Consider the following 225,525-nt stretch of genomic DNA (forward strand, 5'->3'; position numbering starts at 1 on the left):
TTCAAATCCCTCCACCACCGCCCAGCACGAAGGCCCCGCCTTCCCCGGAATCCCGGGGATCGCGGGGCCTTCGTCATCCCGCACGGCGGCCGCGCGGGACGCCCGCAGGCAGCTCGCCTTCCGCACCTGCCCGTTCCCTGCGCTCCGGCGTAGTATGCCGCCCACAGCGTCGATACGAGAGGGACCCCCATGGCCGTGGAATGGCTCGACGAGGCCAACGCCGAGCTCCGTCCCGGCCTCGCCGCCGTCAAGACCGCGGATTCCCCGGCCCGGAGCGAGTGAGGGCCAGAGGCGGTGTCCTTCGTCGAGCTGTCCCTCATCTGCATCGTCGCGCTGCTCGGTCCCGCGCTTGCAGCCAGGAGGTCCTGGCATCTGCCGCTCGTGCTGGGCGAGCTCATCGCGGGCGTCGTCGTCGGCAAGTCGCTGCTCGGCTGGGTCGACTCGGACAACGAGACCCTGACCTTCCTCGCTGACCTCGGCTTCGCCCTCATGATGTTCGTGGCGGGGACCCATGTGCCGATGCGGGACCGGTCCATCCGCGACGCCGTGGGCAAGGGGGCGTTCCGGATGGCCGTGACCTCGGCCGTCGCCGCCGCCCTCGGGATCGGCACCGCCCTCCTGATCGGCTCGGCCCATGCGCCCCTGTATGTGGTCCTCATGGCCTCGTCCTCCGCGGCGCTCGTGCTCCCGATCGTCGACTCGCTCAAGCTCACGGGCCGCAGCGTCCTCGAGCTGACGGCGCAGGTCGCGCTTGCCGACGTGGCCGCGATCGTGGCGCTGCCGCTCGCCATCGACCCGGCCAACGCCGGGCCCAAGGCCATCGGGGCGTTCGCGGTGGCTGTCTGCGCGCTCGTGCTCTGGTGGGTGCTCAGGCACTTCGAGAAGGACGGCTCGCGGCGCCGCCTCCACAGCTTCTCCGAGGAGCGCAAGTTCGCCTTGGAGCTGCGCATCCAGCTCTCCATCCTGTTCGCTCTGGCAGGGCTGGCCGTGTTCACGCACGTCTCGGTCATGCTCTCGGGCTTCGCGTTCGGCCTGGCCGTCTCCGCCGTGGGCGAGCCGCGGAGGCTGGCGCGCCAGCTCTTCGCCCTCAACGACGGCTTCCTGGGACCTGTGTTCTTCGTGTGGCTGGGCGCCTCGATCGACCTGCGCCAGCTCGGCGGGCACCCGCAGATGGTCGTGCTCGGGCTCCTGATCGGGGGCGGAGCGGTGGTCGCGCACGCCGTGAGCCGGATGACGGGGCTCCCCCTGCCGTTCGCGATCGGCTCGGCGGCGCAGCTCGGGGTTCCCGTGGCCGCCGCGACGATCGGGCGCAGCCTCGGAGTCCTCGCCCCCGGCGAGGACTCCGCGCTGCTCCTCGGCGCGCTCCTCACCATTGGGAGCACGACGGCGGCGGCCTCCTGGGCTGCCAAGCGCGCCGCCGGCGCGGGACCGGCGCCGGGACCCGCCGCCCCCGCGGACGGGGGCGCCCAACCGGCGCAGTAGGGCGACGTCCACGGCCCGGTCCGCGGCTCTGGACACAGACCCCGGCCGCGCCCACACTGGCCGCATGCGAGCCAAGATCAGCACCCCCCACCGGCCGCACCGGCACGAGGCAGGTAGCCGGGCAGCGAGCCCTGACGCCGCCGGATCCCCCGCCCGCGCGGCAGGAGAAGGCGGCTCCGCTCCGGCTCTGGCTCCGCCCCGGCCGCCCATCGCGGGCCCGGTCACGGGCGAAGAGCTCGAGCTCGCCCGCCGCAACCACTCCGCCCCGCTCGAGTCACTCCGCTGGCCGCTGACACCGCCCGGCCTGCACTACACGGTGGTCCACTTCGACATCCCGGACGTGCGCCCGGAGGACTGGCGCCTGCGGGTCCACGGAGCGGTCGAGCACCCGCTCGAGCTCACCCTGAGCGAGCTCCGGAGCCGTCCTCGGCGCACGGCTGCCGTGACCCTCGAGTGCGCCGGCAACGGGCGGGGACGCCTGGAGCCGCGCCCCCCGAGCATCCCGTGGGACACGGGAGCCGTCGGCACCGCCGAGTGGACCGGGACACCGCTCGCCCCGCTCCTGGCGGAAGCCGGGATTGCTGCCGACGCCGTCGATCTGGTGTTCACGGGCGCCGACCGCGGCGTCCAGGCCGGGCTCGAACAGGACTACGCCCGCTCGCTGCGTGCTGCGGACGCCCTCGCAGAGGAGGTGCTCCTCGCCTACGAGATGGGCGGCGCACCGCTCCCGCCCCAGCACGGGTATCCGCTGCGGCTCCTCGTCCCGGGCTGGTACGGGATGGCGAGCGTGAAGTGGCTCACCTCCATCCAGGTGCTCGATCGGCCGGCGCGGGTGTTCCAGAACGAGAGCACCTACCGCTACTCCCTGGCCGCGGACGATCCCGGCGAGCCGGTCAGCCGGATGAGGGTCCGATCGCTCATGGTCCCGCCCGGCCTGCCCGACTTCTTCACCCGCCGCCGATCCCTCGGTGCCGGGCCCACCACGATTCGAGGCCGGGCCTGGTCCGGCGAGGGGCCGGTGGTCCGGGTCGAGGTCGCGATCGACGGTGTCTGGACGGAGGCCCAGGTGGAGCCGCCGACCGCAGCGCATGCGTGGCAGGAGTTCAGCCTGGTCTGGGTCGCCGCCCCGGGAGCCCACACGCTCGCCAGCCGGGCGACCGACGCCAGCGGGCGGGTCCAGCCCCTCGAGCAGGCCTGGACGTTCCAGGGCATGGGCAACAATGCGGTCCAGGAGCTCACGGTCGACGTCCGCGCGTGAGCCGGCCCCCGCGGACGTCCACCCGCACGGAGGGATCTGGCGGCGGAACGCCGTAGCCGTACTGTGGCCGTGTCGTGCCTTGACGCCGGTGTGACAGGAGTGAATTGTGGGATTATGAACCGCGTCCAGCGCAGCCTCGCCTTCCTCTCCCCGCTCGCCCTCGCAGCGGTGCTGGCGGCCTGCGGCACGGGAGGCGCCCAACCGGCTGCGTCGCCCTCCTCCGCCTCGCCCAGCCCCACGTCCTCCAGTGCCAGCCCCTCATCGAGCGAGTCCCCGACGGGACCCGGCAGCGCGGGGCCGAGCACCGGGGGCCCGCAGACCTCCACCCCCGCCGCCGGCGGAGTCGCCCGGTGCGTCTCGAACCAGCTCCAGGGCAGCCTCCAGCCCGGCGCGGGCGGCGCAGCGGGGACGGTGTACCAGAAGATCGCCCTCAAGAACGTCTCCCAGTCGCCCTGCCTGCTCGAGGGCTTCGCGGGGGTGTCCCTGACCAACGGCCCCGACGGCGCCCCGATCGGCGCACCGGCAGACCGCGACGCCACGGTGCCCGTCGTGCCGATCGTGCTCCAGCCGGGCCAGAGCGGCGCGGCGGACTTCGGGCTGCACCAGGCACGGAACTACACCGGCTGCACCGTGGTCAACGCCGCCGGCTACCGGGTCTACCCGCCCGAGGACTATGGGTCGCTGTTCATCCCCGCCCAGGTCACCGCCTGCTCGAATAGTGATATCCACCTGCTGACGCTGCGCGCGTTCCAGCCGTCCTGATTCTGCCCGCGAAGATATTCCGCGCACCCAGGCCGGGGAATTCCTGCGAGAAATTACTCAGGGAATTCCCCGGCTTCTTGATTTCCGGGTGCAGCCGGCGGGCTGCAGCAGAGGGACGGCCGGAGGCTCAAGGCGCTCCGGCCGTCCGGGCCGGCACCCGTGGACTGCTCAACGCGGCGCGGCCGCGGAGCCGGGCTGCCGGCTGACCCTCCGGGACGCCCGGCCACTGGCCGGGCGCTCGCTCAGAGGGCGTCCTTGCGCCGCCGCGGCAGGAACTGCTCCGCGGTGGCCTTCGCCTTCTTGTCGGCCCGCTTCTCCTTGATGGACCGCCCCTGCTTGAGGTTCTTCGAATTTCGCGGCGACTTTCCCGACATTTCAGCTCCCTGCGTTGTGGATTCGAAAACTGGAATACCCGTGGACATGACCATACCGGAGAAACAAATAAAAGCCAGCCGTGCGCTCCCCGACGGCAACCAGGACGGCCGGCCAGGGATGTCGGAGGCATGGAGGATGATGGTCAGGTGAGACAGGGCGTTCAGGAGGGCCCGGCCGTGGCGGCCGGGGACGCGGCGGTGCTGGACCGCTTCGGCGCTGCCACGCGCGAGTGGTTTCTCGGTGCCTTCCGCCACCCCACGCCCGCACAGGCCGGCGCGTGGGAGGCCGTCTCCTCTGGGCGGCACGCTCTCGTCGTGGCGCCCACAGGTTCGGGCAAGACCCTCGCGGCCTTCCTCTTCTCGCTCGACCGCCTCCTGGCGCACGACAGCGCCGCCGCGCCCGGCGCGCCCGGCTCGCCTTCCGCGCCGTCCCGGCACGAGGAGGCAGCGCTTCCCGGCCTCGACGCCTCGGATCTGCAGGACGCCCCCGCGGGCGGCGCGGCGACAGCGCGGGCCGGGGCCCGGCGTCGTGCGCCGAAGAACCACACCAAGGTCCTGTACATCTCCCCGCTCAAGGCCCTCGGCGTCGACGTCGAGCGGAATCTCCGGGCGCCCCTCATCGGCATCTCCCAGACCGCCCGGCGCCTGGGGATCGAGGTGCCCGAGGTGAGCGTGGGCGTGCGCAGCGGGGACACCTCGGCGTCGGACCGGCGGGCCCTGCTCTCGCACCCTCCGGACATCCTCATCACCACCCCCGAGTCGCTGTACCTCATGCTGACCTCGCAGGCCCGCGAGACGCTCTCCCAGGTCGAGACCGTGATCGTGGACGAGGTGCACGCGGTCGCGGGGACCAAGCGGGGCGCGCACCTGGCCGTGACGCTCGAGCGCCTCGACGCGATCCTGCCGAGGCCCGCGCAGCGGATCGGGCTCTCGGCGACGGTGGAGCCCAAGGAGCTCGTGGCCCAGTTCCTCGCCGGGCAGGCTCCGTGCGAGGTCGTGGCGCCTCCCGCGGCCAAGACCTGGGAGCTCACGGTCACCGTCCCGGTTGAGGACATGAGCGACCTGCAGGGCGCCGCCGCCGCACATGATGCCGGGCCCGCCTCGGGGCTGCAGCCGCAGGCGTCGATCTGGCCGCACGTCGAGGAGAAGATCGTCGACCTGATCCTCGCGAACCGGTCCACGATCGTCTTCTCCAACTCGCGCCGGCTGGCCGAGCGGCTCACGGGGCGGCTCAACGAGATCTACGCCGAGCGGATGCAGCCCAGCGTGTGGGACGAGCCCCTCCCCGACGGCTCCGCTGAGCGCGGCCCCGTCACCGCGGGGCAGGCCGCCGAGGCGGTCGCCGCGACGCTTGCCCGCCGCACCCCGGCGGAGATGATGGCCCAGGCTGGCCAGAGCGCCGGCGCGGACCCGGTGCTCGCGCGGGCCCACCACGGGTCCGTCTCGAAGGAGCAGCGGGCCCAGATCGAGGACGACCTCAAGACGGGGCGGCTGCGCTGCGTCGTCGCCACGAGCAGCCTCGAGCTCGGCATCGACATGGGGCTCGTGGACCTCGTCATCCAGGTCGAGTCCCCGCCGTCGGTTGCCTCCGGGCTCCAGCGCGTGGGCCGCGCCGGCCACCAGGTCGGCGAGGTCTCCCAGGGCGTCCTGTTCCCCAAGCACCGCGCGGACCTCGTGCACACCGCCATCACGGTAGAGCGCATGCTCGCGGGCCAGATCGAGGCCCTGCGGGTCCCGGCCAACCCGCTCGACATCCTCGCCCAGCAGACGGTGGCGGCCACGGCCCTCGGTCCCGTCGACGTCGAGGAGTGGTTCGACGTGGTGCGCCGCTCGGCCCCCTTCGCGACCCTGCCGCGCTCCGCGTTCGACGCGACCCTCGACCTCCTTTCCGGCAAGTACCCGTCGGACGAGTTCGCCGAGCTCCGCCCCCGCATCGTGTGGGACCGCACCGAGGGGACCATCGAGGGCCGCCCCGGCGCCCAGCGGCTCGCCGTCACCTCCGGCGGGACCATCCCAGACCGGGGCCTCTTCGGCGTGTTCATCGTCGGCAGCGAGGACGAGGGCACCACGGCGTCGCAGGCCGCGCGCGGCGGCCGCCGGGTGGGCGAGCTCGACGAGGAGATGGTCTACGAGTCCCGGGTGGGGGACGTCTTCGCGCTCGGGGCCACGAGCTGGAAGATCGAGGACATCACCCACGACAGGGTCCTCGTCTCCCCGGCCTTCGGCCAGCCGGGCAAGCTCCCCTTCTGGAAGGGCGACGGCGCGGGCCGGCCGGTCGAGCTCGGCCGCGCCCTCGGCGCGTTCCAGCGCGAGGTCTCCGGCGCCGACCGGGAGCACGCGCTCACCCGCATCGAGGCCGCGGGACTCGACGCGTTCGCCGCGGGGAACCTCCTGCAGTACCTGGACGAGCAGAAGCAGGCCACGAGTCTGGTCCCGAATGACCGCACCCTCGTGGTCGAGCGGTTCCAGGACGAGCTCGGCGACTGGCGCGTGGTGCTGCACTCGCCCTTCGGGATGCCCGTGCACGCGCCATGGGCGCTCGCCGTGGGGCGCCGGCTCAGCGAGCGCTACGGCCTCGACGGCTCCGCGATGGCGGCCGACGACGGCATCGTGCTGCGGGTGCCCATGATGGAGGACGAGCCCCCCGGCGCCGAGCTCTTCGTGTTCGACCCTGACGAGCTCGAGGGGATCGTCACCGAGGAGGTCGGCGGCTCAGCCCTGTTCGCCGCGCGCTTCCGCGAGTGTGCCGCCCGCGCGCTCCTGCTCCCCCGCCCCAACCCCGGCAAGCGCCAGCCCCTGTGGCAGCAGCGCCAGCGCGCGTCCCAGCTGCTCGACGTGGCCAAGAAGTACCCCCAGTTCCCGATCATCCTCGAGGCGGTGCGCGAATGCCTCCAGGACGTCTACGACCTCCCCGCCCTCCGCGAGGTGGCCTCCGCCGTGGAGCGGCGCGAGCTCCAGCTCGTCGAGACCACGACCCAGCAGCCCTCCCCATTCGCGCGCTCCCTCCTGTTCGGCTACGTGGCGCAGTTCCTCTACGAGGGCGACTCGCCGCTGGCCGAGCGGCGCGCGGCCGCCCTCTCCCTCGACTCGACGCTCCTGAACGAGCTCCTCGGGCGCGCCGAGCTCAGCGAGCTGCTCGATCCCAAGGTCATCGAGCAGACCGAGCGCGAACTGCAGCGGCTCGCCGAAGACCGGAAGCTCAAGGGCCTCGAGGGCGCCGCCGACCTGCTGCGGCTCCTCGGGCCGCTGTCCGTGGACGAGGCGGCCGCCCGAACGGTGGCTGAGCGCAGCGAGGCGGAGTCGAAACCGCACTTGGAGGTCGTCGAGGCGGACCTCCGGGAACTTGTTGCAGCTCGACGCGCCCTCGTGGTGAATATGGGGGGCGCGGAGCGGTACGCGGCCGTGGAAGACGCGTCCCGGCTCCGGGACGCGCTTGGGGTTCCGCTGCCGGTGGGCGTCCCACTCGCCTTCATCGAACCGGTCGCCGATCCGCTCGCCGACCTCGTGGGCCGGTACGCGCGCACGCACGGGCCGTTCACCGCGCCCGACGCGGCGGCCAGGCTCGGGCTCGGCGTCGCCGTCGTGCACACCACGCTCAAGCGGCTCGCCGCGGACGGACGCGTCGTCGAGGGCTCCTTCCGGCCCCGCGCCGGGGACGCCACGGCGTCCACGGCCGAGGAGTGGTGCGACACCGAGGTCCTGCGGAGGATCCGCAGGCGCTCGCTCGCCGCGCTGCGGGCCGACGTCGAGCCGGTGGACCAGGCGGCGTTCAGCCGGTTCCTCGCCGCGTGGCAGCACATCGGCGATGCGAAGGACAGCCGGGGCAGGCCGCGTCCGCGGGGCAGCCTCAAGGGGGTCGACGGGGTGCTCACCGTCGTGGACCAGCTCGCAGGGGTGCCGGTGCCCGCGAGCGCGTGGGAGTCGCTCGTGCTGCGCTCGCGCGTCTCGGACTACACGCCGGCGCTGCTGGACGAGCTCATGGCCAGCGGCGAGGTCCTGTGGACCGGGGCCGGCCCCATCCCGGGCAATGACGGCTGGATCAGCCTTCACCTCGCGGAGTCCGCCGCGCTCACCCTGGCCCCGGACCCCGAGTTCGCCCCCGACGCCGCGCAGCAGCGCATCCTCGACCTCCTCGCCGGCGGCGGTGGCTACTTCTTCCGCCAGGTGGCCGACGCCGCCCGCGAGCCGGCGGGCGAGGGAGACCAGGCAGGGCCGGTCCCCTCCGACGAGGCCGTGCTCCAGTCGATCTGGGGCCTCGTGTGGGCAGGACGCCTCACGGGCGACACGTTCGCCCCGGTGCGGGCCATGCTCGACGGCGGCCACACCGCCCACCGCCAGCCCTCCCGGACGCCGCGCGTGCGCTCGCTCGGCCACGGCGCCCTCCGCGGGGGCAGGATCGGCACCTCCCTCCGTGGCGTCGGCCGTCTCGGTGCCGCGGGGGCCCGGGGCTTCGACGCCCCCTCGGCCACCGCTCCTCCGATGGCCGCCGGGCGCTGGTCCGCGGTGCAGGCCGTCCAGCTTGAGACGACGATCAAGGCCCATGCGCTCGCCCAGCTGCTCATGGACCGCTATGGCGTCCTCACTCGCGGGTCGGTCACCGCCGAGAACGTCCAGGGCGGCTTCGGCCTGCTCTACAAGGTCCTCTCGCGCCTCGAGGAATCGGGCGTGTGCCGCCGCGGCTACTTCGTGGACCGGCTCGGCGCCGCCCAGTTCGCCGTCCCCGCCACCGTGGACCGGCTGCGGCAGTTCACGCGCGACGACGTGGCCGAGGACCCGGACGCCGCCCGCCGGCTCGACGCGCTCGCCCTCGCCGCGACCGATCCCGCGAACCCCTACGGCGCCGCCCTCGCCTGGCCGGAGGTGCCCGGGGCCGCCACAGGGCACCGGCCCGGTCGCAAGGCCGGGGCGCTCGTCGTGACGGTGGACGGCGCGCTCGCCCTGTACGTCGAGCGCGGCGGCAAGACGCTGCTGGCCTTCACCGAGGACGACGCCGTGCTGGGGCCGGCCGCGGAGGCCCTCGTCGGCGTCGTGCGCAGCGGGGCGGTGGACAAGCTCGCGATGGAGAAGGTCAACGGCCACGACCTCCTCGACATGCCCCTCGCGCGCGCCCTGACCGCCGCGGGGGCGTATTCGACTCCTCGCGGAGTGAGAATCAGAGCGTGAGAATCAGAGCGTGAGGACCGGAACCTGATGCCCGAAGGGGACAACGTCTACCAGGCCGCCCGCAGGATGGATGCGGCCCTCGCGGGCAAGCGCCTCGCCGCGAGCGACTTCCGCGTGCCCGCGTTCGCCACGCTGGACCTGTCGGGCTGGACCGTCCTCGGGGTCGTCTCCCGCGGCAAGCACCTCCTCCACCGGCTCGCCCCGCCCGGGCTCGACGGCGCCGCCGCGCCCGATCCCGCCGGCCGCCTGAGCATCCACTCCCACCTCTCGATGGAGGGCAGCTGGCAGGTCTACGCACCCGGGGAGCGGTGGCGGAAGCCCGCGCACACGGCTCGTGCGGCCCTCACCGCGGAGGACGGCACGAGCGCCGTCGGCTTCTCCCTCGGGATGCTCGAGGTGATCGCGACCGCCGAGGAGGGTGACGCCGTCGGCCACCTCGGGCCGGACCTGCTCGGCCCGGACTGGGACCCCGGCCGGGCCGAGGCCAACCTTCGCGCCCAGCCCGAACGCGCCGTCGGCATCGCGCTGCTCGACCAGCGCAACCTCGCCGGGGTCGGCAACATCTACCGGTGCGAGCTGTGCTTCCTCTCCCGCGTGCATCCCGCCACGCCGGTCGGCGAGGTCCCCGACCTGGCGGGAATGGTCGCGACCGCCAAGCGGCTCCTCGAGGCGAACAAGGCGCGGTCCCGGAACACCGTGGGCGGTTTCGGCCCGCGCAACGGCACCTGGGTGTACGGGCGCGCCGGGCAGCCGTGCCTGCGCTGCAGGACCCGGGTCCGGCACGGCACGCTCGCCGAGCCGCTCCCCGGCACGGGGACGCGCCTCGGGGAGACCCGCGAGCGCGACATCTACTACTGCCCCTCCTGCCAGCCGCTGCGCTGAGGCCCGGCTGCGCCGCCGAGCGGCGGCCGGGCCGGGTCCAGCTAGCGACGGCCCGGGGCGACCCCGTGACCGGGCGGGCGCCGGAACTTGGGCCTGCCCGTGTGCACGACGAACGGCGCCGCGCGCCGGTGCACGCGGGCCCCGCCGTGGTGCAGCCCGAGGGCGACGCGGGCTGCGGCGCGGGCCTTGGCGCGGGCGGGCGCCTCGCGGGCCAGGCGCGCGTCGGCGGCGCGGTAGTAGAAGTGCTTCGCGGCCTCGACGAGGACGAGGTACAGGAGCACCATCCCCACGAGCGCCAGGAAGAAGTCGGCCGGGAGCGGGTGGAACCCCACGAGCGCGCCGGCGGGCGTGTACGGCAGCACCGCGCCGATCACGACGACGGCGAGCACGCTCACCGTCAGCGCGACGGACGCCCGGGAGCGCAGGAACGGGATGCGGCGCGTGCGGATCGCGAAGACGATGAGGGTCTGGGTCGCGAGGGACTCCACGAACCAGCCGGCGCGGAACTCCTCCGGCGCCGCGTGGAAGACCCAGAGCATGAGCCCGAACGTCGCGAAGTCGAACAGCGAGGAGATGGGCCCGAACACCACCATGAACCGGCGGATGGCCCCGATGTCCCAGTGGGCCGGCTTGCGCAGCTGCTCACGGTCCACCTTGTCCGTCGGGATGGCGAGCTGGCTCGAGTCGTAGAGCAGGTTGTTGAGCAGGATCTGCCCCGGGAGCATGGGCAGGAACGTCAGGAAGGCGCTCGCGGCCGCGGCGGAGAACATGTTGCCGAAGTTGCTGCTCGTGCCCATGAGCAGGTACTTGATCGTGTTGGCGAAGATCCGCCGGCCGCCGGTGACGCCGTCGGCCAGGACGCCGAGGTCCTTCTCGAGGAGGACGACGTCGGCCGCGTCCTTCGCGACGTCCGTCGCCGAGTCCACGGAGATCCCCACGTCGGCCCGGTTGAGCGCGAGCGCGTCGTTCACCCCGTCGCCGAGGAACCCGACCGAGTGCGTGCGCCGCAGGACCGTGACGATCCGGGCCTTCTGCTCGGGCGAGACCCGGGCGAACACGCGTGCCCCGGGCGCGGCGGCCGCGAGCGCGTCGTCGTCCATGGCCTCGACCTCGGCGCCGGTCAGGACGGACCCGGGACTCATCTTGAGCACCGAGGTGACGTGCTCGGCGACGAGCGCGTTGTCTCCGGTGGCGATCTTGACGTCGACCCCGAGGCCCTCGAGCCGCGCGAGCGATTCCCGCGCGTCCGCCTTGGGCCGGTCGATGAAGCTGAGGTACCCGTCGAGCGCGAGCTGCCCCGCGGCGTCGTGCGCCGTCGGTGGGGCGCCCGGGGCGGGGCCGCTCGCCACGGCGACCACCCGCGCCCCGCGGCGGAACAGCGCCTCGAGCGCGGCCCGGTCCGCGTCGCTGACCCCCGCGCAGGCCTCGAGGACGGCCTCCGGGGCACCCTTGAGGATGTGCACGGGCCCTTCGCCGCCCGGGCCCTCGGCGACCACGGTCTCCATGGTCCGGCTCTCGTGGTCGAAGGGCCGCAGCGAGAGCCGGCGGCAGTCCGCGAGGGCGGGGGGAAGGTCCTCGAACGCCTCCCACAGCGCGGCGTCCACGGGGTTCTGCCCTGCCCCAGACGCGCCGGGCACGGAGGGATCGACCTCGCAGCACAGCAGCGCGAGCTCGGCGAGCCGCCGCGCGGCGCCGTCGCCCGCGGCCGGGGCTCCCCCGCCCCGCGCACCCGCGGGCACGGCCTCCTCGAAGCCGATCCGCCCCTCGGTGAGCGTCCCGGTCTTGTCGGTGATGAGCACGTCGAGGTTCCCCAGGTCCTCGATCGCGAGGAGCCGCTTGACCAGCACGCCGCGCTTGGCCAGCAGCCGCGAGCCGGCGGCGAGGGAGGTGCTCACGACGGCGGGCAGCAGCTGCGGCGTGATGCCCACCGCGATCGCGAGGGAGAACAGGACCGAGTCCAGGAACGGCCGCTGCAGGAGCAGGTTGATCACGAGGATGCCCGCGGTCAGCGCGACGCCGACCCACAGGAGCATGAGGGAGAACTCCTTCAGGCCCCGCTGGAAGGTCGTCTCCGGCAGGCCCTGGGCGAGGCCGGCGGCGATCCGGCCGAACTCGGTGCCGCGCCCGGTCGCGGTCACCACCGCGCGCGCCGAGCCGGCATGGACCACCGTCCCCATGAGGACGCAGTCCGTGAGGTCAGCGAGGTCGGAGCCGGGCGGGACGGCGTCCGGGGACTTCTCGACGGCGGCCGACTCGCCGGTGAGCACGCCCTCGTCGGCCTCGAGCCCGACCGCCTCCAGGACGCGGGCATCCGCCGGGACGATGCCGCCGAGGCTGACCCTGATGACGTCCCCGGGGACGAGCTCGCGCACCGGCACGGTGCGCTCGGCCCCGCCGCGCACGGCGACGACCGTGTGGGAGATGCGGCTGTGGAGGTCGGCGGCCGTCTTCTCCGCGCGGAACTCGTTGACGAACCCGAGCAGGGCGCTGCCCAGCAGGATGGCGACGATGATGCTCGCGTTCAGGCGGTCCCCGGTGGCGAAGGACATCGCGGCTGCCGCCACGAGCAGCCCCTGCAGCGGGCTCGCGAACTGGCGCACGAGCACGTGGAACCAGCTCACGCGGCGCGCCTCGAGCACGTTGGCCCCCTGGGCGAGCCGGCGGGCGGCCTCGGCCTCGTCGAGCCCGCGGACCGAGGTGCCGAGGGCCGCGAGGACGCCCTCGACGGGCATGGCCGCGGCCTCGGCGACGGACAGCTGGACCCGCTCGGAGACGGTCTCGACGCTCACGGGGCCATGCTACGCCGGGCGCCGGGGACCGCGGCGCCGCGACGGACCGGGCTCACCGGGTCACGCGTACAGCGACGCAAGGCACTCGCCCCACGCCTCGGCGTGCGCCTGGGCGCGGGCCGCCCGCGCGGCGTCGTCCGCCGTGTCGAGCGAGAAGTCGTGGACGGTCAGGCCCAGCCGGTGGCCGAAGGCCTCCCGGCCGAACACGCGCACCATCGCGTCCTCCGTCCGCAGGCCCAGGAACTGGCCGGTGGCGTAGTCCACGGTCGCCTCGACCGGTCCGAGGCCGGGCAGGTCGAGATCCTTCTTCTCCCCCGTCATCACCCCGGTCAGGGCGAAGGAGGCGACGAACCGCTCGAGGGCATCGGGGGCCGTCGCGCCGTCCGGACCCTGGACGTCCACGAAGGAGACCGCGCGGCCGTCGAAGTGCTCCAGGTACTCGCCGAGGGTATGGAGGTAGAACAGGGTGTGCTGGGCGGCGCCGTCGTACTGCTGCTCCCAGTTGTCGGTGAGGATCCCGGAGTGCACGTAGTGCAGGTTCGTCCCCTCGGGCCCGGGCGTGAGGAGGTGCTCGAGCTGGTTGTACCAGCCGTCGGGGCCCTCCATGCGGGAGACGAGGTGGCGCGGGTACTCCTCGACGGTGCGGACCGCCTGCCACTGGTCGGTGGGGAACATCCACGCGGCGGTGCCGTCGGTGACGGCCTCCCAGATCCGCTCGGGAGCGGTGTGGAGGACAACGTCGTGGACGATCTCGAAGGGGTGCTGCTCGGTCATGGCTGGATCTCCTGATCAGGTGCGGAGCCGGCGGCCTCCGGCTTGAGGACGGGGTGGAGCACGACGACGAGCCGGTGCCGCCGCCCGCCGGTCGCCGAGGGATCGTGGTACTTCGCGGCGAGCCTGGCCACCTCGGCGCCCAGCTCGGTCGCGAACGCCGCCCGCGAGGCCGCGGACGCGAAGGTGATCTCGCCGTCGGCCGCGTAGGTGGCCAGCTGCTTGCCCGCCGCGACGGCGCCCGCGAGCAGGCGCCCGACCTCGCGCACGGTCCGCGCGGCGAGGGCGAGGAGCCAGTACGCGCTGAAGCGGTCCCTGAGGTGCTCGGGATCGGGCTCGACGACCGCGAGCGCGGCCGGGGAGATGATGTAGGACGCCGCGGTGGCCTGCAGGACGCGCTCCATGACGTTGCCCTTGCGGCGCTCCTCGAGGAGCGCGACGAGCCCGTGGTCCTCGAGCGAGCGGAGGTGGTAGTTGACCTTCTGGCGGGGCAGCCCCACCTTCGCGGCCAGGGCCGCCGCGGACGACGGCGCCGCCAGCTCGCGCAGGAGCCGGGCCCGGAGCGGGTCCAGGCTCGCGGCGGCCGCGGCGGGGTCCTCGATCACCATGACGTCCTGCATGTCTCCATAGTCCTGCCGACAAAATTTTTTGTCAAGGACAAGAAGGATGTCCAGCACTTCTGCCCTAAGTCCCTAGCGACACCGCCTGCCCGCGGACAGAATGGATGGGTTAGCCGCCTGCGAATTTCAGGGAAGGAAAGCCGCCGTGCCGCACGAAACGCCCACCCCGGCCCCGGGGGCCGAGCGCCTGCGCGTCTTCATCCTCGACGACCACGAGCTCGTGCGCCGGGGGCTCCAGGAGCTCCTCGAGGGAGAAGGTTTCGAGGTGGTTGGGACGTCCGGGACCGCCGCCGAGGCCACGCGCCGCATCCCCGCGCTCAAGCCGGACGTCTCGGTGCTCGACGTGCGGCTGCCGGACGGGACCGGGATCGAGGTGTGCCGGGACGTCCATTCCGTGGACCCGTCCCTGGCCTGCGTCATGCTCACGAGCTACGACGACGACCAGTCCCTGCGCGGAGCGGTCCTCGCCGGGGCGAGCGGCTACGTCCTCAAGGAGATCCGCGGGACCGAGCTCGTCACCGCGCTGCGCCGAGCGGCCCGCGGGGCCTCGCTCTTCGATCCCGCGGTGAAGGCGAAGGCGCTCGAGGGGCTCAAGCCCCAGGAGGAGGAGCTCGATCCGCGCCTCGAGCTGCTCAGCCCGCAGGAGCGCCGCGTCCTGGCCCTCATCGGCGAGGGCATGACCAACCGGGAGATCGGCGAGAAGCTGTTCCTCGCGGAGAAGACCGTCAAGAACTACGTCTCCTCGCTGCTGGCCAAGCTCGGCTTCGAGCGGCGGACCCAGGCCGCGCTGTTCGTGGCCCGCAACGCGCCGCACTTCTACTGAGGGCATTCCCCGGCTCTCTCAGCTGATGACGGTGAGGGGGACGGCCCAGCGCAGGCGCGTGCCGCCGTCCTCCGCCGGACCGAGCTCGAAGCGGCCGCCGAGGGCCTCGGCGCGCTCGGCCACGTTCTTCAGCCCGCTGCGCCGCGTCGTGTCCCCGAGCCCGTTGCCGTCGTCGGCGACGACCAGCTCGAACTCGCCGTCGGCCACCGTCGCCGTGACCCACAGGGAGTCCGCCTGGGCGTGCCGGACCACGTTGGAGACCCCCTCCGTGAGGACGGCGAGCGCTTGGTCGGCCACCGCCGGCGGGACCGCCGTGTCGATCGGGCCGAGCAGCTCGACCCGGGGCGTGGTGGGCAGCTCCCCGGTCACCTCCTGGACCACCCGGACGAGGCGCGCGCTCAGGCTGTCCCCTGACTTGGCCTCGTTGAGCGAGTAGATCGTGTTGCGCAGCGCGGCGATCGTCTCGTCCAGCTCGCCCGTGATCGAGTCGATCTTCTCCGTTGCCCGGGCCCCGTCCGGGCCCGGCGTGCAGAACCGCCGCAAGCCCTGCAGGCTCAGGCCCGCGGCGAAGAGCCGCTGGATCACCACGTCGTGGAGGTCTCGCGCGATCCGGTCGCGGTCGGTGAAGACGAGCAGCTCCTCGCGCTGGCGGTGCTGCCGCGCCACCTGGAGGGCGAGGGAGGCGTAGGAGCAGAAGACCGGCGCCATCTCGACGTCCACCGGGGCGAAGGCCGGTTCCCCGTCCACGCGCCCGATCAGCACTGCGCCGGCGTCCTGCCCCGGCTGTCCGCAGGGCACCACGAGGACGTACCGCACCGGGGAATCGGGGCCGAACACCTCGGCGCCGGTGAGCTCGAGCGCCTCGCCCGTCATCGAGACCTTGGCCGCGAGCGAGATCGCCCTGGCCCGTGCCGTCTCGTCGAAGCACTCCTTCCGCGGGCCTGCGACGGCCCGCCACTCATGCCCCATCCCGGTGGCCCGTGCGCGCGCGATGGCCGTGACCTGCGCCCCGGCGATGGCCACGGCCTGCTCGGCGATGAAGGCGCTGCCCGACGTGAGATCGTCGAGGCCGAACAGTTTCCCCGCCACCTCCATGCTCGCCTCGCGCCAGCGCTGCCGGCGGCCGATGTCCGCGAAGAGCCTCGCGTTCTCGATCGCGACGCCGGCCGCGGCGGCGAGGGCCACGACGAGGTCCTCGTCCTCGGCGTTGAAGTCCTCGCCGTCGGCCTTCTCGGTCAGGTACAGGTTCCCGAACACCTCCTCGCGGACCCGGATGGGGACGCCGAGGAAGCTCCTCATCGGCGGGTGGTTGGGCGGGAACCCATGGGAGTCTGCATGAGTCCCGAGGTCGTGGAGCCTCAGGGGGTGTGGGTCGTGGATGAGGAGCCCGAGGACGCCGTGGCCGGTGGGCAGCCGCCCGATCCTCTGCACCGTCTCCTCGTCCATGCCCGCGGTGAGGAAGTGGCTCACGGCGGTGCCTTCGGGACCGAGGACGCCGAGGGCCGCATACTTGGCCCCGACAAGCTCCCGCGCGGACGTCAGCACGCGGTCCAGGACCGCCTCGAGGGTGAGGTCTTCGGCCAGCGAGACGACGGCCGCCAGCAGGCCGCGCATCCGCTCCTGGGTCTCGAGCAGCTCGTGGGCCCGCGAGACGAACTGTTGGAGCAGGTCCTCGATCCGGCTCGCCGCGCTCCCGGGCAAGATCGATGCATCATCCATGGAATGCTTCCACCGCCCCTCCCCCCGCCATTCAGTATGCCCACGGTTGGACCCGTCCACCACCCTTGTGGCCCAGCGTTCTGGGCGCCCTCGGGACCAAAGACTCTCGCGCTCGCTCGAGCCGTGCCAGCACAATCTGTGAGGAGCGGCATCGCCCCTCCCGCCCGCGACCGATGACCAGGAGCGCCCATGTCACACGCCCGTCAGGCCCTCGTCGTCCACCCGGCCGCACCGGACATGACCGAGGCGCAGCGAACGGCCCTCAGCGAGTGCATCGACGCCGCGCTCGCGTGCACCCAGGCGTGCACGACCGGTGCCGACAGCTGCCTCGAGGAGCCCGGGGTCGGCCACCTGACGCAGGTGATCCGGGCGCAGCTGAACTGCGCGGCGATCTGCTCCGCGTCCGCGCAGATCCTCTCCCGCTTCGGCTCCGACTTCGGGCCCACGCCGGCCTCGGTGCTGCGCGCGCTCGACGACGTGAGCGCGCTGTGCGAGGACGTCTGCCGCGTCTACGCGGGCGCCTACCCGCACTGCCGCGTCACGGCCGACTCCTGCGTCCGCGTCCGCGCGGCCGCCGCGGCGATGCTCGCGCTGGACTGAGCCGTATGAGCGCACCCGCCCGCCCGGGCACCGAGCTCGTGGTGGCGTTCGAGGACGTCGGCATCGCGGACGTGCCGCGGGTGGGCGGGAAGAACGCCTCGCTCGGCGAGCTCACGCGGCACCTCGCCTCGGTGGGCGTGGCCGTCCCCGAGGGCTTCGCCACGACCGCGGACGCCTACCGCCTCTACCTCGACGCTGCCGGGATCCGTCCCCCGATGGCCTCGCTGCTGACCGCATTCCGCGCGGGGCAGTCGGGCCTCAGGGCGACCGGCGCAGCCATCCGGGAGCTCTTCCTCGCGGCACCGCTCCCCGAGGCGCTCACGACGGCGGTCGCGGCCGCCTACCGCGACCTCGCCGCGCGCGCGGGCCGGGAGCGGCCGGCCGTGGCGGTGCGCAGCAGCGCGACCGCGGAGGACCTTCCGGAGGCCAGCTTCGCGGGCCAGCAGGAGACCTTCCTCAACGTCTCCGGCGAGGCGGACCTGCTCGATGCCTGCCGGCGGTGCTACGCCTCCCTGTTCACCGACCGCGCGATCACCTACCGCGAGCTGCACGGGATCGACCATCTGGAGGTGGCGCTCTCGATCGGGGTCCAGCGCATGGTCCGCTCCGACCTCGCCGGCTCCGGGGTGATGTTCTCCCTCGACACGGAGTCCGGGTTCCCGCGCATGGTCGAGATCAGCGCCGCGTGGGGACTGGGCGAGACCGTGGTCCAGGGCACCGTGAACCCGGACTCGTACGAGGTGTTCTCCCCGCTCCTGGCCGACCCGGGCGTCCGGCCGATCATCGGACGGACCTCCGGCGCCAAGGAGCACAAGCTGGTGCTCGCACCGGGCGGCTCGGGCACTGCCCTGCTCGAGACCTCGGAGACGGAGCGCGCCGCCTTCGTGCTCGACGACGCCGAGGTCCTCACGCTGGCCCGCTGGGCGACCGCCGTGGCCGAGCACTACGGCCGGCCGATGGACATGGAGTGGGCCAAGGACGGCGAGACGGGCCAGCTCTTCATGGTCCAGGCGAGGCCCGAGACCGTGCAGGCCAAGCGCGGCGCGGGGGCGCTGCGGGTCCACCGCCTCGACGGGACGGGGCCCGTCCTGGCCCGGGGCGCCGCGATCGGGGACGCCATCGCCGCGGGCGAGGCGTGCGTCATCGCCGACCCCTCCCAGATCGCGGGCTTCCGCGACGGCGCCGTGCTCGTGACGACCATGACCGACCCCGACTGGGTGCCCGTCATGAAGCGGGCCTCCGGCATCGTCACCGACCACGGCGGGCCCACGAGCCACGCGGCGATCGTGAGCCGGGAGCTGGGCGTCCCGGCCGTGGTGGGCACGGTGGACGGCACCTCGGCCATCGCCGACGGCGCGCCGGTCACCGTCTCCTGCGCCCAGGGCGCGGAGGGGCTCGTGCTGGGCGGCAGGATCCCGTTCACGGTGGAGGAGGCCGACGTCGGGAACCTCCCCGCGACGCGCACGCGCGTCATGGTGAACCTCGCCGACCCATCCGCCGCGTTCCGCTGGTGGCGGCTCCCCGCGGCGGGCGTGGGGCTCGCCCGGATGGAGTTCATCATCTCGAGCCTCATCCGCGTGCACCCGATGGCGCTCGTGCACCCCGAGAGGGTCGCCGATGCCGGCGAGCGGGAGGAGATCGCGGCGCTCACCCGGGGGTACCGGGACCCTGCAGAGTACTTCGTGGACCGCCTCGCGACCGGCATCGCGAAGATCGCGGCGCCATTCCATCCCGGCCCGGCGATCGTGCGGCTGAGCGACTTCAAGACCAACGAGTACGCGAACCTCCTCGGCGGGGCCGCGTTCGAGGAGGCCGAGGAGAACCCGATGCTCGGCTTCCGGGGGGCCTCGCGCTACCACGACGAGCGCTACCGGGAGGGGTTCGCGCTCGAGTGCCGCGCCCTGAAGAAGGCGCGCGAGGAGCTCGGGTTCGCCAACGTCGTCGTCATGGTTCCCTTCTGCCGGACCCCCGGGGAGGCCGACGCCGTCCTGGCCGCCATGGCCGAGCACGGGCTGGCGCGGGGAGAGCACGGGCTCAAGGTCTACATGATGTGCGAGATCCCCTCCAACGTGGTCCTCGCCGAGAAGTTCGCGGCCCGCTTCGACGGGTTCTCGATCGGCTCGAATGACCTCACGCAGCTGGTCCTCGGCGTGGACCGGGACTCCGCGCGTCTGGCCGCGCAGTTCGACGAGCGGGACGAGGCCGTGACGACGATGATCGCCGAGGCCATCCGCAAGGCGCACGCCGCCGGCATCCCCATCGGGATCTGCGGCCAGGGCCCCAGCAACCATCCCGACTTCGCGGAGTTCCTCGTGGGCGAGGGGATCGATTCGATCTCCCTCAACCCGGACAGCGTGCTGCGGACGGTGCCGATTATCGCCGCGGCAGAGGCCCGGATCGGCCGCCCGGGGGCCCGGCCCGAGCATCAGGGCGCGCGGCCAGACCTCCAAGAAACGGGTCCGGACTAGCGGCGCGTCCACCTACCCTCTCCCCGTTTCGGGTACGCATCTCGTCGCCTTCTCCGGCTTTCGGGTACGCGCTGCTCCCGAACGGGGCCTCCGGGTGTCCCCTCAACACTGGGACATGACCCCTCAACGCAGGGAAGTGGCCCCGCGCCACACAGGACACCCTGTGTGGTGCGGGGCCACTTCTTCCGGGCGGCAGTCCCAGCTGCTTGAGGCCGCTGCCCGGACGCCAGGCCTCAGCCGCGCGTGACCTGGATCTTGGACGACGGCGGCGTGGGCGGCGTCGTGGGGACGGGCACCCGGACCTCGAGCACGCCGTCCTTGTAGGAGGCCCTGACCGACTCGGGGGTCGCGCCTTCGGGCAGGGGCAGTGTCCGGGAGAACGAGCCGTAGCGGAACTCGCTGCGGTAGGAGCCCTTTGACTTCTCCTCCGACTTCTCCTCGCGGTGTGCGCTGATGTGGAGGGCGCCGTCCGAGATGCTCACGTCGACGTCCTTCTCGGGGTCGATGCCCGGGAGCTCGGCCCGGACCACGAGCGAATCGCCGTCGCGCACCTCCTCGACCTTGATGGCCGTGCTCTGGCCTGCGTCGCCCTCGAAGAGCCTCTCGATGAGCTCGAACGGCGTGCGGCGCGAGTCGAACCATCGGGTCAGTTCAGTCATCTCTGCTCACCTTCCTCCCTCGGCGGGGCTCCTGGTGGTCCCGCCGCAACCAGCGTGCCGCGCCCCCGCCCGGGCCGGAAGGGCCTATGGTCCCCCTGCGGCTAGCCGGTGTTGCGCAGGCCCGCGGCGACGCCGTTGATGGTGATGAGCAGCGCCCGCTGCAGCTTCTCCGCGGTCCCCGGCCCCCCGGCGTCGTGCTCCCCCTCCGCGCCGGAGCGGAGCCGCCGCAGCAGCTCGACCTGCAGGTAGCTGATCGGGTCGAGGTACTGGTCCCGGATCTCGAGCGTCCGCTTGAGGGTAGGGGAGGCGTCGAGCAGCTCCGACTCCCCGGTGAGCCGGCGCACCTCGGCCACGGTGAGCTCGAACTCGGCCCGGATGGCGTCGAAGAACCGGTGCAGCCCGGGCGGGACGAGCATCGAGACGTAGTGCGAGGCGATGTCGAGGTCGGTCTTGGCCAGGGTCATCTCGACGTTGGAGATGACCGAGGCGAAGATGGGCCAGCGCGCGTACATCTCGCGCAGCTCGCGGTCCTTCCCCGCCTCCCGGGCGGCCCTCAGACCCGACCCGACGCCGAACCATCCCGGGACGATCTGCCGGGACTGCGTCCACCCGAACACCCAGGTGATCGCCCGCATGCCCTCGAGCCCGGGGAGCCCGTCCGACGCCGGCTCGGCCTCGGGCCGGCGCGCCGGGCGGGAGCCGATGTTGAGCCGGCCGATCAGCTCCACGGGCGTCGACGCGAGGAAGTAGGCGGGCAGGTCCGGGTCGTCGATGAGCGTCCGGTACCGGGCGAACGCCGCGTCCGAGACGAGGTCCATGAGGGCGCTGAAGCGCTCGCGGTCGCGCAGGGCGGTGTGGGGGTCGCGGTGCAGCGCGGTGGCCCGCATGACCGCGGCGAGCGAGAGCTCGAGGTTCTCCCGCGCCAGGCCGGGCAGCGAGTACTTGTCGGAGATGACCTCGCCCTGCTCGGTGAACTTGATCTCGCCCTCGAGGACCCCGTTCGGCTGGGCCATGATGGCCTCGTACGTGGGCCCTCCGCCGCGGCCCACCGAGCCGCCCCGGCCGTGGAACAGGCGCAGCCGCACCCCGTGGCGCGCGGCGACGTCGCGCAGGTTCCGCTGGGCCTTGTGGATCTCCCACTGGCTCGTGAACACGCCGGACTCCATGTTCGAGTCCGAGTACCCGAGCATGACCTCCTGCACGTCCCCCCGCAGCCGCACGAGCTCGCGGTATGCCGGCTCGGACAGCAGCCCGTCGACGATCTCGGCGGCGTGCCGCAGCTCCTCGAGCGACTCGAGCAGCGGCGCGAACCCGATGTGCGAGTACGGCTCCTCCCCGAACAGCCGGACGAGCCCGGCCTCGCGGGCCAGGAGCGCTGCAGCCAGGACGTCGTCCGGGCCGCGCGTCACGGAGACGATGTACGTCTCGATGACGTCCGGGCCGAGGAGCCGGCGGGCCTGCCGGATCACGCGCATCGTCTCGTAGATCCTGCCGGCGTGCCCCGGGAGGACCACCGGGTGGCCGGAGAGGGGCCGCCGCGAGCCCAGCTCCCGGCCCAGGACGCGCTGGCGCTCGGTGCGGGGCAGCTCGAGGAACGGCCGGGGCAGCTCGCCGAGCGGGTCGAGCAGGAGCCCCACGGCCTCGTGGTGGTAGTCGGCGTGCTCGCGGATGTCGAGCGTCGCGAGGTGCAGTCCGAACGAGGCGAGGACGCGGCGTGCGGTGCCCAGCACGCCGTCGGCCGCGAGCGGCGAGTGCGAGCGCAGGGAGCGCTCCATGACGTCGAGGTCCGCGGCGAGCTGGGCGGCGTTGCTGTAGTCGCGGCCTGGTTCGTGGGCTGCGCCGGAGGCCACCCGCCGGCCGGTGTTGAGCAGCTTGGCCTTGATGCACGTGAGCTTGAGCCGGTACGGCTCGTGGGCGTTGAGCTCCAGGACGCGCGGATCGAGGGCCGGGAGACGGTCCAGATCGTGGCGGATGGACTCCTCGAGCTCGGGCCCCACGTGCGTGAGGTCGGTCGAGTTCGAGAGGGAACTGATGAGCTCGTCGACGACCCCGACGGCGATCCGCACCGCGGTCTGGTTCTGCAGCCCCAGGATCTCGCGGGTCACCTCCGGCGTGACGTTCGGGTTGCCGTCCCGGTCCCCGCCGATCCAGGAGCCGAACCGCAGCGGCACGCGCCCCGGCGGGAGGGTGACCCCGTGCTCGGCGAGGAGGTCGGCGAGCTCGTCGAGGACCTCGGGAAGCGCCCCGGTGAGGATCTCGCCCAGGTAGTAGACCGCGTTGCGGGCCTCGTCGAGGGGGGCAGGGCTCACGAGGCGGACCTCGTCGGTCTGCCACATCTGGTCGATGATCTCGGCCAGGCGCCGGTCCTGCCGGCGGCGCAGCGCCGAGCCCTCGGCGGCCGGCACCTCGAGGATGCGGTCGATCGCCCGGAGCTTGTCCAGCACCGAACGGCGCGTGGCCTCGGTGGGGTGGGCGGTGAAGACGGGGCGGACGTCGAGGGAGTCCACCGCCTGCTGGAGGGCCTCCGGCCCGGCCTGCTCGGCGATGTCCCGGACCGCGGCGGCCAGCCACCCGGCGTCGTCCGGCCTCTCCCCCAGCTCCCGCACCCGGTGCAGCTGCTCGGCCGCATTGGCCAGGTGGAAGTAGAACGCGAAGGCGCGCACGAGCTCGGTCGCCTGCTCGAGCGGCAGGGAGGCGAGGAGCTCGCGGACCTGCGCGGCGACGTCGGCCGCGTTCCACGGCCCGAGCGCCCCCGCGCCGCCGCGCGCGGCCTCCTTCGACTCCTTGGTCAGCAGCCGGACCTCCTCGACGAGGCGCAGGAGCCCCGGGCCGTGCTGGCGCACGAGGGACTCCCCGAGCAGCGTCGAGACGCGCCGAACGTCGGCGCGCAGCTCCGCGGCGGGGGCGGCATCCTCGTGCGGCGTGGCGGCGGGATCTCGGGCGTCGGCAGACGCGGGCATGGCACTCCAGAGGCTAGGGTTCCAGCGCGAGGATACCCTTGAAAGGTGATGAAATCCCCCCTGCCCGTGCGCGACGGCGTGAACGCGACGCGCCTGCGCCTGCCCGCCGAGGGGCCGTGGGAGACCGCGCTGGACTACATGCTCCACCGCTGGGGCCACATCGACCCCGAGGGGATCCTGGCGAGGTTCGACGGCGGCGAGATCGTCGGGATGGACGGCTCGCCCCTGCACCGGGGCACCCCGCTCGAGGAGCACACCTTCATCTGGTACTACCGCACGCTGCCCCCGGAGGAGCGTCTGCCGGTGGAGATCGCCGTGCTGCACCGCGACGAGCACGTGCTCGTGGCGGACAAGCCGCACTTCCTCCCCACCACCCCCGGCGGGACCTACATCCAGGAGTCCGCGCTCGTGCGGCTGCGCAACGCCCTGGACCTCCCGGACCTCATCCCCATGCACCGGCTCGACCGGATGACCGCCGGGGTGCTGCTGTTCTCGGTCAACCCGGCCACCCGGGGGAGGTACCAGGTCCTCTTCGAGCGGCGGGCCGTGCAGAAGGAGTACGAGTGCGTCTCCGCGCTGGCCCCCGCCGGGTCCGGCGCCGCTGCGCACGACGCCGGGTGGGCGGCCGAGCGGTTCGCGGCACCCGTCGTGGTGCGCAACAGGATGGAGAAGCGGCGCGACTACCTCCTGGCCTCGGTGGTGGACGGCGAGCCCAACGCCGAGACCCGAGTGAGCCTTGAACGCGTGGGCGGCCCGGCGGACGCCCCACGGGCCCTGTTCCGGCTCGAGCCGCACACCGGCAAGACCCACCAGCTGCGGGTGCACCTGGCCGGGCTCGGGGCCGGGATCATGCACGATCCGTTCTACCCGGTGCTCCTTGACCAGGCTCCGGACGACTACGCGCGCCCGCTCCAGCTCCTCGCCCGGGGGATCCGCTTCCGCGACCCGCTGACCGGGCGGGAGACGGAGTTCCGCAGCAGGCTTTCCCTCCAGGAGGCCCCTGCCTGACCCCGCCGCCCGGCCCTCGAAGGCGCACACTGGTGGCATGCAGATCGATATCGTCGAAGGCGACATCACCACCCGCCCGGTCGACGCGATCGTCAACGCCGCGAACTCCTCGCTGCTCGGCGGAGGCGGCGTGGACGGGGCGATCCACCGGGCCGCCGGCCCCGAGCTCCTCGAGGCGTGCCGCGACCTCCGCCAGACGCGGCTGCCCGGGGGCCTGCCGGTGGGCGAGGCCGTGGCGACCCCGGGGTTCCGGCTGCCGGCGTCCTGGGTGATCCACACCGTGGGGCCGAACTGGAACGCGGGCCAGCGGGACCGGGCCCTGCTCGCCTCGTGCTTCTCCGAGAGCCTCGCGGTGGCCCGCAGGCTCGGCGCGGCGTCCGTCGCGTTCCCCGCGATCTCCGCGGGCATCTACGGCTGGGACCGGGACGTGGTGGCGGCGACTGCCATCGAGGCCGTCCGGGCCGCGGACCCCGGGACGGTGGAGCGGGTCGAGTTCGTGCTGTTCGGCGCGACGACCGCCGCGGCGTTCGCGGCGGCGCTGCACCGGGCCGGCTGACGGGCACAACGACACAACTCGGGGCCGGATCGGGCCCTCAGCGGCCGTATTGGGCCGCGAGTTGTGTCGATCTGCCCGGCTACACCGGGATCCAGGCTCCGCGCCGGCGCCGAAGCACCTGCAGCCGGCCGGTCGTGGCGACGTCCTCGACCGCGTCCTGCAGGACCAGGGCGGCCCGGCGCGCGGCCGCGACCTCGGCCTCGTCGTTCTCAGCCTCGACCAGGAACCGGAGCGTGATCTGCGGGACGCCGCGGACCACGTCGATCTGGTGGGCCTCGACGTGGTGGAGCGAGCCCAGGGCCTCACGGGCGGCGTCCATGACCCGCTCCGGCGGGTGGCCGGGGCGCAGGCCCGTGATCTGGAGGACGGCGCGGTAGCTGGGCATAGGGCCACCGTACCGAAGCCCGAGGGTGCGCGGGCGCGAGCTCCTGCCCTCCGCGCTGGCGGCCGTCTTTGCCCCGCACCGCGCCGTCGCGCGTCGATATCCTTGGATCCGTGACCCTGACCGACTCCCTCCTCGGCTTCGCCGCGATCGCCGCGCTCATCACCGTCATCCCCGGGACGGACACGGCGCTCGTGCTGCGCTACACGCTCAGCCAGGGTCGGCGGCACGCGTACACGGCGGCGCTCGGCATGATCACGGGCGCCTTCGTGTGGGGCGCGGCGGCTGCCACGGGCGTCTCGGCCCTGCTCGCGGTCTCGGAGGTCGCCTACGACGTGCTGCGGATCGCCGGCGCGGCGTACATGGTGTGGCTCGGCATCGGCCTGTGGCGGGCCTCGCTCACCCGGCGCGACGGCGACCTGCCGCCCGGTGCCCTGCCGCACCACAGCCTCGAGCCGCTGCGGAAGGCGTGGGCGAAGGGGCTCGTGTCGAACCTGCTCAACCCCAAGTACGGGATGTTCTGCGTCGCCGTGATCCCCCAGTTCCTCGTCCCGGGGGTCCCCCCGGTGGCGATGGGGCTGCTGCTCTCGGTCGTGGCGAACGCCGAGGCGCTCGTGTGGTTCCTCGCGATCGTCGCGGCGGCGCAGTTCTTCGGGCGATGGCTCAATGGGGCGACGTTCCGGAAGTGGATCGACCGCGTGACCGGGACCGTGCTGGGTGCGTTCGGCGTCGTCGCCGTCCTCGAGCTGCGCCGCGCCTGAGCGGGAATACGGGGCCGCCCCATGGCATTGTCGAGGGCATGACTGACTCCCCCGCCGCAGACCCCCGGCTCGCCCGCTGGCAGCGCTTCCGCGACAGCCGGAACAAGGCCCTGGCCGCGGAGCACGGCTGGCTCACGCTGACCTCGTTCCAGTGGCTCGAGGCGACGCCGTCCCCCGTCGAGGTGGTCCCGGGGCTGTGGTCCGTCGCCACGGAGGGTGGGCGCACGACGGCGGTGCTCACCGCCCGCGCCTCCGACGGCCTGGTCTTCGCGGACTCGGGCGACCCTGTGGACGGCACGTTCACCGCGGAGCTCGCGGACGAGGAGTCGCTGGACTGGGTGGTGTACGGGACGGTCCTGGTCGAGCTGGCCGTGCGCGGGAACAGGTACGCGATCCGCACCCGGGACTCCGCCTCGCCGACCCTGACCGGGTTCACCGGGGTGCCCGTGTTCGAGTACGCGCCCGAGTGGGTTGTCGACGCGCGCTGGGAGCCGTACCCCGAGCCTCGCGAGGTGCCCATCTCCACGGCGAACCCGCTGGTCGACGGGGTGCACCGCTCCGCCGGCGAGGTGGTCTTCCGTCGGCACGGCCACGAGTACCGGCTCCAGGCCGAGCAGGGCAGGCTCGGGGAGCTGACCATCACGTTCCACGACGAGACCAACGGCAGGACCACCGACGACTGGCGCAAGGTCGAGACGCCCCGGCCCCGCCCGGACGGGTCGGTGGTGCTCGACTTCAACCGGGCCATCAACTATCCGAGCGCGTTCACCGCGTACGGGACGTGCCCCATGCCGGTGCGCGGGAACTCGCTCGACCTCGCGGTCGAGGCCGGGGAGAAGACGCCCAACCCCGCCTGACCCCGCGGACGTGAATCCTCAACGGGATTCGGAGGATGAAGGGTCAGGCGATCGCGGAGACCCCCGTGATGTCGCGGCCTGCGATGAGGGCGTTGACCTCGTAGGTGCCCTCGTACGTGAAGATGGCCTCGGCATCGGCGAAGACCTTGGCCATCGCGTAGTCGGCCAGGATGCCGTTGCCGCCGAGGATGCCGCGGCCGAGTGCCACGGTCTCGCGCATCCGGGCGGTGGCCCACGCCTTGGCGAGCGCCACCCGGGCCATGGTGGCCCGGCCCTCGGACTGGAGCGCGGAGAGCTCGGCGAGCATCGCCATCGACGCGGTCGCGTTGCCGAGCATCGTCACGAGCTGGCCCTGGACCATCTGGAACCTGGCGAGCGGGCGGCCGAACTGCTCCCGCTCGAGCGCGTAGGCGCGGGCCACGTCGAACGCCGCGAGCTGCTGCCCCACGGCCTGCCAGGCGACGAGGAGGCGCGAGCCCAGGAGCATGGTGCGGGCGTCGTCGAACGAGGAGACGCGGGCGAAGCGGTCGGCCTCCGGAACCCGCACGCCCTCGAACACGAGGTTCGCGTTCTGCACCGTCCGCAGCGCGGTCTTGTGCTCGATCCGGGTGCGCGTGAGCCCCGGGGCCGTCCCGGGCACGATGAACGCCCGCACGGCGCCGTCCGGGGCGCCGCCCGCTTCGCGGGCCCACACGAGGAGGTGGTCGGCGAAGGTCCCGTTGCCGATCCAGCGCTTCGCGCCGTCGAGCACCCAGTCGTCCCCGTCGCGGCGGGCCGAGAGCGAGAGGCCGCCGGCGACGTCGGAGCCGTGCCCCGGCTCGGTCAGCGCGAAGGCGCCGGTGGTGCGCAGCGAGACGGCGTCGTCGAGGTAGCGGGCACGCTGCTCCGGGGTCCCGAACTCGTACAGCCCCTCGACGAAGAGGTCGTGGTGGACCATGAAGAAGGTCGCCATCGAGGTATCGGCCCGGGTGAGCTCCGCGATGACCAGCCCGGTGAACAGCCGCGAGTAGCCGTGCCGGTGCGGGGTGGAGAGCCCCAGTGCCGCGAGCCGTGGCAGCACGTGGTGCGGGAACTCCTCGCGCTCCCACCAGCCGACGGCGTGCGGGGCGATCTCTGCGGCGAGGAACTCCCGCAGCTCGGCGAGCTTGGCCCGTTCGCGGGGCTCGAGGCGCCGCTCGAGGTCGTAGTAGTCCGCGGCGGGCAGCTCGCCCGCGCGCGGGGCGCCGGCGGCGAGCGCGGTCACTTCGGGGCCATCCGGATGGCTCCGTCGAGCCGGATCGTCTCCCCGTTGAGCATCGCGTTGTCCACGATGTGCGCCACGAGGTTGGCGTACTCCGCCGGCCGGCCGAGGCGGGCCGGGTGCGGGACCTGCGCACCGAGCGAGGCCTGGGCCTCTTGGGAGAGCCCGGCCATCATGGGGGTCTCGAAGATGCCCGGCGCGATGGTCACCACCCGGATGAGCGAGCGGGCGAGCTCCCGGGCAATCGGGAGGGTCATCGCGTGCACGGCCCCCTTGGACGCGGAGTAGGCGGGCTGGCCGATCTGCCCGTCGAATGCGGCAACCGAGGCCGTGTTGACGATCACCCCCCGCTCGGGGCCGCCCAGCTCGGTCGAGACGGGCTCCGTCGCGGCCATCGCCTCGGCCGCGAGCCGGATCACGTTGAACGTTCCGATGAGGTTCACGCGCACCACCCGCTCGAACTGCTCGAGCGGCAGCACGCCCTCGCGGCCGAGGACCTTCCCTGGGGTGGCCACGCCCGCGCAGTTCACCACGACGCGCAGCGGGGCGAGCTCGCCCGCACGCACGACGGCGGCCCGCACCTGGGCCTCCTCCGTCACGTCCGCGGGGGCGAAGGCAGCCCGGTCCCCGAGTTCGGCAGCAAGGGCCTCGCCCGCACTCCCGGGCAGGTCGACGAGCACCACCGCGGCGCCGCCGGCATGGAGCCGCCGTGCCGTCGCGGCGCCCAGACCGGATGCCCCTCCCGTGATGAGCGCCGCCGTTCCCTGAAGCTCCATGGACCCTCCCAGTTAATCGCCGCTAACCGGATGAATCCTAGCCCATGGCTGTGAGCGCGGTCACTGCTGCCGCCCCGCTAGGGTGGGCCCATGGATCCGACCACCTGGGCGGAGCGCGCCCAAGCCGCTGCGGACAGCGTCAACTCCGGCTTCGGCCACCGCACCCTCGGCCCGGTCCCCGGCACCTGGATCGCCTCGGTGGCCCGGCCGAGCCAGCGGGTCAGGGCCCCGTGGGCCCCGTGGCACTACTGGTGGCAGGCCCACTACCTGGACTGCCTCGTGGACGCGGCGGAGCGCCGGCGCGCCGAGAGCGGAGGGGAGCCGCGCGAGCTCGTCCTCGCACGGCACCTCCTGGCCGGCATCCGCATCCGGAACGGCTTCCGGTACCGGAACTGGTTCTACGACGACATGGCGTGGCTCGCGCTCGCCGCGGACCGCCTCGGCCGCCTGCTGGGCCGGACGGGGGCAGGCGGCGAGGGCACGGCCGCGACCCTGGCCGCAGCGCGGGAGCTCGGCCGCGAGCTCGTCTCGGCCGACACCGACGACCTCGGCGGCGGGCTGTTCTGGAACACGCGCCGGCGGTACAAGAACACCGCCTCGACCGGCCCCGGCGCCCTGTTCTTCGCGCGCACGGGCGACCGCGCCCGCGCGCAGCGGCTCGTCGACTGGCTCGGCGCGACGCTCCTCGACCCGGAGCAGGGGCTCTACCTCGACGGCCTCAACCTCACGCCGGACGGCTCCGGCGAGCTCGTCCGGGACATCTGGACCTACAACCAGGGCCCCGTCCTCGGCGCGCTGCTCGAGCTCGGCGGCTCGGACAACCTCGCCCGAGCGGCGGCCCTCGTGCAGGCCGTGGCGGAGCGGCTCACGGTCGAGGTCGCGCACGACGGCGTCCCCCTCCGCGCGCTGCGGGGCGACGGCGGCGGGGACGGCGGCCTCTTCATGGGCATCCTCGCGCGCTACCTCGCGGAGGCCGCCCTCGACGACCGCCTGCCGGACGCGGCGCGGAGTACCGCCCGCGCCCTCGTCGCGGCCACCGCCGAGTCCCTGTGGGCGGGCGCCGAGCTGCGCGCGGAACCCGGCCGGGGCCGGCGGGGCGGCACCTGGTGGACGTTCCCGCAGAAGCCGGGCGAGACGGCGTCGGACGCGTATCCCCCGGGGAGCCGGGTCGAGCTGTCGACCCAGCTGCAGGCCTGGATGGCCTTCGAGGGCGCCCACCGGCTCGCACAGGGGGATTAGAGAAGCCCAAGGTTGCGTAATTGACGTGAGATGCGTCACATTATGGAGGGAAACGGGGGCGTCTTAGGTGTGGCTAACCTACAGTCGATCGTGACGTCACCCGACGACGCCAGCCGGCGGCGCCGTCGCCCACCATCCCTGTGACCCCACGAAAGGGAAGCTTTCGATGAAGCTCCGACCCCGCGCCCTCGCTGGCCTCGCCCTGGTCGCCGCGACCTCGCTCGGCCTCGCCGCCTGCGGCTCCTCGGCCCCCGGCACCTCCTCCGCCTCCGGCGACAAGGGCACCATCACGGTCTACAACGCCCAGCACGAGTCCCTCACGAAGGAGTGGATCGACGCGTTCACGGCGGAGACCGGCATCAAGGTCAACTACCGCCAGGGCGACGACACCGAGATGTCGAACCAGATCATCCAGGAGGGCGCCGCCTCCCCCGCGGACGTCTTCCTCACCGAGAACTCTCCCGCGATGACCCAGGTGGAGAACGCGGGCCTCTTCGCGGACATCGACCCGGCCACCGCAGCGCAGGTGCCGGCCGAGTACCGGCCGTCCACCAACAAGTGGATCGGCATCGCCGCCCGCTCCACGGTGTTCGCCTACAACAAGTCCAAGGTCTCCCAGGACAAGCTGCCCAAGTCCCTCATGGACCTTCAGAGCCCCGAGTGGAAGGGCCGCTGGGCCGCCTCCCCGTCCGGCGCGGACTTCCAGGCGATCGTCTCCGCGATGCTCCAGCTCAAGGGCGAAGACGCCACCAAGGCGTGGCTCCAGGCGCTCAAGGACGGCGCCAAGTCCTACAAGGGCAACTCCACCGCCATGAAGGCCGTCAACAGCGGCGAAGTGGACGGCGCCGTCATCTACCACTACTACTGGTTCGGCGACCAGGCCAAGACGGGCGAGAACTCCAAGAACGTCGGCCTCGAGTACTTCAAGAACCAGGACCCGGGCGCCTTCGTCTCCGTCTCCGGCGGCGGCGTGCTCAAGTCCTCGAAGAACCAGGCCGCCGCGCAGGAGTTCCTCAAGTTCGTCACGGGCAAGAAGGGCCAGGAGGTCCTGCAGAAGGGCTCCTCCTACGAGTACGCGGTCGGCTCCGGGGTTCCGTCCAACAGCAAGCTCGTACCGCTCGAGCAGCTCCAGGCGCCCAAGATCGACCCGGCCAAGCTCAACTCGCAGAAGGTCAACGAGCTCATGACCGCAACAGGACTCCTCTAGACCTTGGAATCCGCTCCAGCCGCCGCTCTCGCCGTCACCGGGCTCCCGGTGCCGAGCGAGGCGACCCCGACGGCGGGCGAGGGCAAGCGCCCCCGCCCGCCCTTCGGCGTCGTCCTCGCCGCCTGCCTCGTCGCCGCCGCGTCCCTGATCCCGCTCGGGTTCGTGGCGTTCATGACCGTCACCACCGGCTGGGACACCGCCGCGGCGCTCATCTTCCGCGAGCGCACGCTCGAGCTGCTCGGCAACACGCTCCTGCTCACGCTCATCACGGTGCCGCTGTGCATCGTGCTCGGGGTGGGCGGGGCGTGGCTCGTGGAGCGGACCGCGCTGCGGGCCCACCGGATCTGGGCGGTGGTCCTCGCGGCGCCGCTGGCCATCCCCGCGTTCGTGAACTCGTACGCGTGGGTGTCCGCGGTGCCGAGGCTCGAGGGCGTGTTCTCCGGCGTCCTCATCGCCACGCTCTCGTACTACCCGCTCGTGTACATCCCCGCGGCCGCCACGCTCTCGCGTCTGGACCCGGCGATCGAGCAGTCCGCGGCGTCGCTCGGCCTGGGCGCGTGGCGGACGTTCTTCCGGGTGGTGCTGCCGCAGCTGCGGATCGCCGTCTCCGGCGGCGCGCTGCTCGTGGCGCTGCACCTGCTCGCCGAGTACGGTGCGTTCGCGATGATCCGCTTCGACACGTTCACCACGGCGATCATGGAGCAGTACCGGTCCACCTTCAACGGCGCCGCGGGCAACATGCTCGCCTCCGTGCTCGTCACGGTCTGCCTCGTGCTCCTCGTGTCCGAGGCGCGGCTGCGCGGCAACGCCCGCTACGCGCGCATCGGCTCCGGCGTGCAGGCCACCCCGACGCGGCTCGCCCTCGGGACGTGGCAGCTGCCCGCACAGCTGGTGCTCCTCGCGCTCGCGGTCCTCGCCGTGGGCGTCCCGCTGTGGATGACCGTCACGTGGGCCGCGCAGGGCGGGGCAGATGTCTGGCAGACGGCGGACCTCGCGGGCGCGCTCGGCTCGAGCCTGTGGCTCGGGCTCCTCGGCGCCATCGTCACCACCGTGGTGGCCTTCCCCCTGGCGTTCCTCGCCGTGCGCTTCCCCGGATGGCTGTCCCGCGGGCTCGAGCTGTCCAACTACGTCACGAGCTCGATGCCCGGCATCGTCCTCGCGCTCGCGTTCGTGACGGTCGCGCTGCGCGTCCTCCCGGGCATGTACCAGACCACGGGCCTGCTCGTCACGGCCTACGTGCTGCTCTTCCTCCCGCGCGCGCTCGTGAACCTGCGGGCCGGCCTCGCCCAGGCCCCCAAGGAGCTCGAGGAGGCCGCCCAGGCCCTCGGCAAGCGCCCGCTGCTCGCGTTCGTGCGGGTCACGCTGCGCCTCGTGGCCCCGGCGGCGGCCGGCGGCGCGGCGCTCGTGTTCCTCGCCGTCGTCAACGAGCTCACGGCCACCCTGCTCCTCTCCCCGCTCGGCACGAAGACGCTCGCCACCGAGTTCTGGGCCCTGACGAGCGAGATCGACTACGTCAGCGCAGCCCCGTACGCGCTCGTGATGATCGCGCTCTCCGCCCCGATGACCTACCTGTTGTTCCAGCAGTCCAAGAAAGCAGCCGGACAGTGACCGAACAGACCCCCACGCCCGCAGCGGCGGCCCGCTTCCCCAGCCCCCGGGTGGCCCCGCAGATCGCCCAGACCGCGGACCACCACCTCGACATCGAGGAGGTCACGAAGGACTTCGGGCGCCAGCAGGTGCTCAAGGGCATCAACCTCTCGGTGGCCCGGGGCGGGACCACCGCGATCGTCGGCCCGAGCGGTTCCGGCAAGACCACGCTCCTGCGGCTCATCGCCGGGTTCGAGGCGCCGGACACCGGCCGGATCCTCATGGACGGCAAGGAGGTCGCCGGCAGCACCTGGGTGCCCGCGCACCGGCGCAACATCGGCTACGTCGCGCAGGACGGCGCACTGTTCCCGCACCTGTCCGTGGGGCAGAACGTCGCGTTCGGCCTGGACCGCGAGAAGTTCCGGGGGCGCAGGGCGGTCCAGGAGCGGGTCGAGGAGCTGCTGGACATGGTGGCCCTCGACCCCGCGTACGCGAAGCGCCGCCCCCACCAGCTCTCCGGCGGCCAGCAGCAGCGGATCGCCCTCGCCCGCGCGATGGCGTGCGAGCCCGAGGTCATGCTCCTGGACGAGCCGTTCTCCGCGCTCGACGCCGGCCTCCGGGTCGCCACGCGCCGCGCGATCGGCAAGGTCCTGCACCACGCAGGGGTGACCACCATCCTCGTCACCCACGACCAGGCCGAGGCCCTCTCCTTCGCCGACCAGGTCGCCGTGATGCGCGGCGGCCGGCTCGCCCAGATCGGCAACCCGTTCGTGGTCTACACCCGGCCCGCGGACCGTGCCACGGCCGAGTTCCTCGGCGACGCCGTGATCCTCGACGCCTGGCTCGAGGGCTCCCTCGCCATGTGCTCCCTCGGCGCGATTCCCGTCCGCCGGCCGCCGGCCCAGGGCCGCGTGCAGATCATGCTGCGCCCCGAGCAGATCCGCATCGCCGCCGACTCGCGCATCCACGGCACGGTCCTCGACTGGGACTACTTCGGCCCCGAGTCCTCGGTGCGGATCAAGCTGCCCGAGCGCCCCGCGGACCCGCGCATCCCCGGCGGCGGCGAGGTCATCACCATCCGCCACTGGAACGCCGCGATGGCCCGGGCCGGGATGGACCTTGCCCTCAAGGTCATCGGCGAGGGCGTGGCCTTCCCCGTCGACTGACCCGCCCCTCCCTCCCCCGCCCAGCCCATCCCCCGCCCCGCCTGCCCACCTACCGCGCCCACCCCCGTCACCCCCGTTTCGGGTACGCATCTCGTCGCCTTCCCGGCCTTCCGGGTACGCATCCCGTCGCCTTCCCGGCCTTACGGGTACGACGGCGACCGCCCGCCTCCCGCGGGCGGCCCACCCGAGGCGGGCGGCCGGCGTCGTGCGCGGGGCTACGCTGAAGGCATGGCCGACGACGTCACCGCCCCCGCGACCCGCTGGGTCCGCAGCTCAGCCCTCACGCGCTACCGCCTCGCCCCCAACCCGGGGCCGATGAGCCTGGACGGGACGAACTCGTACGTGATCGCGGCGCCGGGCTCGGAGTCGGTGGTGGTCGTGGACCCGGGCCCCCTCGATGCCGAGCACCTGGCCGAGCTGGCCGGCGTCGGGCATGTCGAGCTCGTAGTCCTCACGCACCACCACCCGGACCACACCGAGGCGGCCGAGGAGTTCCACCGCATGACCGGCGCCCCCGTGCGCGCCAGGGACGCCGCGCTGTGCCTCGGCGCGGGGCCGCTCGAGGACGGCGAGCGCCTCGAGGCCGCCGGGGTGCGGATCGAGGTCCTCGCCACCCCGGGGCACACGGCGGACTCGATCTGCCTGGCGCTCCCTGACGACGGCGAGCACGGCGCCGTGCTCACGGGCGACACGATCCTGGGCCGCGGCACGACCGTCATCGTGTTCCCGGACGGGCGGCTCGGCGACTACCTCGCGACCCTGCGCCGGCTCGAGGCCTTGGGCCCCGCCACGGTGCTGCCCGCCCACGGGCCGGTGCTCCCGGACCTCGCGGGAATCGCGCGCGCCTACCTCGCCCACCGCGAGGAGCGGCTCGACCAGGTGCGCGCTGCCCTCGCGGAGCTGGGCCCTGGGGCAACGGTCGCTCAGGTGACGGACGCCGTGTACGCGGACGTCGATGCGAGCGTGCGCCGCGCCGCCGAGAACTCGGTCGCCGCCCAGCTGGACTACCTGCGCGGGTAGCGCCACGGCAGCGGGACTCAGAAGAGGCTGAACTCCGAGAACTCCCCGGTGGCCGGGCCGATGCTCGCCCGGACCTCGTCCACCCGGCCGGGCGCCTCGTCGGAGCGCAGCCAGGCCAGCAGCTCCTCCACGCCGTCCCGCCCGCCCTCGGCGACCACCTCGACGGTCCCGTCGGGGAGGTTGCCGGCCGAGCCCACGAGCCCGAGCCGCTCGGCCTGCCCGAGGGTCCGGAAGCGGAATCCCACCCCCTGAACCATTCCCGAGACGGTGGCGCTGAGCCGGGCCTCGGGAGCCTCAGGGGTGCCGGGCTGGCTGCGCGGGCTGCGGCGCCGGAAGATCGACATGCCTCAAGTGTCCGCCGCGGCCCGGGTGGTCGCCACCGCGGCGCGCCCCCGGTCGCCGTCCGGCGTGCGGAGCGCGTCGACCCACAGGACCGCCGCAAGCACGATCGCCCCGATCGAGAGGGACGCCGCCACGTCGGTGAGCCAGTGGCGGCCCAGGTAGAGGTCGCTCGCGGCCACGGCCACGACGACGAGGCCGGCGGCCACGGCGGCGAGGGGCAGGCCGCGGGTGGTCGCGCGGCGCGAGTAGACCAGGTACAGGCCCACGAACAGCAAGGTGACGGCGCCGGCGGTGTGCGCGGAGGGGAACGCCGGTCCCTCACTGCCACCGGTCGCCGCGAACCACGCCGGCGGCCGCGACCGGTCCACCCAGTAGCGGGCGCCGGCAACGAGGAAGAAGTCGGCGAGCGAGGCACCCGCGAGGAGGGCGGGCCGCCACAGTTCGCGCCGCCACACCGCCCAGACGACGGCGACCGCGGCCGACGCCGCGAGCACCTCCGCCGGCCCGGTCGCCGCGCTGAGGGCATCCGCGGCCGCGGTCGCGGGACCGCTGCGGTGGGCCGCGAGCCCGTCGAGGACCGGCCAGTCGAGGTCCGCGAGGCTCCAGTTCCCCGCCACGGACTCGAGCAGCCACCCGAAGACGACGAGGCCCGCCGCGGCCAGCGCGGCGGCTACGGCGCGCCGAGCGGACGCGGTGACCTTGAGCATCCCCCCAGTCTCGCGCCCACGCGTGGGAGATGACCGGGAGGAAGCTCGGCGGGGGCTGGGAGTCGGCGCGCGGGCGCGCCCGCGTCCACGTGCTGCCCCGTGGGCCGCGCCCGGCCCATCCCGCCCCCCGCCCGGCCCATCCCCCGCCCGGCCTGTCCCGCCCGGCGGCCCGGCGGTAGCGTGGCGGCATGAGCGCTCCCCTCCAGCCCGCCCTGCACCGCCAGCACGTCGCCGTCGCCGCGCCCACCCAGCTGTGGCTCAGCGCCGAGGGCCGCCTCGTCCCGGATCCGGCGGGCCTCACCGGGATCTTCCACGCGGACACCCGGTTCCTCGACCACGCGGCCGTCACCGTGGACGGGACCGAGCCGCAGCCCGTCGGCGTCTCCGCCGCCGGCGCCGGCATCGCCGTGGAGGGCCTCGCCCGGAATATCGCCGGGCCCACCCTCGACCCGGCCGTCCGGGTGGTCCAGCACTGGACCGTCGAGGCCGGCACCGTGCGGCACTCGGTCGAGCTGAGCACGTCCCTGCCCGCGCTCGACTGCACGCTCGCGGTGCACCTCGGCGCGGACTTCGCTCCGATGGACGCCGTGCGCGTCGGGCGCCCCGGGAACCCGGTGGAACCCGCGCACGACGCCGCGCGGCTGGCCTGGGAGCGCGGCGGCAGGCGCGCCGTGGCCACCCCCGGCACGCCGGGCGCGCGCATCGCCACGTCGATCGACCGCGACTCCGACGACACGGATGGGTTCCCCTCCGGCCACCCCGCCCTCGTCTGGTCCGCCTCGCTGGGCCGCGGGAAGCCGTTCCGCGCGTCGTGGAGCGTGACGCTCGAGGACGCGGACGCCGTCGTGCGGGCTGCGCCGGGCGGCGCAGCGGAGGACGAGGCGGAGAGCCGGCCCGGCGCCGTCGGCCGCCTGCTGGCCACCTCCCTGCAGCAGCTCGCGGGCCTGCGGCTCGCCACGACCCGGCTGCCCGACGCGCCGTTCCTCGCCGCGGGCGCGCCGTGGTACTTCACCCTGTTCGGGCGGGACTCGCTGTGGTCGGCCCGCCTCCTCCTCCCCCGCGACACCGCCCTCGCGGCCGGGACCCTGCGCGCGCTCGCTGCGTACCAGGGCGCCGAGCGGGTCCAGGAGTCGGCGGAGGAGCCGGGCAAGATCCCGCACGAGATCCGGGCCCATGAGCTCGTGGTGGACCACGGTCCCGGCGGCGACCAGCTCCGGCTTCCGCCGGTCTACTACGGGACCGTCGACGCGACCGCCCTGTGGCTGTGCCTAGCTGGCGAGCTCTCCCGGACGGGGCGCGCCCCGGACGCCGTGCGCGCGCTGCTGCCGGCCGCGCGGCGGGCGGCGGACTGGCTCCTCGCTTCCGCGACCGGCCCGGGCGGGTTCCTCGCGTACCGGGACGAGACCGGCCACGGGCTGAGCAATCAGGGCTGGAAGGACTCGGCGGACGCGATGCAGTTCCGCGACGGCCGCCGCGCGGAGGGGCCGATCGCCCTCGCCGAGGTGCAGGGGTACGCACACCAGGCCGCGCTCGAGGCCGCAGCCCTCTTCGAGGAGCTGCGCGGACCGGGCGGCGGCGAGGGGCTGCGCGCCCAGGCGGCGGCTCTGCGGGAGTTCGCGGCAGGGCTCCGCTCGCGGTTCCGGGAGTCGTTCTGGGTGGAGGACGCCGCCGGGCGGTTCCCGGCGATGGCGCTCGACGGCGGCGGCACTCCTCTCGACGCCCCCGGGTCCAACATGGGCCATCTGCTCGGCACGGGTCTGCTGGATGCGGACGAGGCGCGCCTCGTGGTGGACCGGCTGCTCGGGGACGAGCTGTTCAGCGGCTACGGGATCCGGACCCTGTCCACGGCCGCGGCCGGGTACTGGCCCCTGAGCTACCACTGCGGGTCGGTCTGGAGCCACGACACCGCGATCGCGGTGCGCGGGATGCTCGCCGAGGGCTTCCGTGCCGAGGCGGCGACCGTGGCACGGGGGCTCGTCCGGGCCGCGGAGTCGCTGGGCGGGTCGCTGCCCGAGCTCTTCTCCGGGGTCGGGACCGCCGAGTCCGCCCGGGCCCTGGCCTACCCGGCCGCGTGCCGGCCCCAGGCGTGGAGCGCGGCGTCGGCCGCGGTGGTGGCCCGGGCGCTGGGAGCCTGAGCCGGGCCCGGGCACCCGGGGGCCCGCGGGCCCCGCGGGCCCCGCGGGCCCCGCGGGCCCCGCGCGCCCCGCCGTGTCAGGGCCGCTTCTTCTGCGGGTAGACGGTCTCCTGCCGGGCGAGCATGTCCACGAACTGGGCGATCTTCCGGGCCCGCGTCTCGGGCCTCTTCACCGAGGTGGTGCGGTAGATGAGCGCGAACCGGTTCGTGGAGGTCAGGACCTCGAACATCGCCTGGGCCTCCGGGACGGCGGCGATGGCCGCCGCGAGGTCGGCGGGCACCTCGGCCGAGGCCGCGCCGCTGTACGCGGCCTCCCACCGCCCGTCCGCCTTCGCGGCGTCCACGGCTGCACGGCCGGCCGGCGTCATCCGCCCCTCGGCCTCGAGCCGCACCGCGCGCTCCACATTGCTCTGCGACCACCGGCTCCTCGGCGAGCGCGGCGTGAACCGGATCGCCGAACTCTCCGCATCGCGTGCCCGCAGCTGGCCGTCGATCCAGCCGAAGCACAGCGCCTCGAGCACCGCGGGCTCGTAGGCCAACGCGGTCACCGTGCCGCCCTTCTTGTGCAGGACGAGCCACACCCCGGGGCTCGCGCGGTGGTTCTCGGCGAGCCACGCCCGCCACGCGGGCGCATCCGGGACAACGAGTTCGGGGAGCTCGGGGGCCATGCGGACTACCCTCTCCGAGCCTGGGCGGCGGCGCAAGGCGCTCGTACCCGGAATGCCGGAATCGCGACGAGATCCGTACCCGAAACGGGGAAAGCGCGACGAGATGCGTACCCGAAACGGGAGGGGGAGGTGGGGCACCGGTGGTGGGAGGATGGGGGCACCTGTCGCGAAGGGAGCCCCCATGCTGCGTGTCCTCGCCACCCGCTACACCTCGGCGCTGCCCGAACTGCGCCGCCTCCTGCTCGACCTCGGCCTCGTGCCCGGGGAGGAGGGCGAGGGCTGGGCGGTGCTCGACTCGCACAGCGGCCGGGTGCGCCTGCGCTCGGCCGAGCGGGGCTCGCCCCAGGACGGCGCCACCGTGTTCGGGGTCGAGGTCCGGGACCCGCAGGAGTTCGCGCGCCGCACCGCGGACGACGGCGGCCGGGCGGCCCTCGAGGACTCCGCCGGCGGGCCGCGGGTCCGGATCACGGGGCCGGACGGCTTCGCGTTCACGGCCGAGCCCGCCTCCCACGCCGGGCGCCCGGTCGATGCCGACCCGGACATGACCGTGCGGCTCGAGTGGAACACCCCCGACCTCGACGGCACGGCCGCAACCCTCGCCGCGATCGGGGCCAGGCCACGGCCCGAACCGCTGCTCGGCCCCGACCTGGCCCGCGAGTTCACCGCCAAGAACGGCGGGGTCATCGCGGCGGTCAGGGCCGCGGCCGTCTCGGCCGGAGGCCTCGTCCTCGAATACTCCGGGCGGCGCAGCGAGCTGATGCCCCGGCTCGCGCTGGCCGGCTGGGCCGCCGAGGAGGTCACCGCCGAGGAGGCCGAGGGCGGGAGCCGGCCCGGCGGCGTCGTACGCGTGCAGATCCCGACGCCGGACGGACGCGACGTCACGATCCTGGCGGCGGGCCCCGCCGGCGGGGCCGAGATGCGGTAGAACAGTAGGCATGGCAGTTCGCACCCCCGACCCGTATCCCGGCTGGCTCTCCCCGGAGGACCTCTACGAGGCGCGGAACCGTCTGCCGATGCTGTACGTCGAGGCGGTGCCGGTGCGCCTGGATCCGCTCGGGTACGTCAACGAGGTCGGGCTGCTGCTGCAGGCCGACGACGAGGGCAACATGATGCGCAGCCTCGTCTCGGGCCGCGTGCTCTACAAGGAGACGATCCGGGCGGCGCTGCTGCGCCACCTCGAGAAGGACCTCGGCACCCTCGCCTTCCCCCAGCTGCCGGTCAGCCCGGTCCCGTTCACCGTGGTGGAGTACTTCCCCTCGCCGTCGCAGACGGGCTTCACCGACGAGCGCCAGCACGCCGTCGCGCTGGCGTACGTGATCCCCGTGACCGGCGAGTGCCAGCCGCGGCAGGACGCCCTCGAGCTGACGTGGATGTCCCCCGCGGAGGTCCTCAGCGGCCCGGTCCAGATGGAGTTCGTGGGCGGGCGCGGCGAGCTTGTGCGGCAGGCCCTCGCGTTCGCCGGCATCGCCCCGTAGACGTCCGGTTCGGGCCCGCCCCCGCGCGCCTGTGGGCGGTCGTTACCAATCCTTTATAGGGTGGGAGCGGACCGAAAGCCACCACGGAGGACCCAGATGCACGACAGCTCGGGACCGCACGAGCGGCCCGGAACCCCCGAGTTCCACGAGATCGACGCCCACGAGCTCAAGCAGGGGCAGCGGCTGCTCCTGCCCGACGGGGAGGACAGCGCCGAGGTCCTCGAAGTGGACACCGTGCTGGACGACTACGGCAGCCCGGCGCTCTACTTCGCGGTGCTGGACAACCATCTGAACCTGCGGGTCGCCCACGGCACGCGCGTCCGCGTGGCCCGCGGGAAGGGCGGCCGGCCCGCGGACCTGCTGTTCTCGGGCGCTGCCGGGTCCGCCTCCGCGTCCGCGGCCGCGCGGGGATCCGCCGCACCCGCGGCCGCCGAAGCCGCGGGGACCGGGCCCTACGCAGCCGACCCGGCCCCCGCCCGCACCGAGACCGAGGTCCTGGTGTCCACGGAGCCGCACGCCACCGAGCCGCCGGCCGCCGGAGCCTCCCCCGCCGCGGTGCCCCAGGCGCCCCTGCGGGGGCCGTCCCAGATCACGCTCGAGACGGGCGACGTGGTGGTCGTGCCCGGCGCCGCCCCGGCAGCCGCCAGCACCCTCCGCCCTGAGCTCCTGGCCCGCATCCCGGCCCTGGAAGAGAAGCCGGAGGAGCTCATGCGCGCCATCGACGCCGCCCACCCCGGCCGGCATGCCGTCAACGAGCTCGCCGGGCGCCTCGCGAAGGGCATCAACGTCAAGTCCGGCGCATGCCTGGCGGACCTGCGCGAGCTCGCCTTCGAGCTCTACGTGGGCCAGGACGATACCGAGAACGCCCTCAAGGTCGCCGACCTCCTCGCCGTGCTCCCCTACGACGGCAACCCTGCGCGCTGGTCCTCGATCGAGTCCGCCTTGGGCCTCGCGGCCCATCTGGCGCGGAAGGATGGCGACGAGGAGCGGGCCGAGGCCTACGGCGAACTGCTGCGCACCCCGGACACGGCGGAGAAGGACCCCTTCCGGGCGCGCATGGCCGAGCGGGTGCGCCAGCGCGCCCTCAACGCGCCGAACCTCTACGACAAGGAGGTCTCCCGCGCGGCGGCCGCCAAGGACCACGCCGAGGAGCGCGCATGGCGGATGCTGCGCCTCGGCAGCCTCCTGCACCTGCGGGCCCACGGCGGCTCGACCGTGTTCGCGCAGGAGGAGCTGGACCGGCGGATCGACGTGGAGCTCGGCGCCGTCCGCCCCTGAGGCGCACCCCCCTTGAGGCGCTCACCCCCTGAGACCCTCCTTCAGGCGCCTTCGGGCGCGAGCCTACGCGAACGGCCCGGTGGGGCCCGCGGTGGCCTCGATCTGCTTGACCTTCGGATCGCTCTCGTCCGCCCCGAAGTCGGACGGCCGCGTCTCGTCGGCGCCCTGGGGCACCTTGAAGAGCCGCAGGAGGACCGTCAGCACCGCCGAGACGACGAGGTTGAGCACGAACGCGGAGACGGCGATGTACACCACGAAGTTGGTCCCCGGCACCGCCGCCGTCGAGCCGCCGAAGTGCGCGTGCGTGACGGGGTTGACCACGTTGTAGGCCGAGACGGTGCCGAAGACGATACCCACGGCCCAGCCGACCAGCAGCGCCCACCGGTCGAACCAGCGGGTGTAGAGGCCGCCGACCACCGCGGGGAACGTCTGGAGGATCCAGATGCCGCCGAGGAGCTGCATGTTGATGGCCGCCGACTGGTCCATGCCGATGACGAAGACGAGCGCACCCACCTTGACCACGAGCGAGACGATCTTGGAGACGTTGGCCTCCGTCTTCGGGTCGGCTCCCGGCCGGAAGAAGTCCCGGTAGATGTTGCGCGTGAACAGGTTCGCCGCGGCGATCGACATGATGGCCGCCGGCACGAGCGCGCCGATCGCGATGGCGGCCAGCGCGATCCCGGCGAACCACGCGGGGAAGTGGTCCAGGAACAGCTGCGGGACCACGAGCTGCGGGTTGACCGACCCGTCGAGGTCAATGGGCTTCGTCCCGGCGGTGATGGCCACGAAGCCCAGCAGCGCGAGGAACCCGAGCATGAGGGAGTAGAGCGGCAGGATCGCCGCGTTGCGCCGGATCGTGTTGCGCGCCTTCGAGGCGAGCACGCCGGTGACCGAGTGCGGGTACATGAACAGCGCCATGGCCGAGCCGAGCGCGAGCGTCCAGTACGCCGAGTAGCTCGAGCCGGTGGGGATGAAGACGCCCGCGGGCTTGCCCGTCGCCTGGCTCACGGTGCCGAGCTTGGTCTGCGCGGCACCGAAGATCGTGTCCCAGCCGCCGAACTTGATCGGCAGGTAGATCACGGCCACGATCACGGCAAGGTAGATCAGCAGGTCCTTCACCACGGCGATCATCGCCGGCGCGCGCAGCCCGGAGGTGTACGTGTACGCGGCCAGCACCACGAAGGCGAGGATGAGCGGCAGGTCCGTCAGGAACGCGTTCTGCGCGCTGCCCAGGCCCAGGACGGTCAGGACGGCCTTGATGCCCACGAGCTGCAGCGCGATGTACGGCATGGTCGCGACGATGCCGGTCACGGCCACGGCGAGGGACAGCCAGCGGCTCCCGTACCGGCCGCCCACGAAGTCGGCACTCGTGACGTACCCGTGCCGGTGGGAGACGGACCAGAGCCGGCTCATGATGATGAAGATGATCGGGTACAGCACGATCGTGTAGGGGACGGCGAAGAAGCCGCTCACCGCGCCCGTGGCCCACATGGCGGCGGGGACGGCCACGAACGTGTAGGCCGTGTAGAGGTCGCCGCCGAGCAGGAACCAGGTGATCCATGTGCCGAATCCGCGCCCGCCGAGGCCCCACTCGTCGAGGCTGTGCAGGCCCGTCTCCTCCTTCGAGCGGCGCCAGCGCGCGGCCATGAACCCCATGACCGCCACGAGGGCGAACAGCAGGATCACGATGATCAGAGCGGTCCAGTTGATGGGACGGGTGCTCATCGCGGCTCACCTCCTTCGTGGCCTGCCTCGTCGGACGACGCCGCGTGGCGGCCGCCGCCGCCCCGGGCGTCGGCGCCGGGACTGCCGGTGCCGGGACTGCCGGTGCCGGGGCCGGCCGGGGCAGGGGCGCCGGCCCGGGCCGCCTCGCGGCGCCGGCGGTCCTCGGTGCTCACGAGCCAGTAGGCGATCCCGCTGAGCGCCGCCGAGATCGGCACCCACAGCAGCTGGTACCAGTAGAAGAACGGCATGCCGCCCAGCCGCGGCTGGTCGAAGGAGTACATCTGCGGCACGAGCGGCAGCACGATCGCGGCAGCCAGGAGGACTCCCGCCACGGCGTAGGGCACCGGCCGGGCCGGCGCCCGCGTGGGCGTGTCGCGGGTGGGGGCATTGGGCTCGGACAACGTGGCCTCCTTTGGTCTCCTCCGGTGGCCGTCCCTGATACGGGGTCGCCGGACGTCTTCGCAGGTCCCGGCGTATTTGTACCGCAGGATGGGGCGCTGAAGGAAGGTTTCGCTGCGGAACAGTCCGCCCGTGGGAGTCCTGGCGCTATCCGAGCGCGGCGAGGCCCGGCTCGAGCTGCTCGAACAGCTCGGCCGCCCCGTTGGGGCTGCCCAGCTGGGTGTTGATCAGGATGGCCACGGTCGTGCCCGTGCTGGGCTGGTACATGGTGAGCGACTCGTAGCCGAGCCCGGTCCCGGTATGCCCCCACCAGCCCCCGAGGCTGCCGGCCGCGAGGCCGTAGCCGTCATACTCGGGGCTGCCCGGATCGTCGGCGGGATTCGAGACGGAGGTGAGGCGCTCCTTCTGCAGGGCTGCCGGCAGGAGGGCGCCGGAGCCGAGGGCGCGGCCCCATGTGAGCAGGTCCGCAATCGAGCCGAAGTAGCCCCCGGAGGCGCCGTACATGGACGGGCTCACCTGGGCGAGGCTCTCGAGGCCCGCGTCCGTGGCCTGGTAGGGGGTCGCGACGGGCGCCGCCGGGTCCTGGTCCCCGGAGTAGGCCACGGACGTCAGCCCGAGGGGCCCGAGGATGCTGGACTGGAGCTCACGGTCCCACGGGCTGCCGGTGACGGCCTCGATGACCTTGCCGAGGAGCACGAAGTTGGTGTTGCTGTACTCGTACTGGGCGCCGGGGGCGAAGTTGAGGGGCTGGGCGAAGGCGTAGCCGAGCAGCTGGGCGTCGGTGAACGCCCCCGTGTAGTCCGAGTTGAGCTGGTCGGAGAAGCCCTGGGTGCTGGAGAACTCGGGCAGTCCCGTGCGCATCTGGAGGGCCTGCCGGACGGTGATCTGGCCGCCGACCGGGACACCGCCGTACTGCACGCCGGCGACCGCAGGCACGTACTTCGCCACCGGGTCGTCGATGCCCACCCTGCCCTGCGCCACCAGCTGGAGGACGGCCGTGCCCACGAAACTCTTGGTGATGCTGCGGAACGCCGAGCGCATGTCCGCGGTCCACGGGGTGCCCGACGCGGCCTGCCCGACCGTGGCCAGATACCGGGCCCGGGGCGTCGCCCCGGGACCCGTCGAGACGGCCACGGCTGCGCCGGCGGCGCCCTGGCTGCTGACGAACTGGGCGACGGTCCCCGCGAGGGACGCCGGCAGATCCTGCCAGGCGGGCTGCGCGCCACTGGAGGCCGGCGCGGAGGCCGCGGCGGGCGCGGGGCTGGGCGCCGGCACGGCGGCGGGAGCGGCCGCCAGGACCGGCGGGGCCGAATCGGAGGGGCGGGCTCCGGCGGCACCCGAGGGTGCCGGCGCGTGCGCCTGCTCGGCGGAGGCCCCGGCGGCGCGCAGCACCCCTGGGCCGATCGCGGCCGCGGCCGTCAGCCCCGCCACCAGCAGCGCGGCGAGCACCCCCAGGAAGGCGAGCCGACGGCGTCGTGCGCGCACCGTGCGCCCCAGAAGGCGCAGACGCCAGCGGCGAGGCCCGCGTCGTGCCATGGTCGCCCCTTTCAATGCCCCCTGAGGCGTCTCGCTCCGTCGGTCTCCAAAGGTACGCGGGGAGCCTGTGCCGGCGCTATGCGCGGGCTCACCCGTGACGCGGCGGCGCGCCGGGCGGTGGCAGACTGTACAGGTGCCAGATTCCGTCCCCGTCCCCGAGGCCCCCGCCGCACAGGCGGCCCACCCCCGCCAGTCCGAGTTCGGATTCGAGGTCGGCACCCGGCTCCCCGGCCCCGACGGCTCCCCCGGGCTTGGCCGGACTGGCACCATCACTACCCCGCACGGGACGATCCAGACGCCAGCGTTCATCGCCGTCGGCACGAAGGCCACGGTCAAGGCGGTGCTGCCCGAGTCCATGGCCGAGCTCGGCGCGCAGGCCCTCCTCGCGAACGCCTACCACCTGTACCTGCAGCCCGGAGCGGACATCCTCGACGAGGCCGGCGGCCTCGGCCGGTTCATGAACTGGCCCGGCCCCACCTTCACGGACTCGGGCGGGTTCCAGGTCATGAGCCTGGGCTCGGGCTTCAAGAAGGTCATCGACATGAAGGGGCCCGACGCGCCGCACCAGGCCGGGGCCGACGACGCGGTGGCGCCGGGCAAGGAGCGGCTCGCGCACATCGACGATGACGGCGTGTGGTTCAAGAGCCACCTCAACGGGGACCGGCACCGGTTCACCCCCGAGATCTCGATGCAGGTCCAGCACCAGATCGGCGCGGACATCATGTTCGCCTTCGACGAGCTCACCACCCTGCACAACTCCCGCGGCTACCAGGAGGAGGCGCTCGAGCGGACGCGGCTGTGGGCGCAGCGCTGCGTGGACGAGCACTTCCGGCTCACCGACGAGCGCGCGGGCAAGCCGTACCAGGCCCTGTTCGGCGTCATCCAGGGCGCCCAGTACGAGGACCTGCGCCGCAAGGCCTGCGCCGACCTCGGGGCCATGCCGTTCGACGGGTACGGGATCGGCGGGGCGCTGGAGAAGGAGAACCTGGGCACGATCGTAGGCTGGTGCTCCGAGGTGCTGCCCGAGGACCGGCCGCGGCACCTGCTGGGCATCTCGGAGCCGGACGACATCTTCGTGGCCATCGAAGCGGGCGCCGACACGTTCGACTGCGTCTCCCCCACGCGCGTGGCCCGCAACTCCGCGTTCTACACCGCCGAGGGCCGGCTCAACCTCTCGGGCGCGAAGTACCGGCGTGACTGGGGCCCGCTGCAGGACGGCTGCGACTGCTACACGTGCGCCAACTACTCGCGCGCCTACATCCGGCACCTCTACAAGGCCTCCGAGATGCTCTCCCACACGCTCATCTCGATCCACAACGAGCGCTTCGTGGTGCGGATGGTCGACGACGCGCGGCGCGCGATCGAGGACGGCACCTTCTACGAGTTCAAGGCCGAGACCCTGGGCCGCTACTACGGCTCCCCCGCCGTCTGAGGGGGCGGCGCGCCTCAGCGGCGGCGGGCGGCCAGGAGCACGGCCGCGGCGGTGCCGGCGAAGAACGCGATGACTGCCACGAGCACCACCACGAGCGGCGGGGTCCAGGACGCTGCGGCCGTGTGGATGCCGCCCAGCAGGCTCGGGGCGACGGCCGCGACGCCGTACCCGGTGCCCTGCACGATCGCGGACATCCTCCCGGCCGCGGCCTGGTCGCGGGCCACCGTGAGGATGGCGGTGAAGATGAAGGTGATGCCCCCGCCCTGCGCGGCGCCGCCGAGCGAGCTCCACACGGCCCACAGGCCGGGGGCGAGCAGCAGCCCGAGCGGGACCGTGAGCCAGAGGATGCCGAGGGTGGCCACGGTGGCCCGGGAGCCGGCGTACCGGGCGAGCAGCGGGGTGCCGAGCGCCCCGAGGATGGCCATGATCTGGAACAGCGAGGCCCCGGCGCCGGCGCCCGCCGCACTGAGCCCCAGCTCGTCGCTGAGCAGGCTCGGCAGCCACGCGGTGACCCCGTAGTAGGAGAACGCCTGGCCGCCGAACCCGAACGCGAGCGCCACGGTCACCGCGCGGGTGCTGCGGGCGCGGGGCGCGGGGTGCTCCGACGGCGCGGACGCGGCCTCCTCCGGCCGCAGGGCCCGGCGCACCCCCACCGCGGCGACCCAGAACGCGATCGCGACGAGCGCGAAGAGGGCGCTCGCGGCGAGGGCCGCGCGCCACCCGGTCGCCGCGGCCAGCGGCGCGGTGGCCACGGACGTCACGAACGAGCCGACGTTGAGCGCCGCGGTGTACACACCCATGGCCATCCCCTGGCGCGCCTGGGTGAAGTCCCGGCGGATGATGAGCGGCACGGCGATGTTGCCGACCGTGATGGCCACGCCGAGCACCACGGTGCCCAGCATCACCACGGCCGTGCCGTCGAGGGACCGGACCAGGACGCCGGCGAGGACCCCGGCCAATGTCAGCGTCACCGCCATCTCGGCCCCGAGCCGCCGGGCGCACAGCGACGCCAGCGGCGAGGCGAGGGCGAAGCACAGCACCGGGATGCCGGTGAGGAGGCCGAGCTCCCCCGCGGAGAGCCCGAGGTCCCCCTCGAGCGCCCTGGCCACCGGGGCGACCGCCACGAACGGCCCACGCATGGTCAGCGCGATGAGGCCGATCGAGACCAGGAGGAGCCACGCGGCGGCCGCCCTGGGGCGGCCGGTCTGGTGGCGGGCGGAGTCCGCGGGAGGCTGGGGATGGGTGCTCATTACTCTCGTTCGTATCACGGCGGCGGGGCGGCGGCCTCCTGCATCTCAGCCTCCGGGCCCCTCGGCCGCCTGCAGATGGGAAAGTCCTGTGCCTGCGGCCCCCAGCGGCCGCAGGCACAGGACAGCTTGAGGTGGCGGAGGCTAGCCGAGGCGCGAGGGCGAGTGCCCGGCGTCGTCCGCGGTGGCCGATGCGGAACCCGCCGCCGGCGCGCTCCCCACGCCCGCATCAACCGGGTCCACGGGGGTGAGGTCCCGGTCGAGGTGCGTCTCCTGCTGGCGGGAGGGCAGGAAGAAGATGTACACGACGAGGGAGATCACGATCGTGATCGTCACGTAGGTGAACAGCCACTCCTTGTGCCCGGCGCTCGAGAGCCACTCGCCGATGAACGGCACGGTGCCGCCGAAGAGCGAGTTGGCCACGGCGTAGCCGAGGCCGACGCCGAGCGCGCGCACCGAGGCGGGGAACAGCTCGGCCTTCACGATCGCGCTGATCGAGGTGTAGTTGATGACGATCAGGAGCCCTGCCAGCATGAGCCAGAACGCGATGACCGGGTCCTTGACGCCGGCGAGCGTGGACATGATCGGCCAGGTGAAGATCGCGCCGAGGACGCCGAAGACGATCAGCTGGAGCTTGCGGCCGATCTTGTCCGAGAGCAGGCCGAACAGCGGGTGCAGGATCATGTACACGAACAGGGCCCAGAAGTTGATGACCGAGGTCTGCGTTTTCGGGATGTGCGAGACGTTGTTCATGAAGCTGAGGATGTACGTGGTGTACAGGTAGAACGCGCACGTCCCGCCCATGGTCAGGAACACGACCACGACGAACGGCTTCCAGTGCTTCGTGAAGAGCAGCTTGAGGGTTCCCGGCTCGACGGCCTCGAACTCGCCGCCCTCTCCGCGCGCCTGGGACGCCGCAGCGGCGGCCTTCGCGGCGGCGACCTGCTCCTTGGAGATCGTCTCGTCCATGGTGCGGCGCAGCCACAGGACGATCAGGGCCGCGACCGCGCCGATCGCGAAGGGCACGCGCCAGCCCCAGGCCTTCAGGTCGGCCTCGCCGAGGGTGTTCTGGAGCACCACGAGGGTCGCCAGGGCCAGGACCTGGCCGCCCACAAGGGTCACGTACTGGAAGCTCGAGAAGAAGCCGCGCCGCTTGGAGGTGGCGACCTCGGACATGTACGTCGCGGCCGTGCCGTACTCGCCGCCCACCGAGAAGCCCTGGAGCAGGCGGGAGAAGTACATGAGGACCGTGGACCACACGCCGATCTGCGCGACGCCCGGCATCACGGCGACAAGGAGCGAGCCCACGCCCATGAGGGACACGCTCAGCGTGAGCGCGGCGCGGCGGCCGTTCCGGTCGGCGTAGCGGCCGAAGAACCACGAGCCCACCGGGCGCATGAGGAACGTCAGAGCGAAGGTCAGGTAGGCGTCGATCTGCGCCTGGACCGGGTCCTTGCTGTTGAAGAAGTAGGTCGCGAAGTACGCCGAGAACGCCGCGTAGACGTAGAGGTCGTACCACTCGATGAGGTTTCCTGCTGACCCTTTCAGGGTGTTGGCGACGGCTCGCCGGGTCCGGGCAGCGCTGCCCGCGGACCCCTGGTGTGCAATGCTCATGGATCAGGACGCTAGGCGTGACCGCGTTCACAGCCCAAGCTGGAGGGCCCATTCCTAACACTTCCTTAAGTCTTCGCCCGAGCGGGTAGTCTCGGGGGCGGACAGTGGAGGGACCTGATGCGAGTGCTCATCGTCGAGGACGACGACGCGATGGCCTCCGCGCTGCTGGCCTCCGTGCGGTCGGCCGGCCACGAGGCAGCCCGGGTCGGCCGCGGCGAGGACGCGCTCCTCGTGCACCGGGAGCACGACGCGATCCTGCTGGACCTCGGCCTGCCGGACATGGACGGCCTCGACGTGCTGCGCAAGCTGCGCCAGGTCACCGATGTGCCGCTGCTGATCCTCACCGCCCGGGACGACGAGCGCAGCGTGGTCCTCGGGCTGCGCTCCGGGGCGGACGACTACCTCGTCAAGCCGGTCAAGCTCGTCGAGCTCCTTGCGCGCATCGAGGCCGTGGCCCGGCGCGTGGCGCGCGGCGGGGGCGCCGAGCCGCACCGGATCGACCTCGGCGAGGTCAGCATCGACCTCGACCGGCGGGCGGCCGCCGTCGGGTCCCGGCCCCTGAACCTCACGGCCACGGAGTACGAGCTGCTCGTCCTCCTCGGGCGGCACGCAGGCTCGGTGGTCACCCGGGAGCAGATCCTCGACGCCCTCTGGGGGGACGCGTTCGTGGCCTCCTCCCGGTCGCTGGACGTGCACCTGACCGGGCTGCGGTCCAAGCTCATGCTCCCGGGCTTCATCATCAACGTCCGCGGTGTCGGGTACCGGGTGGAGGGCCCGGCGGCCGGGGCGGGCGGGCGCCAGGCGGGCGGCCCCTCCGGCGGCGGCCCACGGTGAGGCTGCGGGTCCTGGGCATCCTGAGCCTGTTCTCGGTGCTCATCGTCGTCGCGGTCTCCGCCTCGATCCTCGCCTCCGTCAGCCGCGAGCTCACCCAGGAGCTGCAGATCAACCGGGTCGCAGCGCTGAACCGCTTCGCGCAGGTCGCCGACGATGCCACCTCCAGCGGCGACACGGCCCAGCTCCAGCGCGAGATGGACCGCTACTCGGCGCTGTACGGCGAGGGGATCGTGGTGCGCACCCCGCAGGCCACGCTCAGCTCCGGCGGGCTCAGCGCCGACCGCCCCGACGTGCGGGACGCGGCCGCCCGCGCCCAGCTCAACCTCAGCGACACCACGCTCGAGCCCGTCCAGCCGTTCGGCCCCAGATCCGAGGTGATCGCCCGCTCCTACGGCACGGCGAGCCAGGTGCTCGGCGAGGCCGTGCTCGACGTCGACCTGGGCGCCGCCGAACAGAAGCTGCGGGAGCGCTGGCTCCTCGTCGTGTTCGGGTCGGTCGCGGTGTGGGCGCTGCTGCTCGCGGGTGCGGAGCGGCTCACGGGCTGGGTCCTGCGCCCGGTCCACCGGCTCACCGCTGCCGTCATCGCGTTCGAGGAATCGGAGCGGGCCACGCGGCTGCGCGAGGAGGGGCCGCCGGAGCTGCAGCGGCTGAGCCGGGCCTTCTCTGCCATGGCGGAGCATGTGGGCGCGTCCATGCAGGCGCAGCGCCAGCTCATCGCGGACGCCTCCCACCAGCTCCGCAACCCGATCGGGGCGCTGCGGCTGAGGACGGACCTCCTGGCGCTCGAGCTGGACACCCCGGCCCAGCGCGAGGCCGCGGCCGGTGTGGCGCGGGAGCTCGAGCACGTCGAGGACATCCTGGACGGCATGCTGCGGCTGGCCTCCGCGGAGCACCGGGTCCACGAGGGCACGGTCTCGGGCGGGGCGGGAACGTCGATGGGCGAGCGGGCCGAGGTCCTCGACCCATGGTCCGTGCTGCAGGACGCCGTGGAGCGCGCCGCCCCCGCGGCCCTCCGGAGCGGTGTACGCCTCGAGCTCGCCGAACCGCCGGCGGCGCCGCTGAGGATCGTCTGCAACCGCTCGGACCTGGCGGACATCGTCGGGGAACTGCTCGAGAACGCGGTGAAGTACGCGGGCGCGCCCGGCGCCCGGATTACCGTCGGCGCGGTCCTGCGGGACGGCTCGGTAGCGGTGGAAGTCGCCGACGACGGCCCCGGCCTCACCGCCGAGGAGCGCGCGGCCTCGACCACGCGCTTCTGGCGCTCGCCCGAGCACAGCGGCTCCCGCGGCACGGGGCTGGGCCTGGCGATCGTCGAGCAGCTGGCCGAGGCGAACGGCGGCCGGCTGATCCTCGCCGCGGGCAGTCCCCGCGGCCTCGTGGCGCGGGTCGAATTCCCCACCGGGGTGGGCAGCGATGGCTGACCGCCATGCCCCCACCGGCCAGCGCACCGGCCTGCCCGCGACCCGGCGCACCATCCTGCGCGCGGGCCTTGCCGCGGGGCTCACGGGACTGGCGCTGCCCTCAGCGGCCGCCTGCACTCCGGCACCGCCGGCCGACGCTCTCAAGGTGGCCGGCGGCGAGTCGGGCGGCTTCTACCTCGAGTTCGCCACGCTCCTGGCGGCCTCGCTCGAACGGCACGGCGTGGCCCGCACGGCCTCCGCGCTCGAGACCGGCGGCAGCCTGGACAACATGGACCGCTTGGCGAGCGGCGAGGCGACGCTTGCGATCTCCCTCTCGGACGCCGCCGCCGACCGCCTCCGCTCCCAGCGGATGCTCGCGCTCGGCAAGGTGTACGAGAACTACCTGCACTGCGTGGTCCGCGCGGACAGCGGCATCACCGGCCCCTCCGACCTCGCGGGCCGAACCGTGGCGGTCGGCGACCCCCGCTCGGGCACGTCGTTGACGGCCGCCAGGCTCCTGGCGGCCGCGGGGCTCGCCACCGTGCCCTCCTCCGCCGCGCTCCGGCCGAATCCGCTCCCACCGAAGACCGTCGCCGCCGTGGCCCTCGGCCTCAACCAGGGGCTCGCCGCGCTGCGCGACGGCACCGTCGAGGCACTCTTCTGGTCCGGCGGCGTGCCCACGGCGGCCATCACGGCCTTTGCCGGGGCCACGAGGGTGCGGCTGCTCGACCTCTCGGCGCTCATTCCGGCGCTGCGGTCCAGGTTCGGGGCGTTCTACGACCGGGTGCTCATCCGGGAGGACAGCTACGCGGGCGTTCCGGCCACGTGGACCGTGGGGGTCGCGAACCTGCTCCTGTGCCGCGAGGACCTCGCCGCGGAGGTCGCCCGCTCCGCCGTCGGCCTCCTGCTCGAGCACTCGGGCGAGCTCGTCCCGGCGGCGAGCCGAGGAGTCCAGTACCTGAGCCCCGAGACGCTCATCAGCACCGCGGGAGTGCCGCTGCACCCGGGCGCCGAGGAGGCCTACCGGACCTTCCACGGCTGAATCACGCAGGCGTCCTGCGCCGTACGGGCCACCAGGTGCGCTCGCCGAGGTCGTAGCAGAGGGCGGGAACGAGGAGCGAGCGGACCAGGACGGTGTCCAGCAGGACGCCGAAGGCCACGATGAAGCTGATCTGAGCCAGGAACAGCACCGGGAGCACGCCGAGCGCCGCGAACGTCGCAGCGAGCACGACCCCGGCGGACGTGATCACCCCGCCGGTCGACCGCAGTCCCCGCAGGATCCCCTCGCGGGTGCCGTGCCGCAGCGACTCCTCGCGCACTCGACTCATGAGGAAGATGTTGTAGTCGATCCCGAGGGCCACGAGGAACACGAATCCGAAAAGCGGCACCGAGGGGTCCGCCCCCGGGAAGTGGAACAGGCCATTGAAGACGAGCGCGGAGACGCCCAGCGCTGCGGCGAACGAGGCGACCACGGTGCCCACGAGCAGCACGGGCGCCACGAGGGAGCGCAGCAGGAGGATGAGGATCACCAGGATCACGGCGAGGACCACGGGAATGATGAGGTTGCGGTCGCGGACCGTGGTCTCGTTGGTGTCCAGGGCCACGGCCGTCGGGCCGCCCACGAGGACCTCGCCCTGCCATCCCGCGTCACCGATGCCCGCGCGCAGCCGCTTCACGGTCTCCTCGGCGGCGGCGGACTCCGGCGCGTCGGCGAGCGTCGCCTCGAGCATCACAGCGCCGGCGACGGCGGTGCCCTGCTGCCGCACCGAGCTCACCCCGTGCTCGTGCCCGAGGAGGCGCACGACGTCGTCCTTCCGCGCCTCGGGGGCGATGACGACGGCGGGCTGCCCTGCCCCGGCCGGGAAGTGCGCGGCGAGGGCGGCCTGCCCCTCCCGGGCGTCGGAGTGGCCCACCACGAACTCGCTGCTCGGCACACCGTCCGCCTTGAGTGCGGCGACTCCGGAGCCCAGGGCGAGGAGGACCACGAGCGAACCCGCCCACACGGCCCGCGGCCGGCTCGAGACCAGCCGGGACACCCAGTGCCAGAGGCCCCGGGGGCCCGATTCCGCTGCACTCCGCTCAACCACCGGTCTGCGGGGCCAGTAGGCCACGCGGCCGGCCCAGCACAGGAGGGCCGGCAGGAGGGTGAGCGAGGCGACGTAGGCGAACGCGATCCCGATCGCCGCGACCGGCCCGAGCGCCCGGTTCGAGTTGAGATCGGAGAGGGTCAGGCACATCACCGCCGCGACGACGGTCCCGGCCGAGGCGCTGATGGGCTCGAACGAGCCGCGCAGCGCCGACCAGGTGGCCGCCCAGCCGCCCTCGGACAGGGCGAGCTCCTCGCGGTAGCGCGAGACGTACAGGAGCGAATAGTCGGTGGCCGCGCCGATCACGAGGATCATGAGGATCCCCTGCGTCTGGCCGGAGAGGAGAAGGACGCCCGCCCTGGCGAGGGCGACCACGAGCGCCATCGCCCCGGTGAGGGCCATGAGGGAGGTGCCGAGCACCATGAGCGGCAGCAGCGGCGAGCGGTACACGACCACCAGGATGAGGAGCACGACCGCGAGCGCCACCACGAGCAGCAGACCGTCGAGGCCGCTGAATGCGCCGGAGATGTCGGCGGAGAGCCCGGCGGGTCCCGTCACTTTGGCGGTCACACCGGCGGGGACCTGCGCGGCGAGCTGGGCCCGCAGGTGCTTGACCGTGTCGGCGGCCTTGACGCCGCGGCCGGGGTCGTTGGGGAGCACGGGGAGGAAGGCTGTCGCGGCCCGCCCATCGTGGGAGGGGGCAAGGCGCGGGGTGCCACCCGGAATCTGGTCCGCCGCAACGCCTGCCTCTCCCCCGAGGCCGGCGACGATCCCGGTCAGCGTGCGCTGGTCGTCCGGCGTCAGGGCCGTGGCCTTGGTGAAGACGATGGTCGCCGGCACCGCGCTGCCGTCCCGGAACTTCTTCTGGAGGGCTTGGACCTGGGTTGCCTCGGCGCTGGCCGGCAGGTGCTCCGACGCGTCGTTGACGGCGACCTTGTTCACCTCCCCGAAGGCGCGGCCACCGAGTCCGAAGACGGCGAGCCACGCCAGGATCAGGACTGCGGGCAGGAGGATGCGAAGCCATCGCGGCGTGCGCGGCTGCGGGGCGGGACGGTGCGAACGGGCCGTTCGAGGTGCTGTTGTGGTCACCCTTCGACGCTACGGAGCGCCCGTACCCGTTCCATCAACCGATGGGTTGATCCCGCTCCCGCCGCCGTCGAGCCTTGGCCCGGCTCGAGCAGGTGCTGGAACAGCAGCGTCCCCGCCCATCGCGACTCCGGTCGAAGAACGGCAGCCCGCACAGTGGGTCCGCGCAGCGCCCCAGACGCGGACGGAGCCCCTTGGCAGCAATGCCCATCGCTGCAGCCGTCATGGGGCCGCAAGCTGCGGAAGAAACCCAGCGGCCTGACCGGTCAAGGGCCCGTTGACGGGTTGCTTTTCAGGAGCGCGCGTGCCGCCGCCTCCGCTCGGTGCCTGCCCACAGTTGGCTCCCTGAGTTCCCCAAGCTTTGGGCGTATCGTGAAGGAGCGAGTTGATTCACACCACCGTCGCCGGGGAGGACATCATGGGCCTTTTCAAGAAGCACGGACCTGCTGAGCAGGAACCCACGGTCGGGCCGGAGAGCGCCGCCGTCGAGAGCACGGTCACTGAGAATGCGGTCCCGCAGCCCACTGCTGCCGCCAAGCGGCGCCCGAAGCGGGAGGTCCACGCGTTCCGGCAGGTGCCGCCCTACGAGATGAACGAGGAGCTCGCCGAACGCATCGCGATGCGGGCCTACGGGGACCAGGACCATGACGGCAGGCCGGACATCCCGGCCGCGCCCTTCCCGGGCTAGCACCCGCACCGCCCCCGGAGGGGGCCTACGTCCCGGAGTGCGCCTCGAGGAACGAATACACCTCGGTCTCGTCGACGCCGGGGAAGGCGCCGGGCGGCATGGCGGCGAGGAGGTGCGAGTGGGCCCTGGCCGAGGGCCACGCGTTTCCGGCCCAGTGCTCGCTGAGCTCGGCGGGCGGCCGGCGGCAGCAGTCAGGATCGGGACAGCGTGAGACGGCGCGTGCCGTCGTCTCCCGCCCGCGGAACCACTTCACGTGGTGGTACGGCACGCCGATGCTGAGCGAGAACTCACCGCTCGCGCTCCGCTCCGTCCGAGCCGTGCACCAGAAGGTCCCGGAGACCGTGTCCGTGTACTGGCTGTAGGAGCTGAACTTGTCCGGCACGTCGAACACCGCGCGGCTGGTCCAGGCCCTGCACGAGGGCTGGCCCTCGATCGCCCCGGTGTGGTCCATGGGGAAGTTCACGCCGTCGTTCTCGTAGGCCTTGTAGATGATCCCGGACTGGTGCGTCTTCTGGAAGTGCGTCGTGAGACCGAGATGCTGGGTGGCGAGGTTCGTGAACCGATGGGCGGCGGTCTCGTAGCTCACGGAGAACGCGTCGCGGAGGTCGTCGACGGAGATCTCCTTGGCCGCCTTGGCCCGCTGGAGGAAGTCGACGGTGGCCTGCTCCGGCAGCAGGAGCGCGGCGGCGAAGTAGTTCGTCGCCACGCGCTGGGCGAGGAAGTCCCCGTAGGACTGCGGCGTCCCGTGGCCGAGGACGTAGTGGCCGAGCGCCTGCAGGAGCACGGAACGGGGGTCGTGGTCCGAGCGCTGGTTGTGGGTGAGGTAAATCCTGCGGTTCTTCAGATCGGTCACGCTGCGGGTCGAATGGGGCAGGTCGCCCACGTGGTAGAGCGTGAACCCGAGGTGCGTGGCGATGTCGGAGATCGTGTGCTGGCTCAGGGGGCCCGACGTGTAGCCCACCTGGGCGAGGACCTTCTGCGCCTCGGCCTCGTACTCGGGGAAGTAGTTGCCCCGTTCCCGCATCATGCGGCGCAGTTCGCCGTTCGCGCGCCGCGCCTCCTCCGGGGTGGCGACCTGCTCGTTCATCTTGCGCTCGAGCTCGCGCAGCAGCCCGAGCTGGGACTCCAGCACGTCGAGCGGGAGCCGCGAGCTGATGCGGATCTTCGGCAGGTTCAGGTTCTCGTAGAGCGGGCTGCGCTGGTAGCGCTCGAGCTCGATCTCCAGGGCCGCGCGGCGGGTGGGCGGCTCGGTCCCGAGCAAGGCGTCGACCCCCACTCCGAGCGCCCCCGCGAGCTGCGTCAGCAGGCTGAGCTTGGGCTCGCGCTTGCCGTTCTCGATGAGGCTCAGCTGGCTCGCCGCCGCCCCGGCAGCGGTGCCGAGCTCGTCGAGGGTGAGCCCGGCAGCCTTCCTCAGGTGCCTGATCCTGCGGCCCAGGCTGATGACGTCGATCCCGCTGCTCTGGGCATCCGAAGGAGGCCCGGCGGGACGGCTCCATGAGGCGCGGGCGGGGGCGGACGGCGTCGTACGCGGCATTTCTTGAGAATACGTGAAGATCTGCGTTTCTTTCCAGCACTTTTCTCTGTTGGAGGGCTTGCAGAGGCGGAAAAGTTGTTCTCACGAAGAAGCCATCAGGCACCGAGTCGAAGGAGACCCGCCATGACCGCAGAGTTCGAGCCCCAGAACCAGTCCCTCGGGCAGCAGGCCGAGGCCCTCAAGCTCGAGTGGTCCGCCGACCCCCGCTGGGAGGGCATCCAGCGCGACTACACCGCCGACGACGTGGTCCGCCTCCGCGGCCGCGTCCCGGAGGAGCACACGCTGGCCCGCCGCGGCGCCGAGAAGCTGTGGAAGGCCGTGACGGCCGGCCGCGAGGACGGCACGGGCTACATCAACGCCCTCGGCGCACTCACCGGCAACCAGGCCGTGCAGCAGGTCAAGGCCGGCCTCAAGGCCATCTACCTCTCGGGCTGGCAGGTCGCCGCGGACGCGAACCTCTCGGGCAACACCTACCCGGACCAGTCCCTCTACCCGGCGAACTCCGTGCCCGCCGTGGTACGCCGCATCAACAACGCCCTGCAGCGCGCCGACCAGATCGAGTTCTCCGAGGGCAAGCAGAGCGTCGAGGACTGGCTGGTCCCGATCGTGGCCGACGCCGAGGCGGGCTTCGGCGGCCCGCTCAACGCCTACGAGCTCATGAAGTCCATGATCCAGGCCGGCGCCGCGGGCGTGCACTGGGAGGACCAGCTCGCGTCCGAGAAGAAGTGCGGCCACCTCGGCGGCAAGGTCCTCATCCCGACCCAGCAGCACATCCGCACCCTCAACGCCGCCCGCCTCGCCGCCGATGTCTCCGGCGTCCCGAGCGTGATCATCGCCCGCACGGACGCCGAGGCCGCGACGCTCATCACCACGGACGTCGACGAGCGCGACCAGGAGTTCATTACCGGCGAGCGCACGGCCGAGGGCTTCTACCGGGTCAAGAACGGCGTCGAGCCGTGCATCGCCCGCGCCAAGGCCTACGCCCCCTACTCCGACCTCATCTGGATGGAGACGGGCACGCCGGACCTCGCCCTGGCCCGCAAGTTCGCCGAGGCCGTCAAGGCCGAGTTCCCGGACCAGATGCTCGCGTACAACTGCTCCCCCTCGTTCAACTGGAAGAAGCACCTCGACGACGACACGATCGCCAAGTTCCAGCGCGAGCTGGGCGCGATGGGCTTCAAGTTCCAGTTCATCACCCTCGCCGGCTTCCACGCCCTCAACTACTCGATGTTCGACCTCGCCCACGGCTACGCCCGCAACGGCATGAGCGCGTACGTCGACCTGCAGGAGCGCGAGTTCGCCTCCGAAGACCGCGGCTACACCGCAACCAAGCACCAGCGCGAAGTGGGCACCGGCTACTTCGATCTGGTCTCCACGGCGCTGAACCCGAACGCCAGCACCCTCGCCCTCGTGGGATCCACCGAAGAGGGCCAGTTCCACTGATCGAACGGACGACGGCGGCGGGCCGGCACGCGTAGCCGGCCCACCGCCGTCGTACCTCACCAGGAGACCGCCATGAACAGCTTCAGCACTGAGACCACGATCAACGGTGTGACGATCACCGCCCAGCCCATCGCGCGGCAGCGGGAGATCCTCACCCCGGACGCCCTCGAGTTCGTCGCCCGCCTGCACCGCGCCACGGCCGGGCGCCGCCAGGAGCTCCTCGAGGCGCGCCACGCGCGCCGCGCCGAGATCGCCCGCGGCGGCGACCCCCGGTTCCTCCGCGAGACCGAGGAGATCCGCAACGACCCGAACTGGCGCGTCGCGCCGCCGGCCCCGGGCCTGACGGACCGCCGGGTCGAGATCACGGGGCCGGTGGACCGGAAGTCGACCGTCAACGCGCTCAACTCGGGCGCCAACGTGTGGCTGGCCGACATGGAGGACTCCCTCACGCCGTCCTGGCGCAACCTCATCCAGGGCCAGATCAACCTCCTGGACGCGCTGCGCGGCGGCATCGACTTCGCCACCGGCGAGGGCCCGACCCGCAAGGAGTACCGGCTCGCCCCGTTCGAGGAGCGGCCCACCACCGTGCTGCGCCCCCGCGGGCTGCACCTGCCCGAGAAGAACATGCTCGTGGACGGCAAGCCGGTGGCCGGCGGCATCATGGACTTCGGGCTGTACTTCTTCCACAACGCGGCCCGGCTCATCGCGCTCGGCCACGGCCCGTACTTCTACCTGCCCAAGGTCGAGAACCGCCTCGAGGCGCGCCTGTGGAACGACGTGTTCGTCCTGGCCCAGGACCTCCTCGGCATCCCGCAGGGCACGGTCCGCGCGACCGTGCTCATCGAGACCATCACGGCAGCGTTCGAGATGGAGGAGATCCTGTGGGAGCTCCGTGACCACGCCGCCGGGCTCAACGCGGGCCGGTGGGACTACATCTTCTCGATCATCAAGAACTTCCGGACCCGTGGGCCCCGCTTCGTGCTCCCGGACCGGGACCAGGTGACCATGACGCAGCCGTTCATGCGGGCCTACACCGAGCAGCTCGTGCGGGCGTGCCACCGCCGCGGCGCCATGGCGATCGGCGGTCCGGCCGCGTTCGTCCCGAGCCGGCGCGACCCTGCGGCCAACGCCGAGGCCCTCCTGGCGACCCGCGCGGACAAGCTGCGCGATGCCGAGGACGGGTTCGACGGCGCGTGGGTGGCCCACCCCGAGTTCGTCACCGTGGTGCGCGACGTGTTCGACAGCGTGCTGGGCGAGAAGCCGAACCAGCTGGACCGGCTGCGCGAAGACGTCGTCCCCGACGACCGCGCCCTCATCGACCTGAGCACGTGCCGCGGCACGATCACGGAGGAGGGCATCCGCAACAACATCGAGGTGGGCATCCGCTACATCGAGACGTGGCTGCGGGGCAACGGTGCCGTGGCGATCCAGGGCCTCATGGAGGACGCCGCGACGGCCGAGATCTCCCGGTCGCAGATCTGGCAGTGGATCTATGCCCGTGCCATCACGGACCAGGGCGAGATCGTGAGCCGCGAGTGGGTCGAGGAGCTGCTCGACGAGGAGTTCCACAAGCTCGAGCGCTTCGACGGCGACCGCTTCCGCGATGCCCGCGAGCTCTTCGGCGAGGTGGCCCTCGGCGCCGAGTTCCCGACGTTCCTCACCATGCCCGCCTACGCACGGTACCTGTGCGAGACGGCGGGCAAGGAGGACGAGTACGAGGCCGGCCTGCCCGAGCGGCAGTTCGCGGCGGCCTAGCCGCCCACGCCTGAAGACTTCCCGGGCCCCGCACGCTTCAATCGCAACAGGCACCCCGAAGGACGGGGGCGGGGGCACCGGGAAACCCGTTGAGGGGCCGCCCTGCGTAGTGGTGCTGCGCAGGGGCCGGCCCCTCAACCCTTGTCCGCCGCCCCGCCGAAGTCACCCCGCCGGAGCGCGAAGTCACCCCGCCGGAGCGCGAGGTCACCCCGTGGGAGCGCGAGGTCACCCCGCGGGAGCGCGAGGTCACCCCGCGGGCTGGCCTCGGGAATAGGGTCCCCCGGCGGCGAGCTTGCACAGAATATGAACGTTGACATCTGGTCCGATATCGCCTGCCCGTGGTGCTTCATCGGCAAGCGCCGCTTCGAGAAGGCCCTCTCCGACTTTCCCCACCGGGACCAGGTCACGGTGACGTGGCACGGCTACCAGCTCGACCCGGCCCTCCCCGAGCACTACGACGGCACCGAGCTCGAGTACCTCTCCGAGCGCAAGGGGATGCCTGCCGACCGCGTGGCCCAGATGTTCGACGAGGTCACCCAGGTCGCCGCCGAGGAGGGGCTGGAGTACGACTTCGGCCGCATCGTCGTGGCGAACTCCCACGCGGGGCACGAGCTCCTGCACCTGGCCAGGGCCAAGGACGCCGCCGGCGCCCGGGGCATCGCGGACGCAGTCAAGGAGGCGCTGCTCTCGGCGCACTTCGAGCACGGCGAGGACATCGGCTCCCGGGACGTGCTCGTGCGGATCGGCGCTGAGGCTGGGCTCGACGGCAGTGAAATCACCGCCGCGCTCGAGGCCGGGACGTACCGGGACTCGGTGGCCGCGGACATCCGCCAGGCCCAGGCGCTCGGCATCCAGGGCGTGCCCTTCTTCGTCCTCGACAACAAGTACGGCGTCTCCGGCGCCCAGCCGGCGGAGCTGTTCGCGCAGGCCCTCGACACGGCGTGGCGCGAGGCGAACCCGCTGGCCATGGTCGGCCCGGTTGCCGGCGCCGATGGGCTCGACGGCGGTACGTGCGGCTCCGACGGCTGCGTGTGAGCACTGCCTGCACAGGCCCGGCCGGCACCGGCTGATCACCGGAGCCGGCCGAGCCCGGGCAGGGGCCTACCAGCGCAGGAGCGCAGCGGCGGCGGACCCGCCGTCGAGCGCCCCGGAAGGCACGAGGACGGTGTCCGCGTTGGTGAGGACCGCGGCGCGGAGCAGGGCCGCAGCCGCGTCAGCCTGGCCGAGCGGTGGCGCGCCCACGGCGCCGTCCTCCGACTCGGCGACCCACGGTTCCGCACCCAGTGCGAGCAGATTCTTGCCCTCGAGCGCCTCAGGGCAGAGGACGAGCGTTCCGACCCGTGCCTCGCGCAGCGCATTGACCGTCTCCGCCCAGCCGCCAGCCGAACTGCGCCCGATCCCGTCCGTGACCCGCGTGAGGGCGTCCTGCGCACGGCGGCCGACCGCTTCGGCGACGACGGCGTCGACCTCCTCGGCGAACCGCTCCTGGTCGGCCCCGGGGGCCGAGGAGTTCATGTCCACCGTCTGGGCGAGGCCGGCCGCGCGCTCGCTCAGGGCCTCCTGCACCATGAGCCGCGCGCGCTCGTCGCCAGCCAGGATGACGAGCTGCACGCCGCCCTCCTCGACGATGCGGTTCACCTCGGCCGCGACATCGGCGCCGTTGCGCCGCCAGACCTCCTCGGTGCGGTGCTGGTACTTGCCCTGGGAGTAGCCCCCGAGGGGGACCTTGGTGAGGTTCTCGGTGTCCCCGTGGACTTCCTCGCTGGCCATGGCAGCGTGCGCGGAGGCCCGGTACCGGGCGATTTCCGCGTCGGCGCGCTCCGCCTGCACCAGCAGGTACTCGACGTCGGTGTTCTGGACTTCGGCGAGCGGCAGGAGGTCGGGGATCGGTCCGAACTCGACGACGGGGCGCACGGGGGCCCCCGGAAGCAGCTCGTTGACTGCGACCTGGCCGTTGCGGATGAGCACGAACCGCGAGACCGGCCCGGGCTCGCCGATGGCGGCCCACTCCAGCTGCTCGGCCGCCCGGGCGTCGTTCTCCGACCCGCCAGCCTCGGTGACCGCGCGCGAGACGTTGTTGGCGAGCACCTCGGTGGCCTCATGGGTGGACACCGTCCCCGTGCTGACCTCCGCGTGGACAGTGCACCAGGGGCCGGGCTCGCGGAGCGTCTCGGCGAGGCTCTTCAAGGACAGCATCGTCACCCACCCACCTTCTCGATCGAGAAGTCCCCGCCCGGGAAGACCATGGTCTCGTGGCCGTCGTCGAAACGGACGAGGTACGGCGGCTCGCCGTTGGCTCCTCTGACTTCGATGATTTCCCCGTGCCGGTCCTTCGATTCCACGGTCCGGCCACGGATGACGATCCGATCCCCTTGCACTGCGTTCACGGCGGATCACCTCCTCCCCCGAAGGGTACGGAGCACTCCCGGGGCGAGGAAGGGCCGAGAGACCCTTCTGCAGCTGAAGGCCCCTTGCGTCGCCGGGCGGGGCCGGATAGGAGTGGTAGATGGAGAGCGAACACAAGCCCGGCCCGTCCGAGTTCTGGGACGAGTTCTATGCAGAGCGGCAGCGGGTCTGGAGCGGGAAGCCCAACGGCGCCCTCGTGCGCGAGGTGGGCTCCGTGGCACCGGGCAGGGCGATCGACCTCGGCTGCGGCGAGGGCGCCGACGCGATCTGGCTCGCCGAACGGGGGTGGACCGTCACCGCCGTCGACGTCTCCGCCGTCGCGCTGGGGCGCGCCGCCGAGCACGCGGAGGAGGCCGGCGTCGCCGACCGCATCACCTTCCTCGCCCGCGACCTCGCCGGCTGGGAGCCCGAGGGGACCTACGACCTCGTGACGGCCTCGTTCCTCCACTCCCCCGTCGAGTTCCCCCGCGAGCGCGTGCTCCTCGCCGCGACGCGTGCGGTCGCGCCGGGAGGCCTGCTCTTCGTGGTGGGCCACACGGCGTTCCCGCCGTGGTCGCGCCACCCCCACGACGAGCACATGCCGTCCGCGGACGAGCTCGCCGCCTCGCTGGGCCTGCGCGCCGATGCGTGGGAGGTCGAGACGAGCACGTCCGAGGGGCGCGAGGCGACCGGTCCCGAAGGACAGAAGGCCGTGCTGACCGACGCGATCCTCAGGGCGCGGCGCCGCCCCGCCGATTAACGAGCATGTCCGTGCTGATTTAGGCTCGAGGGCACGATCCTTCTCGACCCCGAGGTGAATGGCGCATGGCTGTGGCAACGGCCGTCCTGGTGGCGGCGGCGTTCGTGTGGCTGGGCATGGTCCTGGCAATCTCTTTCATCGAGGCACCGCTGAAGTTCCGGGCCCCCGGCATCACGATCGAGCTCGGCGTGGGGATCGGCCGGCTCGTGTTCAGGGCGCTCAACGTCGTCGAGTGCGTGCTCGCCGCAGCAGTGCTCCTCGCGCTGGCCCTCGGCGGGGCTGCGTCGTCGGCACCGAGGTGGGCGCTCGGCGTCGTCCTCGCCGTGATCATCGCGCTCGACGTCGCGTGGCTGCGTCCGCGGATGGACCGCCGCGTGACCGGCGGGAACCTGAGCGAGAGCATGCCCCGGCACACGTTGCACTTCACGTACGTGGGCCTCGAGCTCCTCAAGGTCGCGGGCCTGGTCTGGCTCGGCGTCCTGGGGCTGGCCGGCTGATCCGGCGGGCGGGCTGAACCGCGCGCTCAGCCCTCCAGCAGCTGCCGGCCCACGATCAGGCGCATGATCTCGTTGGAGCCCTCGAGGATCTGGTGCACGCGCAGGTCCCGCGCGATCTTCTCGATGCCGTACTCGTGGAGGTACCCGTACCCGCCGTGCAGCTGGATGGCCTGATCGGCCACGCGGTACCCGGCGTCGGTGCACACCCGCTTGGCGGTGGCGCACAGGCGCAGCGCCTCCGAGGCGCCCCGGTCCAGCGCGTCGGCCGCGACCCGCAGGAGCGCGCGGGCGGCGTCGAGCTCCATCGCCATGTCCGCCACGGCGAACCGTAGCGCCTCCATGTCCGCCAGCCGCTCGCCGAAGGCCCGTCGCTCCTTGAGGTATGCGACGGTCTTCTCGAGCGCCGCCTGGCCGCCGCCGAGCGAGCAGGCGGCGATGTTGAGGCGGCCGCCGTTGAGGCCCTTCATCGCGATGCCGAAGCCCTGCCCGTCGGCGCCGAGGCGCGCGGACTCCGGCATGCGGACATTGCGGAGCACCACCTGGGCGGTGGGCTGGGCGTTCCAGCCCATCTTCTTCTCGTTCGCGCCGAAGGAGAGGCCTGGGGCGCCGGCGGGGACGAGGAAGGCCGTGATGCCGGCATGCCCGCTGTCCGCGGTGCGGGCCATGACGAGGTAGAGGGCCGAGTAGCCGGCGCCGGAGATGAACTGCTTGACGCCGTTGAGCACGTAGTCCTCGCCGTCACGGACGGCCTTGGTGGTGAGCGCGCCGGCGTCGGAGCCGGCGCCGGGCTCGGTGAGGCAGTAGCTGCTCAGGCCCTCCATCGTCGCGAGCTGCGGGAGCCACTGCGCCTTCTGCTCCTCGGAGCCGAACGTGTCCACCATCCAGACCACCATGTTGTGGATGGAGATGTAGGCCGCCACCGTGGGATCGGCCTTGGCGAGCTCCTCGAAGATCAGCACGGCATCCGAGCGCGTCAGCGCCGAGCCCCCGTGCTCCTCGCCGATGTAGATCCCGCCCAGGCCGAGCTCGCCCGCCTCGCGCAGCACGTCCACGGGGAAATGCTTCTGGGCGTCCCACGCGAGCGCGTGCGGGGCGAGCCTGTCCGCCGCGAAGTCCCGGACCGTGTCGACGAGGGCCCGCTGGTCCTCCGTGAGTTCGAACATGTGCCCATCATGGCCGCGCGGGCCGGGGAAAGCACGGGTTGCGCGCGACCGAGGCCGTCGGCCGGCCCCGCAGACCCGCAGACCCGCGGCGCTACCCGGCGCTGGCCGCCGCGAGGGCGGCCTCCACCCCGGCCGGGGAGAGGACGTGCTGGGAGACGAGCTGGCTCGCGCCCATGACGGCGGCACGCTCGCCCGCGCGGGAGAGCACGATCCGCAGGTTGGTGGTCGCGAGCGGGGGCGAGCGGTGGTACACGACCTCGCGGACCCCCGCCATGACGTGCTCCCCCGCGGCCGCGACTGAGCCTCCGATGACGATCACGCTGGGGTTGAGCAGGTTCACGCACGTGGCGAGCACCTCGCCGATGTCGCGGCCGGCCTGCCGCAGCCCCTGGATCGCGGCCAGGTTGCCGTGCGAGGCGAGGCCGACGACGTCGGCGCCGGTGGCCGCCTCGATGCCCTGGGCGGCGAGCGAGCGGGCGACGGCGGCTCCCGACGCGAGCGCCTCGAGGCACCCGACGTTGCCGCAGCGGCAGACGACGTCGGCGCCGCGCGCGACGCGCACGTGGCCGATGTCGCCGGCCGTGCCGTCCGCCCCGCGCTGGAGCTGGCCGCTCGAGATGATCCCGGACCCGATGCCGGTGGCGACCTTGATGAAGAGCAGGTCGTCCACGCCGGGCCAGAACGCGGCCCGCTCGCCGAGGGCCATGATATTCACGTCGTTGTCGACGAGCACCGGCACGGGCAGCGAGCGCTGGACGAACCCGACCACGTCGAACCCGTCCCAGCCCGGCATGATGGGCGGCTTCACGGGCCGCCCGGTCGCGTGCTCGACCGGCCCCGGCAGGCCGATCCCGACGCCGGCGAGCAGCGACTGCGGCCGCTTGCTGTCGGCCAGGAGCTTCCGGGCGGAGTCGACCACGTAGCCGAGCACAGCCTCGGGGCCCTGGGCGACGGGCATCTGGGCGCGCCGCTCGGCCAGCACCTCGCCGTTGAGGTCGGTGAGGGCCACGCGCACGTGGCTCGCGCCGACGTCGACCGCGAGGACGGTGCGCGCCTGCGGGTGGAACGCGAAGCGCGACGGCGGGCGGCCGCCGCTCGAGAGGGCCTCGCCGACGGACACGACGAGGCCGGAGTTCAGCAGGAGGTCCACCTTGCCCGCCACGGTGGACCGGGCGAGGCCCGTGGTCATGGCGAGCTCGGCGCGGGTCCACGGCCGGCCGTCGCGCAGCAGCTGGAAGAGGTCGCCGGCGCGGCCGAGGCCCCCGCCGGCCTCGGGGGCCGCGGGCTGGGCGCTGGGGGGCGACGTCATGCCTCAGTGATAGCACGCACCCTTCTGGATGTCACTCGCACGAAAGGGCGTCGAGGACCACCAGACTTTTGCTTGACGCCCGTCATAAGTACCCCTAGGCTCCGGGTGAGGCAGATCACACCGACTGGCCCGCCGATCCCGAGGAGCTCCAGATGCCACAGCACGCCGCGGCCGCCGGTGCCCCCGCCATTGGCGTCGGCTTCCTCGGCGCGGGACCGGTCACCCAGGCCATCCACCTCCCGAGCCTGGCCCGGCTGGACGAGACGTTCCGCGTCGCCCATGTCATGGACGTGGACTCCGCGGTGGCCTCGACCGTCGCCGCCCGCGTCGGGGCCAGCCACTCGGCCTCGATGGAGTCGCTCCTCGACGATCCGGCCGTGGACGTGGTCGCGATCTGCAGCCCGCACCAGTTCCACGCCGCCCAGGTCATCGCCGCCTGCCGCGCGGGCAAGAAGGCCGTGCTGTGCGAGAAGCCGTTCGCCGTCTCCGCGGACGAGGCGGCAGAGATCGCCGCCGTCTCCGCAGAGACCGGCGTCCCGATCCTCGTCGGCGCGATGCACACCTTCGACCCGGGCTGGCTCGCCGCCGAGGAGCTCGCGGGCGGCCTGCTCCGGAGCGCGCACACGCTGCGGTCCTCGATCGTGCTGCCTCCGAACGCGCGGTTCGAGGACTTCGCCACCGAGGTGATCGCCCGCCCCGCCGCCCCGGAACGGGACCTCGAGGACCCCGCCGTCGTCGCCGCGGTGCTCGAGGGCGGCATCCTGGGCCTCGCCATCCACGACCTGCCGCTCGTGCGCCGCTTCGTGCCGGACTTCGCGGACCTCGAGGTCCTGCGCGCCGAGGCCGTGCGGCCGTTCGGCTACGTGGTCCTCGTGCGCGCCGGCGGCCGCACCATCGAGCTCACCGCCCAGATCTCGTCCGGTGCGACGGCCGCCTGGAAGCCGGACTGGACCTTCGAGGCCGTCGGCCCCGACTCCGCACTCACCATCACGTTCACGCCCTCCTACGTCCAGGCCGGCTCCGCCGTCGCCGAGCTCACGGCCGGGGCCCGAACCCAGGCCGCCGGGCCCTTCGGGCACAACGGCTACGAGGGCGAGTGGCGGCGGATCGCCGGGATCGTCGGCGGCACCGAGCGCGCGCCCGCGGCCTCCCAGCTCATCGACGACCTCCGCTTCGCCGTCGCGATCGTCGACGGCGCCCGCGCCCGCGTCCTGGAGGCCGCCGCATGAGCTCGCTCCCCCGCTTCACGGTCGCCACCGCCTCGGCGCCCGGCCTCGCCGAGATCGCCGCGTCCCTGCCGCTCTCGCTCGCCCCGGCCGAGGGGGCGCCGCAGATCGCCGCCGTGGACGGCTCGCCCGGGTGGGCCCGGCGCGCCGGCGAGACGCTCGCCGCCGGTGCCCTCGCCGTCGTCCTCGGCCCGCCCGCAACGCACGACGACGGCGGGCGGCTCCCCGACGAGGCCGCCGGCCGGACGGTGATCGCCTGGGACTACGCCTCGAATCCGGGGGTGCTCGCCGCGGCCGAGGCGGCCGCCGCGCTGCGCGGGCGGGCGGTGCTGGCCGAGTGCCGAGTGACCGTGCCGCGAGCAGACCTCGTCGACGCGGCCCTCCTCGACGCGCTCACGGCCTGCGGGCGGGTCTTCGGCGCGTCAGGCCCTGTCGAGGCGCTGCACTCCGGTCCCGCCGGGCTGCACTGCGCCGGACACCTCTCCGGGGGCGCTCCGCTCTCGCTCACCCTCGTGGTCACCGCCGCGGGCCCCGCAGGGCTGTCCCTGCGCCTCCTGACCGACGACGGCGGGCTGACGGCCCGGGTGCCGTCCGCGGCCACGGCAGCCCCCGCCGAGGTCAGGGTCGTGGGCCCCGACGGCGAGCGGCTCCTGCCGACCCTCTGGGAGACGTCCCGCCGCGCCAGCTGGCGGCGGGCCATCGCGATCGCCGCCGGGGGCCCAGCCTCCGGGGACGTCGCGGAGTTCCACCGTACCGCGTCGCTCGCCCCGCCTCCCGCGGGCGGCGGCTCCTCCGCCTGACCCCTCTGTGAACACCCTCCTTTCCAGCACCTCGACGACGAAGGGCACACCATCATGACCGCATCCCGTACTACGTTCTCCCGCAGGGGCTTCCTCGGCCTCGCCGCCGCGGCCGCGGCCGTACCCGCGCTCGCCGCATGCGGCGGCGGATCCGCCTCCGGCGGAAGCAACGGGGACATCAAGTTCTGGGACATGCCATGGGGCACCACGGCCTACACCGACGCGGCGAAGAAGCTCGTCGAGGGCTACCAACCGGCCTCCGGCAACCTCAAGGCGACCTACCAGACCATCCAGTGGAACAACTTCTACCAGACGTTCTCCTCGGCGATCGCCTCGAAGACGGGCCCCGCCGTCTCGTCCGGCGGCGGCTTCCAGGCCTTCCAGTTCGACCAGCAGGGCCAGATCGCGCACGCCGACGGCGTGATCGACGCGATGAAGAAGAACGGGATGTACGACGACCTGCTGCCCGGCGTCCTCGACCCCTTCAAGTCCGCCAACGGGTACGTCGCGGTCCCCTGGCAGCTGGACATGCGGGTCTTCTGGTACCGGAAGTCGCTCTTCGACCAGGCGGGCGTTGCCCTGCCGAAGGACTGGGCCACGCTGCTCGAGGCGGGCAAGGCGCTCAAGAAGATCGGGGCCTTCGGCTTCATGACCGGAGCCGGCGCCGGCAACAACTACGGCAACCACTCGATGATCATGATGATGGTCAACAACGGCGGCGGCGTGTGGACCAAGGACGGCCAGCTCGACCTCATGAACGACCGCAACGTCGAGGCCGTCGAATTCCTCCTCGAGCTGCGCTCCAACGGCATCATCGACCCCGCCTGCCTGGGCTACACCACGGACAACATGTCGGCGCAGTGGAAGGACAAGAAGGCCGGGTTCGGGCTCTTCCAGGTAGGCGTGCCCCAGCGCGTGGGCGACACCTCGGGGGACATCATGGTCGCCGACCCGATCGCCGGCCCGCACGGGGACAAGGCCACGCTCGTCTTCCCGAACAACCTCATGATGTACAAGAACACCCCGTCCCAGGCGTCCTCGGAGGCCTTCCTCGTCAACTACCTCGGCCAGCTCAAGGAGCTCTGGAAGCAGAAGCTCATGAACTCGCTGCCGGTCTTCAAGTCGATCACCCAGATCCCCGAGTTCGCCAACGATCCGAACAACGTCAAGATCGTCAAGGACTGGCAGCCCATCGCCAAGACGTTCGCCGCGCAGGGTTCCGCCCTCAACGCCAACCTCGCCGCACTGGACGGCGGACAGGCGCTGAACCAGTTCACGCAGACCGTGCTCACCGGCCAGACGGACGCCAAGACGGCGCTGCAGACGTTCCAGACCAGCCTCCAGTCGGTCATCAAGTCCTGACCGGGGTGCCCACCATGACAACGACAGCCGGCATCGCCCGGGCCCGCAAGGGCCTGGGCCCGGGCGGCCCCGGCCGCGCCGCAGAGCCCAACCGCAGGAGCAGGCTCAGCACCCAGGCGAAGCGGACCTTCTTCTGGCTCCTCCTCCCCTCGGTCATCCTGCTCGTCCTCATCCACGGCTACCCCCTCGTGTACGCCGCGATCCAGGCAACGCACAACGGGTCCCTCATCGAGACCGGGCAGTTCGTCGGGCTCGAGAATTTCGCGGCCGTGCTGAACTCGCCGAAGTTCTGGAAGGCCGCCGAGTTCACCCTGGTCTTCACCGTGGTCGGCGTGTTCGGCTCGTGGCTCGTGGGCATGGGCCTGGCCCTGCTCCTGCGGACCCGCATCCCGGCGGGCGGCACGTTCAAGGTCCTGCTCCTGCTGCCCTGGGTCGTGCCGATCGTCGTCTCCTCGACGGCGTGGAACTGGCTCGTGGCGACTCCCACGAGCCCGATCCCCACGATCTTCCGTGCGCTCGGGCTCGGCGCGCCCTACTTCCTCGCCGACCCGACGCTGGCCGCCATCATGGTGTGCCTGTTCAAGGTCTGGGTCAGCTTCCCGTTCATGATGATGATGACGAGCTCCGCCCTGGCCTCCGTGGACGGCACCGTCTACGAGGCTGCGAGCATGGACGGGGCCACCCGCTGGCAGCAGTTCACCGGCATCACCCTGCCGCTGATCGCCCGCTCCACGTACATCTCGTGGATCCTCATGACGATCTTCTGCGTCAACGACTTCCCCACGATCTACCTCCTCACAGGCGGCGGACCTGTCGACGCGACCACCTCGCTCGTGGTGCTGGCCTACCGCACGGTGTTCCAGGACTTCCAGACCGGCACCGGCGTGGCCATCGCCTTCCTCATGACCATGACCCTCGTGGTGGTCTCAGCCCTCCTCTACCGCCAGATCCGAAAGTCGAGCGTCGAATGAGCACCGTCCTGCACACGCACACGGCCCCCGCCGGCGGCCGGCCGGACTCCGGGGCCGGCGCGCGGCCCTCCGGGAAGCGCCGCACCGTTTCCGAGGCCGACCTGCGCGGGCGCTGGTGGCGCTTCGCGCTCATCCTGGCGATCACCGCCGTGGTCCTCATCCCGATCCTGGTCGTCCTGGTCCTCGCGTTCAGCCCGTCGTCGACGAGCACGTCCACCGGGCCCACGCTCGAGAACTTCACGAACGTGTTCGAGGAGACCCTGGCCTCGACCTGGCTCAAGAACAGCCTGGTCGTGACCCTCTCGACCGTCCTCGTCTCCGTCGCGGTCGCCGCCCCGGCCGGGTACGTGCTCTCCCGCGGACGCAGCCGCGCCGTGGCCGGGTACTCGCTGCTGCTGTTCGTCATGCAGTCGCTGCCGATCATCACCTCGGTGGTCCCGCTGTTCATCCTGTTCGCGACGATGGGCCTCGTCGACAACCTCCTGGGCCTGACGATCGTCTACGTCGCCTCCACGATGACCGTGGCGACCTGGATGATGGCCGCCTACTTCGACTCGATCCCCGCCAGCCTCGAGGAGGCCTCGTGGATCGACGGGTGCTCGGTCTTCGGCTCGTTCCGGAAGATCGTGCTGCGCAACAGCCTCCCCGGCGTGCTCTCGACCGCGATCTTCGCCTTCCTCCTGGCCTGGAACGACTACCTCGTGGCGATCGTGTTCCTGCGCTCGAACGAGATCTTCACCCTCCCCATGGGCGTGCAGTCGTTCTTCCAGCAGAACCAGACCGACTGGGGCGGCGTCATGGCCCTCGCCGTGGTCATGATGCTCCCGCCGATCATCGTCTTCGCCGCGCTGAACAAGTACTTCAGCGTGGGCGGCATCGGCGGCTCGCTCGCCGGCCGCTGACACCCCCGTCCGCCTCAGCACTCCCCTGCCCCCGACCTCCGAGAGGACACTGTCCCCATGACGTACTCCGTGCAGCTCTACTCCGTCCGCGACGCGGTCGACGCCGACCTGCCGGGCACCATCGCCCGGCTCGCCGAGATCGGCTACACCCAGGTGGAGCCCTACAACTTCGCCGCCCGCGCCGACGAGCTCGCCGCCGCGTTCGCCGAGCACGGCATCACGGCCCCCACGGCCCACGCGCCCCTCCTGTCCGCGGACCAGGACGAGATCTTCGCCGCCGCCCAGCGGCTCGGCATCGGCACCGTGATCGACCCGTACCTCCCCGCCGAGCACTGGCAGGACGAGGAGACAATCCGCGACACGGCGGCCCGGCTCAACGCCGCGGCGAAGAAGGGCGCCGAGCACGGCATCCGCGTGGGCTACCACAACCACGACTGGGAGGTCTCGGCCAGAATCGGGGGCACCACGGCGCTGGAGTTCTTCGCCGGCCTCCTCGACCCCGAGCTCGTCCTCGAGGTCGACACCTACTGGGCCGCCGTGGGCGGCGAGGACCCGGCCGCGCTCCTGGGGCGCCTCGGCGACCGCGTCGTCGCGATCCACCTCAAGGACGGCCCGGTGGACCACGACAAGAAGGCCCAGCTGCCGGCGGGCCAGGGCAAGGTGGACATCTGGGGCGTGATCGCCGCCGCGAAGAGCCTCGAGGTCGGCGTCGTCGAGTTCGACGACTACGCCGGAGACATCTTCGAGGGCGTCGCGGCGTCCCTGCGCTACCTCGAGGCCGGCGCGCCCGCCGCCTCGTCGGACGCTGTTGCCGAGGCGAACTCGGGAGCCGCGAAGTGAGCCGCGGGCCGGTCGGCGTCGCGGTCATCGGCGCGGGCGTCATCTCGAAGCAGTACCTGGACAACCTCACCGCCTTCCCCGATGTGAAGGTCCACGTCATCGCCGACCTCTTCCCCGAGGCGGCCAGGGCCCGGGCCGAGGAGTACGGGATCGCGGAGCACGGCGCCCCCGAGCTCGCGCTGGACCACCCGGACGTGGAGATCATCGTCAACCTCACGATCCCGGCCGCGCACGTCGAGGTCGCCACCGCCGCCGTCCGGGCCGGCAAGCACGTGTGGACGGAGAAGCCCTTCTCCCTCGACCGCGAGAGCGGCCTTGCGCTGCTGAAGGAGGCGGACGACGCCGGGCTGCGGCTCGGGTGCGCGCCCGACACCTTCCTGGGGGCGGGCCTGCAGACCGCCCGGCGCGTGATCGAGCGTGGCGACATCGGCGTCCCCCTCACGGCCCAGACGGTCTTCCAGACCCCGGGCCCGGAGTCCTGGCACCCCAACCCGGCCTTCCTGTTCCAGCCGGGCGCCGGCCCGCTGTTCGACATGGGCCCGTACTACCTCACGGCCCTGATCCAGACGTTCGGCAGCGTCCGCCGGGTCGCCGCCGTGGGCAGCAAGGCCAAGGCGACCCGCGTCATCGGCTCGGGCCCGAAGGCCGGCGAGGAGTTCGCCGTCGAGGTCCCCACGCACGTGAGCGCGCTCGCCCAGTTCGAATCGGGTGCCTCGTCCCACAGCATCTTCAGCTTCCAGTCGCCCCGGACCCACATGGGCTTCGTCGAGATCACCGGGACCGAGGCAACCCTGTCGCTGCCGGACCCGAACTACTTCGACGGCGAACTGCAGATCTGCCGCGTCGGCGAGACGGACTGGACCGCCATCCCCACCACAGGCCCAGCCAACGGCCGCGGGATGGGCGTGCTGGACATGGCCCGCTCGATCCGGGCCGGTGAGGCCCACCGGGCCACCGGGCAGCTGGCCTACCACGTGCTCGACACGATGGTCTCGATCTCCGAATCGATCGACTCCGGCGAGTTCATCCCGGTGGCGAGCAGCGCGCCGTCGTCCGCTCCCCTGCCCGAGGACTGGGCGCCCACCGAGGCGACCCTCGACGGGGTCCGCGCATGAGCCCCGGGACCGCTCCCGCGGCCGGGCAGCCCCTGGGCGTCGCGGCGATCGGGTACGCGTTCATGGGCCGCGCGCACTCGCACGCGTGGCGCAACGTGGGCGCGTTCTTCGACGTGCCGGCCATCGAGCAGAAGGTCCTCGTGGGCCGCCATGCCCAGGACGTGGCCGAGGCCGCCGCGAAGCACGGGTGGGCCGAGTCCGCAACGGACTGGCGCGAGGTGATCGCCCGGGATGACGTGCACATCGTGGACATCTGCGCCCCCGGCTGGCTGCACGCCGAGATCGCCGTCGCCGCGCTCGAGGCGGGCAAGCACGTGCTCGTGGAGAAGCCGCTCGCCAACACCCTCGCCGAGGCGGAGCGGATGGCCGAGGCCGCCCGGGCGGCCCGGGAGCGCGGCATCCAGTCGATGGTCGGCTTCACCTACCGGCGCGTCCCGGCGCTCGCGTACGCGAAGCAGCTCATCGCGGCCGGGCGGCTCGGCACCGTCCGGGAGGTCCGCGCCTCCTACCTGCAGGACTGGCTCGCCGACGAGGAGGCGCCCATGACGTGGCGGCTGCGGAAGGAGACGGCAGGCTCCGGAGCGCTCGGGGACATCGCCTCCCACGCGGTCGACCAGGTGCAGTACCTCCTCGACGACACCGTCACGGAGGCCTCCGGCCGGCTGCACCGGTTCGTGCCCCGCCGGCCCGGCCCGGACGGGCCCGAGGACGTGACGGTCGACGACGCCGCCTGGGCCACGCTGTCCCTCGCCTCCGGGGCGGTCGTCTCGGTCGAGGTCTCCCGCGTCGCGACCGGGCGGAAGAACTCCCTGCGGATCGAGGTCTACGGCTCCGACGGCGCGCTCGCGTTCGACCTCGAGCGGCCCGGTGAGCTCGAGTTCCTCGACGCCACCGCGCCGGCCGAAGAACAGGGCTTCCGCCGGATCGTCGTGACCGAGCCCGGCCACCCCTACATGGACGCCTGGTGGCCGCAGGGCCACATGATCGGCTGGGAGCACGCCTTCACCCACCAGGCGCGCGACTTCCTCCTCGCGATCCGGGACGGGACCGCCCCGTCGCCCTCGTTCGAGGACGGCCTGCAGGTCCAGCGCGTCCTCGCCGCCATCGAGGAGTCCGCCGCCGCCAAGTCCGCCACAGTCCACGTCGGCTGAGCGAAGCCGAAACCCCGAGGAGACCCCATGCCCCGCCCGTTCACCCTGTTCACCGGCCAGTGGGCCGACCTGAAGCTCGAGGAGGTCGCCGAGCTCGCCGCCGGGTGGGGCTACGACGGCCTCGAGATCGCCGTCTCCGGCGAGCACCTCGACGCCTCCCGCTGGGACGATCAGGCCTACATCGACGAGCGCCTGGGCATCCTCGCCCGCCACGGCCTGGGCCTGTACGCGATCTCGAACCACCTCAAGGGCCAGGCCGTGTGCGACGACCCGATCGACTTCCGCCACCAGGGGATTGTCGGCTCGGCGGTGTGGGGCGACGGCGACCCCGAGGGCGTCCGGCGCCGCGCCGCCGAGGACCTCAAGGACACCGCCCGCCTGGCCAAGGCGCTCGGGGTCAAGACCGTGGTCGGGTTCACCGGCTCGAGCATCTGGCAGTACGTGGCCATGTTCCCGCCCGTCCCCGCGGCCGTGATCGACGCCGGCTACCAGGACTTCGCCGACCGGTGGAACCCCATCCTGGACGTCTTCGACGAGTGCGGGGTCCGGTTCGCCCACGAGGTCCACCCCTCCGAGATCGCGTACGACTACGTCTCCACCCAGCGTGCGCTCGAGGCCATCGGCCACCGGCCCGCGTTCGGGCTGAACTGGGACCCCTCCCACATGATGTGGCAGGGCCTGGACCCGGTCGCGTTCATCACCGACTTCCCCGACCGGATCTACCACGTGGACTGCAAGGACACCCGGATGCGCATGGGCAACGGCCGCGCCGGCATCCTCTCCTCCCACCTGCCCTGGGGCGACCCCCGCCGCGGCTGGGACTTCGTCTCCGCCGGCCGCGGCGACGTCCCCTGGGAGGACTGCTTCCGCGCCCTGACCGCGATCGGCTACGACGGGCCCATCAGCATCGAATGGGAGGACGCCGGCATGGACCGCCTCGTCGGCGCCCCCGAAGCCCTCGCAGCCCTCAAGCGCTTCGACTTCGCCCCCGCCACCGCCTCCTTCGACGCCGCCTTCAGCAACCAGACCTGACCCTCCCCAACGACGCGCAGGAGGGGCGGGCCGTTAGCCTCTGACATTTTTGGTGACACATCGACCTAAAATGAAGGTATGCCCCGCATCCAGGCCGAGTCGAACGCAGCCCAGCGAGCGCTCACGCAGCGCCGGATCCTCGACGCGTTCGGCGAGCTCCTGTTCACCCGCGGGCTGCCCGGGCTGACCATGACCGACGTGGCCCGGCAGGCCGGGGTCGGCCGGACCGCCGTGTACAACTACTACGCGGACATGGAGGAACTGCTGATCGGCTACGCCCTCGATGAGACGGGCCGGTTCCTCGGCGACCTCAAGGCGAAGCTGTCGGGGCTCGAGAATCCCATCGACCGTCTCGCGGTGTACATCCGCGCGCAGGTCGAGGACCTCTCCCGCCGCCACCTGCCACCCGGGCCGGCGATGCGGGCGGTGCTCTCGCCGTCGTCCTTCGCCAAGCTCGGCGACCACGTCGGCGAGCTCAACGCGCTCTTGACCCAGATCCTCCGCGACGCGATGGCGCAGGGCTACCTTCCCGAGGCCGACGTGGACGAGCTCGTGGGGCTCGTCCACGGCTCGCTGACCGCGAGCGCCGACCGCGGCCGTGGCGAGGACGAGGCGCACGACGACGACGCGGACCGCCGCACCGAGGCCACCGTCCGCTTCATCCAGCTCGGGGTGGGCGCCCGGTTCGACCGCCAGGGCAGGCCCCTGCGCCGCTGAGCCGTTTGGGCCCGGCAGCGCTCAGCCGTGGGCGCCCGGAGTCCCGGTCGGCAGGGTGCACAGGATGGGCCCGGGCGTCTGGTCGACCAGCTTGGGATCGGCCAGGCCCTTGAAGGACGGCCCGAGGACGAGGTCCACGCTCGCGTCGGCCCTGCCGTCGCGGACATAGATGCTTCCCGGCACGTTGCGCTGGAGCGTGAAGGCGGCCGCCTCGCCCGCAAAGCCGCCGCGCACGACCGCGCCGGCGCTGACGGAGAGCCGCTCGTTGCCCACGTTCTTCACGGCGAAGGAACGCGCCTTGAGCTCGCCGGCGATCTGGGTGGCGAGGCCTTCCTTTCCTGCCGCGTTGAGCACATTGACCGTGACCTTCGCGGTCGGCAGGTAGTCGTAGTTTCCGGCCGGGCAGGTGGCCACGGTGGGCTGGCTGGCCGGCTGCGGGAGGGTGAGGCGCCCGGAGAGGACCGCCCAGGCCATCCCGGCCCCGGCGACCACGATGCCCACAAGGAGGGTGATGGCGATGCCGTGGCGGATCCTGCGCCAGATGCGGCTGGTCCGCTGTCTCGGGTCAGGCTCCTCCTCGAACTGGGTGCGCAGCTCGTTGCCGCTCACCACGTGGTGTCCGTGGTACTGGCTCAGGTCCTCGGGTTTGCGGGACACGGTGGCCTCACGCGTCAAGGTCCAGGATGCGGGCGTGGATGGCGGTGCGCTGGTGCAGCGCCGTGCGGACCGCCCGGTGGAGTCCGTCCTCGAGGTACAGCACGCCCTTGTACTGCACCACGTGCGGGAACAGGTCGCCGAAGAACGTCGAGTCCTCCGCGAGCAGCGCCTCGAGGTCGAGCGTGCGCTTGGTCGTCACGAGCTCGTCGAGGCGCACGGGGCGGGGCGGGAGGGCGGCCCAGTCCTTCGGCGTGTTGTAGCCATGGTCCGGGTAGGGGCGCCCCTCGCCCACCGCTTTGAAAATCACGGCTCCAGCCTAGGCGCGCGGGGATCGGGGCGGCAGCGCGCCGGAGCGCCCCGGAGGGCATTGTGGCCAAACGGTTATCGCGTGCCCCGGGCCGCCCCGATGGGAGAATGGGGCCATGGAGACCGCACCGCCCTTTGCCCTGCTGCTCGACGTGGACGGCCCGATCGCGAGCCCCGTGACGCGCGACGTGAAGCCCGAGATCATCGCCCTCCTGAACGAACTCGGGGCGGCCGGGATCCCGATCGTCTTCAACACGGGCCGCTCGGACGCGTTCATCCGCGAGCAGGTGATGGACCCCATGGTCGCCGCCGGGATGCCCGAGGACCTCATGGTGCACGCCGTGTGCGAGAAGGGCGCCACCTGGTTCTCGTTCACCGCCCGCGGCGCGGGCACGGTCCACGTGGACCACGGACTGGCGGTGCCCTCCGCGTTCGCCGCCGACGTCCGCGGGCTCGTCGCCGCGAGCTACAGCGACCACATGTTCTTCGACGAGACGAAGCGGGCCATGGTCTCCGTCGAGCAGCGCGTGGACGTCTCCAACGCCGACTACCGGGCGGAACAGGAACGCTTCGACGCCGACGCGATGGGCCTCATGGCGCGCCACGGCCTGGGCGCGACCCGCCTTGACCACCACGTGCCCGGAAGCGACGACTCGGTCGACTACCGGGTGGACCCCACGATCATCTCGACCGACATCGAGTCCGTGCGCCTCGGCAAGGACCTCGGCGCCGCCCGCGCCTGCGAGCGCCTGCGCCGCGACGGAATCGTGCCAGGGGCCTGGTACACGATGGGCGATTCGCGCACCGACTATGCGATGGCGGACTGGCTGCACCACAACGACCACACCGTGGCCCACGTCGATGTCCGCCCAGCGGACGGCGTCCCGGAGAAGCCCTACGAGATCCTCACCTCCGCCGACCTGGGCCTGGGCCCGGAGGTGATCCACGACGACGCCGGCCTCGCCTTCCTGGCGCGGTGGCGGGACGCGCTGGCCCTCGCCGACTGACCCCGCGAGGTCACCCCGCAGGACGGCGAAGTCACCCCACAGGAAGGCGAAGTCACCCCACAGGACGGCGAAGTCACCCCGGAGGGCGCCGCTCGCCGTCGGCCGTCATCCCTCCCCACCGGCGCGCAGTCGCTGGCGCGCTGTGGCGAGCCACTCCGTCACCGGGATGTGCCCGGTGGCGCGGGCGAGCCCGAAGCTCGGCATGCCGCTGTAGACGGCCTCGATGCCCGAGGCCGGGACCTGGTAGGTCTCGTGCCACACGCCGACGTCCCCCGTCCCGGCCACCGTGCGCATGAAGTCGCGCCACGGGGCGAGGTGCGGGGCGTCGCGATCGGCGGCGAAGCGTTGGAGGTGTTCGGGACTCTCCCAGTAGCTCACGATGACGGTGGTCCGGCCGAGCCACTGGTGGAAGCCCAGCATCCCGGCCTCAGGGTGGGCGGCAAGGTGTGCGAGCATGCGGGGCATCGCGGACGCCACGCGCAGTACCGTGCCCGTCTTCCACCACCGGTTGGCCCTCATGCCGATGAGGAAGAGGGTGACGGGACGTCCCGGCAGCGCCGTGTACCGCCCGGGGAAGACTTCCTGCGCCATGGCCGTTGCTCCTCGCTTCGGATTGCGGACCAGTGTTTCGTAACACTGTTTTGAAACAACGTTACGGTTAGGCTTGGGACATGGCAAGACCCACGCTGCACGACGCCGCGCTCCGCGAACGGCTCCTGGAAGTCACTGCGGACCTCGTGGACCGGGAAGGCCCGGCCAGGGTGTCGCTGCGTCAGGTGGCCGCCGGGGCCGACACCTCCACCACGGCGGTCTACTCGCTGTTCGGCGGGAAGGGGAAGCTGCTGGCCGCCGTCATGGACAGCGGCTTCGCGTCCTTCGGGGCCTCCCAGCGCGCGGCCGCCGGAGGTGGCCTCGAGGCACTGGGGCTCGCGTACAGGGACTGGGCGCTCGCGCACCCGGCCCTGTACCGGCTCATGTTCGGCGGAGCGCTGGCCATCCCCGCCGACTGCTCACCGGATGCGGAAGCGGCGGGCAACTCGATGGCTCCGCTGCGCGAGGCCATCGCGGACGGACAGGCCTCGGGCACCCTGCGGCAGGCACCGCTCGAGGTCATCGCGGTCTCGATCTGGGGCCAGGTGCACGGGCTGGTGAGCCTCGAGCTCGCTCAGGTCGGCCCGCCCGGGGCGGACTGGGAGTCCGCATACCGCGCCGCACTCCAGGCCGTGGCCCGGGCCTGGGCGGCCTGAGGCTCAGGCGGCCGGGACCTCGGCGGGGAGGACGGCCTCGATCGCCTCGCGCAGCTCGGCGGAGTCCGGCTCCACCGAGGACCGGAACCGCCCCACGACCTCGCCTTCGGGGGCCACGAGGAACTTCTCGAAGTTCCACTTGACCTTCTCCCCCAGGTCGTCCCCGGCCGGGTACTGGGTGAGCGCTGCGTAGAGGGGGTGCTGGTTCTTGCCCAGGACGTCGGCCTTGGCGGCGAGCGGGAAGGTGACGCCGAAGTTGACCCGGCAGAACTCCTGGATCTCCTCGGCCGTTCCCGGCTCCTGCCCGGCGAACTGGTTGCACGGGACCCCGAGGACCACGAGCCCGCGGTCCTTGAACTCGCGGTAGAGGGCCTCGAGGCCGTCGTACTGGCGGGTGTACCCGCACTTCGAGGCGACGTTCACCACGAGGACCGCGCGGTGCGCGAACGCGCCGAACGTCGTCTCGGTGCCGTCGTTGAGGGTCAGGGGAATCTCGTGCAGGCTCACCGGCCCAGTCTAGGCTGCCCGCTCAGCAGGGCGTCGGTGCCGTCGCGGTGGGCGTCGGGCTGGGCGTCGGGGTCGGGGCCGCCGTCGACGTGCAGGTCGGGACCGCCGTCGCCGTCATCGCCGGGGCAGACGTCGGCGTCGCGGCCGTCGGCGTTGGGGTCGCCGTCGCGCTCGGGGCGGGGCTGGGTGTCGCCGGCGGGGTGGGGCTCGGCGTCGCCGGCGGGGTGGTCGGCGCCGTGGTGGGCGTCGGGCCCGAGGTGGGCGTGGGCGTCCGGCTGGGGACGGGCGACGGCGTGGGGCTGGCGGTGCTCGGAGCGGAACCGGCCGCACGCGGCGGCACCGCGACGGTGCTCGGCGGGGCAGCCGGCGGCCCGGCCGGCGTCGGGTCCTTCAGCGGCGGCGGGGTCGGCGCCGTCGGGGCCGGGGCGATGCTCTCGCCCGGTGCGGGCTCCGAGGTGAGGACGGGTATGGCCCAGTCCTGCCGCTCGTTGGTCGACTTGCCGTCCTTCGGCGTGTAGTCGGTGACCTGGACGGGGCCGAGCGGTCCCTGCTGCGAGATGGGGATGAAGCTGAAGCTCTCGGGGTCGACGTACTTGCCGTCCTTGATGGTCTCGAAGTGCAGGTGGCACCCGATCGCGGAGCCTGTCTCGCCGACCAGCCCGATGACCTGGCCCACCTCGACCGATTCGCCGGTCTTCACGGCGGCGCCGAGCATGTGGTTGTAGGTGGTGACCAGCCCGTCCCCATGGTCGATCTCGACCCGGTTCCCGCCGCCCCACGGGTGCCACCCGGCGGCTCGGACCACGCCTGAATCGGCGGCGTAGACCGGGGTGCCGCACGGTGCGGCGAAGTCCTGGCCCCAGTGGAACTCCCCCGGCTGCCCGTTGAGGGGGCTGACCCGGTACCCGAACCCGGAGGTGGGGGTGAGGGTGGTCAGGGGCGCGTAGAGCTTCCCCTCCGCCGGACGGTGCATGTCCGCCTGGGCGACGGCCACTGGCGAGACGTGGCCCGCAGCGAGAGAGCCGACCGCTGTCCTGTAGAACGGGACGACCGCGCCGGGGTCCGCAGTGATCGGGCCCGGGAAGACATCGTCCGCGAGCGCCGGAGCGGCGCTGAAGACCAGGACGGCTGCCGCCGCCGCGATGCCGGCACCGGTCCGGGCGCGCAGGCGGGACAACGACGCAAAAAGGCCACGGGCCATCAGACTCCCCAATCAGTCGTGGCGCCGCCGCAGCCCGGCGCACCCTCACATTCTCCGCACCGCCGCCCGCGCCTGACTAGGGCCGGTAGCCTGTGGATCGGCTGGGAATTGCGGGGTATGCGCGGGACCTCCCGCAGACGCAGGAAGCCCCCGGTCCGCAGACCGGGGGCTTCCTCGATGTCCTCTGGACATCGCACGCGCGGAGGATGGGGGATTTGAACCCCCGAGGGCGTTAACCCAACACGCGTTCCAGGCGTGCGCCATAGGCCGCTAGGCGAATCCTCCAGGTGTGCTCGCAAGAGCAGGCTCCAGAATACCCGACGGCGGCGCGTGCGCCGAATCGGGGTTCCGAGGCTGGCGCACGACGGCGGTGGCGCGCCTTCCGCCCGCGGCGGGCACCCGCCGTCGTGCGCACCGCGTCAGGCGTAGGCGAGGCTTAGGAAGAGTGCCCGCAGCTGCTCCCCCTCCGGGCCCGCGTACCAGGCCTTCGCCGCCCCGAGGCTTCCGAATGGCGCGTCGGTGAAGACCACGTGCGCCAGCAGGAAGCCGTTGGGCAGCTCGACCGCGCCGCCCGTCGTCGACTTGTCCGACGTGCTGAGCGGCCCCGATTCGATGCCCATGCTGTACCAGGTGCGGCCGTCCGGCGTCGTGTCGGCGTAGAAGGCGTAGACCGCCTGTCCGCCCTGGTCGGGAAGGGGCACCCTGGCCTGCTCGATGATCGTCCTGCTGCTGACCGGCCCTGCCGCCCCGCCGCCGTACATGCCGGAGTGGACGGTCGCGAGCTCGTTGCCGGTCGCGTCGCGCACCGTGGCGACCTTCGAGTCCAGGCCCCCGTCCGGGAGCGTCGGGCCCTGCGCCACGCTCACGGTCCAGCCGGCCGGGTACTCGAAGGAGAGGTGCCCGTCGGGGAACGTGAACTTCTTCAGCGCCGGGGCGGCCGGCGCCGGCGGCGACGACGGCGCTGCGGACGGCGCGACGGACGGTGCAGCGCTGCTCGGAGCCGCTGCCGTGGCGAGACCCGTGGCCGACGCCGTCGTGGACGCCGAGGCAGACGCCGTTGCCGAGGCCGAGGTGCTGCCTGCGGACGACGGTGCCTGACTGGCCCCGCACCCCGCCAGCGCGAGTGCCGCGATGGCCCCGACGATCCCGACTCCAAGCCCGCGGGCCCCCGCCCGCAGGGCCCCCCACGATGCGATGGTTCCCACGATTCCCCCTGCTCCCTGCTGTTGGAGGGCCCCGGTGCGGAGCCCGATCACTGCATAGCGCCAGTCTGACCGCTTCCCGTGCGTCGCGCGAGTACACGCGCGGGAAGCCGATTCGGGGCTCGCCCGGAACTGGGCTACGATGGTTCCCAGCCCCTCATGTGGCGTCATCCTGCTGAACTCCCCCAGGACCGGAAGGTAGCAAGGGTAAGTGGGCTCTGGCGGGTGCATGAGGGGCCTTTTCCGTACCTGTGGATAACCGGGCTGGGTGTCGGCCCCGATTGGTAGGGTTTCTGACGTGAATGCTCCAGCTGCCCTCTACCGCCGGTATCGGCCGGACACGTTCCAGGACGTGATCGGGCAGGAGCACGTCACCGAGCCGCTCATGACGGCGCTCCGGAAGAACCGCGTCAACCACGCCTACCTGTTCTCCGGCCCGCGCGGCTGCGGCAAGACCACCTCGGCGCGCATCCTGGCGCGCTGCCTCAACTGCGAGAAGGGCCCGACGCCGGAGCCCTGCGGCGTCTGCCCCAGCTGCGTCGAGCTTGCGCGCGGCGGTGCCGGGTCGCTCGACGTCATCGAGATCGACGCCGCGAGCCACGGCGGCGTGGACGATGCGCGAGACCTCCGCGAGCGCGCCACCTTCGCCCCGGTCCGCGACCGCTACAAGATCTTCATCATCGACGAGGCCCACATGGTGACCTCGGCCGGCTTCAACGCGCTCCTGAAGATCGTCGAGGAGCCGCCCGAGCACATCAAGTTCATCTTCGCCACGACGGAGCCGGACAAGGTCATCGGCACCATCCGCTCGCGCACGCACCACTACCCGTTCCGGCTCGTTCCGCCCGAGCCGCTGATGGCCTACCTCGAGCAGCTGTGCACGGCCGAGCGCGTGCCGGTGGCCCCGGGGGTGCTCTCGCTCGTGGTCCGCGCCGGCGGCGGCTCCGTGCGCGACTCCCTGTCCGTGCTGGACCAGCTCATGGCGGGCGCCGGGACCGACGGGATCGACTACGAGCTGGCCGTCGCCCTGCTCGGCTACACGCATGCGGCCCTGCTCGACGACGTCGTGGACGCCATGGCCGCAGGGGACTCCGGGACCGTGTTCCGCGCCGTCGACCGTGTGATCCAGACCGGCCACGACCCGCGGCGCTTCGTCGAGGACCTGCTGGAGAGGTTCCGCGACCTCATCATCGTCCAGGCGCTGCCCGACGCGGCCGAATCGATCCTGCGGGGCATTCCTGCAGACCAGCTCGCGCGCATGCGCGTCCAGGCGCAGAATCTCGGCGCGGCGGAGCTGTCCCGGGCCGCCGACGTCACCAACGGCGCCTTCAACGAGATGACCGGCGCGACCTCTCCGCGCCTGCACCTCGAGCTCCTGTGCGCGCGCCTCATGCTCCCTGCGGCCGATGCCACCGAGCGCGGCTGGGCCGCCCGCGTCGACCGCCTCGAGCGGCGCCTCTCCTTCGCCGGCCCGGCCGCCGGCGAGCACCCGGCGGTCGAGCGCAGCGAAGCGGAACCGAAACGATCCCCCGCCCTAGCTCCGGTGGTTGAGCGGAGCGAACCCCCGGTGGTCGAGGGGAGCGAAGCGGAGCCGAAACCCGCACCGCCCCCCACCCCGGTGGTCGAGCGCAGCGAAGCGGAGCCGAAACCCGCCGCCACCCGCCAGCCGGCCCCAGCGCCCCAGCCGGCCCCTGCGGCACCGGAGCACCACGAACGCTCGGAGGCCGCTGCCAGCGGCGCCGAGGCCAAGCCCCACCCGACTCCCGAGGCGCAGCATGGCGGCGCCGGGAGCGTGGAGATGTTCCGCCGCGCGTGGCCGGACATCCTCGATACCCTCGCCAAGGTCAAGCGGAGCACCTGGGCACTCGTGGGCCCGAACGCATCGGTCGCCGGCTTCGACGGCCGGACACTGGCGCTCGCCTTCGGCACCTCGGGGCTGGCGTCCGCGTTCACCCGCGGCGACCACTCCGCGAACCTGCACACGGCGATCAAGTCCGTGCTCGGCGTCGACTGCCAGATCGATGCCGTCACTGGCGGCAACGGCCCGGGCACCCCGGCCACGGCAGGGGGCGGGCAGCGCCCAAAAGCGCCGACTGAGCCGCGCCAGGGCACGCCTGCGCCCGAAAGCGCCCCGCGCCAAGAGCCACGCACCCCCGGCGCGGCAGCCCAGCCCGCCGCAGGCGGGACACCCGCCGAGCCCGCAGCCGCGCCCAAGGCAGGCAGCGCACCGTCCGCTGCTGACATCGCCTGGGGCCTTGCGCCGGGGCCGCAGCCGGCGGCCGCCGTGCAGCAGGCACCCGCCCAGGCAGCGCCTGCCCAGGCGGCTGCCCCTCAGGCTCCGCGGACACCCGACGTCCAGACTCCGGGCCCACGTCCGCAGACACCGCAGGCCGAGACCCCTTCGAGGAAGCCGGCGCCGAGGGAGCCCGCACGGGAAGAGCCGGCACAGGCCGAGTCCCCTTCGAGGGAGCCCGCACAGGACGAGCCCGCAGCGCGCCGCCCGACGACGTCCGGTCCACGGGCCGCCGCCACACCCACTCCCTACGACGACATCCCCTTCTCCGATGAGGAGCCGCCCGGCGAGTGGGACGAGCCGTACCCCGAGGACGAGGGCCGCGCAGCTCCCCGACGGGCACCCCAGCCCCCCGCACCCGCATCCCGGCCTCAGGCACCCGCTGCCGCACGCGGCGCTGCTGCACCAAGCGCCGCCGCACGCGGCGCCGCACCCAGCACTGCCGCCCCCAGCCAGGAGCCGCAAGGACCGCGGCAGCCGACACCTGGCGAAGCCCCGAAGGATCCCTGGGCCTACGCCCGGGAGAGCACCCCCGGCGTCTGGACCATCGGCACCGAACCGAACACCCGCTCCGGGGACGACACCGCGGGAGCCGGCCCGGCGCCGTCGTCCGCATCGGGCGAGGCGGCGGCGCCCCAGCTTCAGGGCGGCACCCGCCCGGCCCAGGCGGTCACCGCGGTCGCCGCCCAGCCGGCCTACGAGCCCGCCGCAGCCCAACCGCCCCAGCGCGGCCCGTCCGGCCAGCCGGAGGCAGGCCGGAAGCTGAGCATGTACGAGCGGCTCAGCCGCAAGGCCGCAGCGGAACAGGCCCAGCCCCAGCCCCAGCAGGCGCCGCGGGCGTATGTCGAGGACGTCGCGAGCGCGGACGACGAGACGATCGAGCACTCCGCCTTGTTCGGGCGCGCGGCCGTCGAGCGGATCCTCGGCGGAAAGCTCATCGAGGAGCGGGGCCTGGACGGGACTGTCATTCCCCCGCGGTAGCGTAGTGGGGTGTATGAAGGCGCAGTCCAAGACCTGATCGACGAGCTCGGCAGGCTCCCCGGTATCGGCCCCAAGTCGGCCCAGCGGCTCGCCTTCCACATCCTCGAGGCCGACGCAGAGGACATGAAGCGCCTCGCCGCGGCGATCGTGGGCGTCAAGGAGCGCGTGAAGTTCTGCCAGATCTGCGGCAACGTCTCGGAGCAGGACACGTGCGCGATCTGCCGCGACCCCCGCCGGGACCCGAGCGTGATCTGCGTGGTGGAGGAGTCGAAGGATGTGCTCGCGGTCGAGCGGACGCGGGCCTACCGCGGCAGGTACCACGTGCTGGGCGGCGCCATCAATCCGATCGCAGGGATCGGCCCGGACCAGCTGCGCATCCGCGAGCTGCTCACGCGGCTCAACGACGAGCAGGTCACCGAGATCATCCTGGCCACGAACCCGAACCTCGAGGGCGAGGCCACCTCGACGTACTTGGCGCGCATGCTCAAGTCCATCGGGGTCAAGGTCACCCGCCTCGCGTCCGGGCTCCCCGTGGGCGGCGACCTCGAGTACGCCGACGAGGTCACGCTGGGCCGGGCCTTCGAGGGCCGGCGCAGCGCTATCGGCTGACGGAAGGGCATAGTAGCGCACCTGCGCTTCATGACAGATTGTTAAGCGCCGGCCGCGGGCGGGCGCATGCTGGATCCATGAGCACTGCACGCACGTCCATCCCGGTCCTCGACCTCTCGACCGCGAGGGGCGCCGACGGCGGATTCACCCCCGAGTTCCTCGACGCGCTGCGCGACGCGACCCACAGCGTCGGCTTCTTCCAGATCGTCGGATACGGGGGCCGGCCGGGGCAGGACCAGGAGCTCCTCGACACGGTCGCCGAGTTCTTCCGCCTGCCCCTCGAGGAGCGCCTCGCCCTCGACAACCGCAACTCCGCCCAGTTCCGCGGGTACACGCGCCTGGGCACCGAGGTGACGCGCGGCCGGGCGGACGCCCGTGAGCAGATCGACTACGGCCCCGAGCGCGCACCGCTCGAGCACGTCCCCGCAGACCAGCCCTACCTGCGCCTCCAGGGGCCGAACCAGTGGCCCGCAGCATTCCCCGCGCTCGAGAAGGCCGCGATGGACTGGGCCGAGCTCATGTCCGCGGTCGGCGCCGAGCTCCTCTCCGCCATCTCCGTCTCGCTCGGGCTGCCCGAGGACCACTTCGCCGAGCCCTTCGCCGGGACGCCGGCATGGATGGGCAAGCTCGTGCACTACGTCGGCACCGGCGTGGTCCCCGAGGCGGGCCAGCAGGGCGTGGGCCTCCACGCCGACTACGGCTTCGTCACCCTGCTGCTGCAGGACCAGGTCGGCGGCCTCGAGGTCCAGCCGTACGGGCAGGAGGAGTGGATCGACGTCCCGCCGACTCCGGGCGCGCTCGTCGTGAACCTCGGCGAGATGCTCGAGGTCGCCACCGACGGCTACCTCATGGCCACGATCCACCGCGTCACCGCCCCGCCCGCGGGCGTGGACCGCTACTCCGTGCCGTTCTTCTGGTCCCCCCGCCTGGACGCCGTCATCGACAGGGTGGAGCTGCCCGCGGACCTTGCCGTCCAGGCCCGCGGGGTTTCCGAGGACCCCGACAATCCGATGCTCTCCTCCTACGGCGAGAACGTCCTCAAGGGGTGGCTGCGCGCCCATCCGCAGACGGCGCGGATCCACTATCCCGAGCTCGTGGGCTAGCGGTCACAATTCACCCGGGTCTGGGACCGAAGCGTAAACTGGCTGGGAACCCTGAAGTGTCTAGCCCCCTGTGAGTGTGCCTGCATGTCGTTGCCCCACGAAGTGACCGCCCGGCAGCTGATCGTCCAGAAGTTCGGCGGCTCCTCCGTCGCGGACGCGGCCGGCATCAAGCGGGTGGCCCAGCGCGTGGTGGACACGCAGCGGGCCGGCAACGAAGTCGTCGTCGTGGTCTCGGCCATGGGCGACACGACGGACGAGCTCCTCGACCTCGCCGGGGAGATCACGAACAGCGCCCCCGCGCGCGAGATGGACATGCTCCTCTCCGCCGGCGAGCGCATCTCGATGGCGCTCCTGGCGATGGCCATCACCCAGCTCGGCGCGCGGGCGCAGTCGTTCACCGGCTCCCAGGCAGGGATGATCACGGACGGCATCCACGGCAAGGCCCGCATCATCGACGTGGACCCGCACCGCGTCCGCACGGCACTGGACAAGGGCAACATCGCGATCGTGGCGGGCTTCCAGGGCATGAGCCGCGAGAGCCACGACATCACGACCCTGGGCCGCGGCGGCTCGGACACCACCGCCGTGGCGCTCGCCGCCGCCCTCGACGCCGACGTCTGCGAGATCTACACGGACGTGGACGGCGTCTATACCGCCGATCCGCGCGTGGTCCCGGCCGCGAAGAAGATCGACCGCATCTCGAGCGAGGAGATGCTCGAGCTCGCGGCCTCCGGCGCCAAGATCCTGCACCTGCGCTGCGTTGAGTACGCGCGCCGCTTCGGGGTACCCCTACATGTGAGGTCCTCGTTCAGCCAGCATGAGGGCACCTGGGTACTGCCCAGCCCCGACGACAAGATCACCATCAGCGAGGGAGTCGCCTTGGAACAGCCCATCATCTCCGGCGTCGCGCACGACCGCTCCGAGGCCAAGGTCACCGTGGTGGGCGTCCCGGACATCCCCGGCAAGGCCGCCGCGATCTTCCAGGTCATCGCCAAGGCGCACGCCAACGTCGACATGATCGTGCAGAACATCTCCACGTTCGGGCGCGGCAAGACGGACATCTCGTTCACGCTGCCCATCGTCGAGGGCGCGGACGCCCTCGAGGCCCTCAAGGCCGCCCAGGGCGAGATCGGCTTCGAGGACATCGAGTACAACGCCGAGATCGGCAAGCTCTCCCTCATCGGCGCCGGCATGCGCTCCAACCCGGGTGTGTCCGCGACGTTCTTCCAGGCACTCTCGGACGCTGGGATCAACATCAACATGATCTCGACCTCGGAGATCCGCATCTCTGTCGTCACCCGCGCCGACCTCCTCGACGCCGCCGTCCGCGCGATCCACTCGGCCTTCAACCTCGACGCCGAGTCCGAGGCCACGGTCTACGGCGGCACCGGCCGCTGAGCGCCGCGGCGGCGCCGCCACGGTGGTCGGGCCCAGCCGAAACCTGAGCACGACGACGGCCGGCACCTTCCGCGCGGAAGGTGCCGGCCGTCGTCGTCCTCGCCCTATGCCGTAGGCGGGACTCAGTGGTGGGTCATCGGGGGCTTCTCGTCCTTGCGGACTGCGTAGTGGTGTCCCTCGGAGTCGGTCTCGACGTCGAACGTGCGCAGCTCCGACTCGGAGGCCTGCTCGAAGTCGTCGTGCTTGTGGACCACCGGCGCACCGATGTCGCTGTGCGATGCGGGCCCCCAGACCGCGGCGGCGCGATCTGTGAGGTGCGTGAACGCGTGGAGCACCTTGTGCGAGTGGGGCATCTCGTATCACCCCCTTCCGGTACGGGCATTGTACGCCCGGGGGTCACCGAGGGAAGGGTCAGCGCAGCGACTGGTCCCCCGGGTCCTTCGGGACCACGTAGGTGCTGCCGTCGGGGCGCGTGACGGTCTCGAACTGCTGCGCCTCGGCCTCGCGCTGCAGCAGGAGGCTCTTGTTCGCCTCGGTCATCTCGTGGGTGGCCGAGCTGCGGTTCGCGGGACCGAAGAAGAAGCGCAGCTTCCCCGTGGCCCGCATGAACCTCTGGGCGAAGTTCTCCTCCGACATGGCGTCCTTCCTTCCTCACACGGAACATTCAGATAGTACACTCATCATTAGTGGGCTAATCAATCGAAGGGCTGGTATGAACGACGACGACCTCCTCCTCGAGCGGCAGCTCTGCTTCGCGCTCAGTGTGGCAAGCCGGAGCGTGGTGGCCTCCTACCGGCCCGTGCTCGAGAAGCTCGGCCTGACCCACCCCCAGTACCTTGTGATGCTGGCCCTCTGGGAGCGCTCGCCGCGCACGGCAAAGGAGATCAGCGAGGCCCTCCTCCTCGAGCCCGCCACCGTCACCCCGCTGCTCAGGCGACTCGAGGACGCGGGCCTGCTCACGCGGGCACGGCAGCACGGCAACGAGCGCGCTCTCGACGTCGCCCTGACGCCCAAGGGCCGCGCCCTGCGCGCTCAGGCCCTCGCCGTGCCGACCACGATGATGGCCCGGCTCGGCATCAGCCGCGAGGAGGCAGCCGAGCTCCATGGGTCGATGATGCGCCTCATCGCCGCCGCCCAGGCCAGCCGCGAGGCCGACGCCCCTGCCTGACCCCCCGTCCCAACCCCACGCCCCCGCCCTCCAGGTGAGGGGTCACCTCCGCACCGTTGAGGAGCCACCTCCGCACCGGTGAGGGGTCACCTCCGCACCGGTGAGGGGTCACCTCCGCACCGTTGAGGAGCCACCTCCGCACCGTTGAGGAGCCACCTCCGCACCGTTGAGGAGCCACCGAAGCGCCGAGCCGTGGGACAGTGGAGGCAACGCGGTCGGAGGGAAGCCATGCGGTTCATCGGTCATCTCGTGGTCCCGGCAATGCTCGGGCTCGCTGCCACAACCTTGCTCCTCGCCGCCTGCTCCACGGGGCCACAGCGCCCGTCGGGAGCCAGCCCTTCGGAGCCGTCGGCGACGTCGGCGCCCTCGGCTGGCCCGTCGGGCTCAGCGCCATCCAGCGCCGCCGGCCGCACCCCGGGTGCGATGACGGCGGAACTGCAGGTCGTCGTCGTGCGCTCCCCCGGAGAGCCCGAACAGCGGTGGACGCTTCGCTGCTCCGGCGCCGAGGTGCTCCCGGGAAGCACCCATCCCACCGGGGCCGCGGCCTGCGCCCTCATCGCTGCCCGCCCCGAGGTCCTCTCGCCGCCGCCCAAGGACCAGCTGTGTACCCAGCAATATGGCGGCCCCGAGGTGGCCACGGTGACGGGAACGGTGAAGGGGACGCCAGTGGACCGGCGCTTCAGCCGTACCGATGGCTGCGGCATCTCGGCCTGGAGGATCGCGACTCCGCTGCTCGGAGCGCCCGGCGGCGCGGTCTAGCCCCGTCCCTTCCTGCCCACGGTGGAAGGACGCCCGGCGAGCCGGAGCGGGACACGCCGCCCGGAAGCCGCTCGGCCCGGCCAAACCGGTCAGGAACGGACACCGTCAGCCCGAGGTGCGGGCCGCGGTCGCTCGGGGGATAATTGACCGATGCCCTCCCCAGCTCCTCGCCCCGTCGCGTCCGTGCGCGCCGCCCTGGCGCAGGACGAGTGGCTCCCGCGCGCCCGGGCCCACTCCACTCGGGCAGCACGGTTCGCCGAGCCGTTCGTCGCCCGGCGCAATGCGCGCGAGAAGCACCCCATCGAGGACTTCCTCTTCACGTACTACACCCACAAACCCGGACAGCTCGGCCGCTGGCACCCGGGCGCCGGGATCGCACTGGTGGGCGACGCCGCGCGGGAACGCCTGGGCTGGAAGCACTACCGTGCCCTCACCCATGACGAGCGCGCGGCGGCAGGCCTTGCGGAAGAGGACACGGCCGTGGTGCTCGACCTGTCCGCCTACGCCGCCGAGCGGGAGGAGACGATCCGGTTCTGCGGGGTCATCCTGCGCGGGACCGCGGCGAGGCCCGCACAGTTCGGATGCTTCGGACTGCACGAGTGGGCCATGGCGTACCGGAGCGAGAAGTTCGGGATCCGGCACGAGTACCTCCCGCTGCGGCTCGGGGCGGAGGGGACAGATCGGGTCGTCGAGGAGCACCGCATCCGCTGCACGCACTTCGACGCGTTCCGCTTCTACTCCCCGGACGCAGTGCCGCTCAATGAGCTCCAGCCCACCCGCGCCGCGCAGCGGGACCTCGAGCAGCCCGGGTGCCTCCACGCCAATATGGACCTCTACAAGTGGGCGTACAAGCTCGGCCCCGCCGTCCCGGGCGAGCTGCTGATGGACTGCTTCGAGCTCGCCTGGCGCGTGCGGACCATGGACATGCAGGCCTCCCCCTACGACCTCTCGGACTGGGGCTTCGAGCCCATCCCCATCGAGACGCCGGCCGGGAAGGCCGCGTATGTCGAGGCCCAGCGCGGGTTCGCCTCAGAGGCGTCGGCGCTGCGGGAGCGGCTCACCGCTGCGCTCGCACCCCTGGAAGCCGTCCTCGCCTGAGGCGGCCCGGGATTGCACGGTCGCACGGCGGCCGCGTTGGAGCTGGCTCCTCACACGGCGGACGTGGCTCCTCAACACGGCGGAGGTGACCCCTCAACACGGCGGAGGTGACCCCTCAACGCGGCGGAGGTGGCTCCTCAACGCGCACTGCCCCGCAGCGTCCGTCTCGCGACGGCTGCTGCGGGGCAGTCCTGGGTGCGGTGAGGTGGGCCGGGGCCCGAGCTGGCCGAGCCCCGGGTCAGCGGATCACTGGCCCGGGACCCGGTCCGCGGTGGCCATCTTCGGGGCGCCGGCCGGAGCCGAGGCCGCCGCGCCGGAGCCGACCGTGAGATCGACCCAGCTTGTGATGCCGCTCGCGCCGAACGAGAGCCGTCCCATGTAGGCGCCGGCCGCGAGCCCGTTCCAGGAGAGGGTCTCCGTGGCCTGGGTGCCGTTCGCGGCCACGATCGGGTTCGGCGTCACGGTCGCGTTGCCGGCGTCGCCGGCCCACGCGGCCGCCTGGATCACCGCATCCGACGCACCGTTCCCGGGCGACGCGAAGAGGTTGGCGATGATGTAGTACGTGCCCGCGACCGGGTTGGGGATCTCGAGCGACTCGCTCGCGGACCCGGTGGCCGCGGTGAGCTGCTTGAGGCCGCCGGAGCCGTTGGGGGCGAGGACGTACATATCCCAGTCGGTCCTGCTGTCTGCGGCCTTGAGCACGAACCGCGCGGTCTTCTGGCCCGCGGGGACCGCGACCGAGACGAGCCCGTTGGACGCATCGTTGGCCGCGGCGACGGGCCCGGGCACCTTGTTGACGGCCTTCTGCGCGACGGGTGCGAGGCCCTCGAGGCCCACCGGGATCGGGCTGTTGGAGCCCGAGGTCACGGTGAACGTGCCGGAACCGGTACCCGTGGCCGAGGAGAAGCTGTAGGCCGGGTCGACCTTGGCCTCGACCGGCCGGACCGCGATCGGCGAGGTCACCGTGCGCGGGCCGACCCACGAGAGCGAGCCCGTGGTGAACGTGCCATTGGGCGCGGAGACATTCTTGATCGTGATGGTGACCTCACGGGTCTGGCCCGCCTTGGCGAAGTTGAGCGCCTGCGGCTCGACGTGGAAGTCGATGCCGGGCAGGTTCACCTTGGGTCGGTACATCCCCGGAACAAGGGCGGTGATCTGCCGCTTGACCTGGACCTCGCCCACGAGCGAGCCGAGCGCGAAGGAGGGCAGGTTGACGTCCTTCGCCGCGATCGATCCGGCCTGCGGGGCACCGGTCGGGTAGCCCTGGCCGTTGAGGAACGCGAGCCAGTCCTTGGTGCCCGCGTTGTAGACGAGGCCCGGATCGGTGACCTTGGTGGTGTCCACGTGGCCGGCGCCGCCGTCGAACGGGTTGGTGTTCGGGGTGCCGTCCGCGTTGACGAGCGGATACGCCGTGGTCATCATCGCGGACTTGACCATGGCCGGAGTCCACGTCGGGTTCTTGCTGAGCACGAGGGCGCCCACGCCCGCGATGTGCGGGGAGGCCATCGACGTTCCCGACATGAAGCCGAACTGCTCGCCGTTGTTCGCGATCGGGGAGACGCCCGCGAGGACGTTCACGCCCGGGGCGGAGACATCCGGCTTGAGGAGGTCGCCGCCGGAGGCGAGCGAGGGCCCGCGCGAGGAGAACCCGGCGATCTGCGGCGCCGGGCTGGCCGGCTTGCCGGTGAGGTCTCCCTTGACGAGGCTCACGGTCAGCGCCGGGTTCGCGGCGATCTTGGCCTTGAGCGCAGGGCCGTCGGGAGCGTTGACGTGGATGGTGGGAACCGAGTGGAGGTCGGAGTCCTCCGAGCTCGGGGTCAGGTTGACCAGGATCATGCCCACCCCGCCGGCCCGCTTGACCTCGGCGCTCTTGTCCACGCGGGCGTTGACGCCGCGGTCGCACACGACGACCTTGCCGGAGGCCTTGGCCGGGTCGAGGGTGCCCGCCATGCAGAGGTTGGCGTCCTGCGCGCCGGCCACCGCGGCCTTCTCGGCCAGGACGGGCTGCTTGTCCTTGACCTCGCCGCTCATCACGGTCGCTCCTCGGTACTTGGAGCCGTCGGACACCACGACGGTGCCGACGAGGTCGCCCGGGAAGGTGCTGGCGGCGACGGAGGTCACCCACGGCGCGGCGTGGTTGACGGTCGAGGGGGTCGGCCCGGAGTTGCCGGCCGAGTTCGCGACGAAGATCCCGGCGGAGGCGGCGTTGAGGAACGCGAGTGCCACGGGGTCGGTGGTCGAGTCCGTGTTGCCTGAGATCGAGTAATTCAGGACGTCAACGCCGTCCTTGATCGCCGCATCGATGGCCGCGACCGAGGAGGAGGAGTAGCAGCCGCCCGTGTTGGGGTCGTCATCCTCCCAGCAGACCTTGTAGACGGCCACCTTGGCGGCCGGAGCGACCCCGGAGCTGACGCCGAAGTCGGTCCCGGAGATGCTCATGTGGACATCTGCGTTGCCCGCGGCGGTCGACGCCGTGTGCGTGCCGTGGGAGCCGACGTCCACCGGGGAGATGAGCTCCTCGGGGGCGCGGTGCTCCGGGGTCACGCTGGCCAGGAATGGATCGGCGAAGTACCGCGCCGAGAGGACCTTCGAGTTGCACGCGGACCCGTCGAACGCCGCACCGGTCCCCTGCCCGGGCTGGCATTCGCCCTTGAACGTCTGGCCGTCGCCCTTGAGCATGGCGATCGTGCCGTCGGTGTCGAGGTACGGGACCCCGACCTGCGGCGCGGCGCCGGGAGCGAGGGGCTTGACGGGGTCGCCCGTGAGGAACGGGTTGCTCGGGGTGTAGCCGGTGTCGATGACGCCGACGACCGTGGCCTTGCCTGCGTTGGCCTTTCCCCCGAACTGCGTGGCCCAGGAGCCCTGCGGGCCGGTGAGCTTCATGAAGTCGTTGGAGGTGTAGTCGGGCGCGGACTGCACGTCCTTGGCGACGGTCAGGACCTTGGAGTCCTTGGCGAGGGAGGCGGCCTGCGCCCCGGTGAGGGTGGCGGTGAAGCCGTTGAGCGCCGTCGTGAACTGCTGCCCGACCTGCACTGCGTGCTTGCCGGCGACGTCGCGCTGCGCCTTGCGCAGGTGGGCGTCGTACGCCTTGACGTTCGGGGCGCCGGCGTCGACCTTGCGGCCCTTGCCCGGCTTGGTGGGCGCGTACCCGGGGGTTCCGCCGTCGTAGGCTGCGACGGCCTGCTCGGCGAGCACCACGATGTAGCGGCCGTCCTCGTAGACCTTGCCGGTATCGGCGGACGGCGCCGCCGACGGCGCGGCCGGCGTGATGTCCGGCGCGGCGTGCGCGGGTGCGGCCGCGACACTGAAGGCGAGCGGAAGGCCGACGGCGAGCGCGGCCAGGCGCTGACGCCGCGGCCTTGCGCCGCGAAGGGGTTGTCTCTTCACGCGATGAGACCTTTCACTGGGGCGATGTGACTTCCGCCACGGGCGGAATGACACCCAAGCTACCCGAATCGACTGCTTCACACCAGTAATTCTCCAGCTTCGTCACGGGCGGTTCACAGTGCTGTCACAGGCTTGTGGGGAGAATGCTCGCAGTCTCCGGGGCAACTCCCGGATGGGTTATAACGAAAGCAAGATGTGAGCTATTTATCGGGCGCTTTTGCCCTAGCGCCGGAGTATATTTCTGGGTACTTCTTCAGTCCTCATCAGTACGACGACGACATGGGAGGCACAGGCAGCGAGGGATGCAGACGCCGGAACACCGCAGCTGGGCTGAAGGCCTCGAGCCCCGAGCGGTCCGGATCCGAAGAGGCCGGATTTCACGTCAATCACTCAACAGAAAACCAGATGCCAACGAGGGGCGCGCCAGTGACGGCGCGCCCCTCTCTCTGTGCGATCCCGCTCTTGTGCGATTCCGCGCCGTCAGTCCGCCTCGGCGTCGCCGTCGAGGTAGAACCACCGGCCGCCCTCGCGGATGAATCGGGAGTGCTCGCGCTGGACCCCGCGCGCCGCGCCGTCGCGCCAGTGCGCGGCGAAGTCGACCGTCCCCTCCGAGTCGAAGGGGCCGCCGGCGCTGACGCGGACGACGTCGAGGCGTCGCCACTGCGTCGCCGCGTCGAGTTCCAGCGTGGCCGGGCGGGTGGACGGGTGCCACGTGGCGAGCAGGTAGGCGGCCATCTCCGGGCCGCCGACGGCGAACGCGCTGTAGCGCGAGCGCATGAGCGCCTCCGCCGTCGGGGCTGCCGTGCCGGGGGCAAGGCCGAGGTGGAACCGGCCGCAGCAGGAGCCGTAGGTGTCGCCGCTGCCGCAGGGGCAGCGGGAGTCAGCGTCGAAGGCCATGGTCCCCAGACTACGGGGCCACGGCCACCGGGACGGACGCATCGAGGTGCCCCTGGGCGGCCGTGAACTGGGCCCGGGCTGCGACGGTGCCCGCGCGGGCGCCGGCGGGGGCCGTGACCCGGACCGTCACGGTGGCGCTCTGCCCGGCGGGCAGCGCGGGGACGTCCGCCGAGGTCGTGCTCCAGCCCTGGGGCAGGGTGAGGGAGACGGTGCCACGCGAGAACGCGTGGTCGTCCCGGTTCGTCACCGTCAGCGCGACGTCCGCGGAGCCGTCCGGGGCGACCCGCGCGCCGTCGGACGCGAGGGACCCGCAGAGGGGACCGAGCCACTGCGCGTCGAAGGTGTCGAACGTGATGGCGTTCCCGGCGCCCTCGTACAGGACCCCGAACCTGCCGTCCCCGAGTGCGGTCACGGTCGAGTAGCTCGTGGGCAGGCCGGGGGCGAAGGCGCGCGAGGTGCTCCACGTGGCGCCATCGTCACACGAGTAGCGGATGGTGCCGTTCACCCGCGCGAACGGGGGGTTGTCCGCATTGGAGAAGAGCAGCTTCTTCGCGTCCGCGGACCCCTCCGGCGCGTCCGGGACCATGCGGGCGATGCCCGCGTTGTTCCGCGGGTCGGTGAGGGTATGGTCGTAGGTGACCGGCCCATAGGTCGCCCCGCCGTCGTGCGAGATCGCGATCTTGCGTCCGCCGCCGCCGGCGCTGTCGCGCGAGTTGAGCATGACGTCGCCGTTGGAGAGCTCCACGACCTTGTTCTCGTCCATCGCGGTGCCCACGGGCCGGCCCATCTGCCAGCTCCTGCCGTGGTCGTCGGAGTAGACGCTGTAGGCCTGGACCTGCCGCGAACCGTCCGGCTGGATGATCGTGCCGGCGAACTGCTGGATCAGGCGGCCCCTGTGCGGACCATACTTCAGCTGGATGCCCTCGCCGGAGGAGGCGAACTGGCCGACGACGCCGCCGACGTTGGCGACGCCGTTGACCGTGGCGCCCACCGGCTTGACCACGCCCGTGATGAGGGGCCCGGCGAAGCCCGAGTAGGCGGAGCCCGCCGGGTAGGCCGTGGGCGTGGGGAGCGCGGGCTGGTTGGCCGGGTCGGTGGACCAGGTCTGGCCGCCGTCGGTGGACACGGAGACCTCGGAGCTGATCACCGAGCGGTCGGCGTCGTCGTTGCCGAGGCGGCTCGACCCGAAGCCTGCGCCCTTCGAATAGACGTGGAAGTTGAAGACCGTCCCGGTCTCGCGGTCCACGACATAGCTCGGGTCGGAGAAGCCGTAGGCGGCCACGCCGGGGGCCGCGACCTGGCCGCGCGCGATGTACGTCGGCGCGCCCCACGTCCTGCCGCCATCCGTGCTGCGCCGCTGGATGATCGAGTTCGGCGCCGGCGAGTCGCCGCCCGTGGGCCTGCCGTCGTAGGAGGCCAGGACCACGCCGTCGCCGAGGCTCGCGAGCCCCACGATCCTGTAGTACTTCCCCAGCACCGGGTCCATGGCGTTGTCCCCGTTGGACGCGAGGACCTGGCTGCTGAAGTGCCCCGGGGCGCCGTCGTTGCCCGTGCCCGGCGTGGCCTGGGCGGGGGGCCCCGAACGCGGCCAGGCTTCCGGCGGCGAGCACCGCGGCGCCGAGCCCGGCGATCGCGGCGCGGGGCCGGCGTCGTGCGTTCTGTCCCATCGTGTCCATGAACTCTCCTTTGAAGATTCGACGTTGGACATCCTACAAACTACCTGTGGTCTGCATCACCGTCGAGGGGCTGCCGGTTCATGACGGCGGCCGATCGCAGCCCCGCGGAGGCCCTCCGGTAGAATTGGGGTGCCCCCTCCCCTATCCACAGGAGCCTGTCCCGATGCCGCGGATCGTTGTCGACGTCATGCCCAAGCCCGAGATCCTCGACCCGCAGGGGAAGGCCATCGTCGGGGCGCTGCCGCGTCTGGGCTTCACCGCCTTCAGCGGCGTGCGCCAGGGCAAGCGCTTCGAACTGACCGTGGACGGCCCCGTGACCGAGGAGATCCTCGAGCAGGCCCGCAACGCGGCCGCCACGATGCTCTCCAACCCCGTCATCGAGGACGTCGTCAACGTCGAGGTCCTGCCCGAGGACAGCGCCGAGGTGCGCGCGGACGCCGACGCTGCCGAGGTGGACTGAACACATGAGCGAGACCCCCCTCATCGCAGACCTCCGCGGGCCGGAGCCGGCCCCGCTCTCCGGCGCCAAGATCGGCGTCGTGACCTTCCCGGGCACCCTCGACGACCGCGACGCCGCGCGCGCCGTCCGCCTCGCGGGCGCGACCCCCGTCCCGCTCTGGCACGCGGACGACGCGCCCAGCGCTCTCGGCGACGTGGACGCCGTGGTGCTCCCCGGCGGCTTCTCCTACGGCGACTACCTCCGCGCCGGCGCCATCGCCCGGTTCGCCCCGCTCATGGGCCGCATCGTCGACGCCGCGAACTCGGACGCCAAGCTGCCCGTGCTGGGCATCTGCAACGGCTTCCAGGTCCTCACCGAGAGCCACCTCCTGCCGGGCTCGATGATCAAGAACGACCACCTCAAGTTCATCTGCCGCGACCAGGTGCTGCGCGTCGAGAACGCCTCCACCGCGTGGACCAACCAGTACGAGGTCGGCCAGGAGATCACGATCGTCCTGAAGAACCAGGACGGCCAGTACGTCGCAGACGAGAAGACGCTCGACGAGCTCGAGGGCGAGGGCCGCGTCGCGTTCCGGTACGTCGGCTGGAACCCGAACGGCTCGCGCCGCAACATCGCGGGCATCACCAACGCCGCCGGCAACGTGGTGGGCCTCATGCCGCACCCCGAGCACGCCGTCGAGCCCGGCTTCGGGCCCCTCAGCGCCGACTCCGGCGACTACTCGACCGACGGGCTCGGGTTCTTCACGTCCGTCCTGACCACGCTCGTCGCAGGGGGCACCAAGTGACCGGAGGGAACACCAACGCCGTGACCGCCCGCAAGTTCAACATCGACACGGTCGAGCACGCGGCGCAGACGCCGGAGACCGAGCTGCCCTGGGCCGAGCTCGGGCTGAAGGAGAACGAGTTCGAGGAGATCGTCAAGCTCCTCGGCCGCCGCCCCACCGCCGCCGAGCTCGCCATGTACTCCGTCATGTGGAGCGAGCACTGCTCCTACAAGTCCTCCAAGGTGCACCTGCGCCAGTTCGGCGAGAAGCTCACCGACGAGATGAAGAAGGACATGATGGTGGGCATCGGCGAGAACGCCGGTGTGACCGACCTCGGCGACGGCTGGGCCGTCACGTTCAAGGTGGAGTCCCACAACCACCCCTCCTTCGTCGAGCCCTACCAGGGCGCCGCGACCGGGATCGGCGGGATCGTGCGCGACATCATCTCGATGGGCGCGCGCCCCGTCGCGGTCATGGACCCGCTGCGCTTCGGCGCGATCGACCACCCCGACACTGCCCGCCTCGTGCACGGGATCGTCTCCGGAATCGGCGGCTACGGCAACTCGCTGGGCCTGCCGAACATCGGCGGCGAGGTCGTCTTCGACTCGGTCTACCAGGCCAACCCGCTCGTGAACGCGCTCGCCGTCGGCGTCCTCCGCCACGAGGACCTGCGCCTCGCGAACGCCTCCGGCGTCGGCAACAAGGTAGTCCTCTTCGGCGCCCGCACGGGCGGCGACGGGATCGGCGGCGCCTCGGTGCTGGCCTCGGAGTCCTTCGACGACTCCAAGCCTTCCAAGCGCCCCGCCGTCCAGGTCGGCGATCCGTTCGCCGAGAAGGTGCTCATCGAGTGCTGCCTCGAGCTGTTCAAGCACTCCCTCGTCGAGGGCATCCAGGACCTCGGCGCCGCGGGCATCTCCTGCGCCACGAGCGAGCTCGCCTCCAACGGCGACGGCGGCATGCAGGTCGAGCTGACTGACGTGCTCCTGCGCGACCCCACCCTGACCCCGGGCGAGATCCTCATGTCCGAGTCGCAGGAGCGCATGATGGCGGTCGTCACGCCCGAGAACGTCGCCGCGTTCGAGAGGGTCATGGACAAGTGGGACGTCGAGTACTCGTGGCTCGGCGAGGTCACTGACACCGGCCGCCTCGTCATCACGTGGGACGGCGAGACGATCGTGGACGTCGATCCCCGCACCGTGGCCCACGAGGGGCCCGTCTACCACCGCCCGTTCAACCGCCCCGAGTGGCTCGACGGCGTCCAGGCGGACACCTTCCGCGCCTCCGAGGCCGGCAAGGGCCTGCCCGCGGCCGGTGACGAGCTCAAGGCCGCCGTGCTCGAGCTCATGGCCAGCCCGAACATGTGCGACAAGTCCTGGGTGACCAGCCAGTACGACCACTACGTGGGCGGCAACACGGCCCTCGCCTCCCCCGACGACGCCGGCGTGATCCGGGTCGACGAGGAGACCGGCATGGGCGTGGGCCTCTCCACGGATGCCAACGGCCGCTACGCGTACCTCGATCCCTACACGGGCGCCCAGCTCGCCCTCGCCGAGTCCTACCGCAACGTCGCCACCTCGGGGGCCGTGCCGATGGCCGTCACCGACTGCCTCAACTTCGGCTCCCCCGAGGACCCCGAGGTCATGTGGCAGTTCGCCGAGGCCGTCCGTGGCCTGGCCGATGCGTGCCAGGTGCTCGGCATCCCGGTCACCGGCGGCAACGTCTCGCTGTACAACCAGACGGGGACCACTCCGATCCACCCCACCCCGGTGGTCGGCGTCCTCGGAAGGTTCGACGACGTGGCACGGCGCACGCCCTCGGGCTGGCAGAAGGACGCGGACGGGCAGGCGATCTACCTGCTCGGCACCACGCGCGACGAGCTCGACGGCTCCGAGTTCGCCAACCTCCGCGGCCATCTCGGCGGCCTGCCGCCCGCGCTCGACCTCGAGGCCGAGAAGACGCTCGGCGCGATCCTCATCAACGCCTCGCGCGACGGCATGATCGACTCGGCGCACGACCTCTCCGAGGGCGGCCTCGCCGCCGCCCTGTCCGAGATGGTGCTGCGCTTCGGCGTGGGCGCCCGGGTGGCGCTCGGCGACCTGTGCGAGCGGGACGGCGTGGACGCGTTCACGGCGCTCTTCTCCGAGTCGCAGGGCCGCGCCATCGTCGCGGTCCCCCGCTCCGAGGAGGTCCGGTTCAACGACATGGCCGCCGCCCGGAACTACCCGGTGGTGCGGCTGGGCATCGTGGACGTGCTCGCGACGAGCCTCGAGGTGCAGGGCCTGTTCGACCTGCCCATCAACGAGCTCCGCGAGGCCCACGAGGGGACCCTTCCGAAGTACTTCGGCTGACCCCGCCCCGACGAGGCAGACCACGGTGGCCCCGCCAGAGGACAGGCCGCGTTCCGACGCGGCGACGTCCCCGGCGGGGCCGCTGCCGTCCCCGGCGGGTCCGCTCGCGGGGCTCGACGCCGCCGCGGTCGCCGCACGGCAGGCGGCCGGGCTCGTCAACATCCTCGACCGGCGCACCTCCCGCCCGGTGTGGCAGATCGCCCGCAGCCACCTCTTCACCGTCTTCAACCTCATCCTCGGGCTGTGCGGGGCCACGCTCGTGGTGCTCGGCCGCTGGCTGGACCTCATGTTCCTCGCTGCCGCGGCGGCGAACATCGCCATCGGCTTCGCCCAGGAGCTGCAGGCCAAGCGGCGCCTGGACCGCCTCGCGGTGCTCGTGCGCAGCCCCGTCCGGGTGATCCGCGACGGCGCGCCCGTGGAGGTGGCCCCCGATCAGGTGGTGATGGATGACGTCGTGCTCCTGGCCCGCGGCGACCAGATCCCCGTGGACGGCACGGTGCTGGGCGCCGAGGAGCTCGACGTGGACGAGTCGATGCTCACCGGCGAGTCGGCGCCCGTGTCCAAGGCCGCCGGCGCCTCGGTCTCCTCGGGCTCGTCCGTGGTCGCGGGCCGCGGCAGCATCCGGGTGACGGCCCTCGGGGCCGGCTCGCGCGCCGAACGGCTCACTGCCGAGGCTCGGCGCTTCACCCAGGTCGCCTCCGAGCTCCGGCAGGCCCTCGCGCGCGTGGTCCGGTGGATCAGCGTGGCCATCGTGCCGATGATCGCGGTGGTGCTCAACGGCCAGCTGCAGGCGGCCGGAGGATGGGGGGCGGCCTTCGCCTCCGGGGCCTGGCGCGATGCCCTCGTGGCCGCGGTCGCCTCGGTGACGATCATGGTCCCGCAGGGCCTCGCCCTGTTGACCACGGTCTCCTTTGCCGTCGCGGCCCTGCGCCTCGCCCGCGGCCAGGTGCTCGTCGAGGAACTCGCCGCCGTCGAGGTGCTCGCCCGCGTGGACGTGCTGTGCTTCGACAAGACCGGGACCCTCACCGAGGGCGGGATCCACGTCGAGGACGCGATCCCGGTGCACGGCCCCGCCGGCCCCGTGCCCGGCTGGGACCGCGCCCTCGCGTGGATCGGCGCTGACCCGGACGCCAATCCCACCGCGGCGGCCCTCGCCGAGCGGTTCTCCGCCCCGCCGGACCGCGCGCCCTCGCGGGTTATCCCGTTCTCGTCGGCCCGCCGCTGGAGCGCTGTCCAGTTCGACGGAGGCGAGGCCAACGGCGCGTGGCTGCTGGGCGCCCCCGAGGCCCTGCTCGGACAGGACCCCTCGGCAGGCCCCGCGCGGCGGGCCGCTGGCGACGCCGCGGAGCGGGGGCTGCGCACCGTGGTCCTGTGCCGAGCCGACCGGCTCCCCGCGGACGGCGCCCTGCCCGCGCAGGTGCGCCCCGCCGTCGTGCTTGCCCTCCGCGAGCGCCTGCGGCCCGATGCGGCCGACACGCTCGCCTATTTCCGTGACCAGGGAGTGGGCCTCAAGGTCGTCTCCGGGGACAGCCCGCGCACCGTCGCGGCCGCGGCGCGGGCAGCGGGGATGGACGCCGCGGAGCCGGTGGACGGGCGGACCCTGCCCGAGGATCCGGCCGGGCTCGCGGACGCGCTCGAGCGGCACAGCGTGTTCGGCCGGGTCGGGCCGGAGCAGAAGGAGGCGATGGTGCATGCCCTGCAGGCGCGCGGCCACGTCGTGGCGATGACCGGGGACGGGGTGAACGACGCGCTCGCGCTCAAGGCCGCGGACCTCGGGATCGCGATGGGCACCGCCGCCCCGGCGACCAAGGCGGTCGCCCGGCTCGTGCTCCTCGACGGCCGGTTCTCGCGGCTGCCGGCCGTGGTCGCGGAGGGGCGGCGGGTCATCGCGAACATCGAGCGCGTCTCGCAGCTGTTCCTCACGAAGACGGTCTACGCGTTCGTGCTGGGAATCAGCTTCGGCGCGCTGGCCTGGGCGTTCCCGTTCCTGCCGCGGCAGCTCTCGACCTCGGACTTCCTCATGCTCGGCTTCCCGGCCTCCGTGCTGGCCCTGGCGCCCAATGCGCGCCGCTATGTGCCGGGCTTCCTGCGGCGGGCGGTCATCGCGGCGCTGCCCTCCGGCCTCGCGATGGCGGCGGCGATCCTCGGCGTGTACGCCTACGGGCGGTGGGCCACCGAGGCGTCCCAGGAGCAGATCGAGGCCGCCGCGTTCTTCACGCTCACGGTGTCCGGGCTGTGGGTCCTGGTGATCGCGGCGCGCCCGCTCACCGGCTGGCGGCTGCTCCTGGTGGGGTCGATGTACGCGGGCACCGTCGCGGTGCTCACCGTGCCGGCTTCCCTCCAGTACCACCAGCTCGAGGACCCGGGCACCCAGCTCACGGTCGCCGCCTTCGCCTTCGCCGCTGGCGCGTGCGCTGCCATCGAGGCAGCCCACCGCCTGCTCAGGCGCCGCCTGCGGGCCCGACCTCGAGGACGGCGGCCCCGGTGATCCTGTCTCCGGCGAGGTCCGCGAGCGCCCGGGCCGCGTCCTCGAACGCGTAGGGCACCGTGGTGGTGCGGACGGGGATCTCGGCGGCCAGGCGGAAGAACTCCTCGCCGTCGAGGCGGGTGTTGGCAGTGACGCTGCGCAGCTGCCGCTCCTGGAAGAGGTGCTCCTGGTAGTTCAGGGGCGGGATGTCGCTGAGGTGGATCCCGGCGACGGCCAGGGTCCCGCCGCGGTCCAGCGCAGCCAGGGCCGGCGGGACGAGCGTGCCGACGGGTGCGAAGAGGATCGCCGCGTCGAGCTTCTCGGGCGGCGGCTCGTCGGCGCCGCCGGCCCACACCGCGCCCAGGTCCAGCGCGAGCTGCCGTGCCTCCGGGGCGCGGGTCATGACGTAGACGGAGGCACCGCGGTGCATCGCGAGCTGGGCGGTGAGGTGGGCGCTGCCGCCGAACCCGTAGATCCCCAGGCGGCCGCCGTCCGGGAGGGCCGCCCGCTGCAGCGCCCGGTAGCCGATGATCCCCGAGCACAGCAGCGGCGCTGCCTCGCGGTCGCCGAACGCCTCCGGGATCGGGTACGCGAAGTCCTCGCGCACGACGGCGAGCTCCGCGTACCCGCCGTCGTCGTCCCACCCCGTGAACCGGGGTGCTTCGCAGAGGTTCTCCCGTCCGGAGCGGCAGAACCGGCAGGTCCCACAGGTGCCGCGCAGCCAGGCGATGCCGACGCGGTCCCCGGGCTGGAAGCGGGTGGCGGCGGGGCCGAGCGCCTCGACGCGGCCCACGGCCTCGTGCCCGGGGACCACGCCGTGGCGGCGGGGGGCCAGGTCGCCTTCGGCGAGGTGCAGGTCCGTGCGGCAGACCCCGCACGCCGAAACGCGCACGAGGATCTCCCCGGGACCGGGCACCGGGTCCGGCCGCTCGCCGAACACCAGCGGCCCGGGGCTGCCGCCGGCCGGCCCCGGCCTGTCCACCCACCATGCGCGCATGGCGCCATTCTCGCGCGGGCGCCGTCCGTGGGGACAGGGGCGACCGGCCTCCCCCGCCCCCGGCCCCGCCCCGCCACCGACTAGGTTGAGGGGTCATATCCCTGCGCTGAGGGGTCACATCCCTACGTTGAGGGGTCACATCCCTGACCGTTCAACGCAGGGACATGACCCCTCAACCAGAGGGTCAGCCCGAGACGATGGTGACGAGGTGCGTCGTCGGGTCGTAGCGGAAGGCGAGCGGGCCGCCCGGATGGTCGAAGCCGATGTTCGGCCCGTTGAGGGCCCCGTTGGTCCCGTAGTTCACGTCCCACGACCCGTTGAGCGCGGCCTTGAACGAGTACGAACCGGCGGGCAGCGAGGCGAGCTTCAGGATCCAGCCCTGCGAGCGCTGGTCCCACGAGGCCGCCGTGGCCGTGCACGCCGGGTCCCAGTCGGCCGCACAGCCGGCGAGGTGCTGGTATGTGCCCGGGAAGTTCACCGCGGAGGGCTGGCTGGCCGGCTGGCCCGCCGAGACCAGGTGGGTCGAGTCGTTGTAGCTGAAGACGACGGTCCCGCCGGGATGGTCGAGGGAGATATTCGGCCCGTTCGGCGCCCCACCCGCACCATAGTTGACGTCCCAGGACTTGTTGAGCGCCGCCTTGTACGAGTAGCTGCCCTGCGGGAGCGTGTAGGTCCCGCGCCAGACCCCCTGCGCGGGATCGAACGCAAGCTGCGCCTGCGGGCAGGCGGGCTGCCAGTCGGCCGGGCAGCCCATGGCGGTGTTGAGCGTCCCTGCCACCGCTACCGCGGAGGGCTGGGCGGCGTGCTCGCCGACGGTGGTCTCGTGGGTGTCCTGCCGGTACGTGAAGGTGAGCCGGCCCCCCGGGTGCTTGAGTGTGATGTTCGCGCCGTTCGCCGCTCCCCCGTCGCCGTAGTTCTGGCTCCAGGACCCGTTGAGCGCCGCCTTGAACTGGTAGGTGCCGGTCGGGAGGTCGAGGGTGAGGCGCCACTCGGATGCGATCGGGTCATACTGCGCCATGGTGGCCTGGCATGCGGGGTCCCAGTCGCCGGGGCAGCCGGCCAGGTGCTGGAAGTCGCCGGCCACGGTCACCGAGAGCGGCTGCGGGGCCGGGCCCTTGGGCGCGTCCGGGTCGACCGGCGTGGGCACGACGGCGGAGACGGTCGCCGAGGTGGCCGTGTGCCCGGCGTTGTCGAGCGAGACGGCCCGGTATTCGAGCGGGGTCCCCGGCGTCATGCCCTTGGTGGCGTCGAAGACCTGGTACGGGTAGGTGTCATCGGTGCCGATGCTGTGCCACTGGCCGGCGGCTCCCGCGGCACCGGGGACCCGGGCCTGGAACGTGACCTCGTAGAACGAGTCGTGTGGGAGGTCCGCGGTGACGTTGACGCGGGTGTTGTCCCCGCCGGCCGCGGTCGGGGTGCCGAGGGTCGGCACGGGGGCAGCCGCCGAGTCGGGGATGCGGCCCGCGGACTCGTAGACCACCGCGGAGAATGCCGGGACCGTCACCGTCAGCGTCTTGTCCGCTGCAGTCTTGAGCCGGTCCCCTGCGCCGGCGCCGAACACCTTCGCGAACGGGCGCTGGGCGATGTACGTGGGCACGGCCGCCGTGCGGGCGGCGGCGGTGTTGTTCAGGGCGACGACGTATTCGCGCTGGGCCTTCGCATCGATGCGCGAGAACGCGTACACGCCGGCCGTCGTCTCGGCGTACCGGTCCTGGTGGGCGCCGGTGCGCAGGGCCGGATTGTCCTTGACCACCTTCGCGAGGTCCGCGATCGAGGTGTAGAGCGGGTGCGTGGTGACGTAGTTGTCCGAGGCGTGCGTCGCCGTCGTGCCCAAGAGCGGATCTGCGAGGTATTCGGGGGTCTTCGAGGCGAACATGTCCTGCCGCGCGAGCTGGTCCCCGCCGGTGCCGGTGAAGCCCTGCTCGTCGCCGTAGTAGACGATCGGGTTGCCGCGGGAGAAGTACATGAGCTCGTTGGCGAGCCTGTCGCGGGCCACCTTCTCGGCGTCGGACGCCGTCGGGTTGTCCTGGTCGATGAAGGACCCGATGCGGCCCATGTCGTGATTCCCGAGGAACGTGGGGAGCTGGTAGACGTTCGAGGTCGCGGTCGTGTACCAGTCGTCGCCCTGGAAGAGCTTCTGCAGGGTGGTGGCGGGCGAGGACGCCGAGGCGTAGGAGCGTGCCGCCTGCTGGAACGGGAAGTCGAGGACGGCCTGGACGCCGTCGGACGTGGTGAACTTCGACGTGAAGTCGCGCGAGGTGTCGTAGACCTCGCCGAACATGAAGAAGTCCTTCTTCCCGACCGAGTGGGCGTAATCGAGGATCGCGGGCGAGAACTTCTGCCAGAACGCGTCGTTGACGTGCTTCATCGTGTCGATCCGGAAGCCGTCGATCCCGAAGTCGCCGATCCACTTCTTGTACACGTCGATGAAGCCGTTGAGGACCTTGGGGTTCTCGGTGAAGAGGTCGTCCAGGCCCGAGAAGTCGCCGTAGTTGGCGCTCTCCCCCGCGAACGTCGAGTCGCCGCGGTTGTGGTACAGGCTCACGTCGTTGAGCCAGGCGGGCACCTTGGCGTTCTCCTCGCCGGCCGGGATGTACGGGCGGTACGGGAACGACGTGGCCGGGTCCAGGGCCGGGAATCCCGGCTGGTCGGCGACCGCGGCGTCGTCGAACGTCTTCCCCGAGGCGTACTTGTACGGGGCGGCGGTCTTGCTCAGGTAGGGCATCCGGCCGCCCTCCTGGTACTTGATGACGTCCGCGGTGTGGTTGGTGATGATGTCGAAGTAGACCTTCATGCCGCGCGCGTGCGCCTGGCTGATCAGGTTCCCGAGCTCGGCATTGGTGCCGAGGTGCGGGTCGATCTGGGTGAAGTCCGTGATCCAGTACCCGTGGTACCCGGCGCTGTGGTCCTCGGGCTGGACGGCCTTGTTCTTGAAGCTGGGGGTGAGCCAGATGGCGGTGGTGCCCAGCCCCTGGATGTAGTCCAGCTTGCCGGTGAGTCCCTTGAGGTCGCCGCCGTGGTAGAAGCCCTTGTTGGCCGCGTCGAAGCCGGAGACCATCGGGGCGGAGCCCAGGCCGCCCTGGTCGTTGGCGGAGGTCCCGTTCGCGAAGCGGTCCGTCATCACGAAGTAGTAGTTCTCGGTGCCCGCCGCGGTGCGGAACGAGTGGGTCGCCGCGGGGCCGGCGTCGGGCGACGGCGGCGGGGCGGCTGTGGCGGCTGTCGCACCTCCGAGGGCGAGGGCGGCGGCGAGGACGACGGCGGTGCTGGCCGCCCTCGCCCTCGGCATGCGGGCTGGGCGCGGGCAGACAGGGCGGTACCGCATGGAGACCTCCAGGGAAGCAGTGACCCGGCCAACTATGGTCTATGTCACACGGCGTGACAAGGAGGTCACGCGCGAGTCACTCGACAGCGGTATTCGGTGACGTCCTGCGGCGGGCATGACGAGCCGATTCAGGCGCCAGTACCGCTGCGGGTCTGCGGTGGGCCGGCGGATGCCCGCAAATCCGGGCGGCGCTCGTTACGACGGGCGGTGGCACCTGCCGGTGCTGCCGCCGGCTGTTCCTAGAATCCGCCCTCCGGGAGCGTCGCCACTGGAGGCGGTAAGTGGACGACGAGATGAGGCGGGAGCTGGCCATGCAGATGACGGGCATGGACGGCCCCAGCCCGGCAAGGCCGGGTTCGCGTCCGCTGCCCCACCGGATCGAGGACTTGGTCACCGAGCACCGCGAGGCACGGGCGGGGCGGAGGACAGGTGCCAGGGTACGGCGCAGCCTGCGCCGGCGCACGCGTCAGCCGGACCAGATGTCCCCGGCCGCAAGGCGCGCTAGCTGTTCCCGCGCGGTCTGCTCGCTCAGACCGGCACCCATCAGGGCGCGGAGCGCGCGGTCCTCCCCGCCCCCGGCCCCCTCCCCGTCCTGACGCCGCACCATTGCGGACATCCCCCGGCCGGTAGTACGGGAATCGGCGATGATCGTCATTGATCTCCCCCTTCTTTCAACACTGCGATGGCACCGGCCAGTCAGCACAGGAGGACCAGCTCCGCTTCGCTGGAGCCCTGGCCCGGTCTGACCTGCCGTCGGCGGACGCCTTGGCGTCGCCCCGCCGCAGCGTGACCAATTCTGTCACATGAGGTTAGCAGGCCGACTCGTCGGCGGCCAGAGCATTACATAGAGGAACTCCCCACGCGGGAGGATCCGCGCCCACTGGCCGCGCGCATTGTGGCCGGGGAGGATACCCGGCCTCCGATGGGACTCAGCGAGACAGTAGCGGGCCGCGCGGGCCCTCGACCTGCTCCCACGCTTCAAAACCATGTTGCTTTTCCACGAGTCTCCTGACATCGCTGTGGGGATGGATCCAAAGTATGCGGCCATCGTTGGTAACGCAGTCCACCACTCCGGCGCAGACGGTCATGTTCTGAAAGCGAATGTGAACGAGGCTGCCGGGAAGGCTTCCCCAGTCTTCAACCTTGTTGAATTCCATCATCAGCTCCTATTGCCCATTGGGGGGGTGCATTTTTGTCGCGACTGATGGAGGTGACTGATGACTGACTGAGGACCTGGGCGCCTTCTCACGTTCAATGGCGTGGTTCGAAGGGGGCCGAACAGTGTCGTGTCATCCCTCGCGCCCAGTGTCCGTGATCTGGTGGGCAAAGCCGGCGATAGCTTCGCTCATCGCGGTGGGCTGCTCGGGCACCAGTGCGTGTCCTGCGCCCCTGACCACCTGGACGGTGACGCGTTGTCCGAGGAGCGGCTTGAAGACGTTCGGCACGACGACGGCGTCGTGCTCGGCCTGCAGATCGAGGAGCGGAACGGTGCCACCGTGGAAGTATGAGTCGACTGGGGTGGCCTCGCGCGCACGGCCCTGGGCTTCGTGCGTCTCTGGCCACCAGCCGGTGAGCCATGGCCGCGGGTCGTTCCCCGGGGCGAAGAACGCCTGCTTCAAGAATTCAAGACGCTGCGCCTCTGGCAGGCTGAGGTCCCCTGCTCCGTCGATCGCCGTCCGCAGCCGGCTGTAGGGCTTCTCGTTCAGGCCGGGCGGCAGCTTGCCGGCTGAAGCGGCGGCCAGGACGAGTCCGCTGACGAGGCCGGGCCTTGTCGTGGCGAGCATCCGCGCTGGTTGGCTTCCCCATGCGTGGCCGACGACGAGTGCTGGACCGCTCCCCTCGTGCTCGATGACCAGCGCGATGTCCGATGCGAAGTCGTGCAGGTCGAGGTTCTCCATGGGGCCCCGGCTTGCCCCGATGCCCCGAGGCTGAGGGCGGAGAACACGGAATCCCTCGTGAGCGAGATGTCGGGCGACTTCGTCGTAGTCTTCGGCGCCGCGGCCGAGTGATGGAAGGATCACGATGAGGGGTCCACGTCCCTCGCTGATCACTTCGATCTGGACGTCTCCGTCAGAGACTGTGGTTATGGTGCGCTGCATGGGTCCTCCAGGGATCGGTGTTCGTCAGCCGTCGGCCAGGCTCTTGCCCGCCGTCTCGGGACTCCACCAGGCAGCCGCTGCGGCGCCGAGGCTCATCACGATGGCATAGGCGGTGAAGACTGCGGAGAGGCCGATGCTGTGCAGCCAGGTGTCGATGAGCGGGGACGTGCCGCCGAATACGGCGATGCCGATTCCGTAGGGGATCGCGATGCCTCGGGATCGGAGGCCGGTGGGAAAAAGTTCGGCGTAGAAGGCGGTGTTGGCTGCGGTGGCTGCGGACAGCAGCACCAGCGGGATCGACATCGCAATCAGCATCTGCCACCACTGGTTTCCCATGATCCATAGGACGGGGAAGGCGAAGACGGCGTTGAAGATTCCGTAGACCAGGAAGTTCGCTCGACGCCCGAAGCGGTCCGAGAATCGGCCCCACAGTGGAGTGGTCACCACGTACAGCACCTGGGCTACCAGTGCGACGATGAAGGCTGTCTGCTGGTTGACTCCGTACGACACGATCGCGTTGGCCGCGCCGTTGACGACCCAGGCGTAGAAGGTCACCGTGATGCCGGCGGTCATGAGGAGAACCCTGAGCATCCCAGACCGGTGGCGCCAGAGCTCCCCGGATGCCGAGGTCTTGACGGCCGGCTCCGGCAGCTTCCTGCGCTCTGCCTCGGCCTTGAGGTGCTCGGTGAACGCGGCCGATTCTGTGAGCTTGCGGCGCAGATAGAGGGCGAACAGGCCGGTGCAGCCGGCTAGGAGGAACGGGACCCGCCACGCCCATGCCTCCAGCTGCTTGGAATCGAAGACGGTCGTCAGTAGAGCGCCTACAGCAGTGGCGGCGAGGGTTCCCAGGATGAGCGCCATGCCGTTGAAGCTCATCCAGAGGCCCCGGCGCTTCGGAGGCGCGATCTCTGCAGAGTACGAGTAGGCGCTGGCGTTCTCGCCGCCGTAGCCGAGCCCCTGCATGATGCGGGCGACGACCAGGATGACCACCGCCAAGGCCCCAATTGCCGACGAGGTCGGGCTGATGCCGATCATCAGGCTTCCAGCTGCGGTGACGGCCATCGCGATCATCATCGAATTCTTGCGCCCACTCCTGTCGGCCAACCAGCCGAAGAAGACCGAGCCGAGGGGACGGAAGATGAACCCCACTGCGAAGACCGTCAGGACCGAAAGCGTGGCGCCGAGAGTTCCGGCTCCCGCGAAGAACTGGTGTGAGAAGAAGGGGGTGAAGATGCCGAAGACCGAGAAGTCGTAGTACTCCAGGACGATGCCGACAACCGTCAGCACCATTGCGCCCCGTGGGGCCGCAGACGTGGCTGCACGTGCGCGGACGTCTCCCTGTGCGAGATCTTCCATAACATTCCTCGATCCAGTGGGGGTAGGAGAATCGGCAACAGCAACTGGAGAGCTGCGTCCAAGCGCAGCGTCTGCGGAGAGGCGGGCGGGCTTGAAGCCCTGGACTTCAGGGATCTCCAGCTGCAGGTCGTTTTCGTGGTTTCCCGGTGCCATGACCCCGGTCACACTCCGACGCTATCGACTCTACACACTGTTGTCTATAGAGTTGCTGGTCAAAGTCCTGCGCCTTAGGGAGCGGACACGGTCCGCGTCATCCGCCGCGTTTGGCCAGGACCCACCCGAAGGGGGTCGGAGCGTTTGACAAGGCAGCGTGACGGGCGCAACTATTGTACGTCCGTCAAACATTTGTACGCAAGACGTACAAGAGGGTTCATAATGGAGTGGATCTCATGAGAAGTGCCTTGAAGTCGGCGTTCGGGCCGCGCCTGTACATCACCGTTGCGGTGGCCATTGTCCTGGGCGCCGCCGTCGGGTTCGTCTTCCCGTCGTTCGGGGCCTCGCTGGCTCCGATCGGTACCGGGTTCATCCAGCTGATCCAGATGCTCATCGCCCCGGTGGTGTTCTGCACCATCGTCACGGGCATCGCAGGGGCTGGAAAGCTGACCTCGGTGGGACGGATCGGCGTCAAGGCGCTCGTCTACTTCGAGCTCATGACCACGGTCGCCCTCGCCATCGGTCTGGTCGTCATGAACCTCCTCAAGCCCGGGGCCGGGATCCACGCGAAGGCCAGCGAGCTCAAGCTCAGCGAGGCGGCCCAGGGCTACGTGAGCACCGGCCAGCACCAGAACTGGTACGACTTCATCCTGAACATCATCCCCAAGAGCTTCGTCGGCGCCTTCACCGACGGCAACGTGCTGCAGGTCCTGCTCATCGCGGTCCTGTTCGCCGTCGCGCTGAAGATGCTCGGCGCCAAGGGCGAGCCGGTCGTCGCGGCGGTCGGGAGGATCAACGACGCGATTTTCGGCATCATCAAGCTCATCATGTACTTGGCCCCGCTTGGTGCGTTCGGCGCGATGGCCTACACCACGGGCAAGTTCGGCATCTCGACGCTCGTGAGCCTCGGCTCCATCGTGGTCCTCTTCTGGGTCGTCGGAATCCTGTTCTGCCTCCTCGCCTTTGGCGCAATGGCCCGGATCTGCGGCCTGCGTGTGCTCCCCGTGTACCGATACTTCAAGGACGAGATCCTCATCACCCTCGGCACATCCAACTACGAGGCGGTCATGCCGCAGCTGATGCGCAAGCTCGAGGGAGTCGGCTGCCCCAAGCCGATCGTCGGCCTCGTGGTGCCCTCGGGCTACGCCTTCAACGGCGACGGGGTGTGCCTCTACCTCGGGTTCGCCTCCCTCTACATCGCCCAGGCCTTCGACATCAACCTGAGCATCTGGCAGCAGATCGCCCTTCTGGCCGTCTTCATGCTCACCTCCAAGGGCAGCGCCGGGGTCGCAGGCGCAGGCTTCGTCATCCTGGCCGCCACCCTCTCCTCCACCGGCGCCGTTCCGGTGGTGGGCATCATGCTCCTCCTTGGCATCGACCGCTTCCTCTCCACGATGCGGGGCCTGATCAGCCTCGCCGGCCAGATGATGGGCAGCCTCGTCGTCAGCGTCTGGGAACAGCAGCTCGACCGGCCCCGTGCGCTGAGGATCATGCGCGGCCACGAGGCCCCGCTCGTGCAGGCTCCCCTCCCGGCGGCCGCCACCGCTTCCCCAGCCGCGGACTCCCGCCAGGGCGACGCCGCCCCCGTCCCCGCAGCGCACTGACCCGCACTCCTCCGCAACCCGTCCCCTCGCAAAGCTCAGAGAAACAGAGACCATGCCCCGCATTTCCTACACCGCCCCCACTGGCGCCACCGCCGAGAAGATGATCGAACGCCGCGGCGGGTTCCTCACCCCGCTCGACCAGCTGCTGGCCCACAACGACGGGCTCGCCTCCGGGTGGAACACGCTCCTCGGCGCGGTGAGGCAGGGCTTCTCCATCCCCGGGGACCTGCGCGAGCTCATCATCCTGCGGGTCGCCGTCCTGAACCGTGCCGACTACGAATGGGCAGCACATGTCGGCCTCGGCCGGGCCAGCGGCATCCCCGAGACGACCATCGAGGCCATCGCCCATGACCGCGCCGTGACCACCGGCGACGAGCGCTACGACGCCGTGCTGGCCTACACCGACGCCATGACCCGCAACATCACGGTGGACGAGGAGACCTTCGAGCACCTCCGCCGCCACTTCACCGAGACCGAGACCATCGAGCTCACTGCGACCGTGGCGTCCTACAACATGGTCTCGAGGTTCCTCGTGGCCCTCGGCGTCACAGCCGCAGACCGCGAGTCCCTCCTCACCCCCAACGTCTAGGAAGGAGGACCGATGACGGACACCCTCGAGGCCACCACACCCGGCCCCGACCGGAACCCCCACAAGCCGCAGCTCCAGCTGCCGCCGCACGCCTGCGACGCCCACGTGCACATCTTCGGACCCCACAAGAAGTTCCCGTACGCCGAAGGCCGCACCTTCACCCCCGAGGACGTTCCGCTCGAAGACCTCGAGAGGCTCCACCGGTTCCTCGGATTCGAGCGCTCAGTCCTAGTCCAGTCCGCCTGCCACGGATCCGACCACCGCGCAGTCCTCGACGCCCTCGACCGCGGCGAGGGCAGATACCGCGGCGTGGCCCTCATCGGCCCCGAGACGACCGCCCGGGACATCGAGCGCTGGCACCAGGCCGGCATGCGCGGGGCACGGATCCACTTCGCGGCCCATCTCGGCGCGCCCCCCACCCGCTCGGAGATCGCGCGCATCGTGGACCTCATCGGGCCCTTCGGATGGCACCTCGCCGTCCACGTGACGGGCCCCTCGATCCTCGCCTTCGCCGAGCGCCTCGACGAGATTCCCCTCAGGATCGTCTTCGACCACATGGGGCGTTTCGACATCTCCCCCAGCCGCGTCCAGCCCGAGCGCGAGGCCCTCAAGCAGCTGCTCACCGGGAACGACGACGTATGGGTCAAGCTCAGCGGCGCGGACCGGATCGCAGTCCACCCCCCGAAGCTGGACGACGCCGTCGCGCTCGCCCGCGAGCTGTTCACCACCCGGCCGGACCGGTGCGTGTGGGGCACGGACTTCCCGCACCCGAACACCCACGGCTTCATGCCCAACGACGGCGACCTCGTCGACACCCTCCGTGGCATCGCACCCAGCCAGGAGGACCTCGACCTCCTCCTGGTGCGCAACCCCGAGGCCTGCTTCGACTTCGCCCCTAGTGCATGACTGTGACGGCACCGATCTCCTCGGAGATCGCGCGGGCCGTCTCGAGCAGGGCAGGAACGTACTCGGAGACCAGCTTCTCGTGCGAGACCCGGGCCGCGTTGGCGGAGACGTTGACGGCCGCCACGACACTGCCGCCGCGGGCGAACACCGGGGCGGCCGCGGAGCGGATCCCCTCCTCCCGCTCGCCGTCGGCCGTCGCATACCCCCTCGCCCGCGCCTCCGCCAGGACGCCGCGCAGCTCCTCCGGGTCTGTGATTGTGCTCGGCGTCAGCGCCATGAGCTGGACCTCGGACAGGTACCGGTCCAACGCGGCGGGCTTGAGGTGAGCCAGCAGGATCTTGCCCATGGAGGTGGCGTAGGCGGGAAGCCGCGAACCGGTGTTCAGGGTGGTGACCATGCTGCGGTTGCCGGGAACGCGGGTCAGGTAGACGATCTCGTTCCCGTCCAGGGTCGCCATGGAGCAAGACTCGTTCAGCTCCGAGGCGAGTCTGCGCATGTGCGGCTGGGCGGTCTCCCAGTAGGGCAGCGCGGAGAGGTAGGCGAAGCCGAGCCGCATGACCTTCGGGGTGAGGCTGAAGTGCTTGCCCTGGGCCTCGGCGAACCCGAGGCTGACCATGGTCAGGAGGATCCGCCGCGCCGTCGGACGCGTCAGCCCGGACAGCTCGGCGGCCTCGCTGATGGTGAGGGAGGGGTGCTCGTGGGAGAAGACCTGCAGGAGGCGGAAGGCCTTCTCGAGCGAGTCGATCACATCCGGATTCTCACGAGACACTGCCGCTCCCTCTCACCTGCACGTCGGCGCGTCGCTCGCCCCTGGGCCCTGACCGCCAGTGTAGCGACTGCCGGACCCCGCCCCCGCGAAGCTGGAAGGACAACACCGTGAACCAGGACTTCCTCGTCGTTTTCTCCGACCCTGGCCCCGTGCCCGGCGAGGAATTCCACGACTGGTACGACCACGAGCACCTGCCGCTGCGGATGCAGTTCAGCCAGTTCAGAACCGGCTACCGGTTCCAGGCAGCGGACGGCCGCACCCCCGGCTGGCTCGCGACGTACGACGTCGACCCCGGTTTCCTCGGCAGCGACGCCTACACGGCCCTGCGGAGCCACCGCAGCGAACGCGAGCAGGCCCTCGTGGCACGGCTGACCGCCCTCGACCGCCGCATCTACTCCCTCGACTACGAGACCGGAAGCCTCGAGGGCCACCCCCGCTACCAGATCCTCGTCGGGCTCACCTCCACCGACGAGGCCGGCCTCATCGAGTGGTACCGGGAGGAGCACATCCCCCTCCTGACCGCGATCGAGGGCTGGGACAGGATCCGCCAGTTCCGGCTCCGGGACGGAGCCGGCGAGGCGCTCCTGACCGTCCACGACATCGACGACCCGTCCCTGTGCGAGACGCCGGAGTGGAAGCACGCCACGTCAACGCCCTGGCGCGCAGAGGCCATGGCCTCGGTCACCTCGGCCTCCCGCCGGGTCTTCGCCTTCCACAACTCGGGCCGCTGACCCACACGACTCAATCCTCAACCACCACGACAAACAACAGGAGAAGAAGCATGGCAGACCGCCTCAAGGACAAAGTGGCCCTCGTCGTCGGGGCCGGGAGCGTGGGGCCCGGCTGGGGCAACGGACGCGCCTGCGCCTCCGTCTTCGCAGCCGAAGGAGCCGCCGTCTTCGCGGCAGACATCAGCCAGGACGCCCTGGACCCGACCCTCGACCTCATCCGCTCAGCCGGGGGCACCGTGGAAGGCCACCTCGCCGACGTCACCGACACCGGCTCCGTGAAGGACCTCGTCACGGCCTGCATCGACCGCTTCGGACGGATCGACGTGCTCGTCAACGTCGTCGGCGGATCCCGCAAGGGCGGTGCCGCCGAGCTCACCGAGGAGGAATGGGCGCGCCAGCTCGACATCAACCTCACCAGCGTCTACCGGACCTGCCACGAGGTGATCCCCCGCATGGCCGCCAACGGCGGCGGAGCGATCGTGAACATCGCCTCCACCTCCGGAATCCGCTGGACCGGATCCGCGCAGGTCGCCTACGCCGCCTCCAAGGCCGCGGTCATCTCCTTCTCCCGCGTCACCGCCGTCCAGTACGCCCCCGACCGGATCCGGGCCAACACCGTCGTCCCGGGCCAGCTCCACACCCCCATGGTCGAAGCCCGCCTCGCCGGACAGCGCACCGGCGGGGACACCGAGACGCTCATCAAGCAGCGGCAGTCCCGGATCCCCCTCCCCTACGAGGGCGACGGACGCGACACGGCCCACGCGGCGCTCTTCCTGGCCTCCGACGAAGCCCGCTTCGTCACGGGCACCGAAATCATCGTCGACGGCGGGATGACAGCGCGCTGCGACTGAGACCTGTTGTCCGCGGTGGAAGACCGCAAGGCGCCGCTCGCCTCCTGAGGAGGCAAGCGGCGCCTCTGCTGTCCGGGATGCCGCCGGCTGCAGCGCAGCCGGGCTCAGCTGGGCCGCTGGCTGAACCGTCGGTCGAAGACGTGCTCGGCGATCCGGTTCTTGAGGATCTCGGTGGAGCCGCCCGCGATCATCCATCCGCGCGTGCGCCGGAAGCAGTACTCGACAAGCGACTTGGAACTGAAGCCCAGGGCGCCCATAGCCTGCATCGCCTCATGGGCGACCTTGAATCCCGTCTCGTTGGAGGCAAGCTTGGCCACCGCGGTGTCATACGCCGAGGGCAGCCCGCCGGAGGCTCCCCTCACGGCGCGCTCGAGGAGGAGCTGAGCCCCGTCAAGGGCGACGCTCATCTCCGCGAACTTCCACTGCAGTCCCTGGAACTCCATCAGCGGCCGGCCGAACTGCTCGCGGGCCGCCACATGGTCTCTGGCAATCTCGAACGCGAGCTGGGCCAGGGCGAGCGACCTCGCGGCATTGCCGATCCTTTCGACGTTGAAACCGCTGATCTGGCGCTTGAAGCCGCCCTCCCCCAGCAGGACGTTGGAGGCCGGGATGCGGCAGTCGGTGAACCGGAGGGGCGCCCACAGCTCGCCGCTCATGTAGGCGGAGGCCTCCCCCACCTCGAAGCCGGGTGTGTCACGCTCGACGATCACCGAGCCGATGCCCCCGACACCGGGGCCGAAGCGGACGTAGACGAGGAACAGCGGGGCATCCGCGCTGTAGCCGGACCACACCTTGGTTCCGTTGATGACCACCTCGTCGCCGTCGCGAGTGGCCGTCGTGTGGAGGTCCGTGATCGCGGAGCCCGTCTCCGGCTCACTCATGCCCAGGGCGAGCAGGCTCTGGCCCGAGAGCAGGCCGGGCAGGTACCTGGCCTTCTGCTCTTCGCTCGCATACTCGGCGAAGGTCCGGAGGGCACCGAAGTTCCCCGCCTGGACGACGTCTGCGCTCTTCGGGCAGGCCAGGCCGATCTCCTGGATCGCGATCACTGCTTCCATGAGCGTGGCGCCCTGGCCGCCGTCCTCCTTGGGGACCGTCAGGCCCAGCAGCCCCTCGTCGGCGAGGAGCTTGGCCGTATCCCACGGGAAGTGCGGCTCGTGGGCGCGCTCGAGGGCGGTGGGGGCCAGCCGCTCCTGGGCGAAGGCGCGCACCCTGTCACGGAACTGGGCCTCTTCAGGTGTGAGGTCGGAGAACATGTGCGTTGGTCCTTTCATCTTCATTTCATCGGTTCGACGCGCTCGGCAGCCCGAGCGCCTCGGGAGAAGACGCCCTGCTGGGCGACGCTTGCAACGATCTGCCCGCCGCGGCCGTAGATGAGCCCGCGGGCGAGGCCGAGGCCCGCCGTGCTGACCGGGCTCTCCTGCACGTACAGGCACCAGCTGCCCACAGGGGCATCACCGTGGAACCACATGGCGTGGTCGACGCTGGCGACCTTCGGCTCTGGCGCCGAACCCTGGTCACCGCGGGCCACCGTCACCGCCGGCAGCAGGGAGCGGTCCGAGGCGAACGCCAGCATCGCGCGCCGGGTGTTCGCGTCGGCGCCGGAGACGGGCGCCATGCGGAACCAGAAGCAGCGCCGCGGCGGCCGCGACTGCTCGAGCGCCTCGACATAGCGGATGTCCATCGGCCTCGACGCGGTCTCCCAGTCCCGCCGGGCCGGCCACCGGATCCCGTCCCAGCCCGCCGGCTGCTGGGCGCGGCGCTCATGCAGCGGCGGGAGTTCCTCGGGGGCAGGGACATCAGGCATCGGAGCCGACAGTGGGACCTCGGGCTGCCTCTCCGCCACGAACGAGGCATTCGCGGTCAGCAGCAGCCGTTCTCCCTGAACCGCACGGAGCGCCCGCAGGGAGAACGATGCGCCCTCGCGCAGTGTCTCGACCTCGTACGTGATGGGAACGCCGGGGATGCCGGGGGCCACGAAGTAGGCCTGGATGGAATTGGCCGCACGGCCGGCGTCCACCGTCCGCCCCGCCGCAAGGACAGCCTGCCCCAGAAGGTGCCCCCCGAATAGCCTCCCCCGGAACCCCTGCGGCGGCATGCCCTTGAAGGCCCCCCGCTGCCCGGCCGGCTCCAGCCTTAGGCGGTCGACCAGAGGGGCCGCATTGAGCACCCCTTCTTCCGAGAGCTCGTCGCCCTGAGTCGCACGGTCAAGCATTGCGCAGACCTCCTAGTAGGTAGACAATACTCTATAGAGTATGTAACGATCCTCACACGGATCAGAGGGGACCGCAAGGACGGCCCATTCACTCCCGGCGTCAGGTGCTCCGGCAGATGCCGCGTGGCCCGCCTCCCCTCCGATCGCTGCCGCCGGCACCGCCGCCGGTCCTCTCAACGACAGGAGACGAAGATGAGCGAATACGGTTCGGACCTTGCCGGCCCCCTCTTGGCCCCGCGCAGTGTGGCGATCATCGGGGCATCGAACGATCCCGCCAAGACGACCGGGCGGCCCCAGCAGTTCCTGGCCCAATCGGGCTTCACAGGCGAGGCCTACTTCATCAACCCACGCCGGGAAAGCGTGCAGGGGGTGAAGGCGTGGCCGAGCGTGTCCTCGCTCCCGGAGGTCCCGGACCACGTGTACATCATGACCGGGGCGGAGGCGGCGATCGAGGCGGTGCGAGAATGCGCACGGGCCGGCGTCCGAGTCGCAACAGTGCTCTCCTCAGGGTTCGCCGAGGACGGCGAGGCCGGACGCGAGCGGGAGGACCGCCTCCGAGCCGCGGCAGCCGAAGGGAATCTGCGCCTCATCGGGCCCAGCAGCCTCGGGGTGGTCAACCCGCGCAATGGACTGATGCTCACGGGGAACGCCGCCTTCGGCGAGCCCGGGACGCCGTGCGGGGGGATCTTCGTCGCGTCCCAGTCCGGCAGCGTCATCGGCGCCTTGGTCAGCCGGGCCCGCCAGAGGGGCATCGGCTTCGCGGGGCTCGTCTCCACAGGCGGTGAGGCGGACCTGTCGCTCGGCGCAATCTGCGAGTCGACGCTCCAGGACCCGGGCATCACCTCGTACGCGCTCTTCCTGGAGTCCCTGCGCCACTCCGAGGACCTGGCGTCGTTCGCCCATGCGGCCCATCTGGCGGGGAAGCCCGTGGCGGTGTACAAGCTGGGACGATCGCAGGAGGCGGCGGAGCTGTCCGTCTCGCACACCGGGGCGCTGGCGGGCGAGGACAGCGAGTCCCAGGCCTTCTTCGAGGCGTGCGGATTCGCCCGCGTGAACCACTTCGAAGGGCTCATCGAGGCCCCCGCCGTCCTGGCAAAGGTCCCCGCCTCCGACCGCAGGAGGTCACCTCGGATCGGCGTTGTCACGACGACCGGCGGCGGAGCGGCCATCATGGTCGACCAGCTGGCAGTGCGCGGCATGAAGATCGCCGGCCCGAGCCATGAGCTGGTGACGGCGATGCGAGAGGCGGGCGTGTCGCTTCCCCACAGCCTGATCGCGGACCTGGGCCTGGCGGGGGCGCGGCACGACATCGTCAGCAACGCCCTGCAGCTGATGCAGGACAGCGGGGAATTCGACCTCATCGTGTTCGTCATCGGCTCCTCTGCACGCCTGAACCCGGAGCTGGCAGTGCAGGCCATCGCGGAGCGGGGAGGCCACGGGGTCCCGCTCATCGCCTTCGCGCTCCCCGAGGCCCCCGCGGCCGCCGAGCTGCTGAACAGCTCCGGTGTGCCCGCCTTCCGCACGCCTGAGTCGTGCGCGGACGTGATCGCCGCAGCGTTCGCGCGGCGCGCTGCAACGATCAGCCAGAGCCCGGCCTTCGCCCTCGACCCGGGTGCGTCCTCCGCAGTCCTCGACGAGCACGCCTCCTCGGCGCTGCTTTCCCGCCAGGGAATCTCCTCTAGCCCCTCTGTGGTCCTCACACGTGAAGATCTGGGGCGAGCCATCGAGCTTCCCTTCGAGTATCCGGTGGTCGTGAAGGTCCTCTCCGAAGAGATCGCCCACAAGAGCGACGTCGGAGGAGTGGTACTCAATGTCGAGGACGCCGAGGGGATCCGCAGGGCCGCGGCCTCCATCACGGCCAATGTGGGAGCCCACAGGCCGGAGGTGGCCGTTGAGCGGTTCCTGGTGCAGAAGATGGCTCCTCGGGGCGCGGCCGAGGCGCTCGTGGGCTACCGGGTCAGCCGAGACGTCGGTCCGATGGTGGTCCTCTCCGCCGGAGGGGTCCTCGCGGAGATCTTCGCGGACTCCAGCGTCCGGCTGGCTCCCACCACCCACCAAGAGGCACTCGACATGATCGCCGAGGTCAAGAGCCTGCGGGTCCTGGACGGATACCGGGGCGCCCCGGCCGGGGCCGTGGACGAGCTGGCAGAGGCCATCGTTGCGATGTCCCGCCTGGCCCTCACCGAACCCGACGTCCTTGAAGCGGAAGCCAACCCCGTCTACGTCGGCTACGCCAGCGAAGGCGTCTGCGCCCTCGATGCGCTCGTCCGCCGCCGGGAGAATCCTTCCGTTCCCGCTGAGCGGCCAGTGGCGGTGTCCAAGGCTGGGTGAACAGACGGCGGCCATGATGTAGAAGGGCTAGGAGGACATCGGCGCGGCGCACGCAGGGCGCCTGCTCCCCTACGAGGACGGACGATGAAAACCGCTCCCGGACAAGGGGGGCAGGCGCCCTGCGCTGCATGTGGCGCTGTGCGGGCGCGAAGGAGACTGGAGGGTTTCCCGGGTCAGAGCCATTCCCGGTGCCCCGTTGACGGGGGTTGCCCGCAGGCATGAGGGGGCCGGTCGCCGGGGCCCAGGCAGTCGCCCGGGATGGCGCCTCGGGGGAAGTCCGCGTTGCGCGCCTGCGCGGAGAGGCACGACGTGGACATGCCGGGGCCCGCCGAGGATGATCCTCGGCGGGCCCATTACTGGCCTGACCGTAGCGGATCAGGCGAGGAGGATCGTGGGATCCGCTCGGCGGAAGCCGGGCCCTGCAGCCTCTTCGAGGGCGTCCAGGGCTTCGGCGAGGCGCACTGGGCCCAGGTTCGACGCCCAGAATGTGATTCCCCCTTCGTGGGCGGGGAACCCGTACCCGAGGGTGAGCAGCAGATCGACGTCGCCGGCGCGCTCGGCGATGCCCTCCCCGAGCAGCAGGGCCGCCTCGTTGGCCATCGCGGCAAGCGCCCGCTCGACGATTTCCTGACCGGAGAAGGTCCGCTGGGGGGTCTTCTTCGCCGCAGCGGAGTGCTTGATGAGGGCCTCGACTTCGGGATCGGGAAGGGGGACCCGGGAGCCTTCCTGGTAGCGGTACCAGCCGCGGCCGCTCTTCTGTCCGAACCGGCCCAGCTCGCACAGGGCGTCCGCGACGTCCGGGTAGCGCTCTCCCGTTCGGCGCACTACCGTCCTGGCCTTTCGCATCCTCCACGCGACATCCAGGCCGGACATATCGGCTACGGCGAAGGGTCCCATGGCGAACCCGAAGTCCTCCAGAGCAGCGTCGACCTGCTGCGGCAGTGCGCCTTCTTCGACCATGAGCTCGCACTGGCGGCGGTAGGCGTTGAAAATCCTGTTCCCGATGAAGCCGTCGCACACCCGGGCCACAACGGGAAGCTTGCCCAGGGTACGGGCAGCCGCGAAGGCTGTGTCGAGGGCCTGCTGTCCGGTCCGCGCGGCCCTGACGACTTCGAGGACCGGTGTCCGGTGCGCGGGGCTGAAGAAGTGCATCCCGACAACCCTCGTCGGATCGTCCAGGCCGGCGGCCAGCTCGTCGATGTCCAGATAGGACGTGTTGGTCGCCAACGGCACCCCTGGCCGGACAATGCCTTCCAGGTCCTCCAGGACGGCCTTCTTCACGCCGGCGTCTTCGAATACCGCCTCGACGACGAGGTCTGCCCCGGCGAGAGCGGACAGCGACCCGGAACCTTTGAGGCGGGATGTCCTCGCAACGGCTTCCTCCTCTCCCAGCCGTCCCTGCGCCACCATCTGCGCGTAGGACTTCGAGAGACGGTCCGCCACAGCGGCGGCAGCAGAGGGGTCGGTGTCCACCACAGTGGCGAGAATGCCAGCCTCGACGAATGCCCGGGCGATGGCGGCCCCCATGGTCCCGGCGCCGACGATCCCGGCTGAGCGGATCTCGACGGGGACGCTCGCCCGGTTCGCCTTCTCGGCAGCCTTACGGGCGAAGAACAGGTGACGGAGCGCCGCCGCCTCCACGCCCTCCCGCAGCCGGCTGAACTCCCTGCGCTCATGGGCCAGCGCCTCAGCGGCAGGGAGCACGAGGCCCGCAAAGACCGCACCGACGGCGGCCACCGTCTGCGGCCGGGCGCCACGGCGGGACAGCACCGAAAGGGCCGCCTGCTCGAGGGCACCGCACTCGTCCTCCGGAACTGGCAGGTCGCGGAGGACCCGCTTCCCGGCCATCCCCCGGGCGTATGACACTGCTTCGTCGCGGAGCGAGGCGTCGACGACCTTGTCGACCAGTCCTTCGGCGAGGGCGGCCTCGGCCGGGATGCGCCTGCCGGAGGTGACCAGGTCGAGCGTACGGGCACCGCCGAGGATGCGCAGGGGCCGCTGGGTGCCCCCTGCGCCGGGAATCATGCCCAGAGTGATTTCGGGGAGTCCGACCACCGCCCCGCCGAGCGCCACCCTGGCGTCGCAGCCCAGGGCGAGCTCGAAGCCGCCCCCAAGTGTGGCGCCCGAGAGGGCGGCCACGACCGGCTTCGGACAGGATTCGATCGCCTCGATGACTGCTGGCAGCTCGGGCGGAGGCAGAGGACCGGCGAATTCGCGGAGGTCTGAGCCTGAGATGAAGTTCGCGCCTGCGCCGATGAGCACCAGTGCCACGACTTCGGAGTCCGAGGACGCCGTGCGGACGCCGGACAGGAGGCCTGAACGGACCTGAGCGGTGCTGGCGTTCACCGGCGGGTTGTCGATCGTTAGAACGGCGACGCGGTCCTCGACCTCGTAGCGCACGCAGGCCGGACCGGCGTATACCGGGGCGGGAGCGGGGCTTCCAGACGTTGGCTGCAGGGCCCGGGTGGATGTCGTCATGGGTGTCCTTTCGCGAGTGGCGGATCCGGTGCGGGCAGCGGTCAGCCCATGAAGTTGAAGGCCTTCTTCCAGACCGCTTCGTCCTTGTCCGCGTACTTGGCGAAGTCCTGCTCAGTGAAGAGGTGGAACTGCGGGGTGCCGGCCTTGGGCAGCTGGTAGTCCCCGGACTTGACCTGGTCGATGTCCGTCCGGGACGGGGCGAAGCCCTGCGCCGCGGCGAACTTCTGGCCTGCCTTGGACATCGTCCAGTTCATGAAGACCTGCGCGGCCGGGCTCTTGGCGCCTGCCGGCGTCAGGCCGAGGACGCCCGCCGAGGCGGAGACGCCCGCCTCGGGGATGACGAGCTTGATCGGGGCCCCGCTGAGTTCGGTGGCCAGGGCGTTGTTGAAGCTGACGGATGCGATGGTGATCTCACCGCGTGCCAGGGCATCGACCTGGGTGGCGGTGGAGTCGTAGATCTTGGGCTGGTTCTTCGCCTGGGCGGCGAGGAAGTCAGGGCCGAAAGCACTGATCTGGAAGTGGGCCAGGGCGTTCAGCGTCCCGCCTGTCGTGATGGCGTCGATGCCCAGCTTTCCCTTGTACTTCGGGTCGGCGAGGTCTTCCCACTTGGTGGGCGGATCCTGGGTGATCGCGGAGGAGTTGTAGGCCATCGCATTGACGAAGTAGTAGCAGGTGACGAAGTTGTCGCTGGTCCACGCCTTCTCCGCTGCGAGAGCGGCGTACGAGGGGGTGCGGTAGGGGACGAAGACGCCCTTGTCGGTGAACTGCCGGGCGAGCCTGATGTCCGTCATGCGGACCAGCCCGGCGGTGAGCTTGCCGGCGCCGAACTCGGACAGGGCCCGCTCGGCGAGCTTGTTCGTCGCCAGACGGGTCAGGTCGACCTTGATGCCGGTCTCGGCGAGGAACCGGGCGTCTGTCAGGTCCTCGGCCTCCTTGCCTGTGCCCGAGTAGAGCTTGACGGTGTCTTTCTTGGCCGCCTCGTACAGTGCCTTGTCGGCGATCAGCTCGCCGTCGATCCGGAGCCCGTCCGAGGTGTCGACCTTCGGCATCGGCAGCAGCTGCTGCGCGGCCGAACCGGTGCCCTGGTCGCCGGCGCCAGCGGCGCCGCCGCAGCCGCTGAGGGAAGCGGCGAGGCCGATGGAAAGAATCAGGGCTGCAAGGTGTTTTCTCATCATTGAGGTTTCCTTCGTGGTGTAGGAGCGAACATTCAGAGGCGGCCGGCGCTGCCGCGCGCCCCGAGCAGCCGGGGCAGGAGGCTGAGGACGAACATGAGCAGGCAGTACATGAGCGCCAGCGCTGCTGCGCTGCGGAGCGCCCCGCCGTTCTCGAACTGGTCGTAGATGGCGATCGAGAGGATCCGGGTGTCGTTGGTGTAGAGGAAGAGCGGGACGGTGATCTCCCGCATGCTCAGCATCATCAGGAGCAGGAAGGTCGAGGAGATCGAGACCCGCAGGAGGGGGACGGTGACCGCCGAGATCGCCCTGATCCGCCGTGCTCCCAGGAGGACTGCACTGTCCTCGAGGTCCCTGTCGGTGGCCTGGATCGCGGCAGCGATGCCGCGGAAGCCCTGGGGCAGCTGGATCGCGACGAATCCGATGACCAGCACCCACAGGGTCCCGTACACGGGGACGGGCATCACGAGCCAGGTCCACAGCAGGCCGATGCCAAGGACGACAGCGGGGATCGCGAGCGGGACCATGGAGATGGCCTCGAGCGTGCCCCTCGCCGACAGCTTCGTCCGGTACACGGTGTAGCCGAGGATGAAGGCCAGTGCCGTCCCTGCGAGGGCGGCCGCCACCGCGACGATGACGCTGTTGGCGGTCGCCTTCGCGAAGACGTCAGAGCTCAGGGCCTGGGCGAAGGACGAGAAGTCCACGGCACCGGGCCTTCCCAGGGCCGAGAAGGACTGCATGTACGGCGAGGTGCGCACGGCCGTGAGCAGCAATGCCGACAGCGGGAGCACCATGGACATCATGAAGTAGGCGAAGGCCAGGGCCAGGGCCGGGAGACGGAGCGAGCCGAGGGGGAGCACCCGCGCCTTGACGCCCTTCCCGGAGACCGTGGTGTACGAGCGCCGGGCCAGTATCCTGCGCTGGACGAGCGTCATCACCACGACGGCGGCCACGAGGACGACCGAGACCACGGCCGCCTCGTTGCCCCGGGACGGTGTGGTGTTGATCAGCCGGTAGATGAAGGTGGGCAGGGTATCGATCTGGCCCGGCGTGGCGAGCACCTGGGCGACGGGGAAGTTCTCGAGGACGTGGATGAAGATCAGCAGCCCCGACCCGAGGATGGCCGGCAGCGCCAGGGGGACCGTCACCGATCGGATGGTCCGCCAGGTGGAGCCTCCGTGGACACCGGCGGCGTCTTCGAGATCGGGGTTCATCAGGGACATGGCGCCGTGGATGAGGAGGAAGGCATAGGGCGCGTAGTACATGGCCATGACCATGGTGACCCCGGGCAGCGAGTAGACGTCGACGCGGACGCCCAGGCCCAGATCGTGGAGGGCGACATTCAGCAGCCCGGATCCGGGGCTCCCCAGGACCGCCCAGGAGAGCGCTCCCACGTAGGAGGGCAGGAAGAGCGGCATCATCCCCGATAGGAAGACAAGCCGTCTGAGCGGGGTGTCGGTGCGCGCGCAGATGAAGGCCAGGGACCCCCCGATGAGAAGCGCCAGGACGGTCGCCCCGGCAGCCATCAACACCGAGTTCCCCGCTGCACCGAGCAGGCCGCCCTCTGCCAGCACCTTGAAGTTGCGCAGGGTCAGGCTAAAGCTGAAGTTGCCCGGACGCGGCACGTCGCTGCTCACCGAAGCCAGCAGGATGAACCCGGCCGGGACAAGGACGAGGAACGCCACCACGAGCACCAGCGGCAGGCTCGCGAACCGGCCCTTGCTGCGGGCCCTGCGGGCAGGCGGAGTCCCGCCCGCTGCTTCTGTCGGTGGCGTCTCCGTCGCGGGGTCAAGGACGGTGCTCACGCGGCCACCGCCTGTTCGGTCGGCTGGGGCACCTCGTCGGGCAGGACCAGGATGTGGTCCGGATCGACCCGGACCCGGACCCGGCTGCCGGGCGCGAGGCCGGCGGCCGCCTCGGAGGGCACCAGCGCGTCCAGAGTCAGCCCGGAAGGGAGCAGGGACAGCCTGCACCGCAGCGACGCACCCTGGAACACCGCCACCTCGACTACTGCCGCGAAGGTGTTGATGCCGTCCTGGCCGTCCCCCGGCTCCGCCTCGACGCGGATGTCCTCAGGACGCAGGCACACGCTGGCTGGGGCCGGCGCGCCAGTTCGGCTCGCCCTCAGCGCGATGTCGTGTCCTTTGACCTTGAGCACCCCGTGATGGGTCTGGCCCTCGAGGGGAAAGACGTTGGTGACGCCGAGGAAGGAGGCGATCGAAGCGCTTGCCGGCGTCCGGTAGATGCTCTGCGGGGTGCCGAGCTGGGTGATGCGCCCGGACTGCATGATGGCGATCCTGTCCGCCAGCGCCAGGGCTTCCTGCTGGTCGTGGGTCACGTAGAGGCTGGTGAGCCCCTGCTCGAGCTGGATCCGCCGGAGCTCGACCCGGAGGTCGTCCCTGAGCCGAGCATCGAGGTTGGACAGCGGCTCGTCCAGCAGGAGGACACTGGGGGCCATCGCCATCGATCGGGCCAGCGCGACGCGCTGCATCTGGCCGCCGCTGAGCATGCTCGCACCCCGGTCCGCGAGGTGGGCCAGCCCGACTGTCTCGAGGACCTCCAGGGCCCTCGTGCGCTGCTGCTGGCGTGAGGCTCCCTTCATCTTCAGGGGGAAGGCCACATTCTCGAGCACGCTCTTGTGGGGCCACACCGCGTACGACTGGAAGACCATTCCGACGTTGCGCCTGAAGGCCGGGACCGACTTGCCGGCAGCGCCGTCGAAGACCACCCTGTTCCCGATCGTTATCGTCCCCGCTGTCGGCGTCTCGAGCCCGGCGATCGATCGCATGGTGCTGGTCTTGCCGCAGCCGGACTGTCCCAGGAGGACCAGGGACTCCCCGTCGGGGATCGTCAGGTCGAGGTCCTGGATGGCAGCGTGGCTGCCGTAGCGGAGCTCGAGTCCCCTCACTGTCACTTCCATGGCACGTCCCTTTCCGTTCGGCTTCAGACCGCTGCCGGCGACCGAGTGAGCGAGATGGCGCGATCGATGTCGTCGAGGAAGGCGAGTCCTGCGAAGTTCCACGCTCCATCGATGAGGTCGCGTGTCCCCTCCTCCCCGATCACCGGCTCAGCCAGTCCCCGCGCCTTCCGCTCCAGGTCTTGGTCGGACATGGGGTTGTCGGGTTCGCCGTACGGCTGCTCGACCCGGTGGCTCACCTTCGTTCCGTCAGCGAGGCGGATGGTGACCTCGGCCGGGCGGCCGGTCTTCGGGTAGGCGGCATCTGCCGCCTCGTCCAGGTAGACACGGACCTTCTCCATCACGCGGCGTACCCCCGGATCGGAGCGGCTGGATTCGTCGAAGTCCGTCAGGGTCACCCCTCCGCGGACGAGAGCCAGCGCGACGGTGTATGGCAGGCTCAGCTGGGCGTCGAGGACGGTGCCGGTCTCCGTGTGGGCGTGGCGGGTCGCGATGCCGAAGGTGCCGACCTCGATGGAGTCGATCTGGGCGATGTCGAGCGTGTGCTCCTGCGACAGGGCGAGGACCGCGTCGATCGCACCGTGGAGGTGGCGGCAGCAGGGGTAGGGCTTGACGTATGTCCTCCGGATCACCCAGTTCGCACCCAGGCCATCGCGCACGGTCGCCGGGTTCCAGTCAGTGCCGGGCTTCCCGGCGAAGGCGGCGAAATAGCCGTCCGTTCCCTCCAGGACGGTCGTCGGGCCGGTCAGCCCCGCCTCTGCCAGGTCGGCGCTGACGATCCCGTCCCGCGCAGCCTTGCCGGGGTGGAGGCGCTTGACCTCGGCCGACTGGCCGAGGAACTCGAACAGGCCGCCCGCGTGCGATCCAGCGATGCCCAGGGCATTCGCCGTGAGCTCGGCGTCGAAGCCGCGGAGGGCGCTCACGGCTGCAGCTGCGCCGAGGACACCTGCGATGGGCGTGTTGTGGAAGTGGTTGTTGCGCGTCGCGGGGTGGCCCGCGTCGGCGATCCTGCAGGCCAGCTCCATCCCGATGGCCGAGGCACGCAGGATGGCCTCCGCGGAGGATCCCGCCTCCTGCGCCACGGCGAAGACGGCAGGCAGGACAGCGGAGGTCGGATGCATGCTCCCCGGCGTGTAGCCCTCATCGGATTCGATCCCGTGCCCATTGGTGCCGTTGATGAGAGCTGCCCCCAGCACGGAGCTGCGCCCGAAGCCCAGAGCCGTGGCGGACCCACCCGGGTACATGCGGCCGACGTGCTTCCCGACAGCGGCCGAGACCGGGCCGACCGCGCTGGCGACGACCCCGGCCAGATGGTCCAGGATCAGCCGCCGCGCATGATGGTCCACCTCGGGAGGCAGTGCCCTGTCCCGCTGCACGGCAACCCACTCGGCGACATCCCTGGTCAAACGCGTCTCATCGGTCATTCTTCGGCTCTCCCAACTCTGAAGGAACGGCCGCGGCAGAGCCCGGCCCGTCATCGCACCTGCTGGACGTGAGCCAGACTACATACTCTATAGAGTGTTGTCTACGGAACATTGGATACCTAGAGGCGATCTGGCACACTATGGACTATTGAGCAGCTTGGGAAGGAGTGGGACGTGAGCAGTGGAATCGAAGGTGTCGCCCCGCCCATGAGCCGGACCGCCTATGTCGCGGAGCGGATCAAGGACGATGTCGCGAACGGCGTCATCAAGCCAGGCGAACTCATCAAGCAGACAGTGATCGCCAAGCGGTACGGTGTGAGCGCCACTCCCGTCCGTGAGGCCCTCCGGCTGCTGGAGTCCGATGGGGTCATCACCTATTCGGCCCATCGCGGGGCGTCCGTCCGAGAGCTCAATCCCGAGTCCGCAGGAGACCTGTACCGGCTGCGGGCGGCAGCAGAGGCCGTGGCCGCGCAGATCGCCGTGGAACGCATGACTCCCGCCGGACTGCAGAAGGTGCGGAGCAAACACGAGAGGCTCGAATCAGCGCTCGGACAGGGAGGCGCGACCCCCGCCGAACTGTCCGTTCTGAATCGCGAGTTCCACTTCGCGATCTACGAGATGTCCTCGCCCATCATCGTCCAGCACCTCGAGATCCTCTGGTCGCGCTTCACTCCCGGCTCCACGGTCTGGCGGGACCAGGAGGACGCGGCCGAGCTGCAGAAGGAACACGACCAGATCCTCGCAGCCGTCGAAGCCAGGGACGCGGGGGCCGCGGCAGCCCTCACCGCCGCCCACATCGAACATGCGGCGCAGATCCGTGAACGGCATCCTGAAACGCGCGCAGCAGGCACCGACGACCGCCAGGTCTTCCCCCCTGACCCGCGCTGACCTCCACGCGGCATGGAGGCAAAGAGACCAGATGCCTGGTTCGCCTATCTCTGCGTGATCACCGGCAGCCTGAACGGGGTATTCTCCGGGGCCAGGCTCATCGTCTCCTACCGTGCGCTTGAGCTCGGCGGCGACGGAACCACCGTCGGGCTCATCACAGCTGCCTACTCCCTGCTCCCACTCGTCGTGGCCCTGCCGATCGGAAGGGCAGCAGACGGGCGCCACATCGGGCTGATGGTCCGTCTGGGATCAGGCATCACGGTAGCCGCGCTGGTCATGACGGGTGCCAGCGAGAACATCCCCTCGCTCGCGGTAGGAAGTGTCCTGCTGGGGCTGGGGCAGGTCCTGACTGCCGTGTCGGCCCAAAGCTTCATCCCCGCTAAGTCGCCCCCAGCACAATACGACCGCCGGTTCGCGGGCTTGGCCCTGGCGATCTCCGCGGGCCAGGCCGTGGGCATCCCCATCGCGGGATCCTTGGCATCGGTCCCGCCCCTCCTCGGACACCGGACGTCACTTCCTCTCCTCGCGATGGCAGTCCTGATTGCCGGCTCCACGGTTTTGGCCTTCTCCCGGCACCTGAGTGGAGGTCCTCGGGCCGACGCGGGGGCGGAGCGCCGTCAGAGCGCGCTCAATATGCTCATGACGCCGGGGATGCGCCCGGCGATCTTCAGCAGTCTGATCGTGCTGGCGTCTGTGGACTTGATGACCGCATACCTCCCGGTCTTCGGCGAGCAGTACCGCTACCCGGTCGAGGTAGTGACCCTCATCCTCACGGCCCGCTCCGTGTCCTCTGTGGTCTCCCGGTTCTTCCTGACGCGCCTCATGGCGGCTGTGCCCCGTCGTCTGCTCCTGACATCGGCGACCCTCTGCTCGTCACTGCCGATCGCCCTGGTCCCAGCCTTCCCCAACCCGCTGGCCGTGGTCGCCCTGCTGACAGCGGCGGGCTTCTTCTGGGGAATCGGCCAGCCGATGACGATGACCTGGGTAGCGACCCTCGTCGCGCCTTCCAACCGAGGTTCTGCCCTTTCACTTCGGTTGACCGGGAACAGGCTCGGGCAGGTGTTCATCCCCATGGTCACTGGCACAGTGGCCGGTTCGACGGGAGTCGGCTCTGTCTTTGTCATCACCAGCCTCCTTCTCGCCGGAGCGGGGATCTCCACCCTCCACTCGCTGAAGGGCCCGCCATAACAGGTGTCGCTCAGGCTAAGCGCTCGCGTGTGGCTGTCGTCGGGGCCGCACCCTTCGAACGGGCCTCTGGCTGAGAGGAGGAAGGCCGCGTGGCCAGCCGACCGCGGGCGAGTCCCCTTGGAAGCGACGAAGCCAGCCGGCATGACTCGACAGCATGGGGGCCGGCTGCCACGATCGTGAGCATGACCTCGAGTGCGCCTGCCGACCCGCGGCTGCGGGACCTGGCCCTGCTGCGGCGCGTGCGGGACCGGATCGACCGCGAGTACGCCCAGCCGCTCAACGTCGAGGCCCTCGCCCGCGGCGTCCACTTCTCGGCCGGCCACCTGAGCCGCCAGTTCCGGGCCGCATACGGCGAGTCCGTGTACCAGTACCTCATGACCCGGCGCATCGAGCGGGCCATGGCCCTGCTCCGCGTCGGGGAGCTGAGCGTGACGGACGTGTGCTTCGAGGTCGGCTTCTCGTCCCTCGGGACGTTCAGCACGCGGTTCGCCGAGCTCGTCGGCGTCCCGCCGAGCGTCTACCGGGACCAGGGCGCGGACATCACCGAGGGGATGCTCCCGTGCATCGCCAAGCAGGTGACACGTCCGATCAGGAATCGAGAAGCGTGGCCAGCCCGCACGTCCTAGCGTGATGGGTATGGAACTCACCATTCACGCAAGCGCACTCCCCCACGTCGACCCGGAGGAGTCTCTGGCCTTCTACCGCGACGTGCTCGGTTTCGAGGTCCGTCAGGACGTCGGCAAGGGCACCATGCGGTGGATCACCGTGGGGCCCGCGGGCCAGCCTGACACCTCGATCCTGCTCGCCCCGCCGGCCATCGACCCGGGCATCACGGACGACGAGCGGCGCACCATCTCCGAGATGATGGCCAAGGGCACCTACGGCTGGGTCCTGCTCGCGACGCCCGACATCGACGAGGTCTTCGACAAGGTGCAGGCCGCCGAGGCCGAGGTCATCCAGGAGCCCACCCTGCAGCCCTACGGCCTGCGCGACTGCGCCTTCCGCGACCCCGCCGGCAACCAGATCCGCATCCAAGAGATCCGCTGATGTGCCACCCCGCGTGGGCCGCGGCCCACGCGCCCGCGCCGTACCCGTACGAGCTCGTGCGGGTGCGGCGGGTCCGGGACCTGCTCGACCGGGACCGAGCGAAGACGGTCCCGGCCGCGCACGACGGCGCCCGGCGGCTCCCGCTCGACGTCGCCGCCCTCGCGGCGTGCTCCGGCATCCCCTCGGCCCAGCTCACGCGCGAGTTCACGCGCGCGTACGGAGTGTCACCGGAGGAGTACGCGTCGGCCGCGCGCCATGAGGAGCCGAGCGTCCATGGCATCTGCGGAGAAGAGATGCCCTGCGCTTCGGTCGTTGCCCCCGCCTTCAGCGCAGGGCTATGACCGAAGCGCAGGGCATCTTGTGGCGCCCACGGTTGAGGGTCTGCTCAGGGTGAACCCTGAGGACGCGCGCGGCCGCCGCCGCCATAATGGGACGGTGACCACCCCCGGCAACGCCCCTCGGCGGAATCCCTACCGGGACCCCAGCGCCTACTGGCCCGACGGGGTCCCGCCCGGCGCTGCCGCGTCCGGCCGCGGGCTGGACGGGCTCCTGCCGGATGCCAGCCGCCGCGGCGAGGTCGTCCGCGCGGGCGCGGGCCCGGCGTCGCCCGCCCCCGCCCAGCAGCGGCGAGCGGCCGAGCGGAGGCCGCCCAAGCCCGTCTCCCGGCTCGCGACCGGCCTGGGCGCGGTCGCGCTCGGCTTCGGCATCCTGGCCCTGACCCTCGGCGCCGTGCCGTGGATCGGCGCCTTCCTCGCGGCCGGCCCCCTCTTGGGCTCGGCGTTCGCCGCGTGGGGATCGTTCGCGCGGTCCAAGGTGCGGGCGGCGCGGGTGTCGGCGATGGCGGTCGCGGGCGTCGCCCTGAGCGCGCTGCACGTGGTCCTGCTGTTCGTGCGCTGACACCCCTCCGGCCCGAGGCCGCCGGGTCAGTCGTCGCTGCGCGCCTCGCGCCGGCGGGCGCTGAGCAGCTCGACCTCCGGGCGGCCCGCGACGAGGCGTTCGACGGCGTCGAGCACCTCGACCGCGTGAGCCCTGTCCGCGCTCACGATGCCGACGCCGATGCGCGCGCGGCGGTGCAGGTCCATGTCCCCGACCTCGGCCGCTGAGACGTCGAACCGCCGGCGCAGCTCCGCGACGATCGGCCGGACTACTGAGCGTTTCTCCTTGAGGGAGTGCACGTCGCCGAGGAGCAGGTCGAACTCGATCCAGGCGATCCACATGGGACCATTCTCCAGCTCCGGACGCGGCGCTGCAGGGACATGACCCCTCAACGCTCGGACGGGGCGGAAGGTGGGGGCGCTCAGAGGACGCCGAGGCGGCCCAGGCGGCGCCGGGCGGCGGCCTCGCTCGGCGCCATCGGGCCGAGGGCCCGGCCGACGACGGCGAGCGTCGCCTTCGCAGCCCCGACCAACGGCAGCGGCACAGGCCCGAGCCGAGGGCGCGAGAGCCCCAGAAGCTCCAGGTGCCGCGGCGGCAGCGTCTGGAGGACGGCGCCGAAGAGCATCGCGTAGCCGGGCTTCAGGAGCGGATCGAGCGGCGGTCGCCGGATGAAGGCGACCACGTCGTCGACGCGAGGTCCGCCGGAGAGCTGCCCCGCGGCGTCGTACGCCCTGATCCGTTCCACGAGGGCTGCCTCGGTGCGGGGCGGGTCCGGGATCCCCATGAGCTCGCCGGCCGTGGCCCACTCGGCCACGTAGCGGTCGGCGCCGCCGGGAACCGGCCCGTGGAAAGCCTCGTAGCTGCGCAGGAAAGCGTCGGTGAACGCGATGTGCACCCACTCGGCCAGCGCCGGATCGTTCGCGGAGTACTGCTCGTGCCCGCCGCCCCGCGAGACATAGGTCCCGGTCACTGGCACGTGCACGCGGCGCACCCACGCGCAGGCGGCCCGCGCGGCCGCGGTGTCGCCGTACGTGACGGTGAAGATCCACCGGATGGTCCCGGCGAGGCGGCCGAGGGGGTCGGCACGGTAGTTGGAGTGGTCCACGACGCCGGCCAGGACGCCGGGGTGGAGTGCCTGGGTCAGGAGTGCCCGGATGCCGGCGGCGATCGTGGACATCGACCCGTGCACGGCCCAGACGGCGGAGTCTGGCGGGAAGAAGCCCGCGTCGTCGCCGTCCTCGAGGGCGGTCTCCCAAGCCGGAATCGTCTCGGACTCGCCGGCGAAGGTCAGGCGGAGCCGCTGCCGCAGCGGCCCGAGCACGTCAGGGGACACCCCTCCAGAGTACGTCGCGATGCGGCGGGAATGCCGGGGCCCCCTCCGTGGAGGCGGAGCCGGGGCCCCGGCAGCCCGTGGCTGTGCGCCGTCGGTCTACTTTGCCCAGTACACGTGGTTGGTGAGGGGGCGGAAATCGTCCTGGTCCGAGATGCTGGCCACCTCGCCGATCAGGATGACGTGGTCCCCCGCGTCCACCCGCTGCCAGAGGCGACACTCAACACGCGGGACGTCGCGGGCCACGATGGGCGAGCCCAGCACGCCGGGCTCCCAGGCCAGTCCCGCGAACTTGTCCGTCCCCTTCGCCGCGAACCGCTGCACGAGGTCCTGGCGGGACTCGGAGAGGATGTGCACGGCGTAGTTGTCGGTGTTGAGCCAGGTCGCGAACGAGCTCGACTTCTTGTCCACCGCCCATGAGACGAGCGGCGGATCCAGGCTGATCGACGTGAACGAGTTGCTCACGAGGCCGGCCAGGGTGCCGCCGTCCGAGGTGGTGATGACGGCGATCCCCGTGGCCCAGCACCCCATGGCCCGGCGCAGGTCGGCACCGGTCACGAGGTCGAGCGGGGTCGCAGTCATGGGTTCCTCCAGCGAAACGGCCGGACGCCCGCGGTCCCGGGCGCCGTACTTGCCGCGGATGGCCACCGCGGCCGGATCCTCATCTGGGGCACCCCACTACGGGAGAGGGTTGCCGCCCGGCCAGCCAGAGCTTCGCGCCGGGACTCTTGATCCTGTCTTCCACCCTACGGAAGGCGGCTCCGTGGAGTCCACCATCCGTCGCGGGAGCGGGAAACAGAACGAAACATTGATGTTTGTTACGCAGGGCGCGGCGTCTCTTTTGTCGCGCTTGCGCTCGGCGCGCGAAGGTGAGGTGACCATCCCGAGCGGCCGAGAGATCTGGCTCCGTGACGCCGCAGCAACCATGGCCCTCTGCAGAGGACCACAGGTGCTACCGCCAGGACCGATGGAGCGAGAGCCATGACTTCTGTCCTTGAACCGCACACGCCCGCCCACGCGCTGGCATCCCACGCGCTGCCGCCGAAGACCCAGACGGATCCCGCCCGGATCGCGTTCTGGGAGGACGCCGCGCGGCGCCTGACGTGGGAGCGCGAGTGGGACGCCGCCCACACGTGGGTCCCGGCGGACCTCGAGGCGGACGAGCCTCCGGTGATCCGCTGGTTCGAGGGCGGGCGCCTCAACGCGGCCGTGAACTGCGCCGACCGGCACGTGGCGGCCGGGCGCGGGGACAAGGTCGCCCTGCACTTCGAGGGCGAGCCGGGCGACCGCACCACCGTCACGTACGCGGACCTGCAGCGGCGGGTCTCCCAGGCCGCCAACGCGCTGCTCGCGCTCGGGGTCGGCAAGGGCGACCGCGTGGTGGTCTACCTGCCCGTGCTCGTCGAGACCGTGGTCATCACCCTCGCGTGCGCCCGGATCGGCGCGGTCCACTCGCTCGTGTTCGGCGGCTTCTCCGCCGAGGCCCTGCGCTTCCGGGTCGAGGACACCGGCGCCAAGCTGCTCGTCACCACGGACGGCCAGTACCGCCGTGGCAAGGCCGTGCCGGTCAAGGACAACGCCGACGCCGCGGTGCGCGGCGGGGCGGAAGGCGGGGACAACGCCGTCGAACATGTCCTGGTGATCAGGCGGACCGGTTCCGAGATCGCGTGGACGCCGGGCCGCGACGTGTGGTGGCACGAGCTCGTCGACGCGCAGCCCGAGGTGCATGTGGCGGAGGCGTTCGACGCCGAGACGCAGCTGTTCATCATGTACACGTCCGGGACCACGGGGAAGCCGAAGGGCCTGGTCCACACGACCGGCGGCTACCTCACGCAGGCGTCGTGGAGCCACGAGTACCTGTTCGCCAACCCGGACCCGGCGCTCCGCGACGCGGACGTGCACTGGTGCACGGCGGACCTCGCGTGGGTCACGGCGCACACGTACGAGATCTACGGGCCGCTCTCCAACGGTGTCACCCAGGTGATCTTCGAGGGCACCCCCAACACGCCGCACCCGGGCCGGCACTTCGAGATCATCCAGCGCTACGGCGTCACGAGCTACTACACCGCGCCCACGCTCGTGCGCTCGCTCATGGGCTGGTTCCCGGATGGGGTGCCCGCCGAGTACGACTTCTCCTCGGTCCGGGTCTGCGGCACGGTCGGGGAGGCCGTGAACCCCGAGGCGTGGCGGTGGCTGCGCTCCACCGTGGGTCGCGGAGAGGTGCCGATGGTGGACACCTGGTGGCAGTCCGAGACCGGCGCGACCGTGCTCTCGCCGCGGCAGACCGACGCCGCGTTCAAGCCCGGGTGTGCCACGAGGGCGCTGCCGGGCCTCGCCACGGCGATCGTGGACGACGCCGGCACGCCGGTCGCGCCGGGCGTGCAGGGGAACATCGTGGTCACCGCGACCGGCCCCGCGATGGCGCGGACGGTGTGGGGCAACCCCCAGCGGTACCTCGACTCCTACTGGCGCAAGTACGCCGAGCAGGGCTGGTTCCTCGCCGGCGACGGCGCGAAGTACGACGCCGACGGCGACACCTGGATCCTCGGCCGCACCGACGACGTCCTCAACGTCTCGGGGCACCGCCTCTCCACGATCGAGATCGAGTCGGCCCTCGTCTCGCACCCGGCCGTGGTCGAGGCCGGCGTGTGCCCCGTCGCGGATGCGGTGACGGGGCACGCGGTGGCGGCGTTCGTCGTCGTGAATCCGGAGGCGGTCGCGGCGGTGGAGCGGCGCGGGGACCTCGCGGAGGAGCTCCGTGCCCACGTAGCGCGGGAGATCGGGCCGATCGCGAAGCCGCGGGAGATCGTCGTGGTGCCGGATGTGCCCAAGACGCGCTCCGGGAAGATCATGCGCAGGCTCCTGACGCAGCTGTTCGAGGGCAGCCCGCTGGGGGACACGACGAGCCTGCAGAACGAGCCGTGCATCGCCGGGATTGCGGAGGCCTTGGCCGCCCACTGAGGGGACGGTCGCTGACTCCGCAACGCGACGGAGCTGACTCCTAGACCCGACGTAGGTGACTCCCCAACCATTCGCGTTGAGGAGTCACCTCCGCACCGTTCAGGAGTCACATGAGGCGTCCCGGGATCACCCCGGTGCGGGCCATCAGGGCCGAATCCTCCTCGTGGCGCCGGCGCAGCCGGGCGTCGATCTCGGCGGACGCCCGCACCTGCCCCACGAACCATGCCCAGCCCGCGCGCAGCGCCCGGGTGAGCTGGCCGAAGTCGGGCAGGCCGAGCAGGTCTCCGGAGGTGTCCGGGAGGGACGTGGGCGGAACCAGGTCGCGCGCTGTCTGTTCCCGATCCGCGGCGAGCGGGAGGCGGGCGGCCGACGGCGGGTTCGTGGCCGCCGTCGTGCGCGCCGCGGCCGCTGCGGGTACGGGGTGAGGACGGCGCGCGGGCCTGCGCTCGGCGGGGCGGAGCGGGTGGGCGAGCCGCTCGTGGACGGGCGAGCCGGCGCGGTCCGCGGCATCGCCGCGGCGCGCGTCGAGGGCGTGGGCGTCGGGGATCCGTGCGGCCGAGCCGTGGTCGGAGGAGGAGGGTGCGGTGCTGGTCTTCGTTGCCATGTCCAGAAGTCTGCGCGGCCCGCACCGACTGCGAAACGATTCGGCCCTCACCGAATCCTCGACCGGGGCGGGGGCGAAACCTACGCTGATCCCATGCTGATCACGCTCACGAGCGAGGACCTCACGAAGGTCCACTTCCAGGCCTCCCCGCTCTGGGAGACGGTGACGAGCCTGCGGGCGCTGCAGGCCGGGACGCCGCTGCACCGGCCCTGGATCACCGAGGCACGCCAGCGCATCTCCGCGAGCGGCGACCCGCTCTCCCGCGAGCACCTGCGCGTCCTCACGACCCTCGTGCAGCCCAAGGGCTTCATCGCCGATTCCCTGACGCCGACCCCTACCCGGGCGGACACCTTCGCGGAGGCCCTGGACGCCGTCGCCGAGGTCCCCGCCGAGCTGTGGGCCCGCGACTTCGACAGCCTCGAGAAATGCCAGCTCGCGGGCTACATGCGGGCCACCCTCACCGAGCTGCGGGCCGACATGGAGGCCTCGGTACCCCGCATCGTGGCGGCGCTGCGCTGGTACTGGACCACGGCGCTCGAGCCCTACTGGCCACGGCTGCGCTCGGTGCTGCTCGCCGACATCGACTCGCGCCTGGACGACCTCGCGCGGTTCGGGATCCAGGAGGTGTTCAAGACCCTGCACCCGAGCGTGCGCCCCACGGACACCGGCCTGGAGATCACCCGCGGCTGCGAGGCGACGGAGCGGCCCAAGCCGGGCAGCGGCCTCATTCTCGTGCCCAACGCCTTCGTGTGGCCCAACACGCTCGTGCTCAACATCGCCCCGTTCGTCCCCACGATCACGTACGCGCCGCGGGGCGTCGGGCGACTGTGGGAGGCGACGCGGGAGACGCGCGAGTCCCCGGTCTCGCGGCTGCTCGGGCGCACGCGGGCGCAGATCCTCGCCCAGCTGGACGTGCCGATGACGACGACGCAGCTCGCCTGCGCGCTCGACCTCGCCGCCGGGACGGTCAACGCGCACCTCAAGGTGCTCGCGGAGTCGGGGCTGACGGAGCCGGTGCGAGCCGGGCGCGAGGTGTTCTACCAGCGCGGGCGCGTGGGCGAGGAGCTCCTGGCCCGGGCCTGACTTCTCATGGCGACGTAGGTGACTCCCCAACCCGACGGAGGTGGCTCCTCAACGTGGGTCCGTTCAGGAGTCACCTCCGCCCTGTCGAGGAGTCACGTCCGCTCCGTTGAGGAGTCACCTACGCTCCGTCGAGGAGTCAGCTACGCACCGTTGGGGAGTCAGGTCCGCCTAGCGGGCGCCCGCGGGCGTCGCCTCGCCGATGCTGTGCAGGGCCACGGGCGAGGTCCCGTTGACGAACCAGTCCCCCAGCCCGCGGGCCTTGAACGCCACCGGGTTGTGCGTCGCCACGGTGCGGGCGTTGCGCCAGTGCCGGTCGAGCGCCTTGCCGCGGGACACCGCGGAGGCTCCGGCCGTGTCGAAGAGCTGCTGCGCTGCGTCGATCACGAGCGGCGGCACGGCTACCTGGGCGAGGTCGACGGCGACCGCTCCCCGCGCGTAGCGGTCCTCGGCGGAGGCGTCGGGGCCGAGCGCGAGGGCGGCGTCGAGCTCGCGGGCCGCGGCGAGCACCGAAGACTCCGCGGCGAACGACTTCGCCGCCAGCTGGCCCACGAGGTTCAGGATGAGCGGGTCCTCGCGGAACAGCTGCCCGGACCCGGTCGAGAACGTGCGGGTCCGCTTCGCCACGAGCGCCGACGCGTCGCGCACCACGGCCTTGCCGATCCCCGCGAGCACGGACAGGAGCATGAGCTGGAGGAAGGCCGGCTCATGAGTGGTCGACTCCGTGCGCGGCACGACGTCCTCGGCCGGGATGGGCACATCGCGGAACACGGCCGTGCCCGTGCCGGTCATCTGCTGGCCGAACCCGTCCCAGTCGTCGCGGACCTCCACGCCGGCGTGCCCGGTCGGCGCGATCGCGTACACCCTCGCCGCCGACCCCTCGGGCGAGGCCATGACGGCCACTGCGTCGGCGAAGATCGTCCCGGTCGTGTAGTACTTCTCGCCGGTGAGCAGCCACCCGCCCTCGGCCGCGGGGACGAGGCTGGTCGCCACGGTGCCGAGCGCGTTGCCGGACCGCTCGGTGGCGGCGTTGCCGAAGATCACGCCGTCGACGACGCGGCCGAACCACCGCGCGCGGAACGCCTCGTCCTGCAGCGCGATGGTCTCGACGAACGCGAAGTGCGAGCGCAGCAGGTGCCCCACCGAGGAGTCCGCCGCGGCGAGGTCGATGAGCAGCCGGACGAGGGTCTCGATGGACGCGCCGAAGCCGCCGTACTCGACAGGCACCCGCAGGCGACCGAACCCGGTGTCCTTGAGCCACCCGACCTGCTCGAACGGCAGGTTCCTGGCCAGCTCGCGGTCGAGTGCACCCCCCTCGATCCGCGCGAAGACCGGTGCGAAGCGCTCGGCGAGCTCCACGTACGAGGCGGAACCGCCCGACGTCGTGCGTCCCATCAGTGCATTCCCCTCTCCGGCGGGCCGCCCGGCGGGCTCGCCACCGAACAGTATTCGGCGAGGCGGCCGCCCCCGCGAGTGTGACGAAATAATTTGCATCGTTACGACCCTTCCGGCCAGAATCAGACTGACCATCCCGAGCGGCCGAGAGATCTGGATCTGTGACGCCGCAGCAACCCTGGCCCCGACGTCCGCAGACACGGCGGCGGAGCCGAAGGTGCTACTGCCAGAAGCGATGGTGAGAGCTATGGAGCCTCGGCCCGAGCCCCACGTCGCGCCCGCACGTAAGGAGCGCACTATGTCCTTGTCTGGGATCGACCTCGAGACCCCGCTGAAGTTTGCCTACTGGGTCCCCAACGTCTCCGGCGGCCTCGTCGTCTCGACCATCGAGCAGCGGACCAACTGGGAGTTCGAGTACAACCGGAAGCTCGCCCGCATCGCGGAGAACTCGGGCTTCGAGTACGCGCTGACGCAGACCCGCTACGCCGCGAGCTACGGCGCGGACAAGCAGCACGAGGCCACCTCGTTCAGCCTCGCGCTCCTGCTGGCCACCGAGCGGCTCAAGGTCATCTCGGCCGTGCACCCGGGCATGTGGCACCCGGGGGTGCTCGCGAAGTTCATCATCACCGCGGACCACCTCTCCGGCGGCCGCGCGGCTGTGAACGTCGTCTCCGGGTGGCTCAAGGACGAGTTCGTGAACTTCGGCCTCGAGTGGCTCGAGCACGACGAGCGGTACGTCCGCACCGAGGAGTTCATCGACGTCCTCCGCGGCCTGTGGACGCAGAAGGAGTACTCGCAGTCGGGCAAGTACTACAACATCTCCGACTTCACCCTGAACCCCGCCCCGGTGGACGTCCCGGGCCGCGCGCACCCGGAGATCTTCTTCGGCGGCAACTCGACGGCCGCGCAGGCCGCCGCCGGCCGCACCGCGGACTGGTACTTCTCCAACGGCCGCGACATCGAGGGCTTCAAGGAGAACATCGCCGGCGTCCTGGCCGCCGCGCAGCACGGGCGCACGGCCCCCGCCGCCCCGCGCTTCGGCCTCAACGGCTTCGTGATCGCCCGCGGCACGGAGAAGGAGGCCCAGGACACGCTCCGCGAGATCATCGCCAAGGCGCACCGGCCTGCCGTCGAGGGCTTCGCCGCCGCGGTCAAGGAGGCCGGCCAGTCCACCAAGGACGGCAAGGGCATGTGGGAGGACTCGACGTTCGAGGACCTCGTCCAGTACAACGACGGCTTCCGGACCAAGCTGATCGGCACCCCCGAGCAGATCGCCGAGCGGATCGTCGAGTACAAGAAGATCGGGGTGAACCTCTTCCTCACCGGCTACCTGCACTTCCAGGAGGAGCTCGAGGCGTTCGGCCGCGACGTCCTCCCGATCGTGCGCGAGCTCGAGGCGGACCTCGCCCGCGCCCACGGCACGGAGCTGCGCACGGACCTCCTGCCGGTGACGAACTTCAGCTCGCCCGACCTCGCCGGGGCGAGCGCCTGATGGCGGAGCGCCAGTTCGGCTTCCGCACCCGCGCCCTGCACGCCGGCGGAACGCCCGACGCCGAGCACGGCGCCCGGGCTGTCCCCATCTACCAGTCGACCTCGTTCGTGTTCAAGGACTCGGACGACGCCGCGAACCTCTTCGCCCTGCAGAAGTACGGCAACATCTACTCGCGCATCGGCAACCCCACCGTCGCGGCCTTCGAGGAGCGCATCGCCTCGCTCGAGGGCGGCATCGGCGCGGTCGCGACGAGCTCGGGCATGGCCGCGGAGTTCATCACGTTCGCCGCGCTCACCCAGGCCGGGGACCACATCGTCGCCTCCTCCAAGCTGTACGGCGGCACCATCACCCAGCTCGACGTGACGCTGCGCCGGTTCGGGGTCGAGACCACGTTCGTGGACTCGACCGACCCGGCCGCGTTCAGGGCGGCCCTGCGCGAGAACACCAAGGCCGTGTACACCGAGGTGGTGGCCAACCCCTCCGGCGACATCGCCGACCTGGCCGGCCTCGCCGCCGTCGCCCATGAGCACGGCGTGCCGCTCGTGGTCGACTCGACGCTCACGCCGCCGTATATCCTGCGGCCGATCGAGCACGGGGCGGACATCGTGATCCACTCCGCCACGAAGTTCCTCGGGGGCCACGGCACCACGCTCGGCGGCGTGGTGGTCGAGTCCGGCACGTTCGACTGGGGCAACGGCAAGTTCCCCTCCATGACCGAGCCGGTGCCCAGCTACGGCAACGTCTCGTGGTGGGGCAACTTCGGCGAGTACGGGTTCCTCACCAAGCTGCGCTCCGAGCAGCTGCGCGACATCGGCCCGTCCCTGTCCGCGCAGTCCGCGTTCCAGCTCCTGCAGGGCCTCGAGACGCTCCCGCAGCGCATGGACAACCACCTCGCCAACGCCCAGCGCGTCGCGGAGTGGCTCGAGGCCGACCCGCGCGTCACCTACGTGAACTACGCCGGGCTGCCCTCGCACCCGCAGCACGCATACGCGAAGGAGCTCCTCCCCCTCGGCGTGGGCTCCGTGTTCAGCTTCGGGGTGAAGGGCGGCCGCGAGGCCGGGGCCCGGTTCATCGAGGCGCTCCAGCTCGCCTCGCACCTGGCCAACATCGGCGACGCGCGCACCCTCGTGCTGCACCCGGGGTCCACCACCCACCAGCAGCTCTCCGCGGACCAGCTCGTCGCGGCGGGTGTCCCGGCGGACCTCATCCGCCTCTCCGTGGGGCTCGAGGACGTCGAGGACATCATCTGGGACCTGGACCAGGCGCTCGCCGCCTCGCAGGAAGTGGTGCAGCTCGAGCAGGAATTCGCGGCCCCGACGTACGACGGCGAAGCGTGCTCCCTGCCCGTGAAGGGAGCGAAGAAGTGAGCGCCATCGGAACGACAGAACCGGCGCGCACGTGGGTGGGTCCCTCCGCCCCCGAGCGCCTGAGGATCCTGCGGGAGACGAAGGTCATCGCGATCGTCGGTGCCTCGGACAAGCCGAGCCGCGCGAGCTACTTCGTGGCCACGTACCTGCTCTCGTCCACGAAGTACCGCGTGTACTTCGTCAACCCGGTCGTGAAGACCATCCTGGGCCAGCCGGTCTACGCCTCGCTCGCGGAACTGCCCGAGACGCCGGACCTCGTCGAGGTGTTCCGCCGGCACGATGACCTCCCCGGCGTGCTCGAGGAGGCCAAGGCCGTGGGCGCCAAGACCATCTGGCTCCAGCTGGGCTCGTGGCACGAGGGGGTCGCGGCGGACGCCGAGGCCGCCGGCCTGAACGTGGTCATGGACCGCTGCGTGAAGATCGAGCACGCGCGCTTCCACGGCGGCCTGCACCTCGCGGGCTTCAACACGGGGGTCATCTCGAGCAAGCGCCAGGTCCTCGCCTAAACGTCTCGGGTACACATCTCGTCGCGGTTTCGCCCTTTCGGGTACGACGCCGGCCGGTCGCCTTCGCGCAGAAGGTGGCCGGCCGGCGTCGTCTGACTCCTCAGGGCGACGTAGCTGACTCCTCGTGGCGACGTAGGTGGCTCCTCAACACTGCGGAGGTGACTCCTCAACCGAGCGGAGGTGACTCCTCAACACTGCGCAGGTGACTCCTCAACGCATGGGGCGGCCGGGACGGGACGATCCGCACAGCGGCGACCCCTCGGCGTCGTACTTAAGTACAGTGATCTGCGCCACCAAACAGGGCAAGATGGTGCCATGACTAGCAGTGAGCCCGGATACCGTGTCCTGAATCCCGCCACCGGCGAGGTCGTCGAGACGTTCCCCACCGCGACAGACGCCGACGTCGAGTCCGCCCTCGCCTCCGCCCAGAGCGCCTTCGAGTCCTGGCGCGAGACCCCCATCGAGACGCGCGCCAAGGTCGTCGCGCGCATCGCCGAGCTGTTCACCGAGCGCGCCGACGAGCTCGCCGCGATCATCACCGAGGAGATGGGCAAGCCGCTCTCCCAGTCCAAGGGCGAGGCCGAGTTCTGCACCGACATCTTCAACTACTTCGCCACCGAGGGCCCCGCCCTCGCAGCGGATACGGAGATCAAGACGTTCTCCGGCGGCCGGGCCGTGGTGCAGAAGCTGCCCGTGGGCCCGCTGCTGGGGATCATGCCGTGGAACTACCCGTACTACCAGGTGGCCCGCTTCGCGGCGCCGAACCTCATGCTCGGCAACACGATCATCCTCAAGCACGCCGAGAACTGCCCCCGCTCGGCCCTCGCGATCCAGCAGATCATGGACGACGCCGGGGTGCCCCAGGGCGCCTACGTGAACCTCTTCGCCTCGCACGCGCAGATCGCGGACATCATCGCCGACCCGCGCCTCCAGGGCGTCTCCCTCACCGGCTCGGAGCGGGCCGGCGCGATCATCGGCGAGCTCGCCGGCAAGAACCTCAAGAAGGCCGTCCTCGAGCTCGGCGGCTCGGACCCGTTCGTGGTCCTCGACGCCGCCGACGTGGCCGCGGTCGCCGACACCGCCTGGGACACGCGCATGGAGAACACGGGCCAGGCCTGCAACTCCAACAAGCGCATGATCGTCATGGAGGACATCTTCGATGGCTTCGTGGCCCAGCTGACCGCCCGCGCCCAGGCCCTCACCCCGGGCGACCCGGCCGCCGACGCCGAGAACACCTACGCCCCGCTGTCCTCCCGCGCCGCGGCCGAAGGCCTCGCGGCCCAGGTGCAGGACGCCGTGGACAAGGGTGCCACGCTCCACGCAGGCGGCGTGCTCGGCGAGGGCGACGCCGCCTACTACGCCCCCGCGGTCCTCACCGGGGTCACCCCGGAGATGCGCGCCTACCGCGAGGAGCTGTTCGGCCCGGTCGCGGTCGTGTACAAGGTCGGCAGCGACGAGGAGGCCCTCCGCCTCGCCAACGACACCCCGTACGGCCTCGGCGGCGCCGTCTTCTCCACGGACACGGCCCGCGCGGAGAAGGTCGCCTCGCGCCTCGAGAGCGGCATGTCCAACGTCAACACCCCGGCCGCCGAGGGCGCGGAGATGCCGTTCGGCGGGGTCAAGCGCTCGGGCTTCGGCCGCGAGCTCGGCCCCCTCGGCATGGACGAGTTCGTCAACAAGCGCCTCTACTACGTCGCCGACTGACCCGGAAGGACTCCCAGAAGGAGCACGACGGCGGCCCGGTCGCCTTCCGCACGGAAGGTGACCGGGCCGCCGTCGTACTCCCGGGCCGCCGTGGGGCTGGGGTGCTAGCCGATCTGCAGCTCGCCCATCTCGCCCCAGCCCTCGCCGTCGACCTGACGCGAGATGATGCTCGGCGTCTTCACCAGGCACGGCCGCATGGACTCGAGGCCCTTCGCGAAGTGCTCGCTCTGCACGTGCGGGGCGGCGCCGTCGTCGGTGAAGCCCTCGACGAGGACGTACTCCGCCGGGTTCTCGAGCGACCGGGACCACTCGAAGAACAGGTTCCCGGGCTCCCTGCGCGTGGACTCGGTGAACTCGCGCACGATCTCCGGGAACTGCTCCGTGTACTCGGGCTTGGTCTCGAACTTCACGACGATGAAGTACATGGTGTCCTTTCGGTAGTTGGTCAGCCGCCGGTGGCGCGGCAGGCCGCGAGCCCCTCGCGCGCCCACTCGGCCTGGGCCGGGGTGCCCACGCGCTCGGCCCACTGCTCGGCGAGCTGGAACTCGACGAGCGCGCGGTGGGGCTCGCCGGCATCGAGGAACAGCCATCCGAGGTTGCCGTGGAGCGAGGCGCACCAGCGCTGGGTGCGCCGGCTGTGGGAGCTGCTGGCGTACTCGATCCCGGCGCGGGCCCAGGACTCGGCGTTCTCGGCGTCGGCGATCGCGAGCATGTGGAACGCGTCCGCGGCGAGGAACTCCTCCCCGAGGTGCTCGCCGAGCTCGGCGGCCTGCTCGAAGAGCGGCACGGCCATGGCGGCGTGCCCGGAGGAGTTGAGGAGGCGGCCGCGTTCGAGGATGATGCGAACGCCGATCGTGGGGTCCAGCTCGCTCTCGATCCCGTCGAGGAGCGCGTCGGCCTCCTCGAAGCGGCCCTGGAGGCCGATCGCCCGGCCCAGCTGGGTCGCGAGCTCGCAGCGCTCCGCCGGATCGAACGACGGATCCTCAAGGGCGCGGCGGAACGCCGCCTCCGAGGCGGCCGGGTCGGAGAAGTCCCACAGGGCATCGAGCGTGGACTGTTCGAGCACGCTCCCACCCTAGCGCGCTCAGCGGGCGAGCCGGCTCCAGCCCAGAGCCTCGCGGTGCGCCCTGGGCAGCCCGGCCACGACGAGGTCGTACGAGTCCTCGACCAGGTTGCGGACGTCCTCCACGGCGAGGGCCCCGTCGAGGCGCACGTCGCTCCAGTGCCTCTTGTTCATGTGCCACGCGCCGGTGATCTCGGGATGCGCGGCCCGCAGCTGCACCGCCAGCGCGGGGTCGCACTTGAGCGCCACGGTGAGGGGGACCGCGTCGAGGTTCGCGAGCGCGAACATCTTGCCGGGCCAGTCGTCGCCCCCGGCCGTGGACCGGACTTTGAACACCGAGGCCTCCGGTCCGAACGGGAAGTCCTCGTAGGCCCCGGGGAAGCCCAGACACAGTTCGCGGAGCAGGGCGGCGTCCATCACGCAGTCCTGCGTCCGCGCCGCCACAGCTCGCGCTCGGGGCAGGCGTCCATGACGACGTCGAGCCCGGCCGCCTCCGCCCGCTCCGCCGCGGCCTCGTCCACGACGCCGAGCTGCATCCACACGGCCTTGGCGCCGACGGCGATCGCCTGGTCCACGACGTCCCCGACCCGGGCGGAGTTCACGAAGCAGTCCACCACGTCGATCGGGTGCAGCTGGGCGGGGATGTCTGCGAGCCGCGCGTAGCCCTTCTCCCCGTGCACGTCCTCGCCGCGCAGGTTCACCGGGATGATGCGGTTGCCCATGACGTCGCGGATGGTGAGGGAGACGGCGTGCGCGGCACGCCATTCGTTCTGGGTCAGCCCCACGATCGCCCATGTTCCGGGCGTGCTCATGAGGCGGTCGATGACAGCAGGATCATTCACGTGCCGCATGGGGCCATGCTACTGCGGTCTCTACCGGCTGGCGTCCTGTCCGCCTGCCTCCCGGCCGTCCCCGTCCTGGCCGCTGGCGCCCCGGTCGCCCGGCTGCTGGGGGCCCTGGGACGGGCGGGCAGAGTCTGTCGGGCCCCGTCCGCTGCCCTGTCGGCCGCGGTCCTGGGGAGCCTGCTCCTGCGCATCGCGGCCCTGGTCCCGGGCGTCCCGCGCGGCCGGCGTTGCCCCTGCGTCCCGCCCCGGGTCCGAGGAGCCGGCCTCCCGGTCTGCGCCGTGGCCCGTCGCGGTGGGGCCCGTGGCCGCGCCTGCCGCACCGGCATCCTGCGGGAGCGGCGGGACGCCGGTGGGGGTGCTGGTGTGCGCGGTTCCGCCCGGGGCCGACGGCTCGGCCGCGTGGGTCAGCGAAGGGCCGACGGCGGGGTGCAGCGGCGCGTGCCAGTCCCAGACCTGGCCCGTCATCGCGGCCACGCCGCTCGCGCCGAGGCCCATGCCGGCTGCGACGAGAACGCCGATCATCGCCCCGCGGTGGCGCTTGATCCAGTGCGGCTTGGCCGGCGCGGCTGCGGCCTCCGACTTCCTGGCCGCCGCCCGGGTGAGCGGAAGCACGACGGCGAGCGGCGCCGTCGTGCTCTCCCCCGCGGAGCCGCCGGCGAGGAGGCGTGCGAGCTCGCCCGTGGGTGTGGGCGGCTCGGCGAGCCGGAGCGCGGCGATCCGCTCGAGGGCGGCCGTCAGCGCGGCGTCGTGCTCGAGCCCCTCCTCGGCGAGCACCGCCTGCACCTGCGTCCTCTTCACGCTGATCGGACCCACTCTTCCTCTACCACGTGCTCTCTCAGGGCCAGCAGTGCCCTGCGCTGGAGCTGTTTGACCGCGCCCGGCGTCTTGCCGAGCACGGAGGCGACTTCTTCGATGCTCAGTTCCGCGACGATGCGGAGCGTGAGCACTTCCTTCTGGTCCCCCTTGAGCCGGCCGATCAGGATCTCCGCGTCGGTCTGGCCGGCGGCGAGGAGGGCATCGTGCTCGGCGGAGGCGGTCTCGCGCAGGTCCAGCAGCGGGTCGTAGTCGACGATCCGCGGCCGGCGCTCGGTGCGGCGGTAGTGGTCCACTACGCGGGCGTGGGCGACCGAGAAGACGAGCGTCTTCAGCCCGGCCGCCCCGCCGGTGATCGATCCGAGGCGCGGCAGCACCGCGACGAACACGTCCTGCGCGAGCGCCTCGGGATCGTCCACCCCGCGGGCGGACATGTAGCCGATCACCGCGGGTGCCAGCGAACGGTAGACGAGGGTGAACAGCTCGTGCTCCGTCAGCGCACCCGGCGCGAGATCGTCGTCAGTGATCGATTCGAGCACGGCTATCCCCTGGATTCCTGACCCTGGATTCTGAAGGCAGAACCCGCCCAGTCTAGCCGTGGGCCAGCTGCGCCGACGGCCCGACTGGGCAGAGAGGAAGCCGGGCTGGAACATGATGGGGGACAGATTCCAGCCCGGCTTGCATACAGGTAATCGTCGGCGGCCCCCGGAGGGTTACGCGGTTCCGAGATTTTCTTCGGGAATTTTTTTCGGGCGCGGCCGGCGGCCCGGAACCGGCGCGCTGGGGTGCGCTGCCGCCGTCGTCGGTTACTTTTCGCCGCCCACTGGGTACGCCGTAGGTAGTGTTCCTGCATCCGGCACGCCAAGGACGAAGGTGATCTCTCGATGAATACGTCAGCGGACGGGAATTCCGCCGAGGACGACGGCCTGACCGAGGCCGTCCAGAAGGCCGGGGCCGTGGAGCTGCTGCTGATCCGGCACGGTGAGAGCGAAGGCAACGTCGCGGCCACCGAAGCACGCGAGGCCGGAGTGGAGGTCATCGACGTCCCCGCGCGGGATGCGGACGTCGATCTGTCCGGAACCGGCCGCGACCAGGCCAAGGCGCTGGGCACCGCCCTGGGCCGGATCGCCGCGGAGCTCCGCCCGGACGCGGTGGTGTCCTCCCCCTATGCGCGGGCACGCCAGACGGCGGAGATCGCGGTGGAGGCAGCGGGCTGGCCCCTTCAGGTGCGCACCGACGAGCGGCTGCGCGACCGCGAGCTCGGCATCCTGGACCGGCTGACCCGGTTGGGCGTGGAGAACCGCTATCCCGAGGAGTCCGAGCGCCGGGACTGGCTGGGCAAGCTGTACTACCGGCCGCCGGGAGGGGAGTCCTGGGCCGACGTGGCGCTGCGGCTGCGGGCCGTCCTGGCGGAGCTGAACAGCCTGGGCATGGGACACCGGGTGATGCTGGTGTGCCACGACGCCGTGATCATGCTGTTCCGGTATGTGCTGGAAGGCCTCAGCGAAAGGGAGCTGCTGGACCTGGCGGCCAGGGAATCCATCCTCAACGCCTCGGTGACCCGGTTCGTCCGCCCCTCCGGCGCAGGGCCGTGGACGCTGGAGAGCTTCAATGTGGCCGACCACCTGACGGAGCTGGGCGTCGCGGTCACCGAGCACGGAGGAGACACCGGTGCCCGGCCTCAGTGACTCCTCCGGCGCCACCCTGGTGACGCCGTCGCTCCTGCGGGAGTGGCCGCTGCCCGCACCCGGCCAGGACAAGTACTCGCGCGGGTCCGTGCTGGTCATCGGCGGAGCCCGGGCCACCCCCGGCGCCGCGCTGCTGGCCGGGACAGCAGCCCTCCGGGCCGGGGCCGGGAAACTCACGCTGGCGGTGGCCGAATCGGCGGCCGTGCAGGTGGGGGTGGCGCTGCCCGAGTGCGGTGCGATCGGCCTGCCGGAGACGGCTGACGGCTCGGTCAAGCCGGAGCTGGACCGGATTTCCTCCTCCCTGGAGGGGGCGGACACGATCCTGGTGGGGCCGGGGCTGGACGATCCCGACCTTGCCGGGCAACTGCTGGCGGCGCTGCTCGACGGCGAGGCCGGGCGCGGCGGCCGGCCCGCCGTCGTCCTCGATGCCTACGCCCTCAGCGCGCTGGTGCCGCTCGAGGACAAGCTGGAACCTTGGCGCGGCCGGCTGATCCTCACCCCGAATCTCAAGGAGGCGGCCGTCCTGCTGGGCCGGGACGTGGACAACCTCGACGAGGACCTGGCCGAGATCTCCGACAGGTTCGACGCCGTGGTCAGCTGCCACGGAGTGGTCACCCAGCCGTCAGGCCTGGCTGCGGAGGAACCGGCGCTGTGGAAGATCACCACGGGGTACGGCGGCCTCGGCACGTCCGGCAGCGGCGACGTCCTGGCCGGCGCGATCGCGGGGCTCCGGGCCAGGGGAACCAGCAGCGTGCAGGCGGCCTGCTGGGGCACCCACCTGCACGCGTCAGCTGGCGACCGGCTGGCCAGCAGGCTGGGTCCCCTCGGATTCCTGGCCCGCGAGCTCGCCGACGAACTGCCCGCCCTGATGCTGGAATTCAGTGTCTGACCTAGTCGATCAGGTCGCGCACCACAATCGTCTGGTCGCGGTCCGGGCCGACGCCGATGGCCGAGAACCGCGTCCCGGAGAGCTTCTCGAGGGCCAGGACGTAGTCGCGGGCGTTGGCCGGGAGCTCGTCGAGGGTCGTGGCTCCCGAGATGTCCTCGGTCCAGCCGTCGAAGTACTCGAAGATCGGCTTGGCGTGGTGGAACTCGGTCTGGGTCATGGGCATCTCGTCGTGGCGCACGCCGTCGACGTCGTACGCGACGCACACGGGGATGCGCTCGATGCCGGTGAGCACGTCCAGCTTGGTGAGGAAGTAGTCGGTGAAGCCGTTGACGCGCGAGGCGTGGCGGGCCAGGACCGAGTCGTACCAGCCGCAGCGGCGCGGGCGGCCCGTGTTCACGCCGAACTCGCCGCCGGTCTTCTGGAGGTACTCGCCCATCTCGTCGAACAGCTCGGTGGGGAACGGCCCGGCGCCGACGCGCGTGGTGTACGCCTTCACGATGCCGATGGCCCGGGAGATGCGGGTGGGGCCGATGCCCGAGCCCACGGAGGCGCCGCCGGCGGTGGGGTTCGAGGACGTGACGAACGGGTAGGTGCCGTGGTCCACGTCGAGGAACGTGGCCTGCCCGCCCTCCATGAGGACCACCTTGCCGTCATCGAGCGCCTTGTTCAGCTCGTAGGTCGAGTCGATGACGAGGGGGCGCAGACGGTCCGCGAAGCCGAGGAAGTAGTCCACGGTCTCGTCGATGTCCACGGCGCGGCGGTTGTAGACCTTGACGAGGAGCTCGTTCTTCTGGTGCAGCGAGCCCTCGACCTTCTGCCGCAGGATCGACTCGTCGAAGACGTCCTGGACGCGGATGCCGAGGCGGGCCACCTTGTCCATGTAGGCCGGGCCGATTCCGCGCCCGGTGGTGCCGATCGCGCGCTTGCCGAGGAACCGCTCGGTGACCTTGTCGAGGGTCTGGTGGTAGGGGGCCACGAGGTGGGCGTTGGCGGAGACGCGCAGGCGGGAGGTGTCCGCGCCGCGGGCCTCGAGGCCGTCGATCTCCTGGAAGAGGGCCTCGAGGTTCACGACGCAGCCGTTGCCGATGATCGGGATCGTGTTGGGGCTCAGGATGCCGGCGGGCAGGAGCTTGAGCTCGTACTTCTCGCCGCCGACCACCACCGTGTGGCCCGCGTTGTTGCCCCCGTTGGGCTTGACCACGTAGTCCACGCGGCCCCCCAGCAGGTCCGTTGCCTTGCCCTTGCCCTCATCGCCCCACTGGGCTCCGACGATCACGATTGCTGGCATGGATTCCTCCCCGGACACCGCCCACGGCCCGGCTGGCCGCTGGCCTACATGCAAAGACCCCGTCTCTCGCGCGTCGTGGCAAGACTTCCGGGGCTCTTGCCACCCAAGTCTACCGAAGCGGGGCAAGAGCCACCGAAGATGTTGGGAAGCACGCATATCAGGAGGTCATCAGTGGACGATCATTCACGCGGGGGCGGCGGGGGCGGCAACTCGGCCGAGCGGGGCGCCAAGGACGCTGCGCACAACGCGGAGCGGGCCGCCGGCTCCCCCGCAGCCCACGCTGTGGCCCGGGCCGGCTTCGTGTTCGTGGGGCTGCTGCACGTGCTCATCGCCTGGCTCGCACTCCAGGTGGCCTTCGGGGGCAGCGGCAAGAACGCCGACCAGTCGAGCGCGGTGCAGCAGATCGCCTCGGCGCCGGGCGGCCCCCTCCTCCTGTGGGCCGGCGTCATCTGCTGTGCGGCGCTGGCCATCTGGATGGCGGTCAATGCCGTGGGCAAGTGGCGCCGGGACGGCAAGCCCAAGGAGGCGCTCGGCCCCGGCGGGACCGCGATCGCCTACTTCGGCCTCACGTGGCTGTTCGTCAGCTTCGCCCTCGGCAACCAGAAGAACTCGAGCCAGCAGTCCCAGCAGACCACGGCGAACGTGCTGTCGATCCCGTTCGGCGGCGTGGTGCTCTTCATCGCGGGGCTCGTGGTGCTGGGGGTGGGGGTGTACTTCGGCTTCCGGGGCGTGACCCGCGGCTTCCTGGGGAAGGACGCCCAGCCGACGCAGGCCTCGCCGGACTGGGTGAAGGTCATGGGCAGCGTGGGCTACGTCGCGAAGGGCGTCGCCGTGGCGGTGGTCGGGATCCTGATCCTGGTCGCGGCCGTGCACCACGACCCGAAGCAGCAGTCCGGCCTCGACGGCGCCCTCAAGTCCCTCGCGTCGCAGCCGTTCGGCGGCTGGATCCTCGGCGCGGTGGCCCTCGGCCTCGCCTGCTATGGGGTCTACAGCGCGGCGCGGGCCAAGTACGCCAACTTCGAGCAGTAGCCCGCGCCGCGGACAGCCTGCCGCGCGGACCGCTACCGCGCGAACTGCCTGCGCAGCTCGGCCTTGCGGATCTTCCCGCTCGCGGTGCGGGGCATCTCCGTCACGAACACGACCGACTTGGGGATCTTGTACCGGGCGAGGCGGCCGTCGAGGTGGGCCCGGATGTCCTCCTGGGTGAGCGAGGTGCCCTCGCGCAGCGTCACGACGGCGCGCGGGACCTCGCCCCACTTCTCGTCGGCGACCCCGATGACGGCCACGGAGGCCACCTGAGGCAGCTCCACGATCACGGCCTCGACCTCGGCCGGATAGATGTTCTCCCCGCCGGAGATGATCATGTCCTTGAGCCGGTCGGAGACGAACAGGAAGCCCTCCTCGTCCCGGTAGCCCATGTCCCCGGACTTGAACCAGATGCCGTCCGCGTAGGAGTCCCGGGTCGCCTCGGAGCGGTTCCAGTACTGCTTGATGACGTTCGGACCGGAGATCTGGATCTCTCCCACCTCGCCCGGGGCGAGGACCTCGCCGAGCGGATCCGCGATCCGGATGTCGGTGAAGAACTGCGGGAGGCCTGACGAGCCGGCCTTCTCCCGGGACCGCCACACGGGCAGGGTCGTCGCACCCGGCGCCGTCTCTGTCATGCCGTACCCGTTCGAGAAGCCGAGGCCGCGCTCCTCGTAGGCCTCGAGGACGCGCATCGGCACGGCGGAGCCGCCGCACGTGAGCTTGTCGAGCGAGCTGAGGTCTGTGGCCGCCCAGTCGGGATGCTCGGCGAGGAGCTGGTAGGTGGTGGGCACGCCGCTGAGGGCGGTGATGCGGTGCCGGCCGATGAGCTCCAGCGCCCGGCCCGGCTCGAACTTCTGCTCGAGCACCACGGTGGCTCCCTTGAGCAGCATGGGCAGCAGGCCCATGTCGAGGGACGCGACGTGGAACAGCGGGGAGATCATGAGCGCCACGTCGTGGCGGTTCACGTCCATGTCGGTGATGACGTTGATGCAGTTCCACGTGATGTTGCCGTGGGTCAGCAGCGCCCCCTTGGGCCGCCCCGTGGTGCCCGACGTGTACAGGATCATCGCCCCGTCGTCGAGGCTCACCGTCTCGTCGATCCACTCATCGGGCGCCCCCTCGAGGGCGTCCTCGTAGCGTTCGACGACGGCGGTGCCGCCCGCGCTGGGAGCGGCACCGCCGGCGTCGTCCGCCGATCCGACGACGAGGCGGCACTGCACCCCGGTGCCCGCCGCGGCCGAGGCAGCCAGGTCCCCGAGGGGGGCGCCGTGGACGAGGAGGCGGGCGCCGGAGTCCTGCAGCTGGAACTGCAGCTCGGGGGCGGCGAGCCGGGTATTGAGCGGGATGAAGATCGCCCCCAGGAGGCCTGCGGCGAAGAATGTCTCGACGAACGCGGGATCGTTCTCTCCGAGGTACGCCACGCGGTCGCCCCGGGCCACCCCCCGGCGGCGCAGCGCGTTGGCGAGGCGGTCAGCACGCTCGGACAGCTCCGCGTAGGTCAGCGTGCGGTCGCCGGCGATGAGGGCGGCCTTGGGCCCCGACTTGGGGCGGCGGCGGTGGAGCCACGAGCCAACACCGTTGTTGTACATGGGAGACCTCCCGGTCTGAGGGTGGGCGGGGTGCTAGCGGACGGCGGCGAGGTCGTTGTCCTTGGACTCCCGCGTCAGCAGGATGAACACCGCGGAGACGAGGGACATCGCGGCGAGGAAGCCGACGACGGCGCCGATGCTCTGGCCCGAGTCCTTGTACAGCGAGGCCACGATGCCTGGGGTGAAGCCGGCCCCGATGAGTGTCGCGAGCTGGTAGCCGAGGGCGGCGCCCGTGTAGCGGGACGTGGTCCCGAACTGCTCCGAGACGAACGCCGCGAGCGGGCCGTAGAGCGTCGAGTGGAAGACGAGGGCCAGCGTGAAGGCCAGGAACACGAGCCACACGTTGCCCGAGCCGAGGAGGGAGAACATCGGGAACAGGTACGCGACGAACAGGATGAGCCCCGCGACCATCACCGGGCGCCGCCCGAAGCGGTCGGACAGCCGGCCGCCGAAGAGGACGAACGCGATGGAGATGGCCGAGGCCGCGGCGAACGCATAGAGGACTCCCTGCTGGGGGGCGCCCTTCGAGACCGCGTAGGTGACCGAGAACGTGGGCAGGACCACCTGCAGGCCGAAGCCCGCGGCGCCGGCGAGCATGATGAACACCAGCGCCTTGGGGCGGCGGAGGACCTCCAGGAGCGGGACCTTCCGCGTCCCGCCCCGGGCCTCCTCGGCGGTCTTCTCCGCGGTGACAGCCTCGGCGAAGATGGGGCTCTCGGCGACGCGGACCCGGACGAACAGGCCCACCACCAGGAGGGCGAACGAGAGCAGGAACGGCACGCGCCAGCCCCACGCGAGGAACTGCGGACCAGGCAGGGCCGAGACGAGCCCCATCATGACGGTGCCGAGGACAGCTCCTGTGGGGGCGCCGGCGTTGACGAACGACGCCGCGAAGCCGCGCCGCTTCGGATCGGCGTGCTCGAGCGCCATGAGCGCCGCGCCGCCCCACTCGCCGCCCACCGCGATGCCCTGGAGCACCCGCAGGACCACGAGGGCGACGGCCCCCCACGGCCCGATGAGGTCCATGCCGGGAATGAGCCCGATCGCGGCCGAGGCGAGGCCCATGACCGTCATGGACACGATGAGCATGCCCTTGCGGCCGATCCGGTCCCCGAAGTGGCCGAAGATCACCCCGCCGAGCGGCCGTGCCAGGTAGCCGGCGGCGAACGTGGCGTACGCGGCGACGACCCCGACCCACGGGTCCGTCCCGGCGAAGAAGACCTTCGGGAACGCGACGGCCGCTGCGGTCGCGTACAGGAGGAAGTCGTAGAACTCGATGGTGCTGCCCAGGTAGCTGGACAGGATGACCGTGCGCGCCTCTCTGCGCTGGGCGGTCGTGCTCATCTGGCGGAGCGTGGGGGTTCCGGACATGGGCTTTCCTCGGGAGGTGGGATGGGTGGCGTTCGGGGCGAGCGGGCGGGCGTGCAGCAGGGCTACTTGTAGAACCGCGCGAGGAACTCGGCGACGACCGCCGGGCGTTCCTGGCCTTCGATCTCGATCGTGGCGTTGACCTTGATCTGGGCACCGCCCTTGACCTCGGCCACCTCGGCGATGGTGCCGACCATGCGGACCTTCGAGCCGGCCTTGACGGGAGAGGTGAAGCGGACCTTGTCGAGGCCGTAGTTGACCTTGGTGGTGACGCCCTCGACGTCGAAGAGCTCGCCCCAGAACGGGATGATCAGGGAGAGCGTGAGGAAGCCGTGGGCGATCGGGGCGCCGAACGGACCGTCCTTGGCCCGCTCCGGGTCGGTGTGGATCCACTGGTGGTCGTCGGTCGCGTCGGCGAAGAGGTTGACGCGGTCCTGGGTGATCTCCATCCAGTCGGTCGCGCCGAGGTCGGCGCCGGCCATGGTGAGGAGCTTGTCGAAGTCGACAACGAGGCGGGGCTCGCTGGAACGCGGCTCGGTGGTGCGTGCGGTCATGGTGTTCTCCTTGGAGTTCTCTGGGGGGTGCGGCGCTATTTGGTGAAGGCGCTCTGGCCCGTGAGGGCCCGGCCGACGATCAGGGCGTTGATCTCGTGGGTGCCCTCGTAGGAGTAGACGGCCTCGGCGTCCGCGTGGAAGCGGGCCACCTCGGTATCCAGGGTGATGCCGTTGCCGCCCACCACTTCGCGGGCGAGGGCCACCGTCTCGCGCATGAGCAGCGAGGTCTGCATCTTGGCCAGGGCGGAGTCCTGGTCGCGGTAGACGCCCTTCTCCTGCTGCTCGGTGAGCCGGACGACGAGCGCGAGGCTCGAGGTCAGGTTGCCGAGCATGCGGGCGAGCTTCTCCTGGACGAGCTGGAATCCGCCGAGCTGCCGCCCGAACTGCTCGCGCCCGGTGACGTAGCGCAGGGCGGCCTCGAAGGCGCCGGCCTGGATGCCGGTGGCGATCCAGGCGACGTCCGAGCGCATGGCCCGGAGCATGGCGGCGACGTCCCTGAACGAGTTCACGTTGTGGAGCCGGTCCGCCTCGGTGACCCGCACGCCGTCGAGCGTGATGTGCGCGTTCTGCATCATGCGCAGGGCCGTCTTGCGGTGGATCTTCTCGAGGGTGACGCCAGGGGCCTCGCGCGGGACGAGGAAGGCCTTGACCTGCCCGTCCGCGACGTCGCGGGCGAACACGGCCAGGACATCCGCTGTGAACGCGCCTCCGATCCAGCGCTTCGCGCCGTCGAGGACCCAGGTGTCCGTTCCCGGCTCGCGGCGCGCGGTGGTGGCGAGGCCGCCGGCGATGTCGGAGCCGTGCTCGGGCTCCGTGAGGGAGAAGACGCCCTTGAGCGTGAAGTCGATGACCTGGGGCATCCACTCCTGCTTCTGCTCCTCCGAGGCGCCGACGCGGATGGCCGTGCGGAACAGGCCGGCCTGGGCCGTGTAGAACGTGGCGATCGAGGCGTCGGTGCGCGCGAGCTCGAAGATGCGGAAGCCGTGGTAGAGCCCTCGGGCCGGGCGGGTCCGGTTCGCGGTGAGCTCGGCGGGCTCCATGAGGTCCAGGTCGATCAGCGGCTGGGCGATCTCGTAGGGGAACTCGCCGCGCTCCCAGTAGTCGCCCACGAGAGGCTTGGCGGTGGTCTCGAGGAAGTCACGCAGGCGGCCGAGGACGAGGCGCTCGTCGTCGGTGAGGAGGCCCTCGGCGTCGTACCAGTCGGAGGCGGAGTACAGGTCCATCTCAGCGCTTCCCTTCCGCGGCGCCCAGCCCGAGGAGCTTCACGGCGTTGTCCTTGAGGATCTTGGGCCGGACCTCGTCCTTGAGCGGGAGGTCGGCGAACGCACCGAGCCATTTCGCCGGGGTGATGAGCGGGAAGTCGGTGCCGAACAGCACCTTCTCCGCCAGCATCGAGTTGGCGGCCCGCACGAGGGACTGCGGGAAGTACTTCGGGGACCAGCCCGAGAGGTCGATGAACACGTTCGACTTGTGGGTGGCGATCGAGATCGCCTCGTCCTGCCAGGGCACGGAGGGATGCGCCATGATCACGGTCAGGCCGGGGAAGTCGGCGGCGACGTCGTCGAGCAGCAACGGGTTGGAATACTTGAGCTTGATGCCGTGGCCGCCGGGCAGACCCGCGCCCATGCCGTTCTGGCCGGTGTGGAAGACGGCCGGGAGGCCGAGCTCCGCCAGGGTCTCCCAGAGCGGGTAGAACTCCTCGCTCGAGGGGTCGAAGCCCTGCAGGGACGGGTGGAACTTGAAGCCTCGGGCTCCGAGCTCGAGCGCCTGGTGCTTGGCGCGCGCGATCGCCTCCTCGCCGGTGCGCGGGTCCACGGAGCCGAACGGGATGAGGACGTCGCTGTGCTCCGCGGCGCCGGCGATGAGGTCCTCGATGGAGTTCGGCTCATGCTTCAGGGCCGTGCGCGCGTCCACGGTGAAGACGACCGCGGCCATGTTCAGCGAGCGGTAGGTGTCCGCGATCTTCTCGAGCGTGGGGTGGCGGTCCTCGGCCTTGAAGTACTTCGAGGAGGCCTCGTTGAGGTCGTCGGGGAGTGAGCAGTGGCCGTGGCCGTCGATCTCGACGTGCACGTGCATGTCGATCGCGTCGAGCTTGGCGACGTCGAGCCCGAGTTCGTAGCGCGCCATGGTCAGCGGGCCTCCGCCCCTGAGGGCTGCAGGTCTTCCGGGAGAGGGAGGAACTCCTCGCCCACGCTCTGCACGTGGTCGCCGATGAGCTCGGCTCCGCGCTCCTGGAGCGCCTCGTAGGTCCAGCCGCCCTCGCGGTAGTCCGTGGTGGCGGGCTCGGGGTGGGTCCAGACCTGGAGGCGGTCACCGCCGGCGCCGATCGCCTGGCCGCTGATGCCGGCCGCCTCGTCGGAGGCGAGGTACGCGACCAGGCCCGCGACGTCGTCGGCCGTGCCGAAGCCGAGGTCGTGGCGGAAGAAGGCCGGCATGGCCTCGCCGCGCTCGTCCGCCTCGACGGCCTTGGCGAAGTACGGCACCGTCTTGGTCATGGCGGTCGCGGCGACGGGGATGACGGCGTTGACGGTCACTCCGGCCTTCTTCATCTCGAGCGCCCACGTGCGCACCATGCCCACGATCCCGGCCTTGGCGGCGGCGTAGTTGGTCTGGCCGAAGTTGCCGCGCTGGCCCGTCGGGGAGCCGATCGTGACGATGCGGCCGGCGATCCCGTGCTCCTTGAAGTAGGCGTACGCCTCGCGGACGCACGTGAACGTGCCCTTGAGGTGGACGTTGATGACGAGGTCGAAGTCATCGTCCGTCATCTTCAGCAGGCTCTTGTCCCGCAGGATGCCGGCGTTGGTGACGAGGATGTCGAGCCGGCCGAACGCCTCCACGGCCCCGTCGACGAGCGCCTTCGCGGCCTCGGTGGTGCCGACGGGGACGACGACGGCGGTCGCCTTCCCGCCGTCGGCCTGGATCTGCTCCACCGCGGCGGCGGCGGTGGCCTCGTTCACGTCATTGATGACGACGGCGGCGCCCTGCCGCGCGAGCTCGCGGGCGTAGGCGAGGCCGAGGCCCTGTCCGCTGCCGGTGACGATCGCTACCTTGCCTGCCAGGCTCATGCCCTGCTCCTTGCGGTGTGTGGCTGCGGCCTCGTCCATGAGACCCTTGTCACAGTCCATGAGATACTGGATCATTGAAAAAGTCAACGATTGAATTTTGATGAGGTTTGGAGGCCCCGGTGAGCATTGGCCACAGCGTGGAGGCGGCCGACACCCCGCGGCTCGCGGCGTCGGCGATCGCAGACGACATCGGGCTCCTGCTCGCGAAGGTCCGCGCGGCCGGCTCGGTCCTCAACAACCGCGCACTCGCGGACTTCGGGCTGCGCGAGCGCTCCTACTCGGTGCTGCGCCTCGCGTGCAGCGGCCTCGAGCCCACCCAGCGCGAGCTCGCCGACTTCCTGAGTCTGGACCCGAGCCAGATCGTGGCCCTCATCGACGAGCTCGAGGGGCGCGGGCTCGTGGCGCGCGAGCAGGGCCGGACCGACCGGCGGCAGAAGATCGTGCTCGCGACCCGGGCCGGCGAGCGCCTGCACGCCCAGGCGGAGGCGGCGCTGAAGGCGTGCGAATCCGAGCAGTTCGCGGCCCTCAGCTCGGCCGAGGTCAACTCGCTGCGCGCCCTGCTCCAGCGGACGCTCTGGGGCTAGCGAACCGGCCAGGGGACCGCCGGACGCTCAGCCGAGGATGCGGTCCAGGTAGGCGTTGCGGAACACGCCCGCCGGGTCGCGCTCGGCCACGAGCCTGCGGAAGTCCTCGAACCGCGGGTACAGGGCCGCGATGGTGGCCGGCGGCACGGCGAACAGCTTGCCCCAGTGCGGGCGGGCACCGAAGGGGGCGAGGGCGGCCTCGAGCTCGGGCAGGACGGACTCCACCTCGCGCTGCAGCGGCCTCCACGTGAAGTGCAGCGCCACGCTGTCCTGGCGGTAGGAGGGGCTGAGCCAGAACTCGTCCGCCGCGACCGTGCGCACCTCGGAGACGTAGAGGAGCGGTGCCAGCCGGGCCGCGAGCGCCCGCACCGCGCGGAGGGCTTCCGCCGCCCGCGCCCGCGGAAGGAGGTATTCGGTCTGCAGCTCGTCGCCGGCGCTCGGGGTGAACTCATGCCGGAAGTGCGGGAGCCGTTCGAGCCAGGGGCCGGGGACGTCGAGCTGCTGCGTGCAGTTGCCCGCGTCCATCTCGGGCAGCGGATGCCGGGGCCGCTGGGCGGGCACGGCACCGAAGAAGGACGACGGCGCGGCGCCCTCGCCCGCGTCCGCGACGACGCGCACCTTGCGCCAGGCCTGCGCCACCGTGTCACCGGCGTAGTCGGTGAAGAGCGAGACGCTGTAGCCGTCGCCGGCCACCGCGTCGAAGTCCGTGAGCACGGCCTCCCACGGCAGGTCCTCGAACACCTGCTGGCGCACCTGGTAGCTCGGCTCGACGGCGAGCTCGAGCGCGGTCACGATCCCGAGGGCCCCGAGGCCCACGACGCTGCCGAGGAACTCCTCGCCGTCGGCTGCGGAGAGCCGGTCGGGCTCGCCGGAGGCCCGCACGAGCTCGATCGCCGTCACGGCGGCTGCCAGGGCCGGGCTCGCGATGCCGGATCCGTGGGTGCCTGTCTGGACGGCGCCGCCCACCGAGATGTGCGGCAGCGAGGCCATGTTGTGCAGCGCCCAGCCCTCGCGCTCGAGCGCTGCCCCGAGCGCTCCGTAGGTGAGGCCGGCCGGAACGCGGACCACCCGGCGCGCCGCGTCGAGCTCGACCGCGCTGGGCAGCCGGTCCAGGACGATGTGCACGCCGCCGGTGTCCGCGATGTCGTTGAAGCAGTGGCGCGAGCCGAGCGCCTTGACGCGCTCTCCCCGTCGCGCGGCGCCGGCGACGAGCTCCGCGAGCTCCTCCACGGATTCCGGCCGCGTGGCGGACGCCGCCGCGTACTCGAGATTCCCTGCCCAGTTCCTCATCGTCTCGCTTCCAGCTCCTGTGGCGTCAGTGGGCGGCCGGGGCGACGCGGAACCGTTCCGCGAGCTCGTCCATCAGCCGGTCGAAGTGGGGGTCGACGCTCTTGCGCGCCGGGTCCTCGTCGTGCCATGCCACCATCTCCCGCGCGCCCTGCTCGTAGGGGATGCGCGGGGCGAAGTCGGGCACCAGGCTGCGCAGCTTGGAGGTGTCGAAGACCGCCGAGTGGGTCTTGTCGCCCAGGAGCGAGGCACCCCATTCGGGGTCCACGGCCGCGATAGCCTCGGAGGGCACATGGACGATCCGGGCTTGCGCGCCGGCGGCGCGGGCCAGGACGTGGGCGATCTGGTCCCATGTCAGGACATCGTCCGAGGTGATGGTGAAGGCCTCCCCGAGCGCCCTCGAGTGCCCGAGCAGCGGGACGAAGCCGCGGGCGAAGTCCTCGTGGTGGGTCAGGGTCCACAGGGAGGAACCGTCGCCGTGCACCACGATCTCCTTGCCCTGCCGCATCCGCTCGACCACGGTCCAGCCGCCGTTGAACGGGGGCCGCGTCCTGTCATAGGTGTGCGAGGGGCGGATGACGGTGGCGGGGAAGCCGCGCTCCCTGTAGGCCGACGTGAGGACGTCCTCGCACGCGATCTTGTCGCGGCTGTACTGCCAGTACGGGTTCCGCAGCGGCGTGGACTCGCGGATGGGCAGCCGCGCCGGCGGCGTCTGGTACGCCGAGGCGGAGCTGATGAAGACGTACTGGCCCGTGCGGCCCTCGAACAGCTTCAGGTCGGTGTGCACGTGGTCGGGGGTGAAGGCGACCCAGTCCACGACGGCGTCGAACTCGCGCCCGCCCAGGACCTCCCGCACGGAGGCGGGGTCGCGGATGTCGGCCACGAGCTGTTCCGTCTCGGCCGGAACCTCGCGCCGGCCGGTGCCGCGGTTGAGGACCGTCAGCTCGATCCCGCGCTCCACGGCGAGCCGCGCGCAGGCGGAGCTGATGGTGCCGCTGCCCCCGATGAAGAGGGCCTTGAGTGCGCTCACAACGCGGACCTGCCTTTCGCCTGCGCCTCGGCCCGGTAGCGCTCGAGCACGTCCGGGGTGGCGTGGGCGGTGACCGTGGCGGTGCCCGCAGTCTCCCACTCCGGGAGGGCACCGAGGAGGACGCCGGCGGCCTGGCGCGCCGCGCCGTCGGCCACGTACTCCCCCGGCTCGGGGACGAGGACGGGCAGCCCGAGGATCCCGGCGGCGGCCTGCTGGACGGCGGCGGAGCGGGCGGCCCCGCCGACGAGGATGATCCGCTCGGCCGCGACTCCCTGCGCCGTGAGGGCGGCGAGCCCGTCGGCGAGGGAGCACACGATGCCCTCGACGGCGGCGCGCGCGAGGTTCGCGGGCGTGTAGTTGCGCAGCGTGATGCCGTGCAGCGACCCGGTCGCGTCCGGCAGGTTGGGGGTCCGCTCCCCCTCGAAGTACGGCACTAGGGTCAGCCCGTCGGCGCCGGCGGGCGCGCAGAGCGCGAGGTCGGTGAGCTCGGGCAGGGTCACGCCCAGGAGGGCGGCGGTGGCATCGAGGACACGGGAGGCGTTGAGGGTGCACGCGAGCGGGAGGAAGTGGCCGCTCGCGTCGGCGAAGCCGGCCACGAGGCCGGAGGCGTCCGACGTCGGGCGGCCGGCCACGGCGAAGACCGTGCCGGAGGTGCCGATCGAGACGACGACGTCTCCCACGCCGGCGCCGACGCCGAGGGCCGCCCCGGCGTTGTCCCCCGCCCCCGGGCCGAGGAGCGCGCCCGCGGGGGTGCGGCCGGCCGGTTCCAGCGGGCCCAGAACGCGCGGCAGGACGGGGACGTGCCCGAGGGCCTGCTCGAGGACGCCGGGCAGGTACTCCCCCGTGCCTGGGGACCAGTAGCCGGTGCCCGAGGCATCGGAGCGGTCGGTCGCGAGTGCTTCCAGCGCGCCCATGCCGGGCCCGTGCCCGGCGAGGCGCCAAGTCAGCCAGTCGTGCGGGAGGCACACGGCCGCGGTCCGGGCGGCGTGCTCGGGCTCGTTCTCGGCGAGCCAGCGCAGCTTGGCCGCGGTGATCGAGGCGACGGGCACGGTCCCTGTGGCCTCGGCCCACCAGCGGGCGCCGGCGTCGGCGTCAGCCGCATCCGGGGCAGCGCCCGCCTCCTTGATCAGCTGCTCGGCCGCGGCGGCGGAGCGGGTGTCGTTCCACAGCAGGGCCGGGCGGACCACCGCCCCGTCCGCGTCGAGGCAGACCATGCCGTGCTGCTGCCCGGCCACCGAGACCGCCGCGACGTCGTCGAGCCCCCCGGCGTCGCGGATGGCGGCCCGCAGCGCGTCCCACCACGCCTCGGGGTGGACTTCGGTGCCGGCGGGGTGGGGCGCCGAGCCGGAGCGCACGAGCGCCCCGGTCTCGGCGTCCCGGACGACGACCTTGCAGGACTGGGTCGAGCTGTCGACTCCCGCGACGAGCCGGCCGCCGGATTCCTTCTGGTCGCTGAATTCCTTCTGGCCCATGGGCTCAGCGAGCGCCGAGGAGGTGCTCGAGGGCCAGCTGGTTGAGCCGGATGAACGCGTAGGAGCGCTCGGCGGCCGCGTCTGCGTCGAACTCCTCGAATGCGGAGGCGTCGGCGAGGAGGTCCGCCGCGCTCTCCCCGGCGGCGAGGGTCGGCTCGGCCAGCTCGTACACGGCGGAGGCGCGCAGGGCGTCCTGGACCTCGGCGTCTGCGCGGAAGGCCGCGGCCCGTTCGGCCAGGAGCAGGTACATGCGCATGTTCGCCTTCGCGGACTCCCACACGCCGTCGTACCCGTCGGTGCGGGAGGGCTTGTAGTCGAAGTGGCGCGGGCCCTCGTAGCGCGGGCCCCCGCTCGGGAAGCCGTTCTCGAGGAGGTCCACCGTGAAGAATGCGCTCGTGAGGTCGCCGTGGCCGAAGACGAGGTCCTGGTCGTACTTGATGCCGCGCTGGCCGTTGAGGTCGATGTGGAACAGCTTGCCCGCCCACAGCGCCTGCGCGATGCCGTGGGTGAAGTTCAGCCCGGCCATCTGCTCGTGCCCGGTCTCGGGGTTCAGGCCCACGATGTCGCCGTGCTCGAGCTGGGCGATGAACGCGAGCCCGTGCCCCACGGTGGGCAGGAGGATGTCCCCGCGCGGCTCGTTCGGCTTCGGCTCGAGCGCGATCCGCAGCCCGTAGCCCTTCTCCTTGATGTACGCGGCGGCCGTGTCCACGCCCTCGCGGTAGCGGTCCAGGGCCGCCGCGAGGTCCTTCGACCCGTCGTACTCCGAGCCCTCGCGGCCGCCCCACATGACGAAGGTCTCCGCGCCCAGCTCGGCGGCGAGGTCGATGTTGCGCAGGACCTTGGCGAGGCCGAACCGGCGCACCGAGCGGTCATTGGACGTGAAGCCGCCGTCCTTGAAGACCGGGTGGCTGAAGAGGTTCGTCGTCACCATCGGGACCTTGAGCCCCGTCTCCTCGAGGGCGGCGCGGAACCGCTTGAGGATGAGCTCCCGCTCGGCGGCTGGCGCCCCGAACGGGACCAGGTCGTTGTCGTGGAACGTGATCCCGTACGCGCCCAGCTCGGCGAGCCGGTGCACGGCCTCGACGGGGTCGAGCGCGGGCCGGGTCGGCACGCCGAACGGGTCGTTCCCCGTCCAGCCCACGGTCCACAGGCCGAAGGTGAACTTGTTCTCGGGGGTAGGCGTCGCTGCCATGGAGAGCTCCTCGATGGGGGGTGGGTTGGGGCGAAAGAGAATTAGTATTTGTTCTGAACTATATGGACCATGATGTGATGTGGTCAACACTTTTTCCTCGGGAGGACCCATGACGTCTCAGGCCACGCCCGCGCCCGGCCGCGTGGGCGATGTCCGGCGGCGCAATCTGGCGCTCGTCCTGAACCGTCTGGGCCCGGAGGGGGTCGCGAGCCGCGCGGAGATCGCGGCCGCCACCGGCCTGACCAAGGCCTCGGTCTCGAGCCTCGTGGCGGACCTGCTGGAGACCGGGCTCGTCGAGGAACTCGGCGTCACGCGCGGCGGCGAGCGCGGCCGGCCCGGGGTGGGCCTCGCACTGAGCCCCCGGCGCGGCGCGCTCGGCGCCGAGGTCAACGTGGACTACCTCGCCGTGGGCGTCCTCGACCTGCGGGGCGCGCTGCGGGTCCATGAGACCGTCGAGGCCTCCAACCACGGCCGGGCCCCCGAGGACGTCCTCGCCGACCTCCGGTCGCTGGCCGCCCGGGTCGGCGAGGCCGCGGCAGCGGACGGCGTCGAACTCCTCGGAGGAGGGCTCGCCGTGCCGGGGATCGTCGACACGGCCTCGGGGACCCTGGTCACCGCCCCCAACCTCGCGTGGGCCGGGGTGCCCCTCGCCGGCGCGCTCCAGGACCTCGCGCCCGGAGCGCCCTTCTCGGCGGAGCTCTCCAACGAGGCGGACAGCGCGGCCCTCGCCGAGCTCTGGTACGGCCGCGGGCGCGCGCTCGGCTCGTACCTGTACCTCTCGGGCGAGGTGGGGGTGGGCGGCGGCCTCGTCATCGGCTCCCAGCTGTTCACGGGCGCCGGCGGCCATGCCGGCGAGGTGGGCCACGTCGTCGTCGATCCCGGCGGCCGCCGCTGCTCCTGCGGCGGCCGCGGATGTGTCGAGACCGTTGCCGGGCAGGAGGCGGTCCTCGCCGCCGCGGGCATCACCGGCGCCGGAAGCACGACGACGGGCCGCCTCGACGCGCTGACAGCCTCCCTGGCCGCCGGGGACGCCCGGGCGGTCGGCGCGGTCGAGCGCGCGGGCGAGGCGCTCGCCGTTGCCGTGGTCGCCGCCGCGCGGCTCGTGGACCTCTCGGCCGTGGTCCTCGGCGGCCACTTCGGAATCCTCCGCGGCGTCCTCGGGCCCGCGCTCGAGGCGGCCCTGGAGGACCTCGCGCCCGGCCGCATCACCACGGTGGCCTTCTCCGACCTCGGGGCCTCCGCGGCGCTCACGGGCGCGGCCGGCGCGGCGCTGCGGCGCGCCCTCGCGGCGCCGCACGCGCTCCTCGGCTGATCCGCACGCTCCTCGGCTGACGCCGCGACCGGCCAGTCAGGCCCCGAGGGCGCGGATGCGCCACCGGGCCGTGTGCTCCCCGCCCGGCGCGAGCCACACGAGGTCCGTCCCGGTCGCGAACGCGTTGGGCGGGCACGTCATCGGCTCGACGGCCAGGCCGAGGCGGCTCGGCCCGGACGGCGCCGCGTCCGCGGTGCAGAGCTGCACCCACGGGCACCCGGCGTCCCACTCCATGGCCACGCCGGTCCCCGAGGGGTCCCGGACGGCGACCCGGGCCACGCCCTGATCGAGGGCCAGGTGCGTGAAGGCGTGGTCGATCTCCGTCCGCCCGATGCGGCGGGGCTCGCGGAAGTCGAACTCGTGCCCCGCCACCGTGCGCGTCCCGAGGGGCAGGAGCCTGTCCTCGGTGACCTCGAGGAACTCCGCTGCCGGGACCTCGAGCTCCCACGTGTCCAGCGGCGACGGTCCGGCGACGAGGTAGGGGTGCGGGCACACCCCGTACGGGGCGAGGTCCTCGCCGGTGTTCACGGCGCGCACCGACCAGTCGAGGCCATCCGCGCTGAGCGCGTACCGGGCCTCGAGCCGCAGCCGGAACGGATAGCCCTCGCTCGGGCCGAGGTCGAGCGCGAAGGCCACCGAGGCGCCGTCGTGCGCCACGAGCCGCCACTCCCGCGCGAGGGCGAGGCCGTGCAGCGCGCAGCCGCGCTCCGGTTCGGTGACCGGGACGGCGAGCTCGCGGCCGCCGGCGGTGTAGCGCCCATCCGCGAGGCGGTTGGGCCACGGGGCGGCGACGATCCCGCGGAAGGCGGGGATCGGCGCCCCGGGGTCGAACGGCACCACGAGGTCCCGGCCCCGGTTGGTCAGTGAGGCGAGGGCGCCGGCCGTGCAGGTGACGGTCGCGGCGTAGTCGCCGGCACGGATGGCGGCGCTCACGCTGCTCATGCGGAGAGCGAGCCCTCGCGCTCCCGGTCCGCGAGGTCTTCGAGCACGACGGCGGGGGGCCGCTCGGCGCGGCTCGTCACCTCTACGGCGTGCCCGGTGTGGGCGGACTCGAGCAGCGATTCCATGACGTCTAGCACGTGGTACCCCAGCGTTCCCCCGGCCCTGGGCTCCTCGGAGGACCCGGCCGCCAGGGTGCGGGCGAGGTCCGCGATGCCGTAGCCGCGCCCCGAGTCCACGTAGCCCGCCGAGACGGGAAGCGCCTCCCAGTCGTCCCCGCCGAGGCGGTGCAGGCGCGTGTCGCCGTCGAAATGGTTGGGGTCCGGGACGGCGAGGGTGCCGAGCGGACCGTGCACCTCGATGTTCGCCGCGTGGGTCGCGACGGCGTCGAAGCTCATCACGAGCGTGGACAGCGCGCCGGAGGCATGGGTGAGCACGCCGGTGACGTGCGTGTCCGTGGTCACCGGGATGGTCTCGCCGGTGCGGGGCCCGGAGCCGATGGTCCGCTCGGACCGCGTGTGGCTCGCGGCCCCGACCACCGAGGCCACGGGCCCCAGGAGCGTCACGAGCGCGGTGACGTAGTAGGGCCCCATGTCCAGCAGCGGGCCGCCGCCGGGGACGTAGTAGAAGTCCGGGTTCGGGTGCCAGCGCTCGTGCCCGGGGGTCACCATGGTCGCGGTGGCGGCGACGGGCGCGCCGATGAGGCCGTCGTCGATCGCCTTGCGCGCGGTCTGGATGCCCGTGCCGAGCACGGTGTCCGGCGCGCAGCCCACCACGACCCCGGCGGCCCGCGCGGCGTCGAGCACTCTGCGTGCCTCATCGGTGGTCGCGGCGAGGGGCTTCTCGCCGTAGACGTGCTTGCCGGCGGCGATCGCCGCGAGGGCGACCTCGGCGTGGGCGGCCGGGATGGTCAGGTTCAGGACGAGGTCCACGTCGCCGGCCGCGAGGAGCTCGTCCACGCCGATGGCGCGCACGCCCTCGCCGTACTCGTCGGCCACGTCCTGCGCCCGCGTCGCGTCGAGGTCCGCAACGGCCACGAGCCGCACGCCCCCGAGCCGCCGGAAGCTGTCGAGGTACTGGCCCACGATCTTGCCGCAGCCGATGATCCCGATCTTCAGCGGCCCTTGAGTTCCTACCGGCTTGCCCACAGCAGGCCCCTTTCGATGATGGTGCGGACGTTCTGGTCCTCGAGGACCTCCACGCGGTGGCCGGGGGTGCAGACGAAGATGCGCCCGGCGCCCCACTCCCGGGTCCAGAGGACGGGGGAGGTGACCTCGCGGTGCCAGGGGTCCCAGGGGCGCACCTTCTGGGTGGTCGTGGCGAGGACGTCGATGTAGTCGTCCGCCAGGACCCAGTACTGCTCGGTCACGAGGTCGAAGTCCTTCAGGCCCTCCGTGATGGGGTGGTTCGCGGCGGCCGGGAGCATGGTCACGGTGTACGGGACGTAGTTGTCCGACTGCTCTCCGGTCCGCTCGTCGGGGTGCTTGCCGGGGTGGCACGCGAACTGGCCGCCGATGAGGTGGAGGTAGTCGGAGGTGTTCCGGTACGAGTCGGCGATGCCGCCGTGCCAGCCCGCGAGGCCGGTGCCGTTCTCGACGGCGGTGCGGAGCCCCTCGAACTCGTCCTTCTCGATCGTGGACATCGTCATGCACTGCATCACGAGGTCCACGGTGGCCATGTACTCCGGGTCGGCGTAGACCTTGGGCGATTCCTCGATCCGCACCTCGTAGCCGTGGGCCTCGAGGTGGGGGATGAACAGGTCCGTGGCCTGGATGGGCTGGTGCCCGTCCCAGCCCCCGCGCACCACGAGCGCGTTCTTGGTGGTCATGAGACTCCTCTGCTGCTGAAGGCGGCGTCGAACGCCGCGGCGGGGGGCGCGATCTCGGCGAGGCCGCGTACGAGGGCGAGGGCCTGCGGCGCCCCGATGAGCCGGTCCATGCCGGCGTCCTCCCATTCGATGCTCGTGGGACCCTCGTACCCGATCGCGTTCAGGGTCCGGAAGATGGGTTCCCACTGCACGTGGCCGTGCCCGGCGGTGACGAAGTCCCAGCCGCGGCGCGGGTCCGCCCACGCGAGGTGGGAGCCGAGCCGGCCGTTGCGGCCGTTGAGCTGGCGGACGGACTCCTTGACGTGGACGTGGAAGACCTTCTCCGCGAAGTCCTGGAGGAACATGACGGGGTCGAGGTCCTGCCAGATGAAGTGCGAGGGATCGAAGTTGAGCCCGAAGGACTCCCGGTGGCCGATCGCCTCGAGCGTGCGCTTCGCCGTCCAGTAGTCGTAGGCGATCTCGGACGGGTGGACCTCGAGGGCGAACCGGACCCCGACCTCGTCGAAGACGTCCAGGATCGGGTTCCACCGGTCGGCGAAGTCCTGGTACCCGGCCTCGATCATCCCCTCGGGCACGGGCGGGAACATCGCCACCGCCTTCCAGATCGAGGACCCGGTGAAGCCCGTGACGGTCGTGACGCCGAGCCTGGCCGCGGTCCGGGCGGTGGCCTTCATGACCTCGGCGGCCCGGGTGCGCACGCCCTCGACGTCGCCGTCGCCCCACACCTCGTCCGAGAGGATGCCCCGGTGCCGGGCATCGATCGGGTCGTCGCACACGGCCTGGCCGGTGAGGTGGTTCGCGATGGCGTAGACCTTCAGGCCGTGCTTGGCGAGGATGTCCAGGCGGGTCTGGAGGTACGCGTCGTCCTCCGCGGCCCGCACCGGGTCGAGGTGGTCGCCCCAGCAGGCGATCTCGAGGCCGTCGAAGCCCCACTCCCCCGCCAGCCGCGCGACCTCCTCGAAGGGCAGGTCGGCCCACTGGCCGGTGAAGAGGGTAATAGGTCGTCGGGGCATGTCAGGCTCCCTCCACTTTCGTCCAGCGTGATTCGTCCGCGGCGCTCGCCTCGACGGCGTCGAGGACGCGCTGCACCTGGAGTGCGTCGGCGAACGACGGCGTGGGCTGCTTCCCTGCCGCGATGGCCTCGACCAGGTCCACCACCTGGTGGGTGAACGCGTGCTCGTACCCGAGCCCGTGCCCCACAGGCCACCAGTGCGCCGTGTAGGGGTGTTCCGGTTCGGTCACCTGGATCTTCCGGAAGCCGGCGTTCGGCTCGTCCGCCGCGTCGTAGAGCCACAGCGAGTTCATGTCCTCGAAGTCGAACGCGAGCGAGGCCTTCGATCCGTTGAGCTCGAGCCGCATGGCGTTCTTCCGTCCGAGGGCGAACCGCGTCGCCTCGAAGACGCCGAGGGGGCCGGCGGACCCGGCGCTGCCCTCGAACCGGGCGCTGAAGATCGCGGCGTCGTCGACCGTCACCGGCCCCTTCGGCGCTTCCGGGCCGCCGCGCCCGCCCAGGCCCACGAAGTCCCCGCCCACGGGGCGTTCCGTCACGAACGTCTCCAGCAGCGCCGAGACGCCCGAGATGTGCTGGCCGGTGGTCCACTGGGCGGCGTCGATGATGTGCGCGCCGATGTCGCCGAGCGATCCGGAGCCCGACATCGTCTTGTCGAGCCGCCAGGTCAGCGGCGCGTTCTCATCCGCGAGCCAGTCCTGGAGGTACTGGGCGCGCACGTGCCGCAGCTGCCCGAGCGCGCCGGAATCGACGAGCCGCTTCGCGAGGGACAGCGCCGGCGTGCGGCGGTAGGAGAACCCGCACATCGAGAACACCCCGCGGGCCGCCGCGGAGTCCGCCGCCGCCGTCATCCGTTCGGCCTCGGCCACCGAGTTCGCGAGCGGCTTCTCGCACAGCACGTGCTTGCCCGCCTCGAGGGCGGCGATCGCGATCTCCGCGTGCGTGCTGCCGGGCGTGCAGATGTCGATGAGGTCGATGTCGTCCCGCTCGATGAGCCGGCGCCAGTCGGTCTCTGCTGATTCCCACCCGAGCTTGGCGGCCGCCGCCGCGACGCGCCGGGCGTCGCGGCCGGCAACGGCGGCGAGCTGCGGGGACAGCGGGAGGTCGAAGAACCGGGGCGCCGTGCGCCAGGCCTGCGAGTGGGCGGCGCCCATGAAGGCGTATCCCACCATGCCGACCCTCAGGGGCTTGGTCTCTGCCATGTGCACCTCTCTACTTGCTGAAGCCGGCGGTCAGGCCGCTCACGAGCTGGCGGCGGGCCACGACGTACACGACCAGAAGGGGCAGCGTGGCCAGGACGACGGAGGCCAGCACCGCGGGGATGTTGACGCTGAACTCGCCCTGGAAGGTCCACAGCGAGAGGGGCAGGACGCGCGTCGCGGGGCTCTGCGTGAGGATGAGCGGGAAGAGGAACCCGTTCCACACGGTGAGCGCGTCGTAGATGCCGACCGTGACCACCGCGGGCCGCACGAGCGGCAGTGCCAGCTGCCACATCATGGCCCAGTCGGAGGCACCGTCCAGGCGCATCGACTCGAACAGCTCGTTCGGGACGTCCCTGAGGAAGTTGCCGAGGATGAGGACGGAGATGGGGATGGCGAAGGCGATCGAGGGCAGGATGAGCGCCAGCAGGGTGTCGTACATGTGGGCGCGGGTGATCATCCAGTAGATCGGAATGATCGTCGCGTGCAGCGGGATCGCGAGGCCCAGCAGGAACAGCCGGTTCGTCCAGCTGAGGAACCGCCCCCTCCCCCGCACGATCGCGTACGCGGCCATGAACGAGACGAGGAGGGTCGGGATGACGCTGCCCACCGTCACGATCAGGCTGTTGGCGAAGTACTGGGCGAAGTCGCTCTCGAGGACGAGGCTGTAGTTCTCGAAGGTCGGGCTCGCGGGCGGCAGCAGCGGGTTCGAGGAGAAGAATCCTTCCTGGCCCTTGAGGCTCGTGATCACCACGTAGTAGATCGGCAGGATGATGACGGCGAGCCAGGCCCAGCCTCCGAGGCCGCCGAGGAGGTTGGGGCGGGCGCGCCCGAGCCGGGGGCGCCGGTGCTCTTCCGTCCGGCGGCGGGCGGCTGCCGTCTGGGTTGCAGGTGCTTGGGTCGTGGAGGCCATCTCAGGCGCCTTCCAGTTGGCTCGCGCCGCGGTTCTTGCCGCCGAGGCGCTGCAGGAGCAGCGCGAGGGCGAGGCCGACGACGACGAGGACGACGCCGAGCGCGCTGGCCGCGCCCATGTCGTTGGCCTTGAACCCGGTGAGGTACATGTGCAGGGGCAGGAGGCGGGTCGAGTAGCCGGGTCCGCCGCCCGTGAGGACGAAGACGAGGTCGAAGTACGCGAGGGAGCCGACCGCCATGAGGGTCGAGGACGTGATGACCGTGTACTTCAGCTGCGGGAGCGTGATGCTGAAGAACTGCTGGACGCGGCCCGCGCCGTCGATCTGCGCGGCCTCGTAGAACGACGTCGGGATCTGCCGCACGCCGCCCTGGTAGATGAGGGTGTGGAACGGGACGAACTGCCACGCAATGACGAAGACGACGACGAACAGGACGAGGTCCGAGTTGCCGAGCCAGTCCTGCGCGAGGAACGGCAGGCCCAGGCCGGGCCCCATTCCGAAGTTGGGGTCGAGGAGGGCTTTGAAGGCGATCGCGATGGCCGCCGAGGAGAGCAGGAGCGGCAGGAAGTACAGGACGGCCAGGACGGCCCGGTAGCGCTGGCGGCCGGCCGTGAAGACGCCGAGCAGGAGGCTGATCGGTGTCTGGACCACGTAGCTGAAGATCATGACCTTCACGGTCACCCAGATCGCGTTGGCCGTCACCGGGTCCGTGAGGGCGCGGACCCAGCTGGAGAGGCCGTCGAAGCGGATGTCGCCGAGCCCGTCCCACGAGGTGAAGCTCAGGGCGACGACGCCTCCGAGCGGGATGATCGCGAAGACGAGGAAGAACACCAGGGCCGGGACGGCGAGCCACCCCGACGGGCCCGCCTCGCGGGCCCGTCGGGACCGAGCGTCGGTGAACGCCATGGCTACTTGCCGACCGTCGCGTTCATCGTGCTGACGAACTGCTCCGGGGTGATCTTCTTGAGGAAGATCTGGTCGAGGTTGGACAGCATCGCGTCGCCCTGAGCCGGGCTGAGCGCCTGGTCCCACGAGAGGGTGAAGCTCGGCGCGTCCTTGACCATGCCGTAGACGAAGGTCAGGAAGTCCTTGTCGGGCGAGGCCTGGAGCTTGCCCTCGATGCCCTTGACCACGGGCACCGCACCCGAGTCGATGAGTGCCTGCGTGTCCGCGTCGGTGAACATGCCGTTCTTGATGTAGTCCTCGGCCGTCTTCTTCTGCGCATCGGTCGCCTTCGACGAGACCGACCAGAAGTTGGAGGGGTTGCCGACGACGTCCGCGGGGTCGCCCTTGCCGCCGTCGACGGTCGGGAAGGTGGTCCAGCCGATCTTGCCGTTCTTGATCGAGTCCGCGGCGTTCTTCTTCATCGTCTGGTAGATCCAGCCGCCCTGGAGGATCATCGCCGCCTTCCCGGTGTACAGGAGTGCCTGGTCTGCGTTGCTGTCCGCCGCGATCGAGGAGAAGCCGTTGACGAAGCCCCCCGCGTCGACGAGCTGCTGGATCTTGGTCAGCGCCTCGGTCACGGCGGGGTTGGACCACGCGTTCGGCTTGTTCGCGGCGATGTCGGCGAAGACCTGTGGTCCGCCGATGCGCTCGGTGAGGTACTCGAGCCACATGAGGTCGGGCCACTTCGACTGGCCGCCCAGGGAGAACGGGGCGATGCCGGCCTCCTTGAACTTCGGCACGAGCGCCATCAGGTCGTCCCAGGTCTTGGGCGCCTGGGCGCCGACCTTGTCGAAGAGTTCCTTGTTGTAGTACAGCACCACCGGCTGGGCGTTGTTGTTCGGGACGGCGAACTGCTTCCCGTTCACCTGTCCGTTCTTCAGGACCGACGGCAGGTAGCGGTCCTTCACCTCGGGGTTCTTCTCCAGGAAGGAGGTGAGGTCCTCGACCTGGCCGGCATCGACGTAGGACTTGAGCACGCCCCCGCCCCAGCCGTAGATGAAGGTGGGCCCCTGCCCGGCGCCGACGGCGGTGCGGACCTTGGTCTTGTAGGCATCGTTCGCGAAGAAGTCGAGCTTGATGGACTCGCTCGAGTGCGCGGAGTTCCAGGAGTCGATCGACTTCTGGAGCACCGGCTGGTTGCCTCCCGTGAGGCCCCACATCGTCGCGGAATCCGCGCTCACGGAGGCACCGGGGCCACCGGAACCGCAGGCAGCCAGGGTCACGGCCAGCGCGCCGGCGGCGAGCGCCGCGGAGCCCTTGCGCAGAGTGTGCATCTTCATGGTGTTGAGTTCATCCTCCAAGGTCGTGGCTGCCTGTCCGGGTGGAGGCCTGCGCTCTCGACGGCGGGAGCATGGCCTTCGCTGCGGGGCGGGTGTTTGTTTTCCGGCAGTCGCCGAAACTCGAAACATTTCGGAAAGAATCAGCGTGCACGGCAACCGTAGGAGGTGACGCACATCACGGTCAAGGGCTGCAGTGAAAAAGTTCAGATCCTTCACGAAATGCCTCAGATGAGGCCAGCATCGGGGGATCCTTGACGGCAGCCCGCTTCTGGCAGCAAGCTGATCACGACGAAACTTTTCGACACTAGGACCGCCGTGAGCCTCGCCTCCCCCGCCAGAAAGCCCACACTGGCTGCCATCGCCCGCCTCACCGGCGTCTCCACCCCGACCGTGTCGAAGGTGGTCAACGGGCGCGGCGACGTGGCCGAGGGGACCCGGGCCAAGGTGCTCGCGGCGCTCGAGGAGGCCGGCTACGAGTCTCCGGGCCATCGACGGAGCAGCGATGCCCCCCAGATCGTGGAGGTCGCCTTCGACTCGGTCACGTCCAACTATTCCTCTGCCCTGCTCAACGGCATCCTGGACGGGGCCGCAGAGGCGGGGGCCGAGATCGTCGTGGGCATCAGCGGCAGCAGCCGGGGGCCGGGCGCCGACCTGGACCGCAAGGCCCAGCGGATGGTCGATGAGGCCAGAGCCGGCCTGATCGTCGTGACGTCCGCCTTCACGCCCTCGCACCTCGCGGCCTTCCGTCGCCGGCGCGTCCCGGTGGTGGTCGTCGACCCGCTCAATCCACCGCCCGCCGGCGTCGTCAGCGTCGGTGCGACAAACTGGTCGGGCGGCCGCGCCGCCGCGGAGCACCTGCTCGACCTAGGGCACGAGCGGATCGCCTACCTCGGCGGTCCGGAGTCCGCCGAGTGCAACCAGGCCCGCCTGCACGGCTACCTCTCCGCCCTCATGTCCCGGGGCATCTCGGTCGAGCCGGGCTATGTGATCCACGGCGGCTTCCGCACCGAGTGCGGCATCAGCGGCCTCACGGCACTGCTCGGTCTGGAGCAGGCCCCCACGGCGATCTTCGCCGGCAGCGACGCCATCGCGGTGGGCGTGCTGCGGGAGGCCCGGCGCCGCGGCATCCGCGTGCCCGAGGACCTCAGCCTCGTGGGCTTCGATGGGACCGCTCTGGCCGAGGACTCCGTCCCCGCCCTCACGTCCGTCGCCCAACCGCTCCACGACATGGGGCGCATCGCCCTGCGCACCCTCCTGCGGCAGTCCCGCGGTGAGCAGCTCGACTCGCACCGCGTCGAGCTGGCAACGCAGCTCGTGGTCCGGGAGTCCACGGCGCCGCTGGCCTGATCCGCCGTCCCAGCAGCAGCATCGCGACACAGCAGCACCACAGGTTCGCCCTACGGATCCCATAGTTTCCCCCCATAGCCTTCGGGCAGGCGCGGCGAAGGTCCGCGCATCGAAGGGACACCCCATGTTTGCTCGGTACCTGCGGCGGGAGCTGTCAGGGCGGCGGAAGCAGACCGCCATCATCGCCATCGCCCTGGCCCTGGCCATCGCACTCGTCATCGTCGTCAATGCGCTCTCGGCGGGCGTCCGCGATGCCCAGAAGGCTGCCCTCGCGTCCGTGTACGGCGTGGGCACCGACATCACCGTGACCAAGGCCCCGGCTGCTCCGACGGCCGGCGCGCAGCCCGGCCAGCGGTTCGACTTCAACGGGGGCACCGGCGGAACCGCGGGCTCGTCGACCTCGGTGAACCAGTCGCGGCTCGTCTCGGGCCGCGGAGCCTCGACCTTCGCCTCGACCTCGCTTGCCACGGTCAGGGGCACCAGCGGGGTCCAGGCGGCCTCGTCCGCGCTCTCGCTCATGAACCTCACCCTCAGCGGCCAGGTCAACCAGAACGGCAGCGCCACCGCCGCCCCGACTGCTCCGGCGCAGTCCGGCACCGGCTCCCGTCAGGGCGAGTACCGCCGCGGCCCGGGCGGCTCGTTCGGCGTCAACTCCTTCAGCGTCCTCGGGATCGACTCAGATGCCTCGACCGTCGGCCCCCTCGCTGCCGCGACGGTCTCCCAGGGCCGCGCCCTCGGGTCCCAGGACGTCGGCAAGCACAACGCCGTCGTCGACTCCTCCTACGCGACGACTGCGAGCCTGAAGCTCGGAGGCACCGTGAACGTGGGCGGCACCGACTTCACGATCGTGGGCATCGTCTCCGCGACCGGGTCCGAGTCGGAGACCGCCGCGAACGTCTACATCCCGCTCGACGTCGCCCAGGCCCTCTCGACCCAGCCCAACGTGGTCAGCACGGTCTACGTCAAGGCCGCGTCCTCGGACCAGCTGTCCACCGTCAAGTCCTCGCTCCAGAAGGCGCTTCCTGACGAGGCCGTCAACACCCAGGACGACCTCGCCTCGAACGTCTCGGGGTCCCTCGCGAACGCCTCGAGCCTCATCTCCGGGCTCGGGCTGTGGCTCTCCATCGCCGTCCTCGCCGCCGCGTTCCTGCTCGCCGCACTCCTGACACTCTCGGGCGTCTCCCGCCGCACGCGGGAGTTCGGCACCCTCAAGGCGATCGGCTGGCGGAACTCGCGGATCGTCCGCCAGGTGGCGGGCGAATCGTTCGTGCAGTCGGCCATCGGCGCCGTCGGCGGCATCGCGATCGGCCTCCTCGCGGTCCTCGCCCTGAACATCTTCTCCCCGACCTTGAGCGCCTCGGCCGGCGTGGGCCGCGGGTTCGGAGGCGCCGGCCAGGCGGCCCGGCAGGCCGCAGGGCAGGCAGCCCAGGGCGGTGCGGGGCAGGGCGGGGGCTTCGGGGGAGGCGGCTTCGGCCGCGCCGGGGCGGCCGCAACCCAGGTGGTCCTGGGTGCGCCGGTGACCCCCTCCGTCATCCTCATCGCGGTGGCCATCGCGATCGCCGGCGGGCTCATCGCGGGCATGGTGGGCGGATGGCGCGCGGCCCGTCTGCAGCCGGCCGCGGCCCTGCGGAGCGTGGCCTGATGAGCGTCCAGGACGAGAAGCAACTCGGAACAGAGGAACCCAGCATGCAGCGCACCACCACTCCCGACGAGGAACAGCGCCCCGTCCAGGACCCCGAGAGCGGCTCCGCGCCGATGTTCGAGCTGGCCGACGTGGCCAAGGCCTACAAGCAGTCCAAGCGCGAGGTCAGGGCGCTCGACGGCGTGAGCGTGAGCATTCCCGCCGGGCAGCTCGTGGCGATCCAGGGCCCGACCGGCGGCGGCAAGTCCACGCTCCTGCAGATGCTCGGCGCGCTGGACCGGCCGACCTCCGGAACGGTCACGCTCGCCGGCCGGGAGATCTCCCGGCTGCGGGACCGGCAGCTCGCGGACATCCGCGCCCGCGAGATCGGGTTCGTGTTCCAGTCCTTCAACCTCATCCCGACCCTCACCGCGCAGGAGAACGTCGAGATGGGCCTCGCACCGCTCGGGCTGCCGGCCAGGGAGCGGGCCGAGCGCGCCACCCAGGCCCTCGCCTCGGTGGGGCTCGGCGAGCGCGCGGGCCACCTGCCCGGCGAGCTCTCCGGGGGCCAGCAGCAGCGCGTCGCGATCGCCCGGGCGCTCGCGAAGCGCCCCAAGGTCCTCCTCGCGGACGAGCCCACTGGCAACCTCGACGAGGGCACCAGGGACGAGATCATGGACCTCTTCGAGACACTCTGGCGCCAGGGGCTCACGATCGTGCTCGTCACGCACGACTCGTCGGTGGCCCGCAGGGCCGAGCGCCGCCTCCGGATCGCCGGGGGCAAGCTGACCGAGAAGGACTAGGCCTGGCGCGGCCGACGGCGGGCGGCGGCTTCCGTGGGGGGCGCCGCCCGCCGCCCGTCCCCGGCCCTTGCCGAGGCGCACGGGCCGGGGAGAGGATCGCCGCGTGGACGTCAACCACTCGGTCATGATCGTCACGGGCGCCTCCTCCGGGATTGGCGCGGCCACCGCGCGCGCGGCAGCGGCGGCAGGTGCCCGGCTCGTCCTCGCAGCGCGGAGGGCCGAGCGCCTCCGCGAGCTCGCCGCGCAGCTCCCGGACGCGATCGCGGTCCGCTGCGACGTCACCGACCATGCCCAGCTCCGTGGCCTCGCGAGCACCGCGCTCGAGGCGTACGGGCGCATCGACGTCCTCGTGAACAACGCCGGCCAGGGGCTGCACACGCCGCTCGAGGACGTGGACCCCGAGGACTTCCGCGCGATCCTCGACCTCAACGTCGTCGCCCCGCTCGTCGCGATGCAGGCCGTGCTTCCGGCGATGCGCTCGCAGGGGGCGGGGAGCATCGTCAATGTCAGCTCGGGCAGCATCCTCCGCGTCCTTCCGGGGGCGGGTGCGTACGCCGCGTCGAAGGCGGCGCTGAGCATGCTCTCGGCGATCGCGCGCGCGGAGTTCGCCGAGGCCGGCGTCGTGGTCTCCACGGTCTACCCCTTCATCACGGCCACCGAGTTCCATTCCGCCCTGCGCGCGGGCTCGGGCCCAGCGGGCGCCGCGGGCCGGCCCGGCCGGCCCGGCGGCTCCGGCCCCCGAGCGCAGCGCCCCGAGCAGGTCGCCGAGGTGATCCTCGGGCTCGTGCGCTCCGGCGCGGAGCGGGCCGACCTCGTCCCGGTGGAGTACGGCGGCTCGTACGAGGGCTGAGCGGCCCCGGGCGGCCGTGGTCCCCGGACTAGAGTGGAGCCCATGAGCGAAGGAATCGTGGTCGGCAGCACGGGCGAGATCGAGGAGGGCACGGCGAAGGTCGTGGAGCCCGAGGAGTCCGGCTTCGACGAACCGATCGCCGTCTTCCATGCCGAGACCGGCTGCTTCTTCGCCCTCAACGACACATGCACCCACGAGGACGCCTCCCTCGCCGAGGGCTGGATCGAGGGCGAGACCGTCGAGTGCCCCCTCCACTCCTCGAGCTTCAGCCTGCGCACCGGGAAGGTCCTGTGCCTGCCCGCCACAGAGGACACCCGCACCCACCGGGTCGAGGTCCGCGACGGCCAGGTAGTCCTGTACCCGGGCACCGGCGCCGATCCCGACGCCTGCGCCCAGTAGCTCCGTGGGCACGCCGAACCGCATCGCCATCGTGGGCGGCGGCGTCGCCGGCTTCAGCGCGGCGCAGGAGCTCCGCGCCCGCGGCCACGCCGGCCCGATCATCCTGGTCTCCGCCGAGGGCCTGCCCTACGACCGGCCGCCGCTGAGCAAGGGCTACCTCCTCGGCACCGAGGACGCCGCCAGGATCCTGCTCGCGCCCGAGGCCTGGTACGCCGAGCACGGCGTCGAGGTCGTCACCGCGCGCGCCACGGCGCTGGACCTCTCCGCTGATCGCCCCGTGGTGGCCCTGGCGGACGGGACCCGGCTGGGCGCCGACCGCATCCTCCTGGCCACCGGCGCCCTCCCCCGCCACCTCGGCATCCCGGGCGGCGACCGCGCCCTCACGCTGCGCTCCCGCGCCGACGCCGACGCGCTCCGCCGCGTCCTCGTGCCCGGCGCCCGCATCGCGGTGGTGGGCGCGGGCCTCATCGGCGCCGAGGTCGCGTCCGCCGCGGCGGCCCTCGGCGCCGAGGCCACGCTCATCGACCCAGTCGCACCCCCGCTCGTGCCAGCCGTCGGCGAAGACCTCGCCCTGCGGCTGCACGCGATGCACGGCGAGCGCGGAGTCGCCGCGCTCGCCGGCACCCCCGTCGCGATCGAGGACGGGGCGCACGACGCCGGCCCGCACCTCGTGCGTCTCGCCGACGGCCGCGCCGTGCCCGCCGACGCAGTGGTGGCCGGCATCGGCGTCACGCCCGACACCGCCGTTGCGGCGGCCGCGGGCCTCGAGACGGATGACGGGATCGTGGTCGGCCCGGACGGCTCGACGTCCCATCCAGCGGTCTACGCGGCCGGCGACGCCACCCGCGTGCGGCGGCAGGACGGCGTCGTGCGCCTGCAGCGGCGCGCCGAGCACTGGGAGGCCGCCGTCCGCTCCGGCCAGGCCGCGGCGGCGGGGATCCTCGGCGAGGCCCCGCCCGAGTTCGGCGCGCCGTGGTTCTGGTCGGACCGGCACGGAGTGCACGTCGAGGCGGTGGGGACGATGGACCCTCGGCAGGCCCCCGGGGCCCGGACCGTGCTGCGGGGGGCGGACGGGGTGCCCGCCGCGGCGTTCCTACTCGCCGAGGACGGGCACCTGCTCGGCGCCGCCGCGATCGACGGGCCGCTCGTGGTGCGGGCGGCGCGGCGGATCATCGACCGCGGCCTCGTCCCCGACCCGGAGCGGCTCGCGGACCCCTCAGTGGACCCTCGCAGGCTCGCCCGCTAGCCGCGCCGTCACTCGACGGTGACTGACTTGGCGAGGTTGCGCGGCTTGTCGATGTCGTGGCCGAGCGCGAGGGCCGCGTGGTAGGCGAGGAGCTGGGTCGGGATGGTGAGCAGGATCGGGTCCAGCTCCGGCTCGTTCTTGGGGACCACGATGCTCTCGACCCCCGCGAGGTCCAGCCCGACGCCCTCATGGGTGATGGCGAGGACGTGGCCCTTGCGGGCGAGCACCTGCTCGGCGGCGGCGATGTTGCGCTCCGTCAGCTCGTCGTCGGGGATGATCGCGATGGTGGGCATGGCCTCGTCGATCAGGGCCAGCGGACCGTGCTTGAGCTCGCTCGTCTGGTAGGCCTCGGCGTGGATGTAGCTGATCTCCTTGAGCTTCTGCGCGCCCTCGCGGGCCACCGGGAAACCGCGCACGCGCCCGATGTAGAACGCGCTCTGGGCAGAGGCGATCCGGCGGGCGACGGCGGCGACCTCGCCCTCCGTGTCCAGGATCTGCCGGATCTGGGCCGGGATGGCCTTCAGGCCCCGGAGGATGCGCTGGCCGTCGGCGTGCGAGAGGTCGTGCAGGCGCCCCAGGTGCAGCGCGAGGAGCGCGAACGCCAGGCCCATGTTCGTCAGGGCCTTGGTCGAGGCGACGGCGACCTCCGGGCCTGCGTGGAGGTAGATCCCGCCGTCGACCTCGCGGGCGATCGTCGACCCGACGACGTTGACGAGGCCGATCACGCGCCCGCCCTTGCGGCGGATCTCGTTGACCGCGAAGGCCGTGTCGGCGGTCTCCCCGCTCTGGCTGACGGCGACGTAGAGCGTGTCGTGCTCGATGATCGGCTGGCGGTAGCGGAACTCGGAGGCCGGTTCGGCGTCCGCGGGGATCCGGGCGAGCTCCTCGATGAGCTGGGCGCCGAGCTGGCCGACGTAGTAGGCGGAGCCGCAGCCGAGGATCTTGACGCGCCGGAAGCTGCGGAGCTCGCGTGGCTCGAGTCCGAGCCCGTCGAGGCGGGCGGTGGCGAAGCGCTCGTCGAGCCGGCCCCGCAGGCACGTCTCGGCGGCGGCGGGCTGCTCCTGCATCTCCTTGAGCATGTAGTGCTCGTGCCCGGACAGTTCGAGGTCCTCGGCGGCGACCGCGATCTCGACCGGGACCCGGTCCGTGTCGTTGGCGGCGCGGTCGAAGGTGCGGAAGCCCGAGGCGGTGACCGTGGCCAGCTCGCCGTCCTCGAGGTGGACCACGCGGTTGGTGTGGCGGACGAGGGCCGCGACGTCGCTCGCGACGAACATCTCCTTCTCCCCGACGCCGATGATGAGCGGGGAGCCGCTGCGGGCCACGACGATCCGGTCCGGCTGGCGGCTGTCGACCACGGCAAGGGCGTAGGTGCCGGTGATCCTGCCGAGGGTCTCGAGGACCGCGGCCTCGAGGGTCTCGGCCTCGGAGCGGGCGATGAGGTGGGCGATCACCTCGGTGTCGGTGTCGCTGGCGAGCGTGACGCCGGCGGCCCGCAGGGAGGTGCGGAGGTTCGCGGCGTTGTCGATGATGCCGTTGTGCACCACGCTGATCCGCCCGTCGGCACTGCTGTGCGGGTGGGCGTTCCGCTCGGCGACGGGGCCGTGGGTCGCCCAGCGGGTGTGGCCGATGCCGACCTTGCCCGAGAGTCGCTTGGGCAGGGCCGCCTCGAGGGCGCGGACCCGGCCCACGGTCCGCACGAGCGTCGTGCCGTTCGTGCCGAGGACGGCGACGCCCGCCGAGTCGTAGCCGCGGTACTCGAGCCGGGCCAGTCCTTCGATGAGGAAGGGCGCGGCGGCCTCCGTGCCGATGTAGCCGACGATTCCACACATGGTGCTTCTCCCTCTGGTCGTCGCACCCCAGGGATCCGGGTGTGCGGATGGTCGGTGCCGGCCTGCCCTCAGCCGTAGACGATGCGGCGCAGCTGGCGTTCCGTGAGCGGCGGCGCCTTCACCGGCCTGCTGCTGAGCTCGTCGGCGATGATGGCGAAGGCCTCGGCGTTGCGGGTGCCATGGGTCTGGAGGTGGCCATGCCGGCGGCGCACGTACTCCTCCACCGACTCGCCGTACCAGGCGATGACGTCCTCGATCACGCGCGCCGCTTCTGAAGCGGTCAGACCGGTGCTTCCGGCGATGCGTCGAACGATTTCCTCATCAGGCACGCCACCGAGTGTGCCCCCGCGGAGCCACGAATGCCAAAAATCTGCCCGATTTCGGGCAGATCAAGCTCAGTCGGCGGCCACGAGGACGACGTCGGCCCCGTCCAGCGTGGTGACCAGGAGCCAGCGGCCGGTGACCGGGTCCCCGGCGCGGCCGGGGGTCCCGAGCACTCTGGCGACCCTGAGCGGCGCCCCTGCCCCGGTCGGGACACCGGCCGCGGCACCGGCCGCGGCCCGGACGCGGACGTCCGATTCGCGGACCGTGACGCCCTCTGGCCCGTGCTCCTCGAGCACGGCCTGGTGCTGCTCGCCGCGGGCGCCGGCCAGGAGCGCAGCGCGGCCCACGGGGTCGCTGGCGGCGTCGTAGACCCAGCGGGTGCCGAGCACCGAGTGCTCCATGGTGCCGATCAGGGCCTCCTCGCCGCCTTCGAGCGGCGCACCCCGGTAGGTGAGGACGGCGTGGATGAGCGCGTTCCCGCTGCGCAGGAGGAAGCCCTCGATGCCGACCTCGCCCTGCGGGTCGTCGAAGCGGTAGGTGCCCACGCGCTCGAGGCGGCCGCCCGCCGGAACGCCGGGGTTCCACGGCTGGCGCTCGAGCCACGAGCCGATGAGGTCGAGCTTGCCGGGTTCGAGGGTCGCGTGATGGATGATCGCCACGCGGCCATCCTAGGCCCCAGACGAAAGAGGCGCGTGGCCGGCCTCCGTGCGGAAGCCGGCCACGCGCCGTCGTGCGTTGGGGGCGCCGAGCGCTACGCCTCGGCGCCGAGTGCCTCGATCGCAGCCTTGGCGGTCGGGTCGGCGCCGGCGAGGAACTCGTCGATGCGCTCGGGCTCGCCGGCCTCGCCGATGGCGGAGGCGGCGCGACCGAGGGCGTGCAGCGAGCGGAGGAAGCCCCGGTTGGGCTCGTGCTCCCACGGCACCGGCCCGGCGCCCCGCCAGCCGCTCTTGCGGAGGGCGTCGAGGCCTCGGTGGTACCCGACCCGGGCGTAGGCGTAGGACTCCATGGTGCGGCCCTTCGCCCAGGCCTCGTCAGCGAGGATCGCCCACAGGAGTGACGACGCCGGGTAGTCGGCGACGAGCTCCTCGGCGGACTCCCCGAGGGCGAGGCCACGGTAGACCTCGGTCTCGGCCGGGAGGCGCGTGGGCTCCGGGCCGAGGAGGTTGGTGCGGTGCTCCCCCGCCATTACTTGATGGACTTGCCGGCGGAGCCGAGCTGCTGGGCGGCCTCGACCACGCGGGCGGCCATCCCGGCCTCGGCGGCGGCGCCCCAGACGCGCGGGTCGTAGGTCTTCTTGTTGCCGACCTCGCCGTCGACCTTGAGCACGCCGTCGTAGTTGGCGAACATGTGGCCGGCCACCGGACGGGTGAACGCGTACTGGGTGTCGGTGTCGATGTTCATCTTGATCACGCCGTAGGAGACGGCGTCCGCGATCTCCTGCTCGCTCGAGCCGGAGCCGCCGTGGAAGACGAGGTCGAACGGGTTGTCCTTGCCGATCTTGGCGCCGACCTGGGCCTGGATGTCCTTGAGGATCTCCGGGCGGAGCTTGACGTTGCCCGGCTTGTAGACGCCGTGGACGTTGCCGAACGTCAGGGCGGTGATGTAGCGGCCGTTCTCGCCGGCACCCAGGGCCTCGACCGTCGCGAGGCCGTCGGCCACCGTGCTGTAGAGCTTCTCGTTGATGGCGTTCTCGACGCCGTCCTCCTCGCCGCCCACAGCGCCGATCTCGACCTCGAGGATCATCTTGGCGGCGGCGGTGCGGGGCAGGAGCTCCTTGGCGATGCGCAGGTTCTCCTCGAGGGTCTCGGCGGAGCCGTCCCACATGTGCGAGTTGAACAGCGGGTCGCGGCCGGCCTTGACCTCGGCCTCCGACGCGGCGAGGAGCGGGAGGACGAAGCCGTCCAGCTTGTCCTTGGGGCAGTGGTCCGTGTGGAGCGCGATGTTGACGTCGTAGCTCTTGGCGACCTCGCGGGCGAAGGCGGCGAAGCCGAGGGAGCCGACCACCATGTCCTTGACCGAGGCGCCGGACCAGTAGGCCGCGCCGCCGGTGGAGACCTGGATGATGCCGTCGGAGCCGGCCTCGGCGAAGCCGCGGATGGCGGCATTGAGGGTCTGCGACGAGGTGACGTTCACCGCAGGGAATGCGTAGCCGCCGGCCTTGGCGGAGTCGATCATCTCTGCGTACTTCTCAGGGGTGGCGATAGGCATTGAGTGCTCCTCGACGGTGGGTCCACGCGAACCGCGTGTTATGGGCCACTGCCCATCCTAGCGACGGGCCCCACGGGTGGTCCCTCTCGGTCGCGGCAGATGACGACGGCGCCCCGCAGGTGCCGGGGGTGCGGCTTCCGCCGGCACAGCGTGCGCCCTCCCCCTCGAACTATTGATCGAATATAATGATGAAATCTCACCCATATCTCAGATATCATGGGAACATACTTTCTATTGCACTGGGGGCGGCGGTGTGGGTGCGGTGGTGGAGCTGGGCTTCGCGTCGCGGTTCCCCGACGTGCTGGCCGGGGGCCTCGAGCTGGCCGCGGAGGCCCTGACCGCCCCGGGCGGGACCGCCCGGGCGCTGCGGGCCCTGGCCGACTTCGACGCCTACAGCGCCGCCCTCCGCGCGGTCCTGGTCGACCGGCTCGCCGCCGAGATCGCCGAGGAGCCCCTCGAGGGCCGCCACGGCCAGCCCACCCGCCTCGGCGGCCACATCGCCCACGCCGTCGCCGTCTCCGAGCTCGCCGCCCTGCAGGGCACCTCCGAGCACGCCGCCGCCCGGGCCCTGAACTTCTCCACCGCCCTGGTCAACACCCACCCCGCCGTGCACGAGGCCCTCGCCTCCGGAGACATCACCGAGGCCCACGCCCGCGCCCTCGTCGACCAGGCCGCCACCCTCCCCGAGCACGCCGCCGAGCCCTACGCCCTCGAGGCCCTCGCCCGCGCCCGCAAGGGCCGCCTGCGCACCCCCGGCGAGTTCCGCACCCTCGCCCGCGACCTGCGCGAGCGCCTCCACCCCGACTCCATCACCCACCGCCGCGCCGCCGCCCGCGAGGACCGCCGCGTCTGGCTGCAGCCCGAGGACGACGGCATGTGCACCCTCACAGCACTCCTGCCCGCCGAGGCCGGGCACGCCGCCTACCAGCGCATCGACGCCCTCGCCCGCGCCGCCCACCGCGCCGACGGCGAGGCACGCACCCTCCCCCAGCTCCGCGCCGACGCCCTCGCCCACGCGGTCCTCAGAGCCCCGGAAGGCACCGCGGCGGCCCCCGCAGCGGCCGTCCCCACCCCCGAGGACCTGCTCGCCGGCGTCAAGGCCGAGATCGTCGTCCACATCCCCGCCGCCGTCGCCCTCGGAGCCTCCGACGCCCCCGCCCTCCTGGACGGCCACGGCCCCATCGACCCCGCCACCGCCCGCGCCCTCGCCGCCGCCGCGCCCACCTGGCAGCGCCTCTTCACCGACACCGAGGGCACCCCCCTCGCCCTCGGCCGCACCGCCTACCGGCCCCCAGCCGGCCTCCGACGCTTCCTCAACTACCGCGACGGCACCTGCCGCGTCCCCGGATGCACCCGCCCCGCCCACACCACCGAAGCCGACCACGCCACCGAATGGCAGGACGGCGGCACCACCGACGCCGCCAACCTCGCCCTCCTCTGCCCCAGACACCACGCCCTCAAATCCCTCGCCCTCCACCACCTCACCCACACCACCGAGGACGCCGACGGCACAGAAGGCACGGACACGCCCTCCCCTGCCCTGATCTGGACCACCCTCCTCGGCCAGGCACTCCCCGCCGAACCCCTCGACCGCGACCACGTCCTCGCCCCCAGAACCACCGACCACCCACCACCCCGACCGCCGGAGCCGCCAGGGAACACCCAGCACCCACGGCACGGTCAGCAGCAGGGGCCGCGCGAACGTGAGCCCGAGGTACCTCCACCGTTCTAGGAGCCTGGGCTGTGGTTCGTCCCCGGTTCCCGGTGCGCGGCGGCTACGCGCCCGTCTCCCGCACGAGCCTTGCCCGGACCTCGTCGGCGTCCGGGTACGAGGGCTGCGCGCCCCGGCGGGTGGTCGCGAGCGCGGCGGCAACGCAGGCGTAGCGTGCGGCGTCCTCGAGGCCGTCACCGGCGGCGAGCCGGGCCGCGAGGGCTCCTGCGAACCCGTCGCCGGCGCCCGTCGTGTCCACGGCGTCCACCCTGATCGATTCGATCTGCGCGATTCCCTCCGGTCCGAGCACCATCCCGCCGCGTGCACCGAGGGTCACGATCGCCCGTTCGAATCCGAGATCCGCCAGCCCGGCCCACGCCAGGCCCCAGTCCTGCACCTCGGCATGGAGGTCGTCCTGCCCGAGCAGCTGCCCGGCCTCGTGCGCATTCACCAGCAGCACGTCGACGCAGGCCGCGAGCTCCGCGGGGACGGTGGCGTAGGGAGAGAGATTGAGGATCACTGCGGCGCCCGCCGCGCGGCCCGCCCGTGCCGCAGCGAGCACAGCGGCCTGGGGAACCTCGAGGCAGAGGCACACGGCAGCGGCTCCCTCGAAGGCGGCGGAGGGCGGCCCCGCTGCCTCGGCGACCTCGTCCGGGCCCAGGAGGGCGTTCGCCCCAGGCACGATCACGATGCTGTTCTCGCCACCCGCGTCGACGGTGATGCCGGCGACCCCCGTCGGCACGCCGCCAACGGTCCGGACCAAGGAGACGTCGACCCCCGCGGCCGTGGCAGAGGCGAGGAGCAGCCGCCCGTGGGCATCATCGCCGACGCTCCCCACGAGCCGCACGGCGGCGCCGAGCCGTGCCGCGGCGACGGCCTGGTTCGCGCTCTTGCCGCCGGGATGGACAGCGAAGCCGGTCCCCGCGACGGTCTCGCCGGGGGCCGGCATCCGCTCCGCGGAGAAGACGAGGTCCGCGTTGAGTGATCCGACCACGACCACGGTGGAGTCCATGCGACTCATCCTAGGGTCGCCGCCCCCGGCAGAGGCGGGCGCAGAAGAGGGCGGGCACAGAAGAAGGCGGGCACACACAGAGGCGGGGCGCACGACGCCGGTTCCCACCCGCCGTCGTGCGCCCCGCCTTCCGGGCGCCGCTCCTTCGCAGAGCGGATCAGTGCGCCGCTGCCACCTGCTGCGCGAAGGCCTCGGTCATGCTGCCGACCCCGGTGACGTCGTCATAGCCGGGCGCCGTCGCAAGGGACGAGTCGTGGTCCATGCCCACGAGGTAGCTGTTGCCACTCACCGTGCTCGAGAAGGCGACGGCGACCGGGCTGGCCGGCGGGGCGACGTCGTGCTGCGCCCCACCGGCAGCCGCTGCGGCGTAGATCGCCGGGTTGGCGAAGCCGATGACCTTGTTGCCGGCGGCCTGGGCGACGGCCATCTGCGCCGCCGTCAAGGGGCTGGCGAGCGAGGTGCCGCCGTAGGTCTCGAACCCGAAGCCGCCCGTCTTGAGGACGTTGTCGTTCGTGATGGGACTCAGGCCGATGCGGTAGCCGGTGTACGGGTCGGCGAGGGACGCGACGTCCGGCGAGACGCGGTGCCCGTTGGCGAGGGCGCCGGGCACGAGGGCCGCCTGGTACGCGGGCTGGCCGAAGACGGCGCTGGTGCCGCCGCCCGCTCCCGCCCGGAACGCTCCTGGCAGGGAGCCGGCGTAGGTGAGGTTGCCCGCGGCGTCCGGCACCACGCGCTGGCGGGCGGTGCCCCAGCCGGTCTCAAACTTGTAGGTGTCGTCTGCGCCCACTGCGAGGCTCGTGCCGCCCACGGCGGTCACGTACGGCGAGCTCGCGGGGAAGTCCGGCGACGCGTACCCGAGGGCGGCCTTCTCGTCGCCGGAGTCACCGCTGGAGAAGTACAGGCCGATGCCTTCGGCGGTCGCCTGCAGGTGGATGTTCTGCGCCCCCTGGAGCGCGTCCGGCGGGAGCGCCTCGCCCACGTTGCCGTAGCTGTTGGAGACGATGTTCGCGAGGTGCCCGTCGAGGATCTGGGACATGGCGATGTCGAGGCCTGCGCCGCAGTTGAACCCGCCCACATAGAGGATGTTGGCGCCGGGGGCGAGGCCGTGGACGGCCTGGACGTCCAGGGTCTGCTCACCCTGCCAGCCGCTCGGCTGCGCGCAGAGGGCCTGGTCGAGGAACATCCGCGAGTCCGGGACGATCTGGCTGTACTGGCCCTGTGCGAGCGCGGGGACGCCGCTGGCGGCGGCCCACGTGTTGGTGTCCGACTCGATGGTCGGCGACGCGTACGCGTCGATGATCGCGACCGTCTGGCCAGCGCCGGCCGTGCTGCTCACCGTTCCCGGGGCGGACACGCCGTACGCGCCCTGGAGCTGCTTCGGGGTGTACCCGCAGATGAATGTCGGGAAGCTCGTGGTGCCGTAGGCCTCCGGCAGGGTAATGCTCTTCTCGCCCCACGAGGTGGAGCACGGCGCCGTCACCGGCGGCTGGATCGGCTTGCTGCCGTTGGGGGACGACGGCGATGCCTCGCCGGCGGTGGGCGAGGCCAGGGCCGGGCGGGTCAGCAGCCGCCCCTGGTCGACCGAGACCGACTGGATCGAGGCCGCGATGTCCGCGGGGACCGAGGGTGCCGTCGCCGGGCCGATGAGGGTCTGGCCGCCGAACGAGTAGTTCTGCTCGGTGGTGCTGAACACCTGGTTGATCTGGGCGACGGTGCCGCGGAAGACCACGTACAGGCGGCTCTGCGGGACACCCACGATCACGAGGCCCTGCGACTTGAGCCAGTTGACGGTCGCATCCACCGTGTCCTGCGTCGGGGCGTACTTCGAGATCCAGTCCGCAGGCTTGAGGTACTGGCCGTAGGCCGCATTGCCGGGCGTGGACACTGCATCCGCCGCCGCCTTGGCGCCGGCCAGGTCCGGGAGCTTGAAGTAGATCTCGCCCTCGACGGTCGTGTTGCTGAGCGGGTTGCCGGTCTTGGCCCGTGATCCTGCCCATGGGGGGACCGAGCCTGGGAACGACTTCGAGCTCTTGGGCGGCGGGTTGGGCGGGGCGGCTGCCGCGCTCGTGGCGGCGAGCCCCACTGCGCTGGCCACGGCCGCGGTGACGGCCAGGACGCGCAGGGAAAGCCGGTGGGAACCGTGATCTGGTGCCATGCTTCATCTCCCGTTCGGCCGGGCACCCCAATGCGCCCGGCTTCGAGCGACACTAGTTGCACCGAATGCCTTACAGGGAGTGTCCAGAAGCTGGGAGTTCGCCATGAGTTGGCGCGCCGCCCGCCGCCCGGTAGGCTTGATCCTGCGCAGGGGAGTATCCCAAGCGCTGCACACGTCAGCACGTCGGGCGCCGGAGCCCGGCCGGGTGCAGCGGCCGTCCGAGGATTCGGGCGGTGGAGAGACTTGTGGCGGTTACGCCTACCTGCGAAAGGGACTTTCGATGTCCGCATCTCCCCTTGTCTGGGGCATCACCATCGTGGTGATCCTGGCCCTTCTTGCCTTCGACTACTTCTTCCACATCCGCAAGGCGCACGTTCCCACGCTCAAGGAAGCGGCCGTGTGGTCCTCGATCTACGTGGGGGCCGCGATCGTGTTCGGCCTGCTCGTGCTGGTGTTCGGCGGCCCCACGATGGGCGGCGAGTACTTCGCCGGCTTCATCACCGAGAAGGCCCTCTCCGTCGACAACCTGTTCGTGTTCCTCGTGATCATGGCCAGCTTCCGGGTGCCCCGCGAGGACCAGCAGAAGGTGCTCCTGTTCGGCATCGTCTTCGCCCTGATCGCCCGCTCGGCGTTCATCTTCGCCGGGGTCGCCCTCATCAACGCGTTCGCGTGGGTGTTCTACGTCTTCGGCATCATCCTCCTCGTCACCGCCGGCAACCTCCTCAAGGGCGAGGACTCCGGCGAGGACGAGGCGGACAACCTTGTGATCCGCCTGGCGCGGAAGTTCCTGCGGACCTCCGAGAACTATGACGGCGACAAGCTCTTCACTGTGGAGGACGGCAAGCGCGTCCTGACCCCGATGCTCCTGGTCATGGTGGCGATCGGCGGCACCGACCTGCTGTTCGCGCTCGACTCGATCCCCGCGATCTTCGGCCTCACCCAGAACCCGTACGTCGTGTTCACGGCCACCGCGTTCTCCCTCATGGGGCTGCGCCAGCTGTTCTTCCTCCTCGACGGCCTGCTGGACCGGCTCATCTACCTCTCCTACGGGCTTGCGGCCATCCTCGCGTTCATCGGGGTGAAGCTCATCCTGCACGCTCTCCACGAGAACACGCTGCCCTTCATCAACGGCGGCGAGCACGTGGCGGTCTTCGAGATCACCACGGCACTGTCCCTCAGCGTCATCATCGGCGTCCTCGTCGTCACGGTCGTCGCCTCGCTCTACAGCAGGGCGGGCAAGGCGCACGCGGCCGTCAACAACGCACGGCGCCACGCGGAGAGCTACCTCGACCTCGGCTACACCGCGGATCTCGCCGAGCGCGAGCGCGTGTACCGCGCCCTCCTGGAGGAGGAGCAGGACATCCTCCAGATGGACAAGAGGTACCGCGACAAGGTCAAGGACATCGAGGCGATCCGGGCCAAGGTCGCCGAGGCGCACGAACGGCACGCGGAGTTCACCGCGCGCTGAAACCCTGGGGGCCCCACTGGGGCAGGACGTCGCAACCCTGCGCACGACGGCGGGCCGGTCGCCTCAGGTGACCGGGCCGCCGTCGTGCGCCACGCGGCGCCTGCTGAACGTGGGGCCCGGCGGGGAGGGGACGGCCGCGCGCGCGGCGTCGTCGACGGCACGGCGCCTGCGGAGCTCGAGCGCGAGGCTCTCCTGCCCGCGAGCCATCGCCCAGCGGTGGTTCGCTGCGAAGGCCGGCTTCAGGAGCCAGCTGAGGCGGCGGAGGAGCGGCTTCTCTGCGCTGACCTGCCAGTCGTAGCGGATCACCGTCTCGGGCCCGTCCTGGGTCAGCGTCCACCGGCCCACCCCGTTGAGGTCGCCCCGCGCGCCCACGGTGAACCCCTCCGGCCGCACGGGGGAGGTGAGCGTGAGCTCCCACCGCAGCGTGTACGGGAGCCACCCCTTGGTATGGAGCAGGGAGCGGCTGCCCACCCCGCCCGCGCCCCCGGGATGAAGCGGCTCGACCGCGAGATAGACGGCGGGCCACCAGTAGGGCAGCGCGGAGGCGTCGGCGAGGACGGCCACGACCTCCTCGCGCGTTCCCGCAACGCGCCACCACGTGACGAACTCATAGTCGGTCCTCGTCACAGCCGCCCTTCCCGGTCCCCGCCCCGTTCCCAGCGTACGCCGGGCCGCGGGCGCCGGCTCGGGGTCCGTGCCTACACGACGGAGGTGACCCTGCCTAGACTCTGGCGTGTGAGACGCGCATGGAGCTGACCTTCGACGGCACCGTGATCGAGTGGCGTGGGCCGGCGCCGTTCGTGTTCGTCCGTGTCCCTGACGAGGAGTCCGAGGAGATCCACGCCGTCGCGAACGAGCTGACCTATGGGTGGGGCTGCATTCCCGTGGGCGTGCGGGTGGGCGGCTCGGAGTGGACCACGGCGCTCATGCCGAAGGACGGCGCCTACCTCGTGCCGCTGCGCAAGGCCTTCCGCGAGGCCGAGGGGATCGAGGTCGACGACGTCGTCCCGGTCACCCTCAGCCTCGGCGGCTGACGTAGCCTAGGACCATGGCAGGCGCGGTGCCCTATCTCAGCTACGCGGACGCACCCCGGGCCATCGACTGGCTCGTGCAGCTCGGGTTCTCGGTCGTGGCCCGCCAAGACGGTGAGGACGGCAGCGTGGCCCACTGCGAGCTGCGCCTCGGCGAAGTCGTCATCATGGCCGGCAGCGACGACTCGGCCTACACCGTTCCGGCCCTGAGCGGGCAGTCCACCGGAGCGGGCGTCTACCTCGTCGCGGACGACGTCGACGGGATGTTCCAGCGCGCAGTCACCTCGGGCGGCACTCCCGTCATCGAGCCGGAGGACACTCCGTGGGGATCGCGCCGGGCTCGGGTGCTCGACCCGGGCGGACGCGAGTGGAGCTTCGGCTCGTATGTCCCCGGCGGTTAGGCGCACGCCCGCGGGCGTCCAGGAACTCGGCGCCCCGTAGACTCCCGCCCATGGGGAATGTGGACGGGGTCAGCATCGAGTGGGCGGCCGCGCGGTCCGCGAACCGGGACAACTGGGACGACCGAGTCCCGCTGCACGAGGACGCCTACGACCTCGCTGCCTACGATCGCCCCGGGCACGTGAGCGGCGTCGTCGCCCACGACCTCGCGGCCCTCGCCCCGCACCTGCCCGGTGGGACCGTCGCGGGACTGGATGTGTGCCACCTGCAGTGCCACATCGGCACCGACACCCTTTCGCTGGCGCGTTCGGGAGCCAGGGTGACGGGCGTCGACTTCTCGGCCTCCGCGCTCGACGCCGCCCGGCGGCTCGCGGCCAGGCTCGGCCTCGAGGCGACCTGGGTCGAGTCCGACGTGCTCGAGGCCCGGTCCGCCGTCGCGGGCGACTTCGACCTCGTCTACACGAGCATCGGCACGATCTGCTGGCTGCCGGACCTCGAGCGCTGGGCCGAGCAGGTCGCCGCCCTCCTGCGCCCGGGCGCACGTTCTACTTCCGCGACGCGCACCCGGCCCTGTACGCGCTCGACGAGGAGGCGGACGGCCTGGCCATCCGGTACCGGTACTTCGGCGACGGCACAGCCCAGCAGTGGGACGACTCCTCCACCTACGCGGGCAGCGGCACCGTGGCCCATCCCCGCACCTACGAGTGGCCGCACCCCGTCTCCGAGATCCTCAACGCCCTCCTCGGCGCAGGCCTGCGGATCGAGAGGGTGGACGAGGGCCGGACCCTGCCGTGGCTCTTCAGCCGGCGGATGGTCGAGGTCCCAGGCGGCTATGCGTGGCCGGAGCCCGAGCGGGACCTGGTGCCGTGCACGTTCACGGTGGTGGCCCGCCGCGACGACGGCTAGGGCCTACCGGCCGCGTGCGCGGCGACCTGCCCGAAGACCCAGCGCCGCACCCACGCGTGCATCGCGATGGCGGCCGCCGAGGCGGCGTTGATGGACCGCGTCGAGCCGAACTGCTCGATGGAGAGCGTGGCCTCCGCCGCGGCGTGCACCTCGGCGGTGAGGCCGGGGCCCTCCTGCCCGAACACGAGCACGCAACGGCGGGGCAGCTCGTAGGTCTCCAGCGGCACGGAGTCGGGGAAGATGTCCACGCCGAGGATCGGCAGGTCCTCGGTGCGCGCCCACTGGACGAAGTCCTCGACGGTCGCGTGGTGGCGGACGTGCTGATAGCGGTCGGTGACCATCGCCCCGCGACGGTTCCACCGCCGTCGGCCGATGATGTGCACCTCCTTGGCGAGGAACGCGTTCGCGGTGCGCACCACCGTGCCGATGTTGAGGTCGTGCTGCCAGTTCTCGATAGCCACGTGGAACTCATGCCGGCGGGTGTCCAGCTCGGCCACGATCGCCTCGTGCCGCCAGTACCGGTACCGGTCCAGGACGTTGCGGCGGTCGCCGTGCTCGAGGAGCTCGGGGTCCCACTGCTCGCCTTCGGGCCAGGGGCCCTCCCAGGGGCCCACCCCCACCTCGTGCTCCGCGTCGCGCCCCTCGGCCACCTGTTCTGCCACCGGACAAGGGTAGGACGAAATACCCATGAGATATTGTCAACAATTTTGTGTGAATCTATGCTCGTCCTCATGATCATCGACATCCACGGCCACTACACGACCGCGCCGCCCGCCCTCGGGCAGTGGCGCGACCGTCAGGTCCACACCGTCGACCGCGGAGCCGCGGAGCCGGACCCGGCCGAGCTGCGCATCAGCGACGATGAGCTGCGCGAGAGCATCGAGGCGAACCAGCTCAAGGTCATGGACGAGCGCGGGATCGACGTCACAGTCTTCTCGCCGCGGGCCTCGTTCATGGCGCACCACATCGGCGGGTTCGAGACGTCGGCGGCGTGGGCGCGGATCTGCAACGACCTGTGCCACCGCGTCAGCGAGCTGTTCCCCGAACGGTTCGCCCCCGCCGTCATGCTTCCCCAGTCCCCCGGCGTGGACCCGGCCACGTGCGTGGACGAGATCAAGCGTGCGGCGACCGAGCTCGGGGCCGTCGCCGTGAACCTCAACCCGGACCCTTCCGGCGGACACTGGAGCGCCCCGCCGCTCACCGACCGATCGTGGTACCCGGTCTACGAGGCACTCGTGGAGCACGGGCTGCCCGCCATGGTGCATGTGAGCACGAGCGTGAACCCGTGCTTCCACACCACCGGCTCGCACTACCTCAACGCGGACACGACCGCGTTCATGCAGCTGCTCCAGGGCGATCTCTTCGCGGACTTCCCCGAGCTCAGGCTCGTCATCCCGCACGGCGGCGGCGCGGTCCCGTACCACTGGGGGCGCTTCCGCGGCCTCGCCCAGGCGCTCGGCAGGCCCGAGCCGGAGGACCACCTTCTGGGCAACGTCTTCTTCGACACGTGCGTCTACCACCAGCCGGGCATCGACCTCCTGCTCGGGGTGATCCCCCACCGGAACGTCCTTTTCGCCTCCGAGATGATCGGCGCCGTGCGCGGCATCGACCCCCGCACCGGGCACCACTTCGACGACACCCGCCGCTATGTCGAGGCCGCCGGGCTCTCCTCTGAGGACCTCGTCGCTGTCGAGGAGGGCAACGCCCGCCGCGTCTACCCGCGCCTCGACGCCCGCCTCACCGCCCAGGGCCGCTAGCCCGGCCCGGCACTGCCAGCCCACCCCGCTGTCCCGCCCGCCCTTAGGAGGACTTCAGAGCCATGTACGAGATCGGAGTCGTGCACCGCACGATCACCCGGGCCGAGCCCACCGCGGTGAAGTCGCTCGCGCCGTTCGGCGTCGCCACTGTCCACGAGGCGATGGGCCGCACCGGGCTGATGCGCCCCTACATCCGGCCCGTCTACGAGGGCGCAGCCCTGTGCGGGACCGCCGTCACCGTCCTGCTCCAGCCCGGGGACAACTGGATGTTCCACGTGGCCGTCGAACAGCTGAGTCCCGGGGACGTGCTCGTCGCGGCGTGCACCACGGAGTGCGAGGACGGCTTCTTCGGCGAGCTGTTGGCCACCTCCGCCCGCGCCCACGGCTGCGCTGGGCTCGTGATCGACGGTGGCTGCCGCGACGTCGACGCCCTGCGCGGCATGGACTTCCCCGTCTTCAGCCGCGCCGTCAACGCCAGGGGCACCGTCAAGGCCACCCTCGGCTCCGTCAACGTCCCCGTGGTGTGCGCGAACGCCCCCGTGAACCCGGGCGACGTGGTGGTCGCCGACGCCGACGGCGTCGTCGTGGTCCCCGCCGGCCGCGCCGCCGAGGTGGCCGAGGCCGCAGCGCGGCGCGAGGAGAACGAGGAGGGCAAGCGCGCCCGCTTCGCCGCCGGGGAGCTCGGCCTCGACATCTACGGCATGCGCGAGAAGCTCGACGCCGCCGGCCTCCGCTACCTCGACTGACGCGAAAGACCATGACTCCCGTCTTCGAGAAGACCCCCGGCTGGCTCGACTGGTACGCCTCGCCCTCCACGCCGGCCTTCACGCTCCCGCCAGGCGCCGTGGACGCCCACTGCCACGTCTTCGGGCCCGCCAGCGAGTTCCCTTTCGCCCCGGAGCGCAAGTACACCCCGTGCGACGCCGGCAAGGACCAGCTCTTCGCCCTCCGCGACCGCCTCGGCGTGAGCCGAAACGTGATCGTCCAGGCCACGTGCCACGGCGCCGACAACAGCGCGATGGTGGACGCCGTCCGCTCCGCCGGGGGCCGGGCACGAGGCGTCGCGACCGTCCGTCCCGATGTGTCGGCGGCCGAACTCGCCCGGCTGCACGAGGCCGGCGTGCGCGGGGTCCGGTTCAACTTCCTCAAGCGCCTCGTCAGCGCGGCGCCCCAGGACGAGCTCGCCGAGATCGCGCGGAAGGTCGCCCCACTGGGCTGGCACATCGTCATCTACTTCGAGGCGGCAGACCTCCCCGAGCTCGAGGACTTCTTCGCCTCGCTCCCGGCGCCGCTCGTCGTGGACCACATGGGCCGGCCGGACGTCTCCCAGCCGGTGGACGGGCCCGAATTCAGCCGATTCCTCCGCTTCGTGGAGCGCAACGACGTCTGGGTCAAGGTCTCCTGCCCCGAGCGGCTCAGCCTCGCCGGACCGCCCGCGCTCGACGGCGAGCGGGACGCCTACCGCGACGTCGTCCCCTTCGGCCGGCGGGTCATCGAGGAGTTCGCTGACGCCGTCGTCTGGGGCACCGACTGGCCGCACCCCAACCTCACCGACCACATGCCCGACGACGGGCTCCTCGTGGACTTCATCCCGCACCTCGCTGTGACGGCCGAGCAGCAGCACCGGCTGCTCGTCGCCAACCCGATGCGCCTCTACTGGCCGGAAGAAGCCGTTTGAGAGGCACTGACCTTCGGGGACGCAGGACGATGACGGGTGGTCACTGGCACTTGCCCGGGTTGGCGGTGCACCACTGCTGGTACTGGGCCACGTAGCCCTGGTGCTCGGCGTAGGTCTTGGCGAACTTCGTCTCCCCCGTGTCGAGGTTGACCGTCACCCAGTACAGGTAGTCGTTCGCGGTCGGGTGCGCCGCCGCGGCCACGGCCTTCGATCCCGGCGAGCCGATCGGCCCGGGCGGCAGCCCCGTGTGCACGTACGTGTTGTACGGGTTGGACGCGTCCTGCTTCTGCGCATCCGTCAGCTGCACCGTCTTCGTGCCCAGCCCGTACGTGACCGTCGCGTCCGACTGGATCAGCCCGTTGGTCTGGTCGTTGGGCTTGAGCCGGTTCTCGATCGCCCCGGCCACGTTCCCGTAGTCCGCCCGTCCGCCCTCGGCCTGCACGATGCTGGCCACCGTCAGGACCTGGTACTGCTGGTTCGGGTCGGTGATCCCGTCCTGCTTCAGCTCGTCCACCGTGGTCGAGACCAGCTTGGCCAGGATGTCCTTGGCCGAGGTCCCCACCGGGAACCGGTACTCCCCCGGCGCCAGGTACCCCTCCAGGCTCTTGGCCTTCGCCGGGAGCCCGAAGTCCCCGGGCCTGGCGTTGAGCGCATCGAGGTCCTTGCGGTCCACCGAGGCCGCCTTCGCGATCGCGTCGAGGGAGTCCCCCACCCGCATCCCGGCGCTCAGGGCGAAGTAGATCACCTTCGCACTGTCCGAGCCCGCCAGGATCGCCGCCGCATCGGAGGCCTTCATCTCCTTCTTGAACGTGTAGTCACCGGGGCTGATCTTTCCGCCGGTCCCGGCGAGGGCCCGCACGAAGGTCTCGGCGTCGGCAATCACTCCGTCCTGCTGGAGCTCCTGCGCCACGGCCAGGGGCCCGGCGCCGGTCTGGACGGTCACCTGGACCTGTCCGGTGCCGGGGCCGGGGTAGTCCGTGACCTTGTCCATCTTCAGGGCCGTGCGCAGTCCGAGCCCGAGCAGAACGGAGCCTGCCACGGTGAGGGCGAGCACGACACCCATGGCGATGGCTGCGGTGCGGAGCGGGTGTCGGGCCGGACGGCGCTCTCCCGCCGGGTCGTTCAGGGGCTTCTCGGGCGCGCCCGGGCTGGCCGCGATCGCCTCGACTCCGACGGCCGGGACCGGGTCTGCGGCAGGGGGCCTGCCCGGTCGCCTCGGGATGGTCACCGTATCAATGCTCCTAGCGCTCCTGGGCTCAGTCGGCCCCGGGTAGGGCCCAGCCACATGGGCCATCCGGAACTTTACCCCGCGCGCGCCACGTTCAAACGCGGAAGCTGCGCGCGGCGCGTCCGCCTCATCGCACGGTGAGGGTGCCGTGCATGTCCGCGTGGTACTCGCAGTGGAAGGGGTAGGTGCCGGGGGTGGCCGGGGCGGTGAAGGCGACACTGCGGCCGGCCGGGGCCGTGGCCTTGAACGCGCCTCCGTCCGCGGTGACGGTGTGGGCCTGGGCGTCCATGTTCATGACCGTGACCGTGGCGCCGGGGGCGACAGGGCCGGGATCAGAGTAGGCCGAGGAGCTGATGTGGATGGTCACCGCCTCCGCGGAGGTGGCCTGCGAGGGGCCCATGGCCATGCCCGGCTCCATCGATGCAGTCGCGGCAGGCGCGGACTGGGCCGTGCCGCTGCCGGCGCTGCCCATGGCCGCCCCGGAGCAGGCAGTGGTCCCCAGCGATACCGCGCTGAAGAGGAGGGCCAGGCCAGCCAGGCGCCGGCGAGAGCGTGGGGACAGTTCCATGGTCAGGGTCCTTCGGGAAGGTCGGGCCGGTTCATGCCGGGTGGCTCGAGACGAGGTGGGCGTAGACGACGGTGTTGTCCAGGTACTGGCCCGACGCCGGATCGAAGCCGCCACAGGTGATCAGACGCAGTTCAGCCCGGTCCGCGTTGCGGTAGACCTCGACGGTGGGGAACTGGGACTTGTGGTAGACGTCGGTCCGGTCCACGACGAACACGGCTGCGGTGTGGTCGGCCCGGACCACGGTCACCTGAGCGCCGGGCGCGAGCTCGTGGAGTCGGTAGAACACTCCGACAGGTGTGCCGATGGCGTTGACGTGCCCGAGGATGACGGCGGACCCGGAGAGGCCGGGCGCGACTGACCCGGTGTACCAGCCGGCCGGTGATCCGGGTGCGCCCGGCGGAACGGCGACCTCGCCGTCGGGCTGCTTGCCCAGCTGGAGCAGGGGCGTGTCCACCCCGATGGAGGGCGCCTGGAAGCGGGTGGGGGCGGAGGCGGGCAGCACCGGGCCGGAGTGGGCGGGGAGCGGGGCCGCCTGCGCCGACCTCGGCGCAGCCGGTGATGGCGTGCTCTCCCCGCCCGCGGGGGACTGCGCGGGCGGGGAGGCTGGGGCCGTCGCGGGAACCCCCGTGGGGGCTCCGGTCTGCCCCACGGGGTCGCTCCCGTGGGCCAGACCGAGGCCGATCCCCGCGAGGCCTCCGGCGAGCAGGAGCGTGGCACCTGCAGAGGCGAGCCTGCGCCCGCGGCCACCGTTGCCGGTACCTTCTCTCATCGGGTGTGACCCTCCTGCTCGCACGGCGGAATCAGGCCTTGGCGGCCCGACGGCGGCGGATGCCGTAGACCCCGCCTGCTGCGGCGATCAGGCCTGCACCGGTCGCGATGAGGCCCAGGTCCACCCCCTGCTGCTGTGTCGGGGCAGCGATGCCCGTGCCGGGGGCGCCGGCGGGCATCGCGGTGAGGGTGCCGCAGAGGGCGGGCGAGGTCGCCGCCAGCGGCAGCGAGGGCACCAGGTCGCTGGGCTCCTTCTGGGCTCCGGCCGGCAGGGTCGCCGGGTCCAGGCCGTGCACGACGACGACCGCCGTGCCGGACTGCAGCGATGCCAGCGTCTTCGCATCCAGCGTGATGGTCCGCTGATAGGTGAAGGAGGAGCCCATCCCTGCGACGGCGAGGTCGGTGCCCGCCGCGGGGCTGGTGTCCCCACTCGTGGAGAGGGTGGCGCCGATGCCCCCGTAGAACGGGGCGCCCTCGGTGGTGCTGACCACCCCGTCGCCGCTGGTGTCGGCCGACGGCCCCGGACAGGTGCCCTTGGCGCCGATGTGGATGTGCTGGACGTGCGGGTAGGGCTTGCCGCTGAAGGTCGCGGCGAGGCCCGAGACCTTCTCGGTCACGGTGGCCTGGTTTCCGTTCAGCGTGATCATGGCCGTGCCCGAGGCGTTGGAGCCGTTGATGGCCCCCAGGTTCGCCTGGTAGGTGGTGTTGTCCGCCGCCAGTGCCGGGCTCGTGGAGAGGGCCATGGCCCCGAGGGCGAGGGCCGGGGCGATCAGGAAGGCAGATTTCTTCATGATGGTGATTCCTCCATGCTCTTTGTCGCGTCGCCGGCTCCGGGTGGCGCCGGTCGCCGGGCTCAGGAACTGTCCGACAGATACCGTTCGGAGTGGTCGGCATCACGGATTGGATGGGTGCGCCGGCTCATTCGCTCCAGCACGCCAGCACGTCGGTGGCGATCTGGTAGGCGAGGGAGCTCCGGGAGACGCCGTGGGGGCCCACCGGCTCCTTCAGGCCTGTGGCGTCCACGGTGAGGGCGAAGCTGTCCTTGGCGAACGCCACGGTGCCGGCGGGACTCTGGTAGCCGGGCAGGCCGAGGTTCGCCAGCCCTTCGATGGGGGCAGCGCCGGGCAGCGCCGCGACCGCACCGTGGGCGGAAGCGCGGGCCGCCGCCGGATCCGAGGATTCCTGGACGGCGAGCACGAGCGCGCCGGAGGGGAGCCGGTAGGTGCAGGTGTAGCGGCCGCCCGCCCATGTCGAGGACGGCGACGGGGCAGCGGGCAGCGCCAGGATCTGGGCGACCTTCTCCCTGATCTCCTGCCCGCACACCATCGCCGCCGCCGACGATGGTCCCGTCGCCGGGGCCGAAGACGCTGCGGAAGGGGAGGGTGCCGCAGCGGACTGCTGCGCTGCCTCCGGCGGCGCCGGCGCGCTCTGGACGGCCGCGCAGCCGCTCATCATCAGGGCCGCGCAACTGAGCGCGACGAGGCGGCGAACGAGGCGTGCGCCCATCGTCGTGTCCTTTCCCTCCGCCGGCGTCGCCTGGCGACCTCGGCACCACGGTAGCTTCTGGTCCATCCTTCGGAGCCGGCCCACCACGCGGACTGGCGATGAACCGGATCGTCGTGCACGGCGTCTCATGGGCAGCGGCAGACAGCCGCCGGATCAGGGAAGGCGACACCATGAACAAGCGAGCAGCACTCTTCTTGGCCGCTGCATCGGCGGCCTCCGCCCTCGCCCTCGCCGGCTGCGGCGGTGGGGGCGGGAGCAGTCCGGCCTCTTCGAGCGCCCCTGCAGCGGCGCCCGCCTCGCCGTCGTCCGCGGCACCGTCGTCCGCCGCACCGTCCTCCACCGCCTCGGCCGAGGTCGAAACGCTCAAGACCGCGAGCGTCGCGGGCCACACCATCGTCGTCGACGGGGACGGCAAAGCCGTCTACGTGTACACCCGCGACAACCCCGGCGCCACGACGAGCGCCTGCACCGGCGGATGCGCCTCCCTGTGGCCTGCCGTGACCAGCGCCGGCGCACCCACCCTCCAGGGCGTGACCGGGAAGATCGGCAGCATCACCGGCGTCGACGGCAAGCAGCAGATCACGGTCAACGGGATGCCCATCTACTACTACGCGAAGGACACCGCTCCCGGTCAGGTCAACGGGCAGGGCGTCGCGAACGTGTGGTACGTCATCGGCGCGGACGGGAGCATGATCCAGACGCCGCTGGCCTCCGGGAGCTCGGGAACCGGCGGCTACTAGGCGCCGTAGACCGTCACCGCCGCGGCCTTCGCGACGAGCACGACGGCGGCCCCCTGGGCCAGGTCGAGCTCGGCGGCCGACGCCGGGGTCAGGTCCGCGACGAGGGCGTGGCCCGCGGCGTCGCAGTGCACCCGCACCTGGGCGCCGCGCGGCTCGAGCTCGCGGACGACGCCGTCCCACGCGTTCCGCGGTGACCCGCGCGGCACGCCGGACTCGCCGCCGAGAGCCGTGGGGGCCGGATAGAGGGCCACGTCCGCGGGGCGGAACACGGCGATGGCGGCCTCGCCCGCCTGCGGCGGCTCCACCCCGTCCGGGACCGTGCCCGAGACCTCGCCGAGGCCGTCGACGCGCAGGCGCCCGGGCCCCGCCCCTCGTTCGGACATGGCCCGCCCCTCGATGAAGTTGAGCCCTGCCAGGCCGGCGGCGAAGCGGCTTCGAGGGCGGTCCAGGAGGTCGGCGGTGGGTCCGGACTCGGCGACGCGGCCGGACTCGAGGACCACGACGCGGTCGGCGAGCAGGTGGGCGTCGAGCGGCTCGTGCGTGATGACGAGCGCCGTGCGGCCCTCGAGGACGCGCCGCAGGAGCCGGCGCAGGGCGGGGGCGGCGGCGACGTCGAGTGCCGCGAACGGCTCGTCGAGCAGGAGGACCCGGGGCTCGGCCGCGAGCGCCCGGGCGATCGCGACGCGCTGCGCCTGGCCGCCCGAGAGCTCGGCGGGGCGCCGCCCGGCCAGCTCCTCGGCGTCGACCTCGCGCAGCCATCGGCCGGCAGCGGCACGGGCCTCGTCCCGCGGGGCGCCGGCGGCCCGCGGGGCGAACGCGACGTTCTCGAGCACGCTCAGGTGCGGGAAGAGGAGCGGCTCCTGGGCCAGCAGTGCGACCCCGCGCCGGTGCGGGGGGACCCACGTGCCGCGGGCGTCGGCGAGGACCCGGCCGGCGAGCGCGACGCTGCCGGCGTCCGGCCGGATCAGCCCGGCGCAGAGCCCGAACAGGGTCGACTTCCCGGCGCCGTTCGGTCCCATCACCGCCACCGTCTCGCCGTCCCCGACGGTGAGGGCGAGCCGGACGCCGCGGGCGGCGAGGCCGGCGTCGACCGTCAGGAGGCCCGCCGGCGCGGCGGTCACCGCGCTCCCCCCGCCCGGCGCCCGTAGGCGACGCCCACCACGGCGGCGGCGACGGCGACGAGCAGGAGCGCGAGGGCCACGGCGGCGTCGGGATCGGTCTCGCGCTGCAGGTACACCTCGAGCGGCAGGGTGCGGGTGACCCCCTGGAGGCTTCCGGCGAACGTGAGGGTTGCGCCGAACTCTCCGAGTGAGCGGGCGAAGGCGAGCACGAGGCCGGAGGCGAGGCCGGGCAGCACGAGCGGGAGTGTGACGCGGCGGAACGCATGGGTCGGGGAGGCGCCGAGGGTCGCGGCGACGGCCTCGTAGCGGCCGCCTGCGGTGCGCAGCGCACCCTCGAGGGAAACCACGAGGAAGGGCAGCGACACGAAGGCCTGCGCCATGACCACGGCGGCAGTGGTGAACGCGACCTGCACGCCGAGCACGTCGAGCCAGCGCCCCACGAGTCCCAGCCGGCCGAACGTGTAGAGGAGCGCGAGGCCGCCCACCACGGGGGGCAGCACGAGCGGCAGGAGCACGAGGGCGCGGAGCCAGCGCAGGCCGGGCACGCTGCCCCGGGCCAGGGCCATCGCCATCGGCACCCCGAGCAGGAACACGAGCGCGGTGCTCGCCGCCGCCGTCGTCAGGCTCAGCCGGAGCGCGGCGAGGGACGCGTCCGAGGTGACGAGCGGGACGAAGTGCGGCCAGTCCACGCGGGCGAGGATCCCCACGAGGGGAACGACGACGAACAGGGCCCCGACCGCCGCGGGCGCCCAGAGCCAGGCCGGGAGCCCCGTGAACCCCCGGGAGGTGACTCTCAGGAGGTGGTCCCCAGGCCGTTGCCGCGCTGAGGGGTCATGTCCCTGCATTGAGGGGTCATATCCCTGCGCTGAGGGGTCATGTCCCTGCGCTGAGGGGGTCATGGCGCGCCGAAGCCGGCATCCGCGAGCACCTTCCGTCCCTCTGGGCCCGCGACGTAGTCCGCGAACTCGTGGGCGAAGGCCTTGTCCTTCGCGTCGCGCAGCACGGCGACCGGGTAGCGGTTCACCGCGGAGGCGGCCTCGGGGAACGGCACCGCGGCGACCTTCCCGCCCGCACCGCGCGCGTCCGTGGCGTACACGAGCCCGGCGTCCGCCTCCCCGGAGACGACCTTCCCGAGAACGTCGGTCACGTTCGACTCCTGCGACACCGGGGCCAGGGCCACGTGGGCCGCCCCCGCCGCCGCCTGCGCGGCGGCCCCGCACGGCACCTGCGGCGCGCAGTCGACGAGCCTGAGCCCGGGGCGGGCAAGGTCCGCCAGGCCCTTGATCCCCGCGGGATTGCCGGGCCGCACGGCAATCGTGAGCACATTGGTCGCGAAGTCCGCGGGCTCGCCGTCCGCGAGCCCGGCCCCGGTGACCTTGCCCATGGTCCTGGCGTCCGCGGACGCGAAGACGTCCGCCGGGGCGCCGTTGGCGATCTGAGCCGCGAGGTCGGAGGAGCCGGCGAAGCTGAACGCGACCGTGGTGCCGGGGTGCGCGGCCTGGAACTGCCGCCCGATCGCGGTGAAGCTCTTCTGGAGGGAGGCCGCGGCGAACACCGTGACGGTGCGGCCTCCGCCGCCGGACGACGCCGCGGGGCCGCCCGCCGCCGTCGCCCCGCCGCACGCCGTGAGCAGCGCGGCGAACGCGAGGGACCCGAGCCCGAGCCCGGCCAGCGCCCCCACTGGGCGCCTCACAAGGCCCTCCCGCCCGGGGTCTCGACGATCACGGTCGTGGCCTTGACCACCGCCGTGGCCACGGACCCCGGCTCGAGGCCCAGCTCGCGCACCGCCTCGGAGCTCATGAGCGAGACGACGCGGTGCGGGCCGCACTGGAGCTCCACCTGCGCCATGACCTTGTCCATCGTCACCGCGGTCACGAGGCCCACGAACTGGTTCCGGGCCGAGCGCCCCACCCCCGACGAGTCCGTGGGGGCCGCCGCGGTCGCGCGCGCGTGCGCGGCGAGCTCGGCGCCGTCCACCGCCGCACGGCCGGACTCGTCCATGTGGGCGGTCAGCGTGCCGGCATCCACCCAGCGGCGCACGGTGTCGTCGGAGACGCCGGTGAGCCGGGCGGCGTCGGCAATGCGGAGCAGTCCCATGCCGACAGTCTAGGGGCAATCTCCGCACCTGCGGCGAAAATAGGTCCGAACGGTCGCAGTTGCGGAAATCGGCCGCAAACGATCGGTGGGATGGAAGACTGAGGGTGCGTCCGCCGTCGTGCGCGCACCCTCCCCCCGACCCGAGGAGCGTTTCATGAGCGAGTCCCCCGACGTCGAGCCGACGCAGCCCGCCGGCCCCGTGGTCTACCGCAGCGGCCAGGAGATCGAATGCTGGCTCACGGACATGGACGGCGTGCTCGTCCACGAGAACCACCCGATCCCCGGCGCCGCCGAGCTCATCCAGCGGTGGGTGGACACCTCCCGCCGCTTCCTGGTCCTGACGAACAACTCGATCTACACCCCGCGGGACCTCGCCGCCCGCCTCGCCTCCTCGGGCCTGAGCATCCCCGAGGAGAACATCTGGACCTCGGCGCTGGCCACGGCGGTGTTCCTCAAGGACCAGATGCCGGGCGCCCGGATCTACGTGATCGGCGAGGCCGGCCTCACCACGGCCCTGCACGAGGCTGGCATGATCCTCACCGACCAGGACCCCGACTATGTGGTGCTCGGCGAGACCCGCACGTACTCCTTCAACGCGATCACCACGGCCATCCGCCTGATCCTCGACGGCGCCCGGTTCATCGCCACCAATCCGGACGCGACGGGGCCCTCGCGGGACGGCGTGCTGCCCGCGACCGGCGCGATCGCCGCGCTCATCAGCAAGGCGACGGGCCGGGTGCCGTACACCATCGGCAAGCCGAACCCCATGATGTTCCGCTCCGCGATGAACCAGATCGACGCACATTCCGAGACCACGGCGATGATCGGAGACCGGATGGACACGGACATCATCGCGGGCATGGAGGCCGGGCTGCACACGGTGCTCGTCCTCTCTGGCATCACGCAGCGCGAGGACATCGCCGCCTACCCCTTCCGGCCCAACCAGATCCTCGCTTCCGTGAAGGACCTCCTGCAGCAGCTCTAGTGTGTGGCCGGTCACCCCTGGGTGTCCGCAACGAGACACCCTCAGACGGAATGCGCCTGCACCGCGGTGCGCTGCACTGAACAGTTGATAGTCCAGCGAAGACAAAGGAGATCGACATGGCACAGTTCACCGGCAGGGTAGCCCTCGTCACGGGCGGCGGCTCGGGCCTCGGCGAGGCGATCGGCAAGGAGCTCGCGGCCAAGGGGGCGAGCGTCGTCCTGACCGACATCAACCTCGACGCAGCCCAGCGCGTGGCGAAGGAGATCACGGACGCCGGCGGGACGGCGTCGGCCTTCCAGCAGGACACCGCGAAGAAGGAGGACTCCGAGAAGGCGGTCCGGTTCGCCGTGGAGACGTACGGCAAGCTCAACTACGCGGTGAACAACGCCGGGATCGGCGGCAGGAACGCCCCGACGGGGGAGATCGACCTCGACGACTGGGACAAGGTCATCGACATCAACCTCAACGGCGTGCTGTACGGCATGCGGTACCAGATCCCCGAGATGCTCAAGGCCGGCGCCGCAGAGAGCGCGATCGTCAACATGGCCTCGATCCACGGGATGGTCGCGGCGCTGGGCAACAGTGCGTACACCGCAGCCAAGCACGGCGTGGTCGGCGTGACCAAGAACGCCGCCGCCGAGTACGGCCCCCAGGGGCTGCGCATCAACGCCGTGGGCCCCGGCTACATCCAGACGCCGCTGCTGGAGAACAACCTCACCCCCGAGGTGATGGAGCTCCTCAAGGGCAAGCACCCGCTCGGGCGGCTCGGGCGCCCCGAGGAGGTCGCACACGTCGTGACGTTCCTCCTCTCCGAGGACGCCTCGTTCGTCACCGGCGGCTACTACCTCATCGACGGCGGCTACACCGCCGTCTGAGCCACGCGCGCACGACGGCGGCCGGTCACCCACGCGGGTGGCCGGCCGCTTTGTCTCGGCCCCCTACCCGGCCCCGCCGCCGGCCGCTCCCACCGTCAGGGGCAGCGGGAGCAGCTGGGGCAGGAGCCGGTTGAGGACCTGGTTGTAGACGATGCCGCTCCACTGCGGGCTCGCGTGCGCCGGGAACGCCCCGATGGTCTGCGCATCCGAGCTGACCAGGTTCTTCGCGAACAGCCGCTCCCACCGCGACCGGGCGGAGGCGTAGTCCACGGTCTGGTCGCCCGGGTTGCCGATGAACGCCATCTGCACGGTGCCGAGCGAGTCGGTGAACCGGGTGGCGTCCCACTGGTAGATGTACTCCGACTCGCTCTGGATGAGCACGCTGGAGGGCGCGAGCGGCGAGAGCTGCTCGAGGGTCTGGTTCACGACCTGGCCCCATGTCCGCTCGTTCTTGTGCACCACCCGCTCGCCGAACTCGTACCCGCCGCGCACCACGGAGGGGATCCGGACCCCGAGGTCGTACAGGTACACGACCGAGTCGAACCAGGTCTGGTCGAGGACGTCGAACTTCGAGGCGGGTGTCGAGTCGAGGAGGATCACCTCGACCTGGAGGCCGTCCTCGGAGAGCAGCCTCGCAGCGGCCTCGACGGCCACCATCCCACCGAACGAGTGCCCGTAGAAGTACAGGGTGCGCAGGCGCCGCTGGCGGATGTAGACCCGCAGGGTGTCCAGGATCTCGTCCAGGTCGAGGCCCAGATTGGAGTAGCCCACGGCGGCGAGCTGCCCCCGCTGCGACAACGAGGACCGCAGGGAGGCGAGGATGATCCTCGCCTCCTCCCAGCTCGTCTTGTAGCCGGGGAACAGGATCCAGGAGGTGCCGGGGAAGCGCTGCCGCGCGGCGTCGTCCGCGAGGTCGAGCAGGACCGTCTGGCGCCGGCGGCTCTGCACCTCGCGGGTGACGAACATGTCCGCGGCGAGCAGCGCCGAGGCCGTCGCCCCGCCGAGGAAGGCACGGCGCGAGAACGCCTTGACCCGCAGGGCCGCCCGGAGCAGAGCCGGGTCTACGGATGGTCCCCCCACGTCACTGCCCGGGCCAGGTCCCTCAGTCGAGACCGAGCTCGTCCTTCCCGAAGGCGTAGAGGTACGGCACCCCGGCCTCGGCCTCGATGCGCTCCTTCGCGCCCGTGGCGCGGTCCACGATGACGGCCACCGCGGTCACCTCCCCGCCCGCGTTGCGCACGCCCTCGACGGCCGCGAGCGCCGAGCCGCCCGTGGTCGAGGTGTCCTCGAGCACCACGACCTTGCGGCCCTCCACGCCCGGGCCTTCGACCTGCCGGCCCATGCCGTAGGACTTCTGCGCCTTGCGCACCACGAACGCGTCGACGGCGCGGCCGGCCTCGCGGGCGGCGTGCATGACGGCGGTGCCCACCGGGTCGGCGCCCATCGTGAGGCCGCCCGCGGTGTCCATCTGGACCCCGGCGCTGTCGATGAGGTCCAGCATGACCTGGCCCACGAGCTGGCTCGCCTCGTGGTGCAGCGTGATGCGGCGGAGGTCCACGTAGTAGTCCGCTTCCTTGCCACTCGAGAGGATCACCGTGCCCCGCACCACGGCGAGCTCCTTGATGAGCTCCAGCAGGCGGGCGCGGGCGGCGGCGATGTCAACGGGTGCGGCGTCAGTCATGGCACCGATTCTAGTGGCGACGCACGACGGCGCGTGGTCGCCCCGGCCTCTCCCTCCCCCGCCCCGCGAAGTCACCCCCTGGAACCGCGAAGTCACCCCGTAGCGCGCGAGTCATCACCCCGCGGCCTTCCTCCCCAGCTTTCCTGCACTCGTCCCCAGCTTTCAGGCTCCGCACTCAGCTGAGGCGGGGGATCAGACAGATGACGCTGGCCTCACGCGCGCCAAAGTCGGGGAGCACAGCAGCGAATGTTGGGGAGGACTGCAGGGAAAGTCGGGGACGACAGCCACGGGTGACCTGAGAGCATTCGGAGGCCACCGGCGTCGGGCGTCACCACGCCAGACCCGACCTCGCGCACCCACGGGGTGACCTCGGGCCCACACCGGGTGACCTCGGGGTTCTACGGGGTGACCTCGGGCCCACACCGGGTGACCTCGGGGTTCTACGGGGTGACTTCGCGGTCAGGCGGGGAGGGAGAGGTTCTCGACGATGTGCTCGGCGATGGCCATCGACGAGGTCGCCCCGGGCGAGGGCGCATTGCGGATGTGGGTGATGCGGCCGCGGCGCTGGATCGCGAAGTCGTCCACGAGGCTGCCGTCCCGGTTCATGGCCTGGGCCCGGATGCCGCGCGAGGCGCCCACGGCCCGTGCCCCCTCGAGCGCGGGGACGTACCGGCCGGCCTCGGCGATGAAGCGCGCGGGCGAGGCGAGCGTGCGGATCTCCCGCGCCGCCGTGGCGAGGTTGTGGCCCGAGAACCGCCAGAAGCCGCCGAAGGACAGCGTGGACGCGACGTCCCGCACGTCGAGGCCGAGCCCCGCGTATCCCTCGCGGGAGAGGGACAGGAAGGCGTTGGGCCCCACGGTCATCTCGCCGTCGACCCGTTTGGTCAGGTGCACGCCGAGGAACGGGTAGCGCGGGTCCGGGACGGGGTAGACGAGGCCCCGGACCACGTCTCGGTAGTCGGGCTCGAGGACGAAGTACTGGCCGAGGAACGGCACGATGGCCGGCCCCGCCTCCTCGCCGGACCGGGCGGCCAAACGGTCCGACTGCAGCCCCGCGCAGGCGATGACCGCGTCGAAGCTCTCCTGCCCCTCGGCCGTCTCCACCGTCGCCGACGCACCGGCCTCTGTCACGGCCCGCACCTCGGCGCCGAACCGGACGGTACCGCCCGCGGCGCACGCGTCGTCGAGGAGGGCCTCGGTGACGCGGGCGTAGTCCACGATGGCGGTCTCGGGCGAGTGGAGCGCGCGCCGGCCCACGGCATGGGGCTCGATCTCGCGCAGCTCGCCGGGGCCCACCATGTGCACGCCGGGCACCCTGTTGGCGACCGCCCGCTCGAAGATCCGCTCGAGCCTGGCCTCCTCGTCGGAGTCGAGGGCAACGACGACCTTCCCGCACGCCTCGTAGGGGAGGCCGCGCTCGGCGCAGAGGTCCCGCAGGAGCCCGACGCCGCGGCGGCACAGCCGCGCCTTGAGTCCGCCCGGCTCGTAGTAGAGGCCCGCGTGCACCACCCCGGAGTTGTGCCCCGTCTGGTGCGCGGCGGGGCGCTGCTCCTTCTCGAACACGGTGACGGCGGCACCGGGGAACCGGCGCGTGAGCTCCCGCGCCACGGCCGCGCCGATGATCCCCGCACCCACCACGGCGAAAGACTCTCCTGCGCCCACGGTGCTCCTCTCCCCCGCCGGACCCCCGTGGCCCCGCCGGACCCACGCTGCGTGGGCCCAGCCTAGCGAGGAGGCGGCCCACGGCGACGGCCCACGGGGCCTATCATGTGCCGAGAACCCCAATGTTTCCCAGAGGAGGCCAGTGAACACGTCCCCGACGCCCGCCGAGGTCTACCATGCGACCCCAGACACCGCGGAACCGGTCCCCGCTGCGCTCGAGGTCACGTCCGCCGAAGCAGGGCGGCGGCTCGCGGACAGGGACGACGTCCTGCGGCACAAGAAGCGCGGCTACGCGCTCGTCAACCGGACGCAGACCCCTCACGAGGCCATGGTCGAGGACCTCCTGTTCGTCCGCGACGTGCTGGACCGCGCGGACATCCCCTATCTCCTGGTGCGCGGCAACGACGCGCGCCCGGTGATCGCGGTGGACTGGACCCGGCGCAAGGACCTCCGCCGCGCCCTCGTCGAGGCGTGCCGCGACGAGCCGTTCTACTCCCTGACCGTGGACGCGCGGAAGGACCGGGCACTGCTCGTGGCGGACGGCAGGCTTGCGGAGTCCGGGCAGGCCCGCATGTTCCGGCTCTACCGGCCGCGGATCGAGCCCGCCGGCGGGCTGCGCTACGGCCACGAGACGGGCGTGCAGGTGGAGCTGTGGAAGTGGGAGGGCGAGACCCTCCAGCTGCCCATCGAGAACTCCCTCACCAGGCGGACGCTCCCGCGCAACGAGGCCGTCCGCGGGACCGTCGAGCGCTTCGGCCGGACCTGGCCGACCATCGAGAACATGTTCGCGGACCACGCGACGGACATCGACTTCACGATCGACATCGTGTTCTCGTGGGTGGACGGCGCCGACCCGGAGCTGCGGCGCTACCGCGAGTCGTTCCTGCCCGGCGTGGTCCACGGCGAGGGCGACGACGCCGATGCCCGCGTGCGCCAGATCAACGAGCTCAAGTACGCCCTGCGCAGCGTGCACATGTTCGCGCCCTGGATCGGGCGGATCTTCATCTGCACGGACTCGAAGCCGCCGGCGTGGCTCGACACCGCCCACGAGCGGATCACGGTCGTCCCGGCCGCGGAGCACTACAAGGACCCCTCGGTGCTGCCGGTCTTCAACTCGCAGGCCATCGAGTCCCAGCTGCAGCACATCGAGGGCCTCTCCGAGTACTTCCTCTACTCGAACGACGACATGTTCTTCGGCCGGCCCCTTGGCCCGGACATGTTCTTCTCCCCCGGCGGCATCACCAAGTTCATCGAGGCGTCGACCCGGATCGGGCTCGGCGACAACCACCTCGACCGCTCGGGCCACGAGAACGCCGCCCGGGTGAACCGGCGGCTCCTCTATGAGCGGTTCGGCCGCATCACCACACGACACCTCGAGCACACGGCGGCGCCCCTGCGGAAGTCCGTGCTGCTCGAGATGGAGGCGGAGTTCCCCGAGGAGTTCGCGCGCACGGCGGCCGCCCGGTTCCGCTCGTGGGACAGCATCTCGGTCACCAATTCCTTCTACCACTACTACGCGCTGCTCACGGGCCGCGCGGTGACGAAGGTGGGCGCCAAGGTCCAGTACATCGACACGACGGTCCGGGCGGGACTCGAGGCGCTGCCCAAGCTGCTCAAGAAGCGCAACCAGGACTTCTTCTGCCTCAACGACGGCTCGTTCCCCGAGGTCTCGGGCGAGGAGCGACAGGAACGGGTGACGGACTTCCTCGAGAAGTACTTCCCCATCCCCGCGCCCTGGGAGCGGCCGGCCGCAGGGTAGCCCCGCGCCGCCTCAGACGGTGGGCAGCATGCCGGTGGCCGGGCCGATCCTCTCGGACGTGTCCCGGCGCGTGCGCCGGCCCGCCCCGTCGTCGGCGGGGAAGGTGACCCCGTGCTCGACGAGGACCCGCTCGACGTCCTCCGCGGGCACGAACCGGCCCACGGTGTCGCCGCCCGCGGCCGGCACCACCGAGTGCACCACGGAGTCCGCGTACACGTGGACCAGGTTGTACGCCTGGGCGCCGTCGCGGCCGCGCGTGGCCCTCAGGCCCGTGGCCGGGTCGACGGCGGCGGCGAGGTCCTGCGTGTAGCACGTGGCGGAGGCGACGGAGACGGGGACGCCGGCGAAGGTGCCGGAGGTCGAGTAGTGCAGGTGCCCGGCGAGGATCGCCCGCACGTCCGAGCCGCGCAGCACGTCCGCGAGCGCGGCCTGCCCGCGCAGCTCCACGAGCACCGCGAGCTCCTGCACGGACGGCACGGGCGGGTGGTGCATGGCGAGGATCGTGCCGTCGGGCGCCGGGAAGCTCAGCTCCTCGGCGAGCCAGCCGAGCTGCGCGGGCGAGAGCTCGCCGTGGTGCGCGCCCGGAACGCTCGTGTCGATCACGACGACGCGCAGCCCGTTGACCCAGTGCACACGGTCGAACGGCTCCGCGGAGGGCTCCTCCCCAAGCAGGTGCTCCCGGAGCGCGGGCCGCGAATCATGGTTGCCCATGGCCCAGATCAGGCGCGCACCGAGGGCCTCGGCGGCGGGCTCCGCGATCTCGCGCAGCCGCGTGTACGCCTCGGGCTCGCCCCGGTCTGCGAGGTCACCGGTGACGACGATCGCCTCGGGCGAGCCGCCGGCGTCGTGCATCTGGGCGAACAGGCGGCGCAGCCTGGCCTCGGAGTCGAGGGAGCCCGCGAGGAGTCCGTCGCCGAGCAGGTGCGTGTCGCTGACGTGGAGGAGGAAGTGGCGCGGCCGCGGATGCTCGGCCTGGATGGTGCCCATCGGGACCCTTCTATCGTCTCGGAGTCAGTTTCCCCAGTGCACACATCCAAGACATCGCGTGGGTGAATGTCCAGTTAACGCGCCACAAACCGCCGGATACAGAGGGAACACGCAGGCGGCCGACGGCGGAACGGGGGTTCCGCCGCCGTCCGCCCTTCCGCTGTGGCCCGGCCAGCTCAGGCCTCCGGCTGGGAGTGCAGCGCGACGGTCTCCGCGTCCGCACCGAGGCCTGCCCCGGCCTGGGTGTGCCGCTCGCGGATCTCGGCGACGATCTTGGCGTGCCGCTCGTCGGTGAGGTCGTAGAAGAACATGATCACGCCCGCGGCGATGGCGAGGACCGCGGGGATGAGGCCCGCGGCGATCTGGATCCCGAGCACCGCCTGGGAGGACTGCTGGGCCGCGTGGCCGTCGTACCCGCCCCAGGCGATCGCGTAGCCGGCGAGCGCGCCGCCGATCGCCTGGCCCGTCTTGCGGGTGAAGGAGAACAGCGAGTAGATGATGCCCTCCGAGCGCACGCCGGTCTTCCACTCGCCGTACTCGACCGTGTCGGCCTCGAGGGCCCACACGACGATGTTGACGCCGACCACGCCGGCCATCGCGATCACGAAGCCGAGGAAGCCGAGCCACACGAGGGCTGCGGGAGAGAACAGCACGATCGCTCCGCCCACCACGAGGACGCCGACGAACGCGATGTAGACGGCGCGCTTGCCGGCCCTCGCCACGATCGCCGGCATGACGGCGCCGAGGGCGAGCGTCACGACGAGCTGGACGATGGAGAGCGCGGGGATGAGGGCGAGGCTGTGCAGCACGTCGCGGAAGTAGTAGACCTGCACGGTCGTCAGCGAGAGGTAGCCGGAGAGGAAGAGCACCGAGGACAGGCACAGCATCAGCAGCGGCTTGTTCCCCTTGAGGGTCTGCATGCTCTGCCTGAAGGAGACCTTCGGGACGTCGCGGACCACCCGCTCACGGGTCGTGAAGAACGTGAACAGGTACAGGGCGACGCCGAGGACCATGCCGATGATCGTCACGGTCGTGAAGATCGGCTGGAGGTCGGCGCCAGACTTGAGCAGCGGGGCCACGAAGATGCCGAGCGCCGATCCGACGAGCAGCGCACCGATGGTCCGGGAGGACGCGAGCTTGGCCCGCTCCTTGGGCCGGGGGGTCATGGCGCCGGCCATGGAGCCGTAGGGGATATTCACGAGCGAGTACGCGAGGCCCAGGGCAACGTAGACGATGTACGCGTAGGCGAGCTTGCCGCCCGCCCCGATCTGGGGAATGTGGAAGTTCAGGAACGTGAGCACCATGAGCGGCACGGCACCGAACAGGATGAACGGGCGGAACTTGCCCCAGCGCTTGGTGTACGTGCGGTCCACCAGGCGCCCGGCCAGGAGGTCGGAGAAGGCGTCGAAGATGCGCACCACGAGGAACAGCGTCCCCGCGGCCGCCGCGGAGATCCCTGCCACGTCGGTGTAGTAGACGAGCAGGAACATCGTGGTGGTCGTGAACGCGAGGTTGTTCGCGGCGTCGCCCGCGCCGTAGCCGATGATGCTCCTCAGGCCGAGCTTGCTGGCCGTCGCCGGGGCGGAAGTGGGTGAAGACGTCATTGTCGTGGTCCTTGGTCCTGGTGCTGTGGTTGCTGCTGGCCCGGGCCTCAGCCCTGGGGCGTGGCCTTGTTCTGGGTCCAGCGCCGGCGCAGTGCGAAGGCGGCGGCCTTGGGCCGGCGGTCGCGGGTGAAGGCGCCCTTCTTGTTGCCGTCCACGCGCATGATGCCGTTGGAGGTGGCAAAGTCGGCGAAGTTCCACACGTGCTCGCCGGCCATGGCATCGACGCGGTCGAACACGCGGTGGAACATCTCCAGCAGGTCGGCCTGGTACTCCTCGCTCCACGGCTGGTCGTAGAGGGAGTGGAAGCCGGCGAGCGTGTCCGCCCCGTACTCCGTCATGATGATCGGCTTGCCGAGCTTGGCGTCCCACGCGCGCAGCTCGGCCTCGAGTGCGGCCTCCGCAGCGACGAGGTCGCCGGTGTTGACGTACCAGCCGTAGTAGCGGTTGAGCATGATGACGTCGAACAGGTCCGTGATGGTGTCCTTGTCCGGCCCGTCGAACATGACGTTGACGAAGCCCACGGGACGCGTGGGGTCCAGCTCGCGGGCGAGCGCGGCGAGGGGCTCGAAGTACCCGCGCGCGCCCTCCTCGGAGGACTGCGGCTCGTTCGCGATGGACCAGATCACCACGGACGGGTGGTTCTTGTCCCGTGCGATGAGCTCCTCGATGACCTGCCGGTGGGCGGCGGCGGTCTCGCCGTTGACGAAGTCGGGGCCGTAGGTCGTCTTCGCGCCGGTGCCGAAGAACCCGGCGAAGTCTGCGTTGAGGCCCACGGCCGGGGTCTCGTCGATCACCACGATCCCGTGCCGGTCGGCGTAGTCCATGATCTCCTCGGAGTACGGGTAGTGCGAGGTCCGGAAGGAGTTCGCCCCGATCCACTCGAGGAGGGAGAAGTCGTTGACCATGTGGGCGCCCGAGTGGCCCTTGCCGATCGTCGCGTGGTCCTCGTGCATGCCGAAGCCGGTGAAGTAGAACGGCTCGCCGTTGATGAGGAAGTCGGTGCCGCGGACCTCGACCGTGCGGACGCCGAAGGTCTGGGTGTAGGAGTCGACCACCGCGGCCCCGCCGGCCGCGGCGCCCGCCGGGGACTCGCCGTCGTGCGCGAGGACCTCGACGACGAGGCGGTAGAGGTAGCCCTTCCCGGGCTGCCAGCGGACGACGCCGGGGATCGCCACGGTGCCGGAGATCCCCTCCGCGGTGCCCACCTCGGTGCCCTCGGCGTCCAGGACGCGGACGCGCACGGGGTGGATGTCGGCGCCCTCCCCCGCGACGAGCACGGCGTAGTCGACCGTGCCGGTGGTGCCGTCGCCGTCGAAGCCGGTGACCACCGTGATGTCCTCGACGTGGACGACGGGGGTGCTGTAGAGCGCGATGCTGCGGTGGATGCCGGCGTAGTTGTAGAAGTCGTGCATGTACGTCTGCGTGCGCCGGCCCGAGGCGTCCTCGGCGATGCTGCCGGGCGGGATGGTGGCCTGGGTGAGCTCGTTGTTCACGGCGACCGTGAGCCGGAACGTACCACCGGGCGCGACGTGGCCGGTGATGTCCGCCTCGAACGGCGTGTAGCCGCCCTGGTGCTCGGCCACGAGGGCGCTGTCGACGAAGACCTTCGCCCCGTGCGTGACGGAGGCGAAGCGGAGGACGATCCGCTCGCCGGCCCAGCCGCGCGGGACGCGGATGTCGCGCTGGTACCAGACCCAGCCGACGTGGCCGCGGACGGCCGGATCGGCGAAGACGTCGTTGTAGCTCGCCGGGACGGCCATCTCGAGCGGCGTGGCCAGCGGGGCGTCCTGCCACCGCTCGCGGAGCCCCGCATTCCCGGAGTCGACCCTGAAGGCGTACAGCCCGTCGAGGCTCACGAGTTCGCGTGTGGGTCCGTCTTGCGGCTTGAGCATGGTGCACATCCTGGGGCTGGAGGAATCGGCTTCCGTTCCAGCCTAGGAATCAGTGCAACGTGCGGCAATCGTTTGCCAAAAGTTGCCACTTCAACTGTGTGCTCAGGCCCGGAGCCACTCCGCGGCCTCGTCGGCGATCTGCTCGGGCTGCTCGGCAATGTCGAAGACGCGGCCGCGCTCGTCGTCCTGGAGGGGCTCGAGCGTGGCGAGCTGCGAGTCCAGGAGGGAGACGGGCATGAAGTGCCCCGGGCGCGCGGCCATGCGGGCGGCGAGGAGCTCGCGCGCGCCGTGCAGGTGCACGAACACCGTGTCCGGGGCCGCCTCGCGGATGATGTCCCGGTAGGCGCGCTTGAGCGCGCTGCAGCCGATCACCATGGTCCCCGAGGCCCCGGCCATCTTCTCCCCGATCAGGCGCAGCCAGGGCTCCCGGTCGGCGTCGTCGAGCGGGATGCCCGCCGCCATCTTGGCGACATTGGCCTCCGGATGCAGGTCGTCTCCGTCGAGGAACTCCCCGCCCAGCTCCTGGGCGAGGAGCCGGCCCACGGTGCTCTTGCCGCATCCGGAGACGCCCATCGCGATGACGTGGAACGTCCCGCCGTCCGCTGCGTCGGTCACCAGTCGTGCACCGTGCCGTCGATGAGGCGGTTGTACGGCAGGTAGGCCTGCTGGTAGGGGAAGGAGTTCGCGGCCTCCTCGTTGAACTCGACGCCGAGGCCGGGCTTGTCGCCCGGGTGGAGGTAGCCGTCCTTGAAGGTCATCGACTGCTCGAAGACGGTGTTGGTCTTCTCGGAGTGCTGCATGTACTCCTGGATCCCGTAGTTGTGGATCGCAAGGCCCACGTGCAGCTGGGCGGCGAAGCCCACCGGGGAGATGTCCGTGGGGCCATGGAAGCCGGACTTGATCTGGTACTGGGCCGCGTAGTCCATGACCTTCTTCAGCGGCGAGATGCCGCCGAAGTGGGTGGAGGCAGCCCGGACGTAGTCGATGAGCTGCTCGCGGATGAGCAGCTGGAAGTCCCAGACGGTGTTGAAGATCTCGCCGATCGCGAGCGGGGTGGTGGTGTGCTGGCGGACCAGGCGCAGGCCCTCCTGGTTCTCGGCCGGAGTGCAGTCCTCGAGCCAGAACAGGTCGTAGGGCTCGAGCGCCTTGCCGAGCTTGGCGGCCTGCATGGGGGTCATGCGGTGGTGGCCGTCGTGCAGGAGCGGGATCTCGGGGCCGAACTCGTTGCGCACGGCCTCGAAGACCGTGGGGAGGTGGCGCAGGTAGGCCCGGGTGTCCCAGTCCTCCTCCTGCGGGTACGCGCCGCGGCCCGCGGGCTCGTAGTCGTAGCGCTCCCCCGAGGCCTGGGACTGGGCGGCCACCCCGTAGACGGCCTTGATGCCCGGGATGGCGGTCTGGACGCGGATGGACTTGTAGCCGAGCTCGAGGTGCTCGCGGATCGAGTCGAACAGCGAGGGAAGGTCCGTGCCCGAGGCATGCCCGTAGGCGCGCAGTCCGCGGCGGGACGCGCCGCCGAGGAGCTGGTAGACCGGCAGGCCCGCCACCTTGCCCTTGATGTCCCACAGGGCCATGTCCACGGCGGCGATCGCAGCCATCGTCACCGGCCCCCGCCGCCAGTAGGAGGAGCGGTAGAGGAACTGCCAGGTGTCCTCGATCATGTGCGGGTCCCGGCCCACGAGCAGCTGGGCCACGTGCTCCTTGAGGTACGCCGCCACGGCGAGCTCGCGCCCATTGAGGGTCGCATCGCCGATCCCGGTGATCCCCTCGTCCGTGGTGACCTTCAGGGTCACGAAGTTGCGCGTCGGGCTCGTCACGAAGACTTCAGCGGAGACGATCTTCATCGTCGCTTCCTTTCACTGGGGCCGGGGGCTCGCGTTCAGCATACTGACGGGCCGGGGTGATGGCAAACGTTTGCCGCACATTGCCAGGGGCGGTCACTCCCCGGTGAGGGTGCCCCGCAGGGAGTGGATGCGGTCCACCACGACCGGATCGCCGGCGAGCGTCGGCGACACGAGCTCGGCGAGTGCCTGGGTCCGCTCCCTGCCCTCGAGGGACGCCGCGCCGAGGACCTGGTCCTTGAGCGGGTCCTGGAAGTCGCCCGAGGCCGCGGCGGAGACGAAGTCCATCCACACCGCGACCATCCGGGCCGCTCCGACCCCCGTGCGGCCCCGCGCGATCTCGGCGGAGAGCACCGGGACCGCGCGCATGCGCAGCTTGGTGGTCCCGTCCGCGGCGATCTGGGCGAGGTGGTGGGCGATCCTCGGATTCGAGAACCGCTCGATCAGCGCCCGGCGGTACTCCGGGACGGCGAGCTCGGGCAGCGTCAGGTGCCGGGCGGCCTCGTCCCAGAAGGCCTCCACCGCCTCGCGGCACGCGGGGTCGGCCACGGCCTGGGCCACCGTCGTGTGGCCGCGCAGCTGCCCGGCGTACGCGAGGATCGAGTGGGCGCCGTTGAGGAGCCAGAGCTTGCGGTTCTCGAACGGCTCGATGTCCGTGACGAACTGCGCGCCCGCGTCCTCCCAGCGCGGGCGCCCCGCGGGGAAGTCGCCGGCGAGGATCCAGTTCGCGAACGGCTCGGCCACCACGGGCGCCTCGTCGCGGTAGCCGCACCGCGCCGCGACCAGGGCGACGTCGTCCGGCGTCGTCCGGGGTGTGATGCGGTCCACCGAGGTGCCCACGAAGCTCACGTTCTCCCGCATCCACGAGGCGAGGCCGGGGTCGTGGCCCTCGGCGATGGAGAGCAGCGCCTTCTCGGCCACCTCGGCGTTGCCCGCCACGTTGTCGCAGCTCACGACGGCGATCGGGCCGGCTCCCGCCTCCCGCCTCGCCGCGAGCCCGCGGCACAGCCGCGCGAGGGGCGAGTCGGCGTCGTGCTTCTCGTAGACCGCCTCGGTGACGGTCAGCGTGACGATCACGGTGGCCGGCGCGGCGAGCAGGGCGTCGAGGCGGCCGGTGTCCGCGCCGTCGACCGCCTCGGCGATCGAGCCGACCACCTCGAAGCGGTCGCCGTCGCCGCCGCGCTCGATCAGCGTGAAGAGCCCGTCCTGGGCCGCGAGGACGCGGGCGGCGTCCGGCCGGCGACCGGTGAAGGAGGCGATCCCCCACTCGGCGGCATCGGAGGCGTGGGCGGTGAACCAGGCCTGATGGGATCGGTGGAACGCGCCGAGGCCGAGGTGCACGATCCGCACCGGCGGCGCGGGGGCGCCAGACCTGCCCAGGAGGGGAAGCACCTCGGTGGAGACGGTGGCATGCATGGGGATTCCCCTTTCGGGACTGGGAGCTAGAGCTTGAAGACGCGCCGCGGCGAGCCGTCGACGAGGTCCACGATGATCTCGTGGGCCCGGGACTCGGTGATGCGGTGCTCCGCGACGAGCTTCGCGAGGAAGCCCGCGTCCATGCGGCGGCTCATGTTGTGCCGGGCAGGAATGGAGCAGAACGCGCGGGTGTCGTCGATGAAGCCGGAGGTCCGCGTGAAGCCGGTGGTCTCGGTGACGGCCGAGCGGAAGCGCAGGATCGAGTCCGGCGCGTCGAGGAACCACCAGGGGGCGCCCACGTACACGGACGGGTAGAAGCCGGCCAGCGGCGCGAGCTCCCGGCTGAAGACCGTCTCGTCGAGGGTGAAGAGGACGAGGTGGAAGCCCTTGGCGGTGCCGAAGTCCTCCAGGAGCGGGCGGATGCCCTCGGTGTAGTGCACCGCGAACGGGATGTCGTGGCCGGTGTCCGCGCCGAACCTCTCGAACGTCGCGGTGTGGTGGTTGCGGAAGGAGCCGGGGTGGAGGGTCATCACGAGGCCGTCGTCGACGCTCATGCGGGCCATCTCGTACATCATGTGGCCCTCGAACACGTCGCGGTCGGCCGCGGTCGCCTCGCCCCGGCGGGCCTTGGCGAACAGTGCCTCGGCCTCCGCGGCGTCGAGCTTGAGCGTGAGCGGCGTCCGGACGCCGTGGTCGGCGGAGACAGCGCCATTCTCCACGAAGTAGCGGCGCCGGTTCTCCAGCGCCCTCAGGTAGCCCGCGTAGCCGCCGACGCCGTCGCCCGCCTCTGCCGTGAGCCTGTCCACCCGCTCGGCCCACTCGGGGTGCGCTACGTTGAGGTAGGGATCGGGGCGGAACGTGGGCAGGACGCGGCCGGCAAACGATTCGTCCTTGGCCAGGAGGCGGTGCGCCTCGAGCGTGTCGAGCGGATCGTCGGTGGTGGCGAGCACCTCGAGGCGGAAGTCCTTGAACAGCTGGCGCGGGCGGAAGGACGGCTCGGCGAGCTTCGCCGCGATCGCGTCGTACACGGCGTCGGCCGTCTCGGCGCCGAAGGAGTCCACGGTCTCGGCAGAGAGGCCGAAGACGTGCTCGAACTCGCTGCGGATCCAGTAGCCCGAGGCGGTCCCGTCGAAGAGCGGCCACGCGGCGGCGAAGTGCCGCCACGCCGTGCGCGAGTCCACACCGTGGGGACCCGGGCCCACCCGGAGCTGGTCCAGCCCCACACCGCCCGCGTGGATGAGCCGGGTGACGTAGTGGTCGGGGCTCACCAGGAGGGCCGTGGGGTCGGGGAACGGGGTGTCCTCCGCGAGCATCTCCGCGGGCACGTGGCCGTGCGGGGAGATGAGCGGGAGGTGCTCGACCTCGGCAAGCAGCTCGCGCGCGATCGCCCGGGTTCCGGGGTCCGCCGGCAGGAGGCGGTCCGGGTTGGCCGCGATGGACTGGCTCATGGGTGCTTCTCTTCTCTCGTGCTCAGGTCTGTCGGTCTCTCGCAGGGCGGTCAGCCCGCCTCGACGCCGGCGGCCTCGAGGACCTTCGCGAACGCCCGGGCCGCCACCCCGAAGGCGTAGGGCCCGCTGAACCCGCCCAGGGAGAACGCCTCGGCCAGGTGCGGCTCGAGCGAGGCGAAACCCGTGTACCCGCTGTCGCGCAGGGCCTCGACAGTGCGGAGCACCTCACCGTCGCCCTCGCCGGCGGGGACCACGCTGCCGTCCGCGAAGAGCGCGTCCTTGACCTGGAGGTAGACCACGTGGGGGCGCAGGAGCTCGTAGCCGTCGGTGAACGGCTTGACGCCGACCTGCACGAAGTTCGCGGGGTCCCACGCGAGCTTGAGCGCCGGGGAGTCCACGCTCGTGACGATGTCCGCCACACGGGACGGGATGTCGCCGAAGATGTCCTTCTCGTTCTCGTGCACGAGCGTGACGCCCGTGCCCTCGGCCCGCCGGGCGAGCGCCGTCATGCGCTCGATCACGGCGTCGCGGACCTGCTCGGGCGCCTTCCCCTCGTAGAAGAAGGAGAAGATGCGGATGTACGGGGCACCGAGGACTTCCGCGGCGCGGAGGGCCCGGCCCAGCCGCTCGACCTCGTGCTCGACCGGGAGCTCCACATCCACCTTCCCGATCGGGGAGGCGATGGCGGAGACGTTCAGGCCGGCCTCGTCGAGCACGCCTTTGAGGGCAGCGAGCTGTTCCTCGGACAGGTCCACGATGTTGGTGCCCCACGCGCTGCGGACCTCGATGTGGCTCGCGCCGAGGGCGCGCATGACCGCCGCCTGGACGCGCGGGTCGTCGTCGATCTCGTCGCCGAACCCGGACAGGTCCCAGCGCAGTGCCGCTGCTTGGCTTCCCTGGATGCTCACTTCACTCCTCCGGCGGTCAGGCCGCCCACTAGGTACTTCTGGAAGAACAGGTAGAGGATCACGACCGGCGCCGCGCAGACGAGCGAGGCCGCCATCATCTGGCCGTAGAACGGGATCGCACCGCCCTCGCTGCCGGTCGCGAAGATCTGCAGCGCCACGGCTGCGGTCTGGGTGTCCGGCCGGGTCATGACGGAGGCGAAGAGCACATCGTTCCAGCCGAGCAGGAAGGCGAAGATGGCGGAGACGATGATGCCGGGCCAGCTCAGCGGCAGGATGATCCTGGTGAGGATGCCCATATTGCTCGCGCCGTCGATCCTCGCCGCCTCCTCGAGCTCCTTGGGCAGGCCGCGCAGGTAGGTGACCATGACCCAGGTGGAGAACGGCAGCGCGAACGTCAGGTACGTGACGATGAGGCCCCAGCGTGTGCCGATCACGGTGATGCCCAACGTGGTGGCGGCCGAGGAGAACAGCACGAACACCGGCAGGACCAGCAGCGTGCCCGGCACGGACTGGAGGCCCAGGAGGGCGCGCAGGATGGTGAGCCGGCCGAAGAACTGGTACCGCACGAGCACGTAGGCCGTCCCGATCGCGAGGACCGCGGAGATGACGGCGGTCGCGCCTGCGGCGATGATCGAGTTCGTGAGGGCGTTGGCGAGGCCGACGCTGGACCAGATCTTCGAGTAGTTGGCGAGGGTGAACTCGGCTGGCCAGAAGTCGCCGCGGGCCACCGAGATGTCCGAGTTGATGCTCGCGAGGAAGATGTACAGCAGCGGGGCCAGGACGAACAGGCCGAGGGCCGCGATGACGAGCCCGATGAGCCACACCGGCAGGAGTCGGGTGACCTCGCCCTGCTGGCGCGAACCCGGTCTGTCGACAAGGGCGCCGGGGGTGACGGCCTGGGTGGCGGACTGTGAGAGGGTCACTCGCGGCCTCCCGGGGCTTCGGCGTCGTCGAGCTTGACGGCGCGCAGGTAGATGAACAGCGGGATGAGGATGAGGATCAGCGAGACGACCGCCATGGCGGCGCTGAGCCCGAAGCGGAAGCTCTGGAAGCTCGTCACGTAGGTCAGGACGGGCAGGAGCTCCACGTCGTGCGGGGCCGGGATGCCGAACAGGACGAACGGGAGCGTGAAGTTGTTGATGTGGTTCAGCATCCCGATGATGAAGGCAAGCGAGACCGGGCCCTTGAGGTAGGGGAAGACCACGTACCGCAGCTTGGTCCACCACAGCGCGCCGTCCAGGGCGGCGGCCTCGTGCACCTCGTGGTCAACGGACTGCAGGCCCGCGAGGGCGAGCAGGTACACGAACGGCCACGACGCCCAGAGCTGGACGAAGATGAGGGCCCAGTACGTGTTGGGGCCGTTCAGCCACAGGCCCGGATCGACGCCGAAGGCACCGAAGGAGTGGTCCACCACGCCCTGCGGCTGGAACATCGTGCGCCAGACCGTCGCCACGACGAACGAGGGCAGCACGTACGGGATGAGGAAGACGGAGCGCACGACCGCGCGGCCCCTGAAGGCATTCTGCGTCGCCACCGCGGCCGCGATGCCGATCGGCAGCGCGAGGACGGTGGCGATGAAGGAGTAGGACACGCTGAGCCAGACGGCGTGGAACAGCTCGGTCTGGGTGACGGCCTCGATGTAGTTGGCGAGGCCGATGAACGGCGCCGACACCCACTTGCGCAGCGTGTACTGGTCGAGGTCGAGCGTGGACATGAAGATGCCCAGGACGAGGGGGACGAGGATGACGATCGTCATCAGGATCCCGCCGGGCAGGAGCATCCACAGGGGACGGTTCCGCTCGGAGAGGCCGCGGCGGCGCGGAGTGCGCGGGGTGCGGGCCCCTGGAGTGCCGCCGAGATCGGCGGGACGGTGCCGGGGGGCCCGGCCTGCCG

At 71.7% G+C, this 225,525-nt stretch carries 207 protein-coding genes, 2 tRNA genes, 1 other RNA gene, 1 pseudogene and 3 riboswitches (2 of these 214 running past the window's edge); of the genes and pseudogenes, 99 read left to right on the forward strand and 112 right to left on the reverse strand.

The window, feature by feature from the left end:
* The 4 genes from J2W21_RS01110 to J2W21_RS01125 all read left to right on the forward strand — a co-directional run.
* Positions 1 to 20: transfer RNA gene (locus J2W21_RS01110), tRNA-Ser, on the forward strand (it extends 65 nt beyond the left edge of the window).
* A gap of 274 nt (positions 21 to 294) precedes the next feature.
* A complete protein-coding gene (locus J2W21_RS01115) occupies positions 295 to 1,482 on the forward strand; it encodes a cation:proton antiporter (RefSeq protein WP_307112666.1) in 1,188 nt (395 codons plus the stop codon).
* A gap of 64 nt (positions 1,483 to 1,546) precedes the next feature.
* Entirely contained in the window at positions 1,547 to 2,740 is a 1,194-nt protein-coding gene (locus tag J2W21_RS01120) for a sulfite oxidase (RefSeq protein WP_307112667.1), read from the forward strand.
* Between the two features lie 114 nt (positions 2,741 to 2,854).
* Positions 2,855 to 3,502, forward strand: coding sequence for a DUF4232 domain-containing protein (locus J2W21_RS01125; RefSeq protein ID WP_307112668.1), 648 nt, complete (start codon positions 2,855 to 2,857; stop codon positions 3,500 to 3,502).
* A 242-nt stretch (positions 3,503 to 3,744) separates the two neighbouring features.
* Here the strand turns inward: J2W21_RS01125 and J2W21_RS01130 are convergent, their stop codons facing one another.
* Positions 3,745 to 3,876 carry a hypothetical protein gene (locus tag J2W21_RS01130; protein WP_307112669.1) on the reverse strand — a complete coding sequence of 44 codons (132 nt, stop codon included), beginning with the start codon at positions 3,874 to 3,876 and terminating at the stop codon, positions 3,745 to 3,747.
* A gap of 147 nt (positions 3,877 to 4,023) precedes the next feature.
* Between J2W21_RS01130 and J2W21_RS01135 the strand changes: the two genes are divergently transcribed.
* Both J2W21_RS01135 and J2W21_RS01140 read left to right on the forward strand, forming a co-directional pair.
* Positions 4,024 to 9,039 carry an ATP-dependent helicase gene (locus J2W21_RS01135; RefSeq protein ID WP_373423048.1) on the forward strand — a complete coding sequence of 1,672 codons (5,016 nt, stop codon included), beginning with the start codon at positions 4,024 to 4,026 and terminating at the stop codon, positions 9,037 to 9,039.
* Between the two features lie 27 nt (positions 9,040 to 9,066).
* On the forward strand, positions 9,067 to 9,921 hold the full coding sequence (locus J2W21_RS01140) for a DNA-formamidopyrimidine glycosylase family protein (RefSeq protein WP_307112670.1): 855 nt from the start codon (positions 9,067 to 9,069) through the stop codon (positions 9,919 to 9,921).
* A 41-nt stretch (positions 9,922 to 9,962) separates the two neighbouring features.
* Here the strand turns inward: J2W21_RS01140 and mgtA are convergent, their stop codons facing one another.
* Genes mgtA through J2W21_RS01155 form a run of 3 tightly spaced genes read right to left on the reverse strand, consistent with a single transcriptional unit; the run spans position 9,963 to position 14,101 of the window.
* Entirely contained in the window at positions 9,963 to 12,710 is a 2,748-nt protein-coding gene (mgtA, locus tag J2W21_RS01145) for a magnesium-translocating P-type ATPase (protein WP_307112671.1), read from the reverse strand.
* A 60-nt stretch (positions 12,711 to 12,770) separates the two neighbouring features.
* A complete protein-coding gene (locus J2W21_RS01150; protein WP_307112672.1) occupies positions 12,771 to 13,484 on the reverse strand; it encodes an SRPBCC domain-containing protein in 714 nt (237 codons plus the stop codon).
* Positions 13,481 to 14,101: a helix-turn-helix domain-containing protein gene (locus tag J2W21_RS01155; protein WP_307112673.1), complete on the reverse strand. Its 621-nt coding sequence runs from the start codon at positions 14,099 to 14,101 to the stop codon at positions 13,481 to 13,483. Before J2W21_RS01155 ends, J2W21_RS01150 begins: the two co-directional genes overlap by 4 nt.
* A 145-nt stretch (positions 14,102 to 14,246) precedes the next feature.
* Here J2W21_RS01155 and J2W21_RS01160 point away from each other — a divergent pair, with 145 nt between their 5' ends.
* Positions 14,247 to 14,924 carry a response regulator gene (locus tag J2W21_RS01160; RefSeq protein WP_307112674.1) on the forward strand — a complete coding sequence of 226 codons (678 nt, stop codon included), beginning with the start codon at positions 14,247 to 14,249 and terminating at the stop codon, positions 14,922 to 14,924.
* A gap of 18 nt (positions 14,925 to 14,942) precedes the next feature.
* Here the strand turns inward: J2W21_RS01160 and J2W21_RS01165 are convergent, their stop codons facing one another.
* Positions 14,943 to 16,643 (reverse strand): GAF domain-containing sensor histidine kinase, encoded by a 1,701-nt coding sequence (locus J2W21_RS01165; RefSeq protein WP_307112675.1) that lies wholly within the window; start codon positions 16,641 to 16,643, stop codon positions 14,943 to 14,945.
* A gap of 189 nt (positions 16,644 to 16,832) precedes the next feature.
* Between J2W21_RS01165 and J2W21_RS01170 the strand changes: the two genes are divergently transcribed.
* Together J2W21_RS01170 and ppsA are read left to right on the forward strand one after the other, a co-directional pair.
* Positions 16,833 to 17,243, forward strand: a complete 411-nt coding sequence (locus J2W21_RS01170) for a hypothetical protein (protein WP_307112676.1) — start codon at positions 16,833 to 16,835, stop codon at positions 17,241 to 17,243.
* Positions 17,244 to 17,248: 5 nt separating this feature from the next.
* The gene (gene ppsA / locus J2W21_RS01175; protein WP_307112677.1) at positions 17,249 to 19,711 is read left to right on the forward strand and encodes a phosphoenolpyruvate synthase; all 2,463 of its coding nucleotides are present in this window, start codon (positions 17,249 to 17,251) and stop codon (positions 19,709 to 19,711) included.
* A gap of 233 nt (positions 19,712 to 19,944) precedes the next feature.
* On the opposite strand, the gene J2W21_RS01180 is transcribed toward ppsA, so the two are convergent.
* Together J2W21_RS01180 and ppc are read right to left on the reverse strand one after the other, a co-directional pair.
* Entirely contained in the window at positions 19,945 to 20,370 is a 426-nt protein-coding gene (locus tag J2W21_RS01180) for an Hsp20/alpha crystallin family protein (protein WP_307112678.1), read from the reverse strand.
* Positions 20,371 to 20,471: 101 nt separating this feature from the next.
* Entirely contained in the window at positions 20,472 to 23,330 is a 2,859-nt protein-coding gene (gene ppc / locus J2W21_RS01185; RefSeq protein ID WP_307112679.1) for a phosphoenolpyruvate carboxylase, read from the reverse strand.
* Between the two features lie 48 nt (positions 23,331 to 23,378).
* On the opposite strand from ppc, the gene J2W21_RS01190 reads away from it, so the two are divergent.
* Positions 23,379 to 24,338, forward strand: a complete 960-nt coding sequence (locus tag J2W21_RS01190; protein ID WP_307113000.1) for a pseudouridine synthase — start codon at positions 23,379 to 23,381, stop codon at positions 24,336 to 24,338.
* A gap of 37 nt (positions 24,339 to 24,375) precedes the next feature.
* Positions 24,376 to 24,894 (forward strand): O-acetyl-ADP-ribose deacetylase, encoded by a 519-nt coding sequence (locus tag J2W21_RS01195; RefSeq protein ID WP_307112680.1) that lies wholly within the window; start codon positions 24,376 to 24,378, stop codon positions 24,892 to 24,894.
* A gap of 79 nt (positions 24,895 to 24,973) precedes the next feature.
* Here the strand turns inward: J2W21_RS01195 and J2W21_RS01200 are convergent, their stop codons facing one another.
* Positions 24,974 to 25,279, reverse strand: coding sequence for a hypothetical protein (locus tag J2W21_RS01200; protein ID WP_307112681.1), 306 nt, complete (start codon positions 25,277 to 25,279; stop codon positions 24,974 to 24,976).
* Positions 25,280 to 25,389: 110 nt separating this feature from the next.
* On the opposite strand from J2W21_RS01200, the gene J2W21_RS01205 reads away from it, so the two are divergent.
* Both J2W21_RS01205 and J2W21_RS01210 read left to right on the forward strand, forming a co-directional pair.
* The gene (locus tag J2W21_RS01205; RefSeq protein ID WP_307007278.1) at positions 25,390 to 26,037 is read left to right on the forward strand and encodes a LysE family translocator; all 648 of its coding nucleotides are present in this window, start codon (positions 25,390 to 25,392) and stop codon (positions 26,035 to 26,037) included.
* 38 nt (positions 26,038 to 26,075) lie between these two features.
* Complete coding sequence (locus J2W21_RS01210) at positions 26,076 to 26,894, forward strand: DUF1684 domain-containing protein (protein ID WP_307112682.1); 819 nt, start codon at positions 26,076 to 26,078, stop codon at positions 26,892 to 26,894.
* Positions 26,895 to 26,937: 43 nt separating this feature from the next.
* On the opposite strand, the gene J2W21_RS01215 is transcribed toward J2W21_RS01210, so the two are convergent.
* Complete coding sequence (locus J2W21_RS01215; RefSeq protein ID WP_307112683.1) at positions 26,938 to 28,137, reverse strand: acyl-CoA dehydrogenase family protein; 1,200 nt, start codon at positions 28,135 to 28,137, stop codon at positions 26,938 to 26,940.
* Positions 28,134 to 28,910 carry an SDR family NAD(P)-dependent oxidoreductase gene (locus J2W21_RS01220; protein WP_307112684.1) on the reverse strand — a complete coding sequence of 259 codons (777 nt, stop codon included), beginning with the start codon at positions 28,908 to 28,910 and terminating at the stop codon, positions 28,134 to 28,136. The genes J2W21_RS01215 and J2W21_RS01220 overlap by 4 nt, the downstream gene beginning before the upstream one ends.
* 90 nt (positions 28,911 to 29,000) lie before the next feature.
* On the opposite strand from J2W21_RS01220, the gene J2W21_RS01225 reads away from it, so the two are divergent.
* The 5 genes from J2W21_RS01225 to J2W21_RS01245 all read left to right on the forward strand — a co-directional run bounded on the left by J2W21_RS01225 (position 29,001) and on the right by J2W21_RS01245 (position 35,129).
* The gene (locus J2W21_RS01225; RefSeq protein WP_307112685.1) at positions 29,001 to 30,149 is read left to right on the forward strand and encodes a glycoside hydrolase family 76 protein; all 1,149 of its coding nucleotides are present in this window, start codon (positions 29,001 to 29,003) and stop codon (positions 30,147 to 30,149) included.
* A gap of 166 nt (positions 30,150 to 30,315) precedes the next feature.
* Positions 30,316 to 31,356, forward strand: coding sequence for an iron ABC transporter substrate-binding protein (locus tag J2W21_RS01230; protein WP_307112686.1), 1,041 nt, complete (start codon positions 30,316 to 30,318; stop codon positions 31,354 to 31,356).
* A gap of 3 nt (positions 31,357 to 31,359) precedes the next feature.
* Positions 31,360 to 32,964 carry an ABC transporter permease gene (locus J2W21_RS01235; RefSeq protein WP_373423049.1) on the forward strand — a complete coding sequence of 535 codons (1,605 nt, stop codon included), beginning with the start codon at positions 31,360 to 31,362 and terminating at the stop codon, positions 32,962 to 32,964.
* On the forward strand, positions 32,961 to 34,109 hold the full coding sequence (locus tag J2W21_RS01240) for an ABC transporter ATP-binding protein (protein WP_307112687.1): 1,149 nt from the start codon (positions 32,961 to 32,963) through the stop codon (positions 34,107 to 34,109). Before J2W21_RS01235 ends, J2W21_RS01240 begins: the two co-directional genes overlap by 4 nt.
* Before the next feature lie 228 nt (positions 34,110 to 34,337).
* Positions 34,338 to 35,129 carry an MBL fold metallo-hydrolase gene (locus J2W21_RS01245; RefSeq protein WP_307112688.1) on the forward strand — a complete coding sequence of 264 codons (792 nt, stop codon included), beginning with the start codon at positions 34,338 to 34,340 and terminating at the stop codon, positions 35,127 to 35,129.
* Positions 35,130 to 35,146: 17 nt separating this feature from the next.
* Here J2W21_RS01245 and J2W21_RS01250 read toward each other — a convergent pair whose 3' ends face one another.
* Together J2W21_RS01250 and J2W21_RS01255 are read right to left on the reverse strand one after the other, a co-directional pair.
* Entirely contained in the window at positions 35,147 to 35,473 is a 327-nt protein-coding gene (locus J2W21_RS01250) for an acylphosphatase (protein WP_307112689.1), read from the reverse strand.
* 3 nt (positions 35,474 to 35,476) lie between these two features.
* Positions 35,477 to 36,178, reverse strand: coding sequence for a phosphatase PAP2 family protein (locus tag J2W21_RS01255; RefSeq protein ID WP_307112690.1), 702 nt, complete (start codon positions 36,176 to 36,178; stop codon positions 35,477 to 35,479).
* Positions 36,179 to 36,366: 188 nt separating this feature from the next.
* Between J2W21_RS01255 and J2W21_RS01260 the strand changes: the two genes are divergently transcribed.
* Positions 36,367 to 38,313 carry a glycogen debranching N-terminal domain-containing protein gene (locus tag J2W21_RS01260; RefSeq protein WP_307112691.1) on the forward strand — a complete coding sequence of 649 codons (1,947 nt, stop codon included), beginning with the start codon at positions 36,367 to 36,369 and terminating at the stop codon, positions 38,311 to 38,313.
* A 76-nt stretch (positions 38,314 to 38,389) separates the two neighbouring features.
* On the opposite strand, the gene J2W21_RS01265 is transcribed toward J2W21_RS01260, so the two are convergent.
* Positions 38,390 to 38,980, reverse strand: a complete 591-nt coding sequence (locus tag J2W21_RS01265; protein WP_307112692.1) for a YdeI/OmpD-associated family protein — start codon at positions 38,978 to 38,980, stop codon at positions 38,390 to 38,392.
* A gap of 181 nt (positions 38,981 to 39,161) precedes the next feature.
* Here J2W21_RS01265 and J2W21_RS01270 point away from each other — a divergent pair, with 181 nt between their 5' ends.
* From J2W21_RS01270 to J2W21_RS01280, 3 genes are all read left to right on the forward strand, one after another.
* Positions 39,162 to 39,905, forward strand: coding sequence for a VOC family protein (locus J2W21_RS01270; protein WP_307112693.1), 744 nt, complete (start codon positions 39,162 to 39,164; stop codon positions 39,903 to 39,905).
* Between the two features lie 10 nt (positions 39,906 to 39,915).
* A complete protein-coding gene (locus tag J2W21_RS01275) occupies positions 39,916 to 40,455 on the forward strand; it encodes an NUDIX hydrolase family protein (protein WP_307112694.1) in 540 nt (179 codons plus the stop codon).
* A gap of 96 nt (positions 40,456 to 40,551) precedes the next feature.
* Positions 40,552 to 41,733, forward strand: a complete 1,182-nt coding sequence (locus J2W21_RS01280) for a DUF6707 family protein (RefSeq protein WP_307112695.1) — start codon at positions 40,552 to 40,554, stop codon at positions 41,731 to 41,733.
* A gap of 63 nt (positions 41,734 to 41,796) precedes the next feature.
* Here the strand turns inward: J2W21_RS01280 and mctP are convergent, their stop codons facing one another.
* From mctP to J2W21_RS01295, 3 genes are all read right to left on the reverse strand, one after another.
* Positions 41,797 to 43,458, reverse strand: a complete 1,662-nt coding sequence (mctP, locus tag J2W21_RS01285) for a monocarboxylate uptake permease MctP (protein ID WP_307112696.1) — start codon at positions 43,456 to 43,458, stop codon at positions 41,797 to 41,799.
* Positions 43,455 to 43,859, reverse strand: coding sequence for a DUF3311 domain-containing protein (locus tag J2W21_RS01290; protein WP_307112697.1), 405 nt, complete (start codon positions 43,857 to 43,859; stop codon positions 43,455 to 43,457). Before J2W21_RS01290 ends, mctP begins: the two co-directional genes overlap by 4 nt.
* A 145-nt stretch (positions 43,860 to 44,004) precedes the next feature.
* Positions 44,005 to 45,393, reverse strand: coding sequence for a serine hydrolase domain-containing protein (locus tag J2W21_RS01295; protein ID WP_307112698.1), 1,389 nt, complete (start codon positions 45,391 to 45,393; stop codon positions 44,005 to 44,007).
* A 133-nt stretch (positions 45,394 to 45,526) separates the two neighbouring features.
* Here J2W21_RS01295 and tgt point away from each other — a divergent pair, with 133 nt between their 5' ends.
* Complete coding sequence (gene tgt, locus J2W21_RS01300) at positions 45,527 to 46,825, forward strand: tRNA guanosine(34) transglycosylase Tgt (RefSeq protein ID WP_307112699.1); 1,299 nt, start codon at positions 45,527 to 45,529, stop codon at positions 46,823 to 46,825.
* Between the two features lie 14 nt (positions 46,826 to 46,839).
* On the opposite strand, the gene J2W21_RS01305 is transcribed toward tgt, so the two are convergent.
* A complete protein-coding gene (locus J2W21_RS01305) occupies positions 46,840 to 48,075 on the reverse strand; it encodes an MFS transporter (protein ID WP_307112700.1) in 1,236 nt (411 codons plus the stop codon).
* A gap of 141 nt (positions 48,076 to 48,216) precedes the next feature.
* Complete coding sequence (locus J2W21_RS01310) at positions 48,217 to 49,686, reverse strand: MFS transporter (protein WP_307112701.1); 1,470 nt, start codon at positions 49,684 to 49,686, stop codon at positions 48,217 to 48,219.
* Between the two features lie 117 nt (positions 49,687 to 49,803).
* Between J2W21_RS01310 and J2W21_RS01315 the strand changes: the two genes are divergently transcribed.
* Genes J2W21_RS01315 through J2W21_RS01325 form a run of 3 tightly spaced genes read left to right on the forward strand, consistent with a single transcriptional unit; the run spans position 49,804 to position 52,962 of the window.
* Positions 49,804 to 50,520, forward strand: coding sequence for a response regulator transcription factor (locus tag J2W21_RS01315; protein ID WP_307112702.1), 717 nt, complete (start codon positions 49,804 to 49,806; stop codon positions 50,518 to 50,520).
* A complete protein-coding gene (locus J2W21_RS01320; protein ID WP_307112703.1) occupies positions 50,517 to 51,941 on the forward strand; it encodes a sensor histidine kinase in 1,425 nt (474 codons plus the stop codon). Before J2W21_RS01315 ends, J2W21_RS01320 begins: the two co-directional genes overlap by 4 nt.
* Complete coding sequence (locus J2W21_RS01325) at positions 51,934 to 52,962, forward strand: TAXI family TRAP transporter solute-binding subunit (RefSeq protein ID WP_307112704.1); 1,029 nt, start codon at positions 51,934 to 51,936, stop codon at positions 52,960 to 52,962. The genes J2W21_RS01320 and J2W21_RS01325 overlap by 8 nt, the downstream gene beginning before the upstream one ends.
* A 1-nt stretch (position 52,963) precedes the next feature.
* Here the strand turns inward: J2W21_RS01325 and J2W21_RS01330 are convergent, their stop codons facing one another.
* Positions 52,964 to 55,096: an MMPL family transporter gene (locus J2W21_RS01330; RefSeq protein ID WP_307112705.1), complete on the reverse strand. Its 2,133-nt coding sequence runs from the start codon at positions 55,094 to 55,096 to the stop codon at positions 52,964 to 52,966.
* A gap of 34 nt (positions 55,097 to 55,130) precedes the next feature.
* A complete protein-coding gene (locus J2W21_RS19755) occupies positions 55,131 to 55,319 on the reverse strand; it encodes a CGNR zinc finger domain-containing protein (RefSeq protein WP_373423050.1) in 189 nt (62 codons plus the stop codon).
* A 159-nt stretch (positions 55,320 to 55,478) separates the two neighbouring features.
* Here J2W21_RS19755 and J2W21_RS01335 point away from each other — a divergent pair, with 159 nt between their 5' ends.
* Positions 55,479 to 55,781 (forward strand): hypothetical protein, encoded by a 303-nt coding sequence (locus J2W21_RS01335; RefSeq protein WP_307112706.1) that lies wholly within the window; start codon positions 55,479 to 55,481, stop codon positions 55,779 to 55,781.
* A 25-nt stretch (positions 55,782 to 55,806) separates the two neighbouring features.
* On the opposite strand, the gene J2W21_RS01340 is transcribed toward J2W21_RS01335, so the two are convergent.
* Entirely contained in the window at positions 55,807 to 57,315 is a 1,509-nt protein-coding gene (locus J2W21_RS01340; protein WP_307112707.1) for a helix-turn-helix transcriptional regulator, read from the reverse strand.
* Between the two features lie 123 nt (positions 57,316 to 57,438).
* Between J2W21_RS01340 and aceA the strand changes: the two genes are divergently transcribed.
* From aceA to J2W21_RS01355, 3 genes are all read left to right on the forward strand, one after another.
* Positions 57,439 to 58,758, forward strand: a complete 1,320-nt coding sequence (gene aceA / locus J2W21_RS01345) for an isocitrate lyase (protein ID WP_307112708.1) — start codon at positions 57,439 to 57,441, stop codon at positions 58,756 to 58,758.
* A gap of 72 nt (positions 58,759 to 58,830) precedes the next feature.
* On the forward strand, positions 58,831 to 60,513 hold the full coding sequence (gene aceB, locus J2W21_RS01350; protein WP_307112709.1) for a malate synthase A: 1,683 nt from the start codon (positions 58,831 to 58,833) through the stop codon (positions 60,511 to 60,513).
* A gap of 303 nt (positions 60,514 to 60,816) precedes the next feature.
* On the forward strand, positions 60,817 to 61,548 hold the full coding sequence (locus J2W21_RS01355; protein WP_307112710.1) for a DsbA family oxidoreductase: 732 nt from the start codon (positions 60,817 to 60,819) through the stop codon (positions 61,546 to 61,548).
* A 66-nt stretch (positions 61,549 to 61,614) separates the two neighbouring features.
* On the opposite strand, the gene J2W21_RS01360 is transcribed toward J2W21_RS01355, so the two are convergent.
* Positions 61,615 to 62,709 carry a baeRF2 domain-containing protein gene (locus J2W21_RS01360; protein ID WP_307112711.1) on the reverse strand — a complete coding sequence of 365 codons (1,095 nt, stop codon included), beginning with the start codon at positions 62,707 to 62,709 and terminating at the stop codon, positions 61,615 to 61,617.
* A gap of 2 nt (positions 62,710 to 62,711) precedes the next feature.
* Complete coding sequence (locus tag J2W21_RS01365) at positions 62,712 to 62,900, reverse strand: DUF1918 domain-containing protein (RefSeq protein ID WP_307112712.1); 189 nt, start codon at positions 62,898 to 62,900, stop codon at positions 62,712 to 62,714.
* Between the two features lie 119 nt (positions 62,901 to 63,019).
* Between J2W21_RS01365 and J2W21_RS01370 the strand changes: the two genes are divergently transcribed.
* Entirely contained in the window at positions 63,020 to 63,658 is a 639-nt protein-coding gene (locus J2W21_RS01370; protein ID WP_307112713.1) for an SAM-dependent methyltransferase, read from the forward strand.
* 65 nt (positions 63,659 to 63,723) lie between these two features.
* Entirely contained in the window at positions 63,724 to 64,155 is a 432-nt protein-coding gene (locus J2W21_RS01375) for a hypothetical protein (protein ID WP_307112714.1), read from the forward strand.
* Positions 64,156 to 64,181: 26 nt separating this feature from the next.
* On the opposite strand, the gene J2W21_RS01380 is transcribed toward J2W21_RS01375, so the two are convergent.
* Together J2W21_RS01380 and J2W21_RS01385 are read right to left on the reverse strand one after the other, a co-directional pair.
* Entirely contained in the window at positions 64,182 to 65,318 is a 1,137-nt protein-coding gene (locus J2W21_RS01380; RefSeq protein WP_307112715.1) for an acyl-CoA dehydrogenase family protein, read from the reverse strand.
* A gap of 91 nt (positions 65,319 to 65,409) precedes the next feature.
* A complete protein-coding gene (locus J2W21_RS01385; RefSeq protein WP_307112716.1) occupies positions 65,410 to 66,627 on the reverse strand; it encodes an ROK family transcriptional regulator in 1,218 nt (405 codons plus the stop codon).
* 152 nt (positions 66,628 to 66,779) lie between these two features.
* On the opposite strand from J2W21_RS01385, the gene J2W21_RS01390 reads away from it, so the two are divergent.
* The 10 genes from J2W21_RS01390 (at position 66,780) to J2W21_RS01435 (ending at position 76,743) form a co-directional block, all read left to right on the forward strand.
* Complete coding sequence (locus J2W21_RS01390) at positions 66,780 to 67,856, forward strand: Gfo/Idh/MocA family protein (RefSeq protein ID WP_307112717.1); 1,077 nt, start codon at positions 66,780 to 66,782, stop codon at positions 67,854 to 67,856.
* Positions 67,853 to 68,653 (forward strand): hypothetical protein, encoded by an 801-nt coding sequence (locus J2W21_RS01395; RefSeq protein ID WP_307112718.1) that lies wholly within the window; start codon positions 67,853 to 67,855, stop codon positions 68,651 to 68,653. Before J2W21_RS01390 ends, J2W21_RS01395 begins: the two co-directional genes overlap by 4 nt.
* A 54-nt stretch (positions 68,654 to 68,707) precedes the next feature.
* A complete protein-coding gene (locus J2W21_RS01400; RefSeq protein ID WP_307112719.1) occupies positions 68,708 to 70,015 on the forward strand; it encodes an ABC transporter substrate-binding protein in 1,308 nt (435 codons plus the stop codon).
* A 14-nt stretch (positions 70,016 to 70,029) separates the two neighbouring features.
* Entirely contained in the window at positions 70,030 to 70,986 is a 957-nt protein-coding gene (locus J2W21_RS01405) for a carbohydrate ABC transporter permease (protein ID WP_307112720.1), read from the forward strand.
* Positions 70,983 to 71,888, forward strand: coding sequence for a carbohydrate ABC transporter permease (locus tag J2W21_RS01410; protein WP_307112721.1), 906 nt, complete (start codon positions 70,983 to 70,985; stop codon positions 71,886 to 71,888). Before J2W21_RS01405 ends, J2W21_RS01410 begins: the two co-directional genes overlap by 4 nt.
* Positions 71,889 to 71,945: 57 nt before the next feature.
* Complete coding sequence (locus J2W21_RS01415; protein WP_307112722.1) at positions 71,946 to 72,728, forward strand: sugar phosphate isomerase/epimerase family protein; 783 nt, start codon at positions 71,946 to 71,948, stop codon at positions 72,726 to 72,728.
* Entirely contained in the window at positions 72,725 to 73,843 is a 1,119-nt protein-coding gene (locus J2W21_RS01420) for a Gfo/Idh/MocA family protein (RefSeq protein WP_307112723.1), read from the forward strand. Before J2W21_RS01415 ends, J2W21_RS01420 begins: the two co-directional genes overlap by 4 nt.
* The gene (locus J2W21_RS01425; RefSeq protein ID WP_307112724.1) at positions 73,840 to 74,994 is read left to right on the forward strand and encodes a Gfo/Idh/MocA family protein; all 1,155 of its coding nucleotides are present in this window, start codon (positions 73,840 to 73,842) and stop codon (positions 74,992 to 74,994) included. Before J2W21_RS01420 ends, J2W21_RS01425 begins: the two co-directional genes overlap by 4 nt.
* A 27-nt stretch (positions 74,995 to 75,021) precedes the next feature.
* A complete protein-coding gene (locus tag J2W21_RS01430; protein ID WP_307112725.1) occupies positions 75,022 to 76,026 on the forward strand; it encodes a sugar phosphate isomerase/epimerase family protein in 1,005 nt (334 codons plus the stop codon).
* A gap of 78 nt (positions 76,027 to 76,104) precedes the next feature.
* On the forward strand, positions 76,105 to 76,743 hold the full coding sequence (locus J2W21_RS01435; RefSeq protein ID WP_307112726.1) for a TetR/AcrR family transcriptional regulator: 639 nt from the start codon (positions 76,105 to 76,107) through the stop codon (positions 76,741 to 76,743).
* A 21-nt stretch (positions 76,744 to 76,764) separates the two neighbouring features.
* Here J2W21_RS01435 and J2W21_RS01440 read toward each other — a convergent pair whose 3' ends face one another.
* The gene (locus J2W21_RS01440; protein WP_307112727.1) at positions 76,765 to 77,400 is read right to left on the reverse strand and encodes a LytR C-terminal domain-containing protein; all 636 of its coding nucleotides are present in this window, start codon (positions 77,398 to 77,400) and stop codon (positions 76,765 to 76,767) included.
* A 7-nt stretch (positions 77,401 to 77,407) separates the two neighbouring features.
* Positions 77,408 to 77,707, reverse strand: coding sequence for a type II toxin-antitoxin system VapB family antitoxin (locus J2W21_RS01445; RefSeq protein WP_307008132.1), 300 nt, complete (start codon positions 77,705 to 77,707; stop codon positions 77,408 to 77,410).
* A 115-nt stretch (positions 77,708 to 77,822) separates the two neighbouring features.
* Between J2W21_RS01445 and J2W21_RS01450 the strand changes: the two genes are divergently transcribed.
* Positions 77,823 to 78,713: a hypothetical protein gene (locus tag J2W21_RS01450; protein WP_307112728.1), complete on the forward strand. Its 891-nt coding sequence runs from the start codon at positions 77,823 to 77,825 to the stop codon at positions 78,711 to 78,713.
* 105 nt (positions 78,714 to 78,818) lie between these two features.
* Here J2W21_RS01450 and J2W21_RS01455 read toward each other — a convergent pair whose 3' ends face one another.
* The gene (locus J2W21_RS01455; RefSeq protein ID WP_307112729.1) at positions 78,819 to 79,304 is read right to left on the reverse strand and encodes a DUF4188 domain-containing protein; all 486 of its coding nucleotides are present in this window, start codon (positions 79,302 to 79,304) and stop codon (positions 78,819 to 78,821) included.
* 80 nt (positions 79,305 to 79,384) lie between these two features.
* On the opposite strand from J2W21_RS01455, the gene J2W21_RS01460 reads away from it, so the two are divergent.
* Entirely contained in the window at positions 79,385 to 79,960 is a 576-nt protein-coding gene (locus J2W21_RS01460) for a TetR/AcrR family transcriptional regulator (protein ID WP_307112730.1), read from the forward strand.
* Between the two features lie 3 nt (positions 79,961 to 79,963).
* Here the strand turns inward: J2W21_RS01460 and J2W21_RS01465 are convergent, their stop codons facing one another.
* From J2W21_RS01465 to J2W21_RS01480, 4 genes are all read right to left on the reverse strand, one after another.
* The gene (locus J2W21_RS01465) at positions 79,964 to 80,467 is read right to left on the reverse strand and encodes a glutathione peroxidase (RefSeq protein WP_307112731.1); all 504 of its coding nucleotides are present in this window, start codon (positions 80,465 to 80,467) and stop codon (positions 79,964 to 79,966) included.
* A 22-nt stretch (positions 80,468 to 80,489) separates the two neighbouring features.
* Positions 80,490 to 81,668 carry a M23 family metallopeptidase gene (locus J2W21_RS01470; RefSeq protein ID WP_307112732.1) on the reverse strand — a complete coding sequence of 393 codons (1,179 nt, stop codon included), beginning with the start codon at positions 81,666 to 81,668 and terminating at the stop codon, positions 80,490 to 80,492.
* Positions 81,669 to 81,868: 200 nt separating this feature from the next.
* Positions 81,869 to 81,953 (reverse strand) — tRNA-Ser (locus J2W21_RS01475).
* Positions 81,954 to 82,087: 134 nt separating this feature from the next.
* A complete protein-coding gene (locus J2W21_RS01480) occupies positions 82,088 to 82,534 on the reverse strand; it encodes a hypothetical protein (protein ID WP_307112733.1) in 447 nt (148 codons plus the stop codon).
* Positions 82,535 to 82,580: 46 nt separating this feature from the next.
* On the opposite strand from J2W21_RS01480, the gene J2W21_RS01485 reads away from it, so the two are divergent.
* From J2W21_RS01485 to J2W21_RS01510, 6 genes are all read left to right on the forward strand, one after another.
* Entirely contained in the window at positions 82,581 to 82,766 is a 186-nt protein-coding gene (locus tag J2W21_RS01485) for a hypothetical protein (RefSeq protein ID WP_307112734.1), read from the forward strand.
* 252 nt (positions 82,767 to 83,018) lie between these two features.
* Positions 83,019 to 83,115: signal recognition particle sRNA small type (gene ffs / locus J2W21_RS01490), an RNA gene on the forward strand.
* A gap of 107 nt (positions 83,116 to 83,222) precedes the next feature.
* A complete protein-coding gene (locus J2W21_RS01495; protein ID WP_444965504.1) occupies positions 83,223 to 86,144 on the forward strand; it encodes a DNA polymerase III subunit gamma and tau in 2,922 nt (973 codons plus the stop codon).
* A 9-nt stretch (positions 86,145 to 86,153) separates the two neighbouring features.
* Complete coding sequence (gene recR / locus J2W21_RS01500; protein WP_066494943.1) at positions 86,154 to 86,753, forward strand: recombination mediator RecR; 600 nt, start codon at positions 86,154 to 86,156, stop codon at positions 86,751 to 86,753.
* Between the two features lie 77 nt (positions 86,754 to 86,830).
* Positions 86,831 to 87,856, forward strand: coding sequence for an isopenicillin N synthase family dioxygenase (locus tag J2W21_RS01505; protein WP_307112736.1), 1,026 nt, complete (start codon positions 86,831 to 86,833; stop codon positions 87,854 to 87,856).
* 84 nt (positions 87,857 to 87,940) lie between these two features.
* Positions 87,941 to 89,254 (forward strand): aspartate kinase, encoded by a 1,314-nt coding sequence (locus J2W21_RS01510; protein ID WP_307112737.1) that lies wholly within the window; start codon positions 87,941 to 87,943, stop codon positions 89,252 to 89,254.
* A 122-nt stretch (positions 89,255 to 89,376) separates the two neighbouring features.
* Here the strand turns inward: J2W21_RS01510 and J2W21_RS01515 are convergent, their stop codons facing one another.
* Complete coding sequence (locus J2W21_RS01515) at positions 89,377 to 89,607, reverse strand: hypothetical protein (RefSeq protein ID WP_307112738.1); 231 nt, start codon at positions 89,605 to 89,607, stop codon at positions 89,377 to 89,379.
* A gap of 58 nt (positions 89,608 to 89,665) precedes the next feature.
* Positions 89,666 to 89,890 (reverse strand): hypothetical protein, encoded by a 225-nt coding sequence (locus J2W21_RS01520; RefSeq protein ID WP_307008143.1) that lies wholly within the window; start codon positions 89,888 to 89,890, stop codon positions 89,666 to 89,668.
* A 76-nt stretch (positions 89,891 to 89,966) separates the two neighbouring features.
* Between J2W21_RS01520 and J2W21_RS01525 the strand changes: the two genes are divergently transcribed.
* From J2W21_RS01525 to J2W21_RS01535, 3 genes are all read left to right on the forward strand, one after another.
* A complete protein-coding gene (locus J2W21_RS01525) occupies positions 89,967 to 90,422 on the forward strand; it encodes a MarR family winged helix-turn-helix transcriptional regulator (protein WP_307112739.1) in 456 nt (151 codons plus the stop codon).
* 423 nt (positions 90,423 to 90,845) lie between these two features.
* On the forward strand, positions 90,846 to 91,181 hold the full coding sequence (locus J2W21_RS01530; RefSeq protein ID WP_307112740.1) for a hypothetical protein: 336 nt from the start codon (positions 90,846 to 90,848) through the stop codon (positions 91,179 to 91,181).
* Positions 91,182 to 91,331: 150 nt separating this feature from the next.
* Complete coding sequence (locus tag J2W21_RS01535; RefSeq protein WP_307112741.1) at positions 91,332 to 92,279, forward strand: 3-methyladenine DNA glycosylase; 948 nt, start codon at positions 91,332 to 91,334, stop codon at positions 92,277 to 92,279.
* Between the two features lie 246 nt (positions 92,280 to 92,525).
* Here J2W21_RS01535 and J2W21_RS01540 read toward each other — a convergent pair whose 3' ends face one another.
* The 3 genes from J2W21_RS01540 to J2W21_RS01550 all read right to left on the reverse strand — a co-directional run bounded on the left by J2W21_RS01540 (position 92,526) and on the right by J2W21_RS01550 (position 98,049).
* A complete protein-coding gene (locus J2W21_RS01540; protein WP_307112742.1) occupies positions 92,526 to 95,666 on the reverse strand; it encodes a S8 family serine peptidase in 3,141 nt (1,046 codons plus the stop codon).
* Positions 95,667 to 96,146: 480 nt separating this feature from the next.
* Positions 96,147 to 96,563, reverse strand: coding sequence for a YchJ family protein (locus tag J2W21_RS01545; RefSeq protein ID WP_307112743.1), 417 nt, complete (start codon positions 96,561 to 96,563; stop codon positions 96,147 to 96,149).
* A 10-nt stretch (positions 96,564 to 96,573) separates the two neighbouring features.
* Positions 96,574 to 98,049 carry an exo-alpha-sialidase gene (locus J2W21_RS01550; protein ID WP_307112744.1) on the reverse strand — a complete coding sequence of 492 codons (1,476 nt, stop codon included), beginning with the start codon at positions 98,047 to 98,049 and terminating at the stop codon, positions 96,574 to 96,576.
* A gap of 353 nt (positions 98,050 to 98,402) precedes the next feature.
* Here J2W21_RS01550 and purS point away from each other — a divergent pair, with 353 nt between their 5' ends.
* The 4 genes from purS to J2W21_RS01570 are packed head-to-tail and all read left to right on the forward strand — an operon-like array spanning position 98,403 to position 104,298.
* A complete protein-coding gene (purS, locus tag J2W21_RS01555; protein WP_307112745.1) occupies positions 98,403 to 98,699 on the forward strand; it encodes a phosphoribosylformylglycinamidine synthase subunit PurS in 297 nt (98 codons plus the stop codon).
* Positions 98,700 to 98,703: 4 nt separating this feature from the next.
* Positions 98,704 to 99,483, forward strand: coding sequence for a phosphoribosylformylglycinamidine synthase subunit PurQ (gene purQ / locus J2W21_RS01560; RefSeq protein WP_307112746.1), 780 nt, complete (start codon positions 98,704 to 98,706; stop codon positions 99,481 to 99,483).
* Positions 99,480 to 101,810: a phosphoribosylformylglycinamidine synthase subunit PurL gene (gene purL / locus J2W21_RS01565; RefSeq protein WP_307112747.1), complete on the forward strand. Its 2,331-nt coding sequence runs from the start codon at positions 99,480 to 99,482 to the stop codon at positions 101,808 to 101,810. Before purQ ends, purL begins: the two co-directional genes overlap by 4 nt.
* A gap of 25 nt (positions 101,811 to 101,835) precedes the next feature.
* Positions 101,836 to 104,298, forward strand: coding sequence for an HAD-IC family P-type ATPase (locus tag J2W21_RS01570; protein ID WP_307112748.1), 2,463 nt, complete (start codon positions 101,836 to 101,838; stop codon positions 104,296 to 104,298).
* On the opposite strand, the gene J2W21_RS01575 is transcribed toward J2W21_RS01570, so the two are convergent.
* The 6 genes from J2W21_RS01575 to J2W21_RS01600 all read right to left on the reverse strand — a co-directional run bounded on the left by J2W21_RS01575 (position 104,252) and on the right by J2W21_RS01600 (position 112,216).
* On the reverse strand, positions 104,252 to 105,274 hold the full coding sequence (locus J2W21_RS01575) for a zinc-dependent alcohol dehydrogenase family protein (protein ID WP_307112749.1): 1,023 nt from the start codon (positions 105,272 to 105,274) through the stop codon (positions 104,252 to 104,254). The two genes, J2W21_RS01570 and J2W21_RS01575, sit on opposite strands and share 47 nt — an antisense overlap.
* A gap of 184 nt (positions 105,275 to 105,458) precedes the next feature.
* The gene (locus tag J2W21_RS01580) at positions 105,459 to 108,596 is read right to left on the reverse strand and encodes an alpha-amylase family glycosyl hydrolase (RefSeq protein WP_307112750.1); all 3,138 of its coding nucleotides are present in this window, start codon (positions 108,594 to 108,596) and stop codon (positions 105,459 to 105,461) included.
* A 466-nt stretch (positions 108,597 to 109,062) separates the two neighbouring features.
* Positions 109,063 to 109,251 carry a hypothetical protein gene (locus J2W21_RS01585; RefSeq protein ID WP_307112751.1) on the reverse strand — a complete coding sequence of 63 codons (189 nt, stop codon included), beginning with the start codon at positions 109,249 to 109,251 and terminating at the stop codon, positions 109,063 to 109,065.
* A 274-nt stretch (positions 109,252 to 109,525) separates the two neighbouring features.
* Positions 109,526 to 109,753: a hypothetical protein gene (locus J2W21_RS01590; RefSeq protein WP_307112752.1), complete on the reverse strand. Its 228-nt coding sequence runs from the start codon at positions 109,751 to 109,753 to the stop codon at positions 109,526 to 109,528.
* A 132-nt stretch (positions 109,754 to 109,885) separates the two neighbouring features.
* The gene (locus J2W21_RS01595; protein ID WP_307112753.1) at positions 109,886 to 110,695 is read right to left on the reverse strand and encodes an alpha/beta fold hydrolase; all 810 of its coding nucleotides are present in this window, start codon (positions 110,693 to 110,695) and stop codon (positions 109,886 to 109,888) included.
* Between the two features lie 24 nt (positions 110,696 to 110,719).
* The gene (locus J2W21_RS01600; protein WP_307112754.1) at positions 110,720 to 112,216 is read right to left on the reverse strand and encodes an MFS transporter; all 1,497 of its coding nucleotides are present in this window, start codon (positions 112,214 to 112,216) and stop codon (positions 110,720 to 110,722) included.
* A 224-nt stretch (positions 112,217 to 112,440) separates the two neighbouring features.
* Here J2W21_RS01600 and J2W21_RS01605 point away from each other — a divergent pair, with 224 nt between their 5' ends.
* The 3 genes from J2W21_RS01605 to J2W21_RS01615 are packed head-to-tail and all read left to right on the forward strand — an operon-like array spanning position 112,441 to position 115,303.
* A complete protein-coding gene (locus tag J2W21_RS01605) occupies positions 112,441 to 113,808 on the forward strand; it encodes a cation:dicarboxylate symporter family transporter (protein WP_307112755.1) in 1,368 nt (455 codons plus the stop codon).
* Between the two features lie 52 nt (positions 113,809 to 113,860).
* Positions 113,861 to 114,397, forward strand: coding sequence for a carboxymuconolactone decarboxylase family protein (locus tag J2W21_RS01610; RefSeq protein WP_307112756.1), 537 nt, complete (start codon positions 113,861 to 113,863; stop codon positions 114,395 to 114,397).
* 12 nt (positions 114,398 to 114,409) lie between these two features.
* Positions 114,410 to 115,303 (forward strand): amidohydrolase family protein, encoded by an 894-nt coding sequence (locus tag J2W21_RS01615; RefSeq protein ID WP_307112757.1) that lies wholly within the window; start codon positions 114,410 to 114,412, stop codon positions 115,301 to 115,303.
* Here the strand turns inward: J2W21_RS01615 and J2W21_RS01620 are convergent.
* Entirely contained in the window at positions 115,293 to 116,072 is a 780-nt protein-coding gene (locus J2W21_RS01620; RefSeq protein WP_307112758.1) for an IclR family transcriptional regulator domain-containing protein, read from the reverse strand. The genes J2W21_RS01615 and J2W21_RS01620 overlap by 11 nt on opposite strands.
* Positions 116,073 to 116,179: 107 nt before the next feature.
* Here J2W21_RS01620 and J2W21_RS01625 point away from each other — a divergent pair, with 107 nt between their 5' ends.
* On the forward strand, positions 116,180 to 116,803 hold the full coding sequence (locus J2W21_RS01625) for a hypothetical protein (RefSeq protein WP_307112759.1): 624 nt from the start codon (positions 116,180 to 116,182) through the stop codon (positions 116,801 to 116,803).
* Positions 116,804 to 116,853: 50 nt separating this feature from the next.
* Positions 116,854 to 117,654 carry an SDR family NAD(P)-dependent oxidoreductase gene (locus tag J2W21_RS01630; RefSeq protein WP_307112760.1) on the forward strand — a complete coding sequence of 267 codons (801 nt, stop codon included), beginning with the start codon at positions 116,854 to 116,856 and terminating at the stop codon, positions 117,652 to 117,654.
* A 104-nt stretch (positions 117,655 to 117,758) separates the two neighbouring features.
* On the opposite strand, the gene J2W21_RS01635 is transcribed toward J2W21_RS01630, so the two are convergent.
* Positions 117,759 to 118,907, reverse strand: a complete 1,149-nt coding sequence (locus J2W21_RS01635) for an acyl-CoA dehydrogenase family protein (protein WP_307112761.1) — start codon at positions 118,905 to 118,907, stop codon at positions 117,759 to 117,761.
* Positions 118,908 to 118,927: 20 nt separating this feature from the next.
* Positions 118,928 to 119,866 carry an acyl-CoA thioesterase gene (locus tag J2W21_RS01640; RefSeq protein WP_307112762.1) on the reverse strand — a complete coding sequence of 313 codons (939 nt, stop codon included), beginning with the start codon at positions 119,864 to 119,866 and terminating at the stop codon, positions 118,928 to 118,930.
* Positions 119,867 to 120,058: 192 nt separating this feature from the next.
* On the opposite strand from J2W21_RS01640, the gene J2W21_RS01645 reads away from it, so the two are divergent.
* Positions 120,059 to 122,197 (forward strand): acetate--CoA ligase family protein, encoded by a 2,139-nt coding sequence (locus J2W21_RS01645; protein WP_307112763.1) that lies wholly within the window; start codon positions 120,059 to 120,061, stop codon positions 122,195 to 122,197.
* 375 nt (positions 122,198 to 122,572) lie between these two features.
* Here the strand turns inward: J2W21_RS01645 and J2W21_RS01650 are convergent, their stop codons facing one another.
* Genes J2W21_RS01650 through J2W21_RS01670 form a run of 5 tightly spaced genes read right to left on the reverse strand, consistent with a single transcriptional unit; the run spans position 122,573 to position 130,188 of the window.
* Complete coding sequence (locus tag J2W21_RS01650; RefSeq protein ID WP_307112764.1) at positions 122,573 to 124,675, reverse strand: 3-hydroxyacyl-CoA dehydrogenase NAD-binding domain-containing protein; 2,103 nt, start codon at positions 124,673 to 124,675, stop codon at positions 122,573 to 122,575.
* A gap of 41 nt (positions 124,676 to 124,716) precedes the next feature.
* On the reverse strand, positions 124,717 to 125,850 hold the full coding sequence (locus J2W21_RS01655; protein WP_307112765.1) for an ABC transporter substrate-binding protein: 1,134 nt from the start codon (positions 125,848 to 125,850) through the stop codon (positions 124,717 to 124,719).
* Between the two features lie 32 nt (positions 125,851 to 125,882).
* Complete coding sequence (locus J2W21_RS01660; protein ID WP_307112766.1) at positions 125,883 to 127,652, reverse strand: ABC transporter permease; 1,770 nt, start codon at positions 127,650 to 127,652, stop codon at positions 125,883 to 125,885.
* Positions 127,649 to 128,767, reverse strand: a complete 1,119-nt coding sequence (locus J2W21_RS01665) for an ABC transporter ATP-binding protein (RefSeq protein ID WP_307112767.1) — start codon at positions 128,765 to 128,767, stop codon at positions 127,649 to 127,651. The genes J2W21_RS01660 and J2W21_RS01665 overlap by 4 nt, the downstream gene beginning before the upstream one ends.
* Positions 128,768 to 128,790: 23 nt before the next feature.
* Positions 128,791 to 130,188 (reverse strand): MmgE/PrpD family protein, encoded by a 1,398-nt coding sequence (locus tag J2W21_RS01670; RefSeq protein ID WP_307112768.1) that lies wholly within the window; start codon positions 130,186 to 130,188, stop codon positions 128,791 to 128,793.
* 174 nt (positions 130,189 to 130,362) lie between these two features.
* On the opposite strand from J2W21_RS01670, the gene J2W21_RS01675 reads away from it, so the two are divergent.
* The 6 genes from J2W21_RS01675 (at position 130,363) to J2W21_RS01700 (ending at position 134,208) form a co-directional block, all read left to right on the forward strand.
* Complete coding sequence (locus J2W21_RS01675) at positions 130,363 to 131,076, forward strand: GntR family transcriptional regulator (RefSeq protein ID WP_307112769.1); 714 nt, start codon at positions 130,363 to 130,365, stop codon at positions 131,074 to 131,076.
* 54 nt (positions 131,077 to 131,130) lie between these two features.
* A complete protein-coding gene (locus tag J2W21_RS01680) occupies positions 131,131 to 132,264 on the forward strand; it encodes an MFS transporter (protein WP_307112770.1) in 1,134 nt (377 codons plus the stop codon).
* Positions 132,265 to 132,446: 182 nt separating this feature from the next.
* Positions 132,447 to 132,890, forward strand: a complete 444-nt coding sequence (locus J2W21_RS01685; protein ID WP_307112771.1) for a helix-turn-helix transcriptional regulator — start codon at positions 132,447 to 132,449, stop codon at positions 132,888 to 132,890.
* A gap of 10 nt (positions 132,891 to 132,900) precedes the next feature.
* On the forward strand, positions 132,901 to 133,311 hold the full coding sequence (locus J2W21_RS01690) for a VOC family protein (RefSeq protein WP_307112772.1): 411 nt from the start codon (positions 132,901 to 132,903) through the stop codon (positions 133,309 to 133,311).
* Positions 133,311 to 133,652 (forward strand): hypothetical protein, encoded by a 342-nt coding sequence (locus J2W21_RS01695; protein ID WP_307112773.1) that lies wholly within the window; start codon positions 133,311 to 133,313, stop codon positions 133,650 to 133,652. The genes J2W21_RS01690 and J2W21_RS01695 overlap by 1 nt, the downstream gene beginning before the upstream one ends.
* Positions 133,653 to 133,746: 94 nt before the next feature.
* Positions 133,747 to 134,208 carry a hypothetical protein gene (locus J2W21_RS01700; protein WP_307112774.1) on the forward strand — a complete coding sequence of 154 codons (462 nt, stop codon included), beginning with the start codon at positions 133,747 to 133,749 and terminating at the stop codon, positions 134,206 to 134,208.
* Between the two features lie 26 nt (positions 134,209 to 134,234).
* Here the strand turns inward: J2W21_RS01700 and J2W21_RS01705 are convergent, their stop codons facing one another.
* The 3 genes from J2W21_RS01705 to J2W21_RS01715 all read right to left on the reverse strand — a co-directional run bounded on the left by J2W21_RS01705 (position 134,235) and on the right by J2W21_RS01715 (position 136,099).
* Positions 134,235 to 134,528, reverse strand: coding sequence for a DUF503 domain-containing protein (locus tag J2W21_RS01705; protein WP_066494899.1), 294 nt, complete (start codon positions 134,526 to 134,528; stop codon positions 134,235 to 134,237).
* Positions 134,529 to 134,608: 80 nt separating this feature from the next.
* Positions 134,609 to 135,520, reverse strand: a complete 912-nt coding sequence (locus J2W21_RS01710; RefSeq protein ID WP_307112775.1) for an oxygenase MpaB family protein — start codon at positions 135,518 to 135,520, stop codon at positions 134,609 to 134,611.
* Positions 135,521 to 135,616: 96 nt separating this feature from the next.
* The gene (locus J2W21_RS01715; protein WP_307112776.1) at positions 135,617 to 136,099 is read right to left on the reverse strand and encodes a flavin reductase family protein; all 483 of its coding nucleotides are present in this window, start codon (positions 136,097 to 136,099) and stop codon (positions 135,617 to 135,619) included.
* 40 nt (positions 136,100 to 136,139) lie between these two features.
* Positions 136,140 to 136,251: riboswitch (SAM riboswitch) on the reverse strand.
* A 141-nt stretch (positions 136,252 to 136,392) separates the two neighbouring features.
* A riboswitch (SAM riboswitch) is annotated at positions 136,393 to 136,491 on the forward strand.
* 7 nt (positions 136,492 to 136,498) lie between these two features.
* On the opposite strand from J2W21_RS01715, the gene acs reads away from it, so the two are divergent.
* Positions 136,499 to 138,478: an acetate--CoA ligase gene (gene acs / locus J2W21_RS01720; RefSeq protein WP_307112777.1), complete on the forward strand. Its 1,980-nt coding sequence runs from the start codon at positions 136,499 to 136,501 to the stop codon at positions 138,476 to 138,478.
* Positions 138,479 to 138,584: 106 nt separating this feature from the next.
* Here acs and J2W21_RS01725 read toward each other — a convergent pair whose 3' ends face one another.
* Complete coding sequence (locus J2W21_RS01725; RefSeq protein ID WP_307112778.1) at positions 138,585 to 139,082, reverse strand: hypothetical protein; 498 nt, start codon at positions 139,080 to 139,082, stop codon at positions 138,585 to 138,587.
* A 93-nt stretch (positions 139,083 to 139,175) separates the two neighbouring features.
* On the opposite strand from J2W21_RS01725, the gene J2W21_RS01730 reads away from it, so the two are divergent.
* Entirely contained in the window at positions 139,176 to 140,165 is a 990-nt protein-coding gene (locus J2W21_RS01730; RefSeq protein WP_307112779.1) for an ArsR/SmtB family transcription factor, read from the forward strand.
* Positions 140,166 to 140,333: 168 nt separating this feature from the next.
* Here the strand turns inward: J2W21_RS01730 and J2W21_RS01735 are convergent, their stop codons facing one another.
* The gene (locus J2W21_RS01735; protein ID WP_307112780.1) at positions 140,334 to 141,557 is read right to left on the reverse strand and encodes an acyl-CoA dehydrogenase family protein; all 1,224 of its coding nucleotides are present in this window, start codon (positions 141,555 to 141,557) and stop codon (positions 140,334 to 140,336) included.
* A gap of 128 nt (positions 141,558 to 141,685) precedes the next feature.
* A riboswitch (SAM riboswitch) is annotated at positions 141,686 to 141,799 on the forward strand.
* A gap of 56 nt (positions 141,800 to 141,855) precedes the next feature.
* On the opposite strand from J2W21_RS01735, the gene sfnG reads away from it, so the two are divergent.
* The 4 genes from sfnG to J2W21_RS01755 all read left to right on the forward strand — a co-directional run bounded on the left by sfnG (position 141,856) and on the right by J2W21_RS01755 (position 146,626).
* Positions 141,856 to 143,049, forward strand: a complete 1,194-nt coding sequence (sfnG, locus tag J2W21_RS01740) for a dimethylsulfone monooxygenase SfnG (RefSeq protein WP_307112781.1) — start codon at positions 141,856 to 141,858, stop codon at positions 143,047 to 143,049.
* Positions 143,049 to 144,416 (forward strand): O-acetylhomoserine aminocarboxypropyltransferase/cysteine synthase family protein, encoded by a 1,368-nt coding sequence (locus J2W21_RS01745; protein ID WP_307112782.1) that lies wholly within the window; start codon positions 143,049 to 143,051, stop codon positions 144,414 to 144,416. The genes sfnG and J2W21_RS01745 overlap by 1 nt, the downstream gene beginning before the upstream one ends.
* A 5-nt stretch (positions 144,417 to 144,421) precedes the next feature.
* Entirely contained in the window at positions 144,422 to 144,922 is a 501-nt protein-coding gene (locus J2W21_RS01750; protein ID WP_307113002.1) for a CoA-binding protein, read from the forward strand.
* Between the two features lie 315 nt (positions 144,923 to 145,237).
* A complete protein-coding gene (locus J2W21_RS01755) occupies positions 145,238 to 146,626 on the forward strand; it encodes an NAD-dependent succinate-semialdehyde dehydrogenase (RefSeq protein ID WP_307112783.1) in 1,389 nt (462 codons plus the stop codon).
* Between the two features lie 104 nt (positions 146,627 to 146,730).
* Here the strand turns inward: J2W21_RS01755 and J2W21_RS01760 are convergent, their stop codons facing one another.
* The 6 genes from J2W21_RS01760 to J2W21_RS01785 are packed head-to-tail and all read right to left on the reverse strand — an operon-like array spanning position 146,731 to position 149,886.
* Positions 146,731 to 147,051 (reverse strand): putative quinol monooxygenase, encoded by a 321-nt coding sequence (locus J2W21_RS01760; protein WP_307112784.1) that lies wholly within the window; start codon positions 147,049 to 147,051, stop codon positions 146,731 to 146,733.
* 20 nt (positions 147,052 to 147,071) lie between these two features.
* Positions 147,072 to 147,692, reverse strand: a complete 621-nt coding sequence (locus tag J2W21_RS01765; RefSeq protein ID WP_307112785.1) for a hypothetical protein — start codon at positions 147,690 to 147,692, stop codon at positions 147,072 to 147,074.
* Positions 147,693 to 147,710: 18 nt separating this feature from the next.
* Positions 147,711 to 148,106 carry an MmcQ/YjbR family DNA-binding protein gene (locus J2W21_RS01770; RefSeq protein ID WP_307112786.1) on the reverse strand — a complete coding sequence of 132 codons (396 nt, stop codon included), beginning with the start codon at positions 148,104 to 148,106 and terminating at the stop codon, positions 147,711 to 147,713.
* A complete protein-coding gene (locus tag J2W21_RS01775) occupies positions 148,106 to 148,540 on the reverse strand; it encodes a CoA-binding protein (RefSeq protein WP_307112787.1) in 435 nt (144 codons plus the stop codon). The genes J2W21_RS01770 and J2W21_RS01775 overlap by 1 nt, the downstream gene beginning before the upstream one ends.
* A 21-nt stretch (positions 148,541 to 148,561) precedes the next feature.
* On the reverse strand, positions 148,562 to 149,332 hold the full coding sequence (locus tag J2W21_RS01780; RefSeq protein WP_307112788.1) for a hypothetical protein: 771 nt from the start codon (positions 149,330 to 149,332) through the stop codon (positions 148,562 to 148,564).
* Entirely contained in the window at positions 149,329 to 149,886 is a 558-nt protein-coding gene (locus tag J2W21_RS01785; RefSeq protein ID WP_307112789.1) for an RNA polymerase sigma factor, read from the reverse strand. Before J2W21_RS01785 ends, J2W21_RS01780 begins: the two co-directional genes overlap by 4 nt.
* A 345-nt stretch (positions 149,887 to 150,231) precedes the next feature.
* On the opposite strand from J2W21_RS01785, the gene J2W21_RS01790 reads away from it, so the two are divergent.
* Both J2W21_RS01790 and J2W21_RS01795 read left to right on the forward strand, forming a co-directional pair.
* On the forward strand, positions 150,232 to 151,035 hold the full coding sequence (locus tag J2W21_RS01790) for a histidine phosphatase family protein (protein WP_307112790.1): 804 nt from the start codon (positions 150,232 to 150,234) through the stop codon (positions 151,033 to 151,035).
* Positions 151,019 to 151,924, forward strand: a complete 906-nt coding sequence (locus J2W21_RS01795) for an NAD(P)H-hydrate dehydratase (protein WP_307112791.1) — start codon at positions 151,019 to 151,021, stop codon at positions 151,922 to 151,924. The genes J2W21_RS01790 and J2W21_RS01795 overlap by 17 nt, the downstream gene beginning before the upstream one ends.
* Position 151,925: 1 nt before the next feature.
* Here the strand turns inward: J2W21_RS01795 and J2W21_RS01800 are convergent, their stop codons facing one another.
* The gene (locus tag J2W21_RS01800; RefSeq protein ID WP_307112792.1) at positions 151,926 to 153,212 is read right to left on the reverse strand and encodes an adenylosuccinate synthase; all 1,287 of its coding nucleotides are present in this window, start codon (positions 153,210 to 153,212) and stop codon (positions 151,926 to 151,928) included.
* A gap of 171 nt (positions 153,213 to 153,383) precedes the next feature.
* Here J2W21_RS01800 and J2W21_RS01805 point away from each other — a divergent pair, with 171 nt between their 5' ends.
* Positions 153,384 to 154,241, forward strand: coding sequence for a DUF1206 domain-containing protein (locus tag J2W21_RS01805; protein ID WP_307112793.1), 858 nt, complete (start codon positions 153,384 to 153,386; stop codon positions 154,239 to 154,241).
* 32 nt (positions 154,242 to 154,273) lie between these two features.
* Here the strand turns inward: J2W21_RS01805 and menE are convergent, their stop codons facing one another.
* The 6 genes from menE to J2W21_RS01835 form a co-directional block, all read right to left on the reverse strand.
* Positions 154,274 to 155,830: an o-succinylbenzoate--CoA ligase gene (gene menE, locus J2W21_RS01810; RefSeq protein ID WP_307112794.1), complete on the reverse strand. Its 1,557-nt coding sequence runs from the start codon at positions 155,828 to 155,830 to the stop codon at positions 154,274 to 154,276.
* Positions 155,831 to 155,863: 33 nt separating this feature from the next.
* Positions 155,864 to 157,201, reverse strand: coding sequence for an MFS transporter (locus tag J2W21_RS01815; protein WP_307112795.1), 1,338 nt, complete (start codon positions 157,199 to 157,201; stop codon positions 155,864 to 155,866).
* Positions 157,202 to 157,263: 62 nt separating this feature from the next.
* Positions 157,264 to 157,752: a MaoC family dehydratase gene (locus tag J2W21_RS01820; protein ID WP_307112796.1), complete on the reverse strand. Its 489-nt coding sequence runs from the start codon at positions 157,750 to 157,752 to the stop codon at positions 157,264 to 157,266.
* Between the two features lie 35 nt (positions 157,753 to 157,787).
* Complete coding sequence (locus J2W21_RS01825; protein ID WP_307112797.1) at positions 157,788 to 158,975, reverse strand: acyl-CoA dehydrogenase family protein; 1,188 nt, start codon at positions 158,973 to 158,975, stop codon at positions 157,788 to 157,790.
* Position 158,976: 1 nt separating this feature from the next.
* Positions 158,977 to 159,879: an amidohydrolase family protein gene (locus J2W21_RS01830; RefSeq protein WP_307112798.1), complete on the reverse strand. Its 903-nt coding sequence runs from the start codon at positions 159,877 to 159,879 to the stop codon at positions 158,977 to 158,979.
* A 2-nt stretch (positions 159,880 to 159,881) separates the two neighbouring features.
* A complete protein-coding gene (locus J2W21_RS01835; protein ID WP_307113003.1) occupies positions 159,882 to 160,817 on the reverse strand; it encodes an SDR family NAD(P)-dependent oxidoreductase in 936 nt (311 codons plus the stop codon).
* Between the two features lie 125 nt (positions 160,818 to 160,942).
* Between J2W21_RS01835 and J2W21_RS01840 the strand changes: the two genes are divergently transcribed.
* On the forward strand, positions 160,943 to 161,401 hold the full coding sequence (locus J2W21_RS01840) for a MarR family winged helix-turn-helix transcriptional regulator (protein ID WP_373423054.1): 459 nt from the start codon (positions 160,943 to 160,945) through the stop codon (positions 161,399 to 161,401).
* Positions 161,402 to 161,428: 27 nt separating this feature from the next.
* On the opposite strand, the gene J2W21_RS01845 is transcribed toward J2W21_RS01840, so the two are convergent.
* From J2W21_RS01845 to xylA, 4 genes are read right to left on the reverse strand one after another with little or no spacing between them, the layout of a single operon-like run.
* Positions 161,429 to 162,691, reverse strand: coding sequence for a D-arabinono-1,4-lactone oxidase (locus J2W21_RS01845; protein WP_307112800.1), 1,263 nt, complete (start codon positions 162,689 to 162,691; stop codon positions 161,429 to 161,431).
* 25 nt (positions 162,692 to 162,716) lie between these two features.
* On the reverse strand, positions 162,717 to 163,718 hold the full coding sequence (locus tag J2W21_RS01850; protein WP_307112801.1) for an SDR family oxidoreductase: 1,002 nt from the start codon (positions 163,716 to 163,718) through the stop codon (positions 162,717 to 162,719).
* Positions 163,715 to 165,190: a xylulokinase gene (locus J2W21_RS01855; protein WP_307112802.1), complete on the reverse strand. Its 1,476-nt coding sequence runs from the start codon at positions 165,188 to 165,190 to the stop codon at positions 163,715 to 163,717. Before J2W21_RS01855 ends, J2W21_RS01850 begins: the two co-directional genes overlap by 4 nt.
* Positions 165,191 to 165,194: 4 nt before the next feature.
* Entirely contained in the window at positions 165,195 to 166,382 is a 1,188-nt protein-coding gene (gene xylA, locus J2W21_RS01860) for a xylose isomerase (RefSeq protein WP_307112803.1), read from the reverse strand.
* A 109-nt stretch (positions 166,383 to 166,491) separates the two neighbouring features.
* Here xylA and J2W21_RS01865 point away from each other — a divergent pair, with 109 nt between their 5' ends.
* Positions 166,492 to 167,694: an ROK family transcriptional regulator gene (locus tag J2W21_RS01865; RefSeq protein WP_307112804.1), complete on the forward strand. Its 1,203-nt coding sequence runs from the start codon at positions 166,492 to 166,494 to the stop codon at positions 167,692 to 167,694.
* A 36-nt stretch (positions 167,695 to 167,730) separates the two neighbouring features.
* Here the strand turns inward: J2W21_RS01865 and J2W21_RS01870 are convergent, their stop codons facing one another.
* Genes J2W21_RS01870 through J2W21_RS01905 form a run of 8 tightly spaced genes read right to left on the reverse strand, consistent with a single transcriptional unit; the run spans position 167,731 to position 175,805 of the window.
* Positions 167,731 to 168,636, reverse strand: a complete 906-nt coding sequence (locus tag J2W21_RS01870; RefSeq protein ID WP_307112805.1) for an aldose 1-epimerase family protein — start codon at positions 168,634 to 168,636, stop codon at positions 167,731 to 167,733.
* Entirely contained in the window at positions 168,633 to 169,781 is a 1,149-nt protein-coding gene (locus J2W21_RS01875) for a Gfo/Idh/MocA family protein (protein WP_307112806.1), read from the reverse strand. Before J2W21_RS01875 ends, J2W21_RS01870 begins: the two co-directional genes overlap by 4 nt.
* A complete protein-coding gene (locus J2W21_RS01880) occupies positions 169,766 to 170,461 on the reverse strand; it encodes a ThuA domain-containing protein (RefSeq protein ID WP_307112807.1) in 696 nt (231 codons plus the stop codon). Before J2W21_RS01880 ends, J2W21_RS01875 begins: the two co-directional genes overlap by 16 nt.
* Complete coding sequence (locus tag J2W21_RS01885) at positions 170,458 to 171,474, reverse strand: sugar phosphate isomerase/epimerase family protein (protein WP_307112808.1); 1,017 nt, start codon at positions 171,472 to 171,474, stop codon at positions 170,458 to 170,460. Before J2W21_RS01885 ends, J2W21_RS01880 begins: the two co-directional genes overlap by 4 nt.
* A 1-nt stretch (position 171,475) precedes the next feature.
* The gene (locus J2W21_RS01890) at positions 171,476 to 172,672 is read right to left on the reverse strand and encodes a Gfo/Idh/MocA family protein (RefSeq protein ID WP_307112809.1); all 1,197 of its coding nucleotides are present in this window, start codon (positions 172,670 to 172,672) and stop codon (positions 171,476 to 171,478) included.
* A 10-nt stretch (positions 172,673 to 172,682) separates the two neighbouring features.
* Complete coding sequence (locus J2W21_RS01895) at positions 172,683 to 173,582, reverse strand: carbohydrate ABC transporter permease (protein ID WP_307112810.1); 900 nt, start codon at positions 173,580 to 173,582, stop codon at positions 172,683 to 172,685.
* Position 173,583: 1 nt separating this feature from the next.
* Positions 173,584 to 174,486, reverse strand: coding sequence for a carbohydrate ABC transporter permease (locus J2W21_RS01900; RefSeq protein WP_307112811.1), 903 nt, complete (start codon positions 174,484 to 174,486; stop codon positions 173,584 to 173,586).
* A 2-nt stretch (positions 174,487 to 174,488) separates the two neighbouring features.
* Positions 174,489 to 175,805 (reverse strand): extracellular solute-binding protein, encoded by a 1,317-nt coding sequence (locus J2W21_RS01905; RefSeq protein WP_307112812.1) that lies wholly within the window; start codon positions 175,803 to 175,805, stop codon positions 174,489 to 174,491.
* 315 nt (positions 175,806 to 176,120) lie between these two features.
* Between J2W21_RS01905 and J2W21_RS01910 the strand changes: the two genes are divergently transcribed.
* From J2W21_RS01910 to J2W21_RS01935, 6 genes are all read left to right on the forward strand, one after another.
* A complete protein-coding gene (locus J2W21_RS01910; protein WP_307112813.1) occupies positions 176,121 to 177,152 on the forward strand; it encodes a LacI family DNA-binding transcriptional regulator in 1,032 nt (343 codons plus the stop codon).
* A 124-nt stretch (positions 177,153 to 177,276) separates the two neighbouring features.
* Positions 177,277 to 178,794 carry an ABC transporter permease gene (locus J2W21_RS01915; RefSeq protein ID WP_307112814.1) on the forward strand — a complete coding sequence of 506 codons (1,518 nt, stop codon included), beginning with the start codon at positions 177,277 to 177,279 and terminating at the stop codon, positions 178,792 to 178,794.
* A 113-nt stretch (positions 178,795 to 178,907) separates the two neighbouring features.
* Positions 178,908 to 179,576, forward strand: coding sequence for an ABC transporter ATP-binding protein (locus J2W21_RS01920; RefSeq protein ID WP_307113004.1), 669 nt, complete (start codon positions 178,908 to 178,910; stop codon positions 179,574 to 179,576).
* A 103-nt stretch (positions 179,577 to 179,679) separates the two neighbouring features.
* The gene (locus J2W21_RS01925) at positions 179,680 to 180,426 is read left to right on the forward strand and encodes an SDR family NAD(P)-dependent oxidoreductase (protein WP_307112815.1); all 747 of its coding nucleotides are present in this window, start codon (positions 179,680 to 179,682) and stop codon (positions 180,424 to 180,426) included.
* A 42-nt stretch (positions 180,427 to 180,468) separates the two neighbouring features.
* Positions 180,469 to 180,825: a non-heme iron oxygenase ferredoxin subunit gene (locus J2W21_RS01930; protein WP_307008507.1), complete on the forward strand. Its 357-nt coding sequence runs from the start codon at positions 180,469 to 180,471 to the stop codon at positions 180,823 to 180,825.
* Between the two features lie 4 nt (positions 180,826 to 180,829).
* Positions 180,830 to 182,071 (forward strand): NAD(P)/FAD-dependent oxidoreductase, encoded by a 1,242-nt coding sequence (locus J2W21_RS01935; RefSeq protein ID WP_307112816.1) that lies wholly within the window; start codon positions 180,830 to 180,832, stop codon positions 182,069 to 182,071.
* Between the two features lie 8 nt (positions 182,072 to 182,079).
* Here the strand turns inward: J2W21_RS01935 and glmS are convergent, their stop codons facing one another.
* The 5 genes from glmS to fbaA form a co-directional block, all read right to left on the reverse strand.
* The gene (glmS, locus tag J2W21_RS01940) at positions 182,080 to 183,900 is read right to left on the reverse strand and encodes a glutamine--fructose-6-phosphate transaminase (isomerizing) (protein ID WP_307112817.1); all 1,821 of its coding nucleotides are present in this window, start codon (positions 183,898 to 183,900) and stop codon (positions 182,080 to 182,082) included.
* A gap of 68 nt (positions 183,901 to 183,968) precedes the next feature.
* Complete coding sequence (locus J2W21_RS01945) at positions 183,969 to 184,229, reverse strand: hypothetical protein (protein ID WP_307112818.1); 261 nt, start codon at positions 184,227 to 184,229, stop codon at positions 183,969 to 183,971.
* Positions 184,230 to 184,295: 66 nt separating this feature from the next.
* A complete protein-coding gene (locus J2W21_RS01950) occupies positions 184,296 to 184,883 on the reverse strand; it encodes a maltokinase N-terminal cap-like domain-containing protein (RefSeq protein WP_307112819.1) in 588 nt (195 codons plus the stop codon).
* A 92-nt stretch (positions 184,884 to 184,975) separates the two neighbouring features.
* Complete coding sequence (locus tag J2W21_RS01955; RefSeq protein WP_307112820.1) at positions 184,976 to 185,410, reverse strand: DUF3151 domain-containing protein; 435 nt, start codon at positions 185,408 to 185,410, stop codon at positions 184,976 to 184,978.
* Entirely contained in the window at positions 185,410 to 186,432 is a 1,023-nt protein-coding gene (fbaA, locus tag J2W21_RS01960) for a class II fructose-bisphosphate aldolase (RefSeq protein WP_307112821.1), read from the reverse strand. Before fbaA ends, J2W21_RS01955 begins: the two co-directional genes overlap by 1 nt.
* 253 nt (positions 186,433 to 186,685) lie before the next feature.
* On the opposite strand from fbaA, the gene J2W21_RS01965 reads away from it, so the two are divergent.
* Positions 186,686 to 188,164: an HNH endonuclease signature motif containing protein gene (locus J2W21_RS01965; RefSeq protein WP_307112822.1), complete on the forward strand. Its 1,479-nt coding sequence runs from the start codon at positions 186,686 to 186,688 to the stop codon at positions 188,162 to 188,164.
* 43 nt (positions 188,165 to 188,207) lie between these two features.
* On the opposite strand, the gene J2W21_RS01970 is transcribed toward J2W21_RS01965, so the two are convergent.
* Entirely contained in the window at positions 188,208 to 189,155 is a 948-nt protein-coding gene (locus J2W21_RS01970) for a ribokinase (RefSeq protein ID WP_307112823.1), read from the reverse strand.
* Between the two features lie 157 nt (positions 189,156 to 189,312).
* The gene (locus J2W21_RS01975) at positions 189,313 to 191,310 is read right to left on the reverse strand and encodes a S53 family peptidase (RefSeq protein ID WP_307112824.1); all 1,998 of its coding nucleotides are present in this window, start codon (positions 191,308 to 191,310) and stop codon (positions 189,313 to 189,315) included.
* A 280-nt stretch (positions 191,311 to 191,590) separates the two neighbouring features.
* Between J2W21_RS01975 and J2W21_RS01980 the strand changes: the two genes are divergently transcribed.
* Positions 191,591 to 192,778, forward strand: coding sequence for a TerC family protein (locus J2W21_RS01980; protein ID WP_307112825.1), 1,188 nt, complete (start codon positions 191,591 to 191,593; stop codon positions 192,776 to 192,778).
* Positions 192,779 to 192,841: 63 nt separating this feature from the next.
* On the opposite strand, the gene J2W21_RS01985 is transcribed toward J2W21_RS01980, so the two are convergent.
* Complete coding sequence (locus tag J2W21_RS01985; protein ID WP_307112826.1) at positions 192,842 to 193,405, reverse strand: SRPBCC family protein; 564 nt, start codon at positions 193,403 to 193,405, stop codon at positions 192,842 to 192,844.
* Between the two features lie 119 nt (positions 193,406 to 193,524).
* On the opposite strand from J2W21_RS01985, the gene J2W21_RS01990 reads away from it, so the two are divergent.
* From J2W21_RS01990 to J2W21_RS02005, 4 genes and pseudogenes are all read left to right on the forward strand, one after another.
* On the forward strand, positions 193,525 to 193,812 hold the full coding sequence (locus J2W21_RS01990; RefSeq protein ID WP_307112827.1) for a DUF1905 domain-containing protein: 288 nt from the start codon (positions 193,525 to 193,527) through the stop codon (positions 193,810 to 193,812).
* A gap of 14 nt (positions 193,813 to 193,826) precedes the next feature.
* Entirely contained in the window at positions 193,827 to 194,210 is a 384-nt protein-coding gene (locus J2W21_RS01995; RefSeq protein ID WP_307112828.1) for a VOC family protein, read from the forward strand.
* A 50-nt stretch (positions 194,211 to 194,260) separates the two neighbouring features.
* A pseudogene (locus J2W21_RS02000) lies at positions 194,261 to 194,698 on the forward strand (class I SAM-dependent methyltransferase); the annotation flags it as partial.
* A gap of 191 nt (positions 194,699 to 194,889) precedes the next feature.
* Complete coding sequence (locus J2W21_RS02005) at positions 194,890 to 195,114, forward strand: hypothetical protein (protein ID WP_307113016.1); 225 nt, start codon at positions 194,890 to 194,892, stop codon at positions 195,112 to 195,114.
* Here J2W21_RS02005 and J2W21_RS02010 read toward each other — a convergent pair.
* On the reverse strand, positions 195,111 to 195,803 hold the full coding sequence (locus tag J2W21_RS02010) for a TrmH family RNA methyltransferase (RefSeq protein ID WP_307112829.1): 693 nt from the start codon (positions 195,801 to 195,803) through the stop codon (positions 195,111 to 195,113). The two genes, J2W21_RS02005 and J2W21_RS02010, sit on opposite strands and share 4 nt — an antisense overlap.
* Before the next feature lie 42 nt (positions 195,804 to 195,845).
* On the opposite strand from J2W21_RS02010, the gene J2W21_RS02015 reads away from it, so the two are divergent.
* The 3 genes from J2W21_RS02015 (at position 195,846) to J2W21_RS02025 (ending at position 198,549) form a co-directional block, all read left to right on the forward strand.
* A complete protein-coding gene (locus tag J2W21_RS02015) occupies positions 195,846 to 196,871 on the forward strand; it encodes an amidohydrolase family protein (RefSeq protein ID WP_307112830.1) in 1,026 nt (341 codons plus the stop codon).
* 62 nt (positions 196,872 to 196,933) lie between these two features.
* A complete protein-coding gene (gene ligK / locus J2W21_RS02020; protein ID WP_307112831.1) occupies positions 196,934 to 197,617 on the forward strand; it encodes a 4-carboxy-4-hydroxy-2-oxoadipate aldolase/oxaloacetate decarboxylase in 684 nt (227 codons plus the stop codon).
* 11 nt (positions 197,618 to 197,628) lie between these two features.
* The gene (locus J2W21_RS02025) at positions 197,629 to 198,549 is read left to right on the forward strand and encodes an amidohydrolase family protein (protein ID WP_307112832.1); all 921 of its coding nucleotides are present in this window, start codon (positions 197,629 to 197,631) and stop codon (positions 198,547 to 198,549) included.
* 40 nt (positions 198,550 to 198,589) lie between these two features.
* On the opposite strand, the gene mltG is transcribed toward J2W21_RS02025, so the two are convergent.
* The 5 genes from mltG to J2W21_RS02050 form a co-directional block, all read right to left on the reverse strand.
* Positions 198,590 to 199,777 (reverse strand): endolytic transglycosylase MltG, encoded by a 1,188-nt coding sequence (gene mltG, locus J2W21_RS02030; protein ID WP_307112833.1) that lies wholly within the window; start codon positions 199,775 to 199,777, stop codon positions 198,590 to 198,592.
* A gap of 127 nt (positions 199,778 to 199,904) precedes the next feature.
* Positions 199,905 to 200,345, reverse strand: a complete 441-nt coding sequence (locus J2W21_RS02035) for a cupredoxin domain-containing protein (RefSeq protein ID WP_307112834.1) — start codon at positions 200,343 to 200,345, stop codon at positions 199,905 to 199,907.
* A gap of 31 nt (positions 200,346 to 200,376) precedes the next feature.
* Entirely contained in the window at positions 200,377 to 201,114 is a 738-nt protein-coding gene (locus J2W21_RS02040; protein ID WP_307112835.1) for a class F sortase, read from the reverse strand.
* A gap of 31 nt (positions 201,115 to 201,145) precedes the next feature.
* The gene (locus tag J2W21_RS02045) at positions 201,146 to 201,904 is read right to left on the reverse strand and encodes a hypothetical protein (RefSeq protein WP_307112836.1); all 759 of its coding nucleotides are present in this window, start codon (positions 201,902 to 201,904) and stop codon (positions 201,146 to 201,148) included.
* Between the two features lie 127 nt (positions 201,905 to 202,031).
* Positions 202,032 to 202,619, reverse strand: coding sequence for a hypothetical protein (locus J2W21_RS02050; RefSeq protein WP_307112837.1), 588 nt, complete (start codon positions 202,617 to 202,619; stop codon positions 202,032 to 202,034).
* Between the two features lie 170 nt (positions 202,620 to 202,789).
* Between J2W21_RS02050 and J2W21_RS02055 the strand changes: the two genes are divergently transcribed.
* The gene (locus tag J2W21_RS02055; protein WP_307112838.1) at positions 202,790 to 203,359 is read left to right on the forward strand and encodes a COG4315 family predicted lipoprotein; all 570 of its coding nucleotides are present in this window, start codon (positions 202,790 to 202,792) and stop codon (positions 203,357 to 203,359) included.
* Here J2W21_RS02055 and J2W21_RS02060 read toward each other — a convergent pair.
* From J2W21_RS02060 to J2W21_RS02075, 4 genes are read right to left on the reverse strand one after another with little or no spacing between them, the layout of a single operon-like run.
* Positions 203,356 to 204,480 (reverse strand): sulfate/molybdate ABC transporter ATP-binding protein, encoded by a 1,125-nt coding sequence (locus tag J2W21_RS02060; protein WP_307112839.1) that lies wholly within the window; start codon positions 204,478 to 204,480, stop codon positions 203,356 to 203,358. The two genes, J2W21_RS02055 and J2W21_RS02060, sit on opposite strands and share 4 nt — an antisense overlap.
* Positions 204,477 to 205,325, reverse strand: a complete 849-nt coding sequence (locus J2W21_RS02065; RefSeq protein WP_307112840.1) for an ABC transporter permease — start codon at positions 205,323 to 205,325, stop codon at positions 204,477 to 204,479. Before J2W21_RS02065 ends, J2W21_RS02060 begins: the two co-directional genes overlap by 4 nt.
* Positions 205,326 to 205,375: 50 nt before the next feature.
* Positions 205,376 to 206,173, reverse strand: coding sequence for a molybdate ABC transporter substrate-binding protein (gene modA, locus J2W21_RS02070; protein ID WP_307112841.1), 798 nt, complete (start codon positions 206,171 to 206,173; stop codon positions 205,376 to 205,378).
* A complete protein-coding gene (locus J2W21_RS02075) occupies positions 206,170 to 206,577 on the reverse strand; it encodes a TOBE domain-containing protein (RefSeq protein WP_307112842.1) in 408 nt (135 codons plus the stop codon). The genes modA and J2W21_RS02075 overlap by 4 nt, the downstream gene beginning before the upstream one ends.
* A 154-nt stretch (positions 206,578 to 206,731) precedes the next feature.
* On the opposite strand from J2W21_RS02075, the gene J2W21_RS02080 reads away from it, so the two are divergent.
* Together J2W21_RS02080 and J2W21_RS02085 are read left to right on the forward strand one after the other, a co-directional pair.
* Positions 206,732 to 207,562, forward strand: a complete 831-nt coding sequence (locus J2W21_RS02080; RefSeq protein ID WP_307112843.1) for an HAD-IIA family hydrolase — start codon at positions 206,732 to 206,734, stop codon at positions 207,560 to 207,562.
* A 116-nt stretch (positions 207,563 to 207,678) separates the two neighbouring features.
* Complete coding sequence (locus J2W21_RS02085) at positions 207,679 to 208,437, forward strand: SDR family NAD(P)-dependent oxidoreductase (RefSeq protein WP_307112844.1); 759 nt, start codon at positions 207,679 to 207,681, stop codon at positions 208,435 to 208,437.
* 63 nt (positions 208,438 to 208,500) lie between these two features.
* Here J2W21_RS02085 and J2W21_RS02090 read toward each other — a convergent pair whose 3' ends face one another.
* The 3 genes from J2W21_RS02090 to lhgO all read right to left on the reverse strand — a co-directional run bounded on the left by J2W21_RS02090 (position 208,501) and on the right by lhgO (position 211,780).
* On the reverse strand, positions 208,501 to 209,517 hold the full coding sequence (locus tag J2W21_RS02090) for a thioesterase domain-containing protein (RefSeq protein WP_307112845.1): 1,017 nt from the start codon (positions 209,515 to 209,517) through the stop codon (positions 208,501 to 208,503).
* 22 nt (positions 209,518 to 209,539) lie between these two features.
* Positions 209,540 to 210,118 (reverse strand): orotate phosphoribosyltransferase, encoded by a 579-nt coding sequence (gene pyrE, locus J2W21_RS02095; RefSeq protein ID WP_307112846.1) that lies wholly within the window; start codon positions 210,116 to 210,118, stop codon positions 209,540 to 209,542.
* 459 nt (positions 210,119 to 210,577) lie between these two features.
* Positions 210,578 to 211,780, reverse strand: a complete 1,203-nt coding sequence (lhgO, locus tag J2W21_RS02100) for an L-2-hydroxyglutarate oxidase (RefSeq protein WP_307112847.1) — start codon at positions 211,778 to 211,780, stop codon at positions 210,578 to 210,580.
* Positions 211,781 to 211,922: 142 nt separating this feature from the next.
* On the opposite strand from lhgO, the gene J2W21_RS02105 reads away from it, so the two are divergent.
* On the forward strand, positions 211,923 to 213,539 hold the full coding sequence (locus J2W21_RS02105; RefSeq protein ID WP_307112848.1) for a stealth conserved region 3 domain-containing protein: 1,617 nt from the start codon (positions 211,923 to 211,925) through the stop codon (positions 213,537 to 213,539).
* 12 nt (positions 213,540 to 213,551) lie between these two features.
* Here J2W21_RS02105 and J2W21_RS02110 read toward each other — a convergent pair whose 3' ends face one another.
* From J2W21_RS02110 to J2W21_RS02155, 10 genes are all read right to left on the reverse strand, one after another.
* Complete coding sequence (locus tag J2W21_RS02110; RefSeq protein ID WP_307112849.1) at positions 213,552 to 214,526, reverse strand: phosphodiesterase; 975 nt, start codon at positions 214,524 to 214,526, stop codon at positions 213,552 to 213,554.
* 176 nt (positions 214,527 to 214,702) lie between these two features.
* Positions 214,703 to 216,130 carry a glucuronide transporter gene (uidB, locus tag J2W21_RS02115; RefSeq protein ID WP_307112850.1) on the reverse strand — a complete coding sequence of 476 codons (1,428 nt, stop codon included), beginning with the start codon at positions 216,128 to 216,130 and terminating at the stop codon, positions 214,703 to 214,705.
* A gap of 47 nt (positions 216,131 to 216,177) precedes the next feature.
* Positions 216,178 to 218,022 carry a beta-glucuronidase gene (gene uidA, locus J2W21_RS02120; protein WP_307112851.1) on the reverse strand — a complete coding sequence of 615 codons (1,845 nt, stop codon included), beginning with the start codon at positions 218,020 to 218,022 and terminating at the stop codon, positions 216,178 to 216,180.
* A gap of 102 nt (positions 218,023 to 218,124) precedes the next feature.
* Positions 218,125 to 218,637: a gluconokinase gene (locus J2W21_RS02125; protein ID WP_307112852.1), complete on the reverse strand. Its 513-nt coding sequence runs from the start codon at positions 218,635 to 218,637 to the stop codon at positions 218,125 to 218,127.
* A complete protein-coding gene (gene manD, locus J2W21_RS02130; RefSeq protein ID WP_307112853.1) occupies positions 218,634 to 219,863 on the reverse strand; it encodes a D-mannonate dehydratase ManD in 1,230 nt (409 codons plus the stop codon). The genes J2W21_RS02125 and manD overlap by 4 nt, the downstream gene beginning before the upstream one ends.
* Positions 219,864 to 219,956: 93 nt before the next feature.
* A complete protein-coding gene (locus J2W21_RS02135) occupies positions 219,957 to 221,276 on the reverse strand; it encodes a mannitol dehydrogenase family protein (protein WP_307112854.1) in 1,320 nt (439 codons plus the stop codon).
* Positions 221,277 to 221,302: 26 nt separating this feature from the next.
* The gene (gene uxaC, locus J2W21_RS02140; protein ID WP_307112855.1) at positions 221,303 to 222,724 is read right to left on the reverse strand and encodes a glucuronate isomerase; all 1,422 of its coding nucleotides are present in this window, start codon (positions 222,722 to 222,724) and stop codon (positions 221,303 to 221,305) included.
* A 50-nt stretch (positions 222,725 to 222,774) separates the two neighbouring features.
* Positions 222,775 to 223,632 (reverse strand): sugar phosphate isomerase/epimerase family protein, encoded by an 858-nt coding sequence (locus J2W21_RS02145; RefSeq protein WP_307112856.1) that lies wholly within the window; start codon positions 223,630 to 223,632, stop codon positions 222,775 to 222,777.
* Entirely contained in the window at positions 223,629 to 224,555 is a 927-nt protein-coding gene (locus tag J2W21_RS02150; protein WP_307112857.1) for a carbohydrate ABC transporter permease, read from the reverse strand. The genes J2W21_RS02145 and J2W21_RS02150 overlap by 4 nt, the downstream gene beginning before the upstream one ends.
* A protein-coding gene (locus J2W21_RS02155; RefSeq protein WP_307112858.1) for a carbohydrate ABC transporter permease crosses the window boundary here: on the reverse strand, positions 224,552 to 225,525 show its 3' portion. Its footprint extends 49 nt past the window's final position; the window shows 974 of its 1,023 coding nt (coding positions 50-1,023); its start codon lies beyond the right edge, outside the window; its stop codon occupies positions 224,552 to 224,554. Before J2W21_RS02155 ends, J2W21_RS02150 begins: the two co-directional genes overlap by 4 nt.

The organism is Sinomonas atrocyanea, from assembly GCF_030811715.1.
Taxonomy (GTDB): Bacteria; Actinomycetota; Actinomycetes; order Actinomycetales; family Micrococcaceae; genus Sinomonas; species Sinomonas atrocyanea_A.

Bases quoted from the DNA above. Each gene is read 5' to 3' on its own strand.
- J2W21_RS01120 (WP_307112667.1), top strand. From the start codon at position 1,547: ATGCGAGCCAAGATCAGCACCCCCCACCGGCCGCACCGGCACGAGGCA.
- J2W21_RS01125 (WP_307112668.1), top strand. From the start codon at position 2,855: ATGAACCGCGTCCAGCGCAGCCTCGCCTTCCTCTCCCCGCTCGCCCTC.
- J2W21_RS01130 (WP_307112669.1), bottom strand. From the start codon at position 3,876: ATGTCGGGAAAGTCGCCGCGAAATTCGAAGAACCTCAAGCAGGGGCGG.
- J2W21_RS01140 (WP_307112670.1), top strand. From the start codon at position 9,067: ATGCCCGAAGGGGACAACGTCTACCAGGCCGCCCGCAGGATGGATGCG.
- J2W21_RS01150 (WP_307112672.1), bottom strand. From the start codon at position 13,484: ATGACCGAGCAGCACCCCTTCGAGATCGTCCACGACGTTGTCCTCCAC.
- J2W21_RS01155 (WP_307112673.1), bottom strand. From the start codon at position 14,101: ATGCAGGACGTCATGGTGATCGAGGACCCCGCCGCGGCCGCCGCGAGC.
- J2W21_RS01165 (WP_307112675.1), bottom strand. From the start codon at position 16,643: ATGGATGATGCATCGATCTTGCCCGGGAGCGCGGCGAGCCGGATCGAG.
- J2W21_RS01170 (WP_307112676.1), top strand. From the start codon at position 16,833: ATGTCACACGCCCGTCAGGCCCTCGTCGTCCACCCGGCCGCACCGGAC.
- ppsA (WP_307112677.1), top strand. From the start codon at position 17,249: ATGAGCGCACCCGCCCGCCCGGGCACCGAGCTCGTGGTGGCGTTCGAG.
- J2W21_RS01180 (WP_307112678.1), bottom strand. From the start codon at position 20,370: ATGACTGAACTGACCCGATGGTTCGACTCGCGCCGCACGCCGTTCGAG.
- ppc (WP_307112679.1), bottom strand. From the start codon at position 23,330: ATGCCCGCGTCTGCCGACGCCCGAGATCCCGCCGCCACGCCGCACGAG.
- J2W21_RS01190 (WP_307113000.1), top strand. From the start codon at position 23,379: ATGAAATCCCCCCTGCCCGTGCGCGACGGCGTGAACGCGACGCGCCTG.
- J2W21_RS01195 (WP_307112680.1), top strand. From the start codon at position 24,376: ATGCAGATCGATATCGTCGAAGGCGACATCACCACCCGCCCGGTCGAC.
- J2W21_RS01200 (WP_307112681.1), bottom strand. From the start codon at position 25,279: ATGCCCAGCTACCGCGCCGTCCTCCAGATCACGGGCCTGCGCCCCGGC.
- J2W21_RS01210 (WP_307112682.1), top strand. From the start codon at position 26,076: ATGACTGACTCCCCCGCCGCAGACCCCCGGCTCGCCCGCTGGCAGCGC.
- J2W21_RS01220 (WP_307112684.1), bottom strand. From the start codon at position 28,910: ATGGAGCTTCAGGGAACGGCGGCGCTCATCACGGGAGGGGCATCCGGT.
- J2W21_RS01225 (WP_307112685.1), top strand. From the start codon at position 29,001: ATGGATCCGACCACCTGGGCGGAGCGCGCCCAAGCCGCTGCGGACAGC.
- J2W21_RS01230 (WP_307112686.1), top strand. From the start codon at position 30,316: ATGAAGCTCCGACCCCGCGCCCTCGCTGGCCTCGCCCTGGTCGCCGCG.
- J2W21_RS01245 (WP_307112688.1), top strand. From the start codon at position 34,338: ATGGCCGACGACGTCACCGCCCCCGCGACCCGCTGGGTCCGCAGCTCA.
- J2W21_RS01250 (WP_307112689.1), bottom strand. From the start codon at position 35,473: ATGTCGATCTTCCGGCGCCGCAGCCCGCGCAGCCAGCCCGGCACCCCT.
- J2W21_RS01255 (WP_307112690.1), bottom strand. From the start codon at position 36,178: ATGCTCAAGGTCACCGCGTCCGCTCGGCGCGCCGTAGCCGCCGCGCTG.
- J2W21_RS01260 (WP_307112691.1), top strand. From the start codon at position 36,367: ATGAGCGCTCCCCTCCAGCCCGCCCTGCACCGCCAGCACGTCGCCGTC.
- J2W21_RS01265 (WP_307112692.1), bottom strand. From the start codon at position 38,980: ATGGCCCCCGAGCTCCCCGAACTCGTTGTCCCGGATGCGCCCGCGTGG.
- J2W21_RS01270 (WP_307112693.1), top strand. From the start codon at position 39,162: ATGCTGCGTGTCCTCGCCACCCGCTACACCTCGGCGCTGCCCGAACTG.
- J2W21_RS01275 (WP_307112694.1), top strand. From the start codon at position 39,916: ATGGCAGTTCGCACCCCCGACCCGTATCCCGGCTGGCTCTCCCCGGAG.
- J2W21_RS01280 (WP_307112695.1), top strand. From the start codon at position 40,552: ATGCACGACAGCTCGGGACCGCACGAGCGGCCCGGAACCCCCGAGTTC.
- mctP (WP_307112696.1), bottom strand. From the start codon at position 43,458: ATGAGCACCCGTCCCATCAACTGGACCGCTCTGATCATCGTGATCCTG.
- J2W21_RS01295 (WP_307112698.1), bottom strand. From the start codon at position 45,393: ATGGCACGACGCGGGCCTCGCCGCTGGCGTCTGCGCCTTCTGGGGCGC.
- J2W21_RS01305 (WP_307112700.1), bottom strand. From the start codon at position 48,075: ATGAGCACCCATCCCCAGCCTCCCGCGGACTCCGCCCGCCACCAGACC.
- J2W21_RS01310 (WP_307112701.1), bottom strand. From the start codon at position 49,686: ATGAGCATTGCACACCAGGGGTCCGCGGGCAGCGCTGCCCGGACCCGG.
- J2W21_RS01315 (WP_307112702.1), top strand. From the start codon at position 49,804: ATGCGAGTGCTCATCGTCGAGGACGACGACGCGATGGCCTCCGCGCTG.
- J2W21_RS01325 (WP_307112704.1), top strand. From the start codon at position 51,934: ATGGCTGACCGCCATGCCCCCACCGGCCAGCGCACCGGCCTGCCCGCG.
- J2W21_RS19755 (WP_373423050.1), bottom strand. From the start codon at position 55,319: ATGACGGCTGCAGCGATGGGCATTGCTGCCAAGGGGCTCCGTCCGCGT.
- J2W21_RS01340 (WP_307112707.1), bottom strand. From the start codon at position 57,315: ATGCCGCGTACGACGCCGTCCGCCCCCGCCCGCGCCTCATGGAGCCGT.
- aceA (WP_307112708.1), top strand. From the start codon at position 57,439: ATGACCGCAGAGTTCGAGCCCCAGAACCAGTCCCTCGGGCAGCAGGCC.
- aceB (WP_307112709.1), top strand. From the start codon at position 58,831: ATGAACAGCTTCAGCACTGAGACCACGATCAACGGTGTGACGATCACC.
- J2W21_RS01355 (WP_307112710.1), top strand. From the start codon at position 60,817: ATGAACGTTGACATCTGGTCCGATATCGCCTGCCCGTGGTGCTTCATC.
- J2W21_RS01360 (WP_307112711.1), bottom strand. From the start codon at position 62,709: ATGCTGTCCTTGAAGAGCCTCGCCGAGACGCTCCGCGAGCCCGGCCCC.
- J2W21_RS01370 (WP_307112713.1), top strand. From the start codon at position 63,020: ATGGAGAGCGAACACAAGCCCGGCCCGTCCGAGTTCTGGGACGAGTTC.
- J2W21_RS01375 (WP_307112714.1), top strand. From the start codon at position 63,724: ATGGCTGTGGCAACGGCCGTCCTGGTGGCGGCGGCGTTCGTGTGGCTG.
- J2W21_RS01380 (WP_307112715.1), bottom strand. From the start codon at position 65,318: ATGTTCGAACTCACGGAGGACCAGCGGGCCCTCGTCGACACGGTCCGG.
- J2W21_RS01385 (WP_307112716.1), bottom strand. From the start codon at position 66,627: ATGACGTCGCCCCCCAGCGCCCAGCCCGCGGCCCCCGAGGCCGGCGGG.
- J2W21_RS01390 (WP_307112717.1), top strand. From the start codon at position 66,780: ATGCCACAGCACGCCGCGGCCGCCGGTGCCCCCGCCATTGGCGTCGGC.
- J2W21_RS01395 (WP_307112718.1), top strand. From the start codon at position 67,853: ATGAGCTCGCTCCCCCGCTTCACGGTCGCCACCGCCTCGGCGCCCGGC.
- J2W21_RS01400 (WP_307112719.1), top strand. From the start codon at position 68,708: ATGACCGCATCCCGTACTACGTTCTCCCGCAGGGGCTTCCTCGGCCTC.
- J2W21_RS01405 (WP_307112720.1), top strand. From the start codon at position 70,030: ATGACAACGACAGCCGGCATCGCCCGGGCCCGCAAGGGCCTGGGCCCG.
- J2W21_RS01410 (WP_307112721.1), top strand. From the start codon at position 70,983: ATGAGCACCGTCCTGCACACGCACACGGCCCCCGCCGGCGGCCGGCCG.
- J2W21_RS01415 (WP_307112722.1), top strand. From the start codon at position 71,946: ATGACGTACTCCGTGCAGCTCTACTCCGTCCGCGACGCGGTCGACGCC.
- J2W21_RS01425 (WP_307112724.1), top strand. From the start codon at position 73,840: ATGAGCCCCGGGACCGCTCCCGCGGCCGGGCAGCCCCTGGGCGTCGCG.
- J2W21_RS01430 (WP_307112725.1), top strand. From the start codon at position 75,022: ATGCCCCGCCCGTTCACCCTGTTCACCGGCCAGTGGGCCGACCTGAAG.
- J2W21_RS01435 (WP_307112726.1), top strand. From the start codon at position 76,105: ATGCCCCGCATCCAGGCCGAGTCGAACGCAGCCCAGCGAGCGCTCACG.
- J2W21_RS01450 (WP_307112728.1), top strand. From the start codon at position 77,823: ATGGAGACCGCACCGCCCTTTGCCCTGCTGCTCGACGTGGACGGCCCG.
- J2W21_RS01455 (WP_307112729.1), bottom strand. From the start codon at position 79,304: ATGGCGCAGGAAGTCTTCCCCGGGCGGTACACGGCGCTGCCGGGACGT.
- J2W21_RS01460 (WP_307112730.1), top strand. From the start codon at position 79,385: ATGGCAAGACCCACGCTGCACGACGCCGCGCTCCGCGAACGGCTCCTG.
- J2W21_RS01470 (WP_307112732.1), bottom strand. From the start codon at position 81,668: ATGGCCCGTGGCCTTTTTGCGTCGTTGTCCCGCCTGCGCGCCCGGACC.
- J2W21_RS01505 (WP_307112736.1), top strand. From the start codon at position 86,831: ATGAGCACTGCACGCACGTCCATCCCGGTCCTCGACCTCTCGACCGCG.
- J2W21_RS01510 (WP_307112737.1), top strand. From the start codon at position 87,941: ATGTCGTTGCCCCACGAAGTGACCGCCCGGCAGCTGATCGTCCAGAAG.
- J2W21_RS01515 (WP_307112738.1), bottom strand. From the start codon at position 89,607: ATGCCCCACTCGCACAAGGTGCTCCACGCGTTCACGCACCTCACAGAT.
- J2W21_RS01520 (WP_307008143.1), bottom strand. From the start codon at position 89,890: ATGTCGGAGGAGAACTTCGCCCAGAGGTTCATGCGGGCCACGGGGAAG.
- J2W21_RS01525 (WP_307112739.1), top strand. From the start codon at position 89,967: ATGAACGACGACGACCTCCTCCTCGAGCGGCAGCTCTGCTTCGCGCTC.
- J2W21_RS01530 (WP_307112740.1), top strand. From the start codon at position 90,846: ATGACGGCGGAACTGCAGGTCGTCGTCGTGCGCTCCCCCGGAGAGCCC.
- J2W21_RS01535 (WP_307112741.1), top strand. From the start codon at position 91,332: ATGCCCTCCCCAGCTCCTCGCCCCGTCGCGTCCGTGCGCGCCGCCCTG.
- J2W21_RS01545 (WP_307112743.1), bottom strand. From the start codon at position 96,563: ATGGCCTTCGACGCTGACTCCCGCTGCCCCTGCGGCAGCGGCGACACC.
- J2W21_RS01550 (WP_307112744.1), bottom strand. From the start codon at position 98,049: ATGGACCCGGTGCTGGGGAAGTACTACAGGATCGTGGGGCTCGCGAGC.
- purS (WP_307112745.1), top strand. From the start codon at position 98,403: ATGCCGCGGATCGTTGTCGACGTCATGCCCAAGCCCGAGATCCTCGAC.
- purQ (WP_307112746.1), top strand. From the start codon at position 98,704: ATGAGCGAGACCCCCCTCATCGCAGACCTCCGCGGGCCGGAGCCGGCC.
- J2W21_RS01575 (WP_307112749.1), bottom strand. From the start codon at position 105,274: ATGCGCGCATGGTGGGTGGACAGGCCGGGGCCGGCCGGCGGCAGCCCC.
- J2W21_RS01580 (WP_307112750.1), bottom strand. From the start codon at position 108,596: ATGCGGTACCGCCCTGTCTGCCCGCGCCCAGCCCGCATGCCGAGGGCG.
- J2W21_RS01585 (WP_307112751.1), bottom strand. From the start codon at position 109,251: ATGACGATCATCGCCGATTCCCGTACTACCGGCCGGGGGATGTCCGCA.
- J2W21_RS01590 (WP_307112752.1), bottom strand. From the start codon at position 109,753: ATGGAATTCAACAAGGTTGAAGACTGGGGAAGCCTTCCCGGCAGCCTC.
- J2W21_RS01595 (WP_307112753.1), bottom strand. From the start codon at position 110,695: ATGCAGCGCACCATAACCACAGTCTCTGACGGAGACGTCCAGATCGAA.
- J2W21_RS01605 (WP_307112755.1), top strand. From the start codon at position 112,441: ATGAGAAGTGCCTTGAAGTCGGCGTTCGGGCCGCGCCTGTACATCACC.
- J2W21_RS01610 (WP_307112756.1), top strand. From the start codon at position 113,861: ATGCCCCGCATTTCCTACACCGCCCCCACTGGCGCCACCGCCGAGAAG.
- J2W21_RS01615 (WP_307112757.1), top strand. From the start codon at position 114,410: ATGACGGACACCCTCGAGGCCACCACACCCGGCCCCGACCGGAACCCC.
- J2W21_RS01630 (WP_307112760.1), top strand. From the start codon at position 116,854: ATGGCAGACCGCCTCAAGGACAAAGTGGCCCTCGTCGTCGGGGCCGGG.
- J2W21_RS01635 (WP_307112761.1), bottom strand. From the start codon at position 118,907: ATGTTCTCCGACCTCACACCTGAAGAGGCCCAGTTCCGTGACAGGGTG.
- J2W21_RS01640 (WP_307112762.1), bottom strand. From the start codon at position 119,866: ATGCTTGACCGTGCGACTCAGGGCGACGAGCTCTCGGAAGAAGGGGTG.
- J2W21_RS01645 (WP_307112763.1), top strand. From the start codon at position 120,059: ATGAGCGAATACGGTTCGGACCTTGCCGGCCCCCTCTTGGCCCCGCGC.
- J2W21_RS01650 (WP_307112764.1), bottom strand. From the start codon at position 124,675: ATGACGACATCCACCCGGGCCCTGCAGCCAACGTCTGGAAGCCCCGCT.
- J2W21_RS01655 (WP_307112765.1), bottom strand. From the start codon at position 125,850: ATGATGAGAAAACACCTTGCAGCCCTGATTCTTTCCATCGGCCTCGCC.
- J2W21_RS01665 (WP_307112767.1), bottom strand. From the start codon at position 128,767: ATGGAAGTGACAGTGAGGGGACTCGAGCTCCGCTACGGCAGCCACGCT.
- J2W21_RS01670 (WP_307112768.1), bottom strand. From the start codon at position 130,188: ATGACCGATGAGACGCGTTTGACCAGGGATGTCGCCGAGTGGGTTGCC.
- J2W21_RS01685 (WP_307112771.1), top strand. From the start codon at position 132,447: ATGACCTCGAGTGCGCCTGCCGACCCGCGGCTGCGGGACCTGGCCCTG.
- J2W21_RS01690 (WP_307112772.1), top strand. From the start codon at position 132,901: ATGGAACTCACCATTCACGCAAGCGCACTCCCCCACGTCGACCCGGAG.
- J2W21_RS01695 (WP_307112773.1), top strand. From the start codon at position 133,311: ATGTGCCACCCCGCGTGGGCCGCGGCCCACGCGCCCGCGCCGTACCCG.
- J2W21_RS01705 (WP_066494899.1), bottom strand. From the start codon at position 134,528: ATGTGGATCGCCTGGATCGAGTTCGACCTGCTCCTCGGCGACGTGCAC.
- J2W21_RS01715 (WP_307112776.1), bottom strand. From the start codon at position 136,099: ATGACTGCGACCCCGCTCGACCTCGTGACCGGTGCCGACCTGCGCCGG.
- acs (WP_307112777.1), top strand. From the start codon at position 136,499: ATGACTTCTGTCCTTGAACCGCACACGCCCGCCCACGCGCTGGCATCC.
- J2W21_RS01725 (WP_307112778.1), bottom strand. From the start codon at position 139,082: ATGGCAACGAAGACCAGCACCGCACCCTCCTCCTCCGACCACGGCTCG.
- J2W21_RS01730 (WP_307112779.1), top strand. From the start codon at position 139,176: ATGCTGATCACGCTCACGAGCGAGGACCTCACGAAGGTCCACTTCCAG.
- J2W21_RS01735 (WP_307112780.1), bottom strand. From the start codon at position 141,557: ATGGGACGCACGACGTCGGGCGGTTCCGCCTCGTACGTGGAGCTCGCC.
- sfnG (WP_307112781.1), top strand. From the start codon at position 141,856: ATGTCCTTGTCTGGGATCGACCTCGAGACCCCGCTGAAGTTTGCCTAC.
- J2W21_RS01745 (WP_307112782.1), top strand. From the start codon at position 143,049: ATGGCGGAGCGCCAGTTCGGCTTCCGCACCCGCGCCCTGCACGCCGGC.
- J2W21_RS01755 (WP_307112783.1), top strand. From the start codon at position 145,238: ATGACTAGCAGTGAGCCCGGATACCGTGTCCTGAATCCCGCCACCGGC.
- J2W21_RS01760 (WP_307112784.1), bottom strand. From the start codon at position 147,051: ATGTACTTCATCGTCGTGAAGTTCGAGACCAAGCCCGAGTACACGGAG.
- J2W21_RS01770 (WP_307112786.1), bottom strand. From the start codon at position 148,106: ATGGACGCCGCCCTGCTCCGCGAACTGTGTCTGGGCTTCCCCGGGGCC.
- J2W21_RS01775 (WP_307112787.1), bottom strand. From the start codon at position 148,540: ATGCGGCACGTGAATGATCCTGCTGTCATCGACCGCCTCATGAGCACG.
- J2W21_RS01790 (WP_307112790.1), top strand. From the start codon at position 150,232: ATGAATACGTCAGCGGACGGGAATTCCGCCGAGGACGACGGCCTGACC.
- J2W21_RS01800 (WP_307112792.1), bottom strand. From the start codon at position 153,212: ATGCCAGCAATCGTGATCGTCGGAGCCCAGTGGGGCGATGAGGGCAAG.
- menE (WP_307112794.1), bottom strand. From the start codon at position 155,830: ATGTACAACAACGGTGTTGGCTCGTGGCTCCACCGCCGCCGCCCCAAG.
- J2W21_RS01815 (WP_307112795.1), bottom strand. From the start codon at position 157,201: ATGTCCGGAACCCCCACGCTCCGCCAGATGAGCACGACCGCCCAGCGC.
- J2W21_RS01820 (WP_307112796.1), bottom strand. From the start codon at position 157,752: ATGACCGCACGCACCACCGAGCCGCGTTCCAGCGAGCCCCGCCTCGTT.
- J2W21_RS01825 (WP_307112797.1), bottom strand. From the start codon at position 158,975: ATGGACCTGTACTCCGCCTCCGACTGGTACGACGCCGAGGGCCTCCTC.
- J2W21_RS01830 (WP_307112798.1), bottom strand. From the start codon at position 159,879: ATGGCGCGCTACGAACTCGGGCTCGACGTCGCCAAGCTCGACGCGATC.
- J2W21_RS01835 (WP_307113003.1), bottom strand. From the start codon at position 160,817: ATGAGCCTGGCAGGCAAGGTAGCGATCGTCACCGGCAGCGGACAGGGC.
- J2W21_RS01845 (WP_307112800.1), bottom strand. From the start codon at position 162,691: ATGAGGAACTGGGCAGGGAATCTCGAGTACGCGGCGGCGTCCGCCACG.
- J2W21_RS01855 (WP_307112802.1), bottom strand. From the start codon at position 165,190: ATGGGCCAGAAGGAATTCAGCGACCAGAAGGAATCCGGCGGCCGGCTC.
- xylA (WP_307112803.1), bottom strand. From the start codon at position 166,382: ATGGCAGCGACGCCTACCCCCGAGAACAAGTTCACCTTCGGCCTGTGG.
- J2W21_RS01865 (WP_307112804.1), top strand. From the start codon at position 166,492: ATGACGTCTCAGGCCACGCCCGCGCCCGGCCGCGTGGGCGATGTCCGG.
- J2W21_RS01870 (WP_307112805.1), bottom strand. From the start codon at position 168,636: ATGAGCAGCGTGAGCGCCGCCATCCGTGCCGGCGACTACGCCGCGACC.
- J2W21_RS01880 (WP_307112807.1), bottom strand. From the start codon at position 170,461: ATGACCACCAAGAACGCGCTCGTGGTGCGCGGGGGCTGGGACGGGCAC.
- J2W21_RS01885 (WP_307112808.1), bottom strand. From the start codon at position 171,474: ATGCCCCGACGACCTATTACCCTCTTCACCGGCCAGTGGGCCGACCTG.
- J2W21_RS01890 (WP_307112809.1), bottom strand. From the start codon at position 172,672: ATGGCAGAGACCAAGCCCCTGAGGGTCGGCATGGTGGGATACGCCTTC.
- J2W21_RS01895 (WP_307112810.1), bottom strand. From the start codon at position 173,582: ATGGCCTCCACGACCCAAGCACCTGCAACCCAGACGGCAGCCGCCCGC.
- J2W21_RS01900 (WP_307112811.1), bottom strand. From the start codon at position 174,486: ATGGCGTTCACCGACGCTCGGTCCCGACGGGCCCGCGAGGCGGGCCCG.
- J2W21_RS01905 (WP_307112812.1), bottom strand. From the start codon at position 175,805: ATGAAGATGCACACTCTGCGCAAGGGCTCCGCGGCGCTCGCCGCCGGC.
- J2W21_RS01915 (WP_307112814.1), top strand. From the start codon at position 177,277: ATGTTTGCTCGGTACCTGCGGCGGGAGCTGTCAGGGCGGCGGAAGCAG.
- J2W21_RS01920 (WP_307113004.1), top strand. From the start codon at position 178,908: ATGTTCGAGCTGGCCGACGTGGCCAAGGCCTACAAGCAGTCCAAGCGC.
- J2W21_RS01930 (WP_307008507.1), top strand. From the start codon at position 180,469: ATGAGCGAAGGAATCGTGGTCGGCAGCACGGGCGAGATCGAGGAGGGC.
- glmS (WP_307112817.1), bottom strand. From the start codon at position 183,900: ATGTGTGGAATCGTCGGCTACATCGGCACGGAGGCCGCCGCGCCCTTC.
- J2W21_RS01955 (WP_307112820.1), bottom strand. From the start codon at position 185,410: ATGGCGGGGGAGCACCGCACCAACCTCCTCGGCCCGGAGCCCACGCGC.
- fbaA (WP_307112821.1), bottom strand. From the start codon at position 186,432: ATGCCTATCGCCACCCCTGAGAAGTACGCAGAGATGATCGACTCCGCC.
- J2W21_RS01970 (WP_307112823.1), bottom strand. From the start codon at position 189,155: ATGGACTCCACCGTGGTCGTGGTCGGATCACTCAACGCGGACCTCGTC.
- J2W21_RS01975 (WP_307112824.1), bottom strand. From the start codon at position 191,310: ATGGCACCAGATCACGGTTCCCACCGGCTTTCCCTGCGCGTCCTGGCC.
- J2W21_RS01980 (WP_307112825.1), top strand. From the start codon at position 191,591: ATGTCCGCATCTCCCCTTGTCTGGGGCATCACCATCGTGGTGATCCTG.
- J2W21_RS01990 (WP_307112827.1), top strand. From the start codon at position 193,525: ATGGAGCTGACCTTCGACGGCACCGTGATCGAGTGGCGTGGGCCGGCG.
- J2W21_RS01995 (WP_307112828.1), top strand. From the start codon at position 193,827: ATGGCAGGCGCGGTGCCCTATCTCAGCTACGCGGACGCACCCCGGGCC.
- J2W21_RS02010 (WP_307112829.1), bottom strand. From the start codon at position 195,803: ATGGGTATTTCGTCCTACCCTTGTCCGGTGGCAGAACAGGTGGCCGAG.
- J2W21_RS02015 (WP_307112830.1), top strand. From the start codon at position 195,846: ATGATCATCGACATCCACGGCCACTACACGACCGCGCCGCCCGCCCTC.
- ligK (WP_307112831.1), top strand. From the start codon at position 196,934: ATGTACGAGATCGGAGTCGTGCACCGCACGATCACCCGGGCCGAGCCC.
- J2W21_RS02025 (WP_307112832.1), top strand. From the start codon at position 197,629: ATGACTCCCGTCTTCGAGAAGACCCCCGGCTGGCTCGACTGGTACGCC.
- J2W21_RS02035 (WP_307112834.1), bottom strand. From the start codon at position 200,345: ATGGAACTGTCCCCACGCTCTCGCCGGCGCCTGGCTGGCCTGGCCCTC.
- J2W21_RS02040 (WP_307112835.1), bottom strand. From the start codon at position 201,114: ATGAGAGAAGGTACCGGCAACGGTGGCCGCGGGCGCAGGCTCGCCTCT.
- J2W21_RS02045 (WP_307112836.1), bottom strand. From the start codon at position 201,904: ATGAAGAAATCTGCCTTCCTGATCGCCCCGGCCCTCGCCCTCGGGGCC.
- J2W21_RS02050 (WP_307112837.1), bottom strand. From the start codon at position 202,619: ATGGGCGCACGCCTCGTTCGCCGCCTCGTCGCGCTCAGTTGCGCGGCC.
- J2W21_RS02055 (WP_307112838.1), top strand. From the start codon at position 202,790: ATGAACAAGCGAGCAGCACTCTTCTTGGCCGCTGCATCGGCGGCCTCC.
- J2W21_RS02065 (WP_307112840.1), bottom strand. From the start codon at position 205,325: ATGCAGGGACATGACCCCTCAGCGCGGCAACGGCCTGGGGACCACCTC.
- J2W21_RS02075 (WP_307112842.1), bottom strand. From the start codon at position 206,577: ATGGGACTGCTCCGCATTGCCGACGCCGCCCGGCTCACCGGCGTCTCC.
- J2W21_RS02080 (WP_307112843.1), top strand. From the start codon at position 206,732: ATGAGCGAGTCCCCCGACGTCGAGCCGACGCAGCCCGCCGGCCCCGTG.
- J2W21_RS02085 (WP_307112844.1), top strand. From the start codon at position 207,679: ATGGCACAGTTCACCGGCAGGGTAGCCCTCGTCACGGGCGGCGGCTCG.
- pyrE (WP_307112846.1), bottom strand. From the start codon at position 210,118: ATGACTGACGCCGCACCCGTTGACATCGCCGCCGCCCGCGCCCGCCTG.
- J2W21_RS02110 (WP_307112849.1), bottom strand. From the start codon at position 214,526: ATGGGCACCATCCAGGCCGAGCATCCGCGGCCGCGCCACTTCCTCCTC.
- uidB (WP_307112850.1), bottom strand. From the start codon at position 216,130: ATGACGTCTTCACCCACTTCCGCCCCGGCGACGGCCAGCAAGCTCGGC.
- uidA (WP_307112851.1), bottom strand. From the start codon at position 218,022: ATGCTCAAGCCGCAAGACGGACCCACACGCGAACTCGTGAGCCTCGAC.
- manD (WP_307112853.1), bottom strand. From the start codon at position 219,863: ATGAAGATCGTCTCCGCTGAAGTCTTCGTGACGAGCCCGACGCGCAAC.
- J2W21_RS02135 (WP_307112854.1), bottom strand. From the start codon at position 221,276: ATGCATGCCACCGTCTCCACCGAGGTGCTTCCCCTCCTGGGCAGGTCT.
- uxaC (WP_307112855.1), bottom strand. From the start codon at position 222,724: ATGAGCCAGTCCATCGCGGCCAACCCGGACCGCCTCCTGCCGGCGGAC.